This is a genomic window from Streptomyces sp. NPDC048623, assembly GCF_040650755.1.
Lineage (GTDB): Bacteria > Actinomycetota > Actinomycetes > Streptomycetales > Streptomycetaceae > Streptomyces.
Genome location: NZ_JBEZHV010000005.1, coordinates 111,364 through 336,436 on the forward strand (window position 1 = coordinate 111,364; position 225,073 = coordinate 336,436).

213 protein-coding genes, 2 tRNA genes, 1 pseudogene and 2 riboswitches (2 of these 218 running past the window's edge) are annotated in these 225,073 nt (G+C 72.0%); of the genes and pseudogenes, 105 read left to right on the forward strand and 111 right to left on the reverse strand.

Going from position 1 to position 225,073, the window contains the following annotated elements; all coding sequences use genetic code 11:
- A protein-coding gene (locus AB0C73_RS09410; protein ID WP_362527236.1) for a MarR family transcriptional regulator crosses the window boundary here: on the reverse strand, window positions 1-88 show its 5' portion. It extends 356 nt beyond the left edge of the window; only the first 88 of its 444 coding nucleotides appear in the window; the start codon lies at window positions 86-88; its stop codon lies off the left edge, out of view.
- 151 nt (window positions 89-239) lie between these two features.
- On the opposite strand from AB0C73_RS09410, the gene AB0C73_RS09415 reads away from it, so the two are divergent.
- Window positions 240-716, forward strand: coding sequence for a MarR family transcriptional regulator (locus tag AB0C73_RS09415; RefSeq protein ID WP_362526635.1), 477 nt, complete (start codon window positions 240-242; stop codon window positions 714-716).
- 77 nt (window positions 717-793) lie between these two features.
- On the opposite strand, the gene AB0C73_RS09420 is transcribed toward AB0C73_RS09415, so the two are convergent.
- Window positions 794-1,747 carry an NADP-dependent oxidoreductase gene (locus AB0C73_RS09420; RefSeq protein ID WP_362526637.1) on the reverse strand — a complete coding sequence of 318 codons (954 nt, stop codon included), beginning with the start codon at window positions 1,745-1,747 and terminating at the stop codon, window positions 794-796.
- Between the two features lie 166 nt (window positions 1,748-1,913).
- Between AB0C73_RS09420 and AB0C73_RS09425 the strand changes: the two genes are divergently transcribed.
- Together AB0C73_RS09425 and AB0C73_RS09430 are read left to right on the forward strand one after the other, a co-directional pair.
- On the forward strand, window positions 1,914-3,401 hold the full coding sequence (locus AB0C73_RS09425; protein ID WP_362526640.1) for a substrate-binding domain-containing protein: 1,488 nt from the start codon (window positions 1,914-1,916) through the stop codon (window positions 3,399-3,401).
- A 38-nt stretch (window positions 3,402-3,439) separates the two neighbouring features.
- Window positions 3,440-5,305 carry a serine/threonine-protein kinase gene (locus tag AB0C73_RS09430; RefSeq protein WP_362526642.1) on the forward strand — a complete coding sequence of 622 codons (1,866 nt, stop codon included), beginning with the start codon at window positions 3,440-3,442 and terminating at the stop codon, window positions 5,303-5,305.
- Here AB0C73_RS09430 and AB0C73_RS09435 read toward each other — a convergent pair.
- Window positions 5,302-6,222, reverse strand: a complete 921-nt coding sequence (locus AB0C73_RS09435) for a LysR family transcriptional regulator (RefSeq protein WP_362526645.1) — start codon at window positions 6,220-6,222, stop codon at window positions 5,302-5,304. The genes AB0C73_RS09430 and AB0C73_RS09435 overlap by 4 nt on opposite strands.
- Window positions 6,223-6,320: 98 nt before the next feature.
- Here AB0C73_RS09435 and AB0C73_RS09440 point away from each other — a divergent pair, with 98 nt between their 5' ends.
- On the forward strand, window positions 6,321-7,154 hold the full coding sequence (locus tag AB0C73_RS09440) for an oxidoreductase (protein WP_362526647.1): 834 nt from the start codon (window positions 6,321-6,323) through the stop codon (window positions 7,152-7,154).
- A 55-nt stretch (window positions 7,155-7,209) separates the two neighbouring features.
- On the opposite strand, the gene AB0C73_RS09445 is transcribed toward AB0C73_RS09440, so the two are convergent.
- Window positions 7,210-8,493 (reverse strand): adenylosuccinate synthase, encoded by a 1,284-nt coding sequence (locus tag AB0C73_RS09445; protein ID WP_362526650.1) that lies wholly within the window; start codon window positions 8,491-8,493, stop codon window positions 7,210-7,212.
- 143 nt (window positions 8,494-8,636) lie between these two features.
- On the opposite strand from AB0C73_RS09445, the gene AB0C73_RS09450 reads away from it, so the two are divergent.
- Complete coding sequence (locus AB0C73_RS09450) at window positions 8,637-9,509, forward strand: diacylglycerol kinase (RefSeq protein WP_362526653.1); 873 nt, start codon at window positions 8,637-8,639, stop codon at window positions 9,507-9,509.
- Here AB0C73_RS09450 and AB0C73_RS09455 read toward each other — a convergent pair.
- Window positions 9,506-9,946, reverse strand: a complete 441-nt coding sequence (locus AB0C73_RS09455) for a MarR family transcriptional regulator (protein WP_362527238.1) — start codon at window positions 9,944-9,946, stop codon at window positions 9,506-9,508. The genes AB0C73_RS09450 and AB0C73_RS09455 overlap by 4 nt on opposite strands.
- Before the next feature lie 263 nt (window positions 9,947-10,209).
- Here AB0C73_RS09455 and AB0C73_RS09460 point away from each other — a divergent pair, with 263 nt between their 5' ends.
- Both AB0C73_RS09460 and AB0C73_RS09465 read left to right on the forward strand, forming a co-directional pair.
- Window positions 10,210-11,115, forward strand: coding sequence for an ABC transporter ATP-binding protein (locus AB0C73_RS09460; protein WP_362526656.1), 906 nt, complete (start codon window positions 10,210-10,212; stop codon window positions 11,113-11,115).
- Entirely contained in the window at window positions 11,112-12,695 is a 1,584-nt protein-coding gene (locus AB0C73_RS09465) for an ABC transporter permease (RefSeq protein ID WP_362526659.1), read from the forward strand. Before AB0C73_RS09460 ends, AB0C73_RS09465 begins: the two co-directional genes overlap by 4 nt.
- Window positions 12,696-12,773: 78 nt before the next feature.
- On the opposite strand, the gene AB0C73_RS09470 is transcribed toward AB0C73_RS09465, so the two are convergent.
- The 18 genes from AB0C73_RS09470 to AB0C73_RS09555 form a co-directional block, all read right to left on the reverse strand.
- Window positions 12,774-14,003, reverse strand: a complete 1,230-nt coding sequence (locus tag AB0C73_RS09470) for a cytochrome P450 (protein WP_362526661.1) — start codon at window positions 14,001-14,003, stop codon at window positions 12,774-12,776.
- Between the two features lie 9 nt (window positions 14,004-14,012).
- Window positions 14,013-14,675 carry a response regulator transcription factor gene (locus AB0C73_RS09475; protein WP_362526664.1) on the reverse strand — a complete coding sequence of 221 codons (663 nt, stop codon included), beginning with the start codon at window positions 14,673-14,675 and terminating at the stop codon, window positions 14,013-14,015.
- On the reverse strand, window positions 14,672-15,991 hold the full coding sequence (locus AB0C73_RS09480) for a histidine kinase (protein WP_362526666.1): 1,320 nt from the start codon (window positions 15,989-15,991) through the stop codon (window positions 14,672-14,674). The genes AB0C73_RS09475 and AB0C73_RS09480 overlap by 4 nt, the downstream gene beginning before the upstream one ends.
- A gap of 103 nt (window positions 15,992-16,094) precedes the next feature.
- Complete coding sequence (locus AB0C73_RS09485) at window positions 16,095-16,964, reverse strand: alpha/beta hydrolase (RefSeq protein WP_362526668.1); 870 nt, start codon at window positions 16,962-16,964, stop codon at window positions 16,095-16,097.
- A gap of 149 nt (window positions 16,965-17,113) precedes the next feature.
- Window positions 17,114-18,334 carry a kynureninase gene (gene kynU, locus AB0C73_RS09490; protein WP_362527241.1) on the reverse strand — a complete coding sequence of 407 codons (1,221 nt, stop codon included), beginning with the start codon at window positions 18,332-18,334 and terminating at the stop codon, window positions 17,114-17,116.
- 10 nt (window positions 18,335-18,344) lie between these two features.
- Complete coding sequence (locus AB0C73_RS09495; RefSeq protein ID WP_362526671.1) at window positions 18,345-19,208, reverse strand: tryptophan 2,3-dioxygenase family protein; 864 nt, start codon at window positions 19,206-19,208, stop codon at window positions 18,345-18,347.
- Window positions 19,209-19,361: 153 nt separating this feature from the next.
- Window positions 19,362-20,162, reverse strand: a complete 801-nt coding sequence (locus AB0C73_RS09500; protein WP_362526674.1) for a DUF3152 domain-containing protein — start codon at window positions 20,160-20,162, stop codon at window positions 19,362-19,364.
- A gap of 266 nt (window positions 20,163-20,428) precedes the next feature.
- Window positions 20,429-20,842 (reverse strand): DUF3151 domain-containing protein, encoded by a 414-nt coding sequence (locus tag AB0C73_RS09505; protein WP_362526677.1) that lies wholly within the window; start codon window positions 20,840-20,842, stop codon window positions 20,429-20,431.
- 15 nt (window positions 20,843-20,857) lie between these two features.
- Entirely contained in the window at window positions 20,858-22,384 is a 1,527-nt protein-coding gene (locus AB0C73_RS09510) for an MFS transporter (protein ID WP_362526679.1), read from the reverse strand.
- Window positions 22,385-22,463: 79 nt separating this feature from the next.
- Window positions 22,464-24,443, reverse strand: a complete 1,980-nt coding sequence (locus AB0C73_RS09515; protein ID WP_362526682.1) for an Ig-like domain repeat protein — start codon at window positions 24,441-24,443, stop codon at window positions 22,464-22,466.
- Window positions 24,444-24,551: 108 nt separating this feature from the next.
- Entirely contained in the window at window positions 24,552-25,709 is a 1,158-nt protein-coding gene (locus AB0C73_RS09520; protein ID WP_362526685.1) for a MalY/PatB family protein, read from the reverse strand.
- A gap of 76 nt (window positions 25,710-25,785) precedes the next feature.
- Window positions 25,786-26,808 (reverse strand): class II fructose-bisphosphate aldolase, encoded by a 1,023-nt coding sequence (gene fbaA, locus AB0C73_RS09525; protein WP_362526687.1) that lies wholly within the window; start codon window positions 26,806-26,808, stop codon window positions 25,786-25,788.
- Window positions 26,809-27,042: 234 nt separating this feature from the next.
- Complete coding sequence (pyrE, locus tag AB0C73_RS09530; protein WP_362526690.1) at window positions 27,043-27,582, reverse strand: orotate phosphoribosyltransferase; 540 nt, start codon at window positions 27,580-27,582, stop codon at window positions 27,043-27,045.
- 36 nt (window positions 27,583-27,618) lie between these two features.
- Window positions 27,619-28,425, reverse strand: a complete 807-nt coding sequence (locus AB0C73_RS09535; protein WP_362526693.1) for an aldose 1-epimerase — start codon at window positions 28,423-28,425, stop codon at window positions 27,619-27,621.
- Window positions 28,426-28,515: 90 nt separating this feature from the next.
- Window positions 28,516-29,403, reverse strand: a complete 888-nt coding sequence (locus AB0C73_RS09540; RefSeq protein ID WP_362526696.1) for an SRPBCC family protein — start codon at window positions 29,401-29,403, stop codon at window positions 28,516-28,518.
- Window positions 29,404-29,689: 286 nt separating this feature from the next.
- Window positions 29,690-31,516, reverse strand: a complete 1,827-nt coding sequence (locus tag AB0C73_RS09545; protein ID WP_362526699.1) for a spermidine synthase — start codon at window positions 31,514-31,516, stop codon at window positions 29,690-29,692.
- Window positions 31,517-31,591: 75 nt separating this feature from the next.
- The gene (locus AB0C73_RS09550) at window positions 31,592-32,110 is read right to left on the reverse strand and encodes a DUF2617 family protein (protein WP_362526702.1); all 519 of its coding nucleotides are present in this window, start codon (window positions 32,108-32,110) and stop codon (window positions 31,592-31,594) included.
- Window positions 32,111-32,455: 345 nt separating this feature from the next.
- A complete protein-coding gene (locus tag AB0C73_RS09555; RefSeq protein ID WP_362526705.1) occupies window positions 32,456-32,680 on the reverse strand; it encodes a hypothetical protein in 225 nt (74 codons plus the stop codon).
- Between the two features lie 131 nt (window positions 32,681-32,811).
- On the opposite strand from AB0C73_RS09555, the gene AB0C73_RS09560 reads away from it, so the two are divergent.
- The 3 genes from AB0C73_RS09560 to AB0C73_RS09570 all read left to right on the forward strand — a co-directional run bounded on the left by AB0C73_RS09560 (window position 32,812) and on the right by AB0C73_RS09570 (window position 37,098).
- Complete coding sequence (locus AB0C73_RS09560; RefSeq protein ID WP_362526707.1) at window positions 32,812-33,990, forward strand: pyridoxal phosphate-dependent aminotransferase; 1,179 nt, start codon at window positions 32,812-32,814, stop codon at window positions 33,988-33,990.
- A 65-nt stretch (window positions 33,991-34,055) separates the two neighbouring features.
- Window positions 34,056-35,792, forward strand: a complete 1,737-nt coding sequence (locus tag AB0C73_RS09565; protein WP_362526709.1) for an NlpC/P60 family protein — start codon at window positions 34,056-34,058, stop codon at window positions 35,790-35,792.
- 169 nt (window positions 35,793-35,961) lie between these two features.
- Window positions 35,962-37,098 (forward strand): glycosyltransferase family 39 protein, encoded by a 1,137-nt coding sequence (locus AB0C73_RS09570; RefSeq protein ID WP_362526712.1) that lies wholly within the window; start codon window positions 35,962-35,964, stop codon window positions 37,096-37,098.
- Window positions 37,099-37,135: 37 nt separating this feature from the next.
- Here the strand turns inward: AB0C73_RS09570 and AB0C73_RS09575 are convergent, their stop codons facing one another.
- From AB0C73_RS09575 to clpB, 4 genes are all read right to left on the reverse strand, one after another.
- Window positions 37,136-37,681, reverse strand: coding sequence for a YbjN domain-containing protein (locus AB0C73_RS09575; protein ID WP_362526715.1), 546 nt, complete (start codon window positions 37,679-37,681; stop codon window positions 37,136-37,138).
- Between the two features lie 73 nt (window positions 37,682-37,754).
- On the reverse strand, window positions 37,755-38,078 hold the full coding sequence (locus AB0C73_RS09580; protein ID WP_362526718.1) for a type II toxin-antitoxin system PemK/MazF family toxin: 324 nt from the start codon (window positions 38,076-38,078) through the stop codon (window positions 37,755-37,757).
- Complete coding sequence (locus AB0C73_RS09585; protein ID WP_362526719.1) at window positions 38,075-38,299, reverse strand: hypothetical protein; 225 nt, start codon at window positions 38,297-38,299, stop codon at window positions 38,075-38,077. Before AB0C73_RS09585 ends, AB0C73_RS09580 begins: the two co-directional genes overlap by 4 nt.
- Before the next feature lie 32 nt (window positions 38,300-38,331).
- On the reverse strand, window positions 38,332-40,926 hold the full coding sequence (gene clpB / locus AB0C73_RS09590) for an ATP-dependent chaperone ClpB (RefSeq protein WP_362526721.1): 2,595 nt from the start codon (window positions 40,924-40,926) through the stop codon (window positions 38,332-38,334).
- A gap of 130 nt (window positions 40,927-41,056) precedes the next feature.
- Between clpB and AB0C73_RS09595 the strand changes: the two genes are divergently transcribed.
- Window positions 41,057-41,470: a pyridoxamine 5'-phosphate oxidase family protein gene (locus tag AB0C73_RS09595; RefSeq protein ID WP_362526723.1), complete on the forward strand. Its 414-nt coding sequence runs from the start codon at window positions 41,057-41,059 to the stop codon at window positions 41,468-41,470.
- 150 nt (window positions 41,471-41,620) lie between these two features.
- On the opposite strand, the gene AB0C73_RS09600 is transcribed toward AB0C73_RS09595, so the two are convergent.
- A complete protein-coding gene (locus tag AB0C73_RS09600; protein ID WP_362526725.1) occupies window positions 41,621-41,956 on the reverse strand; it encodes a (2Fe-2S)-binding protein in 336 nt (111 codons plus the stop codon).
- Between the two features lie 321 nt (window positions 41,957-42,277).
- Here AB0C73_RS09600 and AB0C73_RS09605 point away from each other — a divergent pair, with 321 nt between their 5' ends.
- Entirely contained in the window at window positions 42,278-43,282 is a 1,005-nt protein-coding gene (locus AB0C73_RS09605; RefSeq protein ID WP_362526727.1) for a helix-turn-helix transcriptional regulator, read from the forward strand.
- A gap of 65 nt (window positions 43,283-43,347) precedes the next feature.
- Here AB0C73_RS09605 and AB0C73_RS09610 read toward each other — a convergent pair whose 3' ends face one another.
- The 4 genes from AB0C73_RS09610 to dnaK are packed head-to-tail and all read right to left on the reverse strand — an operon-like array spanning window position 43,348 to window position 47,505.
- Window positions 43,348-43,797, reverse strand: a complete 450-nt coding sequence (locus AB0C73_RS09610) for a helix-turn-helix domain-containing protein (protein ID WP_362526730.1) — start codon at window positions 43,795-43,797, stop codon at window positions 43,348-43,350.
- 4 nt (window positions 43,798-43,801) lie between these two features.
- A complete protein-coding gene (dnaJ, locus tag AB0C73_RS09615; protein ID WP_362526733.1) occupies window positions 43,802-44,986 on the reverse strand; it encodes a molecular chaperone DnaJ in 1,185 nt (394 codons plus the stop codon).
- A gap of 30 nt (window positions 44,987-45,016) precedes the next feature.
- Window positions 45,017-45,658, reverse strand: a complete 642-nt coding sequence (gene grpE, locus AB0C73_RS09620; protein WP_362526736.1) for a nucleotide exchange factor GrpE — start codon at window positions 45,656-45,658, stop codon at window positions 45,017-45,019.
- The gene (gene dnaK / locus AB0C73_RS09625) at window positions 45,658-47,505 is read right to left on the reverse strand and encodes a molecular chaperone DnaK (protein ID WP_362526738.1); all 1,848 of its coding nucleotides are present in this window, start codon (window positions 47,503-47,505) and stop codon (window positions 45,658-45,660) included. Before dnaK ends, grpE begins: the two co-directional genes overlap by 1 nt.
- Window positions 47,506-47,760: 255 nt before the next feature.
- On the opposite strand from dnaK, the gene AB0C73_RS09630 reads away from it, so the two are divergent.
- The 3 genes from AB0C73_RS09630 (at window position 47,761) to AB0C73_RS09640 (ending at window position 51,761) form a co-directional block, all read left to right on the forward strand.
- Window positions 47,761-48,273, forward strand: a complete 513-nt coding sequence (locus AB0C73_RS09630) for a sugar transferase (protein ID WP_362526740.1) — start codon at window positions 47,761-47,763, stop codon at window positions 48,271-48,273.
- Window positions 48,274-48,423: 150 nt separating this feature from the next.
- Entirely contained in the window at window positions 48,424-50,676 is a 2,253-nt protein-coding gene (locus AB0C73_RS09635) for a (Fe-S)-binding protein (protein ID WP_362526742.1), read from the forward strand.
- 209 nt (window positions 50,677-50,885) lie between these two features.
- Window positions 50,886-51,761, forward strand: a complete 876-nt coding sequence (locus tag AB0C73_RS09640; protein WP_362526745.1) for a Yip1 family protein — start codon at window positions 50,886-50,888, stop codon at window positions 51,759-51,761.
- A gap of 111 nt (window positions 51,762-51,872) precedes the next feature.
- Here AB0C73_RS09640 and AB0C73_RS09645 read toward each other — a convergent pair whose 3' ends face one another.
- Both AB0C73_RS09645 and dcd read right to left on the reverse strand, forming a co-directional pair.
- Window positions 51,873-52,370, reverse strand: a complete 498-nt coding sequence (locus AB0C73_RS09645) for a phosphoribosyltransferase (RefSeq protein WP_362526747.1) — start codon at window positions 52,368-52,370, stop codon at window positions 51,873-51,875.
- Window positions 52,371-52,383: 13 nt separating this feature from the next.
- Window positions 52,384-52,959 (reverse strand): dCTP deaminase, encoded by a 576-nt coding sequence (gene dcd / locus AB0C73_RS09650; RefSeq protein WP_362526750.1) that lies wholly within the window; start codon window positions 52,957-52,959, stop codon window positions 52,384-52,386.
- Window positions 52,960-53,349: 390 nt separating this feature from the next.
- On the opposite strand from dcd, the gene AB0C73_RS09655 reads away from it, so the two are divergent.
- Window positions 53,350-53,423, forward strand: a tRNA-Gly gene (locus AB0C73_RS09655).
- A 119-nt stretch (window positions 53,424-53,542) separates the two neighbouring features.
- On the forward strand, window positions 53,543-53,764 hold the full coding sequence (locus AB0C73_RS09660; RefSeq protein ID WP_362526752.1) for a hypothetical protein: 222 nt from the start codon (window positions 53,543-53,545) through the stop codon (window positions 53,762-53,764).
- A gap of 552 nt (window positions 53,765-54,316) precedes the next feature.
- Here the strand turns inward: AB0C73_RS09660 and AB0C73_RS09665 are convergent.
- Complete coding sequence (locus tag AB0C73_RS09665) at window positions 54,317-54,853, reverse strand: DUF5994 family protein (RefSeq protein WP_362526755.1); 537 nt, start codon at window positions 54,851-54,853, stop codon at window positions 54,317-54,319.
- A 188-nt stretch (window positions 54,854-55,041) separates the two neighbouring features.
- Between AB0C73_RS09665 and AB0C73_RS09670 the strand changes: the two genes are divergently transcribed.
- From AB0C73_RS09670 to AB0C73_RS09720, 11 genes and pseudogenes are all read left to right on the forward strand, one after another.
- The gene (locus AB0C73_RS09670) at window positions 55,042-55,374 is read left to right on the forward strand and encodes a hypothetical protein (RefSeq protein ID WP_362526758.1); all 333 of its coding nucleotides are present in this window, start codon (window positions 55,042-55,044) and stop codon (window positions 55,372-55,374) included.
- A gap of 440 nt (window positions 55,375-55,814) precedes the next feature.
- On the forward strand, window positions 55,815-56,378 hold the full coding sequence (locus AB0C73_RS09675) for a DUF5994 family protein (protein ID WP_362526760.1): 564 nt from the start codon (window positions 55,815-55,817) through the stop codon (window positions 56,376-56,378).
- A gap of 324 nt (window positions 56,379-56,702) precedes the next feature.
- A complete protein-coding gene (locus tag AB0C73_RS09680; RefSeq protein WP_362526763.1) occupies window positions 56,703-56,906 on the forward strand; it encodes a cold-shock protein in 204 nt (67 codons plus the stop codon).
- 529 nt (window positions 56,907-57,435) lie between these two features.
- The gene (locus tag AB0C73_RS09685; protein ID WP_362526765.1) at window positions 57,436-57,726 is read left to right on the forward strand and encodes a CBS domain-containing protein; all 291 of its coding nucleotides are present in this window, start codon (window positions 57,436-57,438) and stop codon (window positions 57,724-57,726) included.
- A gap of 92 nt (window positions 57,727-57,818) precedes the next feature.
- Window positions 57,819-58,031 (forward strand): annotated as a pseudogene (locus AB0C73_RS09690) (SCO5918 family protein); the annotation flags it as partial.
- Between the two features lie 434 nt (window positions 58,032-58,465).
- Window positions 58,466-58,804: a MerR family transcriptional regulator gene (locus AB0C73_RS09695; protein WP_362526767.1), complete on the forward strand. Its 339-nt coding sequence runs from the start codon at window positions 58,466-58,468 to the stop codon at window positions 58,802-58,804.
- 602 nt (window positions 58,805-59,406) lie between these two features.
- The gene (locus AB0C73_RS09700) at window positions 59,407-60,573 is read left to right on the forward strand and encodes an SMI1/KNR4 family protein (RefSeq protein WP_362526769.1); all 1,167 of its coding nucleotides are present in this window, start codon (window positions 59,407-59,409) and stop codon (window positions 60,571-60,573) included.
- Window positions 60,574-61,035: 462 nt separating this feature from the next.
- Complete coding sequence (locus AB0C73_RS09705) at window positions 61,036-61,509, forward strand: excalibur calcium-binding domain-containing protein (RefSeq protein WP_362526772.1); 474 nt, start codon at window positions 61,036-61,038, stop codon at window positions 61,507-61,509.
- A 673-nt stretch (window positions 61,510-62,182) separates the two neighbouring features.
- Window positions 62,183-63,310, forward strand: a complete 1,128-nt coding sequence (locus tag AB0C73_RS09710; protein WP_362526775.1) for an ABC transporter permease — start codon at window positions 62,183-62,185, stop codon at window positions 63,308-63,310.
- The gene (locus AB0C73_RS09715) at window positions 63,307-64,023 is read left to right on the forward strand and encodes an ABC transporter ATP-binding protein (RefSeq protein WP_362526778.1); all 717 of its coding nucleotides are present in this window, start codon (window positions 63,307-63,309) and stop codon (window positions 64,021-64,023) included. The genes AB0C73_RS09710 and AB0C73_RS09715 overlap by 4 nt, the downstream gene beginning before the upstream one ends.
- Window positions 64,024-64,086: 63 nt before the next feature.
- On the forward strand, window positions 64,087-64,692 hold the full coding sequence (locus AB0C73_RS09720; RefSeq protein WP_362526780.1) for a TetR/AcrR family transcriptional regulator: 606 nt from the start codon (window positions 64,087-64,089) through the stop codon (window positions 64,690-64,692).
- A 252-nt stretch (window positions 64,693-64,944) separates the two neighbouring features.
- On the opposite strand, the gene AB0C73_RS09725 is transcribed toward AB0C73_RS09720, so the two are convergent.
- From AB0C73_RS09725 to AB0C73_RS09740, 4 genes are all read right to left on the reverse strand, one after another.
- A complete protein-coding gene (locus tag AB0C73_RS09725) occupies window positions 64,945-65,355 on the reverse strand; it encodes a hypothetical protein (protein WP_362526782.1) in 411 nt (136 codons plus the stop codon).
- Between the two features lie 150 nt (window positions 65,356-65,505).
- Entirely contained in the window at window positions 65,506-66,348 is an 843-nt protein-coding gene (locus AB0C73_RS09730) for a hypothetical protein (RefSeq protein ID WP_362526785.1), read from the reverse strand.
- 234 nt (window positions 66,349-66,582) lie between these two features.
- Window positions 66,583-67,470: a 2-dehydropantoate 2-reductase gene (locus tag AB0C73_RS09735; RefSeq protein ID WP_362526787.1), complete on the reverse strand. Its 888-nt coding sequence runs from the start codon at window positions 67,468-67,470 to the stop codon at window positions 66,583-66,585.
- Between the two features lie 133 nt (window positions 67,471-67,603).
- The gene (locus tag AB0C73_RS09740) at window positions 67,604-68,779 is read right to left on the reverse strand and encodes an MFS transporter (RefSeq protein WP_362527244.1); all 1,176 of its coding nucleotides are present in this window, start codon (window positions 68,777-68,779) and stop codon (window positions 67,604-67,606) included.
- 55 nt (window positions 68,780-68,834) lie between these two features.
- Here AB0C73_RS09740 and AB0C73_RS09745 point away from each other — a divergent pair, with 55 nt between their 5' ends.
- Both AB0C73_RS09745 and AB0C73_RS09750 read left to right on the forward strand, forming a co-directional pair.
- Entirely contained in the window at window positions 68,835-70,244 is a 1,410-nt protein-coding gene (locus AB0C73_RS09745) for a PLP-dependent aminotransferase family protein (RefSeq protein ID WP_362526790.1), read from the forward strand.
- Between the two features lie 211 nt (window positions 70,245-70,455).
- Entirely contained in the window at window positions 70,456-70,821 is a 366-nt protein-coding gene (locus AB0C73_RS09750) for a hypothetical protein (protein ID WP_362526793.1), read from the forward strand.
- A gap of 161 nt (window positions 70,822-70,982) precedes the next feature.
- On the opposite strand, the gene AB0C73_RS09755 is transcribed toward AB0C73_RS09750, so the two are convergent.
- Entirely contained in the window at window positions 70,983-71,501 is a 519-nt protein-coding gene (locus tag AB0C73_RS09755) for a DinB family protein (RefSeq protein ID WP_362526795.1), read from the reverse strand.
- 122 nt (window positions 71,502-71,623) lie between these two features.
- Complete coding sequence (locus tag AB0C73_RS09760) at window positions 71,624-72,970, reverse strand: MFS transporter (RefSeq protein WP_362526797.1); 1,347 nt, start codon at window positions 72,968-72,970, stop codon at window positions 71,624-71,626.
- 166 nt (window positions 72,971-73,136) lie between these two features.
- On the opposite strand from AB0C73_RS09760, the gene AB0C73_RS09765 reads away from it, so the two are divergent.
- Window positions 73,137-74,156: a winged helix-turn-helix domain-containing protein gene (locus AB0C73_RS09765; RefSeq protein WP_362526800.1), complete on the forward strand. Its 1,020-nt coding sequence runs from the start codon at window positions 73,137-73,139 to the stop codon at window positions 74,154-74,156.
- Window positions 74,157-74,206: 50 nt separating this feature from the next.
- Here AB0C73_RS09765 and AB0C73_RS09770 read toward each other — a convergent pair whose 3' ends face one another.
- Window positions 74,207-74,542 (reverse strand): hypothetical protein, encoded by a 336-nt coding sequence (locus AB0C73_RS09770; protein ID WP_362526802.1) that lies wholly within the window; start codon window positions 74,540-74,542, stop codon window positions 74,207-74,209.
- A 308-nt stretch (window positions 74,543-74,850) separates the two neighbouring features.
- On the opposite strand from AB0C73_RS09770, the gene AB0C73_RS09775 reads away from it, so the two are divergent.
- From AB0C73_RS09775 to AB0C73_RS09785, 3 genes are all read left to right on the forward strand, one after another.
- Window positions 74,851-75,132, forward strand: coding sequence for a hypothetical protein (locus AB0C73_RS09775; RefSeq protein ID WP_362526804.1), 282 nt, complete (start codon window positions 74,851-74,853; stop codon window positions 75,130-75,132).
- A 1,404-nt stretch (window positions 75,133-76,536) separates the two neighbouring features.
- On the forward strand, window positions 76,537-77,199 hold the full coding sequence (locus AB0C73_RS09780) for a M15 family metallopeptidase (protein WP_362526805.1): 663 nt from the start codon (window positions 76,537-76,539) through the stop codon (window positions 77,197-77,199).
- A gap of 327 nt (window positions 77,200-77,526) precedes the next feature.
- Entirely contained in the window at window positions 77,527-78,186 is a 660-nt protein-coding gene (locus tag AB0C73_RS09785; protein WP_362526807.1) for an SMI1/KNR4 family protein, read from the forward strand.
- Between the two features lie 177 nt (window positions 78,187-78,363).
- On the opposite strand, the gene AB0C73_RS09790 is transcribed toward AB0C73_RS09785, so the two are convergent.
- The 5 genes from AB0C73_RS09790 to AB0C73_RS09810 all read right to left on the reverse strand — a co-directional run bounded on the left by AB0C73_RS09790 (window position 78,364) and on the right by AB0C73_RS09810 (window position 84,157).
- Window positions 78,364-80,757 carry an endonuclease/exonuclease/phosphatase family protein gene (locus AB0C73_RS09790; protein WP_362527247.1) on the reverse strand — a complete coding sequence of 798 codons (2,394 nt, stop codon included), beginning with the start codon at window positions 80,755-80,757 and terminating at the stop codon, window positions 78,364-78,366.
- Between the two features lie 250 nt (window positions 80,758-81,007).
- Window positions 81,008-81,601 carry a hypothetical protein gene (locus AB0C73_RS09795; protein WP_362526809.1) on the reverse strand — a complete coding sequence of 198 codons (594 nt, stop codon included), beginning with the start codon at window positions 81,599-81,601 and terminating at the stop codon, window positions 81,008-81,010.
- Complete coding sequence (locus AB0C73_RS09800; protein ID WP_362526812.1) at window positions 81,598-82,917, reverse strand: MAB_1171c family putative transporter; 1,320 nt, start codon at window positions 82,915-82,917, stop codon at window positions 81,598-81,600. The genes AB0C73_RS09795 and AB0C73_RS09800 overlap by 4 nt, the downstream gene beginning before the upstream one ends.
- Before the next feature lie 76 nt (window positions 82,918-82,993).
- A complete protein-coding gene (locus tag AB0C73_RS09805) occupies window positions 82,994-83,551 on the reverse strand; it encodes a toxin (RefSeq protein ID WP_362526815.1) in 558 nt (185 codons plus the stop codon).
- 141 nt (window positions 83,552-83,692) lie between these two features.
- The gene (locus tag AB0C73_RS09810; RefSeq protein ID WP_362526817.1) at window positions 83,693-84,157 is read right to left on the reverse strand and encodes a hypothetical protein; all 465 of its coding nucleotides are present in this window, start codon (window positions 84,155-84,157) and stop codon (window positions 83,693-83,695) included.
- Between the two features lie 287 nt (window positions 84,158-84,444).
- Here AB0C73_RS09810 and AB0C73_RS09815 point away from each other — a divergent pair, with 287 nt between their 5' ends.
- The 8 genes from AB0C73_RS09815 (at window position 84,445) to AB0C73_RS09850 (ending at window position 91,035) form a co-directional block, all read left to right on the forward strand.
- Window positions 84,445-84,903 carry a WXG100 family type VII secretion target gene (locus AB0C73_RS09815; RefSeq protein WP_362526820.1) on the forward strand — a complete coding sequence of 153 codons (459 nt, stop codon included), beginning with the start codon at window positions 84,445-84,447 and terminating at the stop codon, window positions 84,901-84,903.
- Between the two features lie 60 nt (window positions 84,904-84,963).
- Window positions 84,964-85,269, forward strand: a complete 306-nt coding sequence (locus AB0C73_RS09820) for a WXG100 family type VII secretion target (protein ID WP_362526822.1) — start codon at window positions 84,964-84,966, stop codon at window positions 85,267-85,269.
- The gene (locus AB0C73_RS09825; RefSeq protein WP_362526825.1) at window positions 85,269-87,029 is read left to right on the forward strand and encodes an RNase A-like domain-containing protein; all 1,761 of its coding nucleotides are present in this window, start codon (window positions 85,269-85,271) and stop codon (window positions 87,027-87,029) included. Before AB0C73_RS09820 ends, AB0C73_RS09825 begins: the two co-directional genes overlap by 1 nt.
- A gap of 36 nt (window positions 87,030-87,065) precedes the next feature.
- Entirely contained in the window at window positions 87,066-87,629 is a 564-nt protein-coding gene (locus AB0C73_RS09830; protein WP_362526828.1) for a hypothetical protein, read from the forward strand.
- A gap of 21 nt (window positions 87,630-87,650) precedes the next feature.
- Window positions 87,651-87,950, forward strand: a complete 300-nt coding sequence (locus AB0C73_RS09835) for an RNase A-like domain-containing protein (protein WP_362526831.1) — start codon at window positions 87,651-87,653, stop codon at window positions 87,948-87,950.
- 13 nt (window positions 87,951-87,963) lie between these two features.
- Window positions 87,964-88,623, forward strand: a complete 660-nt coding sequence (locus tag AB0C73_RS09840) for a contact-dependent growth inhibition system immunity protein (protein ID WP_362526834.1) — start codon at window positions 87,964-87,966, stop codon at window positions 88,621-88,623.
- An 86-nt stretch (window positions 88,624-88,709) separates the two neighbouring features.
- Window positions 88,710-89,657: an RNA polymerase sigma factor SigJ gene (gene sigJ, locus AB0C73_RS09845; RefSeq protein WP_362526836.1), complete on the forward strand. Its 948-nt coding sequence runs from the start codon at window positions 88,710-88,712 to the stop codon at window positions 89,655-89,657.
- A gap of 133 nt (window positions 89,658-89,790) precedes the next feature.
- Complete coding sequence (locus tag AB0C73_RS09850) at window positions 89,791-91,035, forward strand: FAD-dependent oxidoreductase (protein ID WP_362526839.1); 1,245 nt, start codon at window positions 89,791-89,793, stop codon at window positions 91,033-91,035.
- Window positions 91,036-91,150: 115 nt separating this feature from the next.
- On the opposite strand, the gene AB0C73_RS09855 is transcribed toward AB0C73_RS09850, so the two are convergent.
- From AB0C73_RS09855 to AB0C73_RS09875, 5 genes are all read right to left on the reverse strand, one after another.
- A complete protein-coding gene (locus tag AB0C73_RS09855) occupies window positions 91,151-92,563 on the reverse strand; it encodes a hypothetical protein (RefSeq protein WP_362526841.1) in 1,413 nt (470 codons plus the stop codon).
- Complete coding sequence (locus tag AB0C73_RS09860) at window positions 92,560-93,000, reverse strand: hypothetical protein (protein ID WP_362526844.1); 441 nt, start codon at window positions 92,998-93,000, stop codon at window positions 92,560-92,562. The genes AB0C73_RS09855 and AB0C73_RS09860 overlap by 4 nt, the downstream gene beginning before the upstream one ends.
- A complete protein-coding gene (locus AB0C73_RS09865) occupies window positions 92,997-94,475 on the reverse strand; it encodes an APC family permease (RefSeq protein ID WP_362526847.1) in 1,479 nt (492 codons plus the stop codon). The genes AB0C73_RS09860 and AB0C73_RS09865 overlap by 4 nt, the downstream gene beginning before the upstream one ends.
- Before the next feature lie 337 nt (window positions 94,476-94,812).
- The gene (locus AB0C73_RS09870) at window positions 94,813-95,685 is read right to left on the reverse strand and encodes a CbtA family protein (RefSeq protein ID WP_362526850.1); all 873 of its coding nucleotides are present in this window, start codon (window positions 95,683-95,685) and stop codon (window positions 94,813-94,815) included.
- A 15-nt stretch (window positions 95,686-95,700) separates the two neighbouring features.
- A complete protein-coding gene (locus tag AB0C73_RS09875) occupies window positions 95,701-95,931 on the reverse strand; it encodes a CbtB-domain containing protein (protein ID WP_362526853.1) in 231 nt (76 codons plus the stop codon).
- A gap of 58 nt (window positions 95,932-95,989) precedes the next feature.
- Window positions 95,990-96,061: riboswitch (cobalamin riboswitch) on the reverse strand.
- A gap of 108 nt (window positions 96,062-96,169) precedes the next feature.
- Here AB0C73_RS09875 and AB0C73_RS09880 point away from each other — a divergent pair.
- Window positions 96,170-96,745, forward strand: coding sequence for a histidine phosphatase family protein (locus AB0C73_RS09880; protein WP_362526855.1), 576 nt, complete (start codon window positions 96,170-96,172; stop codon window positions 96,743-96,745).
- Here AB0C73_RS09880 and AB0C73_RS09885 read toward each other — a convergent pair.
- The 3 genes from AB0C73_RS09885 to AB0C73_RS09895 form a co-directional block, all read right to left on the reverse strand.
- The gene (locus AB0C73_RS09885) at window positions 96,738-97,094 is read right to left on the reverse strand and encodes a GntR family transcriptional regulator (protein WP_362526858.1); all 357 of its coding nucleotides are present in this window, start codon (window positions 97,092-97,094) and stop codon (window positions 96,738-96,740) included. The two genes, AB0C73_RS09880 and AB0C73_RS09885, sit on opposite strands and share 8 nt — an antisense overlap.
- Before the next feature lie 2 nt (window positions 97,095-97,096).
- On the reverse strand, window positions 97,097-98,092 hold the full coding sequence (locus AB0C73_RS09890) for a hypothetical protein (protein WP_362526860.1): 996 nt from the start codon (window positions 98,090-98,092) through the stop codon (window positions 97,097-97,099).
- A 110-nt stretch (window positions 98,093-98,202) separates the two neighbouring features.
- Complete coding sequence (locus AB0C73_RS09895; RefSeq protein ID WP_362526862.1) at window positions 98,203-98,646, reverse strand: MarR family transcriptional regulator; 444 nt, start codon at window positions 98,644-98,646, stop codon at window positions 98,203-98,205.
- Window positions 98,647-98,738: 92 nt separating this feature from the next.
- Between AB0C73_RS09895 and AB0C73_RS09900 the strand changes: the two genes are divergently transcribed.
- A complete protein-coding gene (locus AB0C73_RS09900) occupies window positions 98,739-99,086 on the forward strand; it encodes a DoxX family protein (RefSeq protein WP_362526865.1) in 348 nt (115 codons plus the stop codon).
- Between the two features lie 137 nt (window positions 99,087-99,223).
- On the opposite strand, the gene cobN is transcribed toward AB0C73_RS09900, so the two are convergent.
- The gene (gene cobN, locus AB0C73_RS09905) at window positions 99,224-102,844 is read right to left on the reverse strand and encodes a cobaltochelatase subunit CobN (protein ID WP_362526868.1); all 3,621 of its coding nucleotides are present in this window, start codon (window positions 102,842-102,844) and stop codon (window positions 99,224-99,226) included.
- A 58-nt stretch (window positions 102,845-102,902) separates the two neighbouring features.
- Window positions 102,903-102,985: riboswitch (cobalamin riboswitch) on the reverse strand.
- Between the two features lie 126 nt (window positions 102,986-103,111).
- Between cobN and AB0C73_RS09910 the strand changes: the two genes are divergently transcribed.
- The 3 genes from AB0C73_RS09910 to AB0C73_RS09920 are packed head-to-tail and all read left to right on the forward strand — an operon-like array spanning window position 103,112 to window position 106,547.
- A complete protein-coding gene (locus tag AB0C73_RS09910; protein WP_362527249.1) occupies window positions 103,112-104,374 on the forward strand; it encodes a cobalamin biosynthesis protein CobG in 1,263 nt (420 codons plus the stop codon).
- Window positions 104,371-105,024, forward strand: a complete 654-nt coding sequence (locus tag AB0C73_RS09915; RefSeq protein WP_362526871.1) for a precorrin-8X methylmutase — start codon at window positions 104,371-104,373, stop codon at window positions 105,022-105,024. The genes AB0C73_RS09910 and AB0C73_RS09915 overlap by 4 nt, the downstream gene beginning before the upstream one ends.
- The gene (locus AB0C73_RS09920) at window positions 105,021-106,547 is read left to right on the forward strand and encodes a precorrin-2 C(20)-methyltransferase (protein WP_362526874.1); all 1,527 of its coding nucleotides are present in this window, start codon (window positions 105,021-105,023) and stop codon (window positions 106,545-106,547) included. The genes AB0C73_RS09915 and AB0C73_RS09920 overlap by 4 nt, the downstream gene beginning before the upstream one ends.
- 69 nt (window positions 106,548-106,616) lie before the next feature.
- Here the strand turns inward: AB0C73_RS09920 and AB0C73_RS09925 are convergent, their stop codons facing one another.
- Together AB0C73_RS09925 and AB0C73_RS09930 are read right to left on the reverse strand one after the other, a co-directional pair.
- On the reverse strand, window positions 106,617-107,054 hold the full coding sequence (locus tag AB0C73_RS09925) for an SRPBCC family protein (protein WP_362526876.1): 438 nt from the start codon (window positions 107,052-107,054) through the stop codon (window positions 106,617-106,619).
- A gap of 40 nt (window positions 107,055-107,094) precedes the next feature.
- Window positions 107,095-107,826 carry a cobalt-precorrin-6A reductase gene (locus tag AB0C73_RS09930; RefSeq protein WP_362526879.1) on the reverse strand — a complete coding sequence of 244 codons (732 nt, stop codon included), beginning with the start codon at window positions 107,824-107,826 and terminating at the stop codon, window positions 107,095-107,097.
- Window positions 107,827-107,847: 21 nt separating this feature from the next.
- On the opposite strand from AB0C73_RS09930, the gene AB0C73_RS09935 reads away from it, so the two are divergent.
- Window positions 107,848-108,984: a cobalt-precorrin-5B (C(1))-methyltransferase gene (locus AB0C73_RS09935; protein ID WP_362526882.1), complete on the forward strand. Its 1,137-nt coding sequence runs from the start codon at window positions 107,848-107,850 to the stop codon at window positions 108,982-108,984.
- A 62-nt stretch (window positions 108,985-109,046) separates the two neighbouring features.
- Here AB0C73_RS09935 and AB0C73_RS09940 read toward each other — a convergent pair whose 3' ends face one another.
- Complete coding sequence (locus tag AB0C73_RS09940) at window positions 109,047-109,406, reverse strand: hypothetical protein (protein WP_362526885.1); 360 nt, start codon at window positions 109,404-109,406, stop codon at window positions 109,047-109,049.
- A complete protein-coding gene (locus AB0C73_RS09945; protein ID WP_362526887.1) occupies window positions 109,403-109,882 on the reverse strand; it encodes a hypothetical protein in 480 nt (159 codons plus the stop codon). The genes AB0C73_RS09940 and AB0C73_RS09945 overlap by 4 nt, the downstream gene beginning before the upstream one ends.
- A 165-nt stretch (window positions 109,883-110,047) precedes the next feature.
- On the opposite strand from AB0C73_RS09945, the gene AB0C73_RS09950 reads away from it, so the two are divergent.
- A complete protein-coding gene (locus AB0C73_RS09950; protein ID WP_362526890.1) occupies window positions 110,048-110,605 on the forward strand; it encodes a GNAT family protein in 558 nt (185 codons plus the stop codon).
- On the opposite strand, the gene AB0C73_RS09955 is transcribed toward AB0C73_RS09950, so the two are convergent.
- The 4 genes from AB0C73_RS09955 to AB0C73_RS09970 all read right to left on the reverse strand — a co-directional run bounded on the left by AB0C73_RS09955 (window position 110,592) and on the right by AB0C73_RS09970 (window position 113,743).
- A complete protein-coding gene (locus AB0C73_RS09955; RefSeq protein ID WP_362526893.1) occupies window positions 110,592-111,353 on the reverse strand; it encodes a hypothetical protein in 762 nt (253 codons plus the stop codon). The genes AB0C73_RS09950 and AB0C73_RS09955 overlap by 14 nt on opposite strands.
- Before the next feature lie 215 nt (window positions 111,354-111,568).
- A complete protein-coding gene (cobM, locus tag AB0C73_RS09960) occupies window positions 111,569-112,318 on the reverse strand; it encodes a precorrin-4 C(11)-methyltransferase (protein ID WP_362526895.1) in 750 nt (249 codons plus the stop codon).
- Window positions 112,315-113,559: a precorrin-6y C5,15-methyltransferase (decarboxylating) subunit CbiE gene (gene cbiE / locus AB0C73_RS09965; protein WP_362526898.1), complete on the reverse strand. Its 1,245-nt coding sequence runs from the start codon at window positions 113,557-113,559 to the stop codon at window positions 112,315-112,317. The genes cobM and cbiE overlap by 4 nt, the downstream gene beginning before the upstream one ends.
- A 49-nt stretch (window positions 113,560-113,608) precedes the next feature.
- Window positions 113,609-113,743 carry a DUF6126 family protein gene (locus tag AB0C73_RS09970; RefSeq protein ID WP_362526901.1) on the reverse strand — a complete coding sequence of 45 codons (135 nt, stop codon included), beginning with the start codon at window positions 113,741-113,743 and terminating at the stop codon, window positions 113,609-113,611.
- 123 nt (window positions 113,744-113,866) lie between these two features.
- Between AB0C73_RS09970 and AB0C73_RS09975 the strand changes: the two genes are divergently transcribed.
- From AB0C73_RS09975 to AB0C73_RS09995, 5 genes are all read left to right on the forward strand, one after another.
- Window positions 113,867-114,952, forward strand: a complete 1,086-nt coding sequence (locus AB0C73_RS09975; RefSeq protein ID WP_362526904.1) for an LLM class flavin-dependent oxidoreductase — start codon at window positions 113,867-113,869, stop codon at window positions 114,950-114,952.
- A gap of 6 nt (window positions 114,953-114,958) precedes the next feature.
- The gene (locus AB0C73_RS09980) at window positions 114,959-115,591 is read left to right on the forward strand and encodes an FMN reductase (RefSeq protein ID WP_362526906.1); all 633 of its coding nucleotides are present in this window, start codon (window positions 114,959-114,961) and stop codon (window positions 115,589-115,591) included.
- A gap of 66 nt (window positions 115,592-115,657) precedes the next feature.
- On the forward strand, window positions 115,658-116,110 hold the full coding sequence (locus tag AB0C73_RS09985) for a universal stress protein (protein ID WP_362526908.1): 453 nt from the start codon (window positions 115,658-115,660) through the stop codon (window positions 116,108-116,110).
- Window positions 116,111-116,244: 134 nt separating this feature from the next.
- The gene (locus AB0C73_RS09990) at window positions 116,245-116,616 is read left to right on the forward strand and encodes a VOC family protein (protein WP_362526911.1); all 372 of its coding nucleotides are present in this window, start codon (window positions 116,245-116,247) and stop codon (window positions 116,614-116,616) included.
- 82 nt (window positions 116,617-116,698) lie between these two features.
- A complete protein-coding gene (locus AB0C73_RS09995; protein WP_362526914.1) occupies window positions 116,699-117,235 on the forward strand; it encodes a hypothetical protein in 537 nt (178 codons plus the stop codon).
- Here the strand turns inward: AB0C73_RS09995 and AB0C73_RS10000 are convergent.
- The 3 genes from AB0C73_RS10000 to AB0C73_RS10010 form a co-directional block, all read right to left on the reverse strand.
- Window positions 117,193-117,609, reverse strand: coding sequence for a hypothetical protein (locus AB0C73_RS10000; protein ID WP_362526916.1), 417 nt, complete (start codon window positions 117,607-117,609; stop codon window positions 117,193-117,195). The genes AB0C73_RS09995 and AB0C73_RS10000 overlap by 43 nt on opposite strands.
- Before the next feature lie 120 nt (window positions 117,610-117,729).
- Window positions 117,730-118,143 (reverse strand): RidA family protein, encoded by a 414-nt coding sequence (locus tag AB0C73_RS10005; RefSeq protein WP_362526918.1) that lies wholly within the window; start codon window positions 118,141-118,143, stop codon window positions 117,730-117,732.
- 91 nt (window positions 118,144-118,234) lie between these two features.
- Window positions 118,235-118,747: an Rrf2 family transcriptional regulator gene (locus AB0C73_RS10010; protein WP_362527252.1), complete on the reverse strand. Its 513-nt coding sequence runs from the start codon at window positions 118,745-118,747 to the stop codon at window positions 118,235-118,237.
- A 97-nt stretch (window positions 118,748-118,844) separates the two neighbouring features.
- Between AB0C73_RS10010 and AB0C73_RS10015 the strand changes: the two genes are divergently transcribed.
- The 6 genes from AB0C73_RS10015 (at window position 118,845) to AB0C73_RS10040 (ending at window position 125,289) form a co-directional block, all read left to right on the forward strand.
- Complete coding sequence (locus AB0C73_RS10015) at window positions 118,845-119,267, forward strand: hypothetical protein (RefSeq protein ID WP_362526921.1); 423 nt, start codon at window positions 118,845-118,847, stop codon at window positions 119,265-119,267.
- Window positions 119,264-119,707 (forward strand): hypothetical protein, encoded by a 444-nt coding sequence (locus AB0C73_RS10020; protein WP_362526924.1) that lies wholly within the window; start codon window positions 119,264-119,266, stop codon window positions 119,705-119,707. The genes AB0C73_RS10015 and AB0C73_RS10020 overlap by 4 nt, the downstream gene beginning before the upstream one ends.
- A 92-nt stretch (window positions 119,708-119,799) precedes the next feature.
- Window positions 119,800-120,036 (forward strand): DUF2630 family protein, encoded by a 237-nt coding sequence (locus tag AB0C73_RS10025; protein WP_362526927.1) that lies wholly within the window; start codon window positions 119,800-119,802, stop codon window positions 120,034-120,036.
- Window positions 120,037-120,299: 263 nt separating this feature from the next.
- Window positions 120,300-122,315, forward strand: a complete 2,016-nt coding sequence (locus AB0C73_RS10030) for an FUSC family protein (protein ID WP_362526929.1) — start codon at window positions 120,300-120,302, stop codon at window positions 122,313-122,315.
- Window positions 122,316-122,564: 249 nt separating this feature from the next.
- Window positions 122,565-124,085, forward strand: a complete 1,521-nt coding sequence (locus AB0C73_RS10035; RefSeq protein WP_362526932.1) for an APC family permease — start codon at window positions 122,565-122,567, stop codon at window positions 124,083-124,085.
- A 175-nt stretch (window positions 124,086-124,260) separates the two neighbouring features.
- Entirely contained in the window at window positions 124,261-125,289 is a 1,029-nt protein-coding gene (locus AB0C73_RS10040) for a hypothetical protein (RefSeq protein ID WP_362526935.1), read from the forward strand.
- A 27-nt stretch (window positions 125,290-125,316) separates the two neighbouring features.
- Here the strand turns inward: AB0C73_RS10040 and AB0C73_RS10045 are convergent, their stop codons facing one another.
- Window positions 125,317-127,386: a PhoX family protein gene (locus AB0C73_RS10045; protein WP_362526937.1), complete on the reverse strand. Its 2,070-nt coding sequence runs from the start codon at window positions 127,384-127,386 to the stop codon at window positions 125,317-125,319.
- Between the two features lie 420 nt (window positions 127,387-127,806).
- On the opposite strand from AB0C73_RS10045, the gene AB0C73_RS10050 reads away from it, so the two are divergent.
- The 7 genes from AB0C73_RS10050 to AB0C73_RS10080 all read left to right on the forward strand — a co-directional run bounded on the left by AB0C73_RS10050 (window position 127,807) and on the right by AB0C73_RS10080 (window position 138,124).
- Window positions 127,807-129,279, forward strand: a complete 1,473-nt coding sequence (locus AB0C73_RS10050; protein ID WP_362526939.1) for a VWA domain-containing protein — start codon at window positions 127,807-127,809, stop codon at window positions 129,277-129,279.
- A 149-nt stretch (window positions 129,280-129,428) separates the two neighbouring features.
- Window positions 129,429-131,036, forward strand: a complete 1,608-nt coding sequence (metG, locus tag AB0C73_RS10055; protein ID WP_362526941.1) for a methionine--tRNA ligase — start codon at window positions 129,429-129,431, stop codon at window positions 131,034-131,036.
- A 255-nt stretch (window positions 131,037-131,291) separates the two neighbouring features.
- The gene (locus AB0C73_RS10060) at window positions 131,292-131,849 is read left to right on the forward strand and encodes a Uma2 family endonuclease (RefSeq protein WP_362527254.1); all 558 of its coding nucleotides are present in this window, start codon (window positions 131,292-131,294) and stop codon (window positions 131,847-131,849) included.
- Window positions 131,850-131,932: 83 nt separating this feature from the next.
- Window positions 131,933-132,418 carry an SseB family protein gene (locus tag AB0C73_RS10065; protein WP_362526942.1) on the forward strand — a complete coding sequence of 162 codons (486 nt, stop codon included), beginning with the start codon at window positions 131,933-131,935 and terminating at the stop codon, window positions 132,416-132,418.
- On the forward strand, window positions 132,415-133,062 hold the full coding sequence (locus AB0C73_RS10070) for a hypothetical protein (protein ID WP_362526943.1): 648 nt from the start codon (window positions 132,415-132,417) through the stop codon (window positions 133,060-133,062). Before AB0C73_RS10065 ends, AB0C73_RS10070 begins: the two co-directional genes overlap by 4 nt.
- Window positions 133,062-137,669 (forward strand): putative T7SS-secreted protein, encoded by a 4,608-nt coding sequence (locus tag AB0C73_RS10075; protein ID WP_362526944.1) that lies wholly within the window; start codon window positions 133,062-133,064, stop codon window positions 137,667-137,669. Before AB0C73_RS10070 ends, AB0C73_RS10075 begins: the two co-directional genes overlap by 1 nt.
- An 11-nt stretch (window positions 137,670-137,680) precedes the next feature.
- Entirely contained in the window at window positions 137,681-138,124 is a 444-nt protein-coding gene (locus tag AB0C73_RS10080; protein ID WP_362526946.1) for a hypothetical protein, read from the forward strand.
- A gap of 91 nt (window positions 138,125-138,215) precedes the next feature.
- On the opposite strand, the gene AB0C73_RS10085 is transcribed toward AB0C73_RS10080, so the two are convergent.
- Complete coding sequence (locus AB0C73_RS10085) at window positions 138,216-138,428, reverse strand: DUF397 domain-containing protein (protein ID WP_362526949.1); 213 nt, start codon at window positions 138,426-138,428, stop codon at window positions 138,216-138,218.
- Window positions 138,425-139,300, reverse strand: coding sequence for a helix-turn-helix transcriptional regulator (locus AB0C73_RS10090; RefSeq protein ID WP_362526950.1), 876 nt, complete (start codon window positions 139,298-139,300; stop codon window positions 138,425-138,427). Before AB0C73_RS10090 ends, AB0C73_RS10085 begins: the two co-directional genes overlap by 4 nt.
- 137 nt (window positions 139,301-139,437) lie before the next feature.
- Between AB0C73_RS10090 and AB0C73_RS10095 the strand changes: the two genes are divergently transcribed.
- On the forward strand, window positions 139,438-139,971 hold the full coding sequence (locus AB0C73_RS10095; protein WP_362526953.1) for an ATP-binding protein: 534 nt from the start codon (window positions 139,438-139,440) through the stop codon (window positions 139,969-139,971).
- A 143-nt stretch (window positions 139,972-140,114) separates the two neighbouring features.
- Window positions 140,115-140,975, forward strand: a complete 861-nt coding sequence (locus AB0C73_RS10100) for a helix-turn-helix domain-containing protein (protein WP_362526955.1) — start codon at window positions 140,115-140,117, stop codon at window positions 140,973-140,975.
- 145 nt (window positions 140,976-141,120) lie between these two features.
- Here AB0C73_RS10100 and aspS read toward each other — a convergent pair whose 3' ends face one another.
- A complete protein-coding gene (aspS, locus tag AB0C73_RS10105) occupies window positions 141,121-142,944 on the reverse strand; it encodes an aspartate--tRNA ligase (RefSeq protein ID WP_362526956.1) in 1,824 nt (607 codons plus the stop codon).
- Window positions 142,945-143,118: 174 nt separating this feature from the next.
- On the opposite strand from aspS, the gene AB0C73_RS10110 reads away from it, so the two are divergent.
- Together AB0C73_RS10110 and AB0C73_RS10115 are read left to right on the forward strand one after the other, a co-directional pair.
- Complete coding sequence (locus tag AB0C73_RS10110; RefSeq protein ID WP_362526958.1) at window positions 143,119-145,263, forward strand: SpoIIE family protein phosphatase; 2,145 nt, start codon at window positions 143,119-143,121, stop codon at window positions 145,261-145,263.
- A 168-nt stretch (window positions 145,264-145,431) separates the two neighbouring features.
- Entirely contained in the window at window positions 145,432-146,247 is an 816-nt protein-coding gene (locus tag AB0C73_RS10115; RefSeq protein WP_362526960.1) for an MBL fold metallo-hydrolase, read from the forward strand.
- Between the two features lie 18 nt (window positions 146,248-146,265).
- On the opposite strand, the gene AB0C73_RS10120 is transcribed toward AB0C73_RS10115, so the two are convergent.
- From AB0C73_RS10120 to AB0C73_RS10130, 3 genes are all read right to left on the reverse strand, one after another.
- On the reverse strand, window positions 146,266-147,360 hold the full coding sequence (locus AB0C73_RS10120; protein ID WP_362526961.1) for an AI-2E family transporter: 1,095 nt from the start codon (window positions 147,358-147,360) through the stop codon (window positions 146,266-146,268).
- A 133-nt stretch (window positions 147,361-147,493) separates the two neighbouring features.
- Complete coding sequence (locus AB0C73_RS10125) at window positions 147,494-148,456, reverse strand: pirin family protein (protein ID WP_362526963.1); 963 nt, start codon at window positions 148,454-148,456, stop codon at window positions 147,494-147,496.
- Window positions 148,457-148,605: 149 nt separating this feature from the next.
- Window positions 148,606-149,124 carry an SseB family protein gene (locus AB0C73_RS10130; protein ID WP_362526966.1) on the reverse strand — a complete coding sequence of 173 codons (519 nt, stop codon included), beginning with the start codon at window positions 149,122-149,124 and terminating at the stop codon, window positions 148,606-148,608.
- 176 nt (window positions 149,125-149,300) lie between these two features.
- On the opposite strand from AB0C73_RS10130, the gene AB0C73_RS10135 reads away from it, so the two are divergent.
- Window positions 149,301-151,130 (forward strand): acyl-CoA dehydrogenase, encoded by a 1,830-nt coding sequence (locus tag AB0C73_RS10135; protein ID WP_362526968.1) that lies wholly within the window; start codon window positions 149,301-149,303, stop codon window positions 151,128-151,130.
- 139 nt (window positions 151,131-151,269) lie between these two features.
- On the forward strand, window positions 151,270-152,562 hold the full coding sequence (locus AB0C73_RS10140) for a M18 family aminopeptidase (protein WP_362526970.1): 1,293 nt from the start codon (window positions 151,270-151,272) through the stop codon (window positions 152,560-152,562).
- Window positions 152,563-152,617: 55 nt separating this feature from the next.
- Here AB0C73_RS10140 and AB0C73_RS10145 read toward each other — a convergent pair whose 3' ends face one another.
- Complete coding sequence (locus AB0C73_RS10145; protein WP_362526972.1) at window positions 152,618-154,426, reverse strand: NHL domain-containing thioredoxin family protein; 1,809 nt, start codon at window positions 154,424-154,426, stop codon at window positions 152,618-152,620.
- Between the two features lie 191 nt (window positions 154,427-154,617).
- Here AB0C73_RS10145 and AB0C73_RS10150 point away from each other — a divergent pair, with 191 nt between their 5' ends.
- The 5 genes from AB0C73_RS10150 to AB0C73_RS10170 all read left to right on the forward strand — a co-directional run bounded on the left by AB0C73_RS10150 (window position 154,618) and on the right by AB0C73_RS10170 (window position 158,442).
- Window positions 154,618-155,604, forward strand: a complete 987-nt coding sequence (locus tag AB0C73_RS10150) for a hypothetical protein (protein ID WP_362526974.1) — start codon at window positions 154,618-154,620, stop codon at window positions 155,602-155,604.
- A 245-nt stretch (window positions 155,605-155,849) separates the two neighbouring features.
- The gene (locus tag AB0C73_RS10155; protein ID WP_362526976.1) at window positions 155,850-156,977 is read left to right on the forward strand and encodes a hypothetical protein; all 1,128 of its coding nucleotides are present in this window, start codon (window positions 155,850-155,852) and stop codon (window positions 156,975-156,977) included.
- A gap of 8 nt (window positions 156,978-156,985) precedes the next feature.
- Window positions 156,986-157,738, forward strand: a complete 753-nt coding sequence (locus AB0C73_RS10160) for a hypothetical protein (protein WP_362526978.1) — start codon at window positions 156,986-156,988, stop codon at window positions 157,736-157,738.
- Window positions 157,739-157,756: 18 nt separating this feature from the next.
- Complete coding sequence (locus AB0C73_RS10165; protein WP_362526981.1) at window positions 157,757-158,254, forward strand: LURP-one-related family protein; 498 nt, start codon at window positions 157,757-157,759, stop codon at window positions 158,252-158,254.
- Entirely contained in the window at window positions 158,251-158,442 is a 192-nt protein-coding gene (locus tag AB0C73_RS10170) for a hypothetical protein (RefSeq protein ID WP_362526983.1), read from the forward strand. The genes AB0C73_RS10165 and AB0C73_RS10170 overlap by 4 nt, the downstream gene beginning before the upstream one ends.
- A gap of 148 nt (window positions 158,443-158,590) precedes the next feature.
- Here the strand turns inward: AB0C73_RS10170 and AB0C73_RS10175 are convergent, their stop codons facing one another.
- Window positions 158,591-159,373, reverse strand: coding sequence for a carbon-nitrogen family hydrolase (locus AB0C73_RS10175; RefSeq protein ID WP_362526985.1), 783 nt, complete (start codon window positions 159,371-159,373; stop codon window positions 158,591-158,593).
- A 194-nt stretch (window positions 159,374-159,567) separates the two neighbouring features.
- Between AB0C73_RS10175 and AB0C73_RS10180 the strand changes: the two genes are divergently transcribed.
- Window positions 159,568-160,395 (forward strand): maleylpyruvate isomerase family mycothiol-dependent enzyme, encoded by an 828-nt coding sequence (locus tag AB0C73_RS10180; RefSeq protein WP_362526987.1) that lies wholly within the window; start codon window positions 159,568-159,570, stop codon window positions 160,393-160,395.
- A gap of 14 nt (window positions 160,396-160,409) precedes the next feature.
- Here the strand turns inward: AB0C73_RS10180 and AB0C73_RS10185 are convergent, their stop codons facing one another.
- The 5 genes from AB0C73_RS10185 to pdhA (AB0C73_RS10205) form a co-directional block, all read right to left on the reverse strand.
- Window positions 160,410-161,723, reverse strand: coding sequence for an MFS transporter (locus AB0C73_RS10185; RefSeq protein WP_362526989.1), 1,314 nt, complete (start codon window positions 161,721-161,723; stop codon window positions 160,410-160,412).
- Window positions 161,720-162,394 carry a GntR family transcriptional regulator gene (locus AB0C73_RS10190; RefSeq protein WP_362526991.1) on the reverse strand — a complete coding sequence of 225 codons (675 nt, stop codon included), beginning with the start codon at window positions 162,392-162,394 and terminating at the stop codon, window positions 161,720-161,722. The genes AB0C73_RS10185 and AB0C73_RS10190 overlap by 4 nt, the downstream gene beginning before the upstream one ends.
- Window positions 162,395-162,493: 99 nt before the next feature.
- Window positions 162,494-163,912 carry a dihydrolipoamide acetyltransferase family protein gene (locus AB0C73_RS10195; RefSeq protein WP_362526993.1) on the reverse strand — a complete coding sequence of 473 codons (1,419 nt, stop codon included), beginning with the start codon at window positions 163,910-163,912 and terminating at the stop codon, window positions 162,494-162,496.
- Window positions 163,913-163,922: 10 nt separating this feature from the next.
- Window positions 163,923-164,903, reverse strand: a complete 981-nt coding sequence (locus AB0C73_RS10200; RefSeq protein WP_362526996.1) for an alpha-ketoacid dehydrogenase subunit beta — start codon at window positions 164,901-164,903, stop codon at window positions 163,923-163,925.
- Window positions 164,904-164,905: 2 nt separating this feature from the next.
- Window positions 164,906-166,081 carry a pyruvate dehydrogenase (acetyl-transferring) E1 component subunit alpha gene (gene pdhA / locus AB0C73_RS10205; RefSeq protein WP_362526998.1) on the reverse strand — a complete coding sequence of 392 codons (1,176 nt, stop codon included), beginning with the start codon at window positions 166,079-166,081 and terminating at the stop codon, window positions 164,906-164,908.
- Window positions 166,082-166,421: 340 nt separating this feature from the next.
- Here pdhA (AB0C73_RS10205) and AB0C73_RS10210 point away from each other — a divergent pair, with 340 nt between their 5' ends.
- From AB0C73_RS10210 to AB0C73_RS10220, 3 genes are all read left to right on the forward strand, one after another.
- Complete coding sequence (locus AB0C73_RS10210) at window positions 166,422-167,081, forward strand: response regulator transcription factor (RefSeq protein WP_362527001.1); 660 nt, start codon at window positions 166,422-166,424, stop codon at window positions 167,079-167,081.
- Window positions 167,082-167,244: 163 nt separating this feature from the next.
- Complete coding sequence (locus AB0C73_RS10215; RefSeq protein WP_362527004.1) at window positions 167,245-167,751, forward strand: pyridoxamine 5'-phosphate oxidase family protein; 507 nt, start codon at window positions 167,245-167,247, stop codon at window positions 167,749-167,751.
- A gap of 15 nt (window positions 167,752-167,766) precedes the next feature.
- Window positions 167,767-168,810, forward strand: coding sequence for a phosphotransferase (locus tag AB0C73_RS10220; protein WP_362527007.1), 1,044 nt, complete (start codon window positions 167,767-167,769; stop codon window positions 168,808-168,810).
- Between the two features lie 3 nt (window positions 168,811-168,813).
- Here AB0C73_RS10220 and AB0C73_RS10225 read toward each other — a convergent pair whose 3' ends face one another.
- Complete coding sequence (locus AB0C73_RS10225; protein WP_362527010.1) at window positions 168,814-170,439, reverse strand: protein kinase; 1,626 nt, start codon at window positions 170,437-170,439, stop codon at window positions 168,814-168,816.
- Window positions 170,440-170,714: 275 nt separating this feature from the next.
- On the opposite strand from AB0C73_RS10225, the gene AB0C73_RS10230 reads away from it, so the two are divergent.
- The 6 genes from AB0C73_RS10230 (at window position 170,715) to AB0C73_RS10255 (ending at window position 178,606) form a co-directional block, all read left to right on the forward strand.
- Window positions 170,715-172,367 (forward strand): protein kinase, encoded by a 1,653-nt coding sequence (locus AB0C73_RS10230; RefSeq protein WP_362527012.1) that lies wholly within the window; start codon window positions 170,715-170,717, stop codon window positions 172,365-172,367.
- A 209-nt stretch (window positions 172,368-172,576) separates the two neighbouring features.
- Window positions 172,577-173,329: a hypothetical protein gene (locus AB0C73_RS10235; RefSeq protein WP_362527015.1), complete on the forward strand. Its 753-nt coding sequence runs from the start codon at window positions 172,577-172,579 to the stop codon at window positions 173,327-173,329.
- 106 nt (window positions 173,330-173,435) lie between these two features.
- Window positions 173,436-174,128, forward strand: a complete 693-nt coding sequence (locus tag AB0C73_RS10240) for a PadR family transcriptional regulator (protein ID WP_362527017.1) — start codon at window positions 173,436-173,438, stop codon at window positions 174,126-174,128.
- A 196-nt stretch (window positions 174,129-174,324) separates the two neighbouring features.
- Window positions 174,325-175,065, forward strand: a complete 741-nt coding sequence (locus AB0C73_RS10245; protein WP_362527020.1) for an ABC transporter ATP-binding protein — start codon at window positions 174,325-174,327, stop codon at window positions 175,063-175,065.
- Window positions 175,062-177,932 (forward strand): ABC transporter permease, encoded by a 2,871-nt coding sequence (locus tag AB0C73_RS10250; RefSeq protein ID WP_362527023.1) that lies wholly within the window; start codon window positions 175,062-175,064, stop codon window positions 177,930-177,932. Before AB0C73_RS10245 ends, AB0C73_RS10250 begins: the two co-directional genes overlap by 4 nt.
- Window positions 177,933-178,057: 125 nt before the next feature.
- On the forward strand, window positions 178,058-178,606 hold the full coding sequence (locus AB0C73_RS10255) for a bacterial proteasome activator family protein (RefSeq protein WP_362527024.1): 549 nt from the start codon (window positions 178,058-178,060) through the stop codon (window positions 178,604-178,606).
- A gap of 115 nt (window positions 178,607-178,721) precedes the next feature.
- Here AB0C73_RS10255 and AB0C73_RS10260 read toward each other — a convergent pair whose 3' ends face one another.
- The 7 genes from AB0C73_RS10260 to pdhA (AB0C73_RS10290) form a co-directional block, all read right to left on the reverse strand.
- On the reverse strand, window positions 178,722-179,711 hold the full coding sequence (locus tag AB0C73_RS10260) for an NAD(P)H-quinone oxidoreductase (protein WP_362527027.1): 990 nt from the start codon (window positions 179,709-179,711) through the stop codon (window positions 178,722-178,724).
- A 59-nt stretch (window positions 179,712-179,770) separates the two neighbouring features.
- Complete coding sequence (locus AB0C73_RS10265) at window positions 179,771-180,865, reverse strand: potassium channel family protein (protein WP_362527029.1); 1,095 nt, start codon at window positions 180,863-180,865, stop codon at window positions 179,771-179,773.
- A complete protein-coding gene (locus tag AB0C73_RS10270) occupies window positions 180,853-182,259 on the reverse strand; it encodes a molybdopterin molybdotransferase MoeA (protein ID WP_362527031.1) in 1,407 nt (468 codons plus the stop codon). Before AB0C73_RS10270 ends, AB0C73_RS10265 begins: the two co-directional genes overlap by 13 nt.
- Window positions 182,256-183,188 (reverse strand): DUF6457 domain-containing protein, encoded by a 933-nt coding sequence (locus AB0C73_RS10275; RefSeq protein ID WP_362527033.1) that lies wholly within the window; start codon window positions 183,186-183,188, stop codon window positions 182,256-182,258. The genes AB0C73_RS10270 and AB0C73_RS10275 overlap by 4 nt, the downstream gene beginning before the upstream one ends.
- 197 nt (window positions 183,189-183,385) lie before the next feature.
- The gene (locus tag AB0C73_RS10280; protein WP_362527036.1) at window positions 183,386-184,750 is read right to left on the reverse strand and encodes a dihydrolipoamide acetyltransferase family protein; all 1,365 of its coding nucleotides are present in this window, start codon (window positions 184,748-184,750) and stop codon (window positions 183,386-183,388) included.
- A complete protein-coding gene (locus AB0C73_RS10285) occupies window positions 184,750-185,781 on the reverse strand; it encodes an alpha-ketoacid dehydrogenase subunit beta (protein ID WP_362527038.1) in 1,032 nt (343 codons plus the stop codon). The genes AB0C73_RS10280 and AB0C73_RS10285 overlap by 1 nt, the downstream gene beginning before the upstream one ends.
- Entirely contained in the window at window positions 185,778-186,941 is a 1,164-nt protein-coding gene (gene pdhA / locus AB0C73_RS10290) for a pyruvate dehydrogenase (acetyl-transferring) E1 component subunit alpha (RefSeq protein WP_362527041.1), read from the reverse strand. The genes AB0C73_RS10285 and pdhA (AB0C73_RS10290) overlap by 4 nt, the downstream gene beginning before the upstream one ends.
- Before the next feature lie 337 nt (window positions 186,942-187,278).
- Between pdhA (AB0C73_RS10290) and AB0C73_RS10295 the strand changes: the two genes are divergently transcribed.
- On the forward strand, window positions 187,279-187,770 hold the full coding sequence (locus AB0C73_RS10295; RefSeq protein ID WP_362527256.1) for an Lrp/AsnC family transcriptional regulator: 492 nt from the start codon (window positions 187,279-187,281) through the stop codon (window positions 187,768-187,770).
- A gap of 98 nt (window positions 187,771-187,868) precedes the next feature.
- On the opposite strand, the gene AB0C73_RS10300 is transcribed toward AB0C73_RS10295, so the two are convergent.
- Window positions 187,869-188,462, reverse strand: coding sequence for a TetR/AcrR family transcriptional regulator (locus tag AB0C73_RS10300; protein ID WP_362527043.1), 594 nt, complete (start codon window positions 188,460-188,462; stop codon window positions 187,869-187,871).
- Window positions 188,459-190,021 carry a 3-hydroxyacyl-CoA dehydrogenase gene (locus tag AB0C73_RS10305; protein WP_362527258.1) on the reverse strand — a complete coding sequence of 521 codons (1,563 nt, stop codon included), beginning with the start codon at window positions 190,019-190,021 and terminating at the stop codon, window positions 188,459-188,461. Before AB0C73_RS10305 ends, AB0C73_RS10300 begins: the two co-directional genes overlap by 4 nt.
- A 161-nt stretch (window positions 190,022-190,182) precedes the next feature.
- Here AB0C73_RS10305 and paaN point away from each other — a divergent pair, with 161 nt between their 5' ends.
- Window positions 190,183-191,880, forward strand: a complete 1,698-nt coding sequence (paaN, locus tag AB0C73_RS10310; protein WP_362527045.1) for a phenylacetic acid degradation protein PaaN — start codon at window positions 190,183-190,185, stop codon at window positions 191,878-191,880.
- Window positions 191,881-191,931: 51 nt separating this feature from the next.
- Here the strand turns inward: paaN and AB0C73_RS10315 are convergent, their stop codons facing one another.
- From AB0C73_RS10315 to AB0C73_RS10325, 3 genes are read right to left on the reverse strand one after another with little or no spacing between them, the layout of a single operon-like run.
- Window positions 191,932-192,615, reverse strand: a complete 684-nt coding sequence (locus AB0C73_RS10315) for a TrmH family RNA methyltransferase (protein ID WP_362527047.1) — start codon at window positions 192,613-192,615, stop codon at window positions 191,932-191,934.
- A complete protein-coding gene (locus AB0C73_RS10320) occupies window positions 192,612-193,859 on the reverse strand; it encodes an HTTM domain-containing protein (protein WP_362527050.1) in 1,248 nt (415 codons plus the stop codon). Before AB0C73_RS10320 ends, AB0C73_RS10315 begins: the two co-directional genes overlap by 4 nt.
- Window positions 193,856-194,725 (reverse strand): DUF5819 family protein, encoded by an 870-nt coding sequence (locus AB0C73_RS10325; RefSeq protein WP_362527053.1) that lies wholly within the window; start codon window positions 194,723-194,725, stop codon window positions 193,856-193,858. Before AB0C73_RS10325 ends, AB0C73_RS10320 begins: the two co-directional genes overlap by 4 nt.
- Window positions 194,726-194,785: 60 nt before the next feature.
- On the opposite strand from AB0C73_RS10325, the gene paaA reads away from it, so the two are divergent.
- The 6 genes from paaA (at window position 194,786) to AB0C73_RS10355 (ending at window position 199,709) form a co-directional block, all read left to right on the forward strand.
- Window positions 194,786-195,829 carry a 1,2-phenylacetyl-CoA epoxidase subunit PaaA gene (gene paaA, locus AB0C73_RS10330; protein ID WP_362527056.1) on the forward strand — a complete coding sequence of 348 codons (1,044 nt, stop codon included), beginning with the start codon at window positions 194,786-194,788 and terminating at the stop codon, window positions 195,827-195,829.
- Window positions 195,826-196,113, forward strand: a complete 288-nt coding sequence (gene paaB / locus AB0C73_RS10335) for a 1,2-phenylacetyl-CoA epoxidase subunit PaaB (protein ID WP_362527058.1) — start codon at window positions 195,826-195,828, stop codon at window positions 196,111-196,113. The genes paaA and paaB overlap by 4 nt, the downstream gene beginning before the upstream one ends.
- The gene (gene paaC / locus AB0C73_RS10340; RefSeq protein ID WP_362527060.1) at window positions 196,110-196,835 is read left to right on the forward strand and encodes a 1,2-phenylacetyl-CoA epoxidase subunit PaaC; all 726 of its coding nucleotides are present in this window, start codon (window positions 196,110-196,112) and stop codon (window positions 196,833-196,835) included. The genes paaB and paaC overlap by 4 nt, the downstream gene beginning before the upstream one ends.
- Window positions 196,829-197,344 (forward strand): 1,2-phenylacetyl-CoA epoxidase subunit PaaD, encoded by a 516-nt coding sequence (gene paaD, locus AB0C73_RS10345; RefSeq protein ID WP_362527063.1) that lies wholly within the window; start codon window positions 196,829-196,831, stop codon window positions 197,342-197,344. Before paaC ends, paaD begins: the two co-directional genes overlap by 7 nt.
- Window positions 197,345-198,448, forward strand: coding sequence for a 2Fe-2S iron-sulfur cluster-binding protein (locus AB0C73_RS10350; protein ID WP_362527065.1), 1,104 nt, complete (start codon window positions 197,345-197,347; stop codon window positions 198,446-198,448).
- Between the two features lie 127 nt (window positions 198,449-198,575).
- Entirely contained in the window at window positions 198,576-199,709 is a 1,134-nt protein-coding gene (locus AB0C73_RS10355; protein WP_362527068.1) for an acyl-CoA dehydrogenase family protein, read from the forward strand.
- Window positions 199,710-199,742: 33 nt separating this feature from the next.
- Here the strand turns inward: AB0C73_RS10355 and AB0C73_RS10360 are convergent, their stop codons facing one another.
- The 4 genes from AB0C73_RS10360 to AB0C73_RS10375 all read right to left on the reverse strand — a co-directional run bounded on the left by AB0C73_RS10360 (window position 199,743) and on the right by AB0C73_RS10375 (window position 204,102).
- Complete coding sequence (locus AB0C73_RS10360) at window positions 199,743-200,087, reverse strand: rhodanese-like domain-containing protein (RefSeq protein ID WP_362527070.1); 345 nt, start codon at window positions 200,085-200,087, stop codon at window positions 199,743-199,745.
- 56 nt (window positions 200,088-200,143) lie between these two features.
- The gene (locus AB0C73_RS10365; protein ID WP_362527261.1) at window positions 200,144-200,986 is read right to left on the reverse strand and encodes a J domain-containing protein; all 843 of its coding nucleotides are present in this window, start codon (window positions 200,984-200,986) and stop codon (window positions 200,144-200,146) included.
- A 367-nt stretch (window positions 200,987-201,353) separates the two neighbouring features.
- The gene (locus AB0C73_RS10370; protein ID WP_362527072.1) at window positions 201,354-202,817 is read right to left on the reverse strand and encodes a DUF2252 domain-containing protein; all 1,464 of its coding nucleotides are present in this window, start codon (window positions 202,815-202,817) and stop codon (window positions 201,354-201,356) included.
- A gap of 196 nt (window positions 202,818-203,013) precedes the next feature.
- Entirely contained in the window at window positions 203,014-204,102 is a 1,089-nt protein-coding gene (locus AB0C73_RS10375) for a hypothetical protein (RefSeq protein WP_362527074.1), read from the reverse strand.
- A gap of 91 nt (window positions 204,103-204,193) precedes the next feature.
- On the opposite strand from AB0C73_RS10375, the gene AB0C73_RS10380 reads away from it, so the two are divergent.
- On the forward strand, window positions 204,194-204,658 hold the full coding sequence (locus AB0C73_RS10380; RefSeq protein WP_362527076.1) for a MarR family winged helix-turn-helix transcriptional regulator: 465 nt from the start codon (window positions 204,194-204,196) through the stop codon (window positions 204,656-204,658).
- A 16-nt stretch (window positions 204,659-204,674) separates the two neighbouring features.
- Here AB0C73_RS10380 and AB0C73_RS10385 read toward each other — a convergent pair whose 3' ends face one another.
- The 3 genes from AB0C73_RS10385 to AB0C73_RS10395 form a co-directional block, all read right to left on the reverse strand.
- A complete protein-coding gene (locus tag AB0C73_RS10385) occupies window positions 204,675-205,310 on the reverse strand; it encodes a response regulator transcription factor (RefSeq protein ID WP_362527078.1) in 636 nt (211 codons plus the stop codon).
- Between the two features lie 171 nt (window positions 205,311-205,481).
- Window positions 205,482-207,194, reverse strand: a complete 1,713-nt coding sequence (locus AB0C73_RS10390) for a histidine kinase (RefSeq protein ID WP_362527262.1) — start codon at window positions 207,192-207,194, stop codon at window positions 205,482-205,484.
- A 345-nt stretch (window positions 207,195-207,539) separates the two neighbouring features.
- A tRNA-Leu gene (locus tag AB0C73_RS10395) sits at window positions 207,540-207,626 on the reverse strand.
- A gap of 405 nt (window positions 207,627-208,031) precedes the next feature.
- Between AB0C73_RS10395 and AB0C73_RS10400 the strand changes: the two genes are divergently transcribed.
- From AB0C73_RS10400 to pknB, 6 genes are all read left to right on the forward strand, one after another.
- Window positions 208,032-208,916: a DUF3662 and FHA domain-containing protein gene (locus AB0C73_RS10400; RefSeq protein ID WP_362527080.1), complete on the forward strand. Its 885-nt coding sequence runs from the start codon at window positions 208,032-208,034 to the stop codon at window positions 208,914-208,916.
- A 10-nt stretch (window positions 208,917-208,926) separates the two neighbouring features.
- Complete coding sequence (locus tag AB0C73_RS10405; RefSeq protein ID WP_265861470.1) at window positions 208,927-209,454, forward strand: FHA domain-containing protein; 528 nt, start codon at window positions 208,927-208,929, stop codon at window positions 209,452-209,454.
- Window positions 209,455-209,561: 107 nt separating this feature from the next.
- Window positions 209,562-211,052, forward strand: coding sequence for a Stp1/IreP family PP2C-type Ser/Thr phosphatase (locus AB0C73_RS10410; RefSeq protein ID WP_362527082.1), 1,491 nt, complete (start codon window positions 209,562-209,564; stop codon window positions 211,050-211,052).
- Window positions 211,053-211,080: 28 nt separating this feature from the next.
- Window positions 211,081-212,511, forward strand: coding sequence for an FtsW/RodA/SpoVE family cell cycle protein (locus AB0C73_RS10415; RefSeq protein WP_362527084.1), 1,431 nt, complete (start codon window positions 211,081-211,083; stop codon window positions 212,509-212,511).
- Window positions 212,508-213,974: a penicillin-binding transpeptidase domain-containing protein gene (locus tag AB0C73_RS10420; protein WP_362527087.1), complete on the forward strand. Its 1,467-nt coding sequence runs from the start codon at window positions 212,508-212,510 to the stop codon at window positions 213,972-213,974. The genes AB0C73_RS10415 and AB0C73_RS10420 overlap by 4 nt, the downstream gene beginning before the upstream one ends.
- Before the next feature lie 252 nt (window positions 213,975-214,226).
- Complete coding sequence (gene pknB, locus AB0C73_RS10425; RefSeq protein ID WP_362527090.1) at window positions 214,227-216,194, forward strand: Stk1 family PASTA domain-containing Ser/Thr kinase; 1,968 nt, start codon at window positions 214,227-214,229, stop codon at window positions 216,192-216,194.
- Window positions 216,195-216,281: 87 nt separating this feature from the next.
- Here the strand turns inward: pknB and AB0C73_RS10430 are convergent, their stop codons facing one another.
- From AB0C73_RS10430 to AB0C73_RS10455, 6 genes are all read right to left on the reverse strand, one after another.
- Window positions 216,282-216,962, reverse strand: a complete 681-nt coding sequence (locus tag AB0C73_RS10430) for a class E sortase (RefSeq protein ID WP_362527092.1) — start codon at window positions 216,960-216,962, stop codon at window positions 216,282-216,284.
- Window positions 216,963-217,014: 52 nt separating this feature from the next.
- A complete protein-coding gene (locus AB0C73_RS10435) occupies window positions 217,015-218,391 on the reverse strand; it encodes a class E sortase (RefSeq protein ID WP_362527094.1) in 1,377 nt (458 codons plus the stop codon).
- Window positions 218,388-219,026: an aminodeoxychorismate/anthranilate synthase component II gene (locus tag AB0C73_RS10440; RefSeq protein ID WP_362527097.1), complete on the reverse strand. Its 639-nt coding sequence runs from the start codon at window positions 219,024-219,026 to the stop codon at window positions 218,388-218,390. The genes AB0C73_RS10435 and AB0C73_RS10440 overlap by 4 nt, the downstream gene beginning before the upstream one ends.
- A complete protein-coding gene (locus AB0C73_RS10445; RefSeq protein ID WP_362527100.1) occupies window positions 219,023-219,184 on the reverse strand; it encodes a hypothetical protein in 162 nt (53 codons plus the stop codon). Before AB0C73_RS10445 ends, AB0C73_RS10440 begins: the two co-directional genes overlap by 4 nt.
- 64 nt (window positions 219,185-219,248) lie before the next feature.
- Window positions 219,249-219,971 carry a class E sortase gene (locus AB0C73_RS10450; protein WP_362527264.1) on the reverse strand — a complete coding sequence of 241 codons (723 nt, stop codon included), beginning with the start codon at window positions 219,969-219,971 and terminating at the stop codon, window positions 219,249-219,251.
- A gap of 46 nt (window positions 219,972-220,017) precedes the next feature.
- Complete coding sequence (locus tag AB0C73_RS10455; protein ID WP_362527103.1) at window positions 220,018-220,785, reverse strand: DUF881 domain-containing protein; 768 nt, start codon at window positions 220,783-220,785, stop codon at window positions 220,018-220,020.
- 171 nt (window positions 220,786-220,956) lie between these two features.
- Between AB0C73_RS10455 and crgA the strand changes: the two genes are divergently transcribed.
- Complete coding sequence (gene crgA / locus AB0C73_RS10460; RefSeq protein ID WP_362527105.1) at window positions 220,957-221,214, forward strand: cell division protein CrgA; 258 nt, start codon at window positions 220,957-220,959, stop codon at window positions 221,212-221,214.
- Window positions 221,215-221,517: 303 nt separating this feature from the next.
- Here crgA and AB0C73_RS10465 read toward each other — a convergent pair whose 3' ends face one another.
- Both AB0C73_RS10465 and AB0C73_RS10470 read right to left on the reverse strand, forming a co-directional pair.
- A complete protein-coding gene (locus AB0C73_RS10465; RefSeq protein WP_362527266.1) occupies window positions 221,518-222,363 on the reverse strand; it encodes a rhomboid family intramembrane serine protease in 846 nt (281 codons plus the stop codon).
- A 169-nt stretch (window positions 222,364-222,532) separates the two neighbouring features.
- Complete coding sequence (locus AB0C73_RS10470; RefSeq protein ID WP_362527108.1) at window positions 222,533-223,060, reverse strand: peptidylprolyl isomerase; 528 nt, start codon at window positions 223,058-223,060, stop codon at window positions 222,533-222,535.
- A 168-nt stretch (window positions 223,061-223,228) separates the two neighbouring features.
- Here AB0C73_RS10470 and AB0C73_RS10475 point away from each other — a divergent pair, with 168 nt between their 5' ends.
- A complete protein-coding gene (locus AB0C73_RS10475; protein ID WP_362527111.1) occupies window positions 223,229-223,897 on the forward strand; it encodes a DUF5324 family protein in 669 nt (222 codons plus the stop codon).
- Between the two features lie 153 nt (window positions 223,898-224,050).
- On the opposite strand, the gene AB0C73_RS10480 is transcribed toward AB0C73_RS10475, so the two are convergent.
- Together AB0C73_RS10480 and AB0C73_RS10485 are read right to left on the reverse strand one after the other, a co-directional pair.
- Entirely contained in the window at window positions 224,051-224,440 is a 390-nt protein-coding gene (locus AB0C73_RS10480; protein ID WP_362527113.1) for a DUF6344 domain-containing protein, read from the reverse strand.
- 239 nt (window positions 224,441-224,679) lie between these two features.
- A protein-coding gene (locus AB0C73_RS10485) for an MFS transporter (RefSeq protein WP_362527116.1) crosses the window boundary here: on the reverse strand, window positions 224,680-225,073 show its 3' portion. It continues 935 nt past the right edge of the window; only the last 394 of its 1,329 coding nucleotides appear in the window; its start codon lies off the right edge, out of view; it ends in the stop codon at window positions 224,680-224,682.

Consider the following 225,073-nt stretch of genomic DNA (forward strand, 5'->3'; position numbering starts at 1 on the left):
TGCGGTCCGCCTGCGCGGAGGTCAGCGCGAGCAGGCGGCTGGGCAGGGCGCGGAGGCGGCCGGGGGTCTGCGTCAGCCGCTCGTCCATCTCGCCCGTCCGGGGCACGTCGGGAGCGCCGGGGGCGTCGGGAGTCTCGCTCATGCGATGCAGATTACCTCTTGCGTTAGTGGCCCGAACGATCTAACGTCGTTAGTGCCACAAACGTTAGTCACCCGAACGCTAGAGGGGGAGCACCGCCATGACCACAACCACGGCCACATCCACGACCACGTCCGTATCCACCGCGCCCACCGCCGACGCCCGCGCCCTCGGCCTGGCCCACTACGCCGCCCGTGGCGTCCTGGAGGTCGTCCTGGCGCAGCACGGCATCACGTTCGACGAGCAGATCGCCCTGCGCGCCGCCGTCACGGCCGACGCCCCGCAGACGGCCGACGCCCTCGTCGCCCAGGTCCGGCACTCCCTCAAGGCCGACCCGGCCGCGATCCGCGCCACGCTCGACGAGCTGCGGGACAGGGGCCTGCTCGTGACGGACGGCGCGCATCTGCGGCCCACGGACGCGGGCCGCGACGTCCTGGCCGCCGTCGCCGCCGAGACGGCTCCTGTCAGCGCCCGCGTCTGGGGCGGCATACCGGCCGAGGACCTGGCCGCCGCCGGTCGGGTCCTCGCCCTGGTCACCGAGCGCGCGAACGCGGAGTTCGCCGCGCTGACGGCCTGAGGCGGACCGGATCCGCCCGATCAGCCCGCTCGCATCAGATCCGCCGGATTCAGATCCGGCGGCTCAGATCCGGCGGCTCAGATCATCAGGACGATCCGGCCGGGCCGGCGGCCGGCCTCCGCTCGGCGGTGGGCCTCGGCCACCTCTTCCAGGGGCATGACGTCGGCCACCCGGGTGATGAGCTCGCGGTCGGCGACCTTCTGGAAGATGGCGGCCAGCTCGACGGGGTCGGGCCGGCCGAAGACGGTCGCGACGCGGATGTCGCGTTCGGGGTCGGGGGTACGGTCCTTCGCGAGGGCGACGAAGACGCCGCCGTCCTTCACGACGGCCAGCATCGGGCCGCCGACGAGGGCGCCGTCGAAGACGCCGTCGACCCGGTCGGGGACGAGTGCCTGGAGCTGCTGGAGCACGTCGGCGGGTTCGCCGCGGGTGACACAGTGCTTGGCGCCGAGGACCTTGAGCTCGCTCTCGTCGCCCTCGTGGGCGACGGCCACGACCTCCAGGCCGGCCGCCGAGGCGAACTGCACCGCGAATCGGCCCACGACGCCGCTGGCGCCGGTGACGAGGAGCGTGGAGCCCGCCGGGAGAGCGAGCACGCCGAGGCCCTGCTGGGCCGTGGCGGCGGCCAGGGGGACGGAGGCCGCCTGGGTGAAGTCCACCTCGTCCGGGAGCGGGGCCAGCCACTCCGGGTCGACCCGGATGACCTCGGCGTAGGTGCCCTCGCCCGTGCGCTCGGTGAACCACGGCACGAAGCCCGCCACCCGGGTACCGGCCGGAAGGGTGCCCGCCGGGCCGGGCGCGGGGTCGAGGAGCCGGCCGGCGAAGTCCGTGCCGAGGACGAACGGGGGCCGGAGCGGGTCGAGCTCCTCGGCGTAGTAGCCCGCCCGGATCCTCATGTCGGCGACGGCCACACCGGCGGCCTTCAGCCGGACCCGGACCTTGCCCGGCACGTCCCCGGCCTGGGGCTCGGGGCGGCGGGCCATGCTCAGGACCTCGGGTCCGCCGTAGGCGGTCACTTCGACGACACGCATGGGGTTTCTCCTCCTGCGGCAGCCCCCTCGTGGCCATTAGACATACGCCCGCCACCCCCGGCAACAGGTGAAGGAAGCACGGGGGAACACGTCGGAAGGAAGAACACCAGATGGCCGGATTCCAGCTCTCGTACCGAACCGCACACACGTCCGTACGGTGGCGCCCGTGGACTGGGTCAGCCCCGAGAACGTCATCGCCGTCCTCACCGCGCTGCTCGGTGTGGTCGTCACCTTCGCCGTGCTCCTCATCGAGCGGCGGGTGCCCCGGCGCAAGCGCATCGGTTACCGCGTGCAGCTGGACACCCCGGTCGGTGACCGGGTCACCCGCATCTTCAACGGGCGGGGCGACATGACGGGCGCCACCCTCGTCCTGCTGCGCATCGAGAACGACGGCGGCGTCTCCATCGGCCGCGAGGACTACAACCAGGAGAACCACGGTCTGACCGTCCGGTTCGCCCGCCGCAAGGTGGAGGCGGCGGCCGCTTCCCAGGCGCCGTTCGACAGCGACGCCCTCGGGGTCACCCAGGGCGTCGGCCACAGCGAGATCACCCTCCCCAAGGTGCCGCTCAACCGCGGGGACTTCTTCAAGGTGCTCGTCCTGCTCACCGGCGGCGAGCCCAAGGACGAGATCACCGTCACCGGCCCGATCCGGGACGGCGGCGTGCACGTCAACCACAGTGCGACCTTCGACGACAAGCCGCCCACGTTCAGCCGGGCCGCCCGCCGCGTCACCATCGCGCTGACCGCCTGTGTGATCACGCTCGCCGCGATCATCGTGATACGCGACGACGTGCCGCCGCCCATCGGCTGCGCCCGCGGCACCCTCACCGTCATCGGCTCCACCGCCTTCGAGCCGGTCCTGGAGGACGTGGCCGAGCAGTACGAGCACGACTGCGCGGGCGCCACCGTGAACGTCGACGCGCGCGGCTCCACCGCCGGCATCCGGCGGCTCGCCGAACAGGGCCCGCAGCAGGGCAAGGACGGCCGACCCGAGCTCGTCGCCCTGTCCGACGGGCCCAAGCCCGACGGCTATCCGCAGCTGAAGGACTCGCCGGTCGCCGTCTCCCTCTTCACCCTCGTCGTCAACGACCGGGTCGAACTCGACAACCTCACCCTGGAGAACATCCGCGCCCTCTACCGCGGCGACATCACCAACTGGCGCACCCTCGGCGGCCCCGACCTGCCCGTCCGGCTGGTCAGCCGGGACGCCAACTCCGGCACCCGCGAGGTGTTCCAGCGCCGGGTGCTCGGCCGCAACGAACCCGCCAACTCCTCCCGCAACTGCTCCGCCAAGGACGACCCCGAGGCCCTGGTCATCCGCTGCGAACTCGACGGCACCGCCCAGGTCCTGTCCACCGTCGCGTCCCTGCCCGGCGCCCTCGGCTACACAGAACTGCGCACCGGCAGCCATCCCGAGGGCCTGCACCGGATAGCCGTCGACGGACGCAGACCCGACGTCGGGGAGCTGGGCAGCTCGCCCTACCCGTACCGGGAGATCGAGTACGCCTACACCTGGAACCTGCCCGCGCCCGGCTCGCTGACCTCCAGTTTCCTCGTCTACCTCGGCCGCGGCGGCGGCCAGGACGTGATCCTCGGCCACGGCCACCTGCCCTGCGCCACCCCCAAGGGGCTGCGGATCTGCGGCGAGGGATGACGGGAGTCCGGTATCCGGGTCTGGCATCCTCTTTCGACGTGGATCCCTTGAACGCGGAAGACCCGGCCGTCATAGGGCCGTTCCGGCTGCTCGGCCGGCTCGGTGTGGGCGGCATGGGGCGGGTGTACCTGGCCCGTTCGGCCGGCGGACGCGCCGTCGCCGTGAAGGTCGTGCACCCGGAGCTGGCCGCCCAGGACGAGTTCCGGCGCCGGTTCGCCCGGGAGGTCTCCGCCCTGGAGCGGGTCGGCGGCGCCGGCACCGCGCCGGTGCTCGGCTCCGACACCGAGGCCGAGGTGCCCTGGGTCGCCGTGGGCTATGTGCCCGGGCCGTCGCTGCGCACCGTCGTCGGCGACGAGTACGGGCCGCTGCCGCCCGACAGCGTGCGCACCCTCGCCGCCGGCCTGGCCCGCGCCCTCACCCACATCCACGCCGCGGGCCTGGTCCACCGCGACCTGAAGCCGTCGAACGTCCTGCTCACCGTCGACGGCCCGCAGATCATCGACTTCGGCATCGCCCGCGCCCTGGACACCGTCACCGACGGCGGGCTGACCAGCACCGGCGCCGTCGTCGGCTCCCCCGGCTTCATGTCGCCCGAGCAGGTGCGGGGCGAGCGGCTCGGCCCGGCCTCGGACATCTTCTGCCTGGGGTCCGTGCTCGCCTACGCGGCGACCGGGCACTCGCCGTTCGGCGGCTCGGACAGCGGCGTCCACGCCACCATGTTCCGCATCGCCCACGACGAACCCGACCTGACCGGCCTCGCGCCCGAGCTCGCCGGCCTGATCCGCGCCTGCCTCACCAAGGACCCGGCCGGCCGGCCCTCCGCCGGCGAACTGGTCGGCACCCTCAAGGTCACCGACCCGTGGCTGCCCGCCGACGTGCTCGCCCGGCTCGGCCGGCACGCCGCCCGGCTCCTGGAGGCCGAGGACGGCACGGCCGCCGCCGGCGACCCCACCCCCGCCACCCCGCTGCCCGGCACCCGCGAACAGGACGGCCCCCGCCCCCGCCGCCGCCGTACAGGCCTGATCGCCGCCGTGACGGCGCTCGTCGTCGCGGGTGCCGCGGCCCTCACGTACACCTACTGGCCGCAGACCGACCCGAGCGGCACCCTCGGCACCGGGCCGGACGGAAAGGGACGCACCGGCGCCGGTACGACGGCCGCGCGGACCACGGGGATCGTCCCGGCCGCGTTCCTCGGCGCCTGGGAGGGCGTCCTCAAGGGCACGGCGGACATCCCGTACGAGACCAGCCGGATCGAGGTATCCCAGGGCGCCGCCGGTGCCCGGACCGTCGTCTACACCCATGTCACCGGCGAGCGGCTGTGCATCGGCCGGGCCGTGCTGGTCTCCGCCACCGAGAACGAACTCGTCCTCGGCGACTCCGAGATCACCGCGAGCGTCCCCGCCCAGCGCTGCACCGCCGCCGCCCGCCAGACCCTGCGGCTGCGCTCCACCGACGTCGTCGAATGGAGCTCAGGCGTCGCGAAGACCACCTTCCAGCGCGTCCCGTCCGGCGCGGCCGTCGTCCCCGCCGCGCTCGTCGGCACCTGGCGGCAGTCCCCGGACACGGTGACCCAGCCGGACGCCGACCGCTACACGTACGAGCTCACCGTCACCCAGGGCCCGGTCGGCGCGCCCCTGATCCGCTTCGACCAGTCCTTCCCACGTACCGACAAGGACGGCAACATCGCGTCCGAGGACGTCCGTTGCGCCACCACCGCGGTCGTCGGGGGCGCGGGCAACCTCCTCGTCATCGGCCCCGAGACCCGCGACCCCGAGGTCTGGGACCCGGAGTGCGCCGAGAACGGCTCCAGCAACCTCCGGATCGTCCGCTTCAAGGGCAAGGAGCTGCTCCACGTCTACTCCATGACCGCGGACGGGGAACCGGGCGAGTTCGTCCGCGACTAGGACTGGGCGCCGACCGCCCCAACGGCCGCCCGGGCGTAGGCACGGACCTCCGGGCGGGTGTCGTCGGCGCGCCAGGCGAGGGCGAAGCGGGTCGGGGAGATGCCGTCGACGGGGCGGACGACGACGCCGCCGCGGGTGAGGAGCGGGGCGTTGCCCTCGGCGACCAGGCAGATGCCGATGCCGTCGACGAGGGCCTCGTACGTCTCGTCGGTGGAGCCGATCTCGGCCCCGATCCGGGGCGGGCGGCCGTCGCGGGCGTCCAGGGCCAGCCAGTGGTCACGGAGTTCGGGGGCGACGGCGCCGGGGAGGGCGAGGAAGGGTTCGTCGAGGAGTTCGGCGAAGGCGATCCGTTCGCGGGCGGCCAGCGGGTGGTGCTCGGACAGGGCGATCAGGCGGGGCTCGGTGGCGACGACGACCCAGCGGTAGCGCTCGGCGCCGACCAGCGGGAGCCAGACGAAGGCCAGGTCGCTCGTGCGGTCGGCGAGACCGGCGGTCGGATCGTCCCAGCCGATCTGCCGCAGCCGCAGCCGGGCCCCGGGGTGCGCCTCGGTGAAGCGGGAGCGGATCGCGGGCAGCAGTCCGCCCCGGCCGGGGCTGGTCGACATGCCGATGACGAGCGTCGCCTCCCGCGCCGCCCGGGCGGCCCGCACCGCGTCCGCCGCCTCCGCCCACGCGGCGAGCACCGCGCGGGCGTGCGGCAGCAGGGCCGTACCGACCTCGGTGAGGCGCACGCCGTGCCGGTCGCGGTCGAAGAGCGGGGTGCCCAGCTGCCGTTCCAGGGCGCGGATCTGCTTGCTGAGCGCGGGCTGGGACACGTACAGGCGCTCGGCGGCCCGGGTGAAGTGCAGTTCCTCGGCGACGGCGAGGAAGTAGCGCAGATCCCGCCCGTGCACGTCCTCGACCCCGTTCACGCTCATGACCATGGGCTATCACGACGGATCTTGGACGGGCAACTCCCTTCGGATGCACGCTGGTTGCACGCTGGATGCACACCGAACGAGGGGACTCCACGAACATGAGCAAGGTTTGGCTGATCACCGGCGCGAACAGCGGCTTCGGGCGCGCCTTCACCGAGGCGGCGGTCGGCGCCGGGGACGTCGTGGTCGCCGCCGCGCGCCGCGCGGGCACCCTGGACGAGCTGGTCGCCGCCCACCCCGACCAGGTCCACGCCGTCACCCTGGACGTCACCGACCTGGCCGCGATCGAGCGCGTGGTCGCGGAGGTCGCCGAGCGCCACGGCCGCATCGACGTCCTGGTCAACAACGCGGGCCGCACCCACGTCGGTTCGGTCGAGGAGACCGGCGACGCCGAGCTGCGCTCGCTCTTCGACGTGCACGTCTTCGGCCCGGCGGCCCTGACCCGCGCCGTCCTGCCCCACATGCGGGCCCGCCGCTCCGGCGCGATCGTCCAGCTCAGCAGCGTCGGCGGCCAGGGATCGCTGCCCGGCTTCGGCGCGTACAGCGCCACGAAGTTCGCCCTGGAGGGCATGTCCGAGGCGCTGGCCGCCGAGGTGAAGCCGCTCGGCATCCACGTTCTGATCGTCGAGCCCGGCGCCTTCCGCACCAGCCTCTTCGGCAGCGGCAAGAGCCTCAGCGAGGACACCATCCCCGACTACGCGGACACCGTCGGCGCCACCCGCGCCTTCGTCGAGGGCGGCGACGGCGGCCAGGCCGGCGACCCGGCGAAGGCCGCGGCGGCCGTCCTGACCGCCCTGAACGCCGACGAGCCGCCGCTGCGCCTCGCGCTCGGTGACGACTCGATCGACATGATCTACCAGCACCTGGAGCAGGTCCGGGGTGACCTGGCCGCGTGGGAGAAGGTCGGGCGGGACACCAGGTTCGACGCGTAGCCGGACAGACACGCGAAGCGGCCCGCACCCCAGGGTGCGGGCCGCTTCGGTGTGCCTACAGGAACGAGTTGATCTCGATCGTCTCGTCACGGCCCGGGCCCACGCCGATCGCGGAGATCGGGGCGCCGGACATGTCCTCCAGGGCCTTCACGTAGGCCTGCGCGTTCTTCGGCAGGTCGGCGAAGGTCTTGGCCTTGGTGATGTCCTCCGACCAGCCCGGGAGCATCTCGTAGACCGGCTTCGCGTGGTGGAAGTCCGTCTGCGAGTAGGGGAGCTCCTCGACGCGCTTGCCGTCGATCTCGTACGCGACGCAGACCGGGATCTGCTCCCAGCCGGTGAGCACGTCGAGCTTGGTGAGGAAGAAGTCGGTCAGGCCGTTGACGCGGGTCGCGTAGCGGGCGATGACCGCGTCGAACCAGCCGCAGCGGCGGTCGCGGCCGGTGGTCACACCGCGCTCGCCGCCGATGCGGCGCAGGGCCTCGCCGTCCTCGTCGAAGAGCTCGGTCGGGAACGGGCCGGCGCCGACGCGGGTCGTGTACGCCTTGAGGATGCCGATGACGCGGCTGATCTTCGTCGGACCCACGCCCGCGCCCGTGCAGGCGCCGCCGGCGGTCGGGTTCGAGGAGGTGACGAAGGGGTACGTGCCGTGGTCGACGTCGAGCAGGGTGCCCTGGCCGCCCTCGAAGAGCACGACCTTGCCGTCGTCGATGGCGTTGTTGAGGATCAGCGTGGTGTCGGCGACGTACGGCTTGATCTGCTCCGCGTACTGGAGCATCTCCTCGACGATCCGGCCCGACTCGATCGCGCGGCGGTTGAAGACCTTGGCGAGCAGCTGGTTCTTCTGCTCCAGGGCCGCCTCGACCTTCTGCTCCAGGATCGACTCGTCGTACAGGTCCTGGACCCGGATGCCCACGCGGTTGATCTTGTCGGCGTACGTCGGGCCGATGCCGCGGCCGGTCGTGCCGATCTTGCGCTTGCCGAGGAACCGTTCCGTCACCTTGTCGAGGGTGACGTTGTACGGGGTGATGAGGTGCGCGTTACCGCTGATCAGCAGCTTGGAGGTGTCGACGCCGCGCTCGTTCAGCCCGCTCAGCTCGGAGAGCAGGACCGCCGGGTCGACGACGACGCCGTTTCCGATGACCGGGGTGCACCCCGGGGAGAGGATTCCGGAAGGGAGAAGGTGCAGCGCGTACTTCTGGTCGCCGACGACGACCGTGTGGCCGGCGTTGTTGCCGCCCTGGTAACGCACCACGTAGTCAACGGACCCGCCGAGCAGGTCGGTGGCCTTTCCCTTGCCCTCGTCACCCCACTGAGCACCGAGCAGCACAAGTGCGGGCACAGGCGTACACCCCTTCCGGGCGGGGCATGTCCAAGGTCAGGGGGCCGACGCCGCCTCACCGGTGTGCCCCGGAATAGACGAAGCCCCTGGCGCAATAGCGCAAGGGGCTCTTGCACAAAGAGACTACCCGAGGAAGGACCGAGGTGTCGGCTCACGACCAGCTACTGGTCATCATCGACCCGGTCGCCCGCCGAAGTGACGGCGAGTCCGTGCGGATCGCGAAAGATGTGCTGTCTGCGGGCGCGGAAGCGAAGATCTGCCTGCCGGACGGTCCGGAGGAGTTCGCCCGCGCCCTGGCCCGGCGCGGCTCCCGGCACCCCGTCGTCCTCGGCGACGACCGCGCGCTGCTGCGCACCGTGACCCTGCTGCAGCGCGAGCGGGACCGCGACCGGGACCGGGACCCGGACAGCGCGGGCGGTACGGCGGGCGGTCCGACGGCCGTCGCGATGGTCCCGATCGGTGCACCCGACCGGGTGGCGACGGCCCGCGCGCTCGGCGTGCCGCCGGGTACGGTCGCCGCCGCGCGGGCGGTGCTCGACGGGGCGGTACGGCGGCTCGACCTGCTCGTCGACGACAGCGACGGCGTCGTCCTCGACCGCCTCGACGTGCCCGCCGCGGGCCCCGCGACCCCGTCGCCCGCGCCGGTCGCGCCGACCGCGTCGCCGACCGTCTGGGACACCTGCCGCTCGCTCGTCCGCACCCTGGTGCGGCCCGCGCCCACCGCCCTCGCGACGCCCGTCCACCGGCTGCGGGTCGAGGCGGACGGCGTGCTGCTCAGCGACCTCGACACGCCGCTGACCGGGCTCACCGCCCGCGCCCTCGGCGGCGCGCTCGCCCTTACGCTCCATCCCCCGGGCGACGCCCCCGTCCGCACCGCCACCGCCCGCACCCTCACCGTCGCGGGCCCCGACTTCCGCTACCGCGCCGACACGGCGGTCACGGGCCCGGTCCGCCGCCGCACCTGGACGGTCCGGGCGGGGGCCTGGGCGCTCACGGTGCCCCGGGAGGCGCCCTAGGCCCGCCCCCCCGGTCGCTCCGCGTTCCTCACGTTCCTCCGGTCGCGCCAGCGGTCCATGATTCCGGCCATCTCGCCGTGCAGGAAGGCGAAGAACTCGGCGGTCTCCGCCGTGCGGCGGCCCGCCGCCGTGTCCGGGCCCAGGGTGTCCGTGCCCTCGCGCAGGATCTTCTCCCAGCGGGAGAGGACCTGGTCGCGGCGGGTGAAGGTCTCGTACCAGAGCTCGTTGTGGAGGACGTAGCGGTCGCGGCGGGTGCCCGGGTCGCGCTCGCGGCTGACCATGTCGACCTGGGAGAGATAGCGGATCGCGCTGGAGACGGCCGCCGGGCTGATGCGGAGGGTCTCGGCCAGCTCGGCCGAGGTCATCGAGGCCGTCTCGGAGGCGAGCAGGGCCGCGAAAACGCGGGAGGCCATGCGCTGCATGCCGGCCGCGGTCATCTCGGCGGCGAAGCGCTCCACGAAGCGCGCCGTGGCGTCCTCCCCCGCGCCCGCCGCAGCCGTGTCCGTGTCCGTGTCCGTGTCCGTCTCCACCACCGGGCTCGCCAGGCCCGCGCCCGCGCCCGAGTCCACCGCGCTCGCCGAGTCCACCGCGTCCACCATGCGCCCCTCCGTGCCGTCCGTCATGGCGTCCATTGTCTCACCCACTTTCCATACACTTCCTTAACTTCACAAGTTTGTGAAAGTAGCGTACGTTCAGAACCATGACGAAGGCAATCACCGTCGCCGGACTCCACAAGGCGTTCGGGCGCACCCACGCACTGGACGGCCTCGACCTCACCGTCGAGACCGGCGAGGTCCACGGCTTCCTCGGCCCCAACGGCTCCGGGAAGTCCACCACCATCCGGGTCCTCCTCGGGCTGCTGCGCGCCGACTCCGGCGCCGCCCAGGTGCTCGGCCGGGACCCCTGGTCCGACGCCGTCGAACTGCACCGGCACATCGCCTACGTCCCCGGCGACGTCACCCTGTGGCGCAACCTCTCCGGCGGCGAGGTCATCGACCTCTTCGGGCGGCTGCGCGGAGGCCTCGACAAGGCCCGGCGGGCCGAGCTGATCGAGCGCTTCGAGCTCGACCCCACCAAGAAGGGCCGCACCTACTCCAAGGGCAACCGCCAGAAGGTCGCCCTCGTCGCCGCCTTCGCCTCCGACGTCGACCTGTACGTCCTCGACGAGCCGACCTCCGGCCTCGACCCGCTGATGGAGGAGGTCTTCCAGGACTGCGTCGCCGAGGCCCGCGGGCGCGGCGCGACCGTGCTCCTGTCGAGCCACATCCTCAGCGAGGTCGAGGAGCTGTGCGACCGGGTCAGCATCATCCGCAAGGGGCAGACCGTGGAGAGCGGTTCGCTCGCGGACCTGCGCCACCTCACCCGTACCAGCGTCACCGCCGAACTCGCCGCCTCCCCCAACGGCCTCTCCCACCTCCCCGGCGTCCACGACCTCGACGTCCAGGGCAAGCGGGTCCGGCTGCAGGTCGACACCGACAAGCTCGACGCGGTGCTGCGGTCCCTGACCGAGTCGGGGGTCCGGTCCCTGACCAGCACGCCGCCCACCCTTGAGGAGCTCTTCCTCCGGCACTACTCCGACGACAGCGACGAGGTGGCGGCGCGATGAGCACGCTCACCGTCCCGCTGACCGGGACCGGGTCCCTGACCCGGCTCGCGCTGCGCCGCGACCGGGTCATGCTGCCGATCTGGGCCCTCCTCGTCGGCGGCATGGTCGCCAGTGGCGTCGGCTCGATCCAGGCCCTGTACGACACCCCCGCCGCCCGCGCCGAGGTCGCCGGCGCGATGAGCGGCAACAGCTCCCTGCGGGCGCTGTACGGACCGGTCTTCGACGACTCGGTCGGCGGGCTCGTGGCCTGGCGGTTCGGAGTCTTCTCCGCCACCCTCGCCGCCGTGATGAGCCTGATCATCGTCGTCCGGCACACCCGCGAGGAGGAGGAGACGGGCCGTCAGGAGATGTTCTCCGCCGCCGTGGTGGGCCGCCGGGCGCCGTTGACGGCCGCCCTGCTGACCGCACTGCTCGCCAACACCCTCGTCGCCCTGATCATCACCGCCGGACTCGCCGGCCAGGGCGCGGGCGGGGCGCTCGCGCTCGGCCTCGCGGTCGGCGGCACCGGGATGCTCTTCGCCACCATGGCCGCGATCGTCGCCCAGCTGACCGAGAGCGCACGGCTCGCGAAGGGCCTCGCGGCGGCCGTCCTCGGCACCGCGTTCCTGCTGCGGGCCGCCGGCGACTCCGGAAAGTCCGACGGGTCTTCGGTCCTGACCTGGCTCTCCCCGATCGGCTGGGCCGAGAACGTACGCCCGTACGGCGGCGAGCGCTGGTGGGTGATCCTCCTGATCGGCGCCGCCGTCCTCGTACAGGCGGGCATCGCCTACGAGCTGACGAGCCGCCGCGATGTCGGCATGAGCTTCCTGCCGACCCGGCCGGGACCGGCCGAGGGGCGGCTCGCGACGGCCGGGGCGCTCGCCTGGCGGCTCCAGCGCGGCGGGCTGCTCGGCTGGTCGATCGGCTTCCTCGTCGCCGGGATCGCCTTCGGCGGGATGGCCTCCGGTGCGGCGGACATCGTCGGCGACAACGAGCAGGCCCGTGAGATCTTCGAGCGGATGGGCGGACAGTCCGGCCTGGAGAACGCCTTCCTCGCCGCGATGGTCGGGATGTTCGGCATGATCGCGGCGCTGTACGCGGTGGGGTCGGTGCTGCGACTGCACGGCGAGGAGACCTCGGGACGGGCGGAGCCGATCCTGGCCAACGCGGTCGGCCGGGTCCGCTGGGCGGCCGGTCACCTGGTGATCGCCTTCGCGGGCGCGGTACTGATCATGGTGCTCGGCGGCGTCGGGCTCTCCCTCACCTACGGCAAGGACCTCGGCCCGATCCTGGGCGCCTGTCTGGTCCAGCTGCCCGCGATCTGGACGCTCGCGGGGGTCGCGGTCCTGCTCCACGGCGCCTTCCCCAAGGCCGCGGTGGCCGGGTGGGCGGCGGCCGGGATCTGCCTGGTCATCGGCTGGATCGGCCCGGCCCTGAACCTGCCCCAGTCGGTCCTGAACCTCTCCCCCTTCGGGCACCTGCCGAAGCTGCCCGGCCAGGACATGGCCTGGACCCCGGTCCTGGCCCTGACCGCCCTCGCCGCCGTCCTCGTCGCGGCCGGGCTGGTGGGGCTGCGCCGACGGGACCTCATGGCGTCGTGACGTCGTGACGTCGTGACGTCGTGACCTCAGGTCTGACGAGTGAAGGGCCCCCGGCAACGGGGGCCCTTCCCCATGAAGTCACACCTCCACAAGGAGTTCCTTGAAGCCCCGGATCACGTACCCCGGCTTCCGCTCCGGCTCGGCGGCGAGCCGCAGCCCCGGCGCCTGCTTCAGCAACTCGGCGAAGAGGGCGGTGAGTTCGAGGCGGGCGAGCGGGGCGCCGAGGCAGAAGTGGATGCCGGCGCCGAAGCTGATGTGCGGGTTGTCGGCGCGGGTCAGGTCGAGCGTGTCGGCGGTCGGGCCGAAGCGGGCGGGGTCGCGGTTGGCGGAGCCGAAGAGCAGGGCGACCTCGGCGCCGCGCGGGATGACGACCCCGCCGATCTCGATGTCGTCGAGCACCCAGCGCTCGAACATCTGCAGCGGGGTGTCGTAGCGCAGCAGTTCTTCCACAGCTGTGGACAACTTTTCGGGATCGGGCTCGGGGCCGGTCCCGACCTCCGGCCGCACGCCCCGGCTCAGCAGCGTCCACCAGCCGTTGACCGCGGTGTTCACGGTGGCCTCGTGGCCGGCGTTCAGGAGCAGCACGCAGGTGGAGATCCTCTCCTGCTCGGTCAGCTCCGGCACACCGAGCAGGCCCGAGATCAGGTCGTCGCCCGGGTCCTTGCGCCGGCGGGCCATCAGCTCCCGCAGGTAGTCGGAGAACTCGATCGAGGCCCGGACGGCGCGGCGGGCGGTCTCCTCCGAGGGGTTCAGCTCGAACATCCCGCAGATGTCCGCCGACCAGGGACGGAGCCGCGCCCGCTCCTCGTCCGTCTCCGGGATGCCGAGCATCTCCGCGATCACGGCCACGGGCAGCGGCGCCGCGACCCGCGCGAGGAGGTCGCCACCACCGTCCGCGACCAGTCCGGCGACCAGGTCGGCGGCGAGCCGCCGGACCGTCGGCGCGAGGTTCTCCACCGTCCGCGGCGTGAACGCCTTCGACACCAGGCGCCGGATCCGGGTGTGGTCGGCGCCCTCCAGGTCGAGCAGCCCGTGGTCGTTGAGCGTGTGGAACGGCTCGTGGGCCGCGTCCGGCGCCTCCCGGCCGAACTCCTCGTGGGTGAAGCGGTGGGTGTACGTACGGCCCAGGCGCCGGTCCCGCAGCAGCGCCGACACGTCCGCGTAGTGCGGGACCAGCCACTGGCGGGTCGGCCCGTACCAGTGCGCGCGGCCTGCGGAACGCAGCCGCGCGTAGGCGGGGTAGGGGTCGGCGACGAACTCCGGGGACCAGGGGTCGAAAGCGGCGTGAGCGGCATCGGCAGCGTCCATGGGCGGACGCTACCCGCCGACCTGCACCAGGCGCGCCTCGTACGCGAAGACGGCGGCCTGGGTCCGGTCGCGCAGGCCCAGCTTCACCAGGATGCGGCTCACATGGGTCTTGATGGTGGACTCGGCGACGACGAGGTGGTCGGCGATCTCGGCGTTCGACAGGCCCTGTGCGATCAGGACCAGGACCTCCGTCTCGCGCTCGGTCAGCTCGCCGATCCGCGCGATCGCGGGCGGGCGCGGCGCGGCCGCCGCGGCCTTGGCGAACTCGGTGATCAGACGCTTGGTGACGGTCGGCGCGAGCAGCGCCTCGCCGGCCGCGACCACCCGGACGCCCTCGGCGAGCTGCCGGGCCGAGGCGTCCTTGAGGAGGAAGCCGGAGGCGCCGGCGCGCAGCGCCTGGTACACGTACTCGTCCAGGTCGAAGGTGGTCAGGACGAGGACCTTCGCGTCGGCATCGGCCGCGACGATCTCGCGGGTGGCCTCGATGCCGTTGAGCTCGGGCATGCGGATGTCCATGAGGACCACGTCGGGGCGGAGGGCGGCGACCTGGGCGACGGCCTCGCGGCCGTTCACCGCCTCGCCGACGACCTCGATGTCCGGCATGGCGCCGAGCAGTACGGAGAAGCCCTCGCGGACCATCATCTGGTCGTCGACGATCAGCACCCGGATCACGGCTGCGGCTCCTCTCGGTCACGGCTCACGGGGACGAAGACGGTGACCTCGTAGCCGCCGTCGGCGGTGGCCTCGGCGGTCATCTCGCCGCCCAGCATCGTGACACGCTCCCGCATGCCGGTGATGCCGTGCCCGGCGCCCGGCGAGGGTTTGATCAGCCCCCGCGCCGGGCCGTTGGCGATGCGCAGGCCGAGGCCGCCGAGGACGTAGCCGATCTCGACCCGGGCGGCGGCGCCGGGCGCGTGCCGCAGCACGTTCGACAGGGCCTCCTGGACGATCCGGTACGCGGAGAGCTCGACGCCCTGCGGCAGCTCGCGCACCGCCCCGGTCACCGCCTTCTCGACGACGAGCCCGGCCTCGCGGACATTGCCGACCAGCGCGTCGAGGTCGGCGAGGGTGGGCTGCGGGGCGTCCGGGGCCTCGTAGTCCTCGGCCCGTACGACGCCGAGGATGCGGCGCAGCTCGGTGAGCGCGGCCACCGCGTTCTCGCGGATGGTGACGAAGGCCTGCTCCAGCTCCGGCGGCGGGTTCTCGACCCGGTACGGGGCGGCCTCGGCCTGGATCGCGACCACCGACATGTGGTGGGCGACGACGTCGTGCAGCTCGCGGGCGATGGTGGTGCGCTCTTCGAGGAGCGTGCGCTTGGACCGCTCCACGGCGGTGACGCTCTGCTGGGCGGTGACCTCGCGGCGGGCCTGGCGGCGGACCTGGGAGGTCGTGACGAGCAGGAGGCCGATCCCGGCGACGAACAGCAGCGCGACGGCGTCGCCGGGTCCGTTCGCACCGATGAGGACCGTGGCGAACAGGCCGTAGCCGGCGGTGACCAGCCACATCCAGCCGGCGGTACGGGGCCGGGTGCGCAGGGCGACGACGACGAGGACGACCAGGTGGGCGGCGAACGAGTTCGGGGCCCACGGCCACTCTCCGCCGTGACCGCCCAGGAAGGCGATGAAGGGCGTGGAGACGAGCGATGCCCAGAAGGCGAGCATCGGACGTATCAGGGTGAGCACCACGGTGGCGGCCGGTACGGCGGTGTAGACGAGCACGGCCGGATTCAGCGGGCTGTCGGCCTCCGCGAGCCCGAGGAAGAAGACGATCATCGCGGCGAAGCCGACGACGAGGTGCGGAAGCACGCCGAGTTCGTCGCGGATCCGCTCCGGGAGGAAGCGGAGCAGTCCGCGACTCAGGTCGAGCCGCTGCAGCGGGCGGTAGGCGAAGGCGTCGGTGAACAGGTCCGCGCGCAGACCGCCGAGCGCCTTCAGGGTCAGGCGGAGCTCGGGGCTGCGGCTCGTTTCGGTGGTCCGGGTCGAAGTCACCCGCCCACCGTACGGGCGGCCCGCGCCGGGGTCGTCCGGCTGCGTACGGATCCCGGCGGGTCCCCCTTGAGGACTACCCGCGCCCGCCGGGCCTGGGCAGGCCCTAGAAGGCCAGCTGGGCGATCTCCTCCGCCACCACCGCGCACGCGTCCGCCGACGGGTCGATCAGCGGGAAGTGGCCGACGTCCTCCAGGAACGTGCAGCCGACCGTCTCGCCCGCCTCGGCCGCCGCGTGGACGAAGGCCTCGGAGACGGCAGGGGGGACGACGAGGTCGGCGCGGCCCTGGACGAGGGTGGTGGCGATGCCGGTCGGGAGGAGGACGGCCGGGTCGGAGAGGGCCGCGCGGGCGGCGAAGTCCGTGTCGCCGCCGAGGAGTTGGGTGACCGCGCCGCCGCAGACGCCGAGCTCGACGGAGCGTGCGAAGTGGGCGATCGGGGCGAGGGCGACCACGCCCCGCAGGGCGGGCGGTTCCGGGAGCCGCCACGGGGAGTCCGCGGGCAGGACGTGCCGGGCGGCGGCCCACAGGGCGAGGTGGCCGCCGGCCGAGTGGCCGGTGAGCACGATCCGGCGCGGGTCGGCCTGCGGCAGATGCGCGGCGGCGAGCTCCGGCACCGCGTCGAGCGCCGCCGCCACGTCGTCGAAGGTCTCGGGCCAGCGCCCGGCGACGCCCTCGCCGTCGCCGCCGCGCCGGTACTCGACGCTCGCGACGGCGAAGCCGCGGCGGGCCAGGAAGTCCACGAAGGGGGTCAGATGCAGCCGGTCGTACGGCGCCCGCCAGGCGCCGCCGTGCAGGGCGATCACCAGGGGCGCGCTCGCCCGGCCGTCGCGCGGCGCGTAGAAGTCGACGACCTGGTCGGGGTGCGCACCGTACGCGGCGGAGGCGTCCGGGGCGACGGCCGGGTGCGAGAAGGCCGAAGCCTCCTCGGCGGCGTCGCGCGCGGCGGCATCGCGTGCGGCGGGGTCGTCCGGCATGGTGCTTCAACCTCTCCTCGTACGGGGCCGATTGACGAACCCATCGGCCTGACCTGCGGGGACCGTACCAGGAGTGCGGCCCCCGCAGATCAGCCGATCATCAGCCGATCAGAAGATGACCGGCCGATGATCGGAACCGCCCGAGCGGCTCACGCCGCGGGGACGTCCCGCAGGACGTCCGCCAGCACCCGCGCCGCGCGCTCCGCGTCCGCGAAGCCCACGTACAGCGGCGTGAAGCCGAACCGCAGGATGTCCGGGCGGCGCAGGTCGCCGACCACGCCCCGGCGGATCAGCTCGGCCATGACGGCGGGCGCCTCGGCGCAGCGCAGCGCGACCTGGCTGCCGCGTTCGGCGTGCGCCCCGGGCGTCACGGACTCGACCCGGCCCTCGGGGGCGTACGCCCGTACGCACTCCAGGAAGAAGTCCGTCAGGGCGAGCGACTTGGCGCGCACGTCCTCGATCCGGACCCCGTCCCACACGTCGAGGGCGGCCTCCAGGGCCAGCATCGACAGGATGTCGGGCGTGCCCACCCGGCCGCGCACCGCGCCGTCGGCGGCGCGGTAGCCCGGGGTCATGCCGAACGGGTCGGCATGCGAGTTCCAGCCGGGCAGCGGCGAGTCGAAGCGGTCCTGGTGGCGCTCGGCGACGTAGAGGTACGCGGGCGAGCCGGGGCCGCCGTTGAGGTACTTGTACGTGCAGCCGACCGCCAGGTCCACGCCGTGCTCGTCGAGGCCGACCGGCAGCGCGCCGGCGCTGTGGCACAGGTCCCAGACGGCCAGCGCGCCCGCCGCGTGGAGGGCGGCGGTGACGCCGGGCAGGTCCTGGAGCCGGCCGGTGCGGTAGTCGACATGGTTGACCAGGGCGAGCGCGGTGCGCTCGCCCGCCGCGCCGGGGATCTCGGCCGGGTCGAGCGGCACGATCCGGTGACCGGTGAGGCGCGCGGCGGACTCGGCGATGTACCCGTCCGTGGGAAAGGTCGTCGCGTCGACGAGGATCTCGTCCCGGCCCGCGCCGGCCAGTCGGGTGCCCGCGACGATCGCCTTGAAGACGTTCACACTGGTCGAGTCGCCGACCACGATCTGCCCGGCGGCGGCGCCGACCAGCGGCGCGATGCGGTCGCCGAGCCGCTCGGGCGCGGTCCACCAGCCGGACTCGTCCCAGGAGCGGATGCGCAGCTCGCCCCACTGGCGGGTGATCACGTCGGCCATGACGGCGGGGACGTGGGCGGGCAGCGCGCCCAGCGAGTTGCCGTCGAGGTAGACGGTCCCGTCGAGGGCGAACTTCTCGCGGTGCTTGGCCAGTTCGTCGGCCGCGTCGAGCCGGCCGGCCTTCTCGTCGTACGTCTCGGACATGGCTGCCGTCTCGGACATGGCTGCGGGCTCAGACATGGCTGCGCGCCGTCCACAGCTCGGGGAACACGTTCTTCTGCGCCCGCTTCTCCAGCCACGCGACGCCCGCCGAGCCTCCGGTGCCGGTCTTGGCGCCCATCGCGCGCCGGGTGGCCACCAGGTGGTCGTTGCGCCAGCGCCAGACGAGCTCGGCGACATCGCTCAGCGCCTCGCCGAGGCCGACGAGTTCGCCGTGCTGGTCGGCGTCCGCGTAGATCCCGGCCCAGACCGCCTCGACCTCGGGCGAGGGCTCGTACCGCTGCGCCAGGTCGCGGCCGAGGACCGAGGCCGGCACGGGGAGCCCGCGCCGGGCGAGGAGCCCGAGGACCTCGTCGTACAGGCTGGGCTCCTGGAGCGCCTTCTCCAGCTCGGCGTGGACGCGGGGCGCGCCGCGGTGCGGCACCAGCATCGACGCCGACTTCTCGCCGAGCAGGAACTCCATGCGCCGGTACATCGCCGACTGGAAGCCGGAGCCCTCGCCGAGCGCGCCGCGGTAGGCGTTGAACTGCGCGGGGGTGAGCTGGGCGATCGGCCGCCAGGAGTGGTTGAGCGCCTCCAGCTCGCGCACGGATCGCTTGAGCGCGTCGACGGCGACGGGGATGTCGTCGCGGCGCAGCGCGTGGCTCGCGGTCTCCCACTCGTGGACGATCACCGTGAACCACAGCTCCATGACCTGGGTCGTGACCAGGAAGGCCATCTCGCCGGGGTCGTCCGAGCGGAGGTGCTGGAGGTGGGTGAGGACGTCCGCCTGGACGTAGTCCTCGTACGGCGTGGTGCCCGCGAAGTCGAGGTTCGGTGCGTCGGCGACGACGTCGGCGACCGCACCGGCTCCGGAGGCATCGGGGAAGGTGGACATTGCTGTCTCCTCGATACGAACTACCGGGTAGCGGTCCGCTCCTCTCGTCCGGCGGTCGATCGACCCATCGGTCCATCGGTCCATCGACCCATCCGGCACGGGAGCCCCGGTCCCCTCGGGAGGCGTGCTTCGTCGCGCGCTCTCCCAAGCGCATCATGACACGAGCGGGCCCTCGATGTAGATCCCCTCTTCGTCATACGGATACGCGTTCGAACGGCAACCGTTCAGTCCCTTGATCTGCTGCATCATGACCGGCGCGAGCCTGCCCGGACCCGGGCAGCCCATGTGCCGGCGCAGGCCGATCTCGTGCCCGACCTCGTGGTTGATGATCAGATGCCGGTACTCGTGGGCGGGACCCGCGAAGGTCGGGGAGCCGAGCAGCCAGCGCTTGAGGTTGACCACGACGCCGGAGGAGGTCTCGCAGTTCAGCTCGCCGTGGGTGTTCATGCCGTTGGCCGCGCACAGCTTGTCGGCGGTGTCCGGGGTGGCGATCCGGATCACGAAGTCGGCGTTCTCGCTCACCAGCTGGAAGCGGCCCCGGCCGTGCGCGGCCCAGCCGCGCGGATGGGCCAGGATCCGTTCGATCTCGGCGGCGGCCTCGCGGGCGGAGACGTCGACGCCGTCCTCGACCTGGACGCGGTAGCGGCGCAGCATGCCGCCGGTGCCGACGGGTGCGCCGGTGGCGGCGGCGGTGGTGAAGGTGCCCGCGCCGGACTGCGGCACGGTGGTCTTCTTCGGGGTCTTCGGGGTCGTCGGGGTGGGCTTGGGCGTGGCCTTCGGTGTCGGCTTCGGCGTGGGCTTCGCGGTGGGTCGCGGGGTGGGCGGGGGCGTGGTCGGCGGTGCGGTCTCCTGCCCCCGCGACGCGGCGGCGGCGAGGTCGCCCTGCCCCTCGTAGTGCGCGAGCGCGGCTCCGCCGGCCAGCGAGACCAGCGCCAGCGCGAGGACGGGCAGCACGAGACGGCCCCTCCCCCGCGGTCTCCCTCTGCCTCCGCGGCATCGACGGTTCTGCTGCGTGGCACGGCGCTTCCCCAAAGCGGCCTTCCCCCCAAAGACGGCCTTCCCCCGACGGCCATGTGTGCGTTCCCGGCGATCGTAACCGCGTGTTCGAACATGCTCGAACGATCGAGGAGAGCTGTTACAGCATGGGTGCATTGCGCCGTCGGGGGTCGAGGAAGCCGGCTCCGGGGCGGCCGGCTCCGGGGCGGCCGGCTCCGGGGCGGTCAGCCCAGGGTGTCGGCCGCCGTCGGCGAGGAGTCGCGCAGGAAGGTGGTGCAGCGCTCGAACTCGTCCTTCTCGCCGATCTCGCCGGCCGCCCGGGCCAGCGCGTGCAGGGCGCGCAGGAAGCCGCGGTTCGGCTCGTGCTCCCACGGCACCGGGCCGTGGCCCTTCCAGCCGCTGCGGCGCAGCGCGTCCAGGCCGCGGTGGTAGCCGGTGCGGGCGTAGGCGTACGACTCGACGACCTGGCCGCGCTCGTACGCGTCGTCGGCGAGCCGGGCCCACACGAGCGAGGAGGTCGGGTACTTCGCGGCGACATCGTCCGGCGCGGCCCCGCTCGCCAGGAGCTCACGCGGCTCCGGGTCGTCGGGCAGGTGGGTGGGGGACGGTCCCCCCAGCAGGTTCTCGTGGATGGCCATGGGGCCCAGTCTGCCTCAGCCCCCGCCCGCGGCCCGGTCCGTACCCACGTCAGTGCCCCCGCCCGCGGCCCGGTCCGTGCCCGGGTCCAGCGGGGGTGCCGTCACCCCGCAGTGGACCTTGCACTCCGGGTGGCAGTCCGCGTGGGCCGGGGTGCGCAGGGTCGTCCAGGCGAGGATCGCGCCCACCACCAGGACGCCCGCGCAGATCGGCATCGCCCGCCGGAACGTCGCGTCGAACTCCTCCGCCGAGCGGTACGCCTCCGGGCCCATGCCCGCGAGCAGAGGCAGCGCCGCGACCGCGATCAGGCCCGCCGCCCGGGCCGCCGCGTTGTTGATGCCGCTGGCCAGGCCCGACCGGGACACGTCCACGGAGGCGAGGACGGTCGCGGTGAGCGGAGCGACCAGGGTCGTCATGCCGAGGCCGAGCACCAGCAGCGCCGGCAGCACGTCCGTCAGGTACGCGGCGTCCTCCCCGGCCCGCAGCATCAGCAGCATGCCCGCCGCGCACAGCAGCGGCCCGACCGTCAGCGGGAGCCGCGGCCCGGTCCTCTCGCCCAGCTCGCCCGACTTCGCCGAGAGCAGCAGCATCAGGACCGTCGTCGGCAGCAGCGCCGTACCGGCCTGGAGCGCCGAGTAGCCGGACACCACCTGGAGCTGGAGCGCGGCCAGGAAGAAGAAGCCGCTGAACGCCGCGTACACGCACAGCGTCACCAGGTTCACCGCGGTGAACGTCCAGGACCGGAAGATCGACGGCGGCATCATCGCGTCCTCGCCGCGCCGCCGCTCCACGAGCACGAACCCGGCGCCGACGAGCACGCCCAGGACGCCCGGCCACCAGGTCTGCGCGATCAGCGCGTACGTGACCAGGGCGAGGGCCGCCGCGCCGAGCACCGCGCCGAGGACGTCGAAGCGGCCGTGCACGGCCCGGTCCCGGGACTCCGGGACGTGGCGCAGCGCCACCGGCACGCAGATCAGGGCCAGCGGCACGTTCAGCAGGAACACCCAGCGCCAGCCGGGGCCGTCCACCAGCCAGCCGCCGACGAACGGCCCGATCGCCGCGCCGACGCCGCCGAAGCCGGACCACAGGCCGACGGCCTTGGCCCGGTCGTCCTCGTGGAAGCTGGCCTGGATGAGCGCGAGCGAGCCGGGGGTGAGCAGCGCGCCGCCGACGCCCTGGAGGGCGCGGGCGGCGATCAGCACCGCGTCGTTCGGCGCCAGGCCGCACAGCAGCGAGGCGGCCGCGAACCACACCACGCCGACCACGAAGACCTTGCGCCGCCCGTAGCGGTCGCCGAGCGCCCCGCCGAGCAGGATCAGGCCCGCGAGCGTGAGCATGTAGGCGTTGACGGTCCACTGCAGGGCGGCCAGGTCGGCGCCCAGGTCCTCGCCGATGTGGGGCAGGGCGACATTGACGACGGTGGAGTCGAGCAGCGCCATCCCCGAGCCGAGGACGGTCGTGAAGACCACCCACCGGCCCGTCCCCGAGGCCAGCCGAATCCCCAGCCCCGGTGCCGCACCCGCCGTGCCCGCCGAGTCGGTCATGCCTGCCATGATCCCGCGATCGGCGGAGCCCCGCCCGCCGGATGGGCGGACGGGGCTCGTCGGGTCACTCGGGAGAACGTCAGCGAGTGAAGTTGAAGTACTGCCAGGCGCCGTAGACCGTGGTGTTCACGTTGTCGCCGGAGGCGCTGTCGATGTAGGCCGCGCGGACGCGGAACCGGTAGCCGGCCGCCCCGTCGCCGTCCAGCGTCACGTAGGCCATGCCGTTGGCGTTCAGCGTGAAGTAGTCCGAGGCGGCGGAGCGCCAGGCGCCCGAGTACCAGATCTGGAGGTCCAGCCGGGTGCTGCGGCCCGGGTACGAGTTGTGCCACGCGGTGATCAGCGGGTCGGTCGTCTGGTGGTAGGTCCGGTGCCAGACGCCGCCGATCTGCGTCCACTGGTAGTGGCGGCTCATCGTGTTCGTCACGCCGGCCCGCGTGTACACGCCGGACCGGGCCTCGGCCGGGGCGGAGCGCGCGTCACCGGCGAAGGTCACGGACACCCAGGTGTCACGGGTCATCTTCAGCTGGGCCGCCAGCTTGCCCTCGGAGTTGACCGTGCCGCGCCGGAGCAGCTTCTTGGGCTCCGGACCCAGCGGGTCGGCCCAGATCTCCACCTCACGGTTCTTGTACGTCGGGCCGAGCGTGGCCGTGTACCAGACGGGGGTGTTGAAGTTGACGGTGGTTCCGTTGCGGTCCAGCGTCAGCGCGGTCTTGTTCCGCGAGACCTGGACGTTGGCCTTCACGGCGGCACCGGTGTGCGTGGCGTCGCCGGCGAACTCGACCTTGTAAGTCACGGTGCCACCCGCGGTGGGCGTGTCCGTGAAGGAGTAGGTCCCGTTCGCCCCGAGCGCCTTGGTGCCGAGGGCCTTGCCCAGCGGAGACTCGAGGTCGTACCGCGTGACGGTGAGCGGCGTACCGGCCGGGAGGGGCAGGGACGCCGTGACCGTGCCGGAGACGGTGAGCTGCGTGGCGCGGGTCGCGGTCGCGGGAGCCTTGATCGTGATCGTCGGGACGGACTTGGTGGGACCGTCGTAGACCCGCAGCGTCCGCACGCCGGAGACGTACGTGGCGGCGAACAGCTTGCTGCTGTCGGGCGCCCAGGCGAGGGCACCGGTGGTGAGGATGCTCGCGCTGCCGTCACTCCCCGCCGGCAGGTCGTACTCGCGGACCGGCATCGTCTTGTCGGGCTTGAAGACGTGGATGTCCTGCTCGTACACGGAGTCCGTGCCACCGGCGATGCTGCCGTCGGGCGCGACCGCGACGGCGTTCGGGTACTCGTTGCTGATGTACCGGGCCGTCTCGGAGAGGTCCGTGGTGGACAGCGCCGGGTAGGCGTACGGGTTGGCACCCGCGGTGATGATGTTCTGCCCGTCCGGGGTGACGTCCAGCTCCTGGAGGCCGGAGTACTCGCCGCTCTTGCTGGCCTTGAGCACCGGGGTCCCGGTGGAGACGTCGTAGACGCCCAGCTGGGTGGGAGTGGCGTCCCGGTTGCCGATCGCGAGGACGTTCGGTGCGCCCGGGTCGGAGCCGAGCAGCAGCGTGGAGCCGGAGAACCACGTGCTGGGAGCGCCGAGGCCGAGTGCGAGTGCGACGACGGGCTCCGCGCCCGACAGGTCGAGCGAGCCGAGCTGTCCGCCCGTGTACGCGAACCAGAGCTTGCCGCCCGCCTGGGCGAGGTCGCCGGGCGCGTCCGCGCCCAGGGCGTAGGACACGACGTCGGACGGCGTCTCCGTGTTCACGGAGACGATCGAGTCGTTGCCCGACACGGTCGCGTAGACCCGCGACGAGTCGTCCGCGATCTCCAGACCACGGACGCCGGGCAGGTTCGGGACGGTCGCGAGGACCGTACCCGTGTAGTCGGTGACCACAAGCTTGCCGCCGCTCGGGTCGCTGATGAAGACCTTCTGGTGGACGCCGTCCACCACCATGTCGCCCACGGACGACACCGGCAGGGCCTTGCTCGTGTCGGCGGCCGCCTGGCTCGCCGTACCCGCGACCAGCGCCGCGGAGCTGAAGATGACCGCCAGCGCGGTCGCAGCGGAAAGGGTGCGCTTGCGCACGATGAAGAGACCCCCCCTATGAGTCTCCGGCCTCTCATCAACGGAGGCACGGTGACCGCAGCGTAGATCACGCCGCCGACAGTTCGCCTCCCGGTATCCCCTCGGTCATCAAGTCCGCAGCCGCTGCGCCGCCCTCACCAGCGCGTCCATGCCCCGCTCGGCCTTGGCTCGGGGGCAGCCGAGGTTGAGGCGGACGAAGCCGGGGGCGCCGTAGACGCTGCCCGGCATGATGGCGACCTTCTCGGTGGTGACCAGCTCCTCCTGGAACGCGGTCTCGTCGATGCCGAGGGGGCGCAGGTCGATCCAGACGAGGTAGCCGGCCTGCGGCGGGGTCCAGTCGAGCTCCGGGAGGCCGGCGGCGAGGCTCTCGGCGACCATGCCCATGGTGCCGGCGACATAGCCGCGGAGGGCGTCGAGCCAGGGCGCCCCGTGCCGGTAGGCGGCGATGTGGGCGGTCAGGGAGAGCGCCGACGGGGAGCCGAGGCCCTCGCCGGTCTCCATGCGCGCGGTGAAGGCGGCGCGCTCGTCCGGGTCGCCGAGGAAGCCGTACGAGCCGGAGAGCGCGGGAAAGTTGAAGGCCTTGGTGCCGGAGGTGACGAGCGCCCAGCGGCGGCCCCGGCCGGGCTCGGCGACGGCCGTCCAGGGGGTGTGCCGGTGGTCGGCGCGGGTGAGGTCGGCGTGGATCTCGTCGCTGACGACGGCGGCGCCGTGCCGCTCGGCGAGCCGGGCGAACTCCTTCAGCTCCTCCGCCCGCCACACGCGCCCGGTCGGGTTGTGCGGCGAGCAGAGCAGCAGCATCCGGCTGTCGGGCCGGGCGAGCTCGCGCTCCAGGGCCTCCGGGTCGTCGAGCGGCACGCCGCGCAGCTCGCGGCCGAGGCCGGTGACGACCTTGCGGAAACCGTCGTACGTGGGCGTGTGCACGACCACGCCACTGCCCGGCTCGGTCCACATGCGCAGGAGCTGGGAGAGCTGGCTGAGCACGGAGGGGGCGAAGACCATGGCCTCGGTGTCGACCGCCGTGCCGTGGCGGCGCGCGTACCAGTCCCGTACGGCCTCCCGGAACTCACCGAGCCGCCAGTCGGTGTAGCCGAACACCCCGTGGTCGATCCGGGCGTGGAGCGCGTCCAGGACGGCCGGCGGGGAGGTGAAGTCCATGTCGGAGACGGTGAAAGGCAGCAGACCGGGGACGCCGAAGCGTTCGGCCGCCCCGTCCCAGGTGACGGACGAGGTGCCGTGCCGGTCTGTCGCGCGGTCGAAGTCGAACAACCCATACCTCCGGATCCGGGAACGACAAGGGGGCCCGGCACCACACTGTGGTGGTGCCGGGCCCCTCGTACAACGCTTACTTCAGCTTCGTACCGGTCGAGCGCAGCGCGGCACACGCCTCGACGACGCGCTTGGCCATGCCCGCCTCGGCGAGCTTGCCCCAGGTGCGCGGGTCGTAGGTGGACTTCTTGCCGACCTCGCCGTCGACCTTCAGGACGCCGTCGTAGTTCTTGAACATGTGGTCCGCGACCGGACGCGTGAAGGCGTACTGGGTGTCGGTGTCGAGGTTCATCTTCACCACACCGTTCTCCAGGGCGGTGGCGATCTCCTCGGCGGTGGAGCCGGAGCCGCCGTGGAAGACGAAGTCGAACGGGGAGGCCTTGCCGTACTTCTCGGCGACGCCGGCCTGGAGGTCCTTGAGCAGCTCGGGACGGAGCACGACGTTGCCCGGCTTGTAGACGCCGTGCACGTTGCCGAAGGAGGCGGCGAGCAGGTAGCGGCCCTTCTCGCCCAGACCCAGGGCCTCGGCGGTGCGCAGGGCGTCGTCGACGGAGGTGTACAGCTCGTCGTTGATCTCGTGGCTGACGCCGTCCTCCTCGCCACCGGTCGGGGTGATCTCGACCTCAAGGATGATCTTGGCGGCGGCGGCCTTGGCGAGCAGCTCCTGGCCGATGGCCAGGTTGTCGGCCAGGGTCTCGGCGGAGCCGTCCCACATGTGCGACTGGAACAGCGGGTTGCGGCCGGCCTTGACGCGCTCGGCGGAGATGTCGAGCAGCGGGCGGACGTAGCCGTCCAGCTTGTCCTTCGGGCAGTGGTCGGTGTGCAGGGCGACCGTGATGTCGTACTTCGCCGCGACGATGTGCGCGAACTCGGCCAGGGCGACGGCGCCCGTGACCATGTCCTTGTTGTGCTGGCCGCCCAGGAACTCGGCGCCACCGGTCGAGATCTGGATGATGCCGTCGCTCTCGGCCTCCGCGAAGCCGCGCAGGGCGGCGTGGAGCGTCTGGGACGAGGTGACGTTGATGGCCGGGTAGGCGAACTTGCCTGCCTTCGCCCGGTCGAGCATCTCGTTGTAGACCTCGGGGGTTGCGATGGGCATTCGTCCGCTCCTTGTGATGTGCGGGTAGGTGCGTTGCTGTCCCTGACCTGGGGGGCGACGTCATCGTCGCCCCCATCCTTCCAGACTCCGGCGCGGGGTCCCACGGGCGCGGCATGCGAAGGGGCGGGGTGTTTCACGTGAAACACCCCGCCCCTTCATAAAACCGCAGGTCAGAGCCGACTACGTCGGTCCCGGGACCTAAGTCACGACTTCGCGGCGGTTCGCCCGGGCCGGTCAGGCCAGGCCGAGGTCCGACAGCTGGTAGCCGGTGAGGTACGGCAGGCCCGCCTCGGCGATGGCACCGGCGGCGCCCCGGTCCACGATCGTGGCCACGGCGACGACCTCGCCGCCCGCCTCACGGACGGCCTCGACGGCGGTCAGCGGCGAACCGCCGGTGGTCGAGGTGTCCTCGACCACCAGGCAGCGACGCCCCTTGACGTCCGCGCCCTCGATACGGCGCTGCATGCCGTGGGCCTTCTGCGCCTTGCGGACGACGAAGGCGTCGAGGCGCTGCCCGCGCGCGGCGGAGGCGTGCAGCATCGAGGTCGCGACCGGGTCGGCGCCCAGGGTGAGGCCGCCCACGCAGTCGAAGTCCAGCTCGGCGGTGAGGTCGAGCATGACCTGGCCGACCATCGGCGCGGCCTCGCCGTCCAGCGTGATCCGGCGCAGGTCGATGTAGTAGTCGGCTTCCAGACCCGAGGAGAGGGTCACCTTGCCGTGCACCACGGCCTTGTCCTTGATCTGCTGGAGCAGCTCAGCGCGTACGTCAGTCATGCCCATGAGCTTAAGGGCGACGAGTACGCCCGGCGCTCACAGGCGGCGCCAGCTCCAGGTCGTCTCGATCTCCACCGGGTCGATGGGGGTGACCAGGCGCGGGAGGGTGTTGAGGCCGTTCGGGGGGCCCGACTGCGGCTCGACGCAGATGGTGTCGGCCGGTTCGTCGTAGACCACCACCCACTGCGCGTCGCTGGTGATCCGCAGCTCCAGCGTGCCCGGCCAGGTGAGGGTGACGTCGACGCCGTCCGGCATGCCGAAGCAGTCGTCCCAGGGACGCGGGAGCGGGTCGATGCGCCGCCCGGTGGGCAGGTGGTCGGCGCCGCGCTCCTCCTGCCAGGCCGGCCGGAAGACCGGCTCGACCTCGGGGCCGAGGCCGTTGTCGCCGTCGAGCCGGCGCAGGAACCAGGGGTGCCAGCCGGCCTGCGCCGGGAAGGAGGCCCCGGCGGTCTCGATCCCGAGCCGGAGCGTGAGCGCGTCCTCGCCGAGCTCGACGACCTGGGTGACCTTCCCGGCGTACGGCCAGGGCTCGCCGAGCTCCGTGGTGAAGGCGGCGGTGGTCTCCGTGACGTACGCGGTCTTCCAGGCGACATCGCGCACGGTGCCGTGCATGGCGTGCGGGGCGGCGTGCTCGCTGACCGGGAGCTGGTGGACGGTGGCGCCGTCGCGGAAGCGCCCGTTCCCGGTGCGGCCCGCCCAGGGGGCCATCACGAAGGAGCCGTAGTGCGCGCCTTGGCGCAGCAGTTCGGTGCCGCCGATGCGGAGGCTGTCGATCCGGCAGCCGTGCTCCGGGTCGATGGTCAACTCGGCGTCGCCGGCCGTCAGTCGCGTCAGATTGCTCACGCCCCGACCCTAAGCGGTGTCCTGCGGTTCCCGCCGCCGGGATTCGCGGCCTGCCTGATCAGGAGCCTGCCTGATCAGGAGCCTGCCTGATCAGCCGCGGCGGCGGCGCAGGGCGCGGGCGGCGACGACGGCGGAGGCGAGGGCGAGGGCGGCGGCCGGGGCGATCCAGCGCAGGGTCGCGCCGGTACCGGCGGCCTCGGCGGCGGGGACGGGGGCGTAACGGCCGCGCGGCGGGGCGTGGTCGACCTCCTCCGCGCTCCGGCCGATCATCGTGCGCCGGGCGTGCGCGGCCTCGGCGGGCTGCCCGGTGTCGCCGCCCTCCCCGTTCCCCTCCGTGTGCTCGTCGCCGACCTCGTCGCGCTCGATGTCCTCGTCGGCCGCGCGGTCCAGGGACGGCGGCGGCACCGGGGTGTCGAAGACGGAGGAGGACTGGCGGGGCTCCTCCACGCCGTCGTCCACCCCGTCGTCGTCGCTGTCGTCCTCGTTGGCGGCCGCGGCGGCTTCGGCCGCCTCCGCCGCCTCGGCCGCTTCGGCGACCTCCTCCTCGGCCACGTCCGCGACGGCGGCCAGCGCCTCCGCGAACCGGTCGAGCAGCCGGGCGCCCGCCGCGGTCCTGGCCTCCGCGTCGGCCTCGGCGAGCCGGCCGGCCGCCGTGACCCGGCCGCTGAAGCCGATCGTGGTGCCCTCGGCCACCGGGGTGAGCGCGAGGGTCAGGGCGAGCGCCGCGGTGCCCTTGCCGCGTACCTCGGTGCCCTCGCCCTCGACGGCGAACCGTCCGCCGCGCTCGGCGACGCGCAGGGTGCCCCGGTAGGTGATGGTGTTGGCGCCGACCCGGATCTTCAGCCGCCCGGCGAGCGGCCCGGCCGTCCCGTCGGCGTCCTGCTGGAACCCGGGAACGCAGCGCGCCACCCGGGCCGGGTCCGTCAGCGTGTCACGCAGGACCTCGGCCGGGACCGGGACGAACACCTCATGCTCCATGGAAGCCGAGCCTACTCAGCCCCGGCCCACCCGTCGCCTGTTCGCACCCGCACGCACACCGCCACCCCCGCACGCGCCCAGGCCGTGTGACCGCGCGCCGGGGGTCCGGCGGCCGGGGAATCCCCGGGTCCGCCGGACGGGCCCCGGGGCCGAGGGAAAGCGGTGTGCACGACGCCCGCCCCCCGGCTGCGCCGGCGGTGCCCCCCACCCGGGCCCGCAGGGCCCAGGGGGAGTCGCGCGTCGAGCGCCGCGCCCCGCCGCGCCCCGCCCCAGCCCAGGCCCTGTCTCAGTACCGCGGGTGCACCAACGTCGACGGCTGCAGAGCGTCCGTCGCTGCGGTGCGGCTGCGCTGGGCGCGCCATTCCGCCTCGGTCAGTTCGTCCGTGGTGAGCGAGCGCAGCCGGGGGGCCGCCGCGTCGAGGCCGAGCGCGGGCGGTACGGCGCCGGGCGCGGCGAGCAGGAAGCCCCACTCCCCCTCGGCGGGCGGCGCGCCGCCGGTGGAGCGGCCGGCCCGGTCGGGGCCGGTGGTCAGACCGGTGGTGCGGCCGCCGGAGCCGTACGGGCGGGTGGTGTAGCCCGCCGCGCGCAGGGTGGCGTCGACCGTCCAGTACGTACGGGGGCGGGCGCTCGCCGAGCCGGCGTGCACCACAAGCCGCCCGCCGTCGGCGAGGGCGCGGGCCGCGAGCCCGTAGAACTCCTGCGAGTAGAGCTTGGCCCCGGCCGTGATGCCGGGGTCCGGGAGGTCGGAGATCACCACGTCGTACCGTTCCTGCGCGGGCCGCTCGGAGCGCAGCCAGGTGAAGGCGTCGCCGTAGGCGACGGTGACCCGGGGATCCCGGAAGGCCTGCCCGTTGAGCGCGGCGAGGTCGGGGTCGCTGCGCGCGAGGTCGGCGACGCCGGGGTCGAGTTCGACGACGGTGACCTCGCGGACGTCGGCGTAGCGCAGCACCTCGCGGGCGGCGAGGCCGTCGCCGCCGCCCAGGATCAGCACGCGCGCGTGCGGCCCGTTCATCGCGGGGTGCACCAGGGCCTCGTGGTAGCGGTACTCGTCGCGGCCGCCGACCCGCAGCCGCCCGTCCAGGAACAGATCGGGCGGGTTGCCGGCCCGCCCCGTGATCACCACCTCCTGGAGGTCGGTGTGGACGGCGACCCGGATGCTGTCGCCGTACACGGCGCGCCGCGCGGCCTGCTCGAAGTCGTCGACGAGGACGGTCGCGGTGGCCAGCACGGCGAGCACGGACAGGTTGGCGCCGAGGACCAGGGCCCGCGAACGGGCCGTCAGATCGTGCCGGAACAGCCAGAGCACGAGCCCGCCACCCGCGATCGCGTTGACCGCGCCGGTGACCAGCGCGCCGGTGAGCTGTCCGAGCCAGGGCAGCAGGAGGAAGGGAAAGGCGAGACCGCCGACGAGCGCGCCGACGTAGTCGGCGGCGAACAGGTCGGCGACCGTCCCGGCGGCGTCGTGCGCGTCCCGCCGCCGGGCACCGCCGGGCCCCGCGCCGAGTCCCGCTCCGGGCCCCGCGCCGAGTCCCGTTCCAGGCACTGCTCCGGGCCGCTCGCCCCCTCCCCCCTTCGCGCCCTTCGCGCCCGCCGCGCCCGCCGCACCCGCCCCGCACCCCGCACCGCACCCCGCCCCCACCCCGTACACCGGGACGGCACGGGCCGACTCAGCCCGCTGGATCAGCGACATCAGGAGCGGGATCTCCGCCCCGGTCAGCACACCGATCGCCATCGAGAACGCCACGAGCACCCAGCGCGACTCGCCGAGCCAGGCGAAGGACGCGTACAGCACCATCGCCGAACAGCCGCCGATGAGCGCCAGACCGCCCTCGACCAGGCCGAAGCCGACCGCCGCGCGGCAGCGCAGCCGCTTGGCGAGCAGCGAGCCGACGCCCATCGCGAAGACCATGACGGACAGCACCACGGACGCCTGGGTGACCGAGTCGCCGATCAGATACGAGGCGAGCGCCACCAGTTCGAGCTCGTACACCAGGCCGCAGGCGGCGCAGACGAACACCACCGCCAGGACCGGATACCGCGCCGTACCGGGCCGCGCGGGCAACCGCGCCGCCCGTTTCGGCGGCAGGGTCAGAGTCCTGGGCGGGTCGATCATGTCCGTAACGCTACGACACACCTGTTTCGCGGCCTGTCACCCACACGAGTGCATCTGAGGCATTTGTGCGGCGTGTCAGAGCGAAGCAGGCATACGTGCCCCGATCCGGGTCCTGGTCACGACCAACTGCCCTTCCTGGGGGTAGGCGTGCCAGGTGCGCCACCGCACCTGGCCCTCGTGGCGCTGCGCCAGCATCGCCGTGAAGGCGTGCGGCGAGCCGGGGAAGGTCCCCGCGAGGCCGTGCGGATGGTCGGCGACGAGCGCGAGCAACTCCTGTGCGCGGCCCGCGAACGAGCCCTGGGTGAGGGTCTCGACGCGCGCGGCGAACTCGTACTCCCACTCGCCCACCCGCTTGGACACCCCCAGGGGCAGCGGGGTGCTGCTGCCGGGCATGCAGGCGACGGTCTCCGAGCAACTGCGGCTCTCCTCCTCCAGAAGGACCTGGTGGGAGGCGCCGAGCAGCCGCAACTGCAGCTTCGCTCCGGCGAGTTCGAGATCGAGCACCGCGAGGGCGGGCAGCGGATCACGCCCCAGCGCCCAGGCCAGGTCGGCCGCGCGGGTGTCGGTGTAGGAGGTCTTCAGGCTGGTGAGCATGGATCGGCTCCGCAAACATGGTTTGACGGGTGAACCGGGGGCGTCCCGGTCGAAGGGTTTCGACCGGGAGTGGGGATCGCCGGCTCGGGTCCACACACGGTCCGAGGGCTGGATGTTCTCGACAGCGAGGGAATCACGAACCATGGGCGGCTCACAGTGTTTTCGCCCAACTTGACGTGGTTTCCATCCCCTCGGGGGCCTCACGGTTCAACTGTTCAGTCGGAATCGATCGCGTGGCTCCCACAATCACCCAGTGATCCCCACCATCGCCCAACGGAACGATCACCCAGGGACGTTGCCCGGGCGCACCAACTCTCGCCCGGGCACCACCCCGTCACGCACCGCTCAGTCGCCGCCGCCCCCGCCGCAGCCGCCTCCGCACGAGGACGAACCGCACGACGACGAGGAGCACGAGGAGCCGGTGCCGCAGCCGCCGCCCCCACCGGAACCGCCGCCCGCCCAGCCGCCGCGCCGGCGGCGCCGCTGCCGCCGGCGGGACCCGCCGCTCGCCGCGAGGGCGAACCCGACCCCCACGAGGACCACCAGTCCGATCACCACGAAAGCGTTCATGCCGTCCCCCGTCACTGAAGGGAGCCCGATCGGCCCCTCGCGCCGGAGCCGCACCGGCCCCGGTGCGAGGGGGATTCCCGCCCCGCGCCACCCCGAAGCGCACTTGAGCAAGTCCAGAGCTTCGGCCCAGGATGGCGCCCATGACACGACCGCTGCTCAACCGCCGGCTCGCGGAGTTCGGCACCACGATCTTCGCCGAGATGTCCGCACTCGCCGCCCGCACCGGTGCGATCAACCTGGGCCAGGGTTTCCCCGACACCGACGGCCCGGAGGAGATCCGCGAGGCCGCAGTCCGCGCCCTGCGCGACGGACGCGGCAACCAGTACCCGCCCGGCCCCGGCGTGCCCGAGCTGCGCACCGCGATCGCCGAGCACCAGCGGCGCTTCTACGGTCTGGAGTACGACCCCGACTCCGAGGTCCTGGTCACCGCCGGCGCCACCGAGGCGATCGCGGCCGCGCTGCTCGCGCTGGTCGAGCCGGGCGACGAGGTGATCGCGCTGGAGCCGTACTACGACTCGTACGCCGCCTGCATCGCCATGGCCGGCGGCACCCGCGTCCCGGTCACCCTCCGCCCGCACGACGGCGCCTTCGTCCTCGACCTGGACGAGCTGCGGGGGGCGGTCACCGACCGGACCCGGCTCCTCCTGCTCAACACCCCGCACAACCCGACCGGCACCGTGCTCACCCGCGCCGAGCTGACCGCGATCGCCGAACTCGCCCAGGAGCGCGACCTGCTCGTCGTCACCGACGAGGTGTACGAGCACCTCGTCTTCGACGACGCCGAGCACGTACCGATGGCGTCGCTGCCCGGCATGCGCGAGCGCACCGTCACGATCGGCTCGGCCGGCAAGACGTACTCCTTCACCGGCTGGAAGGTCGGCTGGGTCACCGCCGCGCCCGAACTGACCACCGCCGTCCGCTCGGCCAAGCAGTTCCTCACGTACGTCTCCTCCGGCCCCTTCCAGTACGCGGTCGCCGAGGCGCTGCGCCTCCCGGACACGTACGTCGAAGGGCTGCGCGCCGAACTCCTCGCCAAGCGCGATCTGCTCAGCGAGGGCCTGGCGGCGGCCGGCTTCGGCGTGCACCGCCCGGCCGGCACCTATTTCGTCACCACCGACATCCGCCCGCTCGGGGAGACCGACGGCTTCGCCTTCTGCCGCGCGCTCCCCGAGCGCGCGGGCGTGGTCGCCATCCCCAACGCCGTGTTCTACGACCACCGCGAACAGGGCGCACCGTTCGTACGGTTCGCGTTCTGCAAGAAGACGGAGGTCCTCCAGGAGGCGGTGGACCTGCTGAAGCGGCTGGGTTAGCCGCCAGTAGGGTCCCGGACTGACCGGCGTCCGAAGGGCGGGCGGGCGGTCCGAGGAGGGGACTCATGTCCGTACGGGAGTCGGAGGCGTTCAGGCCCAGTCGCAGGGCACTGCTCGGCACGCTGGCCGGGGTGGCGGCGGGCGGGGCGCTGCCGCTCGCGGCGGCGGCACCAGCAGCAGCCGTGACGGGGGCAGGGGCGGGGCCCGGCGGGCCGGGGGTGGACGGGCGGCTGCCGATGGGGGTCGATCCGACCGACCCGTGGCACTTCACGGCGCACCCGTCCAGCGCGCTGACCACCCGGGCCGTCGCCGGCGGTCTGGAGGTCTCCGACGCCGGCGGGGCGCTCGCCACGCTGACCACCGGGGCGCGGACGGTGACCGTACGCGGGCCGCGGCGCTGGTTCACCGAGCAGAAGAAGCCGGTTGCCGACGCCTTCTCGCGGACCCCGCCGACCGGCGGCTGGGGCATGTCGCCGGGCGGCGGCACCTGGTCGCACGTGAACGGCGCCGACACCGACTACTTCCTGGAGTCCGGACGGGCGGCCATCACCCTGGCGCCCGGCAAGAGCCGCTACGCGCTGCTCCCGGACCACGGCATCGGGGACGTCTCCGCGGCCGCCCGCTTCTCCTTCGACCGGCTGCCCGTCGGCGCGCCGGTCTCGCTCGCGCTGGTGTTCGCCGCTCGGGACGTGAACAACCACTACCGGGCCCGGCTGGTCGTGACCCCGGCGGGCGAGGTGCAGCTGGTCCTGGAGAAGGAACTGGCCGACGTCTCGACCATGCTCGGCACGGCGGTCACGGTCGGCACCGGCTTCGCCGCCTTCGACCACTGGTGGGTGCGGGTCGAGAAGACCGGCGACGTGCTGCGCGCGCGGGCCTGGAAGCATGGCACGGACGTGACCGAGCCCACCGGCTGGCAGCACACGGTGCGCGACCCCGAGCCGGACCCGGCCAAGGTGCTGAGCACCGGCACCGTCGGCGTCCGCGGTCTGTCCTCCCTCGGCGCGACCGTGAGCCCGCAGGCCCGGGTCTACGACTTCCGGATCGACTCGGCGCTGTGGGCCGACCCGCCGCTGGTCACCCATGACACCTGGGTGCGGGTGCTGCCCGAGCCGTACGACGGCACGTGGACGCCCGCGGTGGAGCAGCGGATCCGGGCCTGGGCCGGCGACACCTCGCCCGACGTCCTCGCGTACACCTCGATGTACCGGCCGTACGCCCCGGACGTCACCGATCCGGCGCGGCAGGGGGCACGGGTGCTCGGGGTGGCCGGGTACAGCAAGGCCGACCCGGTGACCGGGCTGCGCGAGATCGGTGCGGACTTCCACCAGTTCATGGGGCTCGACTGGGACTTCACCGAGAGCGGCGAGCACTGGGACGCGAACCCCGACTTCGCCGGCTGCCTGGATTGCTCGGGCTTCGTCCGGATGGTCTACGGCTACCACCTCGGCCTGCCGATGGTCCGCTACCAGCAGTTCGGCAGCGGCCGGCTGCCGCGCGAGTCGAAGGACCTCGCCGCCTCCGGGCCCGGTGTGGTGATCGCCCAGGCCACCGGTCAGGCGCCACCGCTGGACGGGCTGCGGATCGGCGACACGGTCTTCTTCGACACCGACGAGGACTCGGACGCGGGCGGCCATATCGGGATCTACCTGGGCGTGGACGCGTACGGCAAGCAGCGCTTCGTCTCCAGCCGCAAGACGCCCGACGGGCCGACCATCGGCGATGTCGGCGGCAAGTCGGTCCTGAACGGGGCGCCCGGCGACCTCTACACCGACAAGCTGCGGGTGATCCGCCGCTTCTGACGGGCGCGCTTCCGCTGCACGGCAGCGCCGTTCAGGTAAACCGATTTGTCGGGTAAAGACCGGTTTCCTGTGCGCCCGGAGGTGCCCCCTGTCCGCCGAGACGATCGACCGCCCGACGGCCGACGCCGCCCCCGCGGCCGCCCGTGCCGCCACCACCCCCGCCCGGCGGGTGTCCCGCTGGCGGGCGGCGCTCCACCGGGCCGTACCCGCCCTCGGGCTGTTCGCCGCCGCCCGGCTCACCGGAATACTGGTGCTCGCCCTGTGGGCCCGGCACATCGGGCGTTCGCCGCGGGCGCTGCTCGCGAAGTCCTGGGACTCCGAGTGGTACACCCGGATCGCCGCCCACGGCTACGGGCACACCCTGACCTGGCCGGACGGGGTGGTCCAGTCGGACCTGGCGTTCTTCCCGCTCTATCCGGGCCTGGTACGGGCGGTCACCGCCGTCCTGCCGGTCAGCGGCGGCACCGCCGGGCTGCTGCTGTCCTGGTCCGCCGCCGGGGCCGCGGCCTGGGGGGTCTTCCTGGTCGCGGAGCGGCTCGCCGGCCGCCGTACGGCCGTGGTGACCGTGCTGCTGTGGGGCCTGCTGCCGCACTCGGTCGTGCTGTCCATGGCGTACACCGAGCCGCTGATGACCGCCTTCGCGGCCTGGGCGCTGTACGCGCTGCTCACCCGGCGCTGGCTGTGGGCGGGCGCCCTCGCCGCGCTCGCCGGGCTCTCCCGGCCGAACGGGGTCGCCGTCGCCGCGGCCGTGCTCGCCGCAGCGGGCCTGGCGCTGTGGCGGCGGCGCGGGCGGGCGGGGTGGCCGGTGTGGGCGGGGGCGGTGCTCGCGCCGCTCGGCTGGCTCTCGTACCTGCTGTGGGTCGGCGCCCGGCGCGGCGATCTGCTCGGCGGCTACTTCGCCGTGCAGGACGGCTGGACCTCCCGCTTCGACTTCGGGCGGGGCGCGCTCCGCTTCGTACGGGACATGCTGACCGGGAGCACCCAGTTCGGCTTCGCGATGGCGTTGGTGATCACCGGGGCGGGGGTGCTGCTGTTCGCGCTGCTCGTGAGCGGGGAGCGGGGCGAGCGGCCGCCGCTGCCGGTGCTCGTCTACACCGGGGTCCTGGTCCTGATCACCGTCGGTGGCTCGGGCTTCTTCGAGTCGAAGCCGCGGTTCCTGCTGCCGGCCTTCCCGCTGCTGCTGCCGCTCGCCCGCGCGATCACGAGAGCCCGGCCGGGCGCCGCGATCGTGGTGATCGCGGGCCTGGCCGGGCTCTCGTTCGCCTATGCGCCGTACGCGCTGACGCTCGCGCGCATGGCTCTGTAGCGCTCGGCTCTGCAGCGCTCGGCTCTGCAGCGCTTGGCTACTCGGTGTCGCCCTCGGCCTCGCCGGACTCCTTGTCCTCCGGGGACTCCAGGCCGAACTGCTCGACGATCCACTTGTCGAACTCGATCGACGCGCGGACCCAGCTGACGGTGGAGGACACGAAGTGCTCCAGGGCCACGCCGGTGCCGATCAGCATCTGGGCCTCACCGATGAGACGGAGGGTGGCGGAGCCGTCCTCCTCCTCGTGCAGGTGGGTGTAGACCTTGGGCCACAGGGTGCGCCGGTTCCAGTCGTCGATCGCGTCGAGGATCCTGGCGCGGTCGTCCGCGGCGTGCGGGCGGTCGTAGAACGTGCGGACCGAGAAGACCTGCTGCTCGGCCTCGCCGCGGAACATGAAGTACGTGCGGAAGTCCTCCCACGGCGCCGCGAGGTCACCCTCGTCGTCGACGATGTACTTCAGCTCCATCTGGTCGAGCAGCTGCTTGACCAGATCCTGGTCGGGGACGACGGGGCCCGCCGGTCCTCCGGCCTGAGGCTGGGGCTGGGCCCCGAAATTCGGAATCGAGGACGGGTCGATGCTCACCGGGTTCTTCCCTTCGTACGGATGCCCGCCATCCTCCCTCATGGCGGGCGGGTTGTGGCAACCCCGCGCCTGATCAGAACAGGCCGAGCTTGAGTATGAGGGCCCGGTCGAGGGCCATGAGCTCGTCGGCGTCGAGGGCGCCCTTGAAGGCCCCCAGCCGGGAGGACGGATCGACCGAGTAGATCTGATCGGTCAGGATGCGCGTCGTCTTGCCATCGAGCTCGATCTCCGGGCGATAGACGGTGGGGACGGCGCTGGTGGAGGTCAGAGCGACCGTCACCAGCGACGTCGCGAACTGGTCGGACTGAATCACCACCGCATAGCGGTGGCCCTGCTGTTCGTGCCCCCGAGCCCCAGGCATGGCCTTGATCTCGTAGATCGCCCCCCGGAAGATCACTCGGCGACGCCCATGAAGCGCTGGATGGCCAGCATCTCGGCCCGGTCGACAGGGTCGGCCTCGGCGCGGGCCGCGTCGGCCTTCGCCTGGGCGATCAGTCTCTCGCGGTAGGTGTGCAGGAGCGCGTAGCGCACCGCCTCGGTGCGCGAGCCGTACTCCTCCGCCAGTGCCCTTATGGCCGTCTCCATGGCCTCGTCCGTGCGCACGTTCAGAGTTCCCATGGAGACAGCGTATCGCAGAACGTATTACAGGGTCACTGCTCCGCCCGCCCCACGATCAGGCCCTCCTCGAAGCGGTCCACCCGGACCGTGTCGCCGTCGCGGACCTCGCCCGAGAGGATCTCCCTGGCGAGGCGGTCGCCGATCGCCGTCTGGATCAGGCGGCGGAGCGGGCGGGCGCCGTAGGCCGGGTCGTTGCCCTCCTCCGCCAGCCAGGCCAGGGCCTCGGGGGTGACCTGGAGGGTGAGGCGGCGGTCGGCGAGGCGGCGGGCCAGGCGGTCGATCTGGAGCTGGGCGATGCGGGCCAGCTCGGTCTGCTCCAGGGCGGAGAAGACCACGATCTCGTCGAGCCGGTTCAGGAACTCCGGCTTGAAGCTCGCCCGGACGACCTCGAGGACCCGCTCCCGCTTCTCCTCCGCGCCGGCCACCGGGTCCATCAGGAACTGGCTGCCCAGGTTGGAGGTGAGGATCAGGATCGTGTTGCGGAAGTCGACCGTGCGGCCCTGGCCGTCGGTGAGCCGGCCGTCGTCGAGGACCTGGAGCAGGATGTCGAAGACCTCGGGGTGGGCCTTCTCCACCTCGTCCAGGAGCACGACGCTGTACGGGCGGCGGCGCACGGCCTCGGTGAGCTGGCCGCCCTCCTCGTAACCGACGTAGCCGGGAGGCGCGCCGACGAGCCGGGCGACGGAGTGCTTCTCGCCGTACTCCGACATGTCGATGCGGACCATGGCCCGCTCGTCGTCGAAGAGGAAGTCGGCGAGCGCCTTCGCCAGCTCGGTCTTGCCGACGCCGGTGGGGCCGAGGAAGAGGAAGGAGCCGGTGGGCCGGTCGGGGTCGGCGATGCCGGCCCGGGTGCGGCGCACCGCGTCGGAGACGGCGCGCACGGCCTCGCTCTGGCCGATGAGCCGCTTGCCGAGCTCGTCCTCCATGCGCAGCAGCTTCTGCGTCTCGCCCTCCAGGAGGCGGCCGGCGGGGATGCCGGTCCAGGCGCCGACGACATCGGCGATGTCGTCCGGGCCGACCTGGTCCTTCACCATCGCGTCCTTCGCGGCCTCCTGCCGAGCCTCGGCCTCGCTCGCCGCCTCCAGCTCCCGCTCCAGGGCCGGGATCTCGCCGTAGAGCAGCTTGGAGGCGGTGTCGAAGTCGCCGTCGCGCTGGGCGCGCTCGGCGCGGCCGCGCAGCTCGTCGAGCCGCTCCTTGAGCTCGCCGACCCGGTTGAGGGACTGCTTCTCCTTCTCCCAGCGGGCGGTGAGGCCGCGCAGCTCCTCCTCGCGGTCGGCGAGGTCGCGGCGCAGCTTCTCCAGGCGCTGGCGGCTGGCCTCGTCGGTCTCCTTGGAGAGCGCCAGCTCCTCCATCCGCAGCCGGTCGACGGTGCGCTGGAGCTCGTCGATCTCGACGGGGGACGAGTCGATCTCCATGCGCAGCCGGGAGGCGGCCTCGTCGACCAGGTCGATGGCCTTGTCGGGCAGGAAGCGGGAGGTGATGTAGCGGTCGGAGAGGGTCGCGGCGGCGACCAGCGCCGAGTCGGCGATCTGGACCTTGTGGTGGGCCTCGTAACGCCCCTTGAGGCCGCGCAGGATGGCCACCGTGTCCTCGACGGACGGCTCGGCGACCAGGACCTGCTGGAAGCGGCGCTCCAGGGCGGGGTCCTTCTCGATCCGCTCGCGGTACTCGTCGAGGGTGGTCGCGCCGACCATGCGCAGCTCGCCGCGGGCCAGCATCGGCTTGAGCATGTTGCCGGCGTCCATCGCGGAGTCGCCGCCGGCGCCCGCGCCGACGACGGTGTGCAGCTCGTCGATGAAGGTGATGATCTGGCCGTCGCTCTCCTTGATCTCGGACAGGACGGTCTTCAGGCGCTCCTCGAACTCGCCGCGGTACTTGGCGCCGGCGACCATCGCGCCGAGGTCGAGGGAGACCAGGCGCTTGTCGCGCAGCGACTCGGGCACGTCGCCCTTCACGATCCGCTGGGCGAGGCCCTCGACGACGGCGGTCTTGCCGACGCCGGGCTCGCCGATGAGGACCGGGTTGTTCTTGGTGCGGCGGGAGAGGACCTGGACGACGCGCCGGATCTCGTGGTCGCGGCCGATGACCGGGTCGAGCCTGCCCTCGCGGGCGGCGGCGGTGAAGTCGGTGCCGAACTTCTCCAGGGCCTTGTACGAGCCCTCGGGGTCGGCGGTGGTCACCCGGCGGGAGCCGCGGGTCTTCGTGAAGGCGTCCTGGAGGCGGGCGGCGGTGGCGCCCTGCCCGTCGAGGAGCTCGCCGGCCCGGCCGCCCTTGGCGGCGATGCCGATCAGCAGGTGTTCGGTGGAGAGGAAGTCGTCGCCGAGCTTCTTGGCGCGGGCGTCCGCGTCGGCGAGGACGGCGAGCAGCTCACGGCTGGGCTGCGGGGGCGCGACCGTGGACCCGGTGACGCTGGGCAGTGCGGCGAGCAGGCGCTCGGCCCCTGCCCGTACGGCCGCCTGGTCGGCCTCGACGGCGGCCAGCAGATCGGTGATGTTCTCGTTGTCCTGACCCGCGAGCAGCGCAAGCAGAAGGTGCGCGGGGGTCAGATCGGCGTGCCCCTGGGACACGGCGCGGCTGCTCGCCGCGTTCAGCGCGTCCCGGCTCCTGTTGGTCAGTTCGGCGTCCACGTGCGGGGTCTCCTCCTCCTGAGGGCCTGGCTTCCTGGCTCTCCTCCTATGACTCGTCCAGCGTACACAAAGTTGAGTCCATTCCGCTCAATGTTTCGGAGGGAGCTGTGCCACAGGTAGTTTCCGGGGCATGGCCATCGATCCGAGCAAGCCCAGCGACTCGTACCTCAGCTTCTGGCGCGAGTACCACATGTGCACGCTGACCACGCCGCGCCCGGACGGCACCCCGCACGTGGTGGCGGTCGGTGTCACGTACGACCCCGAGGGCGGCGAGAAGGGCATCGCCCGGGTCATCACGAACAAGCACAGCCGGAAGGTCGCCAACGTCCTGGCGGCGGGCGCGGAGGGCGCGCGGGTCGCGGTCTGCCAGGTCGACAAGGGGCGCTGGGCCACCCTGGAGGGCGTGGCGCGGATCCGCACCGAGGCGGAGACGGTCGCGGACGCGGTCGAGCGCTACGCGGCGCGTTACGGCCGGACGCCGACGCCCAACCCGGACCGGGTGGTCATCGAGATCGCGCTCACGCGCGCGATGGGCCGGGCCTGAGGCCGCGAAGCCGCGAAGGCGCGAGGCCGCGAGGCCGCGAGGCCGCGAGGCCGCAGGAAAAAGCACAGCGGCGCCATCGCGTTTCAGGTCCGCGATGGCGCCGCTGTGTGGGGGAAGCGCCTGAACGATCTACAACGACGGGGGAATCGTTCAGGCACTGCGGGGGGTGGCGGTGAGGGTCTCGGTCTGGAGCAGCGGGGACTCGACCAGTTGGTGGTCGCGCTGATCCAGATTGACGAAGATCATGCCGTACCGGATGGCACAGCGAACGGGCTGCGGCGCACCGCGCGGGCGACGCAGACACCGGTACGCACGGACGTCCTCGTCCTGTTCGCGGGCGACGACGATCGGCTCTCCGAAGAGGGTCACCATCAGCGAGTCGCCACGGTGGGGGATGGCCGTGACGAGATCGACGAAGTGCCATCCGGAGCGATAGGCCGAGGCCATCTCCCGTCGGAAGGACCGGTCGTCCGGCGGCACGGTCATGCTCCCGTGCCGGCCGGGGTGAACTCCCAGGACGGCTCACCGGGAGAAGCGAGGACGACGTCCGCAGGTGCGCTCTCCCACGAGGGCTCATTCGGCTCCGCCATCACGGAATGCGACGGGGGGACCTCCCACGAGGGCTCGCCGGTCAGGGCGAGCGCGCCGAGAGCAGCCGCCGCAACGGCTATGGCGCCAAGTGCACGAACCATCCTGGTCATGGCCGATCTCCACCTCTTTTGATCACTACCTCCCCCCCGCGTCCAAAACGATGGCCCACGATCGACCCCTGCACCAGCCGCGCCGGGCATCATGTTCCTGTAATTCATGACCCTGAGGGGGGTGCAAATGGGGCGAGAGTCGAGCGAATCCAGACATAATCACAGTCGCGGTGAACTGTGCGACGTGGCCAAAGAGCTGTACGCCCACGCTCTGCGCACAGGACGCCTCGCCCGCGCCGAAGCCGACGCCGCACCGTGCCTCACCGAACTGGCCCTTCTGCGCCCCGACCCGGACGACGTCGAGTGGCTGTACCCGGTACCGCCGTCGGTCGCCCTCAACCAGCTCATACACCCCATCGAGCAGGAGATCCAGACCTGGCGGCACCAAGCCATCGCCCTGGCCGACGCGTTCGAGCCGTTCCTGGCGATGAGCACCCGGGAATCCTCCACCGGCAGCGCGATCACCGTGCTCGAAGGCCTCGGCGCGATCAACGCGACGCTCGACCGCGTCATCAGCGAGTGCACGGAAGAGCTGCTGACCATCCAGCCCGGCAGCGGACGGCGCCCCGACACCCTCGAAAAGGCCCTGCGCCGGATGGAACCGCTCTTCGACCGCGGTGTCCGCATGCGCACGCTCTACCAGCACACCGCCCGGCACCACCCCGCGACCCTGGCCTACGTCGAACGCGTCGCCCCCTACGGTCTTGAGCTCCGCACCCTTGAGGAGATCATCGACCGGCTGATCATCGTCGACCGGAAGGTCGCCTTCGTGCCGGCCCGCAGCGACCGCCAGGTCGCGCTCGAACTGCGCCACGAGGGCCTCGTGCAGTATCTCGTCGGCGTCTTCGACCAGTTCTGGCTGCACGGCGCCCCCTGGGACGAGGAAGTGCCCTACACGCCCTCCACGGACGGCATAGGCGGCGTCCAGCGCTCCATCGCCAAACTCCTCGTCGAGGGCCATGTCGACGAGGCCATCGCGCGCCGGCTCGGCATGAACGTGCGCACCTGCCGCGCCCACATCGCCAAGCTCGCCGCCACCCTCGGCAGCGGCAGCCGCGCCCAGCTCGGCTATCTGATCGCGCGCTCGGGCATCCTCGACGGGGACAACTGACCTTCACCACGACGAGGCCCCCTCCGCCGGAGCGGAGGGGGCCTCGTACGAAAGCAGCTGAGGAACTACTCGCCGCGCTTGTGTTCCGGACGCCACACCACGAGCGCGCTCGCCTGCTGCACGTCCGTGTACGGCACCAGATCGCGCCGGTACGAGGCGTGCACCTGGGCCTCGCGCTGGCGCATCGCCGCCGCCGCGCCCTCGACCGCGGTCGACAGCTCGGCCACGCGCGCCTGCAACGCCGCGACCTGGTTCTCCAGTTCGATGATGCGCTTGATGCCGGCCAGGTTGATGCCCTCGTCCTGCGACAGCTGCTGGACGGTGCGCAGCAGCTCGATGTCACGGGCCGAGTAGCGCCGGCCCCGGCCCGCCGTGCGGTCCGGGGAGACCAGACCGAGGCGGTCGTACTGGCGCAGCGTCTGCGGGTGCAGACCGGAGAGCTGGGCCGCCACCGAGATGACGTACACCGGGGTCTCTTCGGTCAGCTCATAGGGATTGCGGCGGCGTCCTTCCATCTCCTCAAGCTCCCTTCGCGGCCTGGAACAGCTCTGCCCTGGGGTCCTCGCCCGCGGTGGCCTCGCGGAACGTCTCCAGGGCCTCACGGGCCTTGTCGTCCAGCTCCTTGGGCACCGCGACCTCGACCGTGACGAGGAGGTCGCCGCGGGTGCCGTCCTTGCGGACCGCGCCCTTGCCCCGCGCGCGCATGGTGCGCCCGTTGGGGGTGCCCGCGGGCAGCTTCAGCGTCACCGCCGGGCCGCCCAGGGTCGGCACCTTGATCTCGCCGCCGAGCGCCGCCTCGTCGAACGCGACGGGCACCGTGACGGTGAGGTTGTCGTCCTTGCGGCCGAACACCGGGTGGGCGTCGACGTGCACGACGACGTACAGGTCGCCGTTCGGCCCGCCGCGCTCGCCCGGGGCGCCCTTGCCGCGCAGCCGGATCTTCTGGTTGTCGCTGACCCCCGCCGGGATGCGGACCTGCATGGTGCGGGAGGACTTGGCCCGCCCGCTGCCGTGGCAGACCTCGCAGGGGTTCTCGGCGATCAGTCCGCGGCCCTTGCAGTCCACGCACGGATCGGTCAGCGAGAAGCCGCCGCCGCTGCCGCGCGACACCTGACCGGTGCCGACGCAGGTCGGGCACACCCGGGGCGTGCCGTTCTTGTCGCCGGTGCCTGAACAGGCCTTGCACGGCTGCTGGCTGGACATCCGCAGCGGTACGGTCGCGCCCTCGATGGCCTCGGTGAAGCTGAGCGTCACCTCGGACTCGACGTCCTGGCCGCGGCGCGGCTGGGTACGGGTGCCCGCACCGCCCGCGCCGCGGTTGAACAGACCGCCGAAGACGTCCCCGAGACCGCCGCCGAAGCCGCCGGCCCCGCCGGGGCCGCCCTGGGCGCCGCCGAAGAGGTCGCCCAGGTCGAAGTTGAACGAGCCGCCCGCGCCGCCCGGCCCGCCGGCTCGGAAGCCGCCGTTGCCGAACAGCGCGCGGGCCTCGTCGTACTCCTTGCGCTTCTTCGGGTCGCCGAGGACGTCGTTCGCCTCGGAGATCGCCTTGAAGCGCTCCTCCGCCTTCGCGTCGCCCTTGTTGGCGTCCGGGTGGTTCTCGCGGGCGAGCTTCCGGTACGCCTTCTTGATCTCGGCGTCAGTGGCGTCCTTGGGGACGCCGAGAACCTTGTAGTAGTCCTTCTCGACGAAGTCCTTCGTGCTCATCGACGTCCCTCCTCCCGCTTCCGGGTGCGACTACTGATCGTTGTCCTTGTCGGAGTCGTCCGACTCCTCCGCCTTCGCCGCGGCACCCGGCTGGGCGCCCGGCTGCGGCTCGGCCACGGCCACCCGCGCGGGGCGGATGGTGCGCTCGCCGATCCGGTACCCCGGCTGCAGGATCGCCACGCAGGTCGTCTCGGTGACGTCCGGCGCGTACGAGTGCATCAGGGCCTCGTGGATCATCGGGTCGAAGGGCTCGCCCTCCTTGCCGAACTGCTGCAGACCCATCTTGGCGACGACGGTCTCCAGCGACTCGGCGACCGACTTGAACCCGCCCACGAGCTCGCCGTGGTCCCGGGCCCGGCCGATGTCGTCGAGCACGGGAAGGAGCTCGGACACGAGATTCGCGACGGCGATCTCCTTGACCGTGACCCGGTCCCGCTCCACACGGCGGCGGTAGTTCTGGTACTCGGCCTGGAGCCGCTGGAGGTCACCGGTGCGCTCGGAGAGCGCGGTCCGGATCTGGTCCAGCTGCGCCAGCAGTGCTACGTCCGTAGCGTCCCCGGCCGGGGCCGCCCCCTCCGCCTTCGCGGCGGAGTCGGCGGCCTCGGTCTCCTCGGGCGTGCCGTCGGCGGGGACGTCGGGCTTCTCCTCGAAGCCCGGGGTGTCCTCCGACATCAGGCAGCGCCGCCCTTCGGCTTGTCCTCGTCCACGATCTCGGCGTCGACGACGTCGTCGTCCTGGCCGTGGGCGTGCTGGGCACCCTCGGCGCCGGCGGCACCCTGGGCGGCCTGGGCGTCGGCGTACATCGCCTGGCCGAGCTTCTGCGAGACGGCCGCGACCTTCTCGGTGGCGGTGCGGATCTCGGCGGTGTCGTCGCCCTTGAGCTTCTCCTTCAGCTCGGCGACGGCGGCCTCGACCTCGGTCTTCACGTCACCCGGGACCTTGTCCGCGTTGTCCGCGAGGAACTTCTCCGTCTGGTAGACGAGCTGCTCGCCCTGGTTGCGGGTCTCGGCGGCCTCGCGGCGGCGGTGGTCCTCCTCCGCGTACTGCTCGGCCTCCTCGCGCATGCGGTTGACCTCGTCCTTCGGCAGCGAGGAGCCGCCGGTGACGGTCATCTTCTGCTCCTTGCCCGTGCCCAGGTCCTTCGCGGTCACGTGCATGATGCCGTTGGCGTCGATGTCGAAGGCGACCTCGATCTGCGGGACGCCGCGCGGGGCCGGCGGGAGGCCGGTCAGCTCGAACATGCCGAGCTTCTTGTTGTACGCGGCGATCTCGCGCTCGCCCTGGTAGACCTGGATCTGCACGGACGGCTGGTTGTCCTCGGCCGTCGTGAAGATCTCGGAGCGCTTGGTCGGGATCGTGGTGTTGCGCTCGATCAGCTTGGTCATGATGCCGCCCTTGGTCTCGATGCCGAGGGACAGCGGGGTGACGTCGAGCAGCAGGACGTCCTTGACCTCGCCCTTGAGGACACCGGCCTGGAGGGTGGCGCCGATGGCGACGACCTCGTCCGGGTTCACACCCTTGTTGGCCTCCTTGCCGCCGGTCAGCTCCTTGACGAGCTCGGCGACGGCCGGCATACGGGTGGAGCCACCGACGAGAACGACGTGGTCGATCTCGGAGAGGTTGATGCCCGCGTCCTTGATGACGTTGTGGAACGGGGTCTTGCAGCGGTCGAGCAGGTCGGCGGTCAGCTGCTGGAACTGGGCGCGGGTGAGCTTCTCGTCCAGGTGCAGCGGGCCCTCGGCGGACGCCGTGATGTAGGGCAGGTTGATCGTGGTCTCCGTGGAGGAGGACAGCTCGATCTTGGCCTTCTCGGCGGCCTCGCGCAGACGCTGGAGGGCCATCTTGTCCTTGGACAGGTCCACACCGTGCCCGTTGGCGAACTGCTTCACCAGGTAGTCGACGACGCGCTGGTCCCAGTCGTCACCACCGAGGTGGTTGTCACCGTTGGTGGCCTTCACCTCGACGACGCCGTCACCGATCTCCAGGAGGGACACGTCGAAGGTGCCGCCACCGAGGTCGAAGACGAGGATGGTCTGGTCGTCCTTGTCGAGGCCGTACGCCAGGGCGGCGGCGGTCGGCTCGTTGACGATGCGCAGGACGTTGAGGCCCGCGATCTCGCCGGCCTCCTTGGTCGCCTGACGCTCGGAGTCGTTGAAGTACGCCGGGACGGTGATGACCGCGTCGGTCACCTTCTCGCCCAGGTAGGCCTCGGCGTCGCGCTTCAGCTTCTGGAGGATGAAGGCCGACATCTGCTGCGGGTTGAAGCTCTTCCCGTCCAGCTCGATCTTCCAGTCGGTGCCCATGTGGCGCTTCACGGACCGGATGGTCCGGTCGACGTTGGTGACCGCCTGGCGCTTGGCGACCTCGCCGACGAGCACCTCGCCGTTCTTCGCGAAGGCGACGACGGACGGCGTGGTCCTGGCGCCCTCGGCGTTGGTGATGACGGTGGGCTCGCCGCCTTCCAGAACGCTGACGACGGAGTTAGTCGTGCCCAGGTCGATGCCGACCGCACGTGCCATTTCGATTCCTCCAGCTGACTGACTTGAGTGGAACTCACTCAAGGATGCACGAGGTCCGGAGAAGAGTCAACAGACCTGAGCGGAGGTGACTCAACTCTTCACCGCCCGGGCCGCTCAATGGGTGAAGCCATGGCGCGCCGATCCCCCACCCGGCGGTATGGAGATGAGAGGTTCCGAGAGAGAGTGTCCGGACATATCCCATGATTCTCATCCCCCCTCGTCCTGATTCTCGCCGGAACCGGAAGGTGTGGGCGCATGACGGTGAAGCGCGCGGTCGACCTCACGGGCGGGCTCGCCCTGCTGCTCCTGCTCGCCCCGCTGATCGCCGCCGTCGCCCTCCTGATCGCCGCCGGTACGGGCACGGGCATGACTGGGGTGCTGCGCCGCCGTCCGGTGGCGGGGCTCGGCGGGCGGACCTTCACGATGCTGACCTTCCGCACCAAGAGCCCGCTGGCCGCGCTGCCGCTGCTGCTGCATGTCGTACGGGGCGAGATGTCCCTGGTCGGACCGTGCCCGCTGGCGCCCGGCCACCGCGAGTCCCGGGGGGACGGACGGCGCCGGCTCTCCGTACGGCCGGGGATGACCGGCCTGTGGCAGATCAGCGGACGCTCGGAGCTGCCGTGGGAGGAGCGCGAGCTGCTCGACCTCCACTATGTGGATCACCACTGGCTGGGGATGGATCTGGCGATCCTGGCGCGTACGCTTCCAGCAGTCCGTAAACGTCGCGCGGCCGCGCGGACGCCGCTCGCACCGGCAAGGGTTGCCTGAGCGACACAGATCACCGTGAGCTCCGCTACAGTGCGGCGCCGCAAACGGCTATTCTCGGCACGGACTAAATAAGTTACTGCTTAGTAGGCACTGCTCAGTAGGCTCGCAGCAGGGGCCCGAAGCAGAGGCCCGCTCGTCGAGGAGCCCGTCATGCAACTCGCCGCGATCATCGTGTCGCTGGCCCTGACCGTGGTCGGCGTTGCCCTGCTCGCTCGCGCCATCGGTCAGTTCGTCCGCTACTTCAAGCTCGGCCAGCCCGTGCCCGCGGGCAGCCGGACCGACAACCCCTACCAGCGCAGTGTGACGCTGGTCCGGGAGTTCCTCGGCCACACGCGGATGAACCGCTGGGGCATCATCGGCTTCGCCCACTGGTTCGTCGCCGTGGGCTTCCTGACCCTGCCGCCGACCCTCGCGCAGGCCTTCGGCCAGCTCTTCCAGGCCGACTGGACGCTGCCGGTCATCGGCGGCTTCCTGCCGTTCGAGCTCTACATCGAGTTCATCGGCGTCATGACGACCCTCGGCATCGCCGCGCTGATCGTGATCCGCCTGATGAGCCTCCCGCGCCGGGCGGGCCGCAAGTCCCGCTTCGCCGGCTCCAAGGCCGGCCAGGCGTACTTCGTCGAGTACGTCATCCTCACCATCGGCCTCGCGATCTACGTGCTGCGCGGCCTCGAGGGCGCGATCCACCACGTGGAGCACTACGAGGCCGCGTACTTCGCCTCGTACCCCCTGGTCCTGGCCTTCAAGGGCCTGAGCGTCGCCACCCTCCAGAACCTGATCTACTTCACCGCCATGGTGAAGATCAGCACCTCGTTCATCTGGATGATCGTGGTGTCGCTCAACACCAACATGGGCGTCGCCTGGCACCGCTTCCTCGGCTTCCCGAACATCTGGTTCAAGCGCAACGCCACCGGCGCGACCGCCCTCGGCGCGCTCCAGCCGATGACGACCGGCGGCAAGCCGATCGACTTCGAGGACCCGGGCGAGGACGACGTCTACGGCGTCTCCCAGGTCGAGCAGTTCTCCTGGAAGGGCCTCCTCGACTTCTCCACCTGCACCGAGTGCGGCCGCTGCCAGTCGCAGTGCCCCGCCTGGAACACGGGCAAGCCGCTCTCCCCGAAGCTCCTGATCATGTCGCTGCGCGACCACGCGCACGCCAAGGCGCCGTACCTGCTCGCGGGCGGCGGCAAGGACATGGAGGGCAACGAGAAGGCCACCGCGGAGCAGCTCAAGGACGTCCCGGCGGCCGCCCTCGCCGAGGCCGAGCGCCCGCTCATCGGCACCGCCGAAGAGAACGGCGTCATCGACCCCGACGTCCTGTGGTCCTGCACCACCTGCGGCGCCTGCGTCGAGCAGTGCCCGGTCGACATCGAGCACATCGACCACATCGTCGACATGCGCCGCTACCAGGTCATGATCGAGTCCGCCTTCCCGTCGGAGGCCGGCACGATGCTGAAGAACCTGGAGAAGAAGGGCAACCCCTGGGGTCTCGCCAAGAAGCAGCGCGTCGAGTGGACCAAGGAGGTCGACTTCGAGGTCCCGATCGTCGGCAAGGACGTCGAGGACCTCAGCGAGGTCGACTACCTCTACTGGGTCGGCTGCGCCGGCGCCCTGGAGGACCGCGCCAAGAAGACCACCAAGGCCTTCGCCGAGCTGCTGCACATCGCGGGCGTCAAGTTCGCGATCATGGGCGGCGAGGAGAAGTGCACCGGTGACTCCCCGCGCCGTCTGGGCAACGAGCCGCTGTTCCAGCAGCTCGGCCAGGAGAACGTCGCGATGCTGAACATGGCGTTCGGCGAGGACGACGAGGACGAGTCGACGAAGAAGCCGAAGTCGGCGAAGAAGATCGTCTCGACCTGCCCGCACTGCTTCAACACCATCGCCAACGAGTACCCGCAGCTCGGCGGCGACTACGAGGTCATCCACCACACCCAGCTGCTCCAGCACCTCATCGACGAGGGCAAGCTGATCCCGGTGACCCCGGTCGAGGGCCTCATCACCTACCACGACCCGTGCTACCTGGGCCGCCACAACAAGGTCTACACGCCCCCGCGCGAGATCATGGACAAGGTCCCGGGCCTGCGCCAGCAGGAGATGCACCGCCACAAGGAGCGCGGCTTCTGCTGCGGCGCCGGCGGCGCGCGGATGTGGATGGAGGAGCGCATCGGCAAGCGCATCAACAACGAGCGCGTGGACGAGGCCCTGTCGCTGAACCCCGACATCGTCTCCACCGCCTGCCCGTTCTGCCTCGTCATGCTCACGGACTCCGTGAACGGCAAGAAGAACGAGGGCAAGGCGAAGGAGTCCGTCCAGGTCGTCGACGTGGCGCAGCTGCTGCTCGACTCGGTGAAGACCCCGGTCGACCCGGAGCCGGAGGCGGAGCCGGTCGCGGCGGACGCGTAGGTACGTCCGTACGCCGGTTGTGAGGGCCGCCCCGCGGAAGCGTGGGGCGGCCCTCCGGCCTTTTCGGCTCTTCCCGGGTCCGGGACCCCCTCCGGGACCCTTCCGGGACCCCTCCGGGACCTCTCCGGGACCCCCTAGGGGATGTCACAGCTCTGCCGCACAATCCCCGGAATGCACGAGTCCACAGCCGGAGCGGGTACGTTCTTGACGTGGCTGGATTCAGGAACGGACGCGGTCGGGGCGACAACCCCCCGCAGCAACAACCGCAGCAGCAGGCGCCGTACGGGTACAACGCGCCCCCGCCGGGCTACCCGCAGCAGCAGCAGTACCCGCAGCAACAGCAGTGGGGACAGCAGCAGGGCGGCGGCCGGGCCGCGCACGGGGAGCCGGAGTACTTCGGCGACCCCTACGCGCCGCACCAGCAGCACCCGCAGCAGCACTACGCGGCCAACAACCCGGGCCACACCCAGGTGTTCAGCGTCCACGACGACCCGTACGGCGCGGGCGCCCCGTACGAGCAGGCCCCCGCCCCCGTACCGACGGGCCCGCGGCTGCGCTGGAAGGCGCTCCTGAGCGGCATCGTGCTGCGCCCGGCCGACACCTTCCTGCGGATGCGGGACCACGCGGTGTGGGGCCCGGCACTGGTCGTCACCTTCCTGTACGGCCTGCTCGCGCTGTTCGGCTTCGACCAGGCCCGCGAGGACGCGATCAACGCGACCCTGTCGACGGCGATCCCGTACGTGCTCCTGACCGGCGTCGGCTTCGTGATCGGTGGCCTGGTCCTGGGCGCCGTCACCCACACCCTGGCCCGCCAGCTGGGCGGCGACGGCACCTGGCAGCCGACGGTCGGCCTGTCCATGCTGATCATGTCGATCACGGACGCGCCGCGCCTGATCTTCGCCCTGTTCCTCGGCGGCGAGAACGGCCTGGTCCAGATCCTCGGCTGGCTGACCTGGCTGGCCGCGGGAGCGCTCCTGACGGTCATGGTGAGCCGCTCGCACGACCTGCCGTGGCCGAAGGCGCTGGGGGCGTCCGCGATCCAGCTGGTGGCGCTGCTGAGCCTGATCAAGCTGGGCACGCTGTAGCGGAGCGCGTGCCGGCACAGAGAAAGGCCCCCACCGCGCCGAAGAACGCGGTGGGGGCCTCTTTCCTGTCGTATGTACGGCCCTGCTGAACGGCCCTGCTGAACGCCCCTGTCAGGCGTCGAGGATCTGCCCCTCGCGGCGGACGACGGGCGGCTCGACGGACCAGGGGAAGTTGATCCAGTCGTCGGTCTTCTTCCAGACGTACTCGCACTTCACGAGGGAGTGCGACTTCTCGTAGATGACCGCGGAGCGGACCTCGGCGACGTGGTCGACGCAGAAGTCGTGCACGAGCTTGAGGGTCTTGCCGGTGTCGGCGACGTCGTCGGCGATCAGGACCTTCTTGTCGGAGAAGTCGATCGCGTTGGGGACGGGCGCGAGCATGACGGGCATCTCGAGCGTGGTGCCGACGCCGGTGTAGAACTCCACGTTCACGAGGTGGATGTTCTTGCAGTCGAGGGCGTAGGCCAGACCGCCGGCGACGAAGACGCCGCCGCGGGCGATGGAGAGCACGATGTCGGGCTCGTAGCCGTCGTCGGCGATCGTCTGGGCGAGCTCGCGGACGGCGCGCCCGAAGCCCTCGTACGACAGGTTCTCGCGTACTTCAGTCATTCCGGCTACCGCCTCACACCTGGGTCCGATGGAAGTTCAAGTAGGAGCGCGAGGCCGTCGGCCCCCGCTGCCCCTGGTACCGGGAGCCGTACCGCTCGCTGCCGTACGGGTGCTCGGCGGGCGAGCTCAGCCGGAACATGCAGAGCTGGCCGATCTTCATGCCCGGCCAGAGCTTGATCGGCAGGGTCGCGAGGTTCGACAGCTCCAGGGTCACGTGCCCCGAGAAACCGGGGTCGATGAACCCGGCGGTCGAGTGCGTGACGAGCCCGAGCCGCCCGAGGGAGCTCTTCCCCTCCAGACGGGAGGCGATGTCGTCCGGCAGGGTGATGACCTCGTAGGTCGAGGCGAGCACGAACTCGCCCGGGTGCAGGATGAACGCCTCGTCACCCTCCGGCTCGACCTCGCGCGTGAGGTCGACCTGCTCGACGGCGGGGTCGATGTGGGGGTAGCGGTGGTTCTCGAACACCCGGAAGAAGCGGTCAAGCCGCACGTCGATGCTCGATGGCTGCACCATGGATTCGTCGTACGGGTCGATGCGCACCCGCCCGGCGTCGATCTCGGCCCGGATGTCCTTGTCTGAGAGAAGCACGCCCCCACGATACGCAGAGGGCGCGGGCCGCCCCAATCGGGACCGTCCGCGCCCGCCCAGGTCAGCGCCGCTCAAGCTCCACCGGCACGGCATGCCGCAACCGCGCACACCGTGGACACCGGATCAGCCGCCCGGGCCCGATCCGCCCGGCACCGAGGTGCGCGAGCGGGAACGAAGCGGTACTGAACACGTGCCCTTCGGCACAACGGACGACGGTGCGCTCCATCGAACCCATCAAGTCCCTTCCCCGACAAGTGGTGGACGAGACAGCCACATTAGGGGATCCCCACCCCCGCCCCGTGGAGGGCACTCCGCAGAAGGGCGCTTCGCCTCGGGGTGCGGGATGGGGTACAGTGTGCAACGATGCCGGATCGATCATCGACGGCGTTTGCGGATGTAGTTTAATGGTAGAACATGAGCTTCCCAAGCTTATAGCGCGGGTTCGATTCCCGTCATCCGCTCCACAGTAAAGCCCCAGGTCAGCGACCTGGGGCTGCTGTTTTTCGGCGAGACACTTCTCAGCCATCGCGCGCTGCGGACGGGAACGGCCGTAGCGGATATGCGTGGGCGCATACTGGCAGCAATGACAAAGCCAAGTGCACCGAAGCGCTTTTTGCCCACCAGCCCCTTCAAAGCCCCGGTCACGCTGCCTCCTCAGCAGTTCGCCGTAGGCGACCAGGTCACACACGACGTGCACGGCCTCGGCCGGGTCATCGGCATCGAGGACGGGATCGCGGCGGTCGTGGATTTCGGCTCGACGCAAGAGCGGATCTTGAGTCCGTACGCCAAGATGACCAAGCTGTAGGACCGCCGTGCCCGGTCACGGCACACCAGATCCGTCCATGGACCCGCAATGAAGAGGACCACTCTCATCGACTTGACCTCGCCGTTCTCCGCTCCGGAAGGGGCGTCCCCCCGCACCGCCGCAGCATCACCGCATCCCACCACAAATCCCTTCCAGGCACCCGACTTCGGAGAGATCGAACCCTTCCTGCTCGACGAGGATGCGTAGGCGTCCGCCTCTGGCACGAGTGCGGGTCGACGCGAGGCAGGCCAACTCCCACTCGTGACGATGGCTTCGGCATCGAGTCACGAGGCGTATCCGTTTCCGGGCGCCTCCTCGGTCGGACGGGAAGCTCCGCGGCAGGCCAGCTGGCCCGGTCCCGCCGTCCCACCGTCGCTCCGCTCCAGGTGAACGAACACCAGACGGTGGCGCGTGGGCAGACCGACCCGGATCGCGGCCATGGTCGGCCGTGCCCTTCAGGGCGGTGAGCAGCGGTCGACACGGGCGTCGGTGATTCCCAAGCTTATGGCGCGGGTTCGATTCCCGTCATCCGCTCTTCTGCGAAGCCCCAGGTCACCGACCTGGGGCTTCGTTGTTGTCCAGGGCGGTGCCGGCCGACGGGGCCGCGGGGTGGGGGAGTTCGGCGAGGAGGATCTCGGCGGCCTGGGTGACGTTGTCGGCGCGGACGGCGCGGGCCATGGCCGTGCGGGCGGCCTCGGGCGTGGTGGCGGGCGGGACGACCATGAGGGAGAAGTGGTCGTTGTCGCCGCGGGTGATCAGGACGGTGTCGTCGCCGACGGGGAAGGAGTCGAGGTGCACGACCCGGTCGTCGACGATCAGGCGAGTGGGGATGCCGTTCCAGGCGGAGGCGTCCAGGCCGACCCGGGTGATGGGCCCGAGGTGCTCGATCAGGGCGGTGATCAGCGGCGGGATCTCCCGCTCGACGTCGCGCGAGCGCGGCCACCACGCGCCGTCGAGGAGGCTCTGCCGGGACCCTGTCGTCTCCAGCCGGAGCAGCGCGGTGCCCGGTCCGACGGCCCGGTGGACCTCGTCCGGCAGAAGGCGCGGGGGCGTGGGGACGTGGTGGGGGGAGAAGCCTGCGTCGGTCATGATCGGTCCGCCCGTCCACGGGTGGTGCCGCTGCCGCCCGGACCGGTGCCACGGCGGACGTCGGGCCGGTGGGCGGGGCGGCGGCCCCGTTCTTTCACCGTACTCCGGGAGGACCCGCGGACGCGCCGCTCCCCGCCGGGGAACCGATCGGTGCCGGACCTTCGGACGTACGGTGGAGGTACGGGGCCATGCCCAGTCCGCTCCGGGCGCTCGCGGGCGGGCCTCCGGCAGGAAAGGACGGTGCCGACTTGGACCGCAACGAGCCAGTAGCCGAAGCCCTGCCGCCGCCGGGGTACGCCGAGGTCCGCATCGTCTCCGCCACCCCGGACGCCGCCCGGCTGGTGGCCGACATCCTGCGCCACTGCTTCGCCGGCGGCGAGCAGCGCAGCTACCCCACCCCTGGCGGGGGCACCCGCCTCCACCTCACCGTCGACACCGCCCACACCGCCGAACCGGCCCGGTCCTGGCTGGCCACCAGCAGGCCCCCGAGCGGCACCGGGCCTCACTCCGAAGAACCCTGACAAGGCAGCGGAGCCGACGGGCGCTCGTGGCGGCCGGGTGAGCTCCCGGACCGAGCGCACGAGCTGCCGGCCGAACGGGTCGGGCAGGTCGTCGCCGAAACGGCGGACCGGATCGGGGGCCGGGATGTGCAGGTCCTGCTCCAGGACTACGGGCAGCAGACACTGGTCCCGCTCCCCGGCGAAGGGCTGAAGGGCGGTCAGCCCCTGCCCATCGACGGTTCGACGGCCGGTAGGTGCAGGGTGACGGGGACGCGGCGCGTCCGGCGGCCACGCCCGCCGTCAGAACCGCCCGGCCCGGCCCGCCGCCCCCGCCCTGCTCCGGCGCGGAGTACGTTGGAGGTACCGGGAGCACCTCGAACACCCGCTCTCACGCGGACGTCGTTCCCGGCGATCGTTAGACCGGGGCGCCCCCAGGCGCCCCGGGGACAGGTCCCGGTCTCATGACCAGCACCACCGCTCCCACCCGCCAGGCACGCCTGGCACTCACACCGCGCACCTCCCTGGCCGGGCTGCTGGACGGCGCCTGGTGGCCGTACTCACACGATCTCGCCGCCGAGCTGCCGCCCCTGGTGGACGCCCTGCGGGACCGCTTCGGACGCGTCACGCGCATCACCGCGAACCCCGCACCCTGGCCCGTCGCCCCGTACCAGGTCCCCGTCGGCGAATACGCCGTGCACATCGGCTGGTTCACCAACCAGGCTCCCGACACGATGATCCTGCTCTCGTACAACCTCGGCCGCTGCGACCTGCTCGTGATTCCCCCGGAGACCGAACCCGCCTCCGCCGCACGGCTGATGGCCGTCGCCTCCACCCCGGGCAACCTCCACACCACGGACACCCTCATGTCCGACGAGGACGCCACCGGTCACCGCCTGCGGGAGGAGGCCCTGGCCGGTGAGAACGCCTGGGAGACGGAGGGCGGGGCCTCCCTGCCGCCCCCTTCCCGCCCCCGCCCCGTCGTCGGAGCACGCATGATCCCCCTGCCGCGGAGCATGTGGAGGTGACGGCTGCCGGTCTGTCGTCTCCCCGACCTCTCCACGCCGTGAACGAGTATCTGTGCCGGCGGGATGAGAAATGCGAGGGGTCACGCAGTCAGTCTTTTTGGCGTCCAGAAATAGTGGCGCCATCGAACCGTAAACGACCGAGTCCGCGTGCTAGTCTCGATTTCAGTTGCAGTTGTGGTTCCCGAAACTTCAAGTGCCCCCAGTCAAGCCCACCGGCCACTGGTAGTGCTTTTTCGTCTCCGGTCTCTCCGGCGGGGTAATCATCACGGCGACACAGCATCCGCGCAGTGCGGATGCCGATGAGCCCCCAGAAAGAGATATGACATGAGCAGTGGCACCGTGAAGTGGTTCAACGCAGAAAAGGGCTTCGGCTTCATCGCGCAGGACGGTGGCGGCCCCGACGTGTTCGCCCACTACTCGAACATCGCCGCCCAGGGCTTCCGCGAGCTGCAGGAAGGCCAGAAGGTCACCTTCGACATCGCGCAGGGCCAGAAGGGCCCGACGGCCGAGAACATCGTTCCCGCCTGACGCTGACGCGCACGACGTGGCTGGGGCCCGCATCCCTCGGGGTGCGGGCCCCAGCCGCATTCTTCTCTCCGCCGACTCGGATTTCATATCCATTCGAAGCCGTCCAGGAATTCTCCACACCGTTCGATTGCCGGTGAATTCATGGACGTTCACCGCGTCGATGGGGTCCCGCATGAACAGCACGGGCACGGCGTGCCGTCTCCCGGACATCCGTGACGGCAATGGCGGACCGGCGCCGGGCGGATTCACGCCGGCTCCGTCGATCACCCGCACGCTCCCCACTGTGACGGCTTTCGCAGATCTCGACATGCCGAGACGATCGCTCGCCGCGCCTGCCGCCGAAAGGCGGGGGCGCGGTGCGGGCTCGGCGCGGGACCCCGCCGCACGTGCCCCGAAGGCCGGCGTTCTGCCGAAGCATCGGGAGCGGCTCGGTGGGTCCGGCCCCGTCATGCACTCCGGGTCCCAGCCCCGGCGGCCAGAACCCTCGTACCCGGGGCCGACACTCCTCTCTCCCACCCAGGAGCCGCATGTGACATCGACTCAGGCACAGCTCGACCCCGCGCACACCGCCGCCGGCAGCCCGCCCGCGCCCCCGACCGTCGAGGCAGAGCCACATGTCTGGGCCGACATGACCGTCGAGGTGGCGCTGGCGGTCATGAGCGGCGCACGCACCGGACGCCTCATCGTCCGGGACGACGACGGCCGGCCCACCGGCCTCGTCACCCGGGCCCAGCTCAACGGCTTCCGCGCCACCTCCGCCTACACCGACCGGGTACAGCTGCGTGACCTGCACCCCGCGGGCTCTCCGTCCCGTCCTTGACCACGCCGGGCCGAGGCCGAGCACACCCACACGCCCGCCGCCGTACCGGCCCGATCCCGTCCCCCTTCTTCCTCGAGTTTCTGCGAGGTCCTATGCGCTGCGTCATCGCCCGCTTCCCGTTCGAGCTGACGAAGAACGGTGCCCTGGAGACCATGAAGGACGTCCGGCCCGAACCCGTCACCGGCGAGTTCGTGATCATCGGGCGCCGTGAGTACCCCGCCATGCAGGTCGGCGCCGTCATCACCCGCCAGGATCGCCGCGACTTCAGCGCCCGCGAGGTCGTCCGTGCCATGACCCGGCTCGGCACGTCCACGGCGGTCTGACCCTGCGGCGGGCGCCCATCCCGTACGAGAAGCGGGAACGGGCTGCGTTCACGCCGGCCTCCGGCTGTGGTTCGGCCGGTCCTCGCGAGCGGGAGACGCTCGCCCCGGCGGAGGCGCGCGGCGGAGGACCGGCGGACTCCGCCGTGATGCGGGCACGCCCGGGATCACGGCACGGCTCCGTGGTACCAGCGGTGCGGATGGGAGCATTACCCTCGGTGAAGGCGTCGGGCCCCCGACGCACACCGGAAGGTTGGGCGGAGAGCATCCGTGCCCGAGCGGACACGGCACCGCGAGGAGTGTGCCGGCGTGTGGCTCCGCGTGCGGACCACCACCGGATCACGGTCCTCCTCGGTCGCTCTGGTGTCCGAAGGCGCCAGAGCGCAGGTCTCCTCGGCCCCTCCCCCAGAGAGGTGAGAATGACAGCAGACGATGCCCTCGGCCGTCTCGACGATGACGACTACCCCGCCTACACCATGGGCCGGGCCGCCGACATGATCGGCACGACCCCCGGGTTCCTCCGCGCACTCGGGGAAGCCCGCCTGATCACGCCGCTGCGTTCCGAGGGCGGTCACCGGCGCTACTCCCGCTACCAGCTGCGGATCGCCGCCCGCGCCCGGGAACTCGTCGACCAGGGCACGCCCATCGAGGCCGCCTGCCGCATCATCATCCTCGAGGACCAGCTCGAAGAAGCCCAGCGCATCAACGCCGAATACCGCCGCGCGGCGGCCGAGGAAGAGCCTCCGACCGAGGGCTGAGCGGCGTCGGCGCCCGCAGCGACTCACCTTGGGCCGACGTGTCCGCCGTAGCCGCCCGATTCCTCGGCGATGGAGGCCCCGCCCAGCCGAGGTGATCCATCCGTGCCCCGCCCGTGTCCCATCCATGCCCTTCGGAGCGGTGAACAGCGGTCATCACAGGTGCGAGCGGAACCTCTCGAGAGGCCCAGCGGAGAGACTTGTCCGCAGGTCAGAGGCCGTATCGGCGGTCAGAGCGGCGGTGATTCCCAAGCTTATAGCGCGGGTCCGATTCCCGTCATCCGCTCTCAAGAGAAGGCCGAGGTCAGCGACCTAGGCCTTTATCGTTGTCTAGACCTCTCGGGGCTCGCGCACCATCCTCGTGGCGGTCAGGCTGCCGCGTGCCGACTGTCGTTGGCTCCGCGTACGGTCTGCGCATGGTTGATCAGAGCCCCCCCTTGTCATCGATATGCGGATTCGCGGCCTGGGCGCCTGTCCTCCGGCTCATGCTGGGCGACGACGCGGAGCGGCGTGCCGCCCGGTCGGCCCGTGTGGCAGGACGCATCAGCCGGCACGTCTGGAGCCTTGCCCATCGGGGATCCATGTCGTCGACAGCGCGGGGTGCCGTGGAGAGCATCCAGAGGGCGCTCGCGCGCGGCGGAGTCGAAGAGGTCGCCTTCAGGGCGGAGGTCCAGCCGGATGGAAGGACCACGCTCGGCCTGGTCTGGCCGAGCCCGGTCGTGGAACCCGCTCTCGGCTATCCGGACCTTGGAGTGCTCATCCTGGCCGATGGCTGCCTTCCCGAGCCCTGGCTCCGCCGTCCCGACCTGGTGCCAGGGGCGGTGCCGGCGCCCTCGGCGGCTCCGGAGTTGCTGGAACGCACGCTTCGCGAACGGCTGCCGGATGCCGTCGGTGCGACGGAGGCGGACATCGCTGCCGCCGAAGCACGCCTCGGTGTCACGCTGTCCGAGGAGCTCAAGGTGCTCTACCGGGTGACACGGGTGGACTGGCGCGACGACTTCGAGGAGGCGGGCCGCGCCTGTCATGCCGTCGGCTGCGAGCTCTCCGGCCTGGACGACCTGTACGCCGTCGACGGGGCGCGCCGTCACCTCAGCTGGGATCTGGGCGCGACGGAAGCGGTCAGCACCGCACCCGATGCCGCGGTGCAGGGCCTGGCCGGCTCACCTGGCTGGATCGGCTTCGGAAGCAACGGCGGCGACGAGTTCGCGATCGACCTGACTCCCGGCCCGGGCGGACACTTCGGGCAGGTCATCCTGGTGGATCACGAGCAGAGCCTCGGCGCCGAACTCGTGGCTGACTCCCTCACCGACTTCGTTCTGGGCCGGATGCGGGAGGAACGCCATGACCTCCGACGGGATGAGCTTCCGGCTGTGGCCAAGGTCGGCACCGGATGCCTGGAGACCATCGAGGCCCCCGCCCATCCCGCCCTGGAAGTCCTGTCCATCGGCACCTGGGACGGCGCACCGTTCAGCCTCGCTCCTGTCGCCGGTCTGCCTCGCCTGCGCACCCTCACCGCCTTCCCCGGCACTCTGGCCGACCCTCCGGACGTCACCGGGCTCCCCGCACTGGAGTTCCTGGAACTCGGCGCGCGGGAATGGCGCGCCCTCCTCGACGCCGGAGCCGTCCCGCGCACCCTGAAAGCCGCAGCCATCAAGGTGCGTGACCAGGACCACCTCCCCGCCGTGGCCCTCGCCAACGAGATCCTGGCCCTCTGGGGCAGGCCCCAGATCGTACAAACGCTCATCGAGGGCGACCTTGGCCCGACAGCCTGACGCACCGAACCCGAGGCAATCCGCAGGACCACTGCGCCCTGCCGCTCGTAGACGATGCGCCAGCCATGCTCCTCGGCCAGACCTGGTGCTTCGGCATGGCCCAGACCGGCTCCGCTTGCCTTGCTCGTTCGACCACGAAGGTCCCGCTCAATCGCGGAGCTGGACCGAGCACTCGCCTCGAAGGCCGTTTCCGGCCAATGATGGAAGGGCATCCTGCTCGCGCCGCAGACGGCGGCGCAGCCGAAGGGAAAAAGCCTCACACGTGAGGTGACACCCATGAACCGCTTCGTACACGCGGGAGCCCTGCCGCTACTGGTGGCCGCGATGATAGGTGTGAGCAGCTGCGGGAGCGACGGTTCGACGCCCCCGCAGAACCCGCCCACGGTGACCAGGACCGTCACCGAGCCACCAGCACCTGCCGAGCCGACGCCTTCCACGCCCGAGCCGACACAACCGGCACCCGTGTCCCCCCGGCCGACGCCTCCGCCGAAGGCAGCCGACGCATCGTCCGTCGTCCTCCAGTACTTCGCCGCCATCAACGCTCAGGACTACCGACGGGCTTGGAACCTCGGGGGCAAGAACCTCTCCGGCTCCTACACGGCCTTCGCCGACGGGTTCGCCACCACCGCCCACGACGTCGTCCACATCCTGCGCGCGGAGGGCGGCACCGTCTCCGTCAGGCTGGAGGCCACACAGACCGACGGCTCGCTGCGGGTCTTCGAAGGCACCTACACCGTTCACGGTGGCACCATCGTCGGGGCGGACATACGCGAGGTGACACCCCCGGAGCAACACCCCGACGATGTCGGTCCTCCCTACGAAGACTGCGACGAGGTACGAGCCGCAGGCGCCGCGCCCCTCCTCGCGGGTCAGCCCGGCTACGCGGAGCATCTCGACCGGGACCGCAACGGAGTGGCCTGCGAACCGCCGCCCTGAGCCCGGGATCTCGCCGCCCGCAACCCCCCACTCGGCCGCCGCCACGCCCGCGACGCCTTCGACCTCTCCGAACTCCAGGCCTTCGAGCTGCGCCAATGGGCTCAGGAGCGGGCCGATGACATCGCCGAACTACTCCAGGAAGCGGAAAGCCCAGCGGACGATTGATCGCCGGGTACCGTGCGCGGTCAGGGAGCGCCGCGCCTCCGAGGCAACCGGCCGTGCCCCAGCCGTGCCCTTGGGGGCGGTGAACAGCGGTCAACACGGGTGCCCCAAGCCCGCGAGAAACACTAGGCTGAGGACTGTTTCCGCAGGTCAGATGCTAGATGATCGAGCTGGGCGTCGGTGATTCCCAAGCTTATAGCGCGGGTTCGATTCCCGTCATCCGCTCTCAAGAGAAGGCCCAGGTCAGCGACCTGGGCCTTCTTCGTTGTCCAAGTCCCCTACAGCCGGCCACGGCTGCCACATGCCCCGCCGAATCCCCTACAGGTCCAGGTCGCGCAGCCAGGGGCGAAGGGTTTGCCGGGAGCGCCTGGCGGCACACACGGCGCAACGTACCGACAGGCGTGTCGACAACAGTGGATAGGATGCCGACGCGGACGTCGTCAAGTTTCGGCAAAGTGGCGACGCGTCGAGTCGTCATGCCCTCATATCCCTTCGTCGCTCGGAGAGTTCCGTGTTCCTCGCCCTACGCGATCTGCGCTTCGCCCGCGGTCGCTTCGCCCTGATGGGTGCGGTGGTCGCGCTCATCGCCGTGCTCGGTGTCCTTCTGTCCGGGCTTGCCTCCGGTCTGGCGGATGCCGGTATATCCGGTTTGCGCGCGCTGCCCGTGACCCATATGGCCTTCGACGAGAAGGCGACCAGCGAGCAGTTCTCCCGTTCGACCGTGGAAGGGGAGGACTGGCAGGCGTGGGCCGAGGCCCCGGGGGTGGAACGGGCGGAGCTGTTCGGGAACACCCTGGCCAATGCCCAGGTGACCGAGGGCGCCAACAAAGGCGAGCAGGTCAACCTCGCCGTCTTCGGTATGACGCCGGACTCCTCCCTGGCGCCCCGCCCCAGCGAGGGTGAGGGCCTGAAGAAGGGCAGTGCGGACATCGTGATCACCCGGGAGATCGCCGATCTCGGGGTGGAGATCGGCGATGTTCTGACCGCGGACCGGAGCGGGGTGCGGCTGAAGGTCGTGGGCCTGGTCGACGAGACCGTCTCCTACGGTCACATCGGGGTGGTCTACACGGACCTCGACACGTGGCGGCATCTGCATTACGGCCTGCCCGGCGACCTGCCCGAGGCCGCGAGCCGCCAGGCCACCGCAGTGGCCCTGACCCTGAAGCCGGGCGCCGACGTCGCCGTGGCCGAAAAGGCAACCGGGACCCTCGCCGAGACCAAGGAGGCCACGTTCGACGCGTCCCCCGGCTACGAAGCCGAGTCGAGCACCATGGCCCTGATCAAGGGATTCCTGTACGTCATCTCCGCCCTGGTCATCGGCGCGTTCTTCACCGTGTGGACCGTCCAGCGCAAGGCCGAGATCGCCCTGCTGAAGGCGCTCGGCGCCCCCACCGGATACATCCTGCGTGACGCGCTCGCCCAGGTCGTCGCCGTGCTCGTCGGCGCCACGGCCGCCGGCACCGCCGTGGGCCTGGCTCTGGGCAGCGCGATGATCGGCAAAGCCCCCTTCTCCCTGTCCGCCCCGGCCATCGCCACATCCTCCGGCCTCCTCATCGTCTTCGGGACCGTAGGCGCCGTCGTCGCCGTCCGCCGCATCACCGCCGTCGACCCCCTGACCGCCCTGGGAGCCACCCGATGAGCACACCCGCCACCGACCGCCGGACCGCCGCAGACACCGCAGGCCCCGGCGGACTGCGCCTGGACGACGTCACCCTCACCCTCGGTGACGGCGATACCGCCGTCACCGCCCTCGACCACGTCGGCCTGACCGTCGCCCCCGGTGAGTTCGTCGCCGTCGTCGGCCCCTCCGGGTCCGGCAAGTCCAGCCTCCTCGCCGTCGCCGGCGGCCTCCAGCGGCCCACCTCGGGCACCGTGCACATCGCCGGCACCGAACTGACCGCCCTGTCGGACAAAGAACGCACCGCCGCCCGCCGCCGCCACATCGGCTTCGTCTTCCAGCAGTCGAACCTGCTGGCCTCCCTCACCGTCAGGGAACAGCTCCTGCTGCCCCTGCACATCGCCGGCCGTTTCGACACCGCTGCCCGGGCCCGCGCCGACGAACTCATCGAGGCGGTCGGACTGACCCACCGCGCCGGCTCCCGCCCCCACCAGCTCTCCGGAGGCGAGCGCCAGCGCGCGGGCCTGGCCCGCGCCCTGATGACCTCCCCCGCCGTCCTGCTGGTGGACGAACCCACCTCGGCGCTGGACCGGGTGCGCTCGGCCGAGGCGGTGCGGCTGATCGCCGAGCAGACCCACGAGCGCGGCACAGCCACGGTCATGGTCACCCACGACACGGCGATAATGGACGCAGCCGACCAGGTGTACGAGATGGTCGACGGCCGCCTGTCCTGACCGACGGCCACAGACCGGAACCTCACTCCCGGCCCCGTCCGCCCCTCCAGGAGCCCGCCCCGCATGCCGAAGATCAACGCCTCCACCGTCGCCGAGCACCGCGCCCAGCAACGCGAGGCGCTGATCGGGGCGGCGATCGACATCCTGGTCAGCGAAGGCGCCGCCGCCGTCACACCGGCGGCGGTCGGCGCCCGCGCCGGCCTGGCTCGCTCCAGCGTCTACCAGTACTTCGACTCCTCGGCAGTCCTCCTGGCCACCATCACGGAAGAAGCCTTCCGACGCTCCAACGAGGCACTCACCTGCGCCCTGGCCACCGCGAACGGCCCTCTGGAACGCGTCGAAGTCTTCTTCAGGGAAAGCCTCCGCCTCGGCGCCGAGGGCGCACACCGGCCCGCCGCCGCCCTCATGAGCGCCGGCCTTCATCCCGCCTGTCAGCAACGGCTGATGGAACTCCACTTGGAACAAGTCGAACCATTCCGCGCTGCCGTCCGGGAACTCGGTGTGCCCGAGCCCGCGCTCACGGCCGACCTGGTCGCCGGAATGCTGCACACCGCCCTGGCCGCCGTCGAGAACGGCACCCCCCTCGCGACGGTCACACGGCGCACCCTCGCACTCGTCCGCCGCTGCCTGGCCGGCGGCACGGTCAGCGCACCGGAGGAAGGGGCCTGAAGGTCTCGCGCCGCCGAAGCGTCTCGGCCGACCGCGACCCAGCAGGCCCGAACGGCCCTGCACGCCTCCGCCGACGTGCCGCAGGGTGCCGACCGTGGCCGCCGACGGTCCGGCAGCCGTGCCACAACGTGCCGGTAAAGGCGGTGAACAGCGGACTTATAGCGCGGGTTCGATTCCCGTCATCCGCTCTTGGAAGAAGGCCCAGGTCGCTTACCTGGGCCTTCTTCATCACCGTTCCGGAGGAGCCGGAGTTCACGGATCGTCGATGTCGACGGTGATCTCGACCCCTGCTGTCGAGCGGAAAGTAGCGACGTTGCCGGACAGCTGAATCCGCAGAAACGGATTGGATCCGTCGAAGAACATCACCCAGATGAGCTTACGGTCGGCAGTCAACCGTGCGAAGAATCCCTCCGAACCGTACGAGCCCTCTCCACCCCACAGGAGCCCCTTCTCTCCCAGGTCCACGGAGGCCTGCCCATCGACCGAAGACACCCAGGAAGGATCGTCTTTCAGTATCTCGTCGAGGTCGAAAGGGGAGAGCACCGAGAAGCCACCCGGCGCGGTGGAGTCGAGCTCGACATCGTAGGAGCGCCCGTCGGCGTAGTGGAGGGCATCCCTGATGGGAAGGTAATCGTCTTCCCACAGGCGTTCGATCGTGGTCATTTCTTGTTCTTACACTGGAGTCCGGTTCCGCGCGGAATTTCATGCGCCTTTGGAATTGCTGTGCCCAGGTCCGTCCGGTCGTCGAATCAGGGTCAGCGACCTGAGGCTTGTTCCTGCTCCGTTCGGTGACCTCAGTGCACTCTGTCCGCTCTACGGGCGTTCGAAGAACTGGAGGACGCCGCTGACGGAGAAGCACAGGGCGCCGGTGAGCGTGCCCCAGTTGGCGATGTCGACGTTGACGAGGCTGCCGGTGGACGGGCGGGTGAACGCGGCGAGCGCCGAGACCATGAAGAGGACGGACCCGAGCTGGTTCACCGCCACGATCCACCAACCCAGGCTGCGTGGGAGGACGCGGAGCCGGCCGTGGCAGACCTCGACCAGGGCGAGGTGCCCGGACGCCAGGAACAGCAGACAGCCCACCAGGTCGGGCACCCAGATCAGCCGGTTGACCTGCTGGACGGTCAGCCCCGTCAGGAACGAGTTCAGCAGGTTCACACCGAACACCAGGGTGCCGGTGAACAGGAGGAAGGCACTCAGCCAGTCCACCCGCATCGGCTCGTAACTCCACCACCGCCAGCGGCGGGTGACCAATGCGTCGCCGCCGACCACATGGCGGGGCGCGTTGACCACTTGGAGGAGGGAGGCGTAGCCGCCGGTGTTGAAGAAGAGGCCACCGGCGAAGTAGATCGAGGCCGACTCCGTGGCGTCGCCAGAGCCGAACTGGGCCACGGCGGCGCCGGCCGCGAACAGGAGCCCGCCGATGACGAAGGCGGTCGCGGCGACCGAGTTCAGCCTGCGCAGGCGGCGGATCGCGACCTCGTCGGCCCGGGCGTGCCGGCCGGCGTCGTCCCTGCCCGGTCGACGGACGGCGAGCACTCCGCGTCGCCGTGCGGTCCGTGACTCCCAGACCACCGCCTCGCCACCGGACAGGACCCAGGTGACCCGGGTGGTGAACGGTCCGACGCCCTCGGCGTGCTCCTCGGGTTGCCCCACGGGTCGAGCCTAGACCGGCGAGCGGACGGCCCCGCGGGCGAAACGCCGATCGCCCGATCGCGCTCCTGGGGACAGCCGGCCCCGCCTGTCTCGGCCTCTCCGCAGTGGACGCGGGTGCGGTCAGCCTCGCGCGACCGGCCTTCATCGAGCTGCTCCGGGCTGTACCGCAGCGCACGAAGTCCTCCCCAGGCGACGGCCACAGGACGAGGGTGCGTGGCGCTTCTGCGGCTGCGCCTACTCGCTCGCCGGGGGAGTCAGCTCTGCGACGAGGCGTGCGGTCATCGGGGTCTCGATCCTGTGAGTGGCCGCGGCCCGTAGGACGGCCCCGCCGATGGCGTCGAGTTCGATCGGGTGGCCGTTCTCCGCGTCGCGCTGCATCGAGGACTTCATCGTCTCGGGCGCCCGGTCGAAGAAGGAGAGCACGGCCTCGGCGGTCACCGGTGCGCCCGCTGCGCGCGCCACGGCGGTGATTTCGTCGAGGACGGCGAGCAGTTCCGACCGCCGCTCGTCGCGGATGACGCCCACGGCGGCCCGGTGGCGCGTGGTCAGCAGGGCGAACGGGGCGAGGAAGGAGAGTTTGTCCCAGAGCATCGCGCTCTCGTCGGTGCGCAGGGTCACGTCGAGGCCGGCGTGACGGAGGCGGGAGGCGAAGGCGTCGAGCGGGGCGGCCAGTTCGAGGGCGGTGAAGGGGCTGGTGTGCACGATGCGTCCGGGTGCCGTGCGCGTTGCCTCGACCCGGATCGTTCCGGCCACGACCTGGCCGGCCGGATAGCGCCGGCGCAGCGCTGCGACGTGGTCGAGTCCGTTGAGCAGCGGTACGAGGACGCCGTCGCCGAGGAGCTGCGGCGGGACACGGTCGAGGGCGGCGGGCAGGGCGGTCTGTTTGACGGTCACGAGCGTGACGTCGACCGGTTCGCGCAGCAGAGTGTCGGCCTCGACCGGAGCGGTGAAGTCGCCGTACCGCGTGCTCCGGACGCTCAGACCGTCACGGCGCAGCACGGCGGCGGTCTCCTCTCCGGCGAGGCAGATGACGCGGTGCCCGTCGCGGGCCAACAGCGCGCCGATCAGGCCACCGACTCCGCCGGGTCCGAGGACGGCCACCGTCATGGGGGTGCTGGTCATGTGAGCTCCTGTTCGCGGAAGACCGCGCCCGTGGGGCGGTCTCCTTCGGTGAAGGCGGTCAGGTCGTCGGCGAACGCGCGACGACGCGTACGGGTGGCGGAGCCTCGGCCCCGGCGGCACGGGGTCGTCCCGGTCATCGGCGGGCGCCGTCGGCCAGGCGGTCGCGCCAGGCCGGGACGAGGGCGGTGAGCATCAGTGCGGCGGTGAGGGTGAAGGCCCAGGGGTAGCCGCTCCGGGCGGCGAGGATGCCGAAGCCGATGGCCCCGATAGCCATGCCCGCGTCGTAGGCGACGTTCCACAGGGCGCTGACGGTGCCGTAGCCGGACTCGGGGACACGCGCATACATCAGCGACAGCGTCGCGTTCTGGGTGGCTCCGAATCCGGCCCCGAACAGGGCGACGCCCACGACGACGGCGACCGGGCTGTGGGTCAGAGCGGTCAGCAGCGTCCCCGCGGCCGAGACGACCAGACCGGGCACGACGAGCGAGGCCGGTCCGTGCCGGTCACCGTGCCGGCCCGCGCCCCAGCGGGCCACGGTCGCTGCCGCGGACTGGACGAACAGGGCCACGGCGACGACTCCGGCGGAAGCCGACGGGACGGCGAGGGGCAGGAAGGTGACGATGATGCCGGCAGCGAGCGCGGTGGCCGAGAAGACGACGACGGGCCGCAGCAGAGCGGCCGTCCGGAACCCGGCCAGCACCCCGATCGACTGCTCGGAGGCCGACGGGCGGTCCGGCACTCCCAGCACCGAGACGATGGCGGCCAGCGCGGACACCGCGCCGGCGGCGCACACCGGTCCGTACCCGCCGTGCGCCGCCCACCACACCCCCAGCGGAAGGGCGGCCAGCGCCGGAACCCCGGACACGATGCCGACCAGCGCCAGCCCTTCACCACGGCGCTCGGGCGGGATCAGCGACGCCGTCAGAGCACCACCCGCGACGACCGTGACCCCGAAGCCCAGACCGCGCGCGGCACAGACCGCCGTGATCCACACCGTGCTCCCGGACACGGTCAGTACCAGCGCGGGCGCACCCAGCAGGACAAACCCCGCCACCAGCGGCAGGCGGTATCCGAAGCGGGCCACGAGCCGGGGAGCGGCCAGCCCGCCTCCGACCGTCGCGAGCAGCAACGCACCCGAGGCCAGTCCCGCGGCATGACCGCCGCCGTACGCCTCGGCGTAGAGGGGAACGACGGAGAGCAGCAGGTAGAAGCTCGTCGAGGCGCCGATGACCGAGACGAAGCGGAGCAGCAGGGGCCGCGTCACCAGCGCCGGCCGCGAACCGGCGTTCCCGGCTTGAGAGTTGATCATCCTGGTCACACGACGAAGCTAGGGGTGGGGCGGACCACCAGTAAGATCCAATTCCATGCCTCTGGAGTGGTCCGGTCTGTCACCCGAGCTGCTGCTGGTCATCGACCGGGACGGCGGCGAGCCGCTGCGATCCCAGCTGGAACTGCGGCTGCGGGACGCGATCCGGACCGGGCGGCTGCAGATCGGCGAACGGCTGCCGTCCTCCCGTGAACTCGCCCGGATGCTCGGGGTTTCGCGCGGCCTCGTGCAGGAGTGCTACGCACAGCTCCAGGCCGAGGGATACCTCGTGACACGCGTCGGCTCGGCCACGCGGGTCGCCGCCGGAGCGGGCGTGCCGTCGGCGCCCGCGTCACCGCCCCCGGCATCGCCGTCACCCCTGATCGCCGACTTCAGGCACGGCGTCCCCGACCTGAGCAGCTTCCCGCTCGCCGACTGGCTGTGGGCCACGCGCGAGGCGGCACGCACCATGCCGACGGCGGCGCTCGACTACGGCGACCCGCGCGGAAGCGCGGCACTGCGCGAGGTCATGGCCGGGTATCTGCGGCGGGTGCGCGCCGCAGCGGCGGATCCGGAACGGATCGTGATCTGCTCCGGCTACGCGCAGGGCCTCGCTCTGGCCCTGTCCGCCCTGGCCAGGACAGGTATCCGTGCGGTGGCGTACGAGGACCCCGGCTCACCGGCCACGATCTCCTCCGCCGCGGCCTCGGCGGGCATGTCGGCCACCCCCGTACCGGTCGACGAGCGCGGGATCGACGTACGGGCACTCGCCAGGACCGACGCCCGCGCCGTCGTCCTGACCCCCGCGCACCAGTGGCCCACCGGCGTCGCCCTGGCGCCCGAGAGGCGGCTCGCACTGATCGAGTGGGCCAGGAGGCGGGACGCCGTCGTCATCGAGGACGACTACGACGCCGAGTTCCGGTACGACCGGGAGCCGGTGGGCGCGCTGCAGGGACTCGCCGCGGACCGCGTGATCTCCATCGGGACCGTCAGCAAGTCCCTCGCGCCCGCGCTGCGCCTCGGGTGGATGCTCTGCCCGCCCGCGCTCACCGAACTGATCGTCGAGCACAAGCAGTTGAACGACCGCGGGTCCCCCACGCTCGATCAGCTCGCCCTCGCGCGACTGATCGAGTCCGGCCGCTTCGACCGGCACCTGCGCCGGATGCGGACGACCTACGCGGCACGTCGTGCCGCCCTGGTGGCGGCGCTCGCCGAGCACGCGCCCGCCGTCGCGGTGACCGGTCTTGCGGCGGGCTTCCACGCGGTGGCACACCTCGACGGAGTGGCCGACGAGAAGGAACTCGTCTCCGCCGCCCGCGCCCGGTCCGTCGGCCTCTACGGCATGAGCATCTGCCGTTCCTCTCGTGCGACGGAGCCGGTGCGGCTGATCCTCGGGTTCGGCAACGTCGGCGAACGTGCCGTCACGGCAGGCATCACGGCGGTCGGCGGCCTGCTCAGGGGCCGATAGCCCCGCGTCACGTGTCGGTTCCCCCGCCTTTACGGTACGTGGATGCCCGACGTACTCGGGGAGGTCACCCGCTCCGCTCGCTGCCCGGATCACCGCCGCCGGGCCGAGCAACTGATCTTGCGGCTGGAACAGGCAGGGGACACTCTGTTCGGGCGCCCGCCTCAAAGAGCCGCGCCACCTGTCCTGCTCTCCAGGTGAACGGAGAAGTTCGTTGGAAGCCGAACCCGCTGGATCGCAAGGAACGCTCCTCTGGTCCGGGCAGCTCGGTCGCCTGCGGGCGGAGCTCTGCCGAGTCGGCGACCAGCAGACGCTCACCATCGGCGAGCGGCGGATCGTGTTGAAGCCCGATGCGGTGGTGCGGCACCGCAGCGGCCGGCTGGGACAGCGACTCACCGTCGAGCAGCCCGGCGAGGCGTCGTTCACCCATCGCTACCGGCTGCCGTGGGCCTCCCAGCTCGCCCCGGTGTGGGAGGCGGCCTACGACCGCTGGTCCGCAGAGGCCGACGACCCCGGACTCGTCCTGACCGAGCTGCTCGGTGGCATCGACGACTGGCGGGAGGCCCCGGCCGACAATTGACCCCGTGGCGGGGCGAGGAGAGCCGGCGGATGCGGCGGCCTGGAAGCGGGCAGCGCCGCTGCTGCCGGCCACGGACGGCCGAGGCAGGCCGAGGCAGGCCGAGGCGGGCCGAGGCGGGATCACCGGCAGGTGGTCCATGGGGTGAACGGAAAGTCATCTGGTCACCAACCGCGGGTGCCGTCGGTGAGTTCGCGGAGGAGGTCGGCGTAGCCGGCGTGGCGGTGCGTCTCGGCGACCATGTGGGTCAGTGCCCAGCGCAGGGTGTAGTCGCTGTCGGTCTGGGCGCCCATGGAGTCCAGGTCGAGCGCGGCGATGACGTCGTCGCTGGTCGCGCACGCCTCGCGGTAACGGGTCACCAGGCCCGCCCGTCCGGTCTCGTCGACAGGGTGCCAGTCGCCGTCGGGGGCTTCGGGGCCGAACGGCATCGGGACGTCTCCGCCGCCGAGCCGGTTGGCGAACCAGTCGTACTCGACGCACGCGAGGTGGCTCAGGAGGCCACCGAGAGTCGTGGCGGATCCGACGTGGCGCCGGGTGAGCTGCTCGTCGGACAGTCCGTCGGTCTTGGCGATGACCGTCGCACGGGCGAAGCGCAGAAAGGCCCAGAGCATCTCCTTCTCCCACAGCTGGTGCGCCGGGATGCGACGGCCGGGTGCCGGGGCGACGGGGACGTGGTGGGACATGGGCTCTCCATCTCGTAGCGTCTCGTGGCTACTCGTGACGTCTCGTGGCTACTCGTGACGTCTCGTGGCTACTCGTGGCTTCTCGTGACGCCTCGTGCTGTCTCGCGTATGCCTGGGATCGTTCAGTGGGCCGACAGGCGGGTCTCGACCTCGGCCAGCGCCTCGGGGGTGAAGGCCCGGACGAACGGGACGGCGACGATCGCCGCGGCGGCGGCGAAGAAGGCGAACGCCCACCGGTAACCCACGGCCTGGGCCAGCGCACCGGCCGCGGCGGCGCCCAGCGAAAGGGAGCCCCAGCTGAACAGCCGGGAGACCGAGCTGTAACGCCCCATCATGTCCGGCGGCACCAGGGTCTGGCCGATGGTGCGCGCGTTCACCACCCACAGGGTGCTGCCGAGGCCGCCGAGGAACGCCGCCACACCGGTGGCCCAGACGTTCGCGGTCAGGGCGGGGACCGCCACCAGCGAGGCCGCGGCGAAGACGTTGGCGGACATCGCCCGGCGCCGGCCGAGCAGCCGGTTGATCCGGCCCACGACGAGTGTGCCGGCCAGGCCGCCGACGCCGAGCGCGCCGACCAGCGCGCCGTAGGCGGTGGGGCTCAGTCGCCAGACCCCGGTCGCGACCAGCGGCATCAGTGCGAACCACGCGGCCCAGCAGGTCACCAGTACGGCGACCGACAGGGAGAGCGACCTGAGCAGCCGTTGCCGCCACAGGAAACGCAGGCCCTCTCCGATCTGCCCCGTCACCGAGGCCGGCGGCCGGTCGGCGGACGGGTCGGCAGACGGGTCGGCGGCCCCGGCGGTCCGGGCGGCCCTGAACCGGCCGGCAAGGAACAGCAGGAACACCGTCGCCGTCAGGTAGCCGCCGGCGGACACGCCCAGGGCCAGGCTCGCGCCGACCGCCACGAGCAGGCCGCCCAGGAACGGTCCGGCGAACTCGTTGGCCACCGTCTCCACACCCGTCATCAGTACGTTGACGCGCTCTCGTCCCGCCGGTGCAACGGCGTCGGGGACGAGTGCGGCAGCCGATGTCAGCGCGACGACCTCGGCGATGCCGAGGGCAGCCGCGCAGGCGTACAACAAAGGCAGGCCGAGCCCACCGGACTCCGCGACGGCCAGGAGGGCGCCGACCGCGACGACGCGGAGGCCGTTCGCCAGCCACAACAACCGGCGCCGGTCGGCGCGGTCGACCAGGACGCCGACGGGCAGGGAGATCAGGAGCCAGGGCAGGGTCATGGCGAACAGGACCCCCGAGACCAGCGCCGGGGACTTCGTCAGCGAGCCGGCGACGAGAGGCAGGGCGATCTTGGTGATGCCGTCGGTCAGATTCGTGACGGCGGTGAACGCCACCAGCACCCGGGCGTTGCGCCCGCTCGGCCCACCGGTCGTCGCCCGGCCCTCGTCCCGACCGGCATCGTCCCGCCCGGCCTCGTCCCGACCCGCATCGACGCGGGCTCTCTGGTCCTGCATCACAGCTCCTTGTGCGGTGCTTCGGTTCCGCAAGCTGCGCCAGCCTCACCCGTAGGCTTCGCGCGCGGCCAGCAGTTCGGCGCGGGACCGAACCATCGCCGCTCCCGTGACCGGGGCTACCGTGGACGGCGGTTCCGGACGCGGACCACTGCCGGAGGAGAGGGGGGTGGGCTCGTTGCGTCTGCACCTGGTCGCGGGGACCCAGGATCTTGGCCGTACCCGGATCGCGGTGTCACCCCTGCAGAACCTGGTCATCGGCTTCTGGGGGCACCAGCCCTCGCGGGAGACCCGGGCGTGGCAGAGGGCCCGCCGCCCACATGTCCCCCGCTCCGCCGTGCCGCTGCTTGAGCTGATCAACGCGCACCCGTGGTACGTCCCCGACTTCCTCGCTCCGGTGCTTCCCGCCGCGCGGGACGCCGCAGGCCCTTCGCTCGCCACGGAACTGGAGGCCCTGCGCGCCCTCACGGAGACCGAGCTCCAGGCCGGACTCCGGTACGTCGACGCCCTGCCCGGAGTGCCCCGCAGCGTCCTCGAACTGCGTGACGGGTCCGACCGCCACCTCGCCCGCCTGACCGACGCGGCCCGCCTCCTGTTCCGCGCCTGCCTGGCCGAGGACTGGCCGGGCATCGAGCAGCGGCTTCGCGCGGACGTCGCCCGTCGCGCGGCGCAGATGGTCTCCGCGGGGCCGGGGTCCATGCTGACCGGCCTGAGCACCAGGCTCACCTGGCGGGACGACAGCACACTGACGATCGCGCTCGACGGCTGTCGCCGGGAGCAGGGCCCCGCGGAAACGACCGTCAGCCTGGCCGGTCAGGGCCTGCTCCTCATGCCCAGTCCGTTCGCCGGCCCGGACTCGCTCGTCATCACCGGGTCGGTCACGTCGTCCCGCCAAGCCGTCATCGCCTATCACGCCACCACCGCGGCGCACGGCGCCGTACCCGGACGCGACCCCCTCACCGCCCTCGTCGGCCGCGGACGGGCCCGTGCCCTCCGCGCCGTCCAGGGAACCGCCACCACCACCGAACTCGCCCGCCGCCTCGGCGTCGGCAAATCCACCGCGTCCGAACACGCGGCCTCTCTCCGCGCCGCGGGCCTGGTCACCACCCATCGCACCGGCCGGACCGTGCGGCATACCACCACCGCACTCGCCCGCCGCCTGCTGACCGACGACACGGCCCACGGCTGATGAGGGCGCCCGTGCCCAGGGCCGCCCCCGCCCGTCGTCCCTTCGGCCGCTCAGGAAACCGGCGACCGCCTGTCACCACGCCGTCGCGCCCCATGGATGGAGGGGAGCCAGACGAAGAAGAGGTAGAGCACCGGCCCGACGGCACGGCAGAAGCCGACCACCCAGGGCTCCGGCAGTCCGGTCACGCCGTACACACCGCTGCTCCCCATGCCGATCCCGAGGAGAACGATCCCCGCCGCCCAGCAGCGCACCGCCCACCGCGGGACACGAGCCACCCACGCGGGAGCCCGATCGAGGTGACGCCACCGCTCCCAGGCGGTCCACGCCACCAGTGGCCCGAAGAACAAGAGAGCGACATCGCCGAACATGTCCCACAACCAGTCCATGTTCCCCTCCCCTGGTCACGCCTGGCTCCGGGCCGCAATACCCGCCGGGGAGCGCCGAGACCGCCTTGCTGTTCCGCGGCCTCGCCTCGGCGCAGTACCGAGCCTGCCATCCCACACCGGGAAACACACTGCCGGGTTCCGGCAGCGTTGGCGCGCGCAGACAGACGGCGCGGCCCCTTGATACGGCTCTGTGCGGCCTCGGTAGGGTCACCATCACGCCGGCATCAGCTGTACGGCATCGTCACCTCGGCAATGGCCAGTTGGCCACGCGGCCGCGCTGTACATGCACCCCCCTGGAGTCAGCCCCCATGACATGGCAGTGGATCGGCCTCACGTTCTTCTCCCTCACCGTGCTGCCTGCGGGCCTGGCCGTGGCCACAGGCCGAGTCCCCGAGCGTCTGCACCACCGACCGGTCGATGCCACCGCGCCCGTCAACGCGCTCCCCCGCATGGCCGGTGCCTTCCCCGACATCACGCTCGCCCGCACGGCGGCCGGCGGCGCACTCGCCGTCGCCGGCTGCCTGGTCCTGGGCAGCGCCACGATCGGCCATCAGCGGCGCCCCGTCGCGGCCCCGCACGAAGGCTCCTGACGCCATGCCCACCACACCACCTCGCACCAGCCGCGGGCGACGTGAGGCCGTATCGCTCACCGTCTGGTGGGTCGTGCTCACCCTGGCCTTCTGGCTCCTGGGACACGCGACGAGCCACCCGGCCGGCCTCGCGGCGAGCGCCGCGTCCGCCGCCCTGATGGCTGCCATCGGCGAAACCGGCGACTGGGCTCGCCGACGCTGGCAAGCCCGACGTCACCCTCCGGAAGAGAGCCACGTGTCCACTGCCCCCTGAACGTAAGCCCGTGCCACACCGACCGCGGGAGGGATCGTGCGATTCAGCAGGAAGCAGAGGGGAGGGCGGGGTCCGGGACTCGCGGGCGAGGTGACGGCCTTCGGTGAGCTGCTGGCCGTGCACCCCTTCCAGCCGGGGACTCCCGGAACGCCGCCGGAAGCGGTGGCGGACTGGGCACGCGCCCTTGACGCGTACGAGGCGGCCGGCCGCGCCCTGCGCCACGACGGTCGCGAGGACGTGCTTCGGCACCTGGACGACGGCCGGTACGCCATGGCCTGTCTGGAGTCCCGCCTGGCGGGTGGCCCGTCGCCCGCGCGGCTCCCGCTCTGCTTCTTCGACCCCCGGCACGGGCCGTCGACCGCCGAAGTGCCGTGGCCGCCCCCGGGCGGCACGCCGCGCCAGGTCCCGGTGAGCGCGGCGGACGAGGTGCGCCTGCGCGAGGGCTCCCTCCCGATCGCCAGCGGCCACCCCGCACGGCGCCCGGCCGCCCCGGCGCCGGCGCCGCGTGACCGTATCGACTGGGGCAAGCTGGCACTGCCAGGGCTGGTGGCCGCACTCCTCGCGTACGCGGCTGCCCTGTTCGCCGTCGGCGACGTGGTGGGAGCGGTCCTCTACCGTCCGACGTGGAATGGCTCCTGGTCCTCTCGGCAGAGCGGTCGAACCCCGTACCGTCATGGTGGGCGACGGCCTCTCACCTCTCAGATCTCCACGCGTTCCGAGCGGTCCCGGTGGTGCACATCCGGTAAGGACCGCCCGAACAGGACCGGCCCTTCCGTCTCACATCGCTCTCACGGTCCCTGCGATAGGTTGCCCACCATGATCGAATCCGGACTTGATGCCTGGCCACCTGCGCCCACAAGGGCCGAACGGCGCGTACTCCGCGGGTCCGAGGCGCGGGACCGCGCTGCGTTCACCGACCTGTTCGCCTCACCAGGAGTAGGGGCTCACGCAGGTGGCGCCCGGCCGCACGACGCAGAGGGTCGGGGGCACGTCCGCACCGCGGGCGGAGAGGCCGAGTTCGGCCACCTGTTCCTGCCGGAGGTGTCGGGGCGCGAGTACGCCGCCGAGGTGGAGCGGTTCGAGGAGCGGGGCGCCGAGCGGTGGTTCGGTGTGCGGTCCTCGCTCACGCCGTCCGGTCGGGGCTCGGCGTCATGACCGAACTCGTTTTGATGTCGGATCCGAAGGTCGCTGCCATACCTGTCGTCGAGTCCGGTGAACGTCTTGTGGACGTCCGTCACGACGGCTGGTTGCTCGTCGACACGCGCAAGCAGGACCCGGCGGACGCCTTCGCGTTCCTGCGGGAAGGCGTCCTGGAACGGCTGGCCAAGGCCCAGGCGATGCTCCCGGCGGGCCTGCGGCTGCTGTTCGTCGAGGGGTACCGTCCTCCTTCTCTCCAGCGCGAGTACTTCGAGGAGTACGCCGATCAGTTGCGCGCCACCCACCCCTCCTGGTCCACGGAGCAGATCCACTCGGCGGCGAGCAGGTACGTGTCACCCCCGGACATCGCTCCGCACAGCGCCGGCGCGGCCGTCGACCTCACCCTGGCCGACGCCGACGGGAACGAACTGGACCTCGGCACACGCATGAACGCCGACCCGGAGGAAAGCGAGGGCGCCTGCTACACCCATGCGGCCGGCATCAGCGACGAGGCCCGCGCCCATCGTGAACTCCTGGGTACGGTCCTCACGGCCGCCGGGCTCGTGAACTACCCGACGGAGTGGTGGCATTGGTCCTTCGGGGACCGCTACTGGGCTTTGATCTCAGGAGAGACCGCAGCCCTCTACGGTCCGAAGGAGATCGACTCTCGCGGCTGACCGACCAGCCCTTCCGCTCCGTACCGACCCGTGAACCGACGGCGGGGCGTCCGTCTGGTCCAGCGCCGCATTCCGCGCTCCGCCGCCGGCGACGACGTGCCCCATCCGTGCCCAACACCTCATCCACGCCGCCGCACTGCCCGGAATGGCGGCGACGAGTTCGCGATCGACCTGACTCCCGGCCCCCGCGGACACTTCGGGCAGGTCATCCTGGTCGATCTCACCGCCTCCCCCGGCACCGGGCGACGAAGGCCCGGGTCGGCGGCCTGGGCCCTCGTCGTCGGTAAACCTGTGTCGGTGCCGTGCGCGTCTCACTAGCGTGTGCCCATGGATGAGGACACGTGGGCGGGCGTGCGGGAGCGGGTGCTCCGGGTTGCCGGGCACCCCGGAGCGGACAAGATCTTCGGGGCACGGGGACATGGCTTTCGACTCGGTCCCGTCATGCGCGAGGAGCAGCTCCGGGCGCTGGAGGCCGATCTGGGCGTGGGTCTGCCCGCGCAGTATCGGAGTTTTCTGCTCCAGGTCGGAGGAGGGGGAGCCGGCCCGGACTACGGCCTGATGACACCGACCTTGGGCAAGGGTGGGTGGCAGTGGCGTGGCATCGGGCTCGCCTTCTCCGCGCAGCCGACCACCGCCGAGTTCGCCGGACGGCCCTTCGTGGCCGAAGCCCTGCGGAGTGAGTTCGCCGCGCTCGATGCGCAGGAGCCCACGAGCGATTCCTACGGCACTGACGAGGAGTTCCGCCGCGCCTACGCGGCCTGGGATGCGCGCTACGAGGAGCTGAATGACGCGCGGGAGGCGGGCGCGGTGTTCCTCAGCGAGCAGGGATGCGGCTATACGACGCTGATGGTGATGACGGGCCCGCACCGGGGTTCCATCTGGGAAGACCTGAGACCGATGGACCGGGGGATCGAGCCGACCGGGCATGACTTCGCACACTGGTACCGGAGTTGGCTCGAGCGCACCGAGCAGAAGCTCGCGATCTGACACGGGGTTGCGGTCCGGGCTTCGGGACAGAAGGAGCGGAGCGCTGAAGCCTGGACTCCCGGAGGCGTTCGATGGGGATGGTCATGGCTGTTCGCCTTCGCATGGCTGCCTTCGCAGCAGAACTCCCCCGGCCGGTCCGAGGACCGGCCGGGGGAGCCGTGGTGACGTGCTGCCGGGTCAGGGCTTGATGCGGACCACCTGGGGGTCGTGGTCCGACGCCTGGGTGGCGAACTCGCTGTTGATGTGGACGACGTCGTAGTGGACGTGCTGGGGCTTCAGGCCGGGGCTGACCAGGATGTGGTCGAGCACCTGCGAGTTGCCCTGGTAGACGTACGAGTAGCGCTCGGACTCCGGCAGTTCGTTCACCAGGTCGCGCAGGACGCCGTCCTGGGTGAGAGTCTGGAGCGCGGGCGAGAACTGGTAGTCGTTGAAGTCGCCGAGGGAGACCACCGCGGCGCGGGGGTCGGCGGCCAGGAGCTTGGCGACGAAGGCCTGTTCGGCCGCCGCCTGCTTGGCGCGCTGGATCTCGGAGCTGCGGTTCGGGGCCTGGAAGCGGCTGTCGAGGCCCTGGTCGCCGCCCTTGCTGTTGAAGTGGTTGGCGATCACGAAGACCGGCTTGCCGTGGAAGAGGAACTGGCCGACCAGCGGCTTGCGGCTCCTGTTCCAGGCCTCGTTCGACGGGTCGATCCGGCCCGGGGAGGCGGTCAGCGAGGTGTGGTTGCCGGTGCCGGTCACGTCCACCGCGGTGGTGGCGTCGCCGCCGGGGATGTCGGTGAAGGAGACGCGGTCCGGGTTGAAGAGGAAGACCTGGCGGATGTTGCCGCCGGGCTCACCGCCGTCCTTGCCGTCCACCGGGTCGACGGAGCGCCAGTCGTACGCCGGGCCGCCGGCCGCCCTGATCGCCTCGACGAACTTGGCGACGGTGGCGTCGGACGAGACCGTGCCGTCGTTGACCGGGCCGTTGTCGTCCTGGATCTCCTCCAGGGCCAGGATGTCGGGCGAGCGCAGGTTGGTGACCACGCCGGACGCCAGCTCGGCGAACTTCTCGTCCGGGTCGCCCGGGTCGAGGTTCTCGACGTTGTACGTGCCGATCTTCAGCTCGCTCGGCAGGCCGGACGCGGTGACCTCCCGCTCCAGCCCGCCCGACTCGACGCCGCCGACCCGGGTGGCCGCCACCGAGTAGCCGCCGAACGAGGTGTAGTCCAGCGGGCCGCCGGTGGCGCCGGTGAGCCGGTCGCCGACGTCGGCGACCGGGAAGTCGGCGGCCGCACCGAGGGACTGGACCATGAGGCGGCCGGCGTTCGGCTGGTCGTAGCCGAGGTAGACGACACCGCCGCGGGACGAACGCGGGTCCTGCTCGCGGGCGTCCACCCACAGCTCGTGGTACTCGTTGCTGGCCTGCGTCACCGGTACGTCGCGGACCTCGACGTCCATGCCCTCCAGCGACTCGAACAGGTCGAGCGCGTAGGTGCCGGGTTGGAGCGGCAGGGACTCGATCGAGGCGCCGCCCGCCTCCGGGGTGTAGGCCGCCGGGAGGTTCGCGTCGTCGAGGACGACCGGGGCGGGCACCGGGTTGCCCGAGGAGACCACGGTGACCTTGGGGCTGGTCAGCTCGGTGACGGACTGCGAGCCGCCCGAGCTGTTCGGGTAGTACTCGCTGACCTTGGCCGTGACGAGCACCGAGTCGCCGGCCTTGACGGCGGGGGCGGCGCTGCCGGTGAAGACGAAGACGCCCTCGCTGGTGGCCGGATCGGTGTCGGCGTCCGGGTCCTGCATCCAGAAGCCCTTGGAGCCGTACGTACGCACGCCGGTGACGGTGCCGGGGACGCCCGCGATCGTCTTGCCGGCCAGCGGCGAGAGGCGGGTGGTGCCCTGGATGTCGTGGATCCGCACCGTGCCGGGCTCGGTCGGGCCGCCGCCGGAGCCGTCACCGCCGCCCGGGGTGGACTCGCCCTTGGTGTTGACCGGCGTGGGCGCGCCGGCCTGGAGGTCGGCGGCGTTGTCGTCGGTGTCGGCGAGGGACGCGGCGCGGGCCACCGAGGCGGTGTTGGAGGCGCCCGGGGCCGAGGCGGAGCCCTCGTGGACCACGGCGGTGCCGAAGCCCACCAGGTCGACGATCCGCGGGTCGGCGGCGCAGTCCGCGGCGGTCTTGCAGGTCAGCGGGTCGGTGCCGGCGACGAGCGCGATGGTGCCCGTGGTGGCGGACAGGGCCAGGTTGCCGGCGGCGTCGGCGGCCGGCAGGTTCACGGTGCCGCCGGCGCCGGGCGCCTCGGCGACCAGGTAGCGGCCGCCGGGGGCGACCGAGCCGCTCAGCGCCGTGACCCCCCACTTGCTGGTGGCGCCGGGGCTGCCCGGCAGGTACTGGACGCTGTAGCCGCTCAGGCCGAAGGCGGCCGCGGTCGGGTTGGCGAGCTCGATGAAGTCGTTCTTCAGCGTCGCGCCGGAGTTGCCGCCACCGCCGTACACCTCGGCGATGACCGCACCCGCGGACGGGGCGGCGAGCGCGCCGGGCAGCGGGACGAGCACCAGCGACGCGGTGACCGCGGCGGGCAGGGCGGTACGCAGCAGCAAGCGGTGGGAGCGGCGAGTGGATATGGGGCTGGGCACCGTTGCGGAGCTCCTTCATGGCAGGACGAGGCCCGGCCACCCGCGCTGGGGCCAGGGCCGATGAGGGATCGTCAAACTGTCGACGGGGGACGCCCCTGGGCGTCGTACAACAGATCCAGAGGTGAAGATACGCGCGTAGAACGTGACACAACAAGGTCTCGTACGTGAACTTCTCGCCAGTCGCGCCCCCGCCGTACGGTCCGGGCCTTCGCTCTCATACGAGGAGGAACGCGGCGGCGGTGCTCGCGCCGAGCGTGGCTCCGGCGAGGGTCTGGGCCACCGTGTGGTAGGTCAGTGCGACCCGGGACCAGCACACGGCGGCCGTGAGTGTGGAGGCGATCAGCCACCACGGCGAGTGCACCGCGGCCAGGAGCGCCACCACCGCCGAGGCCACGGCGGAGTCCACCGAGATCTTCCAGACGGTGTTCACCGCGAGTAGCCCGATGGTCATCACCCACAGGGCGAGCATCGCGATCAGGATGGGAGTGGGCGCCCCGCCGAGGAGCATGACCACCGAGCCGGTGCCGATGGAACCGAGGATGACGAAGAAGATCGGCGCGCGCTGGGTGCGGTCGACCACATGGCGGTCGCCCCAGGTGCCGCGCTTGCGCTCCCACTCGATGTAGCCGGCCGGGATCAGCCCGGCGCACAGGGCGCCGAGCAGGCCCCACAGCAGGCCGGTCCAGTGGCCGGCGGCGGCGAGGCCGATCCCGAGCATGCCCGCGAGCAGGACGTTGCGGGGCTGCAGGACGTCGGTCACGACGCGGGCCACGGTCCGGGTGCCGGAGACATGGACGATGTCGTTCACGCGCTGGGCTCCAGGCAGGAGCGCAGGACGGCGTGGGCCCGCTGTTCGGGGACGGACTTGTACGCGGCGGCCACCCGTACCAGCCAGGCGACCTCGCCGTCCTGGTCGGTGGCGTGCTTCGTCTCGAAGGCCGCGGCCTTTCCGGCGGGCGCGCCCTCGGCCTTGGCGGCCAGGGCCGCCTTGATCCAGTAGGCGTCGGCGAGCGCGCCGGCCTTCCCGAGGCCGGAGTCGGAGTCGGAGCCGGAGTCGGAGCCGGAGTCGGAGCCGGAGTCGGAGCCGGAGTCCACGGCCTCGCCCGCCTCGCCCGCCGCGGCCTCCTTGGCGGCGGTCAGCAGGCTGTCGGGCACGTAGTGGCGCAGCTTCTCGACCGCGTCCGCGATGTCGGCCGCCCAGCGGTCGACGCGCAGGTCCGCCGGGGTGTCGAAGCGGGTCAGCTCCCGGGTGAGCGAGGCCGGCGGGGCGAAGGGCTGGTCGGGGAAGGCCGTCATCAGCTCGCGCCACAGCGGGTGCAGATTCATCTGGGCCCGCCACAGCCGGGCCCGCCGCCAGCCCTTGCTGAAGGCCGGGAGGGAGGCGCCGAGCGCGAAGAAGGCGAAGAGGACCACCTGAGCGGCCTCGGTGACCTCGTCGAAGGTCAGCGCGAAGCTCTCGCTGGGCCGGTCGACCACGCTGATCCACAGGAACAGGGTCCGGCTCAGGGTGTAGCCGACGCCGATGAACATCGCGAAGGTCATCATGCCCAGGCCCACCCGGAGGTGGAGCAGCCGGGCGTCGGCCGTGGCCAGGGCCCACTGGTAGGCGCAGACGGCGGACGCGGCGCCCAAGTACACGTAGAAGACGCTCATGTAGAGCGTGGCGCCCCACTGGCCGGCGTGCTCGGCCACGAACCGGTCCGCGGGGACCGAGCGGTCCACCACCGTGAAGAAGAGCGCGGTGAGGAGGACGAGGGTGACCACGGAGGCCTTGGTGGCCACCTGCTGGACGAGCCGGGCGAAGCGTACGTGGCGGGGGATCGCCCCGCCCTCCGGGAAGTGCCCGTAGATGGCGACGATGTAGCTGAGGATCGCCAGGATGGCGACGGTGGCCGTGTAGTGCTTGATCAGCACCGCGAGGTCCACGACGGGGCTGTTGTTGAGGCCTGTCCGGACCACGCGGGTCTTGGTCCACAGGGCGACGGCGAAGCCCGCGTAACAGCCCCACAGGGCGCGGCGGCGCTTGTCCTCCTCGTCGCCCCAGAGGGCGGCCGGCATACGCCACAGGGCGACGGCAGTCATCAGACCGGCTATGAGGTAGCCGGCGAGGTCGAGCGCGGTCACGTGAGTTCCTCGGGGGATGGTGGGGGCGTGGGGGTGACGTGGGGGGTGTGGGGGCGTGGGGGGCGTGGGGGCGGTGCTACGAGCGGCGGAAGAAGGTGCCGCGGAAGAACGAACGGCGCCGGTGGGCGACGGGCCGGGAGAGCGAGTTGGCGAGCCGCCCGACCATGTCGTCGCTGGTCACGTCTCTGGCCATACGGGGAATGAGGGAGGCGCCGAACTCGGCGACGCGCTCGTCGTGCGTGTCGTACTGGGCGCGGGCCTGGACCGTGTCGGAGGAGAGCACCCGCTTGATCAGCGAGGTGTCGAACACCGGAAGGAGCATCCGCAGCTGGTCGGCGTCGAGGCTGGTGCCGTGGTCGAACCACTCGTGGCACAGCTCGTGCAGGATGACGTGCTGGGTCTGGTACGCGGTGGGGCGGCGCCGGTAGAGCACGTAACTGGTGGTGCCGGACTTCAGCCGCAGGCCGCAGGCGGCGTTGACGCGGGCCAGGCGTTCGGGCAGTTCCTGGAGGACGATGGTCCGGCCGCGGGCGGCCTCCATGTTCGCCACCAGGCCCTCGATGGTGAAGGGGGCGGGTATCGGAAGGTCAGCCAGGCCGGCTTCACACTCTTTGCGCAGTTCGCGCAGGGACATTGAGGCCTCTTGGTCGTCGGCACGCGTGTGTGACCTGCGGTCGGCGATTTTAGCCAACGCCGGTCGCGCATTCGAAAGACGAATCCGCCCACGTCCGGGTTCCCCGTGCTCCCCCGCAGTCCCCCGCGCTCCCCGTCCTGCCTACGAGTCCTTCGCGCCGTCCGCGTCGCCGTCCGCCCCGTCGGGCTTCTGCTTGGCCTTGGTGTCCGCCAGGAGGGAGAGCGCGAACTCCAGGAGTTCCGCCGGCAGCCCGTCGTCGTCGACGCCGCGCCCCGCCACGCCGCTGATCTCGCCGGTGCGCCGCTTGGCGAGGAACTGGAGCCCGGCGACCACGTCGCCGACGACCTCCGACTCCTCCTTGAAGAACCGCCAGTCCACACCGAAGCCGAGTCCCAGCGCCTTGAGGATCTCCTCGGAGGGCTGGGTGACCTTGCCGGCCAGGATGTTCGAGAAGTAGCTGTGGGAGAGGGAGCCGCCGCGCTCCTTCACCAGCTCGGCGAAGGTCCGCCCGGACACCTTCTGGCCCGGGAAGGTCTTCTCCAGCATGTACTCGACCTTCTGCTGCAACGAGTGCAGCTCGGGCGCGTGTTCCTCGCCGTTGTCCATCCGGTTACCTACGTTCGCATCATGCACCGGCGCAAGTGCCGGGCTTGCGTAAACACTCTACGTCACTGTTAACTGCAAAAAACACGGTCAGGGGACCACAGGGGAGTCCCCTGCCCGTGTGAAGCATCCGCACGCCGGTCCACGGCGTCGACCTACGGGTGTAGCCCTTCGCGACGGGGGATGCGCGAAGGGCTACCCGTGCAGTATGCCAGCCCGTCAGGAGCCGCTCCACAGTGCGTCCCTGACGACCCATGAGCTCCTCGGGACCCACAGGTCGCCTTGCTAAAGTGAACGACCGCACGCAGGAACGCACGTGCGAACGGCGCGATGAGCGGGGGTTCCGGATGCAGAACGCCGACCTGTCGGTCTCCGAGGACAGCCTGACCAAACTGGCGGGCGAGCTCGACGAGATGCAGCAGTTCCTGGAGAAGCAGGTCCGCGGCATGGACGAGGTGGTCGACCGGATCGCCGCGGGCTGGCAGGGCCCCACCGCCACCGCGTACCGCTCCCTGCATCGCGGCGTCGCCGAGGACGCCGTACGCATCCGCCAGGTGATGGTGCTGCTGGAAGCGGCCATGCGCGCCTCGCGCGACGGCTTCACCGAGCAGGAGCTCGACCTCCTGGGCCGGCTCCGGCAGATGCAGGAGGGCGAGGACGTGACCGCCGCGGCCCGCGATCTCACCGTGCCCGACCCGGCGCCGGCACCGCCCGCCACCCAGCCGAAGAGCCGACTTCAGGACATCTGAACAAGGACGTCCGAGCCAGGACATCCGAGCCAGGACATCCGAACCACGGGGGTCATCACCATGCCGGACGACGACCGGATAACCGTCAACTTCGCGACGCTGCAGCGCCTTTCGGGAGACCTGGAGGGGATCCTCGGCGTCCTCAACGAAAAGCTGGACGGTCTCTACGGACGCGTCGCCAAGGTCGTCCTGACCTGGGACGGCGAGGCCCGCGAGGCCTTCATCGACGAGCTGGACCGGTGGAGCCACTCCGCCGACGACCTCAAGGCCGCCCAGGCCTGGCTCCACGAGGTCGTGGTCAAGGGGCACCTCAACTACGCCGCCGCCAACAAGTCCGTGCTCGATGGCTGGGGAGGCGGGGCCTGATGGGCACTCCCGCGCAGCCGCCGGGCGGCAACGGCACCATCGACGTCAAACCGAGCGACCTCTGGTCGGTCTCCGGACGCGTCGCCGAGCAGCAGGACTTCCAGATACGCGGCGCCAACAAGCTCCTGGAGGAGCTGGGCAAGTACCCCGACGCCGGAGGCGCCGGCACCGAGGCCCAGAAGTTCGCCACGGCGTACAAGAAGATCGGCGACCGCTGGCTGGACGTCTGGGGCCGGTCCGTGCTCAGCGTCGGCGGCGTCGCCGTCGGCTTCACCGAGACCGCCAACACCTTCAGCAAGGCCGACGCGGCGGCCCACCCCAAGCCCGGCACGACGCCCGAGCAGCGCCCGCGCCCCACGGTCGTCGACAAGGACCCGAACTTCGGCGCCGTGCCCGACATCAAGTGGGGCGACGACGACGGTGGCGACGACTTCCTGCGCGGCATCATGGAAGGCATCCCCGAGATCGTCCGGGACGTCCTCCAGCCGCTGTGCAAGAACGTGTTCCGGGTCGGCAGGGTGGCCGACGTCTACCCCTTCCCGCAGCAGCACTATCTCAACTCCCTGTGCCACAGCTGGATGAACGTCTCCATCACGGCGACGCTCGTGGCGGACCAGCTCACCCAGGCCGTCAGCACCATCACCAACCCCCAGCAGGCCGACTGGGAAGCGGCCATGCGGACCTTCTGCAGCGCGCTGTGGGGCGGTACGGCGTGGGGTCAGCAGCGGGTCGGCTACCAGTGGGGGCAGACAGTCTCCACCGGCCAGGGCCAGCCGCGCGTCCCCTCGGGCAGCGAGCCCGTCCTCGCCGTCCTGAAGGACACGGCCGACACCATGGCCACCATCCTGCGCGAGTACGCGGAGGCCGCCGTCGACCTGAACCGCGACGTCTGGGACGAGATCGAGCGCGCCATGAAGAAGGCCGTCAAGGAGATCCTCGACGACCTGGAGAAGCCCAAGAGCGCCAAAGACCTCCTCGGCACCGTCACCTCGGTGATCGGCAAGGGCGCGGGCCTGATCCTGTCCTTCGACGTGAAGACCGTGCTGAACATCGACACGGCCAAGCTGAACCGGATCGTCGACGCCTACACCGGCATCCTCGACGGTCTGACCACCCGCATGGAGGCCCTGAAGGAACCGCTGGACGAGGCCTTCCTGAGCGCCCCCAAGTTCGAGGCCGGCGTGGCCCGGGCGCAGGGTTTCGGTGCCCGGGCGCTGGAGGAGTTCAAGGACTCGAAGGTCTGGCTGAAGGTCGACTCCAACGGCAACTACGACCTGAACCTCGCCGCCAACGAGTACATGGGGGACGGCCACACCCTGGACAAGCACGTCGGCAAGACGGACGAGCAGCTCGCGCAGCGGCTGCGCGACCAGCAGTCGAACGGCCCGACGCAGGCGTGGCCGTACGGCAAGCCGTACCCCGGCAGCTCTTCGGCCTTCCCGAACTACCAACGGGCAGAGGAACTGACCGAGTACACCCTCAACCGAAACAAGGCCGCCATCGACGCCTGGATCAAGGGCCCGCCGCCGGCGACCGATGGGGACGTCGAGAAGTTCCGTGCGGACGCCCCGAACGGCGAGACCAGCGGCCGCAGCGTGTTCAAGCAGCCTGTGGACCCGAGCGACCCGAAGTCCGGGTACAAGGAAGGTGGAATCGACGCCAAGGCATACGACGTGAAGGGCATCGAGGCGCGGCTCAGGTACGACAGCAGCCGCAATCCGCCGTTCACCGTCATGACCTCGATGCCCTACAAGTCCTAGCGCACGACCCTGAACCCCGAGAAAGGCCCGCACCACATGCCGTCCGCCGACCAGACGTCCTGGAACGCCGCCGTACGCCACCTGTACAGGGACGCGGTCGCGTACGTCGCCACGGGCCCGCGCAGCCACGAAGACTGGGTCCTCGACGTCCTCCTGGTGATGGCCCGGGCCGTCCCGGACCCCAGGGGCTGGGCCCGGGTCGATGACACGGCGCAGCACCCGGATCGTGAGGGAAACCCCACGTACCCCTTCGCCGTCCGCCCTCCGGAGTACATCGCGCCGCGTCTCAAGGAGATCGACCGGGACAGCGCGGAGGACCTGCTCCTGGCCCTCACAGAGGCCGGCTGCACCCTGGCCAACCTCCAGTACTTCGACGAATCCCCGGAGGAACTACGGGCGATGGCGCGCACGATCCTCGCGCGTTACGGGGACCAGGCCACGTACCACACCAACGTCAGCAAGCAGGGCAGCGCACCCGGGACGCTCGACTTCACACGTGAGAGCCTGGGGTACAGCCCGCTGGGCGTCCTCATGGAGGACTGCGGCCTCGTCATCGTCTCGGACACCGAGGTCGGTCTGTTCTGGACCTTCTCCGACTAGCCGAATTGAGAGGATGCCCCCGTGCTGACCCGTTCCGCTTCCTATCCCGACCGGGAGACCGCCCACTGGGCCACCCAGCAGGTGGTGACCGCCAACGAGCAGGCCATCCACCGCTGGCTCGCCCAGGGCACCCGGGCCCGCCTCACCATCGAGGCCGCCTGGCCCTCCCGTGAGGAGCCGGTGGGCCGGGTCCAGCTCGCGGGCGACCTGGTGGCCGGGCTCGGGCCCGTCGACGTCCGCGCGGCGCGTGTGGTGCTGCGGCGCGAGCCGGCGAGCCCGCACGGCTTCGTCGTCCACACGACCGTTCCGTTCTACCTGTAGGGGCCGTACGCAGATGTCCATGAAGCCCCTCGAACACGACCGCCGGTACGGCGAGCTGGACCAGGTGATGCGCGCGTACCTGGGACAGCCGGCGGACGACACCCCCGAGCGGCGCAGCCGCGCCCTCGACGCGTACCTCCGCCACACCTGGCACACCCGTCCCTCGGCGATCGCGGAGGCGGAGCGGCAGCTGCGCGAGTACAGCCGCAACCCTCCGGGCCGCCTCCGGCAGGAGCTGGGCGAGTTCTACTCGGTCCCGGACACCGGGATGCCGCAGGCGGCGATCGGCGGGTGGCTGATGGTGCTCGCCGACCACCTGAAGAGGAGCATCGAGGAGGGCGACGTCCCGGAGCCGGCGTCCCCGCAGACCCACTGGGAGTGGCACATGCGCTTCCCGGAGACCGCGCAGCTGCTCGGCGGCTGGTTCTCGCAGGACATCGTCGACGAGTTCCCCGACCACGACGCGGCCGTCGCCGACTACGCCGCCACCACCCACCCGCAACTGGTCGCCCGTCTCGTGGGCGAGCTCCACGAGCTGCTCGCGCTGCCGCTGGACGAGGGGGACTACGCCCTGGCCGCCGCCGAACTCGGCATGGAGGTCGGCCCGCCCGAGCCGTTCTCCCACGGCGCCTGGTTCCAGTCCGTGGCGACGACGCTGGCCGCCGCCGCTTGACCCGCCGCCGCCCGACCCGCCACCGCCCCGCCTGACCCGCCGCCGCCGCCCGACCCGCCGGGAAGACACCCCCTAGGATGGCCCCCATGGCCCTGATCGCGAGTGACGTGGACCGGTTCGAGGCTGCGAGGCCGCGGTTGGAGGCCATCGCCTATCGGATGCTCGGGTCGGTGAGCGAGGCCGAGGACGCCGTGCAGGAGACGTTCCTGCGGTGGCAGGCGGCCGAGGTCGGGCGGATCGAGGTGCCCGAGGCCTGGCTGACCAAGGTGCTCACCAACTACTGCCTCAACCAGCTGTCCTCGGCGCGCGCACGGCGCGAGACGTACGTGGGCGAGTGGCTGCCCGAGCCGCTGCTCGCCGGGGACCCGATGCTGGGGCCCGCCGACACCGCCGAGCAGCGGGAGTCGGTGTCGTACGCCGTGCTCGTCCTCCTTGAGCGCCTGTCGCCGAACGAGCGCGCGGTGTACGTGCTGCGGGAGGCCTTCGACTACCCGCACCGGGAGATCGCCGAGATCCTCGACATCAGCGAGACCGCCAGCCAGCAGACGTACCACCGGGCCAAGAAGCACGTCGCCGACGGCAGGGCCCGTACCGAGATCGACGAGGCGGCGGCGCGGCGGATCATCGAGGAGTTCCTGGCCGCGGCGACCAGCGGCCGTACGGAGCCCCTCGTCCAGCTGCTCACCCAGGACGCGATCGCGATCGGCGACGGCGGCGGCAAGGTCCCGGCGCGGGCGAGGGCGTTCGAGGGTGCGCGCGCGGTGGCGACGTTCCTGCGCGGTCTCTTCAAGCCGGGCGAGTCCAAGCGGAAGCTCGTCGGCGGCGTGCCCGAGATCCATGTGGCGATGGCCAACGGCGGGCCGGCGTTCCTGGCCGTCGTGGAGGGCCGGATCGTCGGGATCACCTGCCTGGAGGTCACCGTGGACGGCGGCGTCGTGGCGGTGCGCAGCCAGGTCAACCCCGACAAGCTCGTCCGCGCGAGCGAGCGGTGGGCCGCCGAGGGGCACGACGAGGCACCGCTCCACGTCCTCTGACTCTGACTCTGACCTGCACCATCTCCATGTGACGCAGGTCACACGCAGGACCTGTCAGGAATCGCGGGGCTGTCCGGTTCAAGGGGCGACACCACGCCGGACCACGGCGGACCGCCCAGACAGGAGCACGGACATGCAGCACGCGCAGCACCGCATCGTCGTCCTCGGAGCCGGCTACACCGGAGCAGTCGCCGCCGGCCGTATCGCCAAGCGGCTGCGCCGCGAGGACGTCGCCATCACCCTCGTGAACCCCGAGCCCGACTTCGTCGAGCGCGTCCGGCTGCACCAGCTCGCCGCCGGGCAGGACCTCAAGCCCCGCCCGTTCGCCGAGATGTTCGCGGGTACGGGCGTCGAGCTGCGGCTCGCCGAGGTCACCGCGGTGGACGTGGAGCGCAAGACGGTCTCCCTCACCGGTACCGGTACCGGTGCCGGTACCGGCGTCGACGCGGCCGGGCAGCCGGCGGAGCTCGCGTACGACACCCTCGTCTACGCCCTCGGCAGCGGCTGGAACGACGGCGGCGTCCCCGGCACCGCCGTCCACGCCCACGAGGTCTCCAGCCGCCCCGGCGCGCTGCGCCTCCGCGACCGGCTCGCCGCGCTCGGCGCCGGGCGCTCGGTGGTCGTGGTCGGCGGCGGTCTCACCGGCGTGGAGGCCGCGACCGAGATCGCCGAGGCCCGCCCCGACCTCGACGTCTCCCTCGCCGCCCACGGCGTCCTCGGCGACTGGCTCTCGGAGAAAGGCCGCGCCCACCTGCGCAAGGTGGCGGACGGGCTCGGCATCACCGTCCACGAGCACGCGGCGGTCACCGAGGTGACGGCCGAGACGGTCACCACGGCCGACGGCAGGGCCGTACCCGCCGACGTCACCGTCTGGACCACCGGCTTCGCCGTCCACCCGATCGCCGGGGCCACCACCCTGGAGGTCACCGAGCGCGGCCAGATCGTCGTCGACCGCACGATGCGCTCGGTGTCCCACCCGGACGTGTACGCCGTGGGCGACGCGGCGATGGCGATCGGCCCGAACGACAAGCCGCTGCGCATGTCCTGCGCCTCGGGCGTCCCGATGGCCTGGCAGGCCGCCGACGCCATCGCCGCCCGCCTCGCCGGCACCAAGGTGCCCGAGGTCTCCATCCGCTACTTCCAGCAGTGCATCTCGCTCGGGCGCAAGGAGGGCCTGGTCCAGTTCGTCACCGCCGACGACCAGGCGGTCGACCGCGCGCTGACCGGCCGCACGGCCGCCTTCTACAAGGAGGTCATCTGCAAGGGCGCCGCCTGGGGCGTCGCCAACCCGACCGTCGGCCTCCCGACCCGCCGCCGCCGCGTCACCCGGCAGACCGCCCCGGCCGGCACCGGCGTGCGGGCGGAGGCGACGGCCTGAAGGGCGCCGGGCGGGACGGGAGCGCGGGACGGGAGCGCGGGACGGCTCGCAGGACCGCTCGCAGGACGCCGAGCAGGGCGGCTCGTCAGGCCGTACGGCCGCCCTGGCCCCGTCCTCAGCCGCCGGTCCCGGCCGCCGCAGCCTTCTCCGGCCCTTCCGGGCCCTCCGGCCCTTCCGGCCCTTCCGGCGGCTGCTCCGGCGGGCCTTCCCGGCCCCCGGGTTTCTCCGCCGTCCCCGGCGTCCCCGGCTCCTCCGCCAGGAAGTCCTTCACCGCCAGCGCGAAGAGCAGCGCGAGCGCCAGGGCCACGACCACCATCCCCGTCGGGTACGACCACAGGACGTACGTGACGACGGCCGCCGCGACGAGGATCCACGTCAGCAGGGTGGAGTGGCGGTGGACGAAGGGGCCGACGGGGCCCAGGCGGAGGCCGGCGTGGTCGGCGGTGGTGCGGGTGGCCGTGATGCCCGAGTGCCACAGGCCGCGGACCAGGACGGCGGCGCGGCCGGGGCCGGAGAGCCAGGCGGCGAGGGCGACGATCAGGCCGGTCACCACGAACACCCGTACCGAGGTGCGCAGATAGCGAATCAGGATGTCGTAGACGGAGCCCGCGGCGCCCGGGGAGACGCCTTCCGGCAGGGCGTTGAGATAAACCGTACGGAAGACGGTCAGGCCGATGCCGAGGAGCAGCGACGCCACCGCGAAGCCGAGGGCCGCGGCGACCAGGGTGCGGCGGCGCCGGACGGCGAGGAGGACGCCGCCCGCGACGAACAGCACGGACAGGACCGGCAGCCAGAAGCCCATCTTCTGCAGCAGGTTGAAGGCCGTCTTCACCTTGCCGATGTCGTCGGCCTGGACCAGCGTGAAGTCGGTGTGGACCTCGGGGATCTTGCCCGCGACCGACAGACCGGCCTCGACCAGGCGTTGCTTGACCCGGTCCACGACCGGGGCGAGGTCGAGGGTGACCGTGTCCTGGTTGATCTTCACCGCGCCCTCGTCGCTGCCGGTGAGCGCGTTCTCCAGGGAACTGTGGACGGCCCGGTTGGCGTCCTGCCACACCGTCTGGAAGGCGTCCGAGGCGACGACCTCCTGCGACTTCTCGTGGACGAAGCTCTTCACCGCGCCTTCCAGCGAATCGCCCAGCTTGCCGAGGGCCTTGGTGAGGCGCGGGCGGTCGGCGGGGGCGATGTCCTCAAGGAGGGCGTTGAGGTCGATGCGCTCCATGACGGCGTCGGTGACGCGGTTGGCGACCGCCGCCTGCACGTCCGGGTCGGAGGCGAGCGGCGTGACCGTGGCGACGTAACGGTCGGTGTCCCCGATCTCGTCCGCCGCCCATGCCGCGACAAGACCGAGCGGCGCGAGCACGCACCCGATGACGATCAGGAGCACCGCGAAGAACGAGCGGATCCGGTGGTGGGGCGGCCGGGCGGCCGGAGCCGCGGCGGCCTCGGCCTCCAGCGCCGCGACCCGGGCCCGCAGCACCGCGAGCTCGTCCGCTCCTTCCGGAGGCAGGCTGTTCGGCGTACTCATCGGCGTACCGTTTCGTCGGTCTCGTAGTCCTCGACGGCATCGTCGAAGTCGTCCAGCTCATCCGGGCAGTAGACCTGGATGACGATCCGCTCGGCCTCCACGACCCTGCTGTCGCCGATGACCGGACGCATGCCGGGGCCCGTCGCGCCGTTGGAGAACTGCTCGATCCGGGAGAGCGCCTTCGTCAGGGCGCCGCCGGGGTTCTCGCAGACCTGGCCGCCGTCGGTGCCGAAGAGGCGTTCGCTGGTGTCCTTGTCGGGGGCCGGGAAGCCGGCCTTCACCAGCTCCTGGCTGAGCTGGTCGGCCTTCTTCGAGGTCTCCGCGGTCCGCTTCACGCTGCTGTACCGGATCAGGCCCGCGATGACCAGGGCGACCAGGAGCGCGATCGCGCTCCAGTAGATCCACTTGTGCCGGTGGGCGAATTCGGTGGGGCTCATGACGCCTCTCCCTCGTACGCGTCCTGAGCGGCTGCCTGACGCCAGCTCGGCTTGCGGAACTTCAGGAAGGCCCAGGGGATCAGCAGTCCCAGGATCGCCAGTCCGCCGCCGACGATCAGGACGTACGACCAGACGCTGCCGCCGCCGAACTGGGAGGGCGGCACGAAGCCGATCGCCATGGCCGCGGCGGAAGCCAGAAATCCGGTCACGCACACCACGCCGATGGCCGGGACGCGATAGCCGCGCGGGTGGTCGGGGTGTGTCTTCCGCAGCCGCACGGCCGCCAGGAACATCAGCAGGTAGACGATCAGATACACCTGGGTGGTGATGGTCGAGAAGATCCAGTAGACGCTCGACACGTTCGGGATCAGCGCGTACCCGAGGGCGATGATGGAGGTCACGATGCCCTGGGTGACGAGGATGTTCTGCTGGATGCCGTACTTGTTGAGCTGCTGCAGGAACGGCGGCAGATAGCCCTCGTGGCGGGAGATCTCCAACAGGCCCTTGGACGGGCCGGCCAGCCAGGTCAGCATGCCGGCGAGGGAGGCGGAGATCAGCATCACGGCGGCGATCGGGGTCATCCAGCCCACGTCGAAGTACGCGAAGAAGGCCTCGAAGGCCTGCATCACGCCCGCCGTGAGGCTGAGCTTGTCGGCCGGCACCACCCAGCTGATGGCGAGCGCGGGCAGGATGAAGATCAGCAGGACCAGGCCCATCGCCATGAACATCGACTTCGGGTACTCCTTCGCCGGGTCCTTGAGCGAGGAGACGTGGACCGCGTTCATCTCCATGCCGGAGTAGGAGAGGAAGTTGTTGACGATCAGGACCAGGCTCGCGAGGCCGGTCCACTCCGGCAGGAGGTGGCTTGCGTCCATGGGCGCGGCGGACGGGTTGCCCTGTCCCAGGAAGACCATGCCGAGGACGACGAGGATCGTGCCGGGGACGAGCGTGCCGATGACCAGGCCCCAACTGGACAGTCCGGCCAGGGTCTTGGTGCCGCGCGAGGAGACCCACACACCGGTCCAGTACAGGACCATGATGACGATCGCCGTGTACACGCCGTTGTCGGCGAGGGACGGGTCGAGGACGTACGCGATGGTCGACGCCACGAAGGCGAGCAGGCTCGGGTAGTAGAAGATCGTCATCGCGAACTGGCACCAGACGGCCAGGAAGCCGAGCGGCTTCGACAGGCCCTCCGAGACCCAGCGGTACACGCCGCCGCTCCAGCCCGAGGCGAGCTCGGCCGAGACGAGGGCCGTCGGCAGGAGGAAGACGATCGCCGGTACGAGGTAGAGGAAGACGCAGGCGAGGCCGTAGATGGCCATCGTGGGCGCGGCACGGAGGCTGGCCACCGAGGCGGTGGTCATCAGCGCGAGGGTCACCCAGGTCATCGTCGGGGTGGCGGCTCTCCGCTGCGCTGCGGTCTGCTGGCCGACCTGGCGTGGCACCTCGGCGGCGCCGTCCATGGAACTCATGCGCGCTCGCTCCTTCTCCCGCACGCGATCCTCCGTCGAGGGCGCGCGGAGAGCCCCCGGACGGATCCCCCGGGTGCACCGGCGGATCATCCCGATTCTGTGATGACCGGGGTGGTTTGTCGCTTTGGCGAACTATTTTCGGGTGACGCTCACCCGGCCGCCGCAGCCCACCGTGCGGCGGTCCCGTGCGCGCCCTACGATCGACGCCCCGACGCCCCGACGCGCTCGTCCTGCGAGCCGGGCCGGCTCGTACGGACAAGGCCTCGGCCCCGTACACCAGGTGCGGTGTACGGGGCCGAGGCCTTGCGCGTACGGGAATCCGGACGCGTACGGGAGATCAGCCGGCGGTCGCCGCCGCGACCGGCACCGGGGCCGGCTTCGGCGCGAGCAGGCGTTCCGCGAGGAACCCGAAGGCGAGTCCGAAGACCACCCACAGGCCCGCCTGGATGCCGAGGGTCGCGATCCGGAACTCCCACAGCACGGCGGCCGGGAACTCCGGCGCCACCGCGTCCGTGTTGGCGGGCAGGAAGGCGCAGGCCAGCGCGACCGCGGCGGTGAAGCCCGCGCCCGCGACGACCGTCGCGTTCCAGTTGCCGAGGCGCGGGGCGAGCCGGCGGCCCGCGATGACCGCGGCGATGCCGAGCAGCACGCTCAGCAGGATCATCAGGAAGAAGAGCGTGGTGCGCTTCCCGATGGTGTCGGGGTTGCCGACGGCCGGAGGGGTCGCCGGGTACTTGAGGAACGGCACGAGGTAGACCGTGGTGAAGGCCGCCGCCGCGACGAGCGCCGCGGTGGCCTTCGGGGTGAAGCGGCCGACCCGGCCGAGCACGAAGCAGAAGGCCAGGGACGCGATGCCGCCGAGCGCGACGCCGTAGACGAGGACACCGGTGGCGAGACCCGCCGTGGACTGGAGGTCCCGGCTGACGATCTCCTCCTCGGAATCGGCCTGGGTGGCCGCCCCGTTGGCGTCCTTCGCCCCGCCGGCGCCGTGGCTGTGCGCGGTGGCGTGCTCGGCATGCCCGGCCTGCTCGGCCTTGGCGGCCGTGGCCTCCTCGACGGCGATCGAGGCGTTGACGGACGGCTCGCCCGCGACATACGCGATGCCGAAGGCGAACAGTCCGGCGATCAGGCCCGCGAGCATGCCGCGCAGCAGAAGTCTGCCCACGAGCGAGCCCGAGGGCGCACCCGTGGGTGTGGTGGGGGATGACATGTACCCGGAAGCCCCTCAGTGGCAGGGGAAACCGAGCAGGTGGCGCCCGTCGTGGACCCACTCGTGCACGTCGCTGCCCGCGAACAGGGAGGTGGCCCCCTGCTCGGCACCGACGAAGTAGAGCGCGACGAGCATCAGCACGCCGGCGAACAGCGCCCACGGCAGCACGGCGCGGACCGGCAGCGAGACCGGGACGACGGCGGGGGTGGTGGCGGTGACGGCGGGCGACGCGATGGCCTCGGCCATGGTGGTACCTCCTCGGGAACTCGCGTCCCATACGGTGGTGCGCGACGACGGTCGTCGGGTCTGACTCACCGCCCCGGGGCTCGGGGCGGCTCACAGTGGCGCGACCGTGCCGGACTTGCACCGGACTTCCGTCTCGCCGTCGTCGTTCTGTGGAAATGTCGACTGACCGTACCGCGCCGGACACTCCGCGCCAAGAGCGCATGGTTCCCGGGGCGGTGAAGTGAGGGATGAATCACCCATGACCGTACGGGTCTCCCTGATCGCACCCGCCATGAACGCGGCCCTGCGCGAGGCACGCTTCGACGACGCGGGGCCGGTGGAACTGCCGCCGACGGGCCTGGATCCGCTGTGCCTCGCGGCGGGGGTACGGGTGGTGGGCTCGCCGTCCGGGCGGTGCCGGGCGACGGCCGAGGCCCTGGGCCTGTCGGACGCGTACGAGGTGGAGCCGGCGCTCGCGGGCTGCGCGATGGGGCGCTGGCGGGGGCGGCGGCTGGACGAACTCACCGCGGAGGAACCGGAGTCGGTGACCCGCTGGCTCTCCGACCCGGGCGCGGCCCCGCACGGCGGCGAGTCGCTGCGGGAGCTGCGGGCCCGGGTCGCGGAGTGGATGGAGGGGCTGCAGGGGCTGGAGGGGCTGGAGTCGGGGACCTGGTGGGCCGTCGCCGAGCCGGATGTGATCCGCACGGCGGTGGCGCACGCGCTCGGCGCGCCGGAGGAGGTCTTCTGGCGGCTGGACGTACGCCCGTTGTCCCGTACGACGCTGAGCGGGCGCGCCGGACGGTGGAACCTGCTGTTCGACGGCCGGATCAGCTGAGGCTGGTACGCGCCAGGTCCAGGAACTCCTCGTCCGTCACGCCCAGTTGGCGGGCATCGGCGACGAGGGCACGAAGGCGTTCGACGAACTGGGCGCGGTCGGGGGCCTGGGCGCCGGGGACGATGACGGCGCCGCGGCCGCGCCGCAGTTCGATCAGGCCCTCCTCGCGCAGCCGCTGGTAGCCGCGCAGCACGGTGTGCACGTTGACGCCGAGGGAGTCCGCCAGCTCCCGGGCGGCGGGCAGGCGTTCGCCGGGCGCGGCGCTGCCGTCGGCGAGGGCGCCGCGGACGCAGGCGGCGATCTGGTCGCCGAGCGGTACGGCGGAGGCGGGGTCGACCCGGAAGAGCACGGTCAGATCCTCTCACCAGGGGCGGCGGGGTCGGTCCCGGTCTCCGCGGCCTCCCGCGCCGCGAGGGTGTTGAGCAGCGCCGCCGCGGTCTCCGCGTCGGCGACGGTGACCAGGAACTCGAAGCCGCTCCTGCGGCGTACGGAGAGGGCCTCGCCGGAGCGCAGGAGCAGGGCCGAGCGGTGCGGGCGGGCGCGGTAGCCCCAGCCGCCGAACTCGGCGAGGGCGCGCACGTCGCGGACGGTGGCCGAGGCGACCTCGTCGAGCGGGATGTGGATCCGGGGGTGGCGGAGCAGCGCGGAGGTGATGGTCAGGCCGCGCCGGTCGACCGCCACGCGGACCCGGGAGAGCGCGATGCCGGGGACGCCGACGACCAGGCCGACCACGGCGATCAGGGCGTACGGCCAGGGCGTGACGAGCACGGCCGGGAACAGCGCGCCCGCGCCGGCCACGACGAAGACGGCGCCGAGCACGGTGCCGGGCGTCGAGGCGGCGGCGCGCGACCAGCCGGCGACCTCGTGCGCGCCGAGTTCGAGGCGGGGCTCGCGGACCGGCGGGACGGGGACGACGGGCTCGGGCGGTACGAGGCGGGGCAGGCGGGTGAGCCCCCAGCCGGCGAGCCCGGCGAGGGCGCCGATGGCGGCGGCGACCGTGAAGTCGGCGAACGGCGAGACGACGTCGGCCGCGTCGGCGGCGTCGAGGTTGTCGCGGAGCAGCAGGTCGAGCAGGCCGCCGGTGAAGCCCGCGGTGGCCCAGGCGCCCCAGAGCACGGACCGCCGGACGAAGAGGACCCAGCCGGTGCCGAGGGCGAGGAGCAGCCCGGAGCTGACGGCGGCGAAGACGCCGAGGCCGGTGAAGCCGTCGGCCCGGCCGCCGTCGGTGGCGGAGAAGTGGGTGGCGAGCGGGTCCGGGAGGCGGTCGTACCAGACGGCGAGGAGCAGCAGATGGGCGGCGAGTGCGAGGACGAACGGCGCGGCGGTGAGCGCGCGGAGACGGTTCACGAGACCCTCCCTCGGTTCTAGTTGTTAGCACTCTACTAGAACAATCATCAGAGCGCACTGCCCCCCTGGCAGGGAAGGGTGTGGGTCGTCGGGGGGGGCGGGTCTGGCGACTACTCGCCACACTCGTGCGCGGCCGGATCCACCACGACACGGTCGAGCAGGCCGCGCAGCAGGGTCTGTTCGGCCTCGGTGAGGTCGCCGAAGAGCTCGCGCTCGGCCGCGCCCACCGCCTCGTCGATGCGCTCCAGAGCCTCCCGGCCGGCCGGGGTGATCTCCACGATGTGCCGCCGCCGGTCGGCCGGGTCACGGCGCCGCTCGCACAGCTCCGATGACTCCAACTCGTTGAGGATCGCGACGAGTTGACTGGGGTCGATCTCCATCGCGGCGGCCAGTTCGCGCTGGCTGGTGGCGCCGGGGGCGAGCCGCATCAGGGTCATCGCGGTGCGTGGGTGCAGCCCGGCGACGGCCAGGGCAGCGCGAATGCGCGCGCCGGTGAGCTCCCCGCGGAAGGAGAGGAGGAAGCCGAGGCGGTCGTTCGGGTGCGCAGCTGCCATGTCGTCCACCGTAACAGTGGCTCCATTGTGGACATCGAGAAACCATTGATATTCTTCAACAGTTGTCGTCCCCAGATCGTTGGAGTACCACCATGTTCATCGGCTACGTCATCGTCGCCGCGCTGCTCGCGCTCGCGTCCACCGCCTCCGCCCTTCTGACCTTCACCCGCAATCCGCAGGTCGTGAGCAGCATGGAGAAGGTGGGTGTGCCGGATTCCTGGCTGCCCTGGCTCGCGACCGCGAAGGCGGCCGGCGCGCTCGGCCTGCTCGCGGGCCTGGTCGTCCCGGCGCTCGGCGTGGCCGCCGCGGTGGGCCTGGTGCTCTACTTCGCCGGCGCGGTGATCTCCCACCTGCGTGTGAGGGACTTCAACGTGGCGCCGGTCATCGTCCTCGCGCTGCTCGCGGCGGCCGCGCTGGTGTTCCGCATAGCCTCCGCCTGAGCCCTCTCCCGTACAAGACGATACGTTCCGTCTCGCGTGCTGCTCCGGGCTGCCGCAGGGGGCAGGCGGCTGGCCGGTGCACCGCGTCCAGAGGGCGGTGCACCGTGTCCGGTGAGGCCGGGATCAGGCCCCGCGGGTCAGTCCTCGCCCTCCAGGTCGCCTTCCGTCTCCAGGAACACCTGGCGCAGCGCCGCCAGGGTCTCCGGGTCCGGCTTCTCCCACATGCCGCGGGACTCGGCCTCCAGGAGACGCTCGGCGATGCCGTGCAGGGCCCAGGGGTTGGCCTCCTTCAGGAAGGCCTGGTTGGCCGGGTCGAGGACGTACTCCTGGGTGAGCTTGTCGTACATCCAGTCGGCGACGACGCCCGTGGTGGCGTCGTAACCGAAGAGGTAGTCGACGGTCGCCGCGAGCTCGAACGCGCCCTTGTAGCCGTGGCGGCGCATCGCCTCGATCCAGCGCGGGTTGACCACGCGGGCGCGGAAGACGCGGGAGGTCTCCTCGACGAGGGTGCGGGTGCGGACGGTCTCGGGGCGGGTGGAGTCGCCGATGTACGCCTCCGGGGCCGTGCCGCGCAGCGCGCGCACGGTGGCCACCATGCCGCCGTGGTACTGGAAGTAGTCGTCCGAGTCGGCGATGTCGTGCTCTCGGGTGTCGGTGTTCTTCGCCGCGACCGCGATCCGCTTGTACGCCGACTCCATCTCCTCGCGCGCCGGGCGCCCTTCGAGCCCGCGCCCGTACGCGTAACCGCCCCACACCGTGTACACCTCGGCGAGGTCGGCGTCGGTGCGCCAGTCGCGCGAGTCGATCAGCTGGAGCAGACCCGCGCCGTACGTGCCCGGCCGGGAGCCGAAGATACGGGTGGTGGCGCGGCGTTCGTCGCCGTGCGCCGCCAGGTCGGCCTGGGCGTGGGCGCGGACGAAGTTGTCCTCGGCGGGCTCGTCCACGAGGCCCGCGACAAGCCGCACGGCGTCGTCGAGCAGCCCGATGACGTGCGGGAACGCATCGCGGAAGAAGCCGGAGATGCGCAGGGTCACGTCGATGCGGGGGCGGCCGAGTTCGGCGAGCGGGATGGGCTCCAGACCGTTCACACGCCGCGAGGCGTCGTCCCACAGCGGGCGCACGCCGAGCAGCGCGAGGGCCTCGGCGACGTCGTCGCCGGCGGTGCGCATCGCGCTCGTACCCCACAGGGAGAGGCCGACAGAGGTGGGCCACTCGCCGTTGTCCTCGCGGTAGCGGGTGAGGAGGGAGTCGGCGAGGGCCTGGCCGGTCTCCCAGGCGAGCCGGGACGGCACGGCCTTGGGGTCGACGGAGTAGAAGTTGCGGCCGGTCGGCAGCACGTTGACCAGGCCGCGCAGCGGCGAGCCGGAGGGGCCGGCCGGGACGAAGCCGCCGTTCAGGGCGTGGACGGCGTGGGCGAGTTCGTCGGTGGTGGCGGCGAGGCGCGGGACGACCTGGCGCGCGGCGAAGTACAGCACGTCGCGGACGTCGTGGCCGTACCCGTCGGTGACGTCCGGGATCGCGGCCTCGTCCCAGTCCGCGGCCTCCATCGCCTCGACCAGCTCGCGGGCCGTGGCCTCCACCTGGTCCGCGGTGGTCCGGGTCGCCGCCGACTCGTCGAGACCGAGGGCCTCGCGCAGACCGGGCAGGGCCTGCGTACCGCCCCAGATCTGGCGGGCGCGGAGGATGGAGAGGACCAGGTTGACCCGGGCCTCGCCGGTCGGCGCGCCGCCCAGGACATGCAGACCGTCGCGGATCTGGGCGTCCTTGACCTCGCACAGCCAGCCGTCGACGTGCAGCAGGAAGTCGTCGAAGCCGTCGTCCTCCGGGCGCTCCTGGAGCCCGAGGTCGTGGTCGAGCTTCGCGGCCTGGATCAGCGTCCAGATCTGGGCGCGGATGGCCGGCAGCTTCGCCGGGTCCATGCTGCTGATCTGCGCGTACTCGTCGAGCAGCTGCTCAAGGCGCGCGATGTCGCCGTACGAGTCGGCGCGCGCCATCGGCGGCACGAGGTGGTCGACGAGGGTCGCGTGCACCCGGCGCTTGGCCTGGGTGCCCTCGCCCGGGTCGTTGACCAGGAACGGGTAGATCAGCGGGATGTCACCGAGGGCCGCGTCCGGGCCGCAGGCGGCGGACAGACCGGCGTTCTTGCCGGGCAGCCATTCCAGGTTGCCGTGCTTGCCCAGGTGCACCATGGCGTCGGCGCCGAAGCCCCCGTCCTCCGCGCGGGCCGCGATCCAGCGGTAGGCCGCCAGGTAGTGGTGCGAGGGCGGCAGGTCGGGGTCGTGGTAGATCGCGATCGGGTTCTCGCCGAAGCCGCGCGGGGGCTGGATGAGCACGAGCAGGTTCCCCCGCCGGAGCGCGGCGAGGACGATGTCGCCGTCCGGATTCTGCGAGCGGTCGAGGAACATCTCGCCGGGTGCCGGGCCCCAGTGCTCCTCCACCCGCGCGCGCAGCTCGGCCGGGAGCTCGGCGTACCAGCGCTTGTAGTCGGCGGCCGGGATGCGGACCGGGTTGCGGGCCAGCTGCTCCTCCGTCAGCCAGTCCTGGTCGTGGCCGCCGGCCTCGATGAGCGCGTAGATCAGCTCGTCGCCGTCGCCGGAGACGAGGCCCGGGATGTCCTCGACGGGCCCGAAGTCGTAGCCCTCCTCACGCAGCCTGCGCAGCAGCGCGACCGCGGAGGCGGGGGTGTCGAGGCCGACCGCGTTGCCGATCCGCGAGTGCTTCGTCGGGTACGCGGAGAGGACGAGGGCCAGCCTCTTCTCGGCGTTCGGCACGTGCCGGAGGCGGGCGTGCCGTACGGCGATGCCGGCGGCCCGGGCGGCGCGCTCGGCGTCCGCCACGTACGCCGGGAGACCGTCCTCGTCGATCTCCTTGAAGGAGAACGGCACGGTGATGAGCCGCCCGTCGAACTCGGGCACGGCGACCTGGCTGGCGGCGTCCAGCGGCGACAGACCCTCGTCGTTCTCCTCCCAGGCGGCGCGGGAGCCGGTGAGGCACAGGGCCTGGAGGATCGGTACGTCGAGCGCGGCGAGCGCGCCCGCGTCCCACGCCTCCTCGTCGCCACCGGCCTGCGCTTCGGCGGGCTTGGTGCCGCCCGCGGCGAGGACGGTGGTGACGATCGCGTCGGCGGTACGGAGCTCGTCGAGCAGCGCGTCCTCGGGGGCGCGCAGGGAGGTGACGAACAGGGGCCTGGCCTGGGCGCCGTGCGCCTCGATCGCCTCGCAGAGGGCGCCGACGAAGGCGGTGTTGCCGCTCATGTGGTGGGCCCGGTAGTAGAGCACGGCGACGGTCGGGCCCTCGGTGCGGCCGGGCGTGCGGTCGAGCGGACCCCAGGTGGGGGCGGGCGCCGGGGCCTCGAAGCCGTGACCGGTGAGCAGCACGGTGTCGGAGAGGAACCGGGCGAGCTGGCCGAGGTTGTCCGGACCGCCGTGCGCGAGATACGCGTGCGCCTCGGTGGCGACACCGACCGGCACGGTGGAGGCGGCCATCAGCTGGGCGTCGGGCGCCTGTTCGCCGCTGAGCACGACGACCGGTTTTCCGGCGGCGAGGACCGTGTCCAGGCCCTCCTGCCAGGAGCGGACGCCGCCGAGGAGGCGTACGACGACGAGTTCGGCGCCGTCGAGAAGGCCGGGCAGATCGGCCAGGGGGAGCCGGGCGGGGTTGGCGTACCGCCACTCCACCCCCTCGCCCTCGTTCGCGGCGGTGTTCGCCGCACGGGCGCTGAGCAGGTCGGTGTCGGAGTGCGACAGCAGCAGGAGCATGGCGAGGCTCAGGCCCTTCCTCGGGGTGTCCGCGCCCCGGGTGGTCGTTGGACGGCGGGAGTTCCTGACTCACCGCCCCCGGGTCTCCCCGGGGCCGGCTCACAGTGGCGGGACCGCGCCGGATTCTCACCGGGCTTCCTCCCCGGGGCCCTGCGGCCCCATGCCGGTCTGCATCCTAGATCGTGCGGGCGAGGGGGTGGGGTGGTGCAGGAACGTAGGCCTGATCACACCGCCGAACGGCCCTCTGGCGGCCGGAGTGCCGTGGGTATGCTCGCCGCCATGCCCGCCACCCGACGCACCTCACCCGAACGACCCGAACGGGACGAACCGCTCGTACGGGACCGTGGCGACGCCTGCCCCGGGGCGTTGCGCCTGCATCGCGCCGACGACGGGTTTCTCGCCCGACTCCGGCTGCCCGGCGGCAGATTGACGTCTCATCAGGTCGAGGTCCTGGCCACCGCCGCCGAGGAGCTGGGCGACGGCGGGATCGGGATCACCTCGCGCGGGAACGCCGAGCTGCGGGGCCTCGGGGACGGGTGCGGGGCCGAACTGGCCGCCGTACTCGAACGGGCCGGGCTGCTGCCGTCCGCCACCCACGAGCGCGTGCGGAACATCGTCGCCTCACCGGCCGCCGGGCTCGACGGACTCGGTCACGGGGACGTGCAGTTGTGGGTGCGCGCGCTCGACACGCTGCTCTGCGCGACGCCCCGCGCCGCGTCCCTTTCGGGGCGTTTTCTGTTCGTCGTGGACGACGGACGCGGCGATGTCGCCGGGCTCGGCGGCGATGTGACCTTGCTCGCAGCGGAAGACGGCGACAGCGCGCTGCTGCGCTTCGCCGGGCACACCCTCCGGGTTCCCGCCGCCGACGCGCCGCATGCCGCGGTCGCCGCCGCGCTCGCCTTCCTCGACGCCGCCGCCGCGGCCGGCAACGGCGCCTGGCGGGTGCCCGAACTGCCCGCGGGTCACGCGCCGGACCCGGCCGCGGCCCTCGCGGCCGCGGGGATCGCCGCGGAGCCCGTACAAGATCCACAGACCCCGCAGGCCGCACCCCTCGCCCCCGCACCCCTCGCCCCCGGACCCCTGGGCGCCCGCGCCCTCTCCGTCCTCGCCCCGCTCGGACGCCTCACCGCCGCCCAGGCGCGCGCCCTGCTCCCCGCCGCCGAGGTCCGCCTCACCCCCTGGCGCGGAGTGGTCCTGGTCGAGCCCGCCGCCGGCCTCGCGACGCTCGCCGCGCACGGACTCGTCACCGCCCCCGACACCCCCGCGGCCGGTGTCACCGCCTGCACCGGCCGGCCCGGCTGCGCCAAGTCCCTCGCCGACGTACGGGCCGAGGCCCTGCGCGCCCCCGCCGGGCCGCTGCCCGTGCACTTCTCCGGGTGCGAGCGGCGGTGCGGGCACCCGCGCCCGGCCGGCACCTGGGTCGACGTCCTGGCGGCTGACGGCGGCGAGACCTACCTGGTGGACGGCGTGCCCACCCCCCGTACCTCCCTCCCCGCGGCCATAGCCACAGCCCGCACCACCACGAGATGAGCGAGAGCGACACGATGTTCGAGTACGAGAAGGACGGGGCGGAGATCTACCGCCGGTCCTTTGCCACGATCCGCGCCGAGGCGGACCTCGCGGGCCTGCCCGACGACGTCGCCACCGTCGCGGTGCGCATGATCCACGCGTGCGGCATGACCGACCTCGTCCGGGACCTCGCGTACTCCCCCGGCGTGGTCGCCGCCGCCCGCACCGCGCTGCGCGCCGGCGCGCCGATCCTGTGCGACGCGCAGATGGTCGCCAGCGGCGTCACCCGCAAGCGGCTGCCCGCTGCCAACGACGTGCTGTGCACCCTCTCCGACCCCGCCGTGCCCGGGCTCGCCGCCGAGCTGGGCACCACCCGCTCGGCCGCGGCGATGGAGTTGTGGCGGGACCGTCTGGAGGGCTCGGTCGTCGCCATCGGCAACGCGCCGACCGCGCTCTTCCACCTCCTGGAGATGATCGCGAAGGGCGCCGGGAAGCCGGCGGCCGTGCTCGGCATCCCGGTCGGTTTCATCGGCGCCGCCGAGTCCAAGGACGCCCTCGCCGCGAACGGACTCGGCCTGGAATACCTGGTGGTACGGGGCCGGCGCGGCGGCAGCGCCATGACGGCGGCCGCGCTCAACGCCCTCGCGCACGAAGCGGAGATCCAGAAGTGAGCACGCAAGGCACCGAAAAGGGCACCAAGGGCACCAAGGGCAGGCTCTACGGGGTCGGGCTCGGCCCCGGCGACCCGGACCTGATGACGGTCGCCGCCGTGAAGGCCATCGCGGGCGCCGACGTCATCGCGTACCACTCGGCCCGCCACGGGCGTTCCATCGCACGCTCCATCGCCGCCGAGCACCTCCGCGAGGACCACATCGAGGAGCGGCTGATGTACCCGCTCACCGTGGAGACCACCGACCACCCCGGCGGCTACCGCGGCGCGCTCGACGACTTCTACGAGGAGGCCGCGGCCCGCCTCGCCGCGCACCTCGACGCCGGCCGCACGGTCGCCGTCCTCGCCGAGGGCGACCCGCTGTTCTACGGCTCGTACCAGCACATGCACAAGCGGCTCGCGGACCGTTACGACACCACCGTCATCCCCGGTGTGACCTCCGTGAGCGCGGCCGCGGCGCGGCTCGGCGAGCCGCTGTGCGAGGCCGAGGAGGTCCTGACGATCGTCCCCGGCACCCTGCCGGAGGACGAGCTGACGGCCCGGCTCGCGGGCACCGACTCGGCGGTCGTGATGAAGCTCGGCCGCACGTTCCCGACCGTGAAGCGGGCCCTGGAGCGGGCCGGGCGGCTCGACGACGCGCGGTATGTGGAGCGGGCGTTCATGGCGGGCGAGCGCACCGGGCGCCTGACGGACGTGGACCCGGAGTCGGTCCCGTACTTCTCGGTCGCCGTGCTGCCCTCCCGTGTCGACGCCGTGGCCCCCGAGTCCCGGGAGACGGTCGGCGAGGTCGTCGTGGTCGGCACCGGCCCGGCCGGGGCGCCCTGGCTCACCCCGGAGTCGCGCGGCGCGCTCGTCAACGCCGACGACCTGGTCGGCTACACCACCTACCTCGACCGCGTCCCGGTCCTGCGGGCCTCCCAGCGGCGCCACGGCTCCGACAACAAGGTCGAGTCGGAGCGCGCCGAGTTCGCCCTCGACCTGGCCCGGCGCGGCCGGAGGGTCGCGGTCGTGTCCGGCGGCGACCCGGGCGTCTTCGCGATGGCCACGGCGGTCCTGGAGGTCGCCTCCGAACCGGCGTACGCCGACATCCCCGTACGGGTCCTCCCGGGCGTGACCGCCGCCAACGCCGCGGCCGCCGCCGCGGGCGCCCCGCTCGGCCACGACTACGCCACCATCTCCCTCTCCGACCGCCTCAAGCCCTGGGACGTCATCGCCCGCCGCGTCCGCGCCGCCGCCGAGGCCGACCTGGTCCTCGCCATCTACAACCCGGGCTCCAGGTCCCGTACGCACCAGGTGGCGGCGGCCCGCGAGCTGCTGCTCGAACTGCGCGCCCCGGAGACCCCGGTGGTCGTGGCACGCGACGTCGGCGGCCCCGAGCAGTCGGTGCGCATCCTCACCCTCAAGACCCTGGAACCCTCCGAGGTCGACATGCGCACCCTGCTGCTCATCGGCTCCTCGCAGACGCGGGTCACCGAACGCGCGGACGGCCGCACGATCGCATGGACCCCTCGGCGTTACGGCTGAACCGGCTTGCAGGTCGCGGCTGCCCGTGCCCCGAGCGGCCGCGACGGTTCGCTGTTCGACCTCAACCGTTCACCTGCGGTGTTCGACCACATCCTTGAAGTGCTCCAGGTCGGCCCGTACGACCCGTTCCATCGCGCTTGCCTGGGCTATACCGGTCTTCGGGCCGCCGATGTCGCCGCGGACCGCGTCCGGGTCGTACACGACCCGGGCCTGGACCTGGGTGTGGTCCGCGTCGACGGCCCGCAGGGAGAAGGACCCCGACAGCTTCCGGGGGTCCGCGGTCTCCCAGCGCATCGTGCGTTCCTGGCCACGGTCGGTATCGGTGATCGTGGCGTCGTACTCCCGGGTACGGCCCCGGTCGGTGCTCAGATGCGCTCCGCGGTCGCCGCGCGGCTCAGCGGAGCGCACGCCGTCGATGTACTGCGGATAGGTCTCGGGGCGATGGAGCACACCCCAGGCCTTGTCGATCGGTGCGTTGACGTCGATCTGTTCTTCGAGAGTGCTCATGACGCACCCCATTTCGGTGCGGGGAGTCGAGCCCGCACTCTCATCGTAGGTGCGTGGCGGCCCAGGAGGCGGCTTCCTCGGGGGTCGCGGCCGTGGGGACCCCCTCCGGTACGGGAGGACGGCGGACGACGACGACCGGGATGCCGGCCTCGCGGGCGGCCCGGAGCTTGGGGGCGGTCGCGGCGCCGCCGCTGTCCTTCGTGACGAGGACGTCGATCCGGTGACGGAGGATCAGCTCGCGCTCGCCGTCGAGGGTGAACGGGCCCCGGTCCAGGAGGACTTCGGTGCGGGCGGGCATCGGGGCGTCGGGCGCGTCGACGGAGCGGACGAGGAACCACTGGGGGCGGCCGGCGAAGGCGGCGAGCCCCATCCGCCCGGTGGTGAGGAAGACGCGGTCGCCCAGGCCGTCGAGGGCGGCGGCCGCGGCCTCCAGGGAGTCCACCGGGCGCCAGTCGTCCCCCTCCACCGGGACCCAGCCGGGACGGCGGAGCGCCAGCAGGGGAACATGGGCGGTGGCGGCCGCCCCGGCCGCGTTGAAACTGATCCGCTCGGCGAAGGGATGGGTGGCGTCGATGACCGCGTCCACGGCGTGCTCGCGCAGCCACGCGGCGAGCCCGTCCGGGCCGCCGAAGCCGCCGATCCGGACCTCCCCGGCGGGCAGCCGCGGGGCGGCGACCCGCCCGGCGAGCGAGCTGGTCACGCGCACGTCGTCGTGCAGCAGCCCGGCGAGGGCGCGGGCCTCGGTCGTCCCGCCGAGGATGAGTACGTGCATGGGAATCCTGGGGGTCCGTTCGTGAGTGCCGGCGGGCGTGCGGCCCAACTCAAGCACACCGGTCTGCGGCCCGGCTGGACGACCGGTGCCTGTGCGACGGCGGCGACGACCGCCGCGTACACGGCGCTGCTCACCGGCGAGTTCCCGGACCCGGTGACGATCACGCTGCCGAAGGGCCAGACGCCCGCCTTCGCGCTCGCCGTCGAGGCGACGGGGCCGGACTCGGCCACCGCGGGCGTGGTGAAGGACGCGGGCGACGACCCCGACGTCACCCACGGCGCGCTGATCCGCTCGACGGTACGGCTCCTGCCGCCGGGCTCGGGCGTCGTGTTCCGCGCGGGTCCCGGGGTCGGCACGGTCACCCTGCCCGGCCTGCCCCTCGACGTCGGCGAACCGGCGATCAACCCCGTGCCCCGCCAGATGATGCGCGAGCACGTGGCGGAGGTCGCGGCGGCGCACGGCGGCACGGGCGACGTCGAGATCACGGTCTCCGTCGACAACGGCGCCGAGATCGCCCGCTCCACCTGGAACCCGCGGATCGGCATCCTCGGCGGCCTGTCCATCCTCGGCACCACCGGCGTCGTCGTGCCCTACTCCTGCTCGGCCTGGATCGACTCCATCCGGCGCGGCGTGGACGTGGCCCGCGCGGGCGGCCTGACCCATGTCGCCGGCTGCACCGGCTCCACCTCCGAACGCACGGTCACCGAGCTGTACGACCTGCCGGAGATCGCCCTGCTCGACATGGGCGACTTCGCGGGCGCCGTCCTCAAGTACGTGCGCCGCCACCCGGTGGACCGGCTCACGATCTGCGGCGGCTTCGCCAAACTCTCCAAGCTCGCCGCCGGCCATCTCGACCTGCACTCGGCCCGCTCCCAGGTCGACAAACCCTTCCTCGCCGCCCTCGCCCGCACGGGCGGCGCGTCCGACGCCCTGGCGGCGCAGATCTCGGCCGCCAACACCGGCCTCGCCGCCCTCCGCCTCTGCGAGGCCGCCGCCGTCCCCCTCGGCGACCTCGTCGCCACCCGCGCCCGCGACGAGGCCCTCACGGTCCTCCGCGGCGCCCCGGTCGCGGTCGACGTCGTCTGCATCGACCGCGCGGGCACGGTGGTGGGCCGGTCGGAGGTGGCGGGGCCGGGCGGCTCCGCCGCGGGGGCGTGACGGTCCCCGCCACAGCGCACCCCGCATGGCACGGCCGCCCGGTTCCGCCGTCCGCCCGGCTGTCAGCGCCTGTCTGTGGCTCGCGGGTGCCCTGCACCCGCGAAGGTGATCCAGCAGGTCTCCCGGACGGTGTCGAGGAGGTACCAGATGCGGCCGCCGCCGGTCACCTCGATCTGCCACTGCTCGCAGGTCTGCCCGCGATGGGTGCCGTGCGCCAGACCGCCCTTGAGCCGGTGGTGCCGGGGTGTCTCGGTGGCGGGCCTGGGGGCGGTGCGCATGGTGATCCAGGCGCGGTAGGTGTTCTCGCGGGCCTGCTGGGCGAGGCTCTCCCAGCCCTTGGCCGAGGCCGCGTCGGCGAACCGGACTTCCCAGTGGCCCTCTGGTGCCGGAGGCGCGGCGCGGTCACCGCGGCCCGCCGTCACGCTACGTCCCGAGGGTCGGGTACCGGGCCGTAGTCTTCGCCGTGATCCCTGGTCAGTGCGGCCAGCAGCGCAGGGTCGGAGTAGACCTCGGCGGTGTGCTGCCAGGCGATCAGCAACTGAGCGACGGAGGCGCTGTTGCCGATGGAGTCGGCGGCGCGCATGGTGTCGACCAGTTCGATGGCGAAGGCGTGGAGATCGGGTTCGGGCAGGAACCGGACCCACGGGAACGCGTCCGGCAGTATGTCGAGGAGAAGTTCGATGCTGCCGGGCTCCCGGCGGGCCATCGCGACCAGCATCCGGGTGGCTGCCGACACCACGGTCTGGTCCTGCTCGGCCCGCGCTGCGGTGGTGAGGACCAGATCCTCGCCGTCTCTGCGGTGCAGGAGCAGTCTCGGCGATTCCTGGAGCCGGGCAAGCGTCTGCTTGTTCTTGTTCACCAGCTCGGAGAAGTTCACGGCTGCGCTCTCGGCATTCATGACTTTGAAAGTACTTCGAAACTCAACCGGGCGCCATCACCCGGAAGAGGGCCTGAAACGGCGGACCGGTCACCCACCTCGCGAACGGCCGGTTGCAGGCGGCTCGCCCGGGCCCGCCGCGAAAACCGGGGGACGTCGCACCCGGGTGCCCCGGAGAATGCCCGCATGACGACCGACTTCTCGTACAAGCCCACGCTCGACGGCGAACTCGTCACCCTCCGCCCCGTCACCGAGGACGACGTCCCCGCGCTCCTCCCCATGCTCCGGGACCCCGAGATCGGCCGCCTCACCGGCTCCCACGCCGACTTCGAGGAGCCCGCGCTGCGGAAGTGGTACGGGTCGCGGGGCGCGCAGAGCAACCGGCTCGACCTCGCCGTGGTGGAGCGGGCGACGGGGCGGGTGGTCGGTGAGGCGGTGCTGAACGACTGGGACCGGGCCAACGAGAGCTGCAACTTCCGGATCTGCCTCGCCCCGGACGCCCTCGGCCGCGGCCTCGGCACCGAGGCGACCCGGCTGATCGTCGGGTACGCCTTCGAGGCCGTGGGCCTCTACCGCGTCTCGCTGGAGGTCTACGCCTTCAACCCGCGCGCACGCCGCGCCTACGAGAAGGCCGGCTTCCGCGCGGAGGGCGTGCTGCGCGGGGCGCTGCTGTGGGAGGGGGAGCGGGTGGACGCGACGGTGATGGCGGCGCTGGCGCCGGAGTGGGGGGTCACTCGGGCCTGAGCGCCCTGCGGCGCGCGTGCTTGGCGTCGATCTCCGCGTGCTCGGCGCGCCCTGCGGCCCGCTCGGCCTCCGTGACCGGAGGGAACGGAAACTCCTCGTCCCGCGAATAGCCGATCTCCGCGATGTCCTCGGCGAGGTCGGCCAGTGACACGTCCGGGTTGAGCGCCGCCACGACCTCCCGCGTCAGCGGCTCCAGCGCCAGGACGTGGCGGACGGCCGCGGCGTCGACCTCCGTCTCGTAGTAGTCGGCGGCCCACTCCGCGTACGCCTCCGCCGAACGGTCCACGAGCAGCTCGAAGAGCCGGTCGGCACCGTCCGGCTCGCCGTCGCCCCGCCCGGCGGGGAAGTCGATGGTGCCGGCGCGCCAGGCGGGGTCGGCGGGGGCGCGCCAGAGGCAGGCGGTGACGGCCGGGGCCACCTCGCCGTCCTCGGGCTCGGAGACGTACGGCCGGAAGGCGTCCGGTACGGAGTCCAGGACGCCCGGCCACACCTCCGGGACGTCCGTGCGAGCCCAGGGGCTCATCGGCGCCTCGTGGGCGAAGCCCTCCACGTACGCGCCCGCCTCCGAGAAGACGATCCGGTACGCGTCGCCCTGACCGTCCCGCATCGAGGCCGTGTCCTCGGCGAACGAGTAGTACCGGTCCGCCCACTCCGGGCTCAGCACGGCCTCCAGCATCGCGAGCCCCCGGCAGTGGTCGCGCAGTTCCCCGATGCCCGGCAGCGCCCGGGCCACGTCGTAGACGGTCACAGGGACATTGAAGTGCAAGGCACCGACAGTCGGCCGATTCCGCATGCGGGCCCCCGCTCCCGACCCTAGGCTGGCCACGGCAGTGCCCTACCGACGTACCGAGAGGGAGACCCATGGCGAAGCGCGGCAACAAGAAGCGGGCCCGTAAGAAGAAGAAGGCGAACCACGGCAAGCGGCCGAACGCCTGATCCGGTCGTCCGGCCGCAGGGGCCGTCTCAGCAGGTGTGGCGGTCCCGGGCCGGGTCGTAGAGGTGGCTGTCGCGGAACTCCGCGGCCGCCAGCGTGCGGCCCACGACGATCACGGCGGTCTTCGTGATGCCCGCCGCCTTCACCTGCTCCGCGATGTCCTCCAGGGTGCCGCGCAGCACCACCTCGTCCGGCCGGCTCGCCATCGCGACGACGGCCGCCGGGCAGTCGAGCCCGTAGTGCGGCACGAGCTCCGCGACGATCCGGTCCACGTACCGCGCGCCGAGGTGCAGCACGAGCAGCGCGCCGCTGCGGCCCAGGGTGGCGAGGTCCTCGCCCTCCGGCATGGGGGTGGCCTGCTGGGCGATGCGGGTCAGGATGACGGTCTGGCCGACGGTCGGGACCGTCAGTTCGCGCTTCAGGGCCGCCGCCGCGGCGGCGAAGGCCGGGACGCCGGGCACGACCTCGTACGGGATGCCGGCCGCGTCGAGCCGCCGCATCTGCTCGGCCATCGCGCTGAACACGGACGGGTCGCCGGAGTGCAGCCGGGCCACGTCCAGGCCGGCCTCGTGGGCGGCGGCGATCTCGGCGACGATCTGGTCGAGGTCCATCCGCGCCGTGTCGACGAGCTTCGCGTCCGGCGGGCACTCGGCGAGCAGCTCGCGCGGCACGAGGGAGCCCGCGTACAGGCAGACACCGCACGTCGCGAGGGTGCGCGCGCCGCGCAGGGTGATCAGGTCGGCCGCGCCGGGGCCCGCGCCGATGAAGTGGACGGTCATTCCTGTGTACAACCCTTCGTTACGGACCACTGGGTGACCGGCATCGCCTGGCGCCAGCCGGTGAAGCCGCCCACGGGCACGGCGGCGGCGACCGCGAGCCGGATCAGTTCGCCGCCGTGGCGGCCGTACCACCGGGCGAGCAGCGCCTCGGACTCCAGCGTCACCGTGTTGGCGACGAGCCGCCCGCCCGCCGGGAGCGCGTCCCAGCAGGCGTCGAGCAGGCCGGGGGCGGTGAGCCCGCCGCCGATGAAGATCGCGTCGGGGACCGGAAGGCCGGCGAGCGCGGCGGGCGCGGGACCGGTGACGACCTTCAGGCCGGGTACGCCGAGGGCGGCCGCGTTACGGGAGATCCGCGCGGCCCGCTCCGCCGACTTCTCCACCGCGAGCGCCCGGCAGGCGCGGTGCGCCCGCATCCATTCGATGCCGATCGAGCCGGAGCCGCCGCCGACGTCCCAGAGGAGCTCGCCGGGCGCGGGCGCGAGCGCGGCGAGGGTCGCGGCGCGCACGTAGCGCTTGGTGAGCTGCCCGTCGTGCTCGTACGCCTCGTCCGGCAGGCCGGGCGTCAGGCCGAGCCGCGGGGCGGCGGCGTCCGGGTCGCGCACGCAGTCGAGCGCGAGGACGTGGAGGGCGTCGGTCCGCTCGTACGGCCAGTCGGCGGCGGTGCCGTCGAGGACCCGCTCGCGCGGGCCGCCGAGCTGCTCCAGGACCCGGATCCGGGTGCCGCCCCAGCCGCGCTCGCGCAGCAGCGCGGCGACCCGCGCGGGGCTCTCGGGCCCCTCGCCGAGGACGAGCAGGCGGCGCCCGTCGTGCAGGGCGGCGGTGAGCGCGTCGAGCGGGCGGGCGACGAGGGAGATCGTCTCGGTGCTCTCCAGGGGCCAGCCGAGGCGGGCGCAGGCGTACGAGACGGAGGACGGGTGCGGCAGGACGCGCAGCCGGCCGGGGCCGGCGATCTCGGTGAGGGTGCGGCCGATCCCGTAGAACATCGGGTCGCCGCTGGCCAGGACGGCGACGGCGCGGCCCTCGTGGGCGGCGAGCAGGCCGGGCACGGCGGGGCGCAGCGGGCTCGGCCAGGGAATCCGCTCGCCGGGGCACTCGGCGGCCGGGAGCAGGTCGAGCTGGCGGGGGCCGCCGATCAGCACGTCGGCGGCGCGGAGGGCGCGGCGGGAGGCCTCGGGGAGCCCGTCCCAGCCGTCGGCGCCGATACCGACGACCGATATCGCAGCGTTCACGTCGGCGTTCACGTCGGCGACTCTACGTGAGGGCCGCGGGTCCACCGCTATGCGGTGCGGGTCACTTCGGGGCGTGCTCGCCCACGTAGAAGAGCAGCCAGATGAAGCCCGCGAGGGCATGGGTCACGAAGACATAGATGAAGACACGGAGCATCACGCCCCGCTCTTTCCACCGTTCCAGATCGAAGTCCGCCATGCCCACCAGGGTACGGGCCCGGGAATACGACGCGGAGGTGCACCGTTGGGCGTGATGGTTTAACATTCAACCAACAGCCTCCAAGGCTCAAGCCGAGGCATCGAAAGGCGAGAGGTGAGCACGATGCAGTTCGGGATCTTCACCGTCGGCGACGTGACGGGCGACCCCACGACCGGCCGCACCCCCACCGAGCACGAGCGGATCAAGAACACCGTCGCCATCGCGCTCAAGGCGGAGGAGGTCGGTCTGGACGTCTTCGCGACCGGCGAGCACCACAACCCGCCGTTCGTGCCGTCCTCGCCGACCACCCTCCTCGGGCACATCGCGGCCCGCACGGAGAACCTGATCCTCTCCACGTCCACGACCCTGATCACCACCAACGACCCGGTGAAGATCGCCGAGGACTACGCGACCCTCCAGCACCTCGCCGACGGCCGCGTGGACCTGATGATGGGGCGCGGCAACACCGGCCCGGTCTACCCGTGGTTCGGGCAGGACATCCGCCAGGGCATGCCGCTCGCCATCGAGAACTACGCGCTCCTCCACAAGCTGTGGAGGGAGGACGTGGTCGACTGGGAGGGCAAGTTCCGCACCGCGCTCCAGGGCTTCACGGCCACCCCGCGCCCGCTCGACGGCGTCCCGCCGTTCGTCTGGCACGGCTCCATCCGCTCGCCCGAGATCGCGGAGCAGGCGGCGTACTACGGTGACGGCTTCTTCGCCAACCACATCTTCTGGCCGAAGCAGCACACCGAGAAGATGGTCCGGCTCTACCGCCAGCGGTACGCGCACTACGGGCACGGCACCCCCGAGCAGGCGATCGTCGGCCTCGGCGGCCAGGTCTTCATGCGGAAGAACTCGCAGGACGCGGTACGGGAGTTCCGCCCGTACTTCGACAACGCGCCGGTGTACGGCCACGGGCCGTCCCTGGAGGAGTTCAGCCGCGAGACCCCGCTGACCGTCGGCTCGCCGCAGGAGGTCATCGAACGGACCCTGTCCTTCCGCGACTACGTCGGCGACTACCAACGCCAGCTGTTCCTGATCGACCACGCCGGACTGCCCCTGAAGACCGTCCTGGAGCAGCTCGACATCCTCGGCGAGGAGGTCGTGCCGGTGCTGCGCAAGGAGTTCGAGAACCTGCGCCCGGCCGACGTCCCCACCACCGCCCCGCTCCACCCCGCCGTCCAGCGCACCCAGAAGCAGGAGGCATAAGCAGCCATGCGCACGTTGAAGCTGGTCGCCGTTTCCGCCGGACTCAGCAGCCCGTCCTCGACGCGGCTCCTCGCCGACCGGCTCCTCCAGGCCACCCGTTACCGGCTGGCCGAGCAGGAGTACGCGGTCGACGTGGAGGTGGTCGAACTGCGCGACCTGGCCGTCGACATCGCGAAGAACTTCGTCACCGGCTTCCCGTCCGGGAAGCTCCAGGAGGCGATCGACGCGGTGACGGGCGCGGACGGGGTCATCGCGGTGACGCCGGTGTTCACGGCCTCGTACAGCGGTCTGTTCAAGTCCTTCTTCGACCTGATCGACCCGGCGGCGCTGACCGGCACCCCGGTCCTCGTCGGCGCGACCGGCGGCACCGCCCGCCACTCGCTGGTCCTCGACCACGCCCTGCGCCCGCTCTTCGCCTACCTGCGCGCCCTCGTCGCCCCGACCGCCGTGTACGCGGCCTCGGAGGACTGGGGCACGGGCGGCGACGAGTACACGGAGGGCCTGCCGAACCGCATCAACCGGGCGGGCGGCGAGTTCGCGGAGCTCATCGCGGGCCGGCCGGAGCGGGCGGAGGAGACGGACGAGGTCGTCCCGTTCGAGCAGCAGTTGGCGGGTCTGGCCGACCTCCGCTTCGATTGATCGGTTTGTTACGTTGTGGGCAGAGCTTCACGACAAGCTTCGCGACGTACGAATCGGAGGTCGGCGATGACCGGCGGCAGGATCGTGGTGGGCGTGGACGGATCGGCACCTTCCCTGAAGGCGCTGAAGTGGGCGGCCGGGCAGGCCGCCCTCACCGGGGACAGTCTCCACGCGGTGATCGGCTGGGAGTTCCCCGCCTCCTGGGCGACCCTCATGCCGGGCGTCCCCCCGGAGTTCGACCCCGAACGCCTGGCCAAGCAGATTCTCGACGAGTCCCTGGCCAAGGCGCTCCCCCCGGAGACCGTCGCCACGGTCACCCGCACGATCGTCGGCGGCAACGCCGCCCAGGCCCTCATCGACCAGGCCGAGGGCGCGTCCCTCCTCGTGGTCGGCGCCCGCGGCTACAGCGGCTTCAAGGCCGCCGCCCTGGGCTCGGTCTCCTCGAACGTCACCCAGCACGCGCCGTGCCCGGTGGTGGTGGTCCGGGGCGAGGTGCCGGGCGTGGGGGACGCCGACTAGGGCCTGTCGGCGACGTCGGCGACGACACAGGCCACGTTCCGGCGCGCCCGACTCACGCGCCAGGGCGATCAGCGCGCGGGCCGTAGGGGAAGGTCAACGGGCGGGCCGGGGCCGGGCGGCACATGATGGCGGGCATGGACATCAAGCTCGAACTGATCGGCGTGCCCGTCAGCGACATCGACCGGGCCAAGGGCTTCTACGAGCAGGTCGGGTTCCATGCCGACCATGACGTGACCGTCAGCGAGGAGATCCGCTTCGTGCAGATGACCCCGCCCGGATCGGCCTGCTCGATCGCCTTCGGGAAGGGCATCACCGCGATGGAACCAGGGGTGTTGGACAACCTGCAGGTGGTCGTCGCCGACATCGAGGAGGCGCACGCGGACCTCACCGCGCGCGGTATCGCGGTGAGCGCGATCGACGACCAGCCGTGGGGCTCCTTCGTGTACTTCGCCGATCCGGACGGGAACCGCTGGGCCGTGCAGCAGACCGTCCCCCGCAACGGGTAGGAGTACGGCTCCGCCGCGCGGCGGAGGGGGAACGGACCGCGGGGCGACGCGGCAGGGCCGGGCTCGGCGGAACCCTGGGGGCATGCCGAAGACACCTGAGGTCGTCCCCGCCCCGCCCCGCTGGGCCGTGGTCGCCGCGCACGCCGTGCCCCTGCTCGTCCTGCCCGCCGGAGTGTGGCGGCTCGCGCTCGGGTTCGGGCTGCCGGTCGCCGAGAGTTCGCCGTATCTGGACGCCGAGCCGGTGACGCTCGCGTACATGATCGGGCTGACCGTGCTCGGCGAGGTGCTCGCCTACCTCACCCTCGGTCTGGTCCGGCCCTGGGGCGAGGTCTTCCTCGGGCGCCGGATCAACCCGCGGCTCGCGACCGGCGCGGCCCTCGCCGGGAGCGCCGGGCTGTTCCTGGCGGTCGGCTGGTCCGCGTACGCCGAGGTCGCGGGCCTGGGGGCCGGGGATCTCACCGTGCTCGACCCGGCCCAACAGGCCCTGTTCCTCGGCTGTTATCTGCCGCTCGCCGCCTGGCCGGTGCTCCTGGCGGCGGTGGCCGTCGCCTACTACCGACGGCGAGCCCTCGCCGATCAGTACGGCGCGGGGTGCCCGACGGCGTCCTCGTGGGTGTAGAAGGCGTAGAAGACGAAGGCGAACGTCGCCAGGCCGACGATCAGACCGACCATCGACGACGAGAACACGCTGTGGTCGGAGAGGCCCACGAGGAAGCCGATCGCGATGCCGGCGAGGGCGCCCCAGGCGACGGCCCGCACCTCGCGCCGCATCCGTCGGCCGTAACGGACCAGGACGTGGATGGCGACGGCCAGCACGACCGCGCTGATCAGACCGAGCCAGAACTGGCTCCAGGCCAGCGGTCCGCCGCGCCGGGCGATGACCGGGGCGTACAGGCCGTAGCTGATGCCGATGATGACGGGCAGTGCCCAACCGTGGGTGCTGAACTGCCTGCGGGCCTGCCTGCGGGCGGGGGCGGCTGCGTGTGCGGCCATGGCGGAGCTCCTTTCCCGCACGTTACGCACGGTGCGCACCTTGCGGTGCACCCTCCAGGGCACACCCCCGCCCCGCCCGCCGCAAGTGGATCAGCCCGCCGGCACCGGCCGGACGGCGGCCTACGGCCGGACGGCGACCGCGTCGATCTCGAAGAGCATCCCGGGGAGTGCAAGGGCCGCCACCCCGCTGAGCGTCTGGGCCGGCAGCCGGTCGCCGAAGGCGGCGTGGAGGGCCTTGCCGAGGACCTCCAGCTTGGCGAGGTCGTGCTCGACGATGTACGAGCCGAGCCGGACCACGTGCTCGAAGCCGAGGCCCGCGCCCGCGAGGGCGTGCCGGAGGTTGGCGAGGGAGAGGTCGACCTGGGCGGCGAAGTCGCCCGGGACGGGCGCGCCGGTGGCGTCGGAGGCGTACTGGCCGCCGATGAAGACGAGTTCGCCGGGCGCGGAGACGGCGTGGCTGTAGCCGAAGGGCGTCGGGTCGTGCAGGGTCGCGGGGTTGGTGATGGTGCGCCGGTCGGTGTGCTGAACGCTCATGACGTACGTACGTCCTTCCGTGAACACGACATTGGATGTCCAGAATCTGAAGCCGAGGCAGCCGCGGCAGCCGCGGCCCGACGGAACACCGTCAGGCCGTGGACGCGAACCAGCGGCGGATCCGCTCCGGCGCGCTCGGCGCCTGCCGTTCCGCCTGCGCGCGCACGTCGGCCAGGGTCCTGGCGGCCAGTTCGCGCCGCCAGGCCAGCTCGGCGCGGCCCATGGCCTCGGCGATCGCGCACTCGGCGCTCGGACGGCCCGTCGTCACCGCGCCGGGTCCCTGGCCGATGATCTCGGTGCAGCGGAACGCCTCGTCCGGGCCCTCGATCGCCACGACCACGTCCATCAACGTGATCCGGTCGAGCCCGCGGGCCAGCCGGAAGCCGCCCCGCGGCCCGGAGACCGAGCTGAGGATGCCGGCCCGGACCAGAGCCTGGAGCTGCTTGTTGAGGTAGGCCGTGGGCAGTTCGTGGTACGCCGCGAGTCGGGCCGCTGTGACCGCCCGCGGCCCGCCGCCCTCCCGGCCGTCCCGGCCGTCCCCGCCCTCGCCGATCCAGGCGAGGTTGAGGCAGCTGTGCATCGCCCACTCCACGCCCTCGTTCATCCTCATGGTTCTGGATGCTACATGTCCAGGATAGACCTGTCACCCGTACGGCCCAGCAGAAGGTTCGAAACCGAACAGACGCTCCCACGATGAGCCCATGAGCAAGAACACCGAATCTCCGCAGCAGTCGACCTCCGGCGCCTGGGCGTCCGGCGGCACCATGTTCGCCGGTGTCCTCATGCTGGTCACCGGCGTCCTGGACATCCTCCAGGGCATCGCCGGCATCGCCGAGGACGACATCTACACGCGCGTCGGCGACTACGTCTTCAAGTTCGACCTGACGTCCTGGGGCTGGATCCACCTCTGCCTCGGCGTGGTCGTCACCATCGCCGGTGCCGGCATCCTCAAGGGCGCCGAGTGGGGCCGCATCGCGGGTATCGCCCTCGCCTCGCTGAACATCGTGGCGCAGTTCCTGTTCCTGCCGTACCAGCCGTGGTGGGCGCTGTTCTCCATGGCGGTGTCCGTCTTCGTCATCTGGGCGCTGGCGGCGGACAAGGACTACGGACGTGAGTCCTGGTGAGCCGCCGCCGCACGGCCCCCGCCGCCGCGCTCCTCGCCCTGGCCGCGTTCGGGCCGGTCGCCCTGACCGGCTGTGACGAGGCCAAGGAGGCGGCCGGCGGGATCGTCTCCTCCGCCACCGCCGCCGTGGCCTCGGCCGCGCAGGAGAAGATGGCCGAGGTCAAGGACGGGATCAACGCGACCGGCGACGTGAAGGCCGGGCCGACGTCCACGGACGGGGACCGGACGGTCGCCGAGATCACCGCGACCAACCCCACGGACAAGACCGCCGACTACACCGTCATGGTCAACTTCCGTGACGCGGACGGGAACTTCCTCGACTCCGTCGTCCTGAACATCGACGGCGTCGAGGCCGGCAAGTCCAAGAGCGGCACCGCCCGCAGCAACCGCACCCTCTCCGGGGCCACCCAGGCCCAGATCGCCCAGGCCCTGCGGCACTGAGCTCCTCGGCCTGCCTGCCTGCCTGCCTCGGAAGCACCGATCGGCGCCCGTCCGCCTCGCGGACCGGGCGCCGATCGGCCACGCTGGAGGGCATGGAGAACGACGAGATCCTCGAGAACATCGGCTCCCTCGTCGAGGAGGAGCGCGCCCTGCGGCAGCGCACCGGTGGCCTCCGCGACGAGGAACGCTCCCGGCTCGCCGAACTGGAGGTCCAGCTCGACCAGTGCTGGGACCTGCTGCGCCAGCGGCGCGCCAAGACCGAGTTCGGCGAGAACCCGGACACCGCGGCCGTCCGCCCGGCAGCCGAGGTCGAGGGCTACCGCAGCTGACCCGCGACGCCCCGCGACGGCCCGGCCTGCGGGGGTCTGCGGCGGCCCGCAGGCATCCGGCCCGCAGCGGCCTGCAGGTGTCCGGCCCGTCGCCGCCTGCGGCAGCCCACAGGCATCCGGCCCGCGGCAGCCCGGGCCGGCTCGCGAGCGTCACGACCACGGCGGCCCGCAGGGGTCCGGCCCGTCGCCGCCTGCGCCCCGCCACCACCCACACCCCCGCTACCGCCTGCGCTTTCGCCCCCGCCCCGCCGTACGTTTGACGCATGCCGACATCCGCACGGGAGCCCGCCGAACAAAGGCCGTCCGACCAGCAGCGACCGTCCCCCCGGCTGTCCCCGCCCGCCTGGCTGACCGCCGGGCTGCGGCCCCAGCCCACCCCCGTGCCCTGGCCGGCCGTCGGCCGTGCCTCGATCGCGCTCGCCGCGCCGCTCGCCGCCGGGTTCGCGGCCGGACAGCCGACCTACGGCGCGCTCGTGTCGATGGGCGCCCTCTCCGGCGTCATCGGCGACACCGCCGACGCGTACCGGATGCGGGTCTTCAACATCGCCGTACCGCAGCTCTTCGGCGCCCTCGGCGTCACCCTCGGCACCCTCGTGTACGGCCACGGCTGGCTCGCCGTCGCCGCGCTCACCCTCGTCGCGCTCGTCTCCGGGATGATCTCGTCGATCGGCGCCGTCGCCTCCGTCTCCGGCCTGCTGCTCCTGCTCAACGCGGTCGTCGGCGCCGGTCTGCCGATGCCCGACCCCTGGTGGAGACCGCCGCTGCTGCTCGTCCTCGGCGGGGTCGTCGTGCTCGCCCTCACCCTCCTCGGCTGGCCGCTGCGCGGCAGCGCGCCCGAGCGGACGTCGGTCGCCAGGACCTACCGGGCGGTCGCCGAACTCTTCGAGGCCGCCGGCACCGACACGTACGACGAACGCCGGCAGGCGGTCACCGACTCCCTCAACCAGTCCTACGACCTGGTGCTCGCCCGCCGCGCCCGGCACCACGGCCGCGCGCCCACCCTGGTGCGGCTGCTCGCCCAGCTCAACGTGCTCATCCCGCTCCTGGAGGCCGCGCCCGCCGCCCACCTCGCGGCCCGCCGCTTCCACCGGCCGCTGCCCCCGGAGATCCCGGCCGCCGTGCGCGAACTCGCCGACACCGTGGAGCACGGCCGCACCGGCGCCCCCGCCCTGCGTCTGCCCGAGGCCCGCCGCCCCTCCGAGAAGGCCGTCGACGTGGCCCTGCGGCACGCCGCGCGCGTCGTCCACCAGGCCGAGCCCAAGCCCTACAACGTCGACGACCGGCTCGGCCGGCCCGCCGCCCTGCGCGTACGGATCCGGCGCACCGCCCGCAACGTGCTGGTCTCCGGCGCCTCCTGGCGCTACGGCCTGCGGCTCGCCCTCTGCATCGGGCTCGCCCAGTCGCTGGTGTCGCTGATCGCCGTGCCCCGCTCGTACTGGGTCGCGCTCACCGTCACCTTCGTGATGAAGCCGGACTTCGGCTCGGTGTTCTCGCGCGCGGTGCTGCGCGCCCTCGGCACGGCCGCCGGGCTCGTCGTCGCCGCGCCGCTGCTCGCGTCGGTGCCGCGCGGGTGGTGGGACGTGCCGGTGATGATGGTGCTCGCCGCGCTCATCCCCGCGTTCTCCGCGAAGGGGTACGCCTTCCAGACCGCCGCCATCACCCCGGTCATCCTGCTGCTGTCCGACCTGCTCAACCACGAGGGCTCCCACCTGGTGCTCCCCCGGCTCTACGACTCCCTCATCGGCTGCGGCATCGCGCTGCTCGCCGGCTATCTGCTGTGGCCGGAGTCCTGGCACACCCGGGTCGCGGACCGGCTCGCCGACGCGGTCGAGGACACCGCCTCGTACGTGACCCTCGCCTTCGCCCGCGCCTACGGCTCCGACGAGCAGGAGAACCCGGCGGCGCGGCAGCGGGCCCGGCGCAAGCTGTACCGGGACATGTCGTCCGTACGCTCGGAGTTCCAGCGCGCGCTGACCGAACCGCCGCCCGCCGGGGACCTGGCCGCCGCGTGGTGGCCGCTGGCCATCGCCGTCGAACGGATCGTGGACGCCACGACCGCCGCCCGCATCCGCGTCGCCCACGGCGCGGCGCCGCCCGAACCGGCCGAGGTGACCGCCGTGGAACGCCAGTTGCGGGAACTGGCCGACGGGCTGCGCTCCAGCAGCGTGCTCGTGGAGGTACGGGCGGACCTCGGCGGCGACGAGGAAGGCGTCCTCGCCCCGCTCCGGCAGGAGGTCCGCGCGGCCCGCGCCATCGCGACCCCGGACCGCGAGCGATAGCCGGAAAGTGGGATCTTCCGCGCCGCCCGCGCCGTAAACCCGGCCAAAGGGGCGTACGGAAGCAGTTACCGGCGGTTGCGGAACCGAACCCTCCCACCGCCGTTACCCGAACTCACGAGTACGACTACGATGCGCTCGAATTCACCGTGATCCGCGTCCCTTTCCGGCCACGAGCGACCTGGTGGCACGGTCATGGCCACCTTCACCCCGTCCTGCGTTCCGCTCCCCCGCGTCCCCGAGGACACCGCCATGCGCACCACTTCCGGCAGTTCCGGCAGAGCACCGGGCCGATCCTCCGGCCGGTTCCCCGGCCGGGGCCTCCAGCCCAATGCCCTCGGCACGTTCGACACCATCGTGATGGCCGTGGCGGGCAGCGCGCCCGCGTACTCGCTGGCCGCGACCACCGCCGTGCTGTTCGGCGCGGTCGGCCTGGCCGGGCCCGCGGCGCTGCTCTACTGCGCGATACCGATGTTCGGCATCGTCCTCGCCTACGCCCGCCTCGGCCGGATCGACGTCAACGCGGGCGCCGGATACTCGTGGGTGGGCCGCACCCTCCACCCCTTCCTCGGCTTCCTCTCCGGCTGGGCGCTGGTCTTCGCCACGATCGTGTTCATGGTGGCGGGCTCACTGCCCGCCGGCTCGCTCACGCTCTCCCTGATCGACCCGGCGCTCGCCGACGACACGGCTCTCTCGGTGGCGGTGGGCGCCGGCTGGTTCCTGATGATGCTGCTCGTCGTCCTCGGCGGCGTACGGCTCACCGTGCGCGCCCAACTCGTCATGTCCGGCCTGGAGATGCTGATCCTGGTGGCGTTCGTGCTCGCCGCGGTCATGCACCACGGGCAGGCCACCGCGTTCGACTGGTCGTGGTTCGGATTCGGCCACTTCCGCGGCAGCTCCGGCTTCGCGGCGGGCGCGCTGATCGCCGCCTTCTACTACTGGGGCTGGGACGTCACCAGCAACCTCAGCGAGGAGACCCGCGACAGCCGCCGCACCGCCGGCCTCGCCGCGCTCGTCGGCGTCGGGGTGGTGTTCCTGCTGTTCGAGGCCTTCACGGTCACCGTGAACGTGGTGCTGAGCGGTGGTCAGATCGAGAAGGGCGGCGCCAACGTGCTCGCCGTCCTCGGGCAGGAGATCTGGCCGGGCGTCGGCGGCAGACTGCTCGTCCTCGCCGTGCTCCTGTCGACCGTCGCCACCCTGGAGACCACCCTCATCCAGGTGACCCGCTCGCTGTTCTCGATGGGCCGCGACCACACCCTGCCCGCCGCGCTCGGCACCGTCCACCGGCGCTGGAACACCCCGTGGGTGGCCGTCGTCGCCGTCGGCGCCGCCGCGCTCGTGATGTTCGCGGCCGCGGCCGCCGCCGGCTCGGTCGGCCAGGTCCTCGGCGACGCGGTGAGCGCGATCGGCCTGCTCATCGCGTTCTACTACGCGCTGGCGGGCCTCGCCGCCGTGGTCGCGTACAAGGGTCTGCTGCTGCGCTCGGTGAAGGAGTTCGTCCTCGGCGGGGTGTGGCCGCTGCTCGGCTCGGCGTTCATGCTGTGGGCCTTCGTCGAGTCCCTCGGCGAGCTGTCCGCCGTCTCCCTGGCGATCGGGCTCGGCGGCCTCGGGATCGGCGTCGTGCCGATGCTCGTGTACTGGAGGAAGGGCAGCACCTACTACCGCCCGGCCCGCCTCGACGCGGCCCGCGCGCTCGCCGCGGCGGCGCCCTTCGCCTCGCCGGACTCGCCGCGGGCGCGGAGGGCGGACGAGTCGCTGGCGACGGACTTCTGACCGCTGAGTTCCGGGCTTCCGATGCGGGCGGCGCCCGCTTGCGACCGACGCCGCCCGATCCCCCTCTTCCGACCCGAAGTCCGCGTACCCGACGTCCTCGTACTCGTACGGCGATTCACGCCCGCACCCGTCCCCGTACCCGTCCCCGATCCCAGCCTCGCGAGGGAGGTCACCGATGGCCGCACTGCGCCGCCGCTCGGCCCGTCAGGCCCGGTTCGTGCCGGACTTCGACCCGGACTTCGGCGACCGGGCGCTCACCGAGGCCCGGCACGACATGGTGATCGGACGCTGGCAGGGCGTACGGGATCTGCTGCGGGCGACCGGGGACGACTGGACCCGCCGTACGCACCGGCTGCGGCTGCTCTCGCACGCGGCGGCCGGCAGCTCGACCGTCGAGGCCTGGTGGGCCGCCGAGCCCGGCAACCCGGACGCGGCGGTGCTGCGGGCGGCGACGGAGGTGGTGCGGGTCTTCGACGCGGCCATCGCCGCCGGACGGGGCAGCACGGTCGACCGGGGCCGGGTCGACGCGTCCGTCGACGCGTGCCTCGCGGCGGCCGACGCGGCGCCGGCCGACCCCATGCCGTGGGTGTCGCTACTCTCGGTGGCACGGCTTTACGAGGGCGGGGTGCAGCGCCGCCAACTGCGGCACTGGTTCGACGAGTTGCGGCGCCGCGACCCGTACAACACCGAGGGGCACACGCAGGTGCTGCGCTACTGGTCGGCGCGCTGGCACGGGACGCACGGCGCGATGTACGACTTCGCCCGGGACGCGGCGGGGGTGGCGCCGCCCGGTTCGCCGCTGCCGATCCTGGTGCAGATCGCACGGGTCGAGGAGTACCGGTACGTGGTGGACGGGGCGCTGGGGCGCGGGCCGGTGCGCGGCTTCGACCAGCACTGGAAGCACGAGCTCGCGGTGACCGAGCTCCGGCGGACGCACGCCCGGTGGATCGGCGGCCGGGAACCGGGCCGGCCGGTGGCACCGGAGGAGGTCGCGGAGCTCAACTATCTGGCGCACGCGGCGTGTTACGCGGGCCAGGTGGAGATAGCGCGGGATGCGATGACGCTGCTCGGGGCGCGGGCGGCGTGGGTGCCGTGGGTGTACACGGGCGAGCCGGAGGAGCAGTTCGTACGGTTCCGGGAAGGCCTCGGCGTGGGCGGCGCGGGCGGAGCCCGTACCTCCGGGGCTGAGCAGGGGGCGGGCTGACGCCCGCCCCCCTCAGCCGACTCGGTGTCAGACGCCGATGTCGCTGCCGTCGGTGCGCCAGACGGCGACGACCGACGGGCGGACGATCTTGCCGGGGCCGTCGGGCCAGACGGAGGCCGGATTCTCGACGGACGCGCCGTCGAGCTCGCCCGGGTGCTGCACGGAGACCAGGACCCGGCGGTCCTGGATCAGCGGGCCGCAGGTCTCGGCGCCGGTCGGCACGGTCAGGAACTGCTTGAGCTCACCGCGCCGCCCGCCCTGCACCGCGACGCCGAACAGGCCGTCGTGGGAGCCGAGCTGGTTGCCGTCGGTGGCGATCCACAGGTTGCCGTGCGGGTCGAAGGCCACGTTGTCCGGGCAGGAGATGGGGCTGACGTTCTCCTTCGGGAAGCCGGAGAAGTAGGTGGCCGGGTCGTTCGGGTCGCCGGCGACGAGGAACAGACGCCAGGCGAAGCCGTCGGAGGACGGGTCGTCCCAGTGCTCGGCGAGCTCCAGGATCTGGCCGTGCTTGTTCTCGTTGCGCGGGTTGGCCTCGTCGGCGGCGGCCTTGCCGGGCTTGCCGCGGTCCTTGTTGTTGGTGAGGACGACGTAGACGCGGCCGGTGCGCGGGGACGGCTCGATGTCCTCGGGGCGGTCCATCTTGGTGGCGCCGACCTTGTCACCGGCGAGGCGGGTGAAGACGAACACCTCCTCGGCGCTCATGCCGGGCACGTGCGAGACGGCGGTGCCGTCCGGGCCGGCCGTGGCGAGCGGGATCCACACGCCGGAGCCGTCGAAGGCCCCGTCGGAGGGCAGCTTGCCGGTGCCGTCGATCTCGGCGGCGGGGCTGTCGCCGGTCAGCTTGGCGACGTAGAGGGTGCCCTCGTCGAGCAGGGTGAGGTTGTGCGCGTGCGCGGCCCGCGAGCCGCCCTTCTTCATCCGCTTCGACGAGACGAACTTGTAGAAGTAGTCGAAGCGCTCGTCGTCGCCCATGTAGACGACCGGCCGGCCGTCGGCGGTCAGGCGCGGCTGCGCGGCCTCGTGCTTGAAGCGGCCGAGCGCGGTGCGCTTGCGGGGCGTGGACTCCGGGTCGTACGGGTCGAGCTCGACGACCCAGCCGAAGCGGTGCGCCTCGTTGGGCTCCTGCGCGAGGTCGAAGCGCTTGTCGAAGCGCTCCCACTTGCGCTCGCTGGCGGCGGTGCCGATGCCGTAGCGCTTGTCGGTGGCGGAGGAGGCGTTGGCGAAGTACTGGTTGAAGTTCTCCTCGCCGTGCAGGGTGGTGCCCCACGGGGTGGTGCCGCCGGCGCAGTTGTTGAGCGTGCCGAGGACGGTACGGCCGGCCGGGTCGGCGGAGGTCTTCACCAGTGCGCTGCCCGCCGCCGGGCCGGTCAGCTCGAACTCGCTGGTGGCGGTCAGGCGCCGGTTGAGGTGGTGGCGGGTGACCGCGGCCAGCTTGCCGTCGCGGTGCTCCTCCTGGACCACGACGACGGACAGGCCGTGCGCGGCCCAGGCGATCTCGACCTGCTCGCGGGTCGGGTTGGCGGGGTCGTAACCGCGGAACATCAGGTTCTCGTCGGTGTACTCGTGGTTGGCCACGAGGACCTGGCGGTGGTGCTCGCCGGGCAGCGGGAGCAGGGAGAGGAAGTCGTTGTTGTAGCCGAACTGGCCGGCCTGCGCCTTGGCGGTCTGCTTGTCGGCGTCGAAGGCCGGGGCGCCACGGAGGATGGGCTCGCCCCAGCGGATGACCACGTTCTGGGAGTAGCCGGCGGGGACGGTGACCTGGTCGGCGGTGTTGGGCGGGACCGGCGCGAAGCGGAGGCCGCGGGCGCCGTCGGCCTTGGCGTGGCCCTTCCCCTTCCCGGGCTCGTGCGCCTCGGCGGCGGGCGCGGTGCCGAGCGCGAGCGCGGACCCGGCGGCGGAGGCGACCGTCACGACCGCGGCGGCGCGCACGAGCGAACGGCGCGAAAGCACACCGGCTATGACATCACCGACGTACTCGTTGTCGCTGGTGTTGGGAACCTCGTGGAAACAGGCGTTGCCGCAGCGGTACCGGCAGGTAAGGGCGGAACGGCCGCCGCCGTGGGCGTTGTTGCTCAGCAGGGGCAGCAGTTTGCGCACGTTGTCCTCCGTTGTGGGGCGCGATAAGGCGCGGTCGGCCGTGACGTTATGTGCACGCGCCTGCACGATGGCGGCGAAGGAGTGAACGCCCGATGAATCCACGGCGACCGCAGGCGCCCGGGTCGTAGGGGCCGGGGAGGGCGGCCGCTAACCTTACGTGTCCGCCCTGGCCAGGAATCGCCGTTGAGCCAGGAACAAAGGGACGCATACCGCACCCAACTCATGCGAAGGGGTTCGCCCATGGGTATTCGGAGCTTGCTGCGCAAGGTATTCGGCCGCGACCGCGCGAACACCGCGGAAGTCGAGGTCCCGGCAACCTCCGTCGTCCCGCCCCAGGCGACGCCCCCTGAGGCGGAGGCGTCCGCGCCTGCGGCTGAGGCGAAGGCGGAGACGGAGACGGAGACGGAGACTGCGGAGGCCGTGGCTGAGACTGTGCCCGCGTCCGTGTCCGCGGCCGTGCCCGCGTCCGCGGAGCGGGCGGCGGCGGACCTGGTGGCGGCCGCGTTCGACAACCCGCAGATCCCGCAGGCGCGGAAGGCGGGGGACGAGGCTGAGCCGGTGGCTGAGGTCGAGGCCGAGGTCGAGCCGGTGGCGGAGCCGGAGCCGGAGGTGACGGCTGAGGTCGAGGCTGAGCAGGCTGAGGCTCCTGCGGCCGAGGCGGAGCCGGAGGCCGAGGTGCCTGTGGTCGAGGCCGAGGCTGAGGCCGCCGCCGACGTTGTCGACGACGCCGGTACGGCGGAGGACGAGGCCCCGGCGGAGCCGGTGGCCGAAATCGCCCCTGCGGCGGAGGATGTCGAGGCGGAGCCCGAGCCGGAGGCGGCCCCGGCCGCCGAGGTCGCGGAAGAGGCTCCCGTAGCCGCGGAGGCCGAGGCGGAGACCCCGGCGGAGCCGGAGGCTGACGAGCCGGCCGCGGAGCTGGAGGCCGTAACCGAGCCGGAGCCCGAGCCGGCGCCTGAGCCCGAGGCCGTATCCGAGCCCGAGCCGGTCGTCGCCGAGGTGACCCCGGAGCCGGAGCCCGCCCCCGTACAGGAAGCACCGGAGGCCGAGCCGGAGCCCGAGCCGCAGGCTGAGACCGAGCCCCAGCCCGCCACGGAGCCGGAGACCCCGGCCGAGGCCCCCGCCCCCGCCCCCGCCCCCGAGCCGGTGGCCGCAGCCGCCGAGGCCCCGGCGGAGCCCGAGGCCGAGCCCGAGGCGCCCGCCTCGGACGAGGCGTCCGGCGCCGCCCCCGCCGTCCCCCTCGCCCGCGTCAAGGCCGCCGCCCCGCACCTCGTCGACGCCTACAAGGCGGCCGGCACGGTCCTCGGCAAGCAGGGCCTGGCCGGGGCGCGCGCCGCCGTGTACCTGGTCGTGGACCGGTCGGGGTCGATGCGGCCGTACTTCAAGGACGGGTCGGTCCAGCGCCTCGCGGAGCAGACGGTGGCGCTCGCCGCGCACCTGAACGAGGACGCGGCCGTGACGGCCGTCTTCTTCTCGACGGACATCGACGGCACGGCCGAGCTGACCCCCGCCGAGCTCACCCCCACCCGCGTGGAGGAGATCAACGCGACGCTCGGCCGCCTGGGCCGGACGAACTACCACCGCGCCGTCGAGGAGGTCCTCGCCCTCCACGACAAGTCCGCGGACCCGTCCCTCCCGGCCCTGGTGGTGTTCCAGACGGACGGCGCGCCGGACGCGAAGACACCCGCGACGCAGGCCCTGACGGAGGCGGCGGAGCGCCCGGAGCGGGCGTTCCACTGGCGGTTCACGGTGTGGGGCGAGGAGGAGGCCAAGGCCTTCGACTACCTGCGCAAGCTGGCCACTCCCCGTACGGGTGTCCACTTCGCGGGCACGACGCCGGCCGAGACGGCGCACGCGGAGTTCTACCGGGGCCTGCTGGCGGACTGGTCGCTCTGACGGAGCCGACGGAGCCCTGGTCGGAGCCCTGGTCGGAGCACTGGTCGGAGCACTGATCATGGATGAACCCGGGGGCCGGGGGGCGTCGCCCTCCGGCCCCGGGTTTATCCGTGTGAGGGCAGGTCCCCCCGACCGTTAAAATTCGGACCATGGCGGCCACTGGATCCGAGAAGCAGGGCTCGAAGGCGTTCTACGTCACGACCCCCATCTACTACGTCAACGACGCTCCTCACCTGGGCCACGCCTACACGACCGTCGCAGGCGACGTGCTCACCCGCTGGCACCGCCAGCGCGGTGAGAAGGTGTGGTACCTCACCGGCACGGACGAGCACGGTCAGAAGATCATGCGCACCGCGGAGGCGAACGACGTCACGCCGCAGGAGTGGTGCGACAAGCTCGTCGAGGAGGCCTGGAAGCCCCTCTGGGAGCACCTGAACATCGCGAACGACGACTTCATCCGCACCACCCAGAAGCGTCACACCGACCGCGTGCAGGAGTTCGTGCAGGACCTGTACGACAAGGACGAGATCTACAAGGGCGGCTACGAGGGCCCGTACTGCGTGGGCTGCGAGGAGTACAAGCTCCCGGGCGATCTCATCGAGGCCGAGGACGGCACGAAGCTGTGCGCCGTCCACAAGCGCCCGGTGGAGATCCTCAAGGAGGAGAACTACTTCTTCAAGCTGTCCGCGTACGGCCCGAAGCTGCTGGAGTTCTACGAGGCGAACCCGGGCTTCATCCAGCCCGAGTCGGCCCGCAACGAGGTCGTGAACTTCGTCAAGCAGGGTCTGCAGGACCTCTCCATCTCCCGCTCGACCTTCGACTGGGGCATCCCGGTCCCGTGGGACGACAAGCACGTCATCTACGTGTGGGTCGACGCGCTCCTGAACTACGCGACGGCGGTCGGCTACAACGAGAACCCGGCGAAGTTCGAGGACACCTTCCCCGCGAACACGCACCTGGTCGGCAAGGACATCCTGCGCTTCCACGCAGTGATCTGGCCGGCGATGCTGATGGCGCAGGGCCTGCCGGTCCCGGGCCGGGTGGCGGCCAACGGCTGGCTGATGGTCGGCGGCGAGAAGATGTCGAAGTCGAACCTGACCGGCATCAAGCCGCAGGACCTGACCTCGCACTTCGGCGTGGACGCGTACCGCTGGTACTTCCTGCGCGCGATCGCGTTCGGCAGCGACGGCTCGTTCTCGTGGGAGGACTTCTCCGCCCGCTACACGTCCGAGCTGGCGAACGACTACGGCAACCTCGCGTCGCGCGTGGCGGCGATGGTCGGCAAGTACTTCGGCGGCGAGCTGCCGGCCTCGGCGGCCGAGGGCGACGCGGAGAAGGCGCTGCACGACGGCCTGGCGAAGGCGGTCGAGGTCGCGGACCGGAAGATCGGCGAGGAGCTGGACTTCCAGGGCGGCATCCTGGCGATCTTCGACTTCGTGAAGCAGGTCAACGGCTACATCACGGAGCAGGAGCCCTGGAAGGTCGCGAAGGACGAGAGCGAGGAGGGCCGCGCCCGCCTCGCCACGATCCTCTACACGGCCGCCGAGTCGCTGCGCGCCGTGGCCGTCCTCCTCAACCCGGTCATGCCGGAGACCTCCCAGGCCCTCTGGGAGTCCCTCGGCGCGGAGCCCTCCCTGGGCGCCCTCGCCACCCAGCCGGTCCAGTCCGCCGCCACCTGGGGCCAGCTCCCGGCCGGCGCGACGATCACGAAGGGCGCGGTCCTGTTCCCGCGCCTGGAGGACCCGAAGAAGGACTGACGCAGTACGTGTCCGGCCGAAGGCCGCCGCTCCCGGAAGCCCGGGGCGGCGGCCTTCGCCGTACACGGCCTGCCACGTCACCCGTAGGGGTGGCGGCTCCCTGAATCCACTCGGCAGACCAAAGGCATATGCCAGTGTCCCGGCATGGCGACAGCGACGAAACCGTCCCCGCAAGCGGACGAACACGTACCGTGGAAGGCACCACCGATCCCGGAGGAGGCCGCCGTGGAGGCAGTCGAGCAGCGGACCCGCGCCATGACCCAGGAGCTCTTCGAGGAGCTCGCGCGCGTGGGCGACCGGCTGAGCGATGCCCTGCGCCTGGAATTCATCGACGGGAAGATCGGGGAGAAGGCTTTGCCGGACGGCGACCACGGGCAGATCATCGAATGGCTGACCCGCCTGTGCATCCAGACGAACACCGAGTGGTGGCTGTACCCGGACCAAGGGCTGCGCGTCGAGACCTACCGCAAGGGCAACGCCCGCCCGGACGGCTGCCTCGCACCCAGCGGGACCTTCGCCGGCCAGGGCGAGTGGGCCTCCCCCGACGGCGTGCTCATGGCAGTGGAGGTGACCTCCCACGACTCCGACACCGACCGCCGCGACCGTGTCGAGAAGCCCCCCGCCTACGCGGAGTCCGGCATCCCGGTCTACCTCCTGATCGACCGCGCGGCCGGCGAGGTGCTCGTCCACTCCCAGCCGGGCGAGGGCCGCTACGACATGGTGGTCACCGTCACGATCGGCAAGACCGTGACCCTGCCGGAACCGGTGGGCATGGAGCTGGACACCGAGCCGCTGAAGGACTGGGTCGACTGAAGCAGCTGAGTACGGCCGACATCAGCCGCATGTCGGCCGCATGTTCGTTGCTCGTGGAAATGTCCGCATGACACCATGCGTGAGTGAGTGACAACGGGGATACGGCGAAACCTCAACGGGTTTCCCGGCTGGCCGATTTGGCGGCTGCGTCGGTTCCGGTGACGGAGCCGATGGCGGAGCCGACCGACGAAGAGACCGTGGCGCAGCGGGAGTTCGCGCGTTTGCTGGGTGAATTCCGGCGTAGTGCGGTGCTGGTGCCGTTCGATGAGTTCGGGAGTCTGTGGACGGCGGATTTCGGCGGGGTGCGGTGGATCTGTGCGTTCTCGGACGAGGAGGCGCTGGCGCGGTTCGCGGTGGCGCGGGGGGATGCGGGGCGGGAGTGGGTGTACCGGACGGTTCTGGGTGCGCGGCTTCTTGACGTGATGGTGCCGATGCTGCCTGGTCCGGGTGGTGTGGCGCTGGATGCGGGGAGTGCGGACGGGGTGGTGTTTCCGCCGGTGGCGGGGGTCGTCCCGGACGGGGTGGTAGTGGATCTCGGGGAATCGGGTACGGGGGCGGGGACGCGATGAGTGGGAGTGAGCCTGAGCTGGTGGCTCCGGCGGCGGCGCTGGCGGAGATCGCGAAGGGTATCGATCTGGCGCATTCCGAGCTGAAGGATCTCGGGATGATCGGTCAGGCGTCGGTGGGTCGGGGGTTCTCGGATCTGGCGCTGTCCGGGCTGGAGCTGGGTCACGGCGGGTTGACGTCGGAGTTCGAGACGTTCTGCAGCCGGTGGGAGTGGGGTGTGCGGGCGCTGACCCTGCGGGGGAACGGGTTCGCGCAGGGGGTCGGTCTGTCGGCGGGCTCGTTCGCGGAGCAGGAGCAGTACGTCAAGGACTCGTTCAAGATCGCCGTGAACTCGCTGAACGGGAATCCGCATCTGTCCGAGGACGAGGTCAAGCAGAAGAGCTGGGCGTCCATACGTGACCAGCACATGTGGGACGACCCGGACTGGAGCGGGGAGTCGTTCACCCAGGCGCACGAAGAGGTCAAGCAGACCTGGAAGAACACCGGTTATGACGTCATGGACGCGCAGATGGACTCGATGGAGCGCTCCGGACTGATCACTCCGGAGCAGCGCGCCCTCGCGGACAAGCAGGCCAGGGAGACCTTCGACCCCGATCAGGCGACGATCGAGCAGGCTGAGCAGCCGCGGTGGGGGGAGAGCCGCTGATGGTCGACTGGCGGGGGTGGGGCGACAAGCTCGTCGACGGGGTCGACCACGGCATCGACAAGGGCAAGGAACTCGTCGGCGAGGGCGTCGACTATGTGACCGACAAGACCGGGCAGGCCTTGGACAAGGTCGGTGCGCACGACTGGGCGGACGCGGTCGAGGACTGGGGGGACGAGACCGCGTCCTCGCTGGGTGCGGAGGTCGGGGAGCAGCAGCTCGGGCAGAGTGAGGAAGCGGACGAGCTGGTCCATGGCAAGCCGGCCGCCATCACTGCCGCGGTGAAGAACCTTCGGGACTTCCAGAAGGCGTTCGACCTGGTCGGCGGCGGCATGCGGAAGCTGGACTCCAGCCACTGGAAGGGCGCGGCGGCCAACACCTTCCGAGAGAAGTTCCAGACCCTGCCCACCGACTGGCTGCACGCGGCGGACGCGATGGAGGACGCGGCCAAGGCGCTGGAGACGTACGGGCACGCGGTCGTCAGCGCTCAGGGCAAGGCGCGTGAGGCGATCGCCCTGTACAAGGAGGGCGACAAGGACTCCAAGACGGCGGCCGACAGTTACAACAAGAAGGTCGAGGCCTACAACGCGGCCCGCACCACAGACCACCCGCTGCCGGACCCCGGGAACTTCTCCGACCCGGGCGAGGCCAAGCGGCAGCGCGCCAGGGAGATCCTGAAGGGCGCCCGGAGCGCGCGCAACGAGGCGGGGGAGAGGGCGAAGACAGCGGTCCGTGCCGCGCTCGCGCATGCGCCGAAGGAGCCGACGGGCCTGGAGAAGGCCAAGCTGGAGCTGGCCGACTACGCCATGGGCCAGGGCGTCGAGATGGCTCACTTCGGCGGCGGCATCGTCAAGGGCACGGCAGGTCTGCTCAACTTCGTCCGCTCGCTCGACCCGATGGATCCGTACAACCTGACCCACCCGGCGGAGTACTACAAGGGTGTCAACATGACCCTGGCCGGCCTGGTGTCCACAGCGGCCAACCCCGACCGGGCTCTGAAGAACGCGTGGGAGGCGGCGAAGGGCGACCCGTCGGAGTTCATCGGACGGCTGGTGCCGGAACTGATCGGCACGAAGGGCACGGGCGGTCTGAAGGCCCTGACCCGCCTCAAACACCTCGACGACATACCCACGAAGAAGCCGCACGGCACCCAGGGCCCGACCCGTGACGCACATACGGAGGACCCCCACGGCACTGGCCGGAAGCCGGAGGAAAAGTGCGAGTGCGGTGACCCCGTGGACATGGCCACGGGGCGGGTCACCCTTCCTCAGACGGACCTCGCCCTGGCGGGCGCCCTCCCGCTGGTGTTCAACCGGCATTACGAGTCGTCTTACCGCGCGGGCCGCTGGTTCGGGCCGTCGTGGGCGAGCACGGTCGACCAGCGACTGGAGATCGACGCGGAGGGAGTGCTGCTGCTCTGCGAGGACGGCAGCATGCTCGCCTATCCGCATCCGGCGCCCGGCGTTCCGGTGATGCCGACCCATGGCACCCGCCGCTGGTCGCTGGACCGGGACGCCTCGGGCGACACGTACACGGTCACGAACCCGGAGACAGGCGTTGTACGTCACTTCGCCACGGTCGGGGACGGAGCCGAGGCTGTCCTCGTCCAGATCGACGACCGCAACGGCAACTGGATCACCTTCGGTTACGACGCCGAGGGCGCACCTACGGAGATCGCCCACCACGGCGGTTACCGGCTCCGCCTGGCCACGGACGGATCCCGGGTCACGGCCCTGCACCTGGGGGACCAGGAGATCCGCCGCTACGCCTACACCGACGGTCACCTGACTGCCGTCGCCGATTCGGCGGGCAGGCCGCTGCGCTTCGGCTACGACGAGCGGGGCCGGATGACGTCCTGGACCGACACCAACGGCCACCGCTACGACTACGTCTACGACGACCGAGACCGCTGTGTGTCCCAGTCGGGCCGCGACGGCGTCATGGCCGGCCGTTTCACCTGGGGCGACGGCGAGACGACCTACACGGACGCGCTCGGCCGCACAACCCGCTTCGAGGTGAACGACCAGGCCCGGATCACCGCCGAGACAGCACCTGACGGTGGGATCACCCGGTCCACGTACGACGTCCGGGGCCGTCTGCTTTCCCGAACGGACCCCCTGGGCCACACGACCGTCCTCACCTACGACGGGGAGGGCCGGCTCACGACCGTCACCCGCCCCGACGGGCGGACCACAACAGCCGAGTACGACGCCCTCGGGCTGCCCGTCAAAGTGCGGCGCCCGGACGGTACGACGGTCCGGCAGACATACGACGAGCGCGGCAACCGCACGTCGGTGACGGGTCCGTCGGGGGCACGCACGGAGTTCGCGTACGACGACCAGGGACGGCTCACGACCGTCACGGACCCTCTCGGCGCCATCAGCCGTATCCGTACCGACGGCACCGGTCTGCCGGTCTCGGTCACCGACCCGCTGGGCGCGACGACCTCGTACGGCTACGACGTTTTCGGCCGCACGGTCCGGATCACGGACGCGCTGGGCGCGGCGACGAGCCTTGAGTGGACACCGGAGGGCCGTCTCGCACGCCGGATCGCCCCGGACGGGGCCGAGGAATCCTGGACGTACGACGGCGAGGGCAACTGCCTGAGCCACACGGATGCCATAGGCGGCACCACGGTCTTCACCTACGGAGACTTCGACATCCTCGCGACCCGTACCACCCCGGACGGGACGCGCTACTCCTTCACCCACGACGCGGCGCTCCAGCTGACGGGCGTCACCAATCCGCAGGGCCTGACCTGGGCATACGCCTACGACGCGGCGGGACGAACGAAGTCCGAGACGGACTTCGACGGCCGGACCCTGACGTACGCGTACGACGCGGCGGGACGCTTGGAATCCCGGACCAACGGCGCCGGTGAAACGATCCGCTTCGAGCGGAGCCCTCTCGGCCAGGTGCTCCGCAAGGACGCGGGCGGTGCGGTCACCACGTACGAGTACGACGTCTTCGACGAGCTGGCGATGGCGGTGAGCCCGGACGCGACGCTGACGCGCCTACGGGACCGCCACGGCCACCTGATATCGGAAACGGTCAACGGTCGCACGCTGACGTTCGCTTACGACGAGGTCGGCCGCCGAACGGGCCGCATGACCCCGGGCGGATCGAAGAGCTCGTGGTCGTACGACGCGGCGGGCCGCCGCACGGAACTGGCCACGTCCGGCCGGACGATGTCCTTCGCGCACGACGCGGTCGGCCGCGAAACGAGCCGTGCAATCGGCGACTTCGCAGCTCTGACTTCGTCCTTCGACGAGATGGGCCGTCTGGCCGCCCAAGAGGTGACGAGCCGGGGCGATCGCCTCCAGCGCCGCGCGTACCACTACCGCCCCGACGGCGGTCTGATCGGCATCGACGACCACCTCGCCGGCCCGCGCCGCTTTGCTCTGGACGCGGCGGGCCGGGTGACGGCTGTACGCGCCGACCAGTGGACCGAGCGGTACGCCTACGATGAGGCCGGCAACCAGACGGAAGCGTCCTGGCCCCGCGACAAGGAGGCGACTGGCCCTCGTACCTACACCGGCACCCGCATCACCCGCGCGGGCGGCGTCCGCTACGAACACGACGCCCAGGGCCGGACGATTCTGCGCCAGAAGACCCGCCTGTCACGGAAGCCCGACACCTGGCGCTACACCTGGGACGCCGAAGACCGCCTGACCTCCGTCATCACCCCCGACGGCACGGAATGGCGCTACGTCTACGACCCCCTGGGCCGCCGCATCGCCAAGCGCTCCCCCACGGAGACCGTCCACTTCACCTGGGACGGCGCCACCCTGTGCGAGCAGTCCACCGAAACCCTCACCCTCACCTGGGACCATGCCGGCCTGCGCCCCCTCGCCCAGACGGAACGCCGCCGCGACACGGACGAGACCCGCTTCTTCGCCATCGTCACCGACCTGATCGGCGCCCCGACCGAACTCGTCGACGAGACCGGCGAACTGGCCTGGCGCTCCCGCACCACCCTCTGGGGCACAACCTCCTGGACGAAGTCGGCCACGGCCTACACCCCCCTCCGCTTCCCGGGCCAGTACTTCGACCCGGAGACGGGCCTCCACTACAACTACTTCCGCTACTACGACCCCGAACCAGCCCGCTACCTCACCCAGGACCCCCTGGGCCTGGCCCCGGCCCCGAACCCGGCGACCTACGTCCACAACCCACACACGTGGGCGGATCCACTGGGGCTGGGGCCGTGCCCGCCCAAGGGTGAGCACTCGAACCCGTTCGGGAGTCGCGAAGAGGCCAGGAAGGCCGCCTACGAACTGGCGGGCGTCAAACCCGGTGAGGCCGAGTTCTGGGCCGAATGGGAGGTTGGTCCGGACATCACAAGGAAGCACAGCCCGGGGTACATTTACTCATCGGAAAAGTCGCATTGGGGCACCTTCCGTCAATACGAGACGCCTCAGGGATCACGTGTTGTAGTCGAGCACACGGACGACCCAGCCGGGCCTCACTTCCATGCAGGCAAGCCTAAGGGTGATCCCAGCCGCACCTTCGTAAACTTCGGTTGGGACAATGCCAACTACAGAGACATGGAGCGATATGCAAAGATCAACAAACCAGAAGGAGATCACCATCTGTTCTACGAACAGTGAAACTCAAGCACGTGACTGAGTCGACAAGAGAAACTTGGCTGAACCGCATCGCTGCCACCGGCCTGACAGTATCGAGCGACGCGGCACCCGGTGAAGTGCCCTCTGTCCGCGAGGCACTACAGAGCGTTGTTCATTGGGAAGTTCAGCCTGTGGCCACAGTCCCCTTGAGCCACCCGAAGGCCCTACAGGAGGTGGACCGCCAGTGGCACGTCCACGCCGAGCAGAATGGGCTGTTCGGGGAGGAAGGTTCCTTCCTGCTGAGCATTTCTGGCACCGGCTCATCGACATTCGGCTGGGCTGTGGTGAAGTGGTCGCCGGGCGCCGAGCTCGCTCCGCGGCTCGCGAAGCCGGATGAAGGGCTGGACTTCCTAACGATGTCGGTGGATGGACGTGTGGTATGCGCCGTGACCGAAGAGGAGTACGACTACTGGATCGTCGTCCAGAACCTCAGATAGATGACATGGAAAAGCGCCGCCGACCGGGAAGGCTGTCCGACGGTGACGGGGCGGCCATCCACCCGCCGCCCCGCGCCGGGCGCTGCACCGTTCAGGAGCCGTCCGACGCGTACGACACGAAGCCCGCCCACGCGGCCGGCTCTAGCGCGAGTTGGGGGCCGGCGGTGCACTTGGAGTCGCGGACGTGGACCGTGCCGGGGGTGGTGGCGACCTCGACGCAGGAGTCCCCCTCGCTACCGCTGCTGTAGCTGCTCTTGAACCAGGCCAGTTCGGAGGCGTCGCCGGCTGAGGTGTTGCGGATCATGTCTCTCCCAGCAGTTGCTCGATGAGGGCCGTCGACTCACGGGGCGTGAGAGCCTGAGCCCGGATGATGCCATAGCGCAACTCCAGGATATGGAGCTGTTTCGGCTCGGTCACGGGGCGGCCGTTGGCCACCACAGGAGAGCGCCCGACCACCGATCCGTCTCCGAACTTCAGCACCTCGATCCCGCCGTCCACTCCAGCGTGCTCCTCGCGGTCCATCGGCATCACCTGAAGCTCGACGTTCCGCAACCGCCCGACCTCCAGCAGATGTTCCAGCTGGGAACGCAGCAGTTCCCTCCCGCCCAGCGGGCGGCGGAGCGTCCACTCCTCCAGGACGAAGCTGAGTTGTGGTGCGGGGTCCCGCTCGAACACGGACTTGCGGGCCATCCGGCCCGCCACCATCCGCTCCACCTCGTCCTGCGTGTATGCCGGGCGCCGCATCAGGAGCAGACCGCGCGCGTACTCGGGTGTCTGCAGCAAGCCGTGGATGTTGAGCGGGTCGTAGAGCTGGATCTCGACCGCCTTCGCCTCCATCTTGGCCAGGGCCCGCACCTTCTTCGGGTACCGGACCTTCGCCACGTCCTCCTTCATCGCCGAGACCTGGCCGCCCGCGCCCAGCACCGCGTCTGCCTTGTCCAGGTACTCGGGCCTCGGGATCCGTTTCCCGCCTTCGATCTTGTAGATCATGTCCTCGCCGTAGCCGACGGCCACCCCGAAGTCGGCGGCGCGCATGCCCACCGCCTCCCGCCGCAGCCTCAACTGCCGCCCCACGGTGGCGACGACGGCCACACCCCAGTCGTCGTCCGGATCCACCTCCCAGCCCGGCTCGTCCTCCTCGGTCTTGAGCCGCCGTGCCCCTTCGTCGACCGACATGCCGCGCCCTTCCCCTCGTCCGTACGTGTCACCACGCAACCGGCCCTACCCGCCGACCACGGCCCGACAGCCCGGACACCAGTGGACAAGCTCCGGACAGTCACCCTACGTATCGGTGATGTGACTGTTCACGGTAGGTGCGGGCGACCACGCTCGGTGACGTGAATCAGAAGAACTCCCTGGATTTCCGCGTCCAGTTGTCGCCGACTCCGCGCGGTGCCCGGCTCGCCCGGCTGCTCGCCGGCGAGTGGCTGAGGACTCGCGAAGTGCCGTACGCCATCGGCGACGCGGCCCTCCAGATCGTCGCCGAGCTCGCGGCGAACGCCGTCACCCACGGGCGAGTGACCGGTCGGGACTTCCTGGCCGCACTCATGGCGGATGAAGGCACCGTCCGTATCGAGGTCACCGACACCAAGGGCGACCGTTTGCCCGCCATCGAGCGGGGACTCGGGCTGGTACTCGTCGAGGCACTGGCCGATCGGTGGGGCGTCGAGGTCGGGCCCGTACCCAGGAAGACGGTGTGGGCGGAGCTGGATCTCGTCCCCTCACCGGAGCCCGGAAAATGGGACTCCGGTGGTTCGGGTGGTCCCAAGTGTCAAGTACTGGAGAAGAAAGGACCCCACCAAACCCACCCTTTCCCTCCCGGGCGGCACCGTCACCCTTGCAGGTGAAATATGCCAACTTGGCTGGCGCCGCGCCCGGTTGCTTGATCTACGCTCGGCACGACCGGCATCACCGTAGACATGGGTCGGCCCTCGCCGGGAGCGCAAATCCCACTGCGAGGGCCTGACCATCCAGGAAGTAAGGCTTCCCGATGGGTAACCAGAACACTAGCGCGCGCCCGCACGCCTCGTCCCGTAACGGCGGCAAGAACCACCCTCACCGGCGTACGAGTGGCGGCGTCATTCACGAGCACACGCGCCACACCGAGCGCTTCACGGTCGTCGGCAACGACCTCATCCAGCACTCGGAGATGACGGGGCTGGCCCGCGCAATCGGCGCGTACATCCAGTCGTTGCCCAGCGGCTCGCCCGTCGACATCAAGACCATCGCCGCGCAAATGCACGAAGGCACCACCCGTACCGCCGCCGCCATGCGCGAGCTGGAGGCCCACGGCTATCTGCGGCGGGAGCGCGTGCGCCTGCCGAACGGGCGGATCGTGACGCGGACGGTGTTCTGCAACCAGCCGGGCCGCAGCAGGGCCGAACCCCCTACCGCGCGGCCGACGCCGAAGCCGAAGCCGAAGCAGGCGCCGAGGCCGGCACAGACATCCCGGCCCGAGCCGCGTCGCCGCGCCCTGCCCGCCGTGCCGCAGCCGGCGTGGCCGACGCCCGGCCTGATCGAGACCGCGCACGCCCTACTCGCCTGCCTCCGCCTCGAAGACCGCCGGCTCCTGCTCTCCGCAGCCGAGACCGAGCACCTGGCCCCGGGCGTCGTCGCCTGGCTGGAACGGGACCTCACCCCCGACCAGGTCCATCGCGCGCTGACCGCCGACCTGCCGGAACCGCTGTACCGCCCCGCCGCCCTCCTGGCCCACCGCCTCGCCGACCGGCTCCCGGCCCCGCCCCCGTTCCGGGCGCCCCGCCAGCACCCGCTCCAGAACTGCGACACCTGCGACCACGCCTTCCGGGGCCCCGCGCCCGGCCGCTGCGAAGCCTGCCGCCACACCTCCTGAGCCGCTGGCTCCGGCGCGCCGCCATCGCGTCCTCAGCCGACGAGATCTTCGCGGACGCCGAAGGGGACGAATAGCCCCAGCGCATACGTAAGGGCCTGGACCGTCCAAGGACGGTGCAGGCCCCTACACGTACCTACAGACGCCGTCAGCCGCGCGCCGCGTCCGGGTGCACCGACTCCGTCACCGGGCGGCCGCCGTCCAGGACCTTCGGCTCGGCCGGCTTGCGGAGCTGGATGTTCAGCTCGCGCAGGCGGGACTCGTCGAGTTCCGTCGGGGCGCCCATCATCAGGTCCTGGGCGTTGCCGTTCAGCGGGAAGGCGATGGTCTCGCGGATGTTCGGCTCGTCCGCGAGGAGCATGACGATGCGGTCGACGCCCGGGGCGATGCCACCGTGCGGCGGGGCGCCGAACTGGAAGGCGCGGAGCATGCCCGCGAACTCGTTCTCGACGACCTCGCGCGGGTAGCCCGCGATCTCGAAGGCCTTGAACATGATGGCGGGCTCGTGGTTCCGGATCGCGCCGGAGGACAGCTCGATGCCGTTGCAGACGATGTCGTACTGCCAGCCGAGGACGTCCAGCGGGTCCTGGGTCTCCAGGGCCTCAAGGCCGCCCTGCGGCATCGAGAAGGGGTTGTGCGAGAAGTCGATCTTGCCGGTCTCCTCGTCCTTCTCGTACATCGGGAAGTCGACGATCCAGGCGAAGCGGAAGACGTTCTCCTCGAACTGGCCGGCGCGCTTCGCGGCCTCGACCCGGACCGGGCCCATGATCTTGGAGACCTCGTCGAAGTCGCCCGCGCCGAAGAACACGGCGTGGCCGGCCGCCAGGCCGAGGCGCTCGGTGAGGACCTTGACGTTCTCCTCGGTGAGGAACTTGGCGATGGGGCCGGTGAGGGCGCCCTCCTCGCCCACGCGCACCCAGGCCAGGCCCTTGGCGCCGAGCGAGACGGCGTAGTCGCCGAGGGAGTCGAAGAACTTGCGCGGCTGGTCACCGGTGTTCGGGACGGCGAGCGCGCGGACGTGCTTGCCGGCGAAGGCCTTGAACTCCGAGTTCTCGAAGACGTCGCTGATGTCGATGAGTTCGAGGTCGGTGCGCAGGTCCGGCTTGTCGTTGCCGTACTTCAGCATCGACTCGCGGAACGGGATCCGCGGGAACGGGGACGTGACGTGACGCCCGTTGCCGAACTCCTCGAAGAGCTCGGTCATCAGCTTCTCGATCGGCTGGAAGACGTCCTCCTGCTCGACGAAGCTCATCTCGACGTCGAGCTGGTAGAACTCGCCCGGCGAGCGGTCCGCGCGCGCGTCCTCGTCGCGGAAGCAGGGCGCGATCTGGAAGTAGCGGTCGAAGCCGGAGATCATCAGCAGCTGCTTGAACTGCTGCGGCGCCTGCGGCAGCGCGTAGAACTTGCCCGGGTTGAGGCGGGACGGGACCACGAAGTCACGCGCGCCCTCGGGGGAGGTCGCGGTGAGGATCGGGGTCGCCATCTCGTTGAAGCCGAGCGCCACCATCTTGGAGCGGATGGACGCGATGACGGCCGAGCGCAGCATGATGTTCCTGTGCATGCGCTCGCGGCGCAGGTCGAGGAAGCGGTACTCGAGGCGCCGCTCCTCGTTCACACCGTCGTCGGTGTTGATGGTGAAGGGGATCTGCTGGGCCGCGCCCAGGACCTCGACCTCGGCGGCCTCGATCTCGATCTCACCGGTGGCGAGCTCCGGGTTGATGTTCTCGGCGCCGCGCGAGACGACCTTGCCGTCGACGCGGACGACGGTCTCCTTGGTCAGCTTGTCGAGGGCCTCGGCCGCGGCGGTGCCGGGGCGGGCGACCAGCTGCGTGATGCCGTAGTGGTCGCGCAGATCGATGAAGAGGATGCCGCCCAGGTCGCGCCGATTGTGCAGCCAGCCGCTCAGCCGGACGTCGGTGCCGACGTCAGAGGCGCGGAGCTCGCCGCAGGTGTGGGACCTGTACCGATGCATCGTCGTTCATCCAGTTCTTCGGGATCGGTGTCGTGGTGGCCTGATACGCCAGGCCGCCCCAAGCCTACCGGCCCGCCCAAGATCGCGATTCGAATAGTCTCGGAGGTGATCCGAGGCGGCTCGCGGGTGATCCGCGGGTGGCTGCCTGCTGTCCGGTCTTCATAAAGTGGGGCAATGCGCACCGAGGACGTCCTGGCCGCGATCGCGACCGGCATGTGGCGCTGGGACAACGCATCCGGGATCGTCACGCTCGACGCCGAGGCGGCCCGGCTGCTCGGGCTGCCGTCCGCACCCGTTCGGCTCACCGAGGCCCAGGTGCGTTCGCGCTTCCATCCGGTCGACTGGAACGAGATCGACGGCATCGTGGGCCTCGCCGTCGCCGAGGGCACCCTCGCCGAGTCCCGGCTGCGGATCATGGACGAGCACGGCCGGGTGATCCGTACGGTACGGAGCCGGTCGAAGCCGCTGATCGACGGCAACGCCTACCAGCTGGTCGGCACCCTCCAGGAGGTCGCCGAGCCGCAGCCCGGCGCCTCCGGGCCGCACACCCCCATCACCGGCGACTGGCGCCGCTCCCGCGAGGCCTTCCTGCTCGACGCCGGGCGGGCGCTCGCGGAGGCCCGGTCCACCGCCGAGGTGCTGCGGGTGGCCGCGGCCCTCGCCATGCCCGGCTTCTCGCCGGACGGGCTCGCCGTCTTCGGGATGTCGGGCGAACGGCTCACGGTCATCGGCCACCACGGGCACGGCGAGGGCGACGAGGGGCCGTTCACCTCGATGACCCTGGACACCGACTACCCGGCGGCCGAGGTGGTACGGACGGGGCGCGCGATCTATCTGCCGAGCCCCGAGGAGTACGCCCGCCGCTACCCGATGACCTGGCCGCTGGCCCAGCGCTTCGACCGGCGGTCCTGGGCCTTCGTCCCGCTCGTCGTCGCCGGGCGCACCATGGGTGCCTGGATGGCGGCCTTCAAGCACCCGGTGACCTTCACCCCGGACGAGCGGAGCGTGCTCACCACGGTGGCCCGGATGCTGGCGCAGGCGCTCACCCGGGCCGGTGTCGCCGAGTCCGAGCGCGAGCTGTCCCTCGGCCTCCAGCGGACGATGATGCCGGTGCTCGGCCCCGGGATCCCGGGCATCCACGTGGCGGCCCGTTACGTGCCCACCGGCGGCGGACTCCAGGTCGGCGGCGACTGGTACGACCTGATCCGGCTGCCCGGCGGCTCCGGCGCCGGGCGGATCGCGCTGGTCATCGGGGACGTGCAGGGGCACGACGTACGGGCCGCCGGCCTCATGGGCCAGCTGCGGATCGCCCTGCGCGCGTACGCCTCCGAGGGGCACCGCCCGGACGCCGTGCTCTCGCGCGCCTCCCGCTTCCTCTACGGGATCAACGACGGCACCGGTGACCCCGCGGGGGACGGCGGCCGGGGCGACGAGGAGGCGTACGGCGCGGCCCGCTTCGCGACCTGCCTCTACCTGGAGGTCGACCTGGAGACCGGCGCCGTCGACATCGCCCGGGCCGGGCACCCCGACCCGGCGGTGCGGATGAATGACGGAACGGTTCTGCTCCGGCCCACCGCCGGCGGTCTGCCGCTCGGCATCGACCCGGACACCGACTACCCCACCACCCGGCTCACCCTGGACCCCGGCGAGACCCTGATGATCTGCACCGACGGCCTCCTGGAGACCGGCGGCCACGACCTCGACACCGGCTGGGAACGGGTCCGGGCGCTCCTGGAGACCGACGACGGCGAGGACCTGGAGGCGCTCGCCGACCGCCTCGTCCAGGCCGTCCACGGGCCCGGCTCGCACCACACCACCGGCCCGCTCGCCGACCGCCGCGAGGACGACATCGCGGTCGTGCTCCTCTCCCGGCAGGGTACGGAGGCGGGCACGGCGGTACGGAAGGCCCCGCGCCGCACGCTGATGACCGTCGCCCAGACCGAGCCGGAACACATCGCGACCGCCCGCGAGCAGGTGCGCCAGCTGCTGCACGACTGGAACGACGCGGACCAGGTCGACTCGGCCGTCCTGATGGTCTCCGAGATGGTCACCAACGTCCTCGTCCACACCGACGGCGACGCGCTGCTCGTCGCCGAGGTGGCCTGCCGCGGGGAGGCCCGCCGGCTGCGGGTCGAGGTCTCCGACGCGAGCGACGAGCTCCCGCACAAGCGCCACCCGGGCGAGCTGGCGTCCAGCGGACGCGGTCTGATCCTGATGGAGATGCTGGCCCACACGTGGGGCGTGGACCCGCGCGGCGAGGGCAAGTCGATCTGGTTCGAGCTGGACGAGCCGGCGTCGGGGGACGGCTGCTGCACCTGAGGGCCCTGAGCCCTGAGGCGTCTGCCCCCGGCCGCCGCGCGTTGAACGTACGCCGCGCGTTGAACGTACGCCGCGCGTTCCGCGTACGACGGGCGGCACCCGGCCCGGCGGCGGAGACTGGTTCCGTACGGCCGCCGCAGGACCCCCGGGGGGACCACGGAGCGCGTCATGGACACACACAAGGTCGGCAGCGACACCACCGTCATCGGCGACAGCCTGGAGATCCCGGGGATCGGCCACGTCCCGGTCAACGCCTACGTCCTGAAGGCGGCGGAACCGGTCGTCGTCGACACGGGTCTGTCCGTCGCGGACCGCGACTTCGTCGCGACGCTCGGCTCCGTCATCGACCCGGCCGACGTGCGCTGGATCTGGCTCACCCACCCCGACCGGGATCACACCGGCGGCATCTTCGACCTGCTCGACGCGGCTCCGGACGCCAAGGTCGTGACCACGTTCGTCGGCGCCGGGATCATGACCACCGAGCGCGCCCTCCCCATGGACCGGCTCTACTTCGTCAACCCCGGCCAGCGCCTGGACGTCGGCGACCGCACCCTGGCGGCCTTCCGGCCGCCCCTCTTCGACAACCCGGCCACCGTGGGCTTCTACGACGAGAAGACCCGGATCTGCTTCAGCTCGGACTGCTTCGGCGGCCCGATGCCCACCGCCGAACTCGCCGAGAGCGGCCACGCCAACGACCTCAAGCCGGAGGAACTGCGGGCCGCGCAGCTGCTGTGGGCGACGCTCGACAGCCCGTGGGTGCAGGTCGTCGACGCGCTGAAGTACGGGATGTGGGTGGACCAGGTCCGGGAGATGAACCCGGAGATCGTGCTGAGCACCCACCTGCCGCCGGCCGTACGGATGACCTCCTCGCTGGTCGAGACGCTCACCATGGCCCCGGACGCGGACCCGTTCATCGGTCCCGACCAGGCGGCCCTGGAGGAGATGCTGCGGTCCTTCGAGCGCGGCGGCATGGCCACGGCCTGAACAGCCTGATCGGCCTGATCAGTCCGGCGCCTCCCGCGCCTCCCCCGCCTCCCCCGCCTCCCCCGCCACGGGCTCCCCGTACCGGCTGCGCAGTTCCCCGACGATGCCGAAGAAGGCGGCGGTCAGCGGCACGGCGAGGAGCATGCCGAGGATCCCCGCCACGGACGCCCCGGCGGTGATCGCGAGCATGACCACCGCCGGATGCATCTGCACGGTCCGGGACTGCACCATCGGCTGGAGCAGATAGCCCTCGATCATCTGGACGGCGAGGACGACGCCGAGCACCCACAGCGCGATGACGAAACCCCGGTCGGCGAGCGCGACGAGCACGGCGATGGCGCCGGAGAGGAAGGCGCCGAGATAGGGGATGTACGCGGTGATGAAGACGAGCGCGGCGAGGCCGACCGCGCCCGGCACCCGCAGGACGACCAGGCCGATGCCGATGAGGATCGCGTCGACGAGCGCCACGAACGTCGTCCCGCGCATGAAGCCCTCGACCGCCTCGAAGGCGCGCCGCCCCATCGCCTCCATGAGGTCGCCGGTGGAGCGGGGAGCGAGCGAACGCAGCACGCCGGCCGCCCGGTCGGAGTCGCGCAGGAAGAAGAAGATGAGGACGAGGGCGAGGGCGGCGGTGGCGAGCATCTGGCCGACCACGCTGAGGCCGGAGATCACCCCGGAGGCGGCCGTCCCGCCGAACTTCTCCAGGAGCTGCTTGGCGTTCCCGGCGACGTCGTCGATCGAGGTGCCGGCCGCGCCGAAGTGTTTCGCGATGTCCTGGGCGGCCTGCCGCAGCGAGTCGATGATCTGGGCGCCGGTCTCGACGAGCGCGGCGACGACGACGTACGTGGCGCCGCCGACGACCGCGAGCACGGCGAGCACGGTGAGCCCCGCGGCGGCCGACTTCCGCACCTTCATCCGCAGCAGGCGCCGGTAGAGCGGGCCGAGGAGCGCGGCCCCGAGCAGCGCGAGCAGGGCGGGCGTCACGGCCGTCTTGAAGACCACGCACAGCCAGATGAAGACGGCCGCGACGCCGGCCACGAGCAGCGCGACGGCGCACCAGGCGGCGGCACGGCGGGCGCCCTCGGGCAGCAGCGGGCGCGGTTCGGCGGGCATGCGTCCACCGGACCACGGCGGTCGGCGTGTCGTCGCGCGCTGCCGGACCGTACGGGTGACGCGACGTCAGGGGTACGGGGACGGGGGCGCCGCCCTCGTACCCGTACCCCTACCCCTGCCTCTGTGAAGGCCCTTACTCGCCCATGCCGTGCACCGCCGGGATCGAGCCGAGCCGGCCCGCCTGGAAGTCCTCGAAGGCCTGGCGGAGTTCGGCCTGGGTGTTCATGACGAACGGGCCGTAGTGCGCCATGGGCTCGCGGATCGGCTGCCCGCCGAGGAGCACGACCTCCAGGTCGGGGGTGTTCCCGTCCTGCTTCTCGTCGGCGCGCACGGTCAGCACGCCGCCCTTGCCGAAGACGGCGGTCTGGCCCATGTGGACCGGGCGCCGCTCGGCACCGACGGTGCCGCGGCCGGCCATGACGTACGCGAGGCCGTTGAAGTCCTCGCGCCACGGGAGGTTGATCTCGGCGCCGGGGCGGAGGGTCGCGTGGATCATGGTGATCGGGGTGTGGGTGATGCCCGGGCCCTCGTGCCCGTCGAGCTCGCCGGCGATGACGCGGAGCAGCGCGCCGCCGTCGGGCGAGGTGAGCAGCTGGACCTGGCCGCCGCGGATGTCCTGGTAGCGGGGGGCCATCATCTTGTCGGAGGCGGGCAGGTTCACCCACAGCTGGAGGCCGTGGAAGAGGCCGCCGCTGACGACGAGGTGCTCCGGCGGGGCCTCGATGTGGAGCAGGCCGGCACCGGCGGTCATCCACTGGGTGTCGCCGTTGGTGATGGTGCCGCCACCGCCGTTGGAGTCCTGGTGGTCGAAGATGCCGTCGATGATGTAGGTGACGGTCTCGAAGCCGCGGTGCGGGTGCCAGGGGGTGCCCTTGGGCTCGCCCGGCGCGTACTCCACCTCGCCCATCTGGTCCATCATGATGAACGGGTCGAGGTACTGGTAGTTGATGCCGGCGAAGGCGCGGCGCACCGGGAAGCCCTCGCCCTCGAAGCCCGAGGGGGCCGTGGTCACGGCGAGCACCGGGCGGGCGACGGCGTCGGCGGCGGCGCTGACGCGGGGCAGGGTGAGCGGGTTCTCGACAGTCACGGCGGGCATGGCGGACCTCCTTGGGCGCACTCCTCGGCGCCTTGTGCGGCCAGTTTAGTTGAATCCTGAACTTCCTGCCACCCGGAACGCGGAACGCCCGGGAGGAATTCCCCCCGGGCGTCCCATGGCGCATCCGACGTCGGCACATCCGACGTCCGTCAGCCGTACATCCGGCGCATCGCGTAGTCGACCATCTGCTCCACGGCCTTGGCGTCGAAGACCATCCGGTGGTCGCCCTCCATGTCGAGGACGAAGCCGTAGCCGGTCGGCAGCAGGTCGATCACCTCGGCGCCCGTGATCACGAAGTACTTGGACTCCTTGCCCGCGTAGCGCCGCAGCTCCTTGAGCGTGGTGAACATCGGGATCACCGGCTGCTGAGTGTTGTGCAGCGCCAGGAAGCCGGGATTGTCGCCGCGCGGGCAGTAGACCTTGGAGGTCGCGAAGATCTGCTGGAAGTCCTCGGCGGCCATCTGCCCGGTCGTGAAGGCCCGCACCGCGTCCGCGAGCGACGGCGGCGACGGCTCGGGGTAGAGCGGGGGCTGCTGGGCGTAACCCTGCTGCATACCGCCCGGCATGCCCTGCTGCATGCCCGGCATCCCACCCTGGGGCGCGTACTGCCCCTGCGGAGGCGGCGCGTACTGCTGCTGGGCACCCGGGTTCTGCTCGTAGCCGTACATGGGGCAAAGCCTATCGAGGGCCCGGCGGGGGCTGCGGCCCGCGTCACAGATGTCCGGAAAGGGGTTGCCTTTATTACCGGCGGGTAGCATCATCGGAGAGAGCGTGAGCTACCCATGAGTAGTAGCAGTACGTGTACGAGGTCCTTCCCTCCCCGAATCTTTACGGAGCCGTCGCCATGGGGCACTACAAGTCGAATCTCCGCGACATCGAGTTCAACCTCTTCGAGGTGCTCGGCCGCGACAAGGTGTACGGCAGCGGTCCGTTCGAGGAGATGGACGTCGAGACCGCGAAGAGCATCCTCGACGAGATCCGCCGCCTCGCCGAGAACGAGCTGGCCGAGTCCTTCGCCGACGCCGACCGCAACCCGCCGGTCTTCGACCCGGAGACCAACACCGCCCCGGTGCCGGCCTCCTTCAAGAACTCGTACAACGCCTTCATGGAGTCCGAGTACTGGCGCCTGGGCATCCCGGAGGAGATCGGCGGCACCGTCTCCCCGCGCTCGCTCATCTGGGCCTACGCGGAGCTGCTGCTCGGCTCGAACCCGGCCATCTGGATGTACTCCTCCGGCCCGGCGTTCGCCGGCATCCTCTACAACGAGGGCAACGAGGCGCAGAAGAAGGTCGCGAAGATCGCGGTCGAGAAGCGCTGGGGCTCCACCATGGTGCTCACCGAGCCCGACGCGGGCTCGGACGTCGGCGCCGGCCGCACCAAGGCCGTCCAGCAGGAGGACGGCTCCTGGCACATCACGGGCGTGAAGCGCTTCATCACCTCCGGTGAGCACGACATGGAGGAGAACATCCTCCACTACGTCCTCGCCCGCCCCGAGGGTGCCGGCCCCGGCACCAAGGGCCTCTCGCTCTTCCTCGTCCCGAAGTACGAGTTCGACTGGGAGACCGGCGAGCTCGGCGCCCGCAACGGCGTCTACGCCACCAACGTCGAGCACAAGATGGGCCTCAAGGCCTCCAACACGTGCGAGATGACCTTCGGCGACAAGCACCCCGCCAAGGGCTGGCTGATCGGCGACAAGCACGACGGCATCCGCCAGATGTTCCTCATCATCGAGTTCGCCCGCATGATGGTCGGCACGAAGGCGATCTCCACCCTCTCCACGGGCTACCTCAACGCCCTGGAGTACGCCAAGGAGCGCGTCCAGGGCACCGACCTGGCGCAGTTCATGGACAAGTCCGCCCCCAAGGTCACCATCACGCACCACCCGGACGTGCGCCGCTCGCTGATGACGCAGAAGGCGTACGCCGAGGGCATGCGCTCCCTCGTCCTCTACACGGCCTCCGTGCAGGACGAGATCGCGGTCAAGGAGGCGGCCGGCGAGGACGCCAAGGCCCTGCACGGCCTGAACGACCTGCTGCTCCCGATCGTCAAGGGCTACGGCTCCGAGAAGGGCTACGAGCAGCTCGCGCAGTCGCTGCAGACCTTCGGCGGCTCCGGCTTCCTGCAGGAGTACCCGATCGAGCAGTACATCCGGGACTCCAAGATCGACACCCTCTACGAGGGCACCACGGCCATCCAGGGCCAGGACTTCTTCTTCCGCAAGATCGTCCGCGACCAGGGCGCGTCCCTGAACGCGCTGGCCGAGGAGATCAAGAAGTTCCTCGCGGTCGGCACCGGCGGCGAGGAGCTGGCCGGCGCCCGCGACGCGCTCGCCAAGGCGGCCGTCGACCTGGAGGGCATCGTCGGCGTCATGCTGACCGACCTCACCGCCACCGGCGAGGACCTCAAGAACATCTACAAGGTCGGCCTCAACACCACCCGCCTGCTGCTGGCCTCCGGCGACGTGGTCGTCGGCTACCTGCTGCTGCGCGGTGCGGCCGTGGCCGCCGAGAAGCTGGCGGCCGGCGCCTCCGGCAAGGACGTCGCCTTCTACCAGGGCAAGATCGCGGCCGCGAAGTTCTTCGCCGCCAACGTCCTGCCGGGCGTGTCCGCCGAGCGTCTCCTCGCCGAGGGCGTGGACCGCTCGCTGATGGACCTGGACGAGGCCGCGTTCTGAGACGCCCCCTCGTCCTACTGGAACGGCTCGCTCCCGGGGAGGGGAGCGGGCCGTTCCGCCTTTGCCGAGGTCACGTTCCGCCTTTCCTGCGGACCGGTACCCCGGTCCCGTATTCCGAGACCTGCGTAAGGTGAACGGCATGAGTAGCGCACCTTCCCGCTTCGACCGCGGCCACACCGATGACCTCATGACCTTCCTGACGGCGTCGCCCTCGCCGTACCACGTCGTGGCCAACGCGGCGGAGCGGCTGGAGAAGGCGGGCTTCCGCAAGGTCGAGGAGACCGACGCCTGGGACGGAACGTGGGGCGGCAAGTACGTGATCCGCGGCGGCGCGATCATCGCGTGGTACGTGCCGGAGGGCGCCGCCCCGCACACCCCGTTCCGGATCGTCGGCGCCCACACCGACTCGCCGAACCTGCGGGTCAAGCCGCAGCCCGACTTCGGCCGCGAGGGCTGGCGCCAGGTCTCCGTCGAGATCTACGGCGGACCGCTGCTCAACAGCTGGCTCGACCGCGACCTGGGCCTGGCCGGCCGCCTCACGCTCAGGGACGGCAGCAAGCACCTGGTGAACGTGGACCGGCCGCTGCTGCGCGTGCCGCAGCTCGCCATCCACCTGGACCGCCAGGTCAACGAGGGCATGAAGCTGGAGCGCCAGCGCCACATGCAGCCCATCTGGGGCCTGGGAGAGGTCCACGAGGGAGACCTGGTGTCGTTCGTCGCCGACGAGGCGGGCGTCGACGCCGAGGACGTGGCGGGCTGGGACCTCATGGTGCACGCCCTGGAGGCCCCCGCCTACCTGGGCCGCGACCGCGAGCTGCTCGCCGGCCCGCGCATGGACAACCTGATCTCGGTGCACGCCTGCGTCGCCGCGCTCACCGCCGCCGCGAGCCGCCCCGGTCTTCCGTACATCCCGGTCCTCGCCGCCTTCGACCACGAGGAGAACGGCTCGGAGGCCGACACCGGCGCCCACGGCCCGCTCCTCGGGAACGTCCTGGAGCGTTCGGTGTACGCGCGGGGCGGCGGTTACGAGGACAAGGCGCGGGCCCTCGCCGGCTCGGTCTGCCTCTCCTCCGACGTCGGCCACGCCGTGCACCCCAACTACAGCGAGCGCCACGACCCGACGCACCACCCGCGCCCCAACGGCGGCCCGATCCTCAAGGTGAACGTCAACCAGCGCTACGCCACCGACGGCAGCGGCCGGGCCGTGTTCGCCACCGCCTGCGAGAAGGCGGGCGTGCCGTGGCAGTCCTTCGTCTCCAACAACGACATGCCCTGCGGCACCACGATCGGCCCGATCACCGCCGCCCGCCACGGCATCTCGACGGTCGACATCGGCGTCGCGTGCCTGTCCATGCACAGCGCGCGCGAGCTGTGCGGCGCGGAGGACCCGCACCACCTGGCGAACGCGCTGGTGGCGTTCCTGGAGGGTTAGGGCCTGTCCGGGACGTGAGGGGCCCCGGCCGCGGGTCGGCCGGGGCCGCTCGTCGTCAGGCGTCCATACCCGCGAGGATCAGCGGGAGCCGGGCCGCGCCGTCGGCCGTGAGGCGGACCGGGACGCCCCAGTCCTGCTGGTGCACGTGGCAGGCCGGGTACTCGTTCTCCGGGTCGTCGTCGCAGGACGCGGCCATCGCGGAGACGTGCAGCACGCCCTCGGTGAGCTCGGGGTTCAGCTCCAGCTCGCGGAAGAGGTCCGTGCCCGTGCCCTCGCCGTCGAGGAGCAGCTCCGGCGGCGTCGAGGAGACGAGGAGCCGGGTGGAAGGCCCGTAGCGGGTGTCGAGCTTCTGGCCCTTCGGCGCCTGGAAGACCACGTCGAGACGGAGCCGCCCGGGCGCGACCTCGGTGGCCTCGCGCCGGGTGCGGTGGGCGACCGACTCGACCTGCACGGCCTCCTCGGGCAGCCGCAGGCGGGTGAGCCGGTGCCGGGCCGACTCGACGACCACGACGTCCTCGCCGACCACGACCGCGTCGCTGGGCTCGCGCAGATCGGTGGCGAGGGTGGTGACCTCGCCGCTCGCCGGGTCGAAGCGGCGCAGCGCGTGGTTGTACGTGTCGGAGACGGCGACCGAGCCGTCGGGGAGGGCGGTGACTCCCAGCGGGTGCTGGAAGAGCGCCTGGTCGGCGGCGCCGTCGCGGTGCCCGAAGTCGAAGAGCCCGGTGCCGACGGCGGTGTGCACGACCCCCTCGGTGTCGATGGAGCGGAGCGCGCTGGTCTCGGAGTCGGCGATCCACAGCCGGTCGGCGGTGGCGGCGAGCCCGGAGGGCTGCGCGAACCAGGCCTCGGCGGCCGGCCCGTCGACCAGGCCCTCGTTGGTGGTGCCGGCCGCGACCTGGACGGTGCCGGTCTCGGGGTCGTACGTCCAGATCTGGTGGACACCGGCCATCGCGATCCACACCTTGCCCTGCCACCAGGCGACGTCCCACGGCGAGGACAGGTCGACGTCGAGGGCGGGCCCGGAGGTGGGGGAGCCCTGCCACCACTGGCGTCCGGTGCCCGCGATCCGCTCGATCGCCCCGCTCTCCGGGTCGAAGGTCTTCAGGGCGTGGTTGACGGTGTCGGCGACGACGACCTTCCCGTCCGGCAGCAGCGCGAGCCCCTGCGGCTCGCGGAAGGTCGTCTCGTCGCCGATCCGCCGTACGACGGTCTCGCCGTCCTCGGCCAGCTCGACGAGCTGGTGCCGGGTGGTGTCGGAGACGAGCAGGTTCCCAGACGGCAGCAGGACCGCCTTGCCGGGGAACCGCAGATCGGTCGCGACCGGCTCCGGCGGCACGTACGGCCCGTCGCCGCGCCGCAGCGTCCCCTTGGCCGCGTGCTCCGCCTCCAGCTCCTCGACCAGCGTCCGGATCGCGTTGGCGTGCCCCTCACCCGCGTGCTGGGCGACGACATACCCCTCGGGATCGATCACGACGAGCGTCGGCCACGCCCGCACCGCGTACTGCTTCCAGGTCGCCAGCTCCGGGTCGTCCAGGACGGGATGGTGCACCTCGTACCGCTCGACGGCGTCGACGACCGCCTGATGCTCGGCCTCGTGCACGAACTTCGGCGAGTGCACGCCGACGATGACGAGCGTGTCGCGGTGCTTCTCCTCCAGCTCGCGCAGCTCGTCGAGGACGTGCAGGCAGTTCACACAGCAAAAGGTCCAAAAATCGAGCAAAACGCACTTGCCTCGCAGGTCAGCGAGGGTGAGTTCCTTGCCTCCGGTGTTCAGCCAGCCGCCCTTGCCGATCAGCTCGGGGGCACGGACACGGGCACGGCGGGGCGCGGGCGCGGGGGTGGGCGCCGGGGCGGCATCGTTCATGGTTCAAGCTTGCCATCCGCATCGGATGACCATGCCTGCCAGAGGCGGCCCATGGGCTCCGTTCGTGATCAGCGGGCAGTGCGCCCGCGCTGCTGGGAGGGGTTGAAGTGGGCTGGTGGGACCGGAAGCCGGAGGCCCGGGCGCGGTGGGTGCTCGATCCCCGGGTAGGGGTGGGGCCGCTGAAGTTCGGGATGGACTCCGACGAGGTGAAGGCCGCCCTGGGCGGACCGCTCTACGGCGGCGGACAGGTCGCGGCCGACGGCATGTTCTGGGACAGCTATCAAAAGACTGGTCTGACCTGTATCTACGATCGGGGCATGACCCTGGTCGCCGTGGCGGTCGATGCTCTGGAGGGCCCCCTCGTGCGTTTTGGGGAGGTCGAGCTGGTCGGCCGGGTCCCGTCCGAGGTCCGCAAGGAGATCCACGACCTCGCCCGCCAACAGGGGGCTGAGGTGCAGGTGAACTGGAGCGGGGACCCGGAGATCGCTGCCTGGGGGGTGTCCATGGGGACCGCTCAAGAGTGGAGGCTGTGCACCGAGGGCGGGCTGGAGCGGAAGGACACGCTGGTCACCTCCGTCCTGCTCGTCGGCCCCGGGCTTGCCCACGACCCCTACGCGGCAGCGCCCGTCAGGCACTGGCAGGACGTCAGTGAGCGGGGGACGAACCCGGGGGCCTGGCCGGTGACGCCCGACCACGGCCGTCCGCGTTGGGAGTGGGTACCGCTGCGGCAGGTGGGGCCGCTCCGGTTCGGGATGACCCCGCCTCAGGTGGCGGCTGCCCTCGACGGCGAAATACCGGCAGGCAGGATCGGTCGGTTCCCCTTCTGGTTCTACACCGAGGACGGGCAGTGGGATCTCGGCGAGGACCGGTTCGAGAAGGCCGGGGTGAGCGCGCACTACTGGACGTATCAGGACGGCGTCCCGCGGCTGGGCGCCGTGACCGTGCACGGCCGCACAGGACCGCAGGTCCACTACGCCGGCATCCCGCTCGTCGGTGTGACGCCCTCGACCCTCGACGCAGCCGTGATCCAGCACGCCGAGGAACACGACCTGGGCCTGCGCTTCAGCCCTAGCGGAGCGGCCGTCCCGGACGGACCCAAGCTGGCCTTGGACACGACCAGAGTCGGGGACACCACGATCAGCGAGCCCACGTTCTACGGGGAGGACTGGGAGATGTAGGGGCGGACGGGTGAATGCGGGGTCCGGGTGGGGTGGGTGGGGCGTGTCTTGGGGGGTGGGGGTGGGGGCCGGGCGGACAGCATGACCCAGCGGAACGATCATCCGACTATTCGCCTGTTCGGCTGGGAGAGGGAGGTGCCATGCGGGCTCGGCACGCACCGTCGGCGCTGTTATTGCTGTCGCTCCTTCTGGCGATGTGCCCGCAGACCGCGAGCGCGGGCGGGGCCGGCGGGAACGCGCTCGGGATGAGCGTCACTGTGAACACCGTGCCCGCGGGGGCCGACGTCGCGGTGCGGGCCGGTGGGTTCGTGGTGAAGCGGTATCGGCTGGTCAACCGGGGTGAGGCCGATCTGTACGAGGTCGGTGTGAGCGATCCCGGTGTGCCCGGTGGGCGGGCGGACTGCCCCCGGCGCACCCTGAACGCCCTCGCGTCGATGGTGTGCACCGCCCGTTTCCGCGCCGCGCCCGGCCGCCACCTCGCGACCGCCCGGGCCACCGGAGCCATCCCCTCCCTCGGCCGGCAGGTCACGGCCACCGCGCGCTCCGGGTACGAGGGCGTGGCCGGCGCGCTCGCGCTCACCGAGGCGGTACGGGTCGGGCGGGCGGCCGCCCTGAGCACGGTCACCGTCCGCTACACGATCACCAACCGGGGCAACCGCCCCGTCCACGCCGTCCGGCTCACCGACCAGGCCCTGGGCGCCGCGCCCGGCGGCCCGGTGTGCGCCGTGCCCGTGCTCGCCCCGGGCGTCTCCGCCGGGTGCACGGCGACGGTACGGCGCGGGCCCGGGTCGTACCGCAGCGCGGGTCTCGCCGAGGGCAGCGACCGGGTCACGACCGTGGGCGAGCGGGGCGAACGGCTCCCGGCGCCGCTGCTGTCCGCCCTTTCCTCGGCGGCGTTCCGGGTGGACGCGCCCGCGTCGGGACCGGGAACGGTGGGGGCGGGAGGGGCTCCTGGGGGAGCTGTTGTCGGTGGGGCGGCCGGGGTGGGTGGGATGCGGGGTACCACCGCAAGTGCCGGGGCCGCAGGGGCTCCCGGAGTTCCCGGAGTTCCCGCCGTGGCCGGGTCCGGAGCCCTCGGAGCTGCCGCTGCCGCAGCCGGACCCGCCAGCCCGGCCACCGGAGCCCTCCCCTCTGGCGCCGCACCCCGGCCACCCGCCGCCGCCTCAGCCGTCCCAGCCGCCCCCACCGCTCCCGCCGTCCAGCCCCCGCCCGACCAGCGGCGCGCCACCCTCGCCACCGACGACGAGGGCCTGCTCTCCCGCGTGCACCGCCGCTCCCGCGAACTCCCGCACCTCGGCGTCGTCCTGACGCTCCTGCTGATCCTGATCCCGGCCGCAATCGCCGCCGTCCTGCTCGGCAACCGCCACTCCTGAGAGACCTCATGGCCCTGCTGGAAACCCTCGCCGTCGTCTTCGCCGTCGCCCTGGTCGCCGCCGTCGCCGTGTACGTCAAGACGAAGCTCTTCCCGCTCCGCGAGGGCGAAGAGGTCCGCGAGGACGTCGCCGAGTACATCTCGATGATGGTGTCGGTCTTCTACGCCCTGGTGCTCGGCCTCTGCCTGGTCTCCGTCTGGGACAACCGCGCCACCGCCGACGACCGCGTCCAGGCCGAGGCCAGCGCCCTGCACCAGACGTATCTGCTGGCCATGGCCCTGCCCGCCGAGCAGCGCGAACCGCTGCGGGAGGCGGCCACCTCGTACGCGACCCACGTCGTGGACGTCGAGTGGCCCCGCATGGCCGAGCGCGAGCCCCTCGGCGACGAGGGCTGGGCGCTGCTCGACCGGCTGCGCACCGCCGGCGAGCTGCACGGGCGCGGCACCACCGCCCAGCAGATCGCCGCCCAGGAGGTCCTCGCCCAGATCGGCTACGTGGACGACGCCCGGCGCGGCCGCGAGGCGGCGGCCGAGGAGCGCCTCTCCGTCGTCCTGTGGGCGGGCCTGGTCATCGGCGGGGTGCTGACCGTGGCCTTCATGTTCCTCTTCGGGCTCAACCGGAGCAGCACCCACGTGATCCTCGTGATGGGCCTGACCGGGTTCATCGCCTTCACGGTGCTGCTCATCCACCAGCTGGACACCCCCTTCGGAGACGAGCTCGGGGTCGGCGCGGACCCGTTCACCCGCTACTTCCCCCTGTGACGGGGAAGGGATCGGCCCATGAAATACCTGGTACGGGACAAGATCTTCGCCATCGGCGACGACTACTGGATCGAGGACGAGCGCGGCCGCCACGCCTTCCTCGTCGACGGCAAGGCGCTGCGGCTGCGCGACACCCTGGAGCTGAAGGACCCCGACGGGCGGGTCCTCGTCACCCTGCGGCAGAAGATGTTCAGCCTGCGGGACGCGATGACGATCGAGCGGGACGACCGCCCGGTCGCCACCATCCGCCGCAAGCGTCTCTCCCTGCTCCGCAACCACTTCCGTGTCACGCTCGCCGACGGCACCGAACTCGACGTCAGCGGCCGGATCCTGGACCGGGAGTTCACCGTCGAGTACGACGGCGAGCTCCTGGCCCACATCTCCCGCCAGTGGTTCCACGTCCGCGACACCTACGCCGTGAACGTGGTCCGCGAGGACGCCGACCCAGCGCTGCTCGTCGCGGTCGCGGTGTGCGTGATCCGGATGGCCGAGCGGGAGACCCAGGCGTCACCGTGACCGTGCGCGAGTCGGGGCGCGGGCGGGGTGCACTGCTGTCGGTACGGGCCGAGGGCCGGTCGCAGGCCGCCGACCTGGCGCTCGCACTGGTCTTCGCGGGTGTCGACCGCTCGGCGCTCTCCCGGGTCGGCGCGGTGAGGGCGGGCGTGCGCCGGGCGTTCGGCCCGTGGGCGGAGGCGTCGTACTGACCGGGGGTGCGGGGGCCCGGAACCCAGGGACCCGGGGACCCCAGGACCCGGGAACCCAGGACCCGGGAACCCAGGGACCCGGGAACCCAGGGACCCACGCCCCCAGGACCCACGGCCCCAGGGCCCGCGGACTGGTCCTCGCGCCGCCTCAGTGGCGGCCCAGCACCCGGTCCTTCAGGGCCGGGAACTGTTCGCGTGTCTCCGTCACCTTCGCCGGGTCGATCTCGACCCGCAGGATCTCCTCGCCGGGCCCCGCCTCCGCCAGGACCTCGCCCCAGGGGTCGACGACGATCGAGTGGCCGGCCTGTTCGACGCCCGCGTGCGTGCCGGCCGTGCCGCAGGCGAGGACGTACGCCTGGTTCTCGACCGCGCGGGCCTGCGTGAGCAGCGTCCAGTGCGCGCGGCGACGGGCGGGCCAGCCAGCCGGGATCACGAAGGCCTGCGCGCCCGCGTCGACGAGGCCGCGGAAGAGCTCGGGGAAGCGCAGGTCGTAGCAGGTGGCGACGCCGGCGGTGAGCCGCGGCAGGTCGACGGTGACCAGGTCCTCGCCGGCCGCCATCAGCACCGCCTCGCCCTTGTCGAAGCCGAAGCGGTGGATCTTGCGGTAGCTCGCCGCGAGTTCGCCGTCGGGGGAGAAGACGAGGGAGGTGTTGTAGAGGGCGCCCGCGGCGGCCTCCACGATCGAGCCGGCGTGCAGCCAGACCCCGGCGTCCCGCGCGGCCGCGGACATCGCCTCGTACGTGGGGCCCTTCAGCGGCTCGGCCTCGGCGGCGAACGCCTCGTAGGCGAAGGCGCCCATCGGCCAGAGCTCGGGGAGGACGACGAGATCGGCGGCGCCGCGCTCGGCGCGCACGAGGGCCGCCACCCGCTCGCGACGGTTCTCGACCGATTCGTCAGAATCTACTGCGATCTGGAGGAGCGAGGCGCGCACACTACCACCGTCCTGGCATTCGAGCCGTCAACACGGGCCTACGATCGTCACACGAAAGCACTGCCGGGGTGCCTTCGGGCAGCGTAACTTAGCGTCCGAGCCTCCCACGCAGTCGTGTTTTCAGCCCGCATGTTTTCAGCCCGCCAGCCGCCCACCGCTCCAGCCCGCGTACCGAAGAACCGCCGAGGGGTCCCGTGACCGTCCATCCCAGCCTCCAGAACTACGCCGACGCCTGGACCCACTCCATCGAAGCGATAGCCGAGCTGGTGCAGCCGCTCGTCGAGGGCGAGTGGAACCGCGCCACGCCGTGCCCGGGTTGGTCGGTCCGCGACATCGTGTCCCATGTCATCGGCATGGAGACGGAGATGCTCGGCGACCCGCGCCCGATCCACAGCCTGCCCCGCGACCTCTACCACGTACGCAGCGACTTCAGCCGCTACATGGAGATGCAGGTCGATGTGCGGCGGCACCACACCGCGCCGGAGATGACCTCGGAGCTGGAGTACATCCTGATCCGCCGGGCGCGGCAGCTGCGCAACGAGACCCGGCAGCCCGACGCCCTGATGCGGGCCCCGCTCGGCGCTCAGCAGACCCTGGAACTCGCCTACCGGATGCGCGCCTTCGACTGCTGGGTGCACGAGCAGGACCTGCGCTGGGCGCTCAACGCGCCGGGCAACCTGGACTCCCCCGGCGCGTACGTGACCCGGGACGTCCTCCTGGAGGCGCTGGCGAACGTGGTCGCCAAGGAGGCGGGCGCGCCCGCCGGTTCGGCGGTCGTCATCGACGTGACCGGCCCGCTGGAGTTCCTGCGTACGGTCCGCGTCGACGCCGAGGGCAACGGCTCGGTCGACGGCTCGCCCTCCCTCGGCCCGGCGGTCACGCTGACGACGGACTGGGAGACGTACGTACGCCTGGCCTGCGGCCGGGTCCGCGCGGCCGAGGTCGCCGGCCGGGTGAAGACGGAGGGCGACGAGGCGCTCGCGGAGGCGATCCTGGCGCACTTCGCGGTGACGCCGAACTAGCGGCGGACGGCGGGCTACACGGGGACGTGTACGGCCTCGACGCGGCTGGCGACGAGGCGTTCGCGCTCCCGGCGTGCGCTGGCGGACTTGAGGCGGAGGATCTGGACGACGCCGAGGGCCTCCAGGACGAAGACGGAGGAGAAGGCGATCCGGTAGGTGCCGCCGGTGGCGTCGAGGAGCGCGCCCACCGCGAAGAGGGTGGTCATGGAGGCGATGAACCCGCCCATGTTGACGATGCCGGAGGCGGTGCCCTGGCGCTCGGGCGGGTTGGCGGGGCGGGCGAAGTCGAAGCCGATCATCGAGGCCGGGCCGCAGGCGCCGAGGACAGTGCAGAGGGTGATCAGCAGCCACATGGGGGCGTGGTCGCCGGGGTACGCGAGGGTGGCGCCCCAGAGGAGGGCGGTGGCGGCGACGGTGCCGAGGGCGAGCGGCGCGCGGGCCGCGTGGTGGCGGGCGATGATCTGGCCGTAGGCGAGCCCGACCGCCATGTTGGACAGGACCACCAGGGTGAGCAGTTCGCCGGCGGTCCCCCGGTCGAGTCCCTGGTCCTCGACGAGGAACGGCAGGCCCCAGAGCAGCAGGAACACCATGGCCGGGAACTGGGTGGTGAAGTGCACCCACATGCCGAGCCGGGTGCCGGGCTCGCGCCAGGACTGGGCGATCTGGCGGCGTACGAACGCGGCGCCGGCGTGCGTGGCGGGCGCGGGCTCGTATCCCTCGGGGTGGTCCTTGAGGAAGACCAGCAGCAGGGCGAGGACGAGAACCCCGGCGAGGGAGCTGCCGACGAAGGTGGTGGTCCAGCCCAGGCCGTGCAGGGCGCGGGAGAGGAAGATCGTCGAGACCAGGTTGCCGGCCATGCCGAAGAGCGCGGCGATCTGGGCGACGAACGGCCCGCGGCGGGCCGGGAACCAGCGGCTGCCGAGCCGCAGCACGCTGATGAAGGTCATCGCGTCGCCGCAGCCGAGGAGGGCGCGGGAGCCGAGCGCCATGGGGTACGAGGGGGAGAGCGCGAAGCCCAGCTGGCCGAGGGTGAACAGCAGGACGCCGATGGTCAGCACCTTCTTGGTGCCGAGGCGGTCGACCATGAGGCCGACGGGTATCTGCATGCCCGCGTAGACGAGCAGCTGGAGTATGGAGAACGTGGACAGCGCGGAGGCGTTGACCTCGAACCGCTCCGCGGCGTCGAGTCCGGCGACGCCGAGGGAGGTCCGGAAGATGACGGCGACGAAGTAGACGGCGACGCCGACGCCCCAGACGAGGACGGCACGCCGGCCGCCGGGCGGGTCGCCGGGCAGGGTGACGGCGGACCCGTATCCGTTCCGGCTCATCGCGCCTCACCGCGGACCAGGACCTTGACCCAGCTGAGGTGCCGGCGCACACACTGTGCGGCGCCCTCGGCGTCGCCCGCCCGGATCCGTTCCAGGATCTCCTCGTGCTCGGCGATGTTCTTGGCGACCCGGTCGGGCTGCGACTGCATGACGGCGACGCCCATCCGCAGCTGCCGGTCGCGCATCTGGTCGTAGAGCCTGGCGAGGATCTGGTTGCCGGCGTGCTTCACGATCTCGGCGTGGAAGCACCGGTCGGTGACGGCGACCTGGGCGAGATCCCCCACCTCCGCCCGCCGCTTCTGCTCCTCGAGCAGCTCTTCGAGCCGCGCGACGAGCCCGGCCGGCGCGGGCACGGCCCGCCGCACGGCGAACTCCTCGACGAGCAGCCGTGTCTCGACCACATCCGCGATCTCCTGCGCGGAGACGGCGAGCACGAGCGCGCCCTTCTTGGGGTAGAGCTTGAGCAGCCCCTCCATCTCCAGCTTGAGCAGCGCCTCGCGCACGGGCGTCCGCGACACCCCCACGGCCTGCGCCAGCTCCCCCTCGGTGAGCAGCGTCCCCCCTTCGTACCGCCGGTCGAGCACGGCCTGCTTGACGTGCATGTAGACACGGTCGGCGGCGGGCGGCTGCTTGACGGCGGGCGCCGTCGGCGAGGGCGCGGGTGATGACATGCGCACAGCATAGATACAAGAGGGGTGCATCAAACAGGCCCGTCCGCGATGCGGACGGGCCTGCCTGCGTTCACGTTTCACGTGAAACGGCGTCGGGCGTCACGCCCAGGTGATGAGCCGCTTCGGCTCCTCCAGGATCGCCGCGACGTCCGCCAGGAACTTCGAACCCAGCTCGCCGTCGACCAGGCGGTGGTCGAAGGAGAGGGCCAGGGTGGTGACCTGGCGGGGCTTCACCTTGCCCTTGTGGACCCAGGGCTGGAACTTGATCGCACCGACCGCGAGGATCGCGGACTCGCCCGGGTTGATGATCGGCGTACCGGTGTCGACGCCGAAGACGCCGACGTTGGTGATGGTGAAGGTGCCGCCCTGCATCGCCGCCGGGGTGGTCTTGCCCTCGCGGGCGGTGGAGACGAGGTCGCTCAGGGAGCGCGACAGGTCCGGCAGGGTCTGGGCGTGCGCGTCCTTGATGTTCGGCACGATCAGACCGCGCGGGGTGGCCGCCGCGATACCCAGGTTCACATAGTGCTTGAGCACGATCTCCTGGGCGGCCTCGTCCCAGGCCGCGTTGATGTCCGGGTTGCGCTTGACCGCGACCAGGACCGCCTTGGCGATGAGGAGGAGCGGGTTGACCCGCAGGCCCGCCATGTCCTTGTCGGACTTGAGCTCCTCGACCAGCTTCATCGTGCGCGTGATGTCGAAGGTGATGAACTCGGTGACATGCGGTGCGGTGAAGGCCGAGCCGACCATCGCCGCCGCCGTGGCCTTCCGTACGCCCTTGATGGGGATACGGGTCTCCCGGGCGTCCGTCGCGATGGCGGGCGCCGGAGCCGCGGCGACCGGGGCCGGGGCGGCCTCGACGACCGGCGCGGGCGCGGGCACGGCCGCCGGAGCAGCGGCCGGGGCCGCCGCGCGGTGCACGTCCTCGCGGGTGATGACGCCGTCCGGGCCGGTCGGGGTGACCGACGCCAGGTCGACGCCCAGGTCCTTGGCGAGCTTGCGCACCGGCGGCTTGGCGAGCGGGCGGCCGGCGACGGCGGGGCCGTGGCCGTTCAGCTGCTCGGGAACCACGGGGGCAACGGGGGCCACGGGGGCAACGGGAGCGACCGGAGCGGCCGCGGGAGCCGCCACCGTCGTCTTGCGCGCCCGGCGCTTGGTGGACGACGCGGCCACGCCGTAACCGACGAGGACCGGCTGCCGGCCCTCCGGCTCCGCCTCCTCGGCGGCCGGCTCGGCGACCGGCTCCACGGCAGGGGCGACAGGTGCCGCCGGGGCCTCGCCACCGACGTTCACCGTGATGATGACCTCGCCGACGGCGACCGTCGTGCCCTCGGGGAAGCGCAGTTCCTGCACCGTGCCGTCGAACGGGATCGGGAGTTCGACGGCGGCCTTCGCCGTCTCGACCTCGATCACGACCTGGCCGTCGGTGACGGTGTCACCGGGCTGGACGTACCACTTGAGGATCTCGGCCTCGGTGAGGCCCTCGCCCACGTCGGGCATCTTGAATTCGCGGATCGTCATCGTGCTCTCCTCAGTACGCCAGCGAGCGGTCGACGGCGTCGAGCACGCGGTCCAGGCCCGGCAGGTACTCCTCCTCCAGGCGCGCCGGCGGGTACGGCGCGTGGTAGCCGCCGACCCGCAGGACGGGGGCCTCCAGGTGGTAGAAGCAGCGTTCGGTGATCCGGGCGGCGATCTCCGCGCCGGAGCCGAAGAACACCGGCGCCTCGTGGACGACGACCAGGCGGCCGGTCTTCTCGACCGAGGCCTGGATGGTGTCGAAGTCCAGCGGGGAGACCGAGCGCAGGTCGACGACCTCCAGCGACTTGCCCTCCTCGGCGGCGGCCGCGGCCGCCTCCAGGCAGGTCTTCACCATCGGGCCGTACGCGAGGAGGGTGAGGTCCGTGCCCTCGCGGGCGACCCGGGCCTTGTGCAGCTCGCCGGGGATGGCCTCGGTGTCGACGTCGCCCTTGTCCCAGTAGCGGCGCTTGGGCTCGAAGAAGATGACCGGGTCGTCGCTCTGGATGGCCTGCTGGAGCATCCAGTAGGCGTCGGAGGAGTTCGCCGGGGTGACCACCTTGAGGCCCGCGACGTGCGCGAAGAGCGACTCGGGGGACTCGGAGTGGTGCTCGACGGCGCCGATGCCGCCGCCGTACGGGATGCGGATGACGACCGGCATCTTGACCTTGCCGAGCGACCGGGCGTGCATCTTCGCGAGCTGCGTGACGATCTGGTCGTACGCGGGGAAGACGAAGCCGTCGAACTGGATCTCCACGACCGGCCGGTAGCCGCGCAGCGCCAGGCCGATCGCGGTGCCGACGATGCCGGACTCGGCGAGCGGGGTGTCGATGACCCGGTCCTCGCCGAAGTCCTTCTGCAGGCCGTCGGTGATCCGGAAGACACCGCCGAGCTTGCCGACGTCCAGGCCCATGACGACGACCTTGGGGTCGGTCTCCAGGGCCTTGCGCAGCGACTCGTTGAGCGCCTTGGCCAGGGGAAGCTTCTGAACAGCCATGATTACTCGGCCTCTCCGCCCTCGAAGGACGCCTGGTAGGCGGCGTACTGCGCGCGCTCCTCGTCGACGAGCGCGTGCCCGTCCGCGTACACGTTGTCGAACATCGCCATGTGGTCCGGGTTCGGCATGGCGCGGACGACCTCGCGGACGTGCTTGCCGAGCGCCTCGCTCTCCGCCTCCAGCTCCTCGAAGAAGGCGGCGTCGGCCTGGCCGGTCTTCTCCAGGTACGCCTTGAGGCGCAGGATCGGGTCCTTGGCCTCCCACGCCTCGCGCTCCGCGTCGCGGCGGTAGCGGGTCGGGTCGTCGGAGGTGGTGTGGGCGGCCATGCGGTAGGTGAACGCCTCGATGAGCGTCGGGCCCTCGCCGCGGCGGGCGCGCTCGAGCGCCGACCGGGTCACGGCCAGGCAGGCGAGGACGTCGTTGCCGTCGACGCGGATGCCGGGAAAGCCGAAGCCGCGGGCGCGCTGGTAGAGCGGGACGCGGGTCTGCTTCTCGGTGGGCTCGGAGATCGCCCACTGGTTGTTCTGGCAGAACCACACGACCGGGGCGTTGTAGACCGCGGAGAAGACGAACGACTCGTTGACGTCGCCCTGGCTGGAGGCGCCGTCGCCGAAGTACGCGATCACGGCGGAGTCCGCGCCGTCCTTGGTGATGCCCATGGCGTAGCCGGTGGCGTGCAGCGTCTGCGAGCCGAGGACGATCGTGTACAGGTGGAAGTTGTTGCTGTTGGGGTCCCAGCCGCCGTTGTTCACACCGCGGAACATGCCGAGGAGGTTGGTGGGGTCGACCCCGCGGCACCAGGCGACACCGTGCTCGCGATAGGTCGGGAAGACGTAGTCGTCGTCCCGCAGGGCGCGGCCGGAGCCGATCTGGGCGGCCTCCTGGCCGAGCAGCGAGGCCCACAGGCCCAGCTCGCCCTGCCGCTGCAGGGCGGTGGCCTCGGCATCGAAGCGGCGGGTGAGGACCATGTCGCGGTAGAGGCCGCGCAGCTCCTCGGCACTCAGGTCGATGTCGTACTCGGGGTGCTCGATGCGCTCGCCCTCGGGCGTCAGCAGCTGAACGAGCTCGGGCTCCGTCTGCTGCGGGGCCTGCGCCTTCTTCGCGGTTGAACTGGTGGTGCGCTTGGCGCCGCTGCTGCGTCGCGTCGTCTTGCGCGCGGCAGTGCTCTCCACGGTCACGTGCGTGCTCCTCCGTCGGTCCGGCCCCCGGGTTCGCCGGTCAGGGCCAGTGCGGCTCCGCCTTATCCGTACCCTTCGCACGGGGTGGGTGCGACGCGGCCGGGGTCGGGCGTGACAGGTGTCCCGGCGAGCGCCGTCACAGGCACGTTACCCACAGCGCAACAATTCTGCGAAACCCCACTTGACCTGCGATTTTGCTTGGATTTCCAAGTAAATCGAGAAAAGCGGGACTCGTCCCAGGTCAGCGCATGGACAAGCGCCCGACGCCCTCGTCGGAACACCGGGCACGTTATCCCGGGCACCCCGGGCACGGGAAGAGCCAATATGTGACACTGGCCGCGTGCCTGTAGAAGGAAAAATCCGGGTTTTTCTGCTGGACGATCATGAAGTCGTCCGGCGCGGCGTCCACGAGCTGCTCTCCGTGGAGGACGACATCGAGGTGGTCGGCGAGGCCGGCACCGCGGCTGACGCCCTGGTCAGGATCCCCGCGACCCGGCCCGACGTGGCCGTGCTCGACGTCCGGCTGCCCGACGGCAGCGGGGTCGAGGTGTGCCGCGAGGTCCGTTCGCAGAACGATTCGATCAAGTGCCTGATGCTCACCTCGTACGCGGACGACGAGGCGCTCTTCGACGCGATCATGGCCGGGGCCTCCGGCTATGTCCTCAAGGCCATCCGGGGCAACGAGCTGCTCAACGCGGTGCGCGACGTCGCCGCGGGCAAGTCGCTGCTCGACCCGGTGGCCACCGCCCGCGTCCTGGAGCGACTGCGCGACGGCAACACCAAGAAGGGCGACGACCGGCTCGCCCATCTCACCGAGCAGGAGCGCAAGATCCTCGATCTGATCGGCGAGGGCCTGACCAACCGGGCCATCGGCGAGCGCCTCCACCTCGCGGAGAAGACGATCAAGAACTACGTCTCCAGCCTGCTGTCGAAGCTGGGCATGGAGCGCCGCTCCCAGGCCGCCGCGTATGTGGCGCGGCTGCAGGCGGAGCGCCACTGAGGCGGTGCCTGTGAGGCCCTGACGAGGCCGGTGAGGGCGCGGCCCGGCGACTCACCCGAACGGGTGGGACCGGGCCGGGCGGCCCTCATTCGGGACCAATGTCCCCGTGAACCGGGGGCCGCCGCCCCTTCCCGACACGGTGCCGGTGGCGGACCGTGGAAGCATGTCCACCGACGAGATCCGCGCCATCGAGCTGTTGAACCGTGTGTCGTACGGACGGCTCGCGACGAGTATGCGGGCGCTGCCGTTCGTCGCCCCGGTCCGCCATGTCGTGGTGAACGGCCGCGTGGTGATCCGGATGCACCGGGGCCTCGGCTACCACCAGGCCTGCAGCGGCAGCGTCGTCGCGTACGGCGCGGACAATCTCAACTCGGGCGCCGAGCGTCTGTGGTCGGTGCAGTTCATCGGCACCGCGGAGATCACCGAGCCGACCCCCGGGGAGCTGGCGGCCCTCGGGACGGAGCCCCGGACCGTGGACGGAGAGCCCTTCGAGCCGGTGTACATGCGCATCGAGCCGCAGTTCGTGACCGTGCACCACCTCGACTACTCGGCGGAGAGGACCGGACCTCAGGCCGGGTCCGAGGCTGCGCCCGACGCGTCGGAGCCGGTCCCCGCGTCCGCGGAAGCACCCGCTCCGCCTTCCGGGCGACCACTCCACCACGTAGCGTGATCTAACATCTGCGGGGTGCCGCGCTCATCTGTTCCCCCGGCCCCGCCGCTCCCCGCTCCGCCCGTACGCGCCCTGCTGCGCCGCTACCCCGACGCCGGCGAGCCGGTCTCCTGCCAGCCCGTCGCCCAGGGCCTGCTCAACCGCGGCTACCGGCTCGCCACCACCCGCGGCGCCTACTTCCTGAAACAGCACGTGGACGCCAGGACCGCCGACCGGGACACCATCGTGCGCCAGCACCGGGCCACCCAGCGGCTGCACGCCCTCGGCCTGCCCGTCGCCCCTCCGCTGCCCGACGCGGGCGGCCGCACCGTCGCCGTCATCGGCGGCCGCTGCTACGCCCTGCACCCCTGGATCGACGGCCGGCACCGCGACGGCGGCCAGCTGTCCGCCGGTGGCTGCCGGCGCCTCGGCGGCCTCCTCGGCCGCGTCCACACCGGCCTCGACCGGGTCATGGGGCCCCCGGCGCCCGACCGCGGCCACGGCCACGGCCACGAGAGCGCCCGCCCCGAGGACACGTTCCGGCTCATCGACGAGCTGCTGCGCCTGGTCCGCGCCCGCCGCCCGCGCGACGGCTTCGACGAGCTCGCCGAGCACCGGCTGCGCGAACGCCGGGTCCTGCTCGCCGCGCACGCCCACCGCCGCCCGCCGGCCGCCGCCGCGACCGGCTGGGTGCACGGCGACTTCCACCCCTTCAACCTGCTCTACCGGGGCGCCGAACCGGCCGCGATCGTCGACTGGGACCGGCTCGGGGTGCGCCCCCGCGCCGAGGAGGCGGTCCGGGCCGCCGCGATCTTCTTCGTACGGCCGACGGGCGAGCTGGCCCTGGACAAGGTACGGGCGTACGCGCGGGCCTACCGGCGTGCGGCGGGCGCGGACGGCGCGGAGCTCGCCGCGGCGGTGGAGCGGGTGTGGTGGGAGCGGCTGAACGACTTCTGGACCCTGCGCTGGCGCTACCAGCTGCACGACCGCAGGGCCGACCCGCTGTTCCCCGCGGTGTCGGCCCTGGCGGTGTGGTGGACCCGTGAGTACGAGGCGGTGCGCGACGCGTTCACGGGCTGAGGATCAGTTGGCGGCCGTGCCGGTGGGGCCGCCGGCGGAGCTGTCCGTCGGCGGGGTCGTCGGCGGCGGGGTCGTCGGGGTCGTCGGCGAGGTCGTCGGGTCCGTGCCGCCGCCGGTCGCGCCCCCGTCGGTCGTCCCCGTGCCGCCGTCCGTCGAACCCGTCGGATCGCTCGTCGGCTCCTCCGTCGGCGTGGGCGCCGTCGTCGGCCGCTGCGTCGGGCGCTCGGTCGGCTGCGTCCAGGAACCGTCGCCACCGCCCGACGACGAGTCGTCAGGCGTCGGGCTCTCCTCGCTCGGTTCGTCGGACGGCGTCGGCGACTCGTCCTTGGTGGAGGGGGAGTTGCTGATCGCCGGCGGCTTCGTGTTGCCGCCGTCGCCCTTGTCGCCCGCCTTGTCGATCGCGTACGCGACACCCGCGACGATCGCGATCAGCGCGAGCGCCACGAACAGCAGCGCCTTGACGCGGCCGTTCCTGTGCCCGTTGCCGCCCGGCGCGCCGTAGCCGCCGTCCTGGCCGTAACCGCCGTGCCCGCCGTCGTACCCCGCGGGACCGTAACCGGCGGCGCCGTCCTCCGGGTTGCGCGGCGGAAGGATCGGGCCCTGCGCGGTGTCGTGGTGCATCGGGTGGCCGAGGACGGAGGTCGTGGCCATGCCGCCGACCGGCGTGTGCCGGCCGTCGTGGGTCTCGACCGGGCCGGTGTTCCACATCCCGGTGTGGCCGCCCTGCTCCTGGAGCATCTGCAGCCCGTACTGGATCAGGCCGCGCATCTCCTCGGCGCTCTGGAACCGGTCGTCCGGGTCCTTGGCGAGGGAGCGCATGACCAGGCCGTCGAGCTCCGGCGGCGCCGCCGGAGCGACCTCGGACGGCGGGACCGGGGCGTCCTGGACGTGCTGGTAGACCACCGAGAGCGGGGTCTCACCGGTGAACGGGGGCCGCAGTGCGAGCAGTTCGTAGAGCAGACAGCCCGTCGCGTACAGGTCGGAGCGGTGGTCGACGGCCTTGCCGAGCGCCTGTTCGGGGGAGAGGTACTGCGGCGTGCCCATGACCATGCCGGTCTGCGTCATGGTCGACTGCGCGCCGTGCAGGGCGCGCGCGATGCCGAAGTCCATGACCTTGACCGCACCGGTATGGGTGATGATCACGTTGGCCGGCTTGATGTCCCGGTGCACGATGCCGTGCTGGTGGGAGTAGGCCAGCGCCTCCAGGACACCGGAGACGATGATGAGCGCCTGCTCGGGACCGGGCGCCTCGGCGCTGATCAGCAGGTCGCGGATGGTGCGGCCCTCGACCAGCTCCATCACGATGTACGGCACGGACTGGCTGCCGACGACGTCCTCGCCGGAGTCGTACACGGCCACGATCGCATGGTGGTTGAGGCCGGCGACCGACTGCGCCTCGCGGGTGAAGCGGGCCTTGGAGACCGGGTCCTCGGCGAGGTCGGGGCGCAACAGCTTGACGGCGACGGTGCGTCCGAGGCGCACGTCCTCCGCGGCGAACACCTCGGCCATGCCGCCGCGGCCCAGACGGTGGGTCAGCCGGTAGCGGCCGTCGCCGACGACACCGCCGACGCCCCAGGAATCGGCGGACGCGTCCGGCACACCGCCGCCAGCTTCGGATTCGGGTGCCATCAGTCCTCGCCGTCGTCTGTCGTGCCGTGTCCAGTCGTCACGCTACAGGCTCCGTACGACATCACGGTCCGCGATGGATCGGCCATCCAACTCCGCGCACGTACACCTGTGCAAATCCAAGGCGTTCCTGTCACGCTTCCGGGAGGTTTGCTCTGCGGAGGGTCACGGAACGGGCATGGAACCGGGGTGCGGCTTGACGTGTCACTGCCCTCGGGCAGACTTGGCCAGGAAATTCCGGATCAGCGCCGCCACGCGCGCGTAGGGGGAAGCACGAGATGAGCCAGGACGGCGCACAGGGCCGCTATGCGGGCGGTTCGGTCGCGGGCGGCCGGTACCAGCTGCGCGACCTTCTCGGCGAGGGCGGCATGGCGTCCGTCTACCTTGCGTACGACAGCGCGCTCGACCGCCAGGTCGCCATCAAGACGCTGCACACCGAGCTCGGCCGCGAACAGTCCTTCCGCGAACGCTTCCGCCGCGAGGCGCAGGCCGTCGCCAAGCTGTCGCACACCAACATCGTCTCGGTCTTCGACACCGGCGAGGACAGCCTCGACGGCGCCGTCATGCCGTACATCGTCATGGAGTACGTGGAGGGCCAGCCGCTCGGCTCGGTGCTCGCCGCGGATGTGCAGCAGTACGGAGCGATGCCGGCCGACAAGGCGCTGAAGGTCACCGCGGACGTGCTCGCCGCGCTGGAGACCAGCCACGAAATGGGCCTGGTCCACCGGGACATCAAGCCGGGCAACGTGATGATGACCAAGCGCGGCGTGGTCAAGGTCATGGACTTCGGCATCGCCCGCGCCATGCAGTCCGGCGTCACCTCGATGACCCAGACCGGCATGGTCGTCGGCACCCCGCAGTACCTCTCCCCCGAGCAGGCCCTGGGCCGCGGCGTCGACGCCCGCTCCGACCTGTACTCGGTCGGCATCATGCTCTTCCAGCTCCTCACGGGCCGGCTGCCGTTCGACGCGGACTCGCCGCTGGCCATCGCGTACGCGCACGTGCAGGAGGAGCCGGTCGCGCCGTCCTCGGTGAACCGTTCGGTCACGCCGGCGATGGACGCGCTGGTGGCCCGCGCGCTGAAGAAGAACCCGAACGAGCGCTTCCCGAGCGCCGCCGCGATGCGCGACGAGTGCCTGCGGGTGCTCGCCGCCGGGCAGACCGGCGCGCCGGTGATCGTCGCGGGCGGCCCGGTCCAGAGCGGTTCGGGCGTCGGCTCGGCGGTCTTCCCGCCGGTCGGCCAGACCCCGCCGCCGTCCGCGCACGGGGTGCAGACCCCGTACCAGCCGCCGATGCCGCACACCCCGCAGCCCGGCCCGTACGGCGTCCCGACGCCGGCCCCGGCCCCCGCACCGGCGTACGGCTACCCGCAGCACGTGCCGACCCCCGCCCCGGCGCCCGTCTACCAGACCCCGGCACCGGCCCCGATGCCCGCGCCCGGTCCGTACACGGTGCAGTCGCACGTCGGCGGCACCGGCTCCGGCGGCGGCCCGAACCGCAACAAGATCGCGATGGGTGCGCTCGCCCTGGTCGTCGTCGCGGGAGCCATCACCGGAATCTCGCTGATGAACCGGGACGACGAGCCCCCCGCCGGCGGCGGCGCCGACCCGAGCCAGACCACGAGCAGCGCCCCCGGCCACAAGGGCCCGGACTACACCAAGACCATCGACACCAAGAAGTGCACCGAGCCGACCGAGTCGAGCAGCGACCCGAGCAAGTTCGAAGTGCCGGACTTCACGTACAAGAACATCCAGTCGGTGAAGGCGTGCATCCAGGCCGCCGGCTGGAAGGTCAAGGCGGAGTCCTCGGTCGACGAGGCCACCTACGGCCAGGGCACGGTCATCACGCAGTACCCGCGCCAGGGCACGGACATCAGCAAGGACGACGCCGAGTTCACCCTCGAGGTCTCCACCGGCAACCCGCCGCAGTAGCGGTACCCGCCCCCGGCCGTCCGACCTGGGGTCTCGTGACCGCGAGGCCCGACCGTGAGGCCCGACCGTGAGGCCGACCGTGAGGCCCCGACCGTGAGGCCGACCGTGAGGCCCCGACCGGCCCTGTCCGGGATGCCCCCTTTGTCCCGACATGTGACGCTGAGTTGAACCACTCGACTCGGCGGCTCGGTACGGGAGGGGGTCACCCGGTGACTCCAGGATCACGCCCTCGTGCACGGGCGCTCGCACCCGTCCTCGCCTGCTGGCTGGCGGCGGGCGCGGCGGCACCCGCGTACGGGGCCGGGGCCATGCTCGCCCCCTCGCCCACGGCGACGGCCACAGGCCCCTCGCCCGGCACGACCGCGCCGGCCCCTTCGGCGAGCGGCTCCGCCCGGCCCTCCTCGACCACCTCCCCCGCTCCCGCGCCTCCGGCACCTCCCGCGCCGAGCGGTTCCGCCGGGCCGTCCTCCGGTACGGCCGGCCCGCATTCCCCCACGACCGCCGGGGCGCCCGGCTCCGACCCCGAGGACCCCGACGTCGAACCGCCCGGCTCCGACCCCGACTCCGCGGGCCCTTCCGAGCCGCCCACGCCCAGCGGCTCCCCCTCCCTCGCGGGACGGCCGGCCGGGGAGGGCAGGGAGCGGCCCGGGCGGCCCGCCGCCCCCGCCTCGCCCCCGCAGACGGCGCCCGAGGAGGACCCGGACGACCCCGCTCGTACCAAAACGGCAACAGAGGAGGAGCCGGAGACGAGCGCCGACGACCCGGCCGGCGTCCTCCCCGAGACGGACGCGCCGTCCGCGCCGGTCCCGCCCGCCGAGCCGCCGGCGGCCGGTGCGGGGATCGGCGCCGAGACCGCCGCGAGCCTCTCCGACCGGCGGATTCCCGTGCTGACCCTGGGCGTCGGGCTCGCCCTGGTCGGTCTCGGCATCGGCTTCCTCGGGGTCAGGATGCGGCGCCGCTGAGCCCCGGCCGACGCCCCTGAAGACCCCGGGTCCCCCTTGAGTCGGACCTTCCGGATCCGCCTCACGGCCCTTGTCCCGGCCGACTTACCCGGTATACATACTCGGTATGTCGATCCGCCACGGGCTTCTCGCCCTCCTCGAACGCGGTCCGCGCTACGGCTCGCAGCTCCGCACCGAGTTCGAGTCCCGCACCGGTTCCACCTGGCCGCTCAACGTGGGCCAGGTCTACACGACCCTCAACCGTCTCGAACGGGACGGGATGGTCGTCCAGGACGGTGAGGACGAGGCCGGCCACGCGCTCTACGCGATCACCGACCACGGGCGCGGCGAGCTGCGCAGCTGGTTCGAGAACCCCGTCGACCGGACCAGTCCGGCCCGTGACGAACTGGCCATCAAGCTCGCCATGGCCGTGGGGGCGTCCGGGGTCGACATCCGCGACGTCATCCAGTCGCAGCGCCACCACACGGTGAAGGCCATGCAGGACTACACCCGGCTCAAGGCACAGGCGATCACCGCCGTGGAGCGCGCCGGGGCCGCCGGGGCCGCCGGGGCCAAGGAGCGCGACGACGTCGCCTGGCTGCTCGTCCTGGAGCAGCTGATCTTCCAGACCGAGGCCGAGGCCCGCTGGCTCGACCACTGCGAGGCGCGCCTGATCCGCCTCTCGGCGGCTGCGGCCACGGGTGACGCGGCCGGAGCTCCGGGTCCGGGTCCGGGTCCGGCAGGGGGAACGGCCGGCACCGCCGCCGGGCCGGAGGCCGCGTCCCGTACCGCCCGCTCCGGCTCCGTACGGCGCCGCTGACCCGGCCCGTACCCCCCGCGTACACCCAGCACGACATCGACCACGTCCGACCGAACCGGTCCGACCGACCGACCGATCGAGACCCAGACCCAGACCCAGACCCAGACCCAGACCAAGGCCCAGACCCGTACGTCCGGTGCCGTCAGCGGCCGCTCCGCGGACGGCAGTTCGCCGGCGTACGCCCGAGGGGGATTCCATGACCACCGCCCAGCAGCAGCCCGTGCTGCGTCTGCAGAACCTGACCCGAGTGCACGGCTCGGGCGCCACCGAGGTGCACGCCCTGCGCGGCATCGACCTCGACGTCTACCCCGGCGAACTCGTCGCCGTGATGGGCCCGTCCGGCTCGGGGAAGTCGACGCTGCTCACCATCGCCGGCGGCCTCGACAGCCCGACCTCCGGCCAGGTCGTCGTCGAGGGCACCGACATCACCGCCGTGGGCCGCAAGGAGCTCGCCGCCCTGCGCCGCCGCAGCATCGGCTACGTCTTCCAGGACTACAACCTCATCCCGGCCCTCACCGCCGCCGAGAACGTGGCCCTGCCCCGCGAGCTGGACGGGATGTCCGCCCGCAAGGCGCGCACCGAGGCCCTCGCCGCGCTCGCCGAGATGGACCTCGGCCACCTCGCCGACCGTTTCCCCGACGAGATGTCCGGCGGCCAGCAGCAGCGGGTGGCCATCGCCCGTGCCCTGGTCGGCGACCGGCGTCTGGTGCTCGCCGACGAACCCACCGGCGCCCTCGACTCCGAGACCGGCGAGTCCGTGCTCGCCCTGCTCCGCTCCCGCTGCGACGCGGGAGCGGCCGGCATCCTGGTCACCCACGAGCCGCGGTTCGCCGCCTGGGCCGACCGCGTGGTGTTCCTGCGGGACGGCTCCGTCGTCGACCAGACCGTACGCAGCGAGGCCGACTCGCTCCTGAGCGGCCGGGCGGGGCAGCAGTGACGACCTGGTTCCACTCCTGGCGGGCCGCGGTCCGCATCGCCCGCCGTGACGCCTGGCGCTCCAAGGGCCGCAGCTTCCTCGTCCTCGCCATGATCGCCCTGCCGATCCTCGGCGTGAGTGCCTTCCAGCTGACCATGCGCAGCTCCGAACTCACCGCGGAGCAGGGGCTCGAACGCTCCATAGGCGCGGCCGACGCGGAGCTGATCGACTCCCAGATGGGCGGGGTGCCGCTGATCCAGGACCCCAAGGGCGAGCAGAGCACCCCGGTCGAGGACTTCAGCAAGAACAACAAGCCCTGGCCCAGCGGTCCGACCGATGTCGCCAAGGTCGTTCCGGCCGGTTCGACGGTCCTCACCGACACCCACGGCGGCGCCAAGCTGACCACCGCGCACGGTCTGCTGCAGACCCAGGTCCGCGAGCTGAAGGCGGCCGACCCGATCGCGCGCGGCATCATGACGCTCACCGAGGGCCAGTTCCCGGAGAAGAACGACGAACTCGCCGCGAGCACCGCGTTTCTGAAGAGCAGCGGGCTCGGCGTCGGCTCCACCCTCACCGCCCGCGGCTTCGACCGCGAGTACCGGATCACCGGCGCCTACGAGCTGCCCAGCGACCTCAACACCGAGGAGGTCAACGCGCTGCCGGGGGCCTTCCTCGCGCCGTACGGGGCCGCCGTCGAGAAGGCCGGTATCCCGAAGCCCGATCTCTCCACCACGTATCTGGTGAAGAGGTCCGGTGGTTTCACGTGGAACATGGTCCAGGAGATCAACAAGAAGGGCGTCCTGGTCGTCTCGCGCGCGGTCGTCCTCGACCCGCCCGCCGACTCCGAGGTCCCGCTCTACCAGCGGGAGGGCATGCAGCCCTACGAGGCCAGCGCCGCGGGCAACGCCGCCGCCCTGGCCGCCATCGGCACCGTGGTCGGCCTCGCGATGCTGGAGATCTGCCTGCTCGCCGGCCCCGCCTTCGCCGTCGGTGCCCGCCGCTCCCGCCGCCAGCTCGGTCTGGTCGGCGCCAACGGCGGCAACCGCAGCCACATCCGGGCCATCGTGCTGAGCGGCGGCCTGGTCATCGGTGTCGCCGCGGCCGTCGTCGGCACGGTCCTCGCGCTGCTCCTCACCTTCGCGCTCCGGCCGTTCCTTGAGGAGTACATGGGGCAGCGGTTCGGCGGCTTCACCATCAAGCCGCTGGAGCTGCTCGGCATCGCCGCGCTCGCCGTCCTGACCGGTCTGCTCTCCGCGATCGTCCCGGCGGTCACCGCGTCGCGGCAGACCGTCCTCGCCTCCCTCACCGGCCGCCGCGGCGTCCGCCGCTCCAGCCGTGTGCTGCCGGTCCTCGGCCTGATCGCCGTCGCCCTCGGCGTCGCGATCGCGCTGTACGGCTCGCTCGTCACCGACCAGTACCTCATCGTCGCGGGCGGTTCGGCCATCGCCGAGCTCGGCGTGGTGGCCCTGACCCCGGCCCTGGTGGGCCTGTTCGGGCGCGGCGGACGCTGGCTGCCGCTGTCGCCGCGGCTCGCACTGCGCGACGCGGTGCGCAACCGGGGCCGTACGGCTCCCGCCGTCGCCGCCGTCCTGGCGGCCGTCGCGGGCACCGTCGCCGTCTCCACGTACGCCGCGAGCCGCGATGCCCAGGGGCTCAACGAGTACCAGCCGAGGCTGCCGTTCGGAGCCGTCGCCGCGATCGTCACCGAGGAGGGCGGGCGCGACGCACCGGCCGTCCGCGAGGCCGTGCAGCGCTTCTTCCCCGTCGACAGCCGCGTCGACGTGTCCCGGATCGCCGTCGGCAAGCCGGGCTGCGACAGCTGGGGCGGCGGCAGCGGCTGCGGCCGCTTCGAGATCGTCGTCCCCAAGGCCAACGAGTGCCCCATGTGGGTGCTGACGGGGGACGGTTCCGACCCCTCGGAACGCTTCACCCCCCAGCAGCGGGCCACGATGCTGAAGGAGGACTGGCGCTGCAAGGGGATGCGGGGCGAGGGCGTCTACGTCGAGGGCGGCATGCTCATCGCCGACGCCCCGATCCTGAAGGTCCTCGGCATCACCGACCCGGGCGCCGCCAAGGCCCTCGCCGAGGGCAAGCTGGTCAGCTTCAGCGCTCCGCAGGTCGACAAGCGGAACAACACCGTCGGCATCCGGCTGATCACCGACATGGAGGCCTACGACAAGGCCTCCCAGGAGAACAAGCCGCTCCCCGGCGCGATCAGGACCCTGCCCGCCTACCAGGTGCCCGGCGAGCCCCTCTCGTACGGCGTGCAGAGCATCCTCACCCCCGCCGCCGCCCAGGCCGCCGGACTGACGACCGTCCCCATGGGCGCGTACTTCACCACCGACCGGCTGCCGAGCACCGAGCAGCGGCAGAAGCTCGACGGTGAGATCGCCAAGCTGGGCACCGAGGTCGACCTCACCCTGGAGGAGGGGTACGTCAGCAAGAACAGCCTGGTGCTGCTCGCGCTGACCGTCTTCGCCGGCCTGGTCACCATCGGCGCGGCCGGCATCGCCACCGGTCTCGCCCAGGCCGACGCCGAGGCCGATCTGAAGACCCTGTCCGCGGTCGGCGCCCCGCCCCGGGTGCGCCGCACGCTCAGCGGCTTCCAGTGCGGAGTCGTCGCGGCGATGGGTGTGGTCCTCGGCTCCGCCGCGGGTGTGCTGCCGGCCATCGGGCTCCGGCTCACCGAGGAACGGGAGGCGCTGCGCTTCTACGAGCAGAGCCTGGCCGAGGGCTGGGGCGGCTCCGACGCGCCGCCGGTCATGCCGATCGTCGTCCCCTGGGAGACGCTCGCCGCGCTCCTGGTGGCCGTACCGCTCGGCGCCGCGCTGCTCGCCGCCCTGGTGACGCGCTCCCGCGGGGCGCTGGCCCGCCGCGCCGCGCACTGACGTTCGTCGCCGGGTCGGTGCCGTTCGTTGCCGTTCGTTGCCGGGTCGTGCCCCCGGAGGAGGGTGGATCACCCTCCTCCGGGGGCACACCGTGTGATGAAGCGTGTGTGCGAGAGAATGGCGGCATGGAGATGCCGAGGAATGACAGGTCGCAGGAGAGCCCCCAGGTCCTCATCGTGGGCCAGGACGGGATGGCGCTCGGCGGCACTCAGGGTGACGACGAATCCCGCGAGGTCCCGGTGACGGAAATGGTCGAGCAGCCTGCGAAGGTCATGCGCATCGGCAGCATGATCAAGCAGCTTCTGGAGGAGGTCAGGGCGGCACCTCTCGACGAGGCCAGCCGCGTTCGGCTCAAGGAGATCCACGCCAGCTCGGTGAAGGAGCTGGAGGACGGGCTCGCTCCGGAGCTCGTGGAGGAACTGGAGCGGCTCTCCCTGCCGTTCACGGACGAGGCCATTCCCTCGGACTCGGAACTGCGCATCGCACAGGCCCAGTTGGTGGGCTGGCTCGAAGGCCTCTTCCACGGCATCCAGACGGCGCTGTTCGCCCAGCAGATGGCGGCCCGCGCCCAGTTGGAGCAGATGCGCCGCGCGCTGCCGCCCGGCGCTCCGCACGACGATGACGACGACCACGGCCCGCAGCGCGGGCGCGCGGTCGGCGGGCCGTACCTGTAAGCCCGTAGGGGGCGTTCCGCACGCGTACGACCTGGGCCCGGTACGGGCGGTGGAAGCCGCTCGTACCGGGCCTCGTCCGTGCCCCGTTCGCGTGTGTGTCAGGCCGTCGGCGTGCCTAGTGGGCCTTCGGCGCCAGGAGAACCACCTTGCCGACGTGGCCGCTCGCCTCGACGACCCGGTGGGCCTCGGCGGCGTCCGTGAGGGGCAGGGTGCGGTCCACGACCGGGGTCACGGTGCCCGCGGCGATCAGCGGCCACACATGCTCGCGGACGGCGGCGACCACGGCCGCCTTCTCCGCCGGCGGGCGGGTGCGCAGGGTGGTCGCGAGGACCGCGGCGCGCTTGGCCATCAGGGCGGCCAGGTTGAGCTCGCCCTTGACGCCGCCCTGGAGGCCGATGACGACCAGACGCCCGCTGACCGCGAGGGCCTTGATGTTCCGGTCCAGGTACTTGGCGCCGACGATGTCCAGGATGACGTCCGCACCGGCGCCGTCGGTCGCCTTGTGCAGTTCCTCGACGAAGTCCTGCTCGCGGTAGTCGATGAGGATGTCCGCGCCCAGCTCGGCGCAGCGGGCCAGCTTCTCGGGCCCGCCGGCGGTGACCGCGACGCGTGCGCCGACCGCCTTGGCCAGCTGGATCGCCAGGGTGCCGATGCCGCTCGCCCCGCCGTGCACGAGGAGCGTCTCGCCGGGCCGCAGATGGGCCAGCATGAAGACGTTCGACCAGACCGTGCAGGCCACTTCGGGCAGCGCGGCGGCCGTCACCAGGTCGACGCCCTCCGGCCGGGGCAGCAACTGGCCCACCGGGACGGCCACTTTCTCGGCGTAGCCGCCGCCGACGAGCAGCGCGCACACCTCGTCGCCGACCGACCACCCGGAGACGCCGGGGCCGAGCGCGGCGATCCGGCCCGCGCATTCGAGGCCGGGGTACGGGGAGCTGCCGGGCGGGGGGTCGTAGAGGCCCTGGCGCTGGAGCAGATCGGCACGGTTGACGGCGCTCGCCACCACCTCGACGAGCACTTCGCCCTCGGCGGGGACGGGGTCGGGCACCTCGGCCCACACCAGCGCCTCGGGCCCGCCGGGTTCCGGAATCGTGATCGCATGCATGCCGGCGAGGCTACTCCGGGACCGGGGTGTGGGGCCCTGGGGCCTCGGGGCGTGCGGGGTCAGTCCTCGGCGGGTGTGGTGAGCGGGGTGACGGGCGCGGCCCGCACGATGGTGATCACCCGGTCGGTGAGCTGGAGCGGGCTGGCGGCGGGGTCGTCGTAACCGAGCAGCCGGTGGCCGCGCAGCACGCTCACCACCAGGTCGTCGGTCTCCCGGACGCTGCGGCCCGCCTCGGCCTTGGTCACCGGGCGCTCGACGAGGTCGAGTCCGGAGCCCTGCTGGATGAGGTCCTCCATCACCGTGCCCGCGCTGGGGCTGAGCACCGACAGACCGAGCAGCCGGCCGGCCGCGCTGGCGCTGGTGATGACGGCGTCGGCGCCGGACTGGCGCAGCAGCGGCGCGTTCTCCTCCTCGCGGACCGCGGCGACGATCTTCGCGCCGCGGTTGAGCTGGCGAGCCGTCAGGGTGACCAGCACGGCGGTGTCGTCGCGCTGGGTGGCGATGACGATCTGACGGGCCTTCTGCACCTCGGCGCGGAGCAGGACATCGCTGCGGGTGCCGTCGCCGACCACTCCGACGAAGCCGTCGGCGTTGGCCGCCTCGATCACCTTCGAGGACGGGTCGACGATGACGATCTGTTCCTTGCGCAGCCCGGTCGCGCACAGCGTCTGGATCGCCGAGCGCCCCTTGGTGCCGAAGCCGACGATGACGGTGTGGTCGCGCACGGTGGCCCTCCAGCGGTTCAGCCGGAACTCCTCCCGGGTCCGCTCGGTGAGGACCTCGAGGGTGGTGCCGACCAGGATGATCAGAAACAGCACGCGCAGCGGCGTGACCAGCAGGATGTTCGCGAGCCGCGCCGAGTCGCTGTACGGGACGATGTCGCCGTAGCCCGTGGTGGAGAGGGTGACGGTCGCGTAGTAGGCGCAGTCGAGGAAGTCGAGCGTGCCGTCGGCGTTGTCGTGGTAGCCCGACCGGTCGACGTAGACGATGAGGATGGTGACGACCAGGACGCCGAGGGCCATGAGGAGGCGCTTGCCGACCTGCCGGAGCGGTTTCTCGACCACCCGGCGGGGCAGCCGGACCCGGGGGCCCGCCACCCGCTCGTCGTCCTGCCGCGCCATCACGTCCCGGCTGGGAAGTTTCACGTGAAACATGCCCCTTCGTCCGCCGTCCCGTCACCCGGCGCCCCGAGGGGTCCGGCAGGTCCGGTGGACCAGGGCAGGTCGAGCACGTCAAGGGTCTGTCCGGCAGCGGAGCCACCGGGCGGGACCACGGCCATCCCGTCGGCGGCGGCGATCCCCCGCAGCATCGCGGGCCCGTGGTAGCGCAGCGGCACGGCTTCCGCGCCGCGCCGGACGACGGGGACCAGCCGGGTGTCGTACGGGTGCCCCTGGATCCCCTCACGTACCTCCCCGCGGTACGGGGACGGGGCGGGCCGCCCGGAGCGCGCGCGCAGTAGGGGTGCCGCGAGCGTCAGCAGCCCGGACACGGCGGCCAGCGGGTTGCCGGGCAGGCCCACCAGGTGGCGGGCGCCCGGGAGCGCGGCGAGCAGCATGGGGTGGCCGGGACGGACCTTCACGCCGTCGACGAGCAGGGTGGCGCCGACCTTGGCGAGCACGGGATGCACATGGTCGACGGGTCCGGCGGCGGTGCCGCCGGTGGTGATCACGACCTCGGCGGCGGAGCCGGTGACGGCCGCGTACAGCGCCTCGGCGTCGTCGCCGATCCGGCGGGTGGCCAGGACCTCGGCGCCGAGCGCGCTCAGCCAGGGGCCGAGCATCGGGCCGAGGGCGTCCCTGATCAGGCCCTCGTGGGGGAGCCCGGAGGTCAGCAGTTCATCGCCGAGGACCAGCACCTCCACCCGGGGGCGTGGGTGGACGGTCAGTTCGTCGTAGCCGGCCGCGGCGGCGAGGCCGAGGACGGCGGGGCTCACGGTGCTTCCGGCGGGCAGCAGCCGGTCGCCGGTGCGGCACTCCTGGCCGCGCGGGCGCACGTCCTGGCCCGGCACGACCGGGCGGAGGGCGTGCAGCCGGCCGTCGGTGTCGGTGCGGGCGTGCTCGCTGCGGACGACGCCGGTCGCGCCGGCTGGCACCCGGGCGCCGGTGGCGATCCGTACCGCGTCGCCGTCGGCGAGTTCGGCGGCTCCGGCGTGCCCGGCGAGCACGCCGCCCTCGGGGTCGATCCGCCAGGGGCCGGGGCCCGCGACGGCCCAGCCGTCCATGGCGGAGCTGTCGAAGGAGGGGAGGTCGGTGAGCGCGTGCAACGGTTCGGCCAGGACCCGGCCGAGCGCCCGGTCGAGCGGCACGGGGGCGGGCCGCAGGGCCGCACTCGCCCGCGCCGCCTCCGCTCCGGCCCGCGCGGCGACCGCTCTGGCCTCGGGCCAGGGGGTGGCGTGGTGCCGCTCGGCGCGCCCGGTGTGCTCGGCGTGCCGGGCGTGCTCGGCCTGGGGCACGGGGGGCGCGGGCGGCGCCGGGTCGGTTCTCCGGCGGCCGACGAGGGCGAGGGCGTCGTCCACGCCGTCGTCGGGCACGCGCTCCTTCATGGTCATCCGGCCTCGTCCTGCTCGGCCGCCCAGCGCTGGGCGAGCGCGGCGGCCTTGGCCGCGGCCTCGGCGACGGCCTCCCGGCCGCCGCCCGCCCCGGCGGCGCTCGCCGCCGCGTACCCGACCAGGAAGGTGGTCAGCGGCGCGGCGGGCCGGGCGACGCCGTGCGCGGCATCGCGGGCCAGGTCCAGCAGCACGCCTGTGTCGACGTCCAGGTCGATGCCCAGTTCGTCCTTGACTGCGGTGATCCATTCATCCAGCACGGTCCCATGCTCCCTGATGTGTGCCCGGGCCGCCGCAACGGCCTCCCAGGTGTCGCAGTCGAAGGTGGTCAGACCCTCGGCGGCGACCCGAACGGTGCGCAGCTCGCCGGTGATCCGGCGCAGCGGAAGCCCGGCCGGGCCGCCGTGCCCGGCCGCGGCCCGCGCCAGCGCGCGGCGCAGCGCCCCGGCCCGGTACACCGCCACCAGCGGCTGTTCCCGCCCTTCGGCGTCGACGGTGACGGCCCCCTCGGCCTCGGGCGCCGCGTCGAGGGCGGCCACGAGCCGGCCGGCGCTCGCGGCGTCGAAGAACGGCAGATCGGCGGAGAGCACCAGGACGAGGGGCGCGGTGGCGGGAGCGGCGGTACGCGCGGGGGCGGCGGGCTCGCCGGACTCGGCGGACTCGGCGGACTCGGCGGACTCGGCGAGGCGGCGCAGGCCGGCGTCGAGGGCGGCGACGGGGCCGCCGCCGGGCGGTTCCTCCCGGGTCCACTCGACGGGGCGGGCGGTGGCGCGGGGCTCGGCCACCACCACGGTGCGGCGGGCGTCGCGGCAGCCGGCGAGGACCCGGTCGAGCAGCGGGCGGCCGCCGACCCGTACCGCGGGCTTGTCGGCACCGCCGAGGCGCCGGGCGGCACCGCCGGCGAGCACGAGTGCGTCGTACGCGGACGTCATACGGGCAGTATGGTCCGCGCCCGGGCCGGAACGGTGACCGGCCCGGCCCACGGAACGCGTCCGGGACCCGGCGTGGGGTTGGGTCCCGGACGAAGCCGCCGGGCACCGTCCGGGGCCCCGTGCCCCGTCCGGCGCGATTCCCGGCGGAGTCGTGCCGACCGAGCCGTGCCGTGCGGCTCGTGTCGGTCGTGCGGCGGTCAGAGCGTGCGGAGCAGCACCGCCGGGTTCTCGACACAGTCGGCGACATAGCGCAGGAAGCCGCCTGCCGTCCCGCCGTCGCACACCCGGTGGTCGAAGGTGAGCGACAGCTGGACCACCTGACGCACCGCCAGCTCGCCCTGGTGCACCCATGGCTTGGGCACGATCCGGCCGACGCCGAGCATGGCCGCCTCGGGGTGGTTGATGATCGGCGTGGAGCCGTCGACCCCGAACACCCCGTAGTTGTTCAGGGTGAAGGTGCCGCCGGTCAGGTCGGCCGGGGTCAGCGTCCCCTGCCGGGCCGCCTCGGTGAGCCGGGCGAACTCGGCGGTCAGCGACTCGGCGGTGCGCCCGCCGGCGTCCTTGACCACGGGGACGACCAGACCGCGTTCGGTCTGGGCCGCGAAACCGAGGTGCACACCGGGCAGCCGGACGATCTCCCGCGCGGCCGTGTCGACCGTGGAGTTGAGCTCCGGGAAGCGGCTCAGCGCATGGACGCAGATCCGGGCGAGCAGCGCGAGCACGGAGATCTTCGGCCCGCCCGCCGCGTTCATCGCCGCCCGCGCGGCCATGAGTTCGGTCGCGTCGGCGTCGACCCAGCAGGTCGCGTCGGGTATCTCGGTGCGGCTGCGCGACAGCTTGTCGGCGACGGCACCCCGGACGCCCCGCAGCGGTATCCGCTCCCCGGCGAGAGCCGGAGCGGCGGAGACGGGCGCGGCGGTCACAGGGGCCGGGGCGACCGCCGGGGCGGCGGCGGTGCGGTCGCGGACCGCGAGGGCGGACTCCACGTCGGCGCGCAGGATCAGCCCCTCGGGTCCCGAGCCGCGCACCTCGCGCAGGTCGAGCCCGCCGTCGCGGGCCAGCTTGCGCACCAGCGGCGAGATGACCGGCACCGGCCCGGTGGGCGCGACCGGGGCCACGGGCGCGGCAACCGGCGGCGCGGTCACGGCGGTGTGCGCCGCGTGCCGCACCCGGCGCCGCCGGGCGGCGGGCCCGGTGGTGCCGTAGCCGACGAGGACGTTGCCCGAGTACTCCGAGGAGACGGCGGCCTCGGAGCCGGCGGCGGCGGCCCCGGGGGCGGCTCCGGAGCCGGCGGGCAGGGTGTCCGGACCGGGCGTGCCCCCGACGGCGACCGTGATCAGCGGGGCGCCGACCGGGAGTTCGGTGCCCTCGTCGCCGAAGCGGGCGGTGACCACACCCCCGTACGGGCAGGGCACCTCGACCATCGCCTTGGCCGTCTCGACCTCGACGACCGGCTGGTCGATGGCGACGACGTCGCCGACGTTCACCAGCCAGCGCACGATCTCGGCCTCGGTCAGGCCCTCGCCCAGGTCGGGCAGCTTGAATTCGAGCACCTGGGCCATCAGCGCTCCGCCTCCCACTGGAGCCGGGCGACCGCGTCGAGGACCCGGTCGACACCCGGCAGGTGGTGCCGCTCCAGCATCGGCGGCGGGTAGGGGATGTCGAAGCCCGCGACCCGCAGCACCGGCGCCTCCAGGTGGTGGAAGCAGCGCTCGGTGATCCGGGCGGCTATCTCACCGCCGGGCCCGCCGAAGCCGGGCGACTCGTGGACCACGACGGCCCGGCCGGTGCGCCGCACCGACGCGCACACCGTCTCGTCGTCGAAGGGCACGAGCGAGCGCAGGTCGACGACCTCCAGGTCCCAGCCCTCGGCCGCGGCCGCCTCGGCGGCCTCCAGGCAGACCGGCAGGGAGGGGCCGTAGGTGACGAGGGTGGCGCTGGTGCCGCGGCGGCGGACGACCGCCTTGCCGATCGACTCGACGGCGGCCGGCGCCTCGGGGGACCAGTCGGCCTTCGACCAGTAGAGCCGCTTGGGCTCCAGGAACACGACGGGGTCGTCGGAGGCGATGGCGGCCCGCAGCAGCCCGTAGGCGTCCTCGACGGTCGCCGGGGTGACGACGTGGAGGCCGGGCGTCGCCATGTAGTACGCCTCGGAGGAGTCGCTGTGGTGCTCGACGCCGCCGATCCCGCCGCCGTACGGCACACGGACCACGATCGGCATCGGCATGGCGCCGCGGGTGCGGTTGCGCATCCGGGAGACATGGCTGATCAGCTGCTCGAACGCCGGGTAGGCGAAGGCGTCGAACTGCATCTCGACGACCGGGCGCAGCCCGTACATCGCCATGCCGACGGCCGTGCCGAGGATGCCCGCCTCGGCGAGCGGCGTGTCGGTGCAGCGGTCCTCGCCGAACTCCTTGGCGAGACCGTCGGTGATCCGGAAGACGCCGCCGAGGGTGCCGACGTCCTCGCCCAGGACGTGGACGGTGGGGTCCTCGGCCATCGCGTCGCGCATGGCCCGCTGGAGCGCCTGCGCCATGGTGGCGGGCTTGGCGGCCGTCTTCGCGGCCGGCCGCGCTGTCGCGTGGGTGGTCATCCCGCCTCGCTCTCGGCGTCGAGCTCCGCCCGCAGCTGCGCCGCCTGCTCGCGCAGCTGCGCGGTCTTCTCGGCGTACACGTGGGCGAACAGGTCCATCGGGTCGAGCACCGGGTCGGCGTTCATGCGCTCGCGCAGTCGCGCCGCCATGCTCTCGGCCTCCTCGGCGGCCGCGCGGCGGCCGTCCTCGTCGAGGATTCCGCGCTCGGTGAGCTCCCGCTCCAGGATCAGGATCGGGTCGTGCGCCCGCCAGGCCTCGACCTCGCTGTCACCGCGGTAGCGGGTGGCGTCGTCGGCGTTGGTGTGGGCGTCGATCCGGTAGGTGACGGCCTCGACCAGGGTGGGTCCGCCGCCGCGCCGGGCGCGGGCCACGGCCTCGGCGAGCACCTGGTGGACGGCGACCGCGTCGTTGCCGTCGACGAGCCGGCCGGGCATCCCGTATCCGACGGCCTTGTGGGCCAGGGACGGGGCGGCGGTCTGCTTGGCGAGCGGCACGGAGATCGCGAAGCCGTTGTTCTGCACGAGGAAGACCACGGGGGCCTGCCACACGGCGGCGAAGTTCAGCGCCTCGTGGAAGTCGCCCTCGCTGGTGCCGCCGTCGCCGACCATGGCGAGCGCGACCACGTCGTCACCCTTGAGCCGGGCGGCGTGGGCGAGGCCCACCGCGTGCGGGAGCTGGGTGGCCAGCGGGGTGCTGAGCGGCGCTATGCGGTGCTCGCGCGGGTCGTAGCCGGTGTGCCAGTCGCCGCGCAGCAGGGTGAGGGCCTCCACCGGGTCGAGGCCACGGGCCACGGCCGCGAGGGTGTCGCGGTAGGAGGGGAAGAGCCAGTCCCGCTCCTCCAGGACCAGCGCGGCCGCGACCTCGCTGGCCTCCTGGCCGGTCGTGGAGGGGTAGACGGCGAGCCGGCCCTGCTTGGTGAGCGCGGTCGCCTGCGCGTTGTACCGGCGGCCGCGGACGAGCTCCCGGTAGAGACGTCGCAGCAGCTCGGGGTCGGCGTCGGCCACGGCGTCGGTGCCGAGCACACGCAGCGGCTCCGCGTCCGGCAGCAGCGGAGCGGGGTCGGTGCGCGGCCGCCAGGCCGGCGGCGGCGTGGGCCGGTAGGCACGGTCGGCACCGGGGGGCTCTTGGACTGTCGAACTGCGCTGTTGCAACGAGTCCACCTCCTCGTGGGAGCGGGCATAAACCCGAAGGCGGGTGGCGCGGAAATGTGGCGCGCCTCACCTACCGATTGTTCGGTCGTGGAGGCATTTTGGCTACAGGCACCTCCAGCCTGTGGACAAACGGTTCTCCACAGCCTGGGATGGATACAGGTCGTCCACGGGAGAGAGGCGGGGGGACATGGCGGATGAACAAATGGCCGACGTCGACGAGCACACGGACGGCGAGCCCCTGAACACGCCCCCCGGCGCCGCCCCCGCGGCCGGGACGGCGCCCGTGCCCCTGGGGACGTGGGGAGGCCCCGCGGGCCCGCCGCCGGGTCCGCAGGCCGGCCCTGCCATGGTCCCCCCGCCGGCCCCGGCCCGCCCGCTGGACGCCATCGACCGTGACATCCTGCGGCTGCTGCAGACCGACGGCCGGGCCTCGGTCCGCTCCGTGGCCGAACGGGTGCACGTGTCCCGCGCCAACGCGTACGCGCGGATCAACCGGCTCATCGACGACGGCGTGATCCGCGGCTTCGGTGCCCGCGTCAACCACGAGCGGGCCGGGCACGGGGCCTCCGCCTACATCACCCTGAAGATCGTCCAGAACTCCTGGCGCACCGTGCGCGAACAGCTCCAGGCCCTGCCGGGCGCCGCGCACATCGCCCTGGTCAGCGGCGACTTCGACGTGCTGCTCCTGGTCCACACCCCGGACAACCGGACCCTGCGCGAGCTGGTCCTCACCCGGCTCCAGTCCATCCCCGAGGTGCTCTCGACCCGCACCCTGCTGGTCTTCGAGGAGACCGACCTCGACCCGTCCCCGGCCCCGTACCCGGACCAGCGGGACTGACGGGACCAAGGGGACTGACGGGGCCGGGAACGCGCGAGGGCCCGGCCGGGGCGATCCCGGCCGGGCCCTCGTCGTCCGTCCCGACGAATCCGTACGTCTCAGCGGGCCGTGCGCAGCCCGTCGAAGGCGAGGTACACGACGGTGTCCACCAGCTGCTCGCGCTCGGCCGCGGAGTCGTGGTGCGGCCGGTACCACTCCACCAGCGAGTTGACCATGCCGAAGAGCAGCCGGGTCGCGAGCCGGATGTCCAGGTCGGCCCGCAGGTCGCCCTCGGCGGCCGCCGCCTTGAGGAGTTCGGCCACCCGGTGGTCGAACTCGCGGCGCCGCTCCAGGGCCCACCGCTCGGTCGAGGTGTTGCCGCGCACCCGCAGCAGCAGCGTCACGTACGGCAGCTCGGCGATCAGCACCTCCACGGTGCGCCGGGTCACGTACTCGACCCGCTCGACGGCCCGGCCGCGGTTCGCCGCCGGCTCGTCGAGAATGCCGAAGAGACCGTCGAGCGCCCGGCTCACGGCCCGCCGCAGCAGCTCCTCCTTGCCCGCCACATGGTGGTAGATCGACGACTTGGAGATCCCCGCCGCCTTGGACAGGTGCTCCATCGACGTGCCGTCGTAACCGCGCTCGTTGAAGACCCCCACGGCGACCGAGAGCAGCGTCTCGGGGGTGTACGTGTCGCGTCGCGCGGTGGTCATGCGGTCTCCTCCGCGGAATCCTCTGCCGCCTCCGCCGCCTCTTCGTCGTACCCGCGGCGCGCGAGGGCGAGCGAGGGCGCGTAGCGGCCGGTGGGGTAGCGCTCGTGCAGGTTGGACAGCAGGTTCCGCACGCGCGCGTGCCCGATCCGCCCGGCCCACTCCAGGGGCCCCAGCGGGTAGTTGACGCCGAGCCGCATCGCCGTGTCGATGTCCTCGGCGGAGGCGACGCCCCGCTCGACGGCGTCGGCGGCGAGGTCGGCGAGCATCGCGACCGTACGGGCCACGATCATGCCGGGGACGTCCCCGATCACGGACACCTGCTTGCCGAGCGCCTGGAACAGGCCCACGGCCTCCTCCAGGGTCTCCCGCGAGGTCCGCGTCCCGGTGGACAGAACGATCCTGCCCGCCTTCGCGTAGTCGAGGGCGAGGTCGAAGTAGACGACCTCGTCATCGCGGAACTCGAAGCCGGTCTCGCCGTCCGCGAGGTGCAGCCGGCCGCCGCCGGGCAGCGCGATGTATCCGCTGCCGCTCCGGCGCCGCACGGTGATCCCGGCCTGCTCGAACAGCTCCACCAGCGGATGCGCGGGCCCGAGGTCGCCGCGCACGGCGATGCCCGCGGGTGCCTGGGCCGGTGCCGCCGTGTGCGGCTCGGGGCGCTCGGCGCCCTCCGCGTACGGGAACCAGCCGTGCCCGCTCTTGCGGCCGAGCCGCCCCGACTCGACCAGCCGGCGCTGGGCGAGCGACGGGGTGAACTTGGGGTCCTGGAAGAAGGAGTCCCACACCGAGCGGGTCACGGCCTCGTTGACGTCCTGGCCGATGAGGTCGGTCAGCTCGAAGGGGCCCATCCGGAAGCCGCCGCACTCGCGCAGCGCCGCGTCGATGGTGGCCGGGTCGGCGGCGCCCTCCTCGAAGATCCGCAGGGCCTCCGCGTAGAAGGGGCGGGCGACCCGGTTCACGATGAAGCCGGGGGTGTCGGTGCAGCGCACCGGCGTCTTGCCCCAGCCCTTCGCCGTCTCGTACGCGCGCGTGGCGACGGCCGGGTCGGTGGCGAAGCCGCTCACGACCTCGACCAGCGGCAGCAGCGGGGCGGGATTGAAGAAGTGCAGGCCGACGAACCGGCCGGGGTGCGCGAGGCCGCCCGCGATGGCGGTCACCGACAGCGAGGAGGTGTTGGTGGCGAGCACGGCGTCCGCCGCGACGACCTGCTCCAGGTCGGCGAACAGGCGCTGCTTGACCGGGAGCTGCTCGACGATCGCCTCGACGACCAGGGCGGCGTCGGCGAGCTCCTGGAGCGCGCCGGCCGCGTGCAGCCGGGCGACGGCCGCGTCCCGCTCCGCCGCGTCGAGCCGGCCCTTCTCGACCAGCCGGTCCAGACGTGCGGCGACCGTGGCCACGGCCTCGGCGGCCCGGTCGGGCGCGCTGTCGTAGAGGCGCACCGGATGGCCCGCGACAAGGGCGACCTGGGCGATCCCCTGGCCCATGGTGCCGGTGCCGACGACGGCGACGACGCCGTCCGGTCCGATGCCCTGCCCGAGGGTCCCGGCTCCGTCGGCCGGCATCGCGTCGCTCCCCTGGACGGGCGTGTTGGCGGTCATAGGAGTGATCCTCCCCGATGGGTTCTCCACAGGATCGACGGACCCCCTTGTCCCGACCGATCGTTCGGTTACTCTAACTCCGTACGCGTCTTCCTGCCCAGCTCGACGAGGAGTTGGTCCATTCCATGGCCACCGCTCAGCTGACCACCGACCGTCTGGCCGAGAAGCACCGGTCCACGCTCGACCAGGCCCTCGCCACCATCCGCACCCGCGCCTACTGGTCCCCGTACCCGGAGCACCCCAAGGCCTACGGGGAGCACGGCTCGCTGGACGCCGCCGCGGGTCTCGCCGCCTACCAGGACCTGCTCGGCAAGCGCTTCGAGCTCGACCAGCCCGGCACGGACGGCTGGACGGGCGCCGAGGTCTCGCCGTACGGTCCGGCGCTCGGCGTCGAGTACCCGCACGCCGACCTCGACGTGCTGCTGCCGGCGATGCGTGCCGGCATGGGCGCCTGGCGCGACGCCGGCGCCGAGACCCGCGCCCTGGTGTGCCTGGAGATCCTCGCCCGGATCTCCGCCCGCACCCACGAGTTCGCGCACGCGGTCATGCACACCAGCGGCCAGGCCTTCATGATGGCGTTCCAGGCCGGCGGCCCGCACGCCCAGGACCGCGGTCTTGAGGCCGTGGCGTACGCGTACGAGGAGCAGACCCGCACCCCGGGCGGCCGCGCCGCCTGGTCGAAGCCGCAGGGCAAGCGGGACCCGCTGGAGCTCAGCAAGGAGTTCACCCCGGTCGGCCGCGGCATCGCGCTGGTCATCGGCTGCAACACCTTCCCGACGTGGAACGGGTACCCGGGCCTGTTCGCGTCCCTGGCCACCGGCAACCCGGTCCTGGTCAAGCCGCACCCGCGCGCGGTGCTGCCGCTGGCGCTGACCGTGCGGGTGGCCCGCGAGGTCCTCGCCGAGGCCGGTTTCGACCCGAACCTGGTGGCGCTGGCCGCGGAGGGCGCGGGCGAGGGCATCGCCAAGACCCTGGCCGTCCGCCCCGAGATCCGGATCATCGACTACACCGGCTCGACCGCCTTCGGCGACTGGCTGGAGACCAACGCCCGGCAGGCCCAGGTCTACACGGAGAAGGCCGGCGTCAACACGGTCGTCGTCGACTCCACCGACGACTACAAGGGGATGCTCTCCAACCTGGCCTTCTCGCTGTCCCTGTACAGCGGCCAGATGTGCACCACCCCGCAGAACCTGCTGATCCCGCGCGACGGCATCACCACCGACCAGGGCCCGAAGTCGTACGACGAGGTGGTCGCCGACCTCGCGGGCACGGTCGGCGGTCTGCTCGGCGACGACGCCCGGGCGAACGCGCTGCTCGGCGCCCTGGTCAACCCGGACGTGAAGGCACGGCTCGAGGCCGCGGCCGGTCTGGGCGAGGTGGCGCTGGCCTCCCGCGAGGTGGCGAACCCGGAGTTCCCGGACGCCGTGGTGCGCACCCCGGTGATCGTGAAGCTGGACGGCTCGAAGCCGGACGCGGAGGCGGCGTACTTCTCGGAGTGCTTCGGCCCGGTCTCGTTCGCGGTGTCGGTCGACTCGACGGCCGACGCGCTGGAGCTGCTGCGGCGCACCGTGCGCGAGAAGGGCGCGATGACGGTCGGCGCGTACACGACCTCGGCGGACACCGAGCGGGCCGTGGAGGAGGTCTGCCTGGAGGAGTCGGCGCAGCTGTCGCTGAACCTGACGGGCGGCGTCTATGTGAACCAGACGGCCGCGTTCTCCGACTTCCACGGCTCGGGCGGCAACCCGGCGGCGAACGCGGCGCTGTGCGACGGCGCCTTCGTCTCCAACCGCTTCCGGGTGGTGGAGGTCCGCCGCCAGGCCTGATCTCGCGGCGCGCCCGGCGTGCCGGTCCCTGTTCGGGGGCCGGCACGTCGGCTATTCGGGGGCCGGTACGTCGGCGTGCCGCTGCACCCACGCGTGCATCGCGATGGCGGCCGCGGCACCCGCGTTGATCGACCGGGTCGAGCCGAACTGGGCGATCGAGCAGACCATGGCGGCGTGGGCGCGTGCCTCCTCGGTGAGGCCCGGGCCCTCCTGCCCGAACAGCAGCACACAGCGGCGCGGCAGCACTGTCCGTTCCAGCGGCACCGCGCCCGGCAGGTTGTCGATGCCGATGACCGGCAGGCCCTCGGCGGCCGCCCAGGCGGTCAGCGACGCGGTGTCCGGGTGGTGCCGGACGTGCTGGTAGCGGTCGGTGACCATGGCGCCGCGCCGGTTCCAGCGGCGCCGTCCGACGATGTGGACCTCCTTGGCCAGGAAGGCGTTGGCGGTCCGCACCACCGAGCCGATGTTGAAGTCGTGGCCCCAGTTCTCCACGGCCACGTGGAAGTCGTGGCGGCGGGTGTCCAGGTCCGCGACGATCGCCTCGCGCGTCCAGTACCGGTAGGCGTCGACGACATTGCGCCGGTCGCCTCCGGCCAGCAGCTCGGGGTCGTAGCGCTCGTCGTCCGGCCACGGCCGCGGGTGCGGGCCGACGCCGATCTCGGGGCCGTACCCCTCGTCGTACTGGAGCGGCTCGGCGCCCGGGACGGGTGCGGGCTGTTCTTCGGTGGTGCTCACCCGACGAGGGTACGGGTGCCGGCCTCGTCACCCGAACGGCTCTGTCCGGGCAGCTCGGCCCCGGCCGCGGACCGGCCGAGCAGCCGGTCCCGGCCGCGGGCGGCCCGCGCGCCCAGCCACACCAGGAACGCGGTGGGCAGGAACACGGAGTCCGCGCTGATCATCATGAGTGAGAAGAACGGCAGCCCGAACAGCAGCGCGATGCCCGCGTGCTCCAGCATCATGGCCACCAGGAGCACGTTCTTGACCTTGCGGTTGAACAGGGTGAACGGGAACGCGACCTGCGCGATCACGGTGCCGTAGGACAGCAGCAGCGCGATCACCCCGCTCGATCCCAGCAGGCCGGAGAGGGCCGGCCAGGGGGAGAAGTAGTCGAGCTGGAGCGGGAAGTAGAGCGCGGTGCCGTCCTGCCAGCGCGAGCCCTGCACCTTGTACCAGCCGGCCGTGGCGTAGATGAGACAGACCTCGGCCATGATCAGGGCGAGGGTGGCGTTGTGCGCCAGGTTGGCGAGGACGTCGAGCAGGGTGCGCGGCTCGCCAGGGGCGAAGCGGCACACCAGCCACCACAGCGCGTTTCCCAGCCACAGCACCCACAGGAGCACCAGCAGCCACCACTCGCCGGTGACGTCGGAGAACCAGGTGGCGGCCATCAGGAAGCCGCCGAGCACGATCCACAGCAGCGGCCCGGCGGGGCCCTGGCCGGCGCGGCCGCGGGCGGCACGCCGGGCGTCGAGCGACCAGACCTGGGCGCAGCGGGTGAGGACGAGGTAGACCGCCATGAGGTGGATGACGTTGTCGCCGCCGTCGCCCATGAAGATGGACCGGTTCTGCAGGGAGAGCACGCCGGCCATGAAGACCACGGAGACGGCCCGGGTGCGCCAGCCGACCAGCAGCAGGGCGGCGGAGAGCACCGCGAGGCCGTAGACGACCTCGAACCAGAGGCGCCCGTCGGACCACATGAGCACGGTGAAGGCGCGGTTGTCGGTGATCAGCTGCCGCGCCATGTCCCAGGACCAGGGGCCGTCCGGCCCGTACAGCTCCAGGCGGTGGGGCCATTCGCGCAGCAGGAAGAACAGCCAGGTGAAGGAGAAGCCGATGCGGATGATCGCGCTCTGGTAGGGGCCGAGCGCCTCGCCGGTGACCTTCTGGACGGCGGCGGCGAGCCGCCGGTCGAAGGGGCGGCGGGGGCGCGCGGGCGCGGCGTCCGCCGCGGGCGCGGGGGTGGGGCGCGGGCTCTGGCTCATCGGGCCGTCTCCGTCCCGGCCGCGGCGGCCTGCGCCGCGTCCTTCGCCTCGTCGTCCGCCGCGTCCTTCGCCTCGGTGCCGGTGGCGGCGCCGGGGCGGTCGGGGGCGGTGATGCGCCACCAGGGGTAGTCGAGGAAGACGGGCTCGGTGTCGATCTTCTCGGTGCTCCAGGGGGCGGCCGGAACGGGCCGGGTGACGGTGCGGAGCTGGATCTTGTCGACGGTGCCGCCGAGGGCCCGCTCGTCGAGGCGCTGCATGACGATCCGGCGGACGTACTGCTCGGAGAGCCGCCCGCGCAGGCCGTTGGGGCGGTGGTCCTCGGTGTGGGAGCCGAGGTAGAAGTCCCAGGCCCGGCGCAGCTCGTTCTGCCGGGTGTGGCTGGGCAGCGGGTTGCCGCGGATCCCCTCGACGTCCCAGGCGGTGAGGTCGGTCCAGCCGCTGGTGCCGCGGCTGCCGTCGGCGTGTACGACCTCGGCCCTGACCTGCACGGACATGTTCTGCTGGAGCGGGTTGGGCGCGAACAGCTTCCAGTTCTGCTCGAACTCGGGGTAGATCCAGTCGTCGACCGCCTCGCCGTGCTGTTTGGTCAGCGTGTTCGACGGCGCGACGTGCAGGAACACCATCGCGAGATGGACGCAGGCGAAGACGCCGGCCACGGCGAGGGCGACGGCCGCGACCACCTGGTACGGCATCGAGAGCCCCGCGATCCCGGCCCGCGGCGCTGGGGGCTCGGGGAGCGGATCCGCTTCGGCCACCCGTTCGGACGAACCTTCCGGTCCGGGCGCGGTCCCGCCCCCGTCGTCGTACGAGTCCATCGCGCCCCGCTCCCGCTCGGCCTCAGCAGTTATCCACAGGGTTGACACCATACGGGCCGCCGAACGACCATTGAAGTCAGTCAACCGAACGATCGGTCGGTAGGGAGTCCGATGGCCACAGGTACGGCAGAGACGACAGCGACAGAGGGCGCGACGGCGACCCAGGCCGCCCTCGAAGCGGTGTTCGACGCCGCCGTGGCAGCCGACGAGCGCATCGAGCCCCGCGACTGGATGCCCGACGGCTACCGGACCGGCCTCATCCGCCAGATCGCCCAGCACGCCCACTCCGAGATCATCGGCATCCAGCCCGAGGCCAACTGGATCACCCGCGCGCCCTCCCTGCGGCGCAAGGCGATCCTCATGGCCAAGGTCCAGGACGAGGCGGGCCACGGCCTGTACCTCTACAGCGCGGCCGAGACCCTCGGCACCAGCCGCGACGAGCTCCTCGACAAGCTCCACAGCGGCCGCCAGAAGTACTCGTCGATCTTCAACTACCCCACGCTGACCTGGGCCGACGTCGGCGCCATCGGCTGGCTCGTCGACGGCGCCGCCATCACCAACCAGGTCCCCCTCTGTCGCTGCTCCTACGGTCCGTACGCGCGGGCCATGGTCCGCGTCTGCAAGGAGGAGTCCTTCCACCAGCGCCAGGGGTACGAGGCGCTCCTCACCCTCTCGCGCGGCACCGACGCCCAGCGCGCCATGGCCCAGGACGCGGTGAACCGCTGGTGGTGGCCGTCGCTGATGATGTTCGGCCCGCCGGACGACGTGTCGACCCACTCCGCGCAGGCGATGGCCTGGAAGATCAAGCGCCACTCCAACGACGAACTGCGCCAGCGCTTCGTCGATGCCACCGCCCCGCAGGCCGAGTCCCTCGGCCTCACCCTGCCCGACCCCGACCTGAAGTGGAACGAGGAGCGCGGGCACTACGACTTCGGCCCCATCGACTGGGACGAGTTCTGGGACATCCTCAAGGGCAACGGCCCCTGCAACGAGCAGCGGCTCACCAAGCGCCGCCAGGCCCACGAGGACGGCGCCTGGGTCAGGGAGGCCGCCGCGGCCTACGCCGACAAGCACCGGCCGCACACCGGCCACGACGACACGCACCACACCGGCACCGCCGCCGGACCGCACAAGGACGGGGAGGCACAGGCATGACCACCGACGGATGGCCGCTGTGGGAGGTGTTCGTGCGCGCGCGCCGCGGACTGTCCCACACCCACGCCGGCAGCCTGCACGCACCCGACGCCGAGATGGCCCTGCGCAACGCGCGCGACCTCTACACCCGCCGCAACGAGGGCGTGTCGATCTGGGTCGTGCCCTCCGCCGCCATCACCGCCTCCTCGCCCGACGAGAAGGACCCCTTCTTCGAACCCGCCGCGGACAAGGCCTACCGGCACCCCACCTTCTACGAGATCCCGGACGGGGTGAAGCACCTGTGACCGGCCACCCCACCACCGCGCCCGCCGCTTCCCTCGCCCTCGGCGACGACGCCCTCGTCCTCGCCCAGCGGCTGGGGGAGTGGGCGGGCGGCGCCCCCGTGCTCGAAGAAGAGGTCGCCCTCGCCAACATCGCGCTCGACCTCCTCGGCCAGGCCCGCGCCCTGCTCTCCCTCAGCGGCGACGAGGACGAACTGGCCTACCTCCGCGAGGAGCGCGCCTTCCGCAACTGCCAGCTCGTCGAACAGCCCAACGGCGACTTCGCCCACACCATCGCCCGGCAGCTGTACTTCTCCACCTACCAGCGCCTCCTCTATACACAGCTCGCCGCCGGCGGCGGCCCGCTCGCCGCGATCGCCGCCAAGGCCGTCAAGGAAGTCGCCTACCACCAGGACCACGCCGAGCACTGGACCCTGCGCCTCGGCGACGGCACCGAGGAGAGCCACCGGCGCATGCAGACCGCCTGCGACGCCCTGTGGCGCTACACCGGCGAACTGTTCGAGCCGCTCGACGGCCTCGACGTGGACAGCGCCGCCATGGAGACCGCCTGGCTCGACTCCGTCACCGCCGTCCTCGGCCGGGCGACGCTCACCGTCCCCGCCGGGCCGCGCACCGGCGCCTGGTCCGCCGGTGCCGGCCGGCAGGGACTCCACACCGAGTCCTTCGGCCGCATGCTCGCCGAGATGCAGCACCTGCACCGCAGCCACCCGGGGGCATCATGGTGACCACCGCGCCGAGGCCGGCCCCGACCGCCCTCGAAGAGGAATTGGCCCGGATCGCCGGCGCCGTCCCCGACCCCGAGATCCCCGTGATCACGCTCGCCGAACTCGGCGTGGTGCGCGGCGTCCACGTCCACGCCCCCGGCCGCGTCGAGGTCGAACTCACCCCGACCTACACCGGCTGCCCCGCCGTCGAGGCGATGTCCGCCGACATCGAACACGCCCTCCACGCGCACGGCGTGCCCGAGGTCAGCGTCGTCACCGTCCTCAGCCCCGCCTGGTCGACGGACGACATCAGCGACGAAGGACGCCGCAAACTCGCCGAGTTCGGCATCGCCCCGCCCCGCCCCCAGGGCCCGGCCGGCGGACCGATACCGCTCACCCTCGCGATCCGCTGCCCCCACTGCGGCTCCACCGACACCGAACTCCTCAGCCGCTTCTCCTCCACCGCGTGCAAGGCGCTGCGCCGCTGCACCGCCTGCCGCGAACCGTTCGACCACTTCAAGGAGTTGTAGATGGCCTCCTCCGCCGCCACCGCCGGCGACGCCGGACGGGCCGGGTTCCATCCGCTCCGTGTGAGCGAGGTCGAGCGGCTCACCGACGACTCCGTCGCCGTCACCTTCGCCGTCCCGGCCGAGCTGCGCGACGCCTACCGCCACACCCCCGGCCAGCACCTCGCCCTGCGCCGCACCGGCCCCGCCGGCGAGGAGATCCGCCGCACCTACTCGATCTGCGCCCCGGCCGCCGCCGAGGGCGAGACCCCCGTCCTGCGCGTCGGCATCCGCCTGGTCGACGGAGGCGAGTTCTCCACCTACGCCCTCAAGGAACTCGCCGTCGGTGACACCGTCGAGGTCATGGAACCCATGGGCCGCTTCCTCCTCGACCCGCGCCCCGGACACTTCGCCGCCGTCGTCGGCGGCAGCGGCATCACCCCGGTCCTCTCGATGGCCGCCACCCTGCTCGCCCGCGAACCCGAGGCCCGGTTCTGCCTGGTCCGCAGCGACCGCACCGCGGCCTCCACGATGTTCCTGGACGAGGTCGCCGACCTCAAGGACCGCTTCCCCGACCGGTTCCAGCTCATCACCGTGCTCTCCCGCGAGGAACAGCAGGCCAGCCTGCCCTCCGGACGGCTCGACGAGGAGCGGCTCACCGCCCTGCTGCCCGCGCTCCTGCCCGTCAGCGAGATCGACGGCTGGTTCCTGTGCGGCCCCTTCGGCCTGGTGCAGCACGCCGAACGGGCCCTGCGCGGCCTCGGCGTCGCCCGCACCCGTATCCACCAGGAGATCTTCCACGTCGACGACGGCTCCGCCCCCGCCCCGGCCCCCGCGGCGGACGCCCCCGCCCACGCCACGCTGACCGCCACGCTCCACGGCCGGTCCGGCAACTGGCCCGTCCAGCAGGGCGAGACGCTGCTCGACACCGTGCTGCGCGCCCGGGCGGACGCCCCGTACGCCTGCAAGGGCGGCGTGTGCGGCACCTGCCGCGCCTTCCTCGTCACCGGCGAGGTGCGGATGGACCGCAACTTCGCCCTGGAACCCGAGGAGACCGAGGCCGGCTACGTCCTGGCCTGCCAGTCCCACCCCGCCACCCCGGAGGTCGAGCTCGACTTCGACCGCTGACGGACCGGCGCGGCCGGGTGCGTCCGGGCACGACCGGGCGCGCCCGGCCATTCCCTTCCGGTAGAACCTGTTCTATCTTGACGATCCGTCGGATCAGCTCAGGGGCAAGGCCGGAAGGGACAGGACCGTGGACTTCACCTTCACCGAAGAACAGCAGGCGGCCGCCGAAACGGCCAAGGCCGTCTTCGCCGACGTCCCACCCGACACCGTCCCCAGCCCCGCCCTCACCCCCGGCGCCGTCGCCGACGACTTCGACCGCGCCCTCTGGGCCCGCCTCGCCGACACCGACCTCCTCGGCCTCACCCTCGCCCCCGCCCACGGCGGCTCCGGACTCGACCCCATCGCCCTCTGCCTCGTCCTCCGCGAATCCGCCCGCGCCCTGGCCCGCATCCCCCTCCTCGAAACCAGCGCCGTCGCCCTCACCCTCCAGCAGTACGCCCCCGAGGCCACCGCGACCGCCCTGCTCCCCCGCGTCGCCCGCGGCGAACTCGTCCTCACCGCCGCCGCCCACGGACGCACCGGCCACGACCCGGCCCCCCTCTCCGTCACCGCCCACCGCGGCCACGGCGCCTGGACCCTCGACGGCCACACCAGCGCCGTCCCCTGGGCCCACCACGCCGACCACATCGCCGTACCCGCGCACACCCACGACGGACACACCGTCCTCGCCCTGCTGCCCCGCAGCCGGCCCGGCCTCACCCTCACCGCGCAATACGGCACCCACGGCGAACAGCTCGCCGAACTCCACCTCGACGACGTCCGCCTCGACGACACCGACGTCATCACCACCGAAGGCGCCTGGGAACGGCTCCACGGCCTCCTCACCACCGGCACCTGCGCGCTCGCCCTCGGCATCGGCGAACAAGTCCTCCGCATGACCAGCCAATACACCGGCAAGCGCGAACAGTTCGGCCACCCCGTGGCCACCTTCCAGGCCGTCGCGGTCCAGGCCGCCGACCGCTACATCGACCTGCGCGCCATGGAAGTCACCCTCTGGCAGGCCGCCTGGCGCCTCACCACCGACGCCACCGGCAGTCTCCCCGCCGCAGGAGACATCGCCGTCGCCAAGATCTGGGCATCAGAAGGCGTCCGCCGCGTCGTCCAGACCGCCCAGCACCTCCACGGCGGCTTCGGCGCCGACACCGACTACCCCCTGCACCGCTACCACGCCTGGGCCAAACACCTCGAACTCGCCCTCGGCCCCGCGGCCCGGCACGAAGAAGAACTCGGCGACCTGCTCGCCACCCACCAGCTCGGCTGACCGCCGGGGGAGAGGCCGACCGCCGGGGAAGTGTCAGAGAACGTAGGCGGGGCTTCCGTCGTCCGTCACCATCGGACGCCCCGCGCCCTCCCACGCCAGCATCCCGCCGTCGACATTCACCGCGTCGAAGCCCTGCCCCACCAGATACTGCGTGACCTGCGCCGAACGGCCACCCACCCGGCACACCACAAACGCCTGCCCGGCCTCCGCCATGGCCGCCGTCACCTCGCCGAACCGCGCCACGAACCCGCTCATCGGCACATGCAGCGCACCCTCGACATGACCGGCCGCCCACTCGTCGTCCTCACGGACATCGAGCAGCAGAGCACCGGCCGGCACGGAAGCCGCGTCGACCGACGGCAGCGGGGCGAAATTCATGAACCTGGCCTTCTCTCAGCGACGACGCGTCCCGACGGACGCACACCCCTCGAAACCTACTGCACCAGCGCCGCGAGCTCCGCCTCACGCTCGGCGACCTGCGCGAGCAGCTGCTCCGCGATCTCCTCCAGCAGCCGGTCCGGATCGTCCGGCGCCAGCCGCAGCATCGCCCCGATCGCACTCTCCTCCAGCTCCCGCGCCACCAGCGACAACATCTCCTTGCGCTGCGCCAGCCACTCCAGCCGCGCGTACAGCTCCTCGCTCTCGCTGAGCCGCACCTGCGGCACCGGACCGGCCGCCCACTCCGCCGACAGCTCCCGCAGCAAACCCTCGTCACCACGGGCATAGGCCGCGTTCACCCGCGTGATGAACTCCTCGCGCCGCTTCCGCTCGTCCTCGTCCCGGGCCAGATCCGGATGCGCCTGACGCGCCAGATCCCGGTACAGCTTCCGTACCTCGTCCGACGGCCGGACCCGCTTCGGCGGCTGCACCGGCCGGTCCGTCAGCATCGCCGCCGCCTCGGGCGACAGCCCGTCGGAATCCACCCAGTCGTGGAACAGCTCCTCCACCCCGGGCATCGGCAGCACCGCGGCACGCGCCTCCTGCGCCCGCCGCAGATCCTCGGGATCCCCGCTGCGCGCCGCCCGCGCCTCCGCGATCTGCGCGTCCAGCTCGTCGAGCCGCGCGTACACCGGGCCCAGCCTCTGGTGATGCAGCCGCGAGAAGTTCTCCACCTCGACCCGGAACGTCTCCACGGCGATCTCGAACTCGATCAGCGCCTGCTCGGCCACCCGCACCGCCTTGTCGAGCCGCGCCTCGGGCCGCTCGGCACCGCCCGCGCCACTCGGGCCCTCAGTGCCGTCGGCGCTGGTGCCGGAGCCGTCAGCGTCCGCCGACACGCCCTCGGAGCCGGCGTCCCGGCCGGACTCGCCCTCAGCGCCGGCGCCGTCTGCGGGTCGGTCCTCGGACTGCCCTTCCACCGGCAGCTCCGCGACGGGGCGCCCGTCCTCGCCCGGCTCCTCGGACCCGCCGGCCCTGCCCTGGTCCACGCTCACGTCCACGCCCGTCCACGTCCTCGTTCCGGCTCGTCCCACCCAGCCTACGGTCCCTCCCGGGGGCCCCTCCCCCCTCCCTCCCCCTCCCCTCCCCGTTGTTCTGCTTGTGGCCCCTCCGGCGCAGGCCCCTCACCGGGCACGTCCCCCACCGCGCACGTGTCGATCACGTGCGCGGGGCGGCGCCGTGCAGGACGGACCCCGGGATCTGGGATCAGACGCCTGCTTCGGCCGCTATGCGGCCGGTGCGGATGGCCGTGGTGAGGTCGGCGTGGTCCGCGGTGGTGCGGTCGGCGTAGGCGACGGCGAAGGCGGCTATGGCCTCGTCGAGCTCTTCGTTCTTGCCGCAGTAGCCGGCGATCAGGCGCGGGTCGGCGCTGTGGGTGTGGGCGCGGGCGAGCAGGGCGCCGGTCATGCGGCCGTAGTCGTCGAACTGGTCGGCGGTGAGGGCGGCGGGGTCGACGCTGCCCTTGCGGTTGCGGAACTGGCGCACCTGGTAAGGACGCCCGTCGACGGTGGTCCAGCCGAGCAGGATGTCGCTGACGACCTGCATCCGCTTCTGGCCGAGCACCACGCGCCGTCCTTCGTGTCCGGTGTCGGGCACGGTGAAGCCGACGGCGGGGAGGTGCGGGAGCAGGGCGGAGGGGCGGGCCTCCTTGACCTGGAGGACGAGGGGCTCGCCGCGGTGGTCGAGCAGCAGCACCACATAGGAGCGGGTGCCGACGCTGCCGGTGCCGACGACGCGGAAGGCGACGTCGTGTATCGCGTACCGGGCGAGCAGCGGGAGCCGGTCCTCGGAGACGGTGGCCAGGTAGGGGCCGAGGGAGGCGGCGACGGCCGCGGCCTCCCGGTCGCCGACCCGGCGCAGCACCGGTGGGGCGTCGACGAAGCGCCGGCCGCCGCCCTCGCTGTCGGGCACGGCTTCGGTGGAGCGGGCGGCGAAGCGGGCGCTGGTGTTGTTGCGGGCCTTGGCGGAGACGCGTTCGAGGGTGCCTATGAGGTCGCGGGCGTCGGTGTGGGAGACGAGTTCCTCGTCGGCGATGGCGTTCCAGGCGTCGAGGGCGGAGAGCCGGGCGAGGAGGCGCATGGTGCGGCGGTAGGCGCCGACGGTGTCGAAGGCGGCGGCGCGGCAGGTGTCCTCGTCGGCTCCGGCTTCGCGGCCGGCGAGGACGAGGGAGGTCGCGAGCCGCTTGAGGTCCCATTCCCAGGGGCCGATGACGGTTTCGTCGAAGTCGTTGAGGTCGATGACGAGGCGGCCGCGGGCGTCTCCGTAGAGGCCGAAGTTGGCGGCGTGGGCGTCGCCGCAGAGCTGGGCGGCGATGCCGGTGACGGGGGAGCCGGTGAGGTCGTGGGCCATGAGGCCGGCGGACCCGCGGAGGAAGGCGAAGGGGCTGGCGGACATGCGGCCGACGCGGATGGGGGTGAGTTCGGGGACGCGGCCGTGGTTGGACTCCTCGACGGCGCGCACGGCGTCGGGGCGGTCGGGAACGGGGGTGAGGGTGGCGTGTGCGGAGCGCGGTACGTCGTCGCGGAGGATCCTGCCGCGCTGTTTGGCGGTGGCGGCGGCTCCGGCGCCGGCGTGCCGGGCGAAGCCGGGCACGTGGGGGAGGCGGGTGGGCGGCTGGGTGTCGGCCGCGTGCTCGCGCGGTCCCGGTACCACTGTGATCGTGTCGTCCATCGGGACGTCCTCCCCCGTCGTGCGTGTGGTGCGTGTGTCGTGGTGTCGCGTGTGCGGTGTGGAGCCCTCGCCGTGTCGTGTCGTCGACGTCGGCTCGGGCGACTGGGCAAGACCGTACAGCCGGGGCTGCGAGGCCGTCTCCCCCTGTGGACAACCGCCTGTGGACAACGTCCCGCCGGCGCCCGGCAGTGCCGGATCAGACGCCGACGGCCTCTTCCAGTTCCTCCTCCAACTCCTTCTTGGCCTGGGCTTCTTCGGCCTGTGCCGGGGCGGCGGCCGGGGCGACGGCACGGCGGCGGCCGCGGCTCTCGGTGAGTCCGGCGACGGCGGTGAGGACGGCGCCGGCGAGGAGCCAGAGGGCGAGGACGAGGACGTTGCGGCCGAGGGCGTGGCCGTCGAAGTAGACGTGGCTGCGGACGCCTTCGACGAATCCGGCGCCGTTCCAGAAGGCGTGCAGGGAGCCGAAGAAGCCGGGCTGGAGTTCGGGCCGGTAGATGCCGCCGGAGCTGGTGAAGTTGAGCATCACGAACAGGACCATCACGCCGAGGGTGGTCCAGCGCTTGAGGAAGGTGTGGAGTCCGACGCCGGTCAGCAGGATGCCGGCGCAGTACAGCCAGGAGAGGGCCCAGACGCCGGCGAGGCCGTGGTCGACGAGGTGGAAGAGGGGTCCCGCGAAGACGGTGCCGATGAGGCTGACGACGAGGGACGTGCCGGCGGCGAGGAGGGCCCGGAGGCGCATGGGGAGAACGGCTCCGGCACCGCCGATGACCGCGACGGACGCGTAGGAGCCGATGCTGAGGGCGACGAGGAGGAAGAAGACGCCCTGGCCGGTGGGGTCGCCGGGGGCGACGGGGACGACGTCGGTGACCTTGAGGGGCCGGCCCTGGGTGGCGGCGACCTCGGTGAAGACCTTCTCGACGGCCATGGCGCTGGTGTCGGAGGCCGCGGAGGCGACGAGGAGTTCGGGGGTGTGGCCGGGGGCGCCGGGGAGGTAGGCGCCGGAGCTGGACTGCTCGCGCAGGGCGGTGGTGGCGGTGGGGCGGTCGGGGACGGTGCGGACGTCGAGGGCGCCGGCGCCCTTGTCGTGGAGGGTCTGGGCGAGGACCTGGACCTGGGGGCCGGTGCCGACGATGTCGACGCGGAGGTCGTGGGGTTCGGGGGCGTGGAAGGCGCCGAGGTAGGCGAGGCCCATGCCGATGCACATCAGCAGGGGGGTGAGGAGATGCCCGAGGACGTGGCGCAGTGCTCCCCTGGTGGTCGGTCCTGCGGACACCTGAACCTCCATGGTTGGCTTTTACAACTGAACAACCGTTGTACTATACAACTGAAAGGGTGGAGTCCGATCGGCGGGCCGCCCGCGGCACAGGGAGCGCACCATGAGCGACGGCGCGCGGGAGACGTCCCTCGACACCATCCAGCGGGAGCTGACGGCCTTCGCCCGCCGGGCCCGGGCGGCGGCGGCGCGGCTCCATCCGGAGCTGCCGCTGGTCTCGTACACGCTGCTCGCCCACATCGACGACCGGCAGGGCTGCCGGGCCACCGACCTCGCGGCGCACTATCTGCTGGACAAGTCGACGGTGAGCCGCCAGGTGGCGGCCCTGGAGAAGCTCGGTCTGGTCGAGCGGCGGCCGGACCCGGCCGACCACCGGGTGCAGGTGCTGCACCCGACCGATGCGGGCACCCGGCTCCTGGCCTCGACCCAGGCGAGCCGGCTCGCCGCGTATGAGGAGCGCCTCAAGGACTGGTCGGCCGAGGACCTGGCCGCGTTCGCGGGCTATCTGCTCCGCTACAACGCGGCGGGCACCGGAAGCCTCCCGGCCACCCCTGGCCCCAGGTCCTGATACCGGCCCAGGACCCCTACAGCCCGGCGTCGCGTGCCAGCAGGGCCGCCTGCACCCGGTTCTCGCAGCCCAGCTTGGCCAGGATGCGGCTCACATAGGTCTTCACCGTGCCCTCGCTCATATGGAGGCGGCGGCCCGCGTCGGCGTTGGACAGGCCCTCGCCGAGCAGCGCGAGCACCTCGCGCTCCCGCTCGCTGAGGGCGGTGATCCGGGTCCTCGCCTCCTCGGCACGGGCCGCCTCCCGGCCGGAGGCCAGCCGCTCGACGACATGCCGGGTGGCCGCGGGCGACAGATAGGCGTCGCCCGCGGCCGCGGCCCGTACCGCCCGGATCAGTTCGGCCGGCGCGGTGTCCTTGAGCAGGAAGCCCGCCCCGCCGTGCTCCAGGGCCCGCAGCACGTTCTCCCGCTCGCCGAAGGTCGTCAGGACGACGACCTTGGCCGAGGGCGCGGCGCGGCGCAGTTCGGGCAGGGCGGAGAGGCCGTCGAGCACGGGCATCTGGATGTCGAGCAGGACGACGTCGGCGGTGTGGGCGCGGGCGAGGTCGACCGCCTCGCGCCCGTTGGTGGCCTCGGCGACGACCTCGATCTCCGGGTCCGAGGTGAGGATCATCCGGATCCCGGCCCTGATCAGCGGTTCGTCGTCGGCGATCACGATCCTGATGCTCCGGCCCGCGCCCGCCCCCGAAACCGGGCGCGGTCCCGGTACCGCGCCCGAAACGGGTCCCGTCACCGGTCCCGTCGCCTGTCCCGGTCCGGTTCCCGGCCCGGCTGCTGTCCCTGCCCCGTCCACACCGACTCCCCAACGGCCCCCGCGCGCACGTGCCTAGCGCACGACCTCGTACGACTTCTTCTCGATCAGCTTGCCGTCCTTGAAGCAGAACCGGAAAACCGGCTCCTTCTCCAGGTCCTCGCTCGTCGCCGAGCTCATCAGCACCAGGCAGCTGGAACCGTCAGGCTCCGCGGGGCCCTTGCCGTGCAGGCCGGTGGTGGCGATCGTGTCACCCGAAGGAAGCTTGTCGCGCACCGCCTGCTCGCTCTCGCCGACCTTCACCGCGTCGTACTGCTGTGGGTCGATCATCCCGTTCGACGCCGAGCCCAGCAGGAAGTACATGCCGAAGCCCCCGGCCACCAGCAGCAGCACCAGGGCCGCGACGGCGATGCCGCAGCCGATCGCTATCCCGCTGCCCGTGCTCCTGCCCCTGCCCGCCTGCATCGCCATCGCCAGCTCCCGTTCGGCCACCGTCCAGCCGGACGGTCCGACTGCGACAGGACCACGGTGGCCGCGCGGGGGCCGTTTCGACTGCTGCCGGAAGTCGTCGGCCGCATCGACGAAAGGCGCGGCGTAAGGGTGGGCGGACGGCGCGGGCAGGGCGTCCGCGGCCGGGGACGCGAAGGGATCGACGTACGGCGTGGCCTCGACCGCCCCGTACGGCAGGACTCCGGCGACCCGGAAGCCGCCGTCGTCCGCCGGCCCCGCGTGGACGATTCCGCCGACCAGCCGGGCCCGCTCGTGCAGCCCGGTCAGGCCCTGGCCGCCGCTGACGACGTGCGAAGGAGCCTCGGCCGTCCGCTCGTTGAGAACCTCGACGACGAACGCGTCCGGCTCGTAGCGCACTTCGACGGCGATCCTGGCGCCCGGCGCGTGCTTGTAGGCGTTCGTCAGGCCTTCCTGGACGATCCGGTACGCGGCGTGGTCGACGGCCGGCGCGAGCGCCCGGGCCTCGCCGTGGCAGGTCAGTCCGATCACCGTCCCGGCGGCGCGGGCGGCCGTGACGAGCCCCTCGATGCCGGCGGTCCCCCGCGCCGCCCGCCCCGTCTCGTCCCCTGGCCGCACCACCTGGACGCCCGGATCGCCGCTGGCCGGGGCCTCCACCCCGTCGCGCAGGATGCCGACGACCTCGCGCAGCTCGTGCATGGCGTCCATGGACGCGCCGCGCAGCACACCGACGACCTCCCGCTGGCGGTCGGTCAGATGCGGGTCGACCTCAAGCGCTCCGGTGTGCACGGAGATCAGCGCCAGCTGGTGACCGAGGCTGTCGTGCATGTCCTGCGCGATCCGCTGCCGCTCCCGCATCCTGGCCTGCCCGACGAGCATCGCCCGCTCCCGCAGCAGCTGCAGATTGCGTTCCTGGAGCGCGTGCAGCAGGGTCCGGCGCTGGGTCCAGTAGCGGTGGGCGAGACCCGGCGCCAGCGTCGTACCGAGGAAGTACAGCGTCGAGACGAAGGCGAGCGTCAGCACCCGGTGCAGGTCCCACGCCTCGGCCGCCGTCACCGCGAGGTTGAGTCCGTACGCGGTGCTGTACGCGGCCAGTGCCCGCCCGGCGCTCGCCACATAGCGGCCCGCGGACCAGCCGACGAGGATCATCAGCGCCAGGAAGCCCGGGGTCAGCGGGGCGAGCGCGGAGGTGACGACGAGCACCGTCGCGGGCAGCCGGCGCCGCAGCAGCGACAGCACGGCCGAGGCCACGGCGACAGCCGCGAGGGCCGGTCCCCCGCCGCCCGACACGTCCTCGGTGCCCGCGGCCAGCAGCGCCATGACGACGGCGAGCACCAGCTCGCCCGCGGTCCTGCGCCGCGACCACTGCCCCGGCACCGCGAACCAGTGCCACGCGGCGGCCGGCCACGACCTGACGGCCCGGATGTTCACGACATCCCGGATCTTCCTACGAGCTTCCACGGCCGCACGATAGGCGTGCCCCCGCCCGGCCCGCCGTCCTCTTTCGTCTCGCCCCCGACCGACGAACGTCGCGCGCCCCCAGCTCCGGACACCCGCACCCGACGCCCCCGCCGCACCCGACACCCCGCCCCCGCGTGACGAAGGCAACAGGCATGCCGACAAACGCGGAAGCCCCGTAGGTCATCGACCTACGGGGCTTCCGTCTGGTGCGCGAGGGGGGAGTTGAACCCCCACGCCCTTTCGGGCACTGGAACCTGAATCCAGCGCGTCTGCCTATTCCGCCACCCGCGCATTGGGTGGTCTCCCGGCTCCCTCACCTTTTCGGTTCGTTCGCCTGGCGACATCTGAAGATTAGCACGTCGCAGACCTCGGATTCACATCCGTTCCTCCGCCCCCGGTTTCGATGCCCGCCCCGCGGACGAGAGACAGGGGAGACCGCGGGAGACGGACAGAGAGATGAGACGGACGTGACGCACGGGGCCCTCCTGCTCCACAGCCGGGTGCGGGACACTGTCCACAGGCCGCCTCTACGATCCGTGGGGGAATCCGTGAGGGAATCCATGGGGGAAGGCGCGCGGAAGGTCTGTGAGAGGTGACACTCGTCCACAGGACAGAGAAGGGGAACCAGCCGATTTCCCGACGCGTGGATACGATCAGTAAGCAGTACCAGGACGACAACGACGGAGGAGGTGCCCCATGGGAGTCCTGAAGCGGTTCGAGCAGCGACTCGAAGGTCTGGTCAACGGCACCTTCGCCAAGGTGTTCAAGTCCGAGGTCCAGCCCGTCGAGATCGCCGGCGCGCTCCAGCGCGAGTGCGACAACAACGCGACGATCTGGAACCGGGAACGGACCGTCGTCCCCAACGACTTCATCGTGGAGCTGAGCGCGCCGGACTACGAGCGCCTCAGCCCCTACTCGGGCCAGCTCGGCGACGAGCTCGCCGGCCTGGTCAGGGACTACGCCAAGCAGCAGCGGTACACCTTCATGGGGCCGATCAAGGTCCACCTGGAGAAGGCCCCGGACCTCGACACCGGTCTGTACCGGGTGCGCAGCCGCACGCTCGCGTCGAGTTCGTCACAGTCGCAGCCGCCCGCCGGCGCCCCGCAGCACCCCGGCCAGCCGCACCCGGGCCACGGCCAGCAGCCGCCCCGCGGCGGCTACGGCTACCCCCCGGCCGGTGCCCCGCCGATGCCCGCGAGCCCGCCGCCGGGTGCCCCGGCCATGCCGGGTCACCGTCCGACGGCGCCCGCCGCGGGCCGCCCCGGCGGCCCCGCGCCGGTGCCGGGCGGTGGCGGCGGCCAGGTCCGCCGCTGGATCGAGATCAACGGCACCCGTCATCAGATCTCCCGCCCGACTCTGGTCCTCGGCCGCAGCACCGACGCGGACGTGAGGATCGACGATCCCGGCGTCTCGCGCCGGCACTGCGAGATCCGGACCGGAACGCCCTCGACGATCACGGATCTCGGGTCCACCAACGGCATCGTGGTGGACGGGCAGCACACCACCCGCGCTACGCTCCGCGACGGCTCGCGGATCGTCGTGGGCAGCACCACCATCGTTTACCGGCAAGCCGAAGGGTGAAGCGGGGGCAATGTCAGAGCTGACCCTGACGGTCATGCGGCTGGGTTTCCTGGCCGTTCTGTGGCTGTTCGTCATCGTGGCCGTCCAGGTCATCCGCAGCGACCTGTTCGGCACGCGGGTCACCCAGCGCGGCTCACGCCGCCAGGACGCGCGGCCGCAGCAGCAGGCCGGGCGACAGGCCGCCGCGCCCCCGCAGCAGCGCGGCGGGCAGCAGGCCGCGCCCGCCGGCCGGCAGCGCCGCGGCGCCCCGACCAAGCTGGTCGTCTCCGAGGGCACCCTCACCGGCACGACGGTCGCCCTGCAGGGCCAGACCATCACGCTGGGCCGGGCCCACGACTCGACGATCGTGCTGGACGACGACTACGCCTCCAGCCGGCATGCCAGGATCTACCCCGACCGGGACGGTCAGTGGATCGTCGAGGACCTCGGGTCCACCAACGGCACGTATCTCGACCGGACCCGCCTCACCACCGCCACACCGATTCCGCTGGGCGCGCCGATTCGTATCGGCAAGACCGTCATCGAGCTTCGGAAGTAGTGCGACATCATGAATGAGCGCGAGCGGAGCGGGCTCCCGACCGGAGGGTGGGCAGTGTGGCTCGAGACCGGCGGCACCCCGACACGGCGCCGACAGGGCAGGTGGGCATGAGTCTGTCACTGCGTTTCGCCGCGGGCTCGCACAAGGGCATGATCCGCGAGGGCAACGAGGACTCCGGCTACGCCGGTCCGCGGCTGCTCGCGATCGCCGACGGCATGGGCGGCCAGGCCGCCGGTGAGGTCGCCTCGTCCGAGGTGATCTCCACCCTGGTGACGCTCGACGACGACGTCCCCGGCTCCGACATCCTCACCTCGCTCGGTACGGCGGTGCAGCGCGCCAACGACCAGCTGCGGATGATGGTCGAGGAGGACCCGCAGCTTGAGGGCATGGGCACCACGCTCACCGCCCTGCTGTGGACCGGCCAGCGCCTCGGCCTGGTGCACGTCGGCGACTCCCGCGCGTACCTGCTGCGCGACGGTGTCCTGACGCAGATCACGCAGGACCACACCTGGGTGCAGCGGCTCGTCGACGAGGGCCGGATCACCGAGGAGGAGGCGACCACCCATCCGCAGCGTTCGCTGCTGATGCGGGCGCTCGGCAGCGGCGACCACGTCGAGCCGGATCTCTCCATCCGCGAGGTCCGGGCCGGCGACCGCTATCTCCTCTGCTCCGACGGTCTGTCGGGCGTCGTCTCGCACCAGACGCTCGAGGAGACCCTCGCCAGCTACCAGGGCCCGCAGGAGACCGTGCAGGAGCTGATCCAGCTCGCGCTGCGCGGCGGCGGCCCCGACAACATCACGGTGATCATCGCCGACGTCCTCGACGTCGACGGCGGCGACACCCTCGCCGGCCACCTCAGCGACACCCCGGTGATCGTCGGCGCGGTCGCCGAGAACCAGGTGCAGCCGCACGACGGCGGTGCCATGCACACGCCCGCCGGCCGCGCCTCCGGACTCGGCCGCCCGGCCCCGCACCAGCAGCCGCCGGCCGGCGGTTTCGGCCCGCCCGGCAGCGGTGACGACCACGGGTACGGCGGGATGCCGCCGCAGGGCTCCTTCGGCTCGTACGCCGAGGAGGACTTCGTGAAGCCGCGCACCGGCCGCAAGTGGCTGAAGCGCGTGTTCTTCCTGGTCCTGGTGCTCGCCGTGATCGGCGGCGGTGCGTACGGCGGATGGCGCTGGACGCAGACCCAGTACTACGTGGGGTCGAAGGACGGGCACGTGGCGCTGTACCGGGGCATCAGCCAGGACCTGGCCTGGGTGAAGCTCTCCGAGGTCGAGAAGGACCACCCCGAGATCGAACTCAAGTACCTGCCGGCGTACCAGCGCAAGCAGGTCGAGGACACGATCGCGGGCGGCAGCCTCGGCAAGGCGCAGACGAAGATCTCCGAGCTGGGTCTTCAGGCCTCGGCGTGCAAGAAGACCGAGGAGCGTCAGAAGGCCGCCGCGGACGCCGCCGACAAGGCGAGCGGCAAGCCGCCGACGGGGACCGAGGGCACCGCCGCGCCGAACACCAAGCCGACCGCGCCCGCGCCGTCCCCCGGACCGACCCTGTCCGCTGAGGAGCAGAAGCTGGCCTCGAACTGCGGCAAGCAGTAAGCAGACCCGTAGGGGGCCTTTCACCACCATGAGCGTTGTCACCAACACGACCACCATCGGCGCCATCGAGGCGCCGAGCCGCCGCAACACCGAGCTGGTGCTGCTCGCGTTCGCCGTCGCCATCCCGGTGTTCGCGTACCTCAACGTCGGTCTGGCGATCGACGGCTCGGTGCCGGCGGGCATGCTCGGGTACGGAGCGGGTCTCGCCCTCCTCGCGGGCATCGCGCACCTCGTGGTGCGCAAGTGGGCACCGTACGCGGACCCGCTGCTGCTGCCGCTCGCGACGCTGCTCAACGGCATGGGCCTGGTGCTGATCTGGCGCCTGGACCAGTCGCCGCGCATCATCGCCCGGTACAAGACCTTCAGCCCCGACGCCCCGAACCAGATGATGTACTCGGCGATCGGCATCGCCATGTTCGTGGGTGTGCTGCTGCTCCTGAAGGACCACCGGGTCCTGCAGCGCTACACGTACATCTCCATGGTGGTGGCCCTCGTGCTGCTGCTGCTGCCGCTCGTGCCGGGTCTCGGCGCGGACGTCTTCGGCGCCAAGATCTGGATCAACGTCGGCGGCTTCTCCATCCAGCCCGGTGAGTTCGCCAAGCTGGTCCTGGCCGTGTTCTTCTCCGGCTATCTGATGGTGAAGAGAGACGCGCTCGCGCTGGCCAGCCGCCGGTTCATGGGGCTCTACCTGCCGCGTGGCCGTGACCTGGGCCCGATCCTGACGATCTGGGCGGTCAGCCTCCTCATCCTGGTCTTCGAGAACGACCTCGGCACCTCGCTGCTGTTCTTCGGCATGTTCGTGATCATGCTGTACGTGGCGACGGAGCGGACCAGCTGGGTCGTCATGGGTCTGCTGATGTCCACGGTCGGCGCCGTCGTCGTCGGCTCGACCGCCTCCCACGTCCAGTCCCGCGTGGCCGCCTGGCTCGACCCGTTCGAGTGCCTGAAGACGGCACCCGAGGGCTCGAACATGGCCATGGCCTGCGACCAGATGACCCAGGTGCTGATGTCCTTCGGCTCCGGCGGCATCCTCGGCACCGGCCTCGGCCAGGGCAACTCCGACCTGGTCGGCTTCGCCGCCAACTCCGACTTCATCTTCGCCACCGTCGGCGAGGAGCTCGGCCTGGCCGGCGTCATGGTCTTCCTGCTGTTCTACGGTCTGATCGTCGAGCGCGGTGTGCGCACCGCCCTCGCGGCCCGCGACCCGTTCGGCAAGCTGCTCGCGATGGGCCTGTCCGGCGCCTTCGCGCTGCAGATCTTCGTCGTCGCCGGCGGTGTGATGGGCCTCATCCCGCTGACCGGTATGACGATGCCGTTCCTCGCCTACGGTGGCTCGTCCGTGATCGCCAACTGGGCGCTGATCGGCGTGCTGATCCGGATCAGCGACACCGCGCGCCGCCCCGCGCCCTCCCCCGCCCCGAACCCCGACGCCGAGATGACGCAGGTGGTCCGTCCGTGAACAAGCCGCTGCGCCGTGTCGCGATCTTCTGCGGCCTGCTGATCCTCGCCCTGCTGGTGCGCGACAACTGGCTCCAGTACGTGCGCGCCGACGAGCTCAACGCCCACCCGAAGAACAAGCGGGTGACGATCGAGCGGTACGCCGGCGAGCGCGGCAACATCATCGTCGACGGCAAGCCGATCACCGGCTCCGTGGACTCCGGCGACACGTACTACAAGTACAAGCGCACCTATGTCGACGGTCCCATGTGGGCGCCGGTGACGGGGTACGCCTCGCAGGCCTTCGACGCCAGCCAGATCGAGAAGATCGAGGACGGCATCCTCACCGGCAACGACGACCGGCTGTTCTTCGACCGCACGCTCTCCATGTTCACCGGTGAGAAGAAGAAGGGCGGCGACGTCGTCACCACCCTGAGCGGGGCCGCGCAGAAGGCCGCGTTCAACGGCCTCGGCTCCAAGACGGGTGCGGTCGTGGCGATCGAGCCGTCGACCGGCAAGATCCTGGCGCTCGCGTCCACCCCGTCGTACGACCCCGCGTCCTTCGCCGGCTACCACAACAAGGACTCCGAGGCGTGGAACGGCCTGGAGAAGGACAAGAACAAGCCGAAGCTGAACCGCGCGCTGCGCGAGATCTACCCGCCCGGCTCCGTGTTCAAGGTGGTCACGGCCGCCGCGGCACTGGAGAGCGGCAAGGTCACCGACATCAACGCGCCGACCGAGACCCCCGAGGGCTGGAAGATCCCCCTCTCCACCAGGCCGATGGTGAACCACGCCAGCGGCTGCGCGAACGCGAGCCTGAACAAGGCCCTGGAGGTCTCCTGCAACTCGGTGTTCGCGAAGCTCGGTGACGACGTCGGCCGGGACAAGATGGTCGAGACGGCCGAGAAGTTCGGTTTCAACGCCGAGCAGTTCGTCCCGGTCCGCGCCGTCGCCTCGGTCTTCGACAAGAAGGCCGACCGCGGTGGAAACGCCCTGTCGTCGATCGGCCAGTTCAACACCGCGACCACGCCGCTGCAGATGGCGATGGTCACGGCCGCGATCGCCAACGACGGCAAGCTGATGAAGCCGTACATGATCGACGAGCTGCGCGCGCCGAACCTGGACGTCCTCGAGAAGACCGAGCCGGAGCAGCTCAGCACCCCGGTCTCGCCGGAGACCGCCCAGAAGCTCCAGCAGATGATGGAGAACGTCGTCTCCAACGGCACCGGCGGCAACGCCGACGTGAACATGGACGGCGTGAAGGTCGGCGGCAAGACGGGTACGGCGCAGCACGGCGAGAAGAACGCCAAGCGCCCCTACGCCTGGTTCATCTCCTACGCGAAGACCGCGCAGGGTTCGCCGGTCGCGGTCGCCGTGGTCGTCGAGGACTCGGCGGGCACGGACCGCGAGGACATCACGGGTGGCGGCCTGGCGGCCCCGATCGCCAAGGCCGTGATGAAGGCGGTGCTGAAGAGCAGGAGCTGAGGGGCAGGAGCTGATCTTCCGGCCGGCCGGCGCCGCACGCGGTGGCCGCGCACAGTGAGCGACGCCACGGCCGGACCCCGATTCCGCAGGCGACCGGTGCACTACCTGGCCCCCGCCGTGTACCGGTCGGGTATCAGGTGGCGGTCGGCGGAGGAAGCGCCTCCTCTCGGCCGGTAGCGTATGCGCGAACAGCACACACCGCCGGACCACACACGGGTGCGGTCGGGACAGACGGAGAGGGCTGGAGAAGCTATGGAAGAGCCGCGTCGCCTCGGCGGCCGGTACGAGCTGGGCTCGGTGCTCGGCCGTGGTGGCATGGCCGAGGTGTACCTCGCGCACGACACCCGGCTCGGCCGCACCGTCGCCGTGAAGACGCTGCGGGCCGATCTCGCCCGTGACCCGTCCTTCCAGGCCCGGTTCCGCCGCGAAGCCCAGTCCGCCGCCTCGCTGAACCATCCGGCGATCGTCGCGGTCTACGACACCGGCGAGGACTACGTCGACGGGGTCTCCATCCCGTACATCGTGATGGAGTACGTCGACGGGTCGACCCTGCGTGAGCTGCTGCACTCCGGGCGCAAGCTGCTGCCCGAGCGCACGCTGGAGATGACCGTGGGCATCCTCCAGGCCCTGGAGTACTCGCACCGCGCCGGCATCGTGCACCGTGACATCAAGCCGGCGAACGTCATGCTGACGCGCACCGGTCAGGTCAAGGTCATGGACTTCGGCATCGCGCGCGCCATGGGCGACGCGGGCATGACCATGACGCAGACCGCCGCGGTGATCGGCACGGCGCAGTACCTCTCCCCGGAGCAGGCCAAGGGCGAGCAGGTCGACGCCCGCTCCGACCTGTACTCCACCGGCTGTCTGCTGTACGAGCTGCTGACCGTGCGGCCGCCGTTCATCGGCGACTCACCGGTCGCCGTCGCGTACCAGCATGTGCGCGAGGAGCCGCAGCCGCCGAGCGTCTTCGACCCCGAGATCACGCCCGAGATGGACGCGATCGTCCTGAAGGCACTGGTCAAGGACCCCGACTACCGCTACCAGTCCGCCGACGAGATGCGCGCGGACATCGAGGCGTGCCTGGACGGCCAGCCGGTCGCGGCGACCGCCGCGATGGGCGCGGTCGGCTACGGCGCGGGCTACGGCGGCGGATACGCGCCGGAGGACCAGCCGACGACGGCGCTGCGCCAGGCCGACCCGGCCGGCCAGACCACGATGCTGCCGCCGATGAACCCGGACGACGGCGGATACGGCTACGACGACCGCCCCGGCGGCCGCCGCCAGAACCGCCAGAAGAAGTCGAACACCTCGACCATCCTGCTCGCCGTCGCCGGCGTCCTGGTCCTGATCGGCGCGATCCTCATCGGCCAGTCGCTGATGAGCGGCAACGACAAGCCCCAGCAGGTGCTTGTCCCGTCCTTCGTCGGGAAGTCCTTCGATGAGGCCAAGGACCTCGCGACGAACTCGCAGGTCAAGGTCGCCCAGTCCGGCACCGAGCGCTGCGACCAGCCGAAGGGCATGATCTGCTCGCAGAACCCGGCGTCCGACGGCGTGGCGAAGATGGACACCGGCGCCACGGTCAACGTGATCGTCTCCGAGGGCGCGCCGCAGATCGAGGTCCCGGACGTCGTCGAGCAGTCCCAGGCCCGCGCCGAGGAGACCCTGAAGGGCAAGGGCTTCAAGGTCGTCGTGCAGCAGAAGGAGTCCGACGAGGACCCGGGCCAGGTCCTGAGCCAGGACCCCACGGGCGGCTCGAAGGCGGAGAAGAACTCCACGGTGACCATCACCGTCTCCAAGCAGGCGATGAAGATCGTCCCGCCGGTGGTCGGCAACCCGCTGACGCAGGCCGATCAGCAGCTGAAGGCGCTCGGATTCGTCGTGGTGACGGAGTACGTCGATTCCGACCAGCCGAAGGACCAGGTGCTCGGCCAGACCCCGAACGGCAACGAGAAGGCCGCCGAGGGCTCCGAGGTGAAGCTGCGCGTCTCCAAGGGCCCGCAGCAGCCGACACAGCAGCCGGTCCCGCTCGTCATCGGCCAGACCCTCGACGAGGCCCGCGCGACGCTCGCCGCGAGCGGCTACCAGCTGGGCAACGTGGAGGGCTCCGCCGATGGTGACGCCCGCATTCGGCAGCAGGACCCGCTGCCGGGCACGCCCGGCCAGCCGAACCAGGTGGTCAACGTGAAGACCGAGAAGAACGGCGGCGGCTTCTTCGGCTAGCCGGCGCCCGTAGGAGACAGGCACGACGAAAGTGGGACCCGCCCAGGAGGGCGGGTCCCACTTTCGTCGTTCGGGAAGCGGTTTGGTTCAGCGCAGTTCGGCCGGCGGCGTGCGCTGCGCGTCGACCTTCTCCGTGCGCGCCAGCTCGCCCCACACGATGAAGCGGTAGTCCGAGGTGTACATCGGGGTGCAGGTCGTCAGGGTGATGTAGCGGCCAGGCTTGGCCTTGCCGGACTCCTTGGGAACGGGCTGGAGGACGTCCACGTCGTACTTCGTGGTCTCCGGAAGGGTCTTGTAGACCTTGTAGACGTACCAGGTGTCCTTGGACTCGAAGACGATCGCGTCGCCCGTCTTCAGCTTGTGGATGTTGTGGAACTTCGCGCCGTGGCCGTCGCGGTGCGCGGCGAGCGTGAAGTTGCCCTGCTTGTCCTGCGGGAGCGCGGACTTGACCGGCGCGGTGTAGTAGCCGGCGACGCCGCCGTTGAGGATCTCGCTGTCGGTGCCCTTCTTCACGAGCACCTCGCCGTCGCCCATGGCCGGCACGTGGAGGAAGCCGATGCCGTCCTTGGTGTCGAGCGCGCCGGGGCCGGGGTCGGCGGCCCAGTGCTCGCGGACCTGGTCGCCCTCCTTGCCGGCGGCCCGGTCGGCGAGGACGTTGGTCCACCACAGCGAGTAGACGACGAAGAGGCCGAGGACGAGGCCCGCGGTGATGAGGAGTTCACCGAAGACGCTGATGATCCCGGCGATCCGGTTGCGCGCTCGTGCCACAGGGTCGTCCCGTTCCGAAGATTCCGAAGATGGTGGTGTCGATGGTGGGGGCTCAGCCTACGAGCGCTTCCGGCTTTCCCTTGTCGCGCGGGCGTTCCTCGACGAGCTTCCCCCACACGATCATGCGGTACGTGCTGGTGAACTCGGGCGTGCAGGTGGTCAGCGTGATGTAGCGGCCGGGGCCCTTGAAGCCGGAGCCCTGCGGCACCGGTTCGATGACCGAGACGTTGGACGGCGAGGTCTGCGGGAGGATGCTCGCCATCTCGTACGTGTAGTAGGCGTCCCGGGTCTCCACGACGATCGGGTCGCCGGGCTTCAGCTGGTTGATGTAGCGGAACGGCTCTCCGTGGGTGTTGCGGTGGCCGGCGACGGCGAAGTTGCCCTGCTTGTCGGCCGGCATGGCGGTCTTCAGCTCACCCTCGCCGTAGTGGCCGACCATGCCCTTGTCGAGGACCTTGGTCTTGCTGATGCCCTCGGCGATGGGGACGACGACGTCCAGCTTGGGGATGTACATGATGGCGAAGCCCTTGCCGGGCTCGAACGCTCCGGGCGCCGTCCTGTCGTCCTGGTTGAAGGAGTTCTCGATGTCCTGCTTGGCCCGGTCGGTCTCCTGGCCGGCGCGGACGTTGGTCCACCACAGCTGGTAGGTGACGAAGAGCAGCATCACCACGCCGAAGGTGATGAAGAGTTCGCCGACGACCCGGCTGAGGACGACACCGAGGCTGTCCTTGGCGGCGCGGGCGGCCCGGCGGGCCTCGACCCGGGACAGCGGACGGCCGGGTTCCGCGGTGGTGGCGGCGGTCGGCTCCGGCTCAGCGGCGGCAGCGCCGCCCCGCCCCTTGCGCCGGGCGGCCCGGCGGCGCTCGGCCCGCCCGGGGCCGGGGAGGGGCTCGGGAGCGGGCCGGAGAGCGCCCGGCTCCTCGACGGTCCGCAGCGCCATCGTCCCGTCATCCTCCGGAAGTTCGGGCTCCGGCTCGTACCCGGGCTCCGGTACGTCGACGGCGACCGGGTCACCGGCCACCGGCGCCTCGTACCCGGCGGGCTCGTAGGCGGGCGTGGCGGCGTACGAGCCGTCCCCGTAGCCGCTGCCGTGCCCGGCGCCGTAGGCGCCCTCGTACGCCCCCTGGTCCGCGCGGTACGGCTCCTGGGGCATCCGCTGCTCGTGGGGCGCCTGAGGCGCGCCCTGGGCGCCGTACGCGGCCCCGTAGGCCTCCGGGCCCGGTATCGGCTCGTGACGCTCGTAGACGGCCGTCTGCGGCTCGTACGGCTGCCGCGGTGCCTGCTGCGGTGCCTGCGGCGGCGGTACGGCTCCGGGGGCGGCGCCTCCGGGCGCGGGTACCGGCCCGCCGGGTACCGCTCCCTGACCGGTCCCGGGCTCCGGTTCCTCCGACAGGTTCGTCGCCCGGAACCACGGCGACCCGGCGGTCACGCGACGGCCTTGCCCACCACCGGCGCGAGTCCTTCCGACCGCGCGACCGCGCCCGTGTCGCCGCACTGCTCCAGCCAGTTGGCGAGCATCAGGTGCCCGTGTTCGGTGAGCACCGACTCGGGGTGGAACTGCACGCCCTCGACGGGCAGTTCACGGTGCCGCAGCCCCATGATGATGCCGTCCTCGGTGCGCGCGGTGACCTCGAGCTCGTCCGGCAGGGCGGCGGGCTCGGCGGCCAGCGAGTGGTAGCGGGTCGCGGTGAACGGCGAGGGCAGTCCGGCGAAGACGCCCTTGCCCTCGTGGCGTACGAGGGAGGTCTTGCCGTGCAGCAGCTCGGGCGCCCGGTCGACGACCCCGCCGTACGCCACGGCCATCGACTGCATGCCGAGGCAGACGCCGAAGACCGGCACGCCGGTCGCGGCGCAGTGGCGCACCATGTCGATGCACACGCCCGCCTGCTCGGGCGCGCCGGGGCCCGGCGAGAGCAGCACGCCGTCGAAGCCGTCCTGGGCGTGGGAGAGCTCCACCTCGTCGTTGCGGAGCACCTCGCACTCGGCGCCGAGCTGGTACAGGTACTGCACGAGGTTGAAGACGAAGCTGTCGTAGTTGTCGACGACGAGAATTCGCGCGCTCACTGGCCGTCCACCGTCACATCGTTGAACGGAAGCAGCGGCTCCGCCCAGGGGAACACGTACTGGAAGAGGACGTAGACGACCGCGAGCACCAGCACGACCGAGATCAGCGCCTTCACCCAGGCGTTGCCCGGCAGATGCCGCCAGACCCATCCGTACATGACGTCCGCCGCCCCTTCCGTTCGTTACGGGGACCAGAGTACGGGTCGGCGGCGCGGTCGGGGGTCAACCGCCCAAAGCCTGTGGACGGCTGTCCAAAGCCTGTGGACGACCGGCCGAGACCGGCCGGGTGGCGTCCAGGTGCGCCCAGACGATCAGCCGGTGGCTGCTGCCCCACTCGGGGTCGCAGGTGGTGAGGGTGAGATAGCGGCCCGGCCCGGTGAAGCCCGCGGCGCCCTTCCTCAGGGGCCGGGGGACGGGGTCGACGACGCCGGTGTCGGTGGGCACGGTGCGGTACGGCTCGCGGTCGATCCGGTACGTGTACCAGGTCGTCCCGTCGGTGAGGACGACCGCGTCGCCGGGGCGCAGCCGGGGGAAGTCCTTGAACGGATCTCCGTACGTGCGCCGGTGGCCGGCCACGGAGAAGTTGCCGGTCGCGCCGAGCCGGGCGGTGCCGGCGTAGTGCCCGAGGCCCTTCTTGAGGATCCCCGTCCCGGTGCCCTCCAGGACCGGCCACTCCCAGTCCGCGCCGAGCCGGGGCACGTACATGACGGCGATGCCCTCGCCGGCGGTGTACGGGCGGGGGGCGGGCGTCGCGCCCGGCGCGCCAGGCGCGACGTCCGGCTCGACCGGGCGGTCCGCCCACGCCTGCTGAAGGGTGTCGACCTGGCCCGCCGTGGCGCCGTCCGCCTGGATTCCGGTCCAGTACAGGACGTACACCACGAAGAGCACGATCAGGGTGCCGGCGGTGATGCACAGCTCGCTGAGGGTCCGTACGAGCAGTCGCACCGTCGTCACCGCACCCGGCTCCCCCCCGGTCAGCTCACCGGCCCGGTCAGCTCACCGGCTTCGCGTAGTGGAGGTCCACTGTGCCGGAGTAGCCGGGAAGAGTCACCGCCTTGTGCTCGTCGACCTTCCAGCCGAGGCCGTAGGCCTTCACGTACAGCTGGTAGTTCTGGAGCGCCGGGGAGTCGGCGAGGGCCTTCTCGAGGCGGTCGCGGTCACCGACGGCGGTGATCTTGTAGGGCGGGGAGTAGACGCGGCCCTGGAGGATCAGGGTGTTGCCGACGCAGCGGACGGCGCTGGTGGAGATCAGCCGCTGGTCCATGACCTTGATGCCCTCGGCGCCGCCCGCCCACAGCGCGTTGACGACGGCCTGGAGGTCCTGCTGGTGGATGACCAGGTCGTTGGCCTGCGGCTCGGGGTAGCCGGGGGCGGCCTGGGCGTTCGGCGGGGCGTCGTCGAGGGTGACGGTGAGGCCGGTGCCCGAGACCCCGGTGGTGCCGGCGGCGGCCTCCAGGGCGCGCAGGCGCTCGTCCTGGGCCTTGGTGGAGCCGTCGTCGCGGGCGGCGAGGGCGTCGACCCGGCTGCGCAGGGCGGCGGCGGACTCGTCGAGTCCCGCGTTCTTGTGGCTGCGCTCCTCGATCAGGTCGGAGAGCCTGAGGAGGGAGGCGTCGGTGCGCAGATTGGTGCCCTTGGCGGTGATGAAGCTGGTCACGAAGATCAGCCCGGCGAGGGCGAAAACGGCAGCGGTGAGCACCCGGACCGGCCGCCACCTGAGGCTTCGGCCCGGCCCAGCGGGAGTCTCGGCGGAATTGCTCAACGTACCCTGATCCCCTTCGGTGCCGCGGAACCACTACGCTAACGGACGCCCGGCGGCGGCAGCGGTCCGCTGTGACACATCCGTGGTCACGGTCAGGTCCGCTCCGTACGGTCCCGGCACCCGCCCCAGTTCACTGCGCGGTCACGCAGCGCATCGACAGGAGAGTTCCTCGTGCCGAAGTCACGGATCCGCAAGAAGGCCGACTACACGCCGCCGCCCGCCTCGAAGCAGACGGCGTCGATCAAGCTGACCAACCGCAGCTGGGTGGCACCGGTGATGCTGGCGCTGTTCGCGATCGGTCTGGTGTGGATCGTCGTCTTCTACGTCACCGACGGCACGCTGCCGCTCAAGTCCATCAGCAACTGGAACATCGTCGTCGGCTTCGGTTTCATCGCCGCCGGCTTCGGTGTCTCCACGCAGTGGAAGTAGCCGCGGAAACAGCGCCGGACAGAGCGCCGGGCCGAGCACCGGAAGCTCTGCCCTGAGTTATCCACAGTGTTGTGCACAGCACTGGATAACTTACGAAGATCTGTGGATAACTCACACGGTGTTGACGCCGGTACGACCGCGAGAACGCCTGTACGGGAGCACTTCGCCCCCTGCCTCTGCCACGTAAGACCAGGTCAGAGCCAGGGGGCGCCGTCATGCCCGGAGGGGTGTGAGAAAGTCGCCACACACTGTGGATAACTCTGGGGAAAGCTTTTCGCGGAGCTCGTCCACAGCCCTCCCCGCTCAGGTGAGCGCGGCGGTCCGGCCCAGGATGATCAGCAGATCGATCAGCAGCAGCGCCCCGAAGGCCCCGTACTGCACCAGGGCCCGGCGGGCCCGCGGCGCGTGCACGAAGGCGTACGTCAACAGCGCGCCCCCGATCAGCCCGCCGACGTGCGCCTGCCAGGAGACCCCGGGCCGGGCGAAGGTGAAGACCAGCGAGATCGCCACGAAGAGCAGCACCGGCCGCATGTCGTAGTGGTGCCGCCGGGCGAGCACCACCCACGCGCCGATCAGGCCGAAGACGATGCCGGAGGCGCCCAGCGCGCCCTGGTTCTCCGGGGCGAAGAGATAGACGAGCGCGGAACCCGAGAGTCCGGAGACCAGACACAGCGCCGCGTAGCGGATACGGCCGAGCTCCGGCTCGACGATCCCGCCGATCACCCACAGACCCAGCATGTTGAAGACGAAGTGCGCCGCCTCCTGGTGCAGGAAGGTCGAGGTGATCAGCCGGTACCACTCGCCGTCCGCGACCCCGACGACCTCGCCGAGCAGCGGGTTGTAGGCGTGCCCGATCATGTCCAGCTCGTCCACGAGCCGGGTGCCGGCCGCCTGCACCGCGATGAAGAGCCCCAGGTTGACCAGGATCAGGATCTTGGTGACGAACCGGCCGTCCGCCGTCACCCGGCCGCCCGCGACCGTCCGCGGCGTGTTGGCGTCCGGCGCGTGGCCGGTGCCGGAGCCGTTGCGGACGCAGTCGGGGCACTGGAAGCCGACGGAGGCGGACACCATGCACTGCGGGCAGATCGGCTTCTCGCAGCGGGTGCAGCGGATGCCGGTCTCGACGTCCGGGTGTCGGTAGCAGTGCATCAGGGTCCTCCGAGGACGGACGGGTCTGCGGGCGGCGAGCTCGGTCAGCACGTCGCCCCGCCCTCCATACGGACGGGCGGGGCGAAAAGGTTCCTGGGACGGGCCCGGGGGGCCGGTCAGCCCGGGCCGGTCAGCCGGACCGGTCAGCAGGACCGGTCAGCAGGACCGGTCAGCGGCTCTCGATCACGACGGTCTCGATCACGACGTCCTCGACCGGGCGCTCGGTGCGCGGGTTGGTCTCGACGGCGGCGATCGCGTCCACGACCTTCTTGCTCGCCGCGCCGGCGACCTCGCCGAAGATCGTGTGCTTGCGGTTGAGCCAGGTCGTCGCGCCGACCGTGATGAAGAACTGCGAGCCGTTGGTGCCGGGGCCGGCGTTGGCCATCGCCAGCAGGTACGGACGGTCGAAGAAGAGCTCCGGGTGGAACTCGTCGGCGAACTCGTAGCCGGGGCCGCCCATGCCGTTGCCGAGCGGGTCGCCGCCCTGGATCATGAAGCCCTTGATCACCCGGTGGAAGACCGTGCCGTCGTAGAGCGGGGCCGTCGAGACCGCACCGGTCGCCGGGTGGGTCCACTCGCGCTCGCCGCGGGCCAGCTCGGTGAAGTTCCGCACCGTCTTCGGGGCGTGGAACGGCAGCAGCCGGATCTCGATGTCGCCCATGCTGGTTCTCAGGGTCGCGTACAGCTGCTCGGCCACGTTCTGCCTTCCTCCGCCACTCCGGGCACTACAGGTTCGTGCGCATCCTCGCACGGCCGCATGCCCCGGATGCCCGCCCCGCATGCCGGAGCGCGGCACGGCGGGCATGATGCCGAAAAGGATGGAAAGGTGAAAAACCGACATCGCCACCCGAGGAGGAGGAATCCCGTGACCCGCATGGAGAGCGTGCGCGCCGCGACAGGTTCGGCGAAGGAGAGCGTGCTGCACGCCGCGGAAGTGGTGGCGCCGTACGCCGAAACGGCCCGGGACCAGGCCGCGCACTACGCGGTGGAGACGCGCGACTGGCTCGCGCCGAAGGTCTCCAAGGCCGCGTCGCAGGCCCGTGTCCAGGCCCGTACGCAGTACGACTCGCTCGTCGCACCGCACGTGCCGCCGCGGGTCGACGAGGCCGCGCAGCGCGCTGCGGCCGTGACCCGCAAGGCCGCCCGTCAGGCGGCCGACTACACCGTTCCGCGTGTCGAGCACGCGGTCGCCGCGACCGGTCCCGTCCTGGAGGAGGCCGGGTCGCGTTCGACTGCCGCCTGGGCCGCGCTGCGCGGTCAGGTGACGCCGAGGGACATCGAGAAGATCATGAGGAAGCACGAGCGTCGCGCCAGGTGCGGACGTCTCGCCAAGGGCCTTGTGGTCCTCGGGCTTCTGGTCGGCGGCGCGGTCGTCGCCTGGAAGTGGTGGGACAAGCAGGCCAACCCCGACTGGCTGGTCGAGCCGCCCGCTCCCACCGAGGTGGACGAGGAGACCGGGACGTCGCCTGACGACGAGGTGGCGGCCGAGAAGGCCGGGGAGAAGGCCGCGGGTCAGGACGAGGACCGTCGCTGATCGCCGGCCGGTACGGGCGAGAGGCGGAGCTGGTACGAGCAGGAGCCGGTACGGGCGAGAGCAGGTGCCGGTACGGGCAGGAGCCGGTGCCGGTACGGGCGGGAACTGCGGCCGGTACGGGCGAAGGGGCGCGGCGGAGGTTCCCGCCGCGCCCTACGCGGCACGGGCGGCGAGCGCCAGGCCGGAGAGGCCGGCCGAGCCGAGCCCCTGGGCGTCGGCCGCGTCGCCGCCGTCCACCGGCAGGTGCCGGACGGCGGGGGAGGAACCGTGCGCCTCGGCGCCGATGCGCTGCTTGATGGTGGGCGGCAGGGCGCGGCCCTGCGCGAGGTGCCAGTGGGGTGCCGTTCGCTGGGCGGGCAGCGGGACGGCGGCGCGCTCCGCGCGGGCCTCGGCGCCGCCGGCGAGGGCGGGCTCGTCGCCCTGGGCGAGGGCGGGCTGCGCGGTGGCGGCGCCGGCGGGCGTCGCGAGACCGAGGGAGGCGAGCAGGGCGAAGAGGACGGAGACGAAGGCGGTCCAGAACTGCTTGACCTTGGCGGTGGCCATGACCCCTCACTTTCGTGATGTCGAGTCCCGAGGGCCGAGGGTTCCGCGCGGTTCGCGAGCCTCGCGGAGATTTCGGCTGTTCTCGGATGGTTCATTTCGGATTGCGCGCTTTTCGTACATTGCTCATGATGGGGACGCGACTCCGGGATGTCCGGAGGCACGCAGCCGCCGCGCAGTTCTTCCGATGAACACCACTCGTACGGGTCAGTGAGGCGTACGGAGTCGGTGAGGCGTACGGATCAGGCTGCCGCCCTCGACCGCTCCGCCCAGCGCACCGCGGGGCCCGTGGCCAGGCCCGCCGCCAGGAAGACCGCGCCCAGGAGCAGCCAGCCGGCCGCGCCCCCGCCGATGAGCAGGGTGGTGACGAGCAGCGGCCCGAGGGTCCTCGCGACCGGCACGCCCGTCCCGTAGAAGCCCTGGTACTGGCCGATCCGGTCGGCCGGGGCGAGCGCGAAGCCGATCTCCCAGGAGCCCGCGGAGTGGCGCATCTCGGCGATCACCTGGAGCACCGCGCCGAGGACCAGGACCGCGACCGTGAGCCAGGTGCCGAAGGAGGCGGCGGTCACCGCGAACACCGCGCACGAGCCGAACATCACGACGCTGGAGCGGCGCACCGCCCGGCTCGCCCCGGAC

Excerpts from the sequence above, each read along its gene's own strand:
- AB0C73_RS09415 (WP_362526635.1), top strand. The coding sequence starts at position 240 with ATGACCACAACCACGGCCACATCCACGACCACGTCCGTATCCACCGCG.
- AB0C73_RS09420 (WP_362526637.1), bottom strand. The coding sequence starts at position 1,747 with ATGCGTGTCGTCGAAGTGACCGCCTACGGCGGACCCGAGGTCCTGAGC.
- AB0C73_RS09435 (WP_362526645.1), bottom strand. The coding sequence starts at position 6,222 with ATGAGCGTGAACGGGGTCGAGGACGTGCACGGGCGGGATCTGCGCTAC.
- AB0C73_RS09440 (WP_362526647.1), top strand. The coding sequence starts at position 6,321 with ATGAGCAAGGTTTGGCTGATCACCGGCGCGAACAGCGGCTTCGGGCGC.
- AB0C73_RS09455 (WP_362527238.1), bottom strand. The coding sequence starts at position 9,946 with ATGACCGCGGCCGGCATGCAGCGCATGGCCTCCCGCGTTTTCGCGGCC.
- AB0C73_RS09460 (WP_362526656.1), top strand. The coding sequence starts at position 10,210 with ATGACGAAGGCAATCACCGTCGCCGGACTCCACAAGGCGTTCGGGCGC.
- AB0C73_RS09465 (WP_362526659.1), top strand. The coding sequence starts at position 11,112 with ATGAGCACGCTCACCGTCCCGCTGACCGGGACCGGGTCCCTGACCCGG.
- AB0C73_RS09470 (WP_362526661.1), bottom strand. The coding sequence starts at position 14,003 with ATGGACGCTGCCGATGCCGCTCACGCCGCTTTCGACCCCTGGTCCCCG.
- AB0C73_RS09485 (WP_362526668.1), bottom strand. The coding sequence starts at position 16,964 with ATGCCGGACGACCCCGCCGCACGCGATGCCGCCGCGCGCGACGCCGCC.
- kynU (WP_362527241.1), bottom strand. The coding sequence starts at position 18,334 with ATGTCCGAGACGGCAGCCATGTCCGAGACGTACGACGAGAAGGCCGGC.
- AB0C73_RS09495 (WP_362526671.1), bottom strand. The coding sequence starts at position 19,208 with ATGTCCACCTTCCCCGATGCCTCCGGAGCCGGTGCGGTCGCCGACGTC.
- AB0C73_RS09505 (WP_362526677.1), bottom strand. The coding sequence starts at position 20,842 with ATGGCCATCCACGAGAACCTGCTGGGGGGACCGTCCCCCACCCACCTG.
- AB0C73_RS09510 (WP_362526679.1), bottom strand. The coding sequence starts at position 22,384 with ATGACCGACTCGGCGGGCACGGCGGGTGCGGCACCGGGGCTGGGGATT.
- fbaA (WP_362526687.1), bottom strand. The coding sequence starts at position 26,808 with ATGCCCATCGCAACCCCCGAGGTCTACAACGAGATGCTCGACCGGGCG.
- pyrE (WP_362526690.1), bottom strand. The coding sequence starts at position 27,582 with ATGACTGACGTACGCGCTGAGCTGCTCCAGCAGATCAAGGACAAGGCC.
- AB0C73_RS09540 (WP_362526696.1), bottom strand. The coding sequence starts at position 29,403 with ATGGAGCATGAGGTGTTCGTCCCGGTCCCGGCCGAGGTCCTGCGTGAC.
- AB0C73_RS09545 (WP_362526699.1), bottom strand. The coding sequence starts at position 31,516 with ATGATCGACCCGCCCAGGACTCTGACCCTGCCGCCGAAACGGGCGGCG.
- AB0C73_RS09550 (WP_362526702.1), bottom strand. The coding sequence starts at position 32,110 with ATGCTCACCAGCCTGAAGACCTCCTACACCGACACCCGCGCGGCCGAC.
- AB0C73_RS09555 (WP_362526705.1), bottom strand. The coding sequence starts at position 32,680 with ATGAACGCTTTCGTGGTGATCGGACTGGTGGTCCTCGTGGGGGTCGGG.
- AB0C73_RS09560 (WP_362526707.1), top strand. The coding sequence starts at position 32,812 with ATGGCGCCCATGACACGACCGCTGCTCAACCGCCGGCTCGCGGAGTTC.
- AB0C73_RS09565 (WP_362526709.1), top strand. The coding sequence starts at position 34,056 with ATGTCCGTACGGGAGTCGGAGGCGTTCAGGCCCAGTCGCAGGGCACTG.
- AB0C73_RS09585 (WP_362526719.1), bottom strand. The coding sequence starts at position 38,299 with ATGGGAACTCTGAACGTGCGCACGGACGAGGCCATGGAGACGGCCATA.
- AB0C73_RS09595 (WP_362526723.1), top strand. The coding sequence starts at position 41,057 with ATGGCCATCGATCCGAGCAAGCCCAGCGACTCGTACCTCAGCTTCTGG.
- AB0C73_RS09600 (WP_362526725.1), bottom strand. The coding sequence starts at position 41,956 with ATGACCGTGCCGCCGGACGACCGGTCCTTCCGACGGGAGATGGCCTCG.
- AB0C73_RS09605 (WP_362526727.1), top strand. The coding sequence starts at position 42,278 with ATGACCCTGAGGGGGGTGCAAATGGGGCGAGAGTCGAGCGAATCCAGA.
- AB0C73_RS09610 (WP_362526730.1), bottom strand. The coding sequence starts at position 43,797 with ATGGAAGGACGCCGCCGCAATCCCTATGAGCTGACCGAAGAGACCCCG.
- dnaJ (WP_362526733.1), bottom strand. The coding sequence starts at position 44,986 with ATGAGCACGAAGGACTTCGTCGAGAAGGACTACTACAAGGTTCTCGGC.
- grpE (WP_362526736.1), bottom strand. The coding sequence starts at position 45,658 with ATGTCGGAGGACACCCCGGGCTTCGAGGAGAAGCCCGACGTCCCCGCC.
- dnaK (WP_362526738.1), bottom strand. The coding sequence starts at position 47,505 with ATGGCACGTGCGGTCGGCATCGACCTGGGCACGACTAACTCCGTCGTC.
- AB0C73_RS09630 (WP_362526740.1), top strand. The coding sequence starts at position 47,761 with ATGACGGTGAAGCGCGCGGTCGACCTCACGGGCGGGCTCGCCCTGCTG.
- AB0C73_RS09635 (WP_362526742.1), top strand. The coding sequence starts at position 48,424 with ATGCAACTCGCCGCGATCATCGTGTCGCTGGCCCTGACCGTGGTCGGC.
- AB0C73_RS09645 (WP_362526747.1), bottom strand. The coding sequence starts at position 52,370 with ATGACTGAAGTACGCGAGAACCTGTCGTACGAGGGCTTCGGGCGCGCC.
- AB0C73_RS09660 (WP_362526752.1), top strand. The coding sequence starts at position 53,543 with ATGACAAAGCCAAGTGCACCGAAGCGCTTTTTGCCCACCAGCCCCTTC.
- AB0C73_RS09665 (WP_362526755.1), bottom strand. The coding sequence starts at position 54,853 with ATGACCGACGCAGGCTTCTCCCCCCACCACGTCCCCACGCCCCCGCGC.
- AB0C73_RS09670 (WP_362526758.1), top strand. The coding sequence starts at position 55,042 with ATGCCCAGTCCGCTCCGGGCGCTCGCGGGCGGGCCTCCGGCAGGAAAG.
- AB0C73_RS09675 (WP_362526760.1), top strand. The coding sequence starts at position 55,815 with ATGACCAGCACCACCGCTCCCACCCGCCAGGCACGCCTGGCACTCACA.
- AB0C73_RS09680 (WP_362526763.1), top strand. The coding sequence starts at position 56,703 with ATGAGCAGTGGCACCGTGAAGTGGTTCAACGCAGAAAAGGGCTTCGGC.
- AB0C73_RS09695 (WP_362526767.1), top strand. The coding sequence starts at position 58,466 with ATGACAGCAGACGATGCCCTCGGCCGTCTCGACGATGACGACTACCCC.
- AB0C73_RS09715 (WP_362526778.1), top strand. The coding sequence starts at position 63,307 with ATGAGCACACCCGCCACCGACCGCCGGACCGCCGCAGACACCGCAGGC.
- AB0C73_RS09720 (WP_362526780.1), top strand. The coding sequence starts at position 64,087 with ATGCCGAAGATCAACGCCTCCACCGTCGCCGAGCACCGCGCCCAGCAA.
- AB0C73_RS09725 (WP_362526782.1), bottom strand. The coding sequence starts at position 65,355 with ATGACCACGATCGAACGCCTGTGGGAAGACGATTACCTTCCCATCAGG.
- AB0C73_RS09735 (WP_362526787.1), bottom strand. The coding sequence starts at position 67,470 with ATGACCAGCACCCCCATGACGGTGGCCGTCCTCGGACCCGGCGGAGTC.
- AB0C73_RS09740 (WP_362527244.1), bottom strand. The coding sequence starts at position 68,779 with ATGATCAACTCTCAAGCCGGGAACGCCGGTTCGCGGCCGGCGCTGGTG.
- AB0C73_RS09745 (WP_362526790.1), top strand. The coding sequence starts at position 68,835 with ATGCCTCTGGAGTGGTCCGGTCTGTCACCCGAGCTGCTGCTGGTCATC.
- AB0C73_RS09755 (WP_362526795.1), bottom strand. The coding sequence starts at position 71,501 with ATGTCCCACCACGTCCCCGTCGCCCCGGCACCCGGCCGTCGCATCCCG.
- AB0C73_RS09760 (WP_362526797.1), bottom strand. The coding sequence starts at position 72,970 with ATGCAGGACCAGAGAGCCCGCGTCGATGCGGGTCGGGACGAGGCCGGG.
- AB0C73_RS09770 (WP_362526802.1), bottom strand. The coding sequence starts at position 74,542 with ATGGACTGGTTGTGGGACATGTTCGGCGATGTCGCTCTCTTGTTCTTC.
- AB0C73_RS09775 (WP_362526804.1), top strand. The coding sequence starts at position 74,851 with ATGACATGGCAGTGGATCGGCCTCACGTTCTTCTCCCTCACCGTGCTG.
- AB0C73_RS09780 (WP_362526805.1), top strand. The coding sequence starts at position 76,537 with ATGACCGAACTCGTTTTGATGTCGGATCCGAAGGTCGCTGCCATACCT.
- AB0C73_RS09785 (WP_362526807.1), top strand. The coding sequence starts at position 77,527 with ATGGATGAGGACACGTGGGCGGGCGTGCGGGAGCGGGTGCTCCGGGTT.
- AB0C73_RS09805 (WP_362526815.1), bottom strand. The coding sequence starts at position 83,551 with ATGTCCCTGCGCGAACTGCGCAAAGAGTGTGAAGCCGGCCTGGCTGAC.
- AB0C73_RS09810 (WP_362526817.1), bottom strand. The coding sequence starts at position 84,157 with ATGGACAACGGCGAGGAACACGCGCCCGAGCTGCACTCGTTGCAGCAG.
- AB0C73_RS09820 (WP_362526822.1), top strand. The coding sequence starts at position 84,964 with ATGCCGGACGACGACCGGATAACCGTCAACTTCGCGACGCTGCAGCGC.
- AB0C73_RS09825 (WP_362526825.1), top strand. The coding sequence starts at position 85,269 with ATGGGCACTCCCGCGCAGCCGCCGGGCGGCAACGGCACCATCGACGTC.
- AB0C73_RS09830 (WP_362526828.1), top strand. The coding sequence starts at position 87,066 with ATGCCGTCCGCCGACCAGACGTCCTGGAACGCCGCCGTACGCCACCTG.
- AB0C73_RS09840 (WP_362526834.1), top strand. The coding sequence starts at position 87,964 with ATGTCCATGAAGCCCCTCGAACACGACCGCCGGTACGGCGAGCTGGAC.
- sigJ (WP_362526836.1), top strand. The coding sequence starts at position 88,710 with ATGGCCCTGATCGCGAGTGACGTGGACCGGTTCGAGGCTGCGAGGCCG.
- AB0C73_RS09850 (WP_362526839.1), top strand. The coding sequence starts at position 89,791 with ATGCAGCACGCGCAGCACCGCATCGTCGTCCTCGGAGCCGGCTACACC.
- AB0C73_RS09855 (WP_362526841.1), bottom strand. The coding sequence starts at position 92,563 with ATGAGTACGCCGAACAGCCTGCCTCCGGAAGGAGCGGACGAGCTCGCG.
- AB0C73_RS09860 (WP_362526844.1), bottom strand. The coding sequence starts at position 93,000 with ATGAGCCCCACCGAATTCGCCCACCGGCACAAGTGGATCTACTGGAGC.
- AB0C73_RS09865 (WP_362526847.1), bottom strand. The coding sequence starts at position 94,475 with ATGAGTTCCATGGACGGCGCCGCCGAGGTGCCACGCCAGGTCGGCCAG.
- AB0C73_RS09870 (WP_362526850.1), bottom strand. The coding sequence starts at position 95,685 with ATGTCATCCCCCACCACACCCACGGGTGCGCCCTCGGGCTCGCTCGTG.
- AB0C73_RS09875 (WP_362526853.1), bottom strand. The coding sequence starts at position 95,931 with ATGGCCGAGGCCATCGCGTCGCCCGCCGTCACCGCCACCACCCCCGCC.
- AB0C73_RS09880 (WP_362526855.1), top strand. The coding sequence starts at position 96,170 with ATGACCGTACGGGTCTCCCTGATCGCACCCGCCATGAACGCGGCCCTG.
- AB0C73_RS09895 (WP_362526862.1), bottom strand. The coding sequence starts at position 98,646 with ATGGCAGCTGCGCACCCGAACGACCGCCTCGGCTTCCTCCTCTCCTTC.
- AB0C73_RS09900 (WP_362526865.1), top strand. The coding sequence starts at position 98,739 with ATGTTCATCGGCTACGTCATCGTCGCCGCGCTGCTCGCGCTCGCGTCC.
- cobN (WP_362526868.1), bottom strand. The coding sequence starts at position 102,844 with ATGCTCCTGCTGCTGTCGCACTCCGACACCGACCTGCTCAGCGCCCGT.
- AB0C73_RS09910 (WP_362527249.1), top strand. The coding sequence starts at position 103,112 with ATGCTCGCCGCCATGCCCGCCACCCGACGCACCTCACCCGAACGACCC.
- AB0C73_RS09915 (WP_362526871.1), top strand. The coding sequence starts at position 104,371 with ATGAGCGAGAGCGACACGATGTTCGAGTACGAGAAGGACGGGGCGGAG.
- AB0C73_RS09925 (WP_362526876.1), bottom strand. The coding sequence starts at position 107,054 with ATGAGCACTCTCGAAGAACAGATCGACGTCAACGCACCGATCGACAAG.
- AB0C73_RS09930 (WP_362526879.1), bottom strand. The coding sequence starts at position 107,826 with ATGCACGTACTCATCCTCGGCGGGACGACCGAGGCCCGCGCCCTCGCC.
- AB0C73_RS09945 (WP_362526887.1), bottom strand. The coding sequence starts at position 109,882 with ATGAATGCCGAGAGCGCAGCCGTGAACTTCTCCGAGCTGGTGAACAAG.
- AB0C73_RS09950 (WP_362526890.1), top strand. The coding sequence starts at position 110,048 with ATGACGACCGACTTCTCGTACAAGCCCACGCTCGACGGCGAACTCGTC.
- cobM (WP_362526895.1), bottom strand. The coding sequence starts at position 112,318 with ATGACCGTCCACTTCATCGGCGCGGGCCCCGGCGCGGCCGACCTGATC.
- AB0C73_RS09970 (WP_362526901.1), bottom strand. The coding sequence starts at position 113,743 with ATGGCGGACTTCGATCTGGAACGGTGGAAAGAGCGGGGCGTGATGCTC.
- AB0C73_RS09975 (WP_362526904.1), top strand. The coding sequence starts at position 113,867 with ATGCAGTTCGGGATCTTCACCGTCGGCGACGTGACGGGCGACCCCACG.
- AB0C73_RS09980 (WP_362526906.1), top strand. The coding sequence starts at position 114,959 with ATGCGCACGTTGAAGCTGGTCGCCGTTTCCGCCGGACTCAGCAGCCCG.
- AB0C73_RS09985 (WP_362526908.1), top strand. The coding sequence starts at position 115,658 with ATGACCGGCGGCAGGATCGTGGTGGGCGTGGACGGATCGGCACCTTCC.
- AB0C73_RS09990 (WP_362526911.1), top strand. The coding sequence starts at position 116,245 with ATGGACATCAAGCTCGAACTGATCGGCGTGCCCGTCAGCGACATCGAC.
- AB0C73_RS09995 (WP_362526914.1), top strand. The coding sequence starts at position 116,699 with ATGCCGAAGACACCTGAGGTCGTCCCCGCCCCGCCCCGCTGGGCCGTG.
- AB0C73_RS10000 (WP_362526916.1), bottom strand. The coding sequence starts at position 117,609 with ATGGCCGCACACGCAGCCGCCCCCGCCCGCAGGCAGGCCCGCAGGCAG.
- AB0C73_RS10005 (WP_362526918.1), bottom strand. The coding sequence starts at position 118,143 with ATGAGCGTTCAGCACACCGACCGGCGCACCATCACCAACCCCGCGACC.
- AB0C73_RS10010 (WP_362527252.1), bottom strand. The coding sequence starts at position 118,747 with ATGAACGAGGGCGTGGAGTGGGCGATGCACAGCTGCCTCAACCTCGCC.
- AB0C73_RS10015 (WP_362526921.1), top strand. The coding sequence starts at position 118,845 with ATGAGCAAGAACACCGAATCTCCGCAGCAGTCGACCTCCGGCGCCTGG.
- AB0C73_RS10025 (WP_362526927.1), top strand. The coding sequence starts at position 119,800 with ATGGAGAACGACGAGATCCTCGAGAACATCGGCTCCCTCGTCGAGGAG.
- AB0C73_RS10030 (WP_362526929.1), top strand. The coding sequence starts at position 120,300 with ATGCCGACATCCGCACGGGAGCCCGCCGAACAAAGGCCGTCCGACCAG.
- AB0C73_RS10035 (WP_362526932.1), top strand. The coding sequence starts at position 122,565 with ATGCGCACCACTTCCGGCAGTTCCGGCAGAGCACCGGGCCGATCCTCC.
- AB0C73_RS10040 (WP_362526935.1), top strand. The coding sequence starts at position 124,261 with ATGGCCGCACTGCGCCGCCGCTCGGCCCGTCAGGCCCGGTTCGTGCCG.
- metG (WP_362526941.1), top strand. The coding sequence starts at position 129,429 with ATGGCGGCCACTGGATCCGAGAAGCAGGGCTCGAAGGCGTTCTACGTC.
- AB0C73_RS10060 (WP_362527254.1), top strand. The coding sequence starts at position 131,292 with ATGACCCAGGAGCTCTTCGAGGAGCTCGCGCGCGTGGGCGACCGGCTG.
- AB0C73_RS10070 (WP_362526943.1), top strand. The coding sequence starts at position 132,415 with ATGAGTGGGAGTGAGCCTGAGCTGGTGGCTCCGGCGGCGGCGCTGGCG.
- AB0C73_RS10075 (WP_362526944.1), top strand. The coding sequence starts at position 133,062 with ATGGTCGACTGGCGGGGGTGGGGCGACAAGCTCGTCGACGGGGTCGAC.
- AB0C73_RS10085 (WP_362526949.1), bottom strand. The coding sequence starts at position 138,428 with ATGATCCGCAACACCTCAGCCGGCGACGCCTCCGAACTGGCCTGGTTC.
- AB0C73_RS10090 (WP_362526950.1), bottom strand. The coding sequence starts at position 139,300 with ATGTCGGTCGACGAAGGGGCACGGCGGCTCAAGACCGAGGAGGACGAG.
- AB0C73_RS10100 (WP_362526955.1), top strand. The coding sequence starts at position 140,115 with ATGGGTAACCAGAACACTAGCGCGCGCCCGCACGCCTCGTCCCGTAAC.
- aspS (WP_362526956.1), bottom strand. The coding sequence starts at position 142,944 with ATGCATCGGTACAGGTCCCACACCTGCGGCGAGCTCCGCGCCTCTGAC.
- AB0C73_RS10110 (WP_362526958.1), top strand. The coding sequence starts at position 143,119 with ATGCGCACCGAGGACGTCCTGGCCGCGATCGCGACCGGCATGTGGCGC.
- AB0C73_RS10115 (WP_362526960.1), top strand. The coding sequence starts at position 145,432 with ATGGACACACACAAGGTCGGCAGCGACACCACCGTCATCGGCGACAGC.
- AB0C73_RS10120 (WP_362526961.1), bottom strand. The coding sequence starts at position 147,360 with ATGCCCGCCGAACCGCGCCCGCTGCTGCCCGAGGGCGCCCGCCGTGCC.
- AB0C73_RS10125 (WP_362526963.1), bottom strand. The coding sequence starts at position 148,456 with ATGCCCGCCGTGACTGTCGAGAACCCGCTCACCCTGCCCCGCGTCAGC.
- AB0C73_RS10130 (WP_362526966.1), bottom strand. The coding sequence starts at position 149,124 with ATGTACGGCTACGAGCAGAACCCGGGTGCCCAGCAGCAGTACGCGCCG.
- AB0C73_RS10135 (WP_362526968.1), top strand. The coding sequence starts at position 149,301 with ATGGGGCACTACAAGTCGAATCTCCGCGACATCGAGTTCAACCTCTTC.
- AB0C73_RS10140 (WP_362526970.1), top strand. The coding sequence starts at position 151,270 with ATGAGTAGCGCACCTTCCCGCTTCGACCGCGGCCACACCGATGACCTC.
- AB0C73_RS10145 (WP_362526972.1), bottom strand. The coding sequence starts at position 154,426 with ATGAACGATGCCGCCCCGGCGCCCACCCCCGCGCCCGCGCCCCGCCGT.
- AB0C73_RS10150 (WP_362526974.1), top strand. The coding sequence starts at position 154,618 with ATGGACTCCGACGAGGTGAAGGCCGCCCTGGGCGGACCGCTCTACGGC.
- AB0C73_RS10155 (WP_362526976.1), top strand. The coding sequence starts at position 155,850 with ATGAGCGTCACTGTGAACACCGTGCCCGCGGGGGCCGACGTCGCGGTG.
- AB0C73_RS10160 (WP_362526978.1), top strand. The coding sequence starts at position 156,986 with ATGGCCCTGCTGGAAACCCTCGCCGTCGTCTTCGCCGTCGCCCTGGTC.
- AB0C73_RS10165 (WP_362526981.1), top strand. The coding sequence starts at position 157,757 with ATGAAATACCTGGTACGGGACAAGATCTTCGCCATCGGCGACGACTAC.
- AB0C73_RS10185 (WP_362526989.1), bottom strand. The coding sequence starts at position 161,723 with ATGAGCCGGAACGGATACGGGTCCGCCGTCACCCTGCCCGGCGACCCG.
- AB0C73_RS10190 (WP_362526991.1), bottom strand. The coding sequence starts at position 162,394 with ATGTCATCACCCGCGCCCTCGCCGACGGCGCCCGCCGTCAAGCAGCCG.
- AB0C73_RS10195 (WP_362526993.1), bottom strand. The coding sequence starts at position 163,912 with ATGACGATCCGCGAATTCAAGATGCCCGACGTGGGCGAGGGCCTCACC.
- AB0C73_RS10200 (WP_362526996.1), bottom strand. The coding sequence starts at position 164,903 with ATGGCTGTTCAGAAGCTTCCCCTGGCCAAGGCGCTCAACGAGTCGCTG.
- AB0C73_RS10215 (WP_362527004.1), top strand. The coding sequence starts at position 167,245 with ATGTCCACCGACGAGATCCGCGCCATCGAGCTGTTGAACCGTGTGTCG.
- AB0C73_RS10225 (WP_362527010.1), bottom strand. The coding sequence starts at position 170,439 with ATGGCACCCGAATCCGAAGCTGGCGGCGGTGTGCCGGACGCGTCCGCC.
- AB0C73_RS10230 (WP_362527012.1), top strand. The coding sequence starts at position 170,715 with ATGAGCCAGGACGGCGCACAGGGCCGCTATGCGGGCGGTTCGGTCGCG.
- AB0C73_RS10240 (WP_362527017.1), top strand. The coding sequence starts at position 173,436 with ATGTCGATCCGCCACGGGCTTCTCGCCCTCCTCGAACGCGGTCCGCGC.
- AB0C73_RS10245 (WP_362527020.1), top strand. The coding sequence starts at position 174,325 with ATGACCACCGCCCAGCAGCAGCCCGTGCTGCGTCTGCAGAACCTGACC.
- AB0C73_RS10255 (WP_362527024.1), top strand. The coding sequence starts at position 178,058 with ATGGAGATGCCGAGGAATGACAGGTCGCAGGAGAGCCCCCAGGTCCTC.
- AB0C73_RS10260 (WP_362527027.1), bottom strand. The coding sequence starts at position 179,711 with ATGCATGCGATCACGATTCCGGAACCCGGCGGGCCCGAGGCGCTGGTG.
- AB0C73_RS10265 (WP_362527029.1), bottom strand. The coding sequence starts at position 180,865 with ATGTTTCACGTGAAACTTCCCAGCCGGGACGTGATGGCGCGGCAGGAC.
- AB0C73_RS10270 (WP_362527031.1), bottom strand. The coding sequence starts at position 182,259 with ATGACCATGAAGGAGCGCGTGCCCGACGACGGCGTGGACGACGCCCTC.
- AB0C73_RS10275 (WP_362527033.1), bottom strand. The coding sequence starts at position 183,188 with ATGACGTCCGCGTACGACGCACTCGTGCTCGCCGGCGGTGCCGCCCGG.
- AB0C73_RS10280 (WP_362527036.1), bottom strand. The coding sequence starts at position 184,750 with ATGGCCCAGGTGCTCGAATTCAAGCTGCCCGACCTGGGCGAGGGCCTG.
- AB0C73_RS10285 (WP_362527038.1), bottom strand. The coding sequence starts at position 185,781 with ATGACCACCCACGCGACAGCGCGGCCGGCCGCGAAGACGGCCGCCAAG.
- AB0C73_RS10295 (WP_362527256.1), top strand. The coding sequence starts at position 187,279 with ATGGTCCCCCCGCCGGCCCCGGCCCGCCCGCTGGACGCCATCGACCGT.
- AB0C73_RS10300 (WP_362527043.1), bottom strand. The coding sequence starts at position 188,462 with ATGACCACCGCGCGACGCGACACGTACACCCCCGAGACGCTGCTCTCG.
- AB0C73_RS10305 (WP_362527258.1), bottom strand. The coding sequence starts at position 190,021 with ATGCCGGCCGACGGAGCCGGGACCCTCGGGCAGGGCATCGGACCGGAC.
- paaN (WP_362527045.1), top strand. The coding sequence starts at position 190,183 with ATGGCCACCGCTCAGCTGACCACCGACCGTCTGGCCGAGAAGCACCGG.
- AB0C73_RS10320 (WP_362527050.1), bottom strand. The coding sequence starts at position 193,859 with ATGAGCCAGAGCCCGCGCCCCACCCCCGCGCCCGCGGCGGACGCCGCG.
- AB0C73_RS10325 (WP_362527053.1), bottom strand. The coding sequence starts at position 194,725 with ATGGTGTCAACCCTGTGGATAACTGCTGAGGCCGAGCGGGAGCGGGGC.
- paaA (WP_362527056.1), top strand. The coding sequence starts at position 194,786 with ATGGCCACAGGTACGGCAGAGACGACAGCGACAGAGGGCGCGACGGCG.
- paaB (WP_362527058.1), top strand. The coding sequence starts at position 195,826 with ATGACCACCGACGGATGGCCGCTGTGGGAGGTGTTCGTGCGCGCGCGC.
- paaD (WP_362527063.1), top strand. The coding sequence starts at position 196,829 with ATGGTGACCACCGCGCCGAGGCCGGCCCCGACCGCCCTCGAAGAGGAA.
- AB0C73_RS10350 (WP_362527065.1), top strand. The coding sequence starts at position 197,345 with ATGGCCTCCTCCGCCGCCACCGCCGGCGACGCCGGACGGGCCGGGTTC.
- AB0C73_RS10360 (WP_362527070.1), bottom strand. The coding sequence starts at position 200,087 with ATGAATTTCGCCCCGCTGCCGTCGGTCGACGCGGCTTCCGTGCCGGCC.
- AB0C73_RS10370 (WP_362527072.1), bottom strand. The coding sequence starts at position 202,817 with ATGGACGACACGATCACAGTGGTACCGGGACCGCGCGAGCACGCGGCC.
- AB0C73_RS10375 (WP_362527074.1), bottom strand. The coding sequence starts at position 204,102 with ATGGAGGTTCAGGTGTCCGCAGGACCGACCACCAGGGGAGCACTGCGC.
- AB0C73_RS10380 (WP_362527076.1), top strand. The coding sequence starts at position 204,194 with ATGAGCGACGGCGCGCGGGAGACGTCCCTCGACACCATCCAGCGGGAG.
- AB0C73_RS10390 (WP_362527262.1), bottom strand. The coding sequence starts at position 207,194 with ATGGCGCTGCTGGCCGCGGGCACCGAGGACGTGTCGGGCGGCGGGGGA.
- AB0C73_RS10400 (WP_362527080.1), top strand. The coding sequence starts at position 208,032 with ATGGGAGTCCTGAAGCGGTTCGAGCAGCGACTCGAAGGTCTGGTCAAC.
- AB0C73_RS10405 (WP_265861470.1), top strand. The coding sequence starts at position 208,927 with ATGTCAGAGCTGACCCTGACGGTCATGCGGCTGGGTTTCCTGGCCGTT.
- AB0C73_RS10410 (WP_362527082.1), top strand. The coding sequence starts at position 209,562 with ATGAGTCTGTCACTGCGTTTCGCCGCGGGCTCGCACAAGGGCATGATC.
- AB0C73_RS10415 (WP_362527084.1), top strand. The coding sequence starts at position 211,081 with ATGAGCGTTGTCACCAACACGACCACCATCGGCGCCATCGAGGCGCCG.
- pknB (WP_362527090.1), top strand. The coding sequence starts at position 214,227 with ATGGAAGAGCCGCGTCGCCTCGGCGGCCGGTACGAGCTGGGCTCGGTG.
- AB0C73_RS10445 (WP_362527100.1), bottom strand. The coding sequence starts at position 219,184 with ATGTACGGATGGGTCTGGCGGCATCTGCCGGGCAACGCCTGGGTGAAG.
- AB0C73_RS10465 (WP_362527266.1), bottom strand. The coding sequence starts at position 222,363 with ATGCACTGCTACCGACACCCGGACGTCGAGACCGGCATCCGCTGCACC.
- AB0C73_RS10480 (WP_362527113.1), bottom strand. The coding sequence starts at position 224,440 with ATGGCCACCGCCAAGGTCAAGCAGTTCTGGACCGCCTTCGTCTCCGTC.